Here is a 219,513-nt window from a genome sequence, read left to right on the forward strand (position 1 = left end):
AAAAATATTGCGGTCTAATATTGTAAAATCTGCTTCATATCCTTTTGCAATTTGCCCTCGCTTCGCTTCTTTTCCGATTGCATAGGCACTTCCTGTTGTAAATAAAGAAACAGCCTCATAAACCGTTAATCTTTCCTCAGGCATATAGCATATACCGTCAATAAAACTTCTACGTGTAACAGCGCTATATATGCCTAGAAACGGATTCACTTGTTCAATAGGAGCATCTGAGCCACCGTTGCAGTGTAATCCTGCCTCCAGTAACGTCTTCCAAGCGTACGCATAACGAAGACGGTGCTCGCCTAGTTTTTCAATGACTGACGGAAAATCTGATGAAAGAAAGACTGGCTGTATATCGATAATGGCTTGCAAGTTTTTCATTCTTTCTATCAACTCTTCACGAGCAAGCTGACAATGAATAATGCGGTCACGCACCCCTTCTGCTGGTGGATATAATTCGAGTGCATCAATGACATATTCAAGCGATAAGTCACCGATAGTATGAATCGCAACTGGCATATGTAGATCTCGTGCTTTCTTTACTAATTCCGCAAGTTCTTCACGTGAGAAAATCGCAACTCCATTTGTTTCCTTCGCATCTTCATACGGTTCACTTAATAATGCTGTTCTTCCGCCAAAAGAACCGTCAGAGAAAATTTTCATTGCTCCAAATTCAATACAATGTTCATTTTCATATTCTTTTCGTTCATGTGCTACTTCATGGTGAACGAGCAAATGGGCTTTAAATGGCATTTCTTTTATAACGTGAGAAAACGCATTATATGTTTTTCTAAAACCACCATAATAATTTAAATCTTCCGTATGCCCGCCAACAAGTCCGTATTTCCAGCAATCTTTAATCGCTGTTTGCAGAGCTCTTTGTAAATAAGCTTCATCAATTTCTGGCTGAACATGTTTAATTAATTCTTGCCCTTGTTCATATAAAAGCCCTGTTAACTTATTTGATGAATCCCTACCAATTTTCCCGCCTTTTGGATCTTCTGTCGCTGCTGTTATATTCGCTTCTTGCAGTATGTATGCATTCACCCATGTAACGTGACGACAAACTCTCTTTAGTAAAATGGGATGTTCTTTCGAAATTTCATCTAAATCACGCGCGTGAACATCTTTTGTATCTGTAAAGTTATTTTCATTCCATCCTTCTCCAATAATCCAAGAGCCCTTTGGAGCTTCTTCCACTCGCTTCTGAACAAGAGTAAGCACTTCGCCATAAGATGTGCAATTTGATAAATCTAAACGAAGCAATCTCTCCCCATGCCCAATAAGGTGCATGTGGCTATCAACGAGACCTGGAATCATCGTTTTGCCTTTTAAATCGTGCAATGTAACCGCGGCATATTGGTTTTCTAACTCTTCTTTACTTCCAACATCAACGATCGTACCGTTTTCAATGTAAACAGCGTCCACTTTTTCATTTTCTTCTCTCACTGTGTAAATGGTGCCGCCATACCAAATTTCTCCCATATATCCCATCTCCTTTATTTTTTATTGTATAAAAAAAAGCACCATTTCAAAACATGGTGCTTTTCTAAAAATTACTTTTGTTCAGTAGTAGATGTTGTAACTTGCCATTCAATATTAAATTTATCTTTTACTTGTCCGTATGCTGGGCTCCAGAATGTTTCTTGAAGTGGCATGATAACTTCTCCACCTTCTTGTAACTTATCGAATACTTCTTTTGCTTTTTCTGCATTACTAATTTGAATTGCGATTGTTACTTGAGATCCGATTGCATGCCCTTGACCTGGGAATGTATCAGAAATCATAAGATCCGTATTACCAACTTTTAAAGTAGCGTGTAAAACGCGCTCTTTCGCTTCAGCTGGAATCGGGTATTCTGGATTTTCAGGCATGTCACCAAAAGTTTGCATAACTTCTACTTTTGCATCTAAAGCCTCTTTATAAAACTGTACAGCTTCTTGCCCACTACCATCTAAAACTAAGTACGGATTAATACCTAAAATCATACGGACACCTCTTTTTTAAGTTTATAAAATCGAACTTGTGTTCGTTTTTATATTATCATTGTTTTGCATTTCATTCAACTATTTACTTCACTGTTTTCAAAATTATTTTGACGGAATCTCCATCTCTTGTTTTCTAAGTTCAATACGGCGAATTTTTCCAGAAATCGTTTTTGGTAGTTCATCTACAAATTCAATTTTGCGAGGGTATTTATATGGTGCAGTGAGTTCTTTGACGTGTTGTTGGAGTGTTGGAATTAATGTTTCTTCGTTCTTTTCTATATTCTCTCTTAATACGATAAATGCCTTCACGACACTTCCACGAATTTCATCAGGACTTGCGACAACTGCACATTCTCTTACGTACGGATGTTTTACAAGAGCATCCTCTACTTCAAACGGCCCGATTGTATAACCAGAACTAATAATGATATCATCACCGCGCCCTTCAAACCAGAAGTAGCCGTCTCCATCTTTCTTCGCTTTATCCCCTGTAATATAATAATCACCGCGGAATTGCATCGCTGTACGTTCATCGTCTTTGTAATATTGTTTAAAGAGGGCTGGCGTTTCAATGTGAACTGCAATATCACCAACTTCGCCTACTTTAACTGGAGTACCTTCCTCATTTACGATATCGACGTGGTTACCTGGCGTTGGTTTCCCCATTGATCCTGGTCTAATATCCATCCCTTTCATTACACCAACAAGTAATGTATTTTCCGTTTGCCCATAGCCGTCTCTTACTGTAATATGAAAGTGCTTTTGGAATGTTTCAATAACTTCTCTATTTAACGGTTCTCCTGCGGATACAGCGCTATGTAATGCCTCTAAATTGTACTGACTTAAATCTTCTACCTTTACCATTAATCTATACTCAGTCGGTGTACAACAAAGCACATTCACCTTATTATCGTCTAATAAATTCAGGTACGTTTTCGGTTCAAACTTACCGTGATATACAAACCCTGTTGCCCCTGATCCTAAAGTTGCTAAAAACGGGCTCCAAATCCACTTTTGCCAGCCTGGACTAGCTGTTGCCCATACAATATCATTCTCTTCAATTCCGAGCCAATTTGGAGCGCTCGTACGTAAATGAGCGTATGCCCACGCATGTGTATGAACGACACCTTTTGGATTTCCTGTCGTTCCTGACGTGTAAGATAAAAAGACCATATCTTCTTTATCTGTCTTCGCCATTTCTAACATGTCACTCTCTGTTTCTAACGCTGTTTTTAAATTAACCCATCCATCTACTGACTGCTCGCTCAGGACAAATTTTCGAAGAGATTCCATCGCTTCTATATCATCAAACTGCCTAATATACGGCTCATAGCTTACTATCGCTTTTACTTCTCCATGTCCAATTCGATATTCTATATCTTTTTTACGTAACATTTCCGAGCTTGGAATTACGACAAATCCTGCTTTAATAGCAGCAATATACGTCATGTACGCTTCAATTAAACGCGGCATCATAATGAGAAGCTTGTCCCCTTTTTGCAAACCACTTTTTATAAAAGCGTTTCCAATTTTATTCGCACCTTGCATTAATTCAGCGTATGTAACTTCCCTTCGATTCCCTTTATCATCTTGCCAAATTAAAGCTAACTTCCCTTTATCACCTGTATATTTCTCTATTTCAGAAACTAAATTATAAGACGGTGGCGCCAACAATTCTTCTCGCTTCATAAAATATCCTCCCTTTTCTTTATGCCTCCTTTATATAATAAAGAATTTTCTGTTAATTTTGAACCCTCTTCTTTTGACAAATTTTTCAGTTCTGTCGAATTAGTAAACGAAATTACATCGACTTACCGACAAATAGCGACACAACACAAAAAAAGAAAGAGCGGGAGAACCCGCTCTTTCTAAGCCATCATATGGGATTATTTTTGGAAACCGCCTAATTGTTGCTCAGCTAGTGAAACTAGACGTTTAGTGATTTCACCACCAACAGAACCGTTAGCGCGAGCTGTTGCATCAGCTCCAAGTTGAACACCAAACTCTTGAGCGATTTCGTATTTCATTTGGTCTAATGCTGATTCAGCACCAGGAACCGCTAATTTATTTGTGCTACGTGACATGTTATATCACCTCCTTGTGAGTATAGAGTGTGATAAATAACATGACTTCATACACGTTTTAGATATGGTAATTTATGGTTTTAGAAAAGTTCTTCAAATTTTTCTTCTTCCGCCACTACTTCTACCGTTTGTAATACCATTGTTTCTTTGTTCGCTACAGCTTCATCGATTAATGGTGTGAAATCGTATTTCGCTTCAAAACGATTTGCTTTTTCACGTTTCGGCTTCGTCGCTGGGCTTGCTGGTGTGAATACAGTACAGCAATCTTCATATGGACGAATTGAAATATCATACGTGCCGATTTCTTCAGCGATTTTAATAATCTCTAATTTATCCATCGTAATAAGCGGACGAATAACTGGATAGTTTGTTACTTCGTTAATCGTATGCATACTATCTAACGTTTGGCTTGCTACTTGTCCAAGACTTTCACCAGTCGTAATTGCAAGTGCGTTACGCTCCTCAGCAATACGTTCTGTAATACGCATCATCATACGGCGCATAACCGTCATTGAATAGCTAGATGGGATTTCTTTATTAATCGTTTTTTGCACTTCTGTAAACGGAACAAGGTGAAGCGTTACTCGTTTACAATACTTCGTTAACTCTTGCGCTAAATCGATTACTTTTTGTTTTGCACGCTCACTTGTGAAAGGTGGACTATGGAAGTGAACTGCTTCCACAGATACGCCGCGTTTCATCGTTAAGTAAGCTGCTACTGGGCTATCAATACCACCAGAAAGAAGTACCATTACTTTTCCGCCAACGCCAACTGGTAAACCACCAGCTCCCATACGCTCATCGCACATGATATAGCTATAGCCACTGCGGATCTCTACGCGTACATTTACATCTGGATTATGAACATCTACTGTAATATCTTCTGTGTTTTCTAGAATGTGTCCGCCAATCTCAGGTAATAATTCCATCGTTCTCATTGGGAAATGCTTATAAGAACGGTGTACAGTAATTTTAAATGTTTTCACATCACCTTTTACTTGTAAGAAAGCTGCTAATGCACCTTCTTTAATGTCTTCTAATTCTGATGGTACTTTCATCGCTAAGTTAAACTTATGAATACCAAATACATCCTTCAATCTTTCAGAGACTGCTTCATGATCTTCACCATTTAACTGGATGTACATACGATCGTGTGTTGCATCGATTTTAATATTTGGGAATTTTTTCAGTTTGAACTTCACGTTATCTTTTAATGTGCTTACAAACTTAGAACGGTTCTTACCTTTTGTCGTCATTTCTCCGTAACGCACTAAAATATATTCATATTTCAACATAATTTCTTTACCTCATCACTTCATATAATTTTGGCATCGTCTCTTTTACAATACCTTCAAATTGTTTTACTTCTTCCATTGTGTTTTCTGGTGCCAAACTAATACGAATAGCGCTTGCAGCTGCTGCATGCGGCACTCCCATTGACACTAACACTCTGCTCACTTCATTTGCTTTTGAAGAACAAGCAGATTTCGTTGACACATATACACCGTGTTCTTCTAAAGCATGAACGACTACTTCTGGTTTTAAACCAACAAATGATACATTTAAAATGTGCGGTGCTGCATATGCAAGCGACGTGTTAATCGTTACATCTTCCATCTCTTTAAAGAAACGAACAAGCTCTGCTTGTAAACTTTGCAAATGAGCTACCTTTTCTTTCACTTGTTCCATTGTCATGCGAAGTGCTTTCACCATCGCTACAATGCCAGGTAAATTCTCTGTACCAGAGCGATACTTAAGCTCTTGTTGACCACCTGATAAAATTGGATCTAATCTTACGCCATCGCGTACATATAGAAGACCCGTTCCTTTTACACTATGGAATTTATGTCCAGATATTGAGCAAAGATCAATATGAGAAGCATATAAATCAAGCGGTACTTTCCCTATCCCTTGTACATGATCTACATGGAATCTTATTTTCGGATGATTCGATAATAACGTTCCAATTTCAGCAACGGGCTGAATTGCTCCAGTTTCGTTGTTCACATGAATAATTGACACAAGAATCGTATCTTCACGAAGTGCTCGTTTCACATCTTCTACCGACACAACACCATGCTCGTTAACCGGTAAATATGTTACATCAAACCCGAGTTCTTCTAATTGCTTATATGCCTCAAACACAGACGCGTGTTCAATATTTGTTGTAATGATATGTTTGCCGCGCGAACGATTCCTCATCGCTATCCCTTTAATCGCAAGGTTATTCCCTTCTGTTCCACCTGATGTGAAAATAATTTCAGAAGGTTTAACACGAAGAAGCTGCGCTGCAATCGTTCTTGATTGTGTTAATAGACGCTCTGCCTCTCCTCCAAGCGAATGAATAGAAGAAGGATTACCAAAATATTTCCCAGCAACCGTCACGTACGATTGAAGAGCTTCTGGATATGGCTTCGTCGTCGCACTATTATCAAAATAGATCATCGTTCTTCCCCTTTCAGCGCTATCACATCGTATAATAATATCATAAATACGTGTCATTACGCTAAGACTACGCAAAGGTTCCATTTTATCTCGATTGGTGAAGGCTAATAATTGTCGAGGATGCCCTCCTATTACAGTTTCACTTTATCCCGCATGAACGGGCAATAAGACTCTCACCTCAAAATCCAGTTAGAGCAAAGAAGTTAGGTAGGAGTCGGGCTGTCCGTAAATGCCCGATTGGTGAAGGCTAGTAATCAATGGGGATGAATCCTCCTACTGATTACAGTTTCACTTTATTTTGAAACGAATAACCTTGCTGTATTCCGCTATTCATTATAGCAACATCGTCTGCAAAATTACACAAAAAAACAAACCCTTTTATGAAAGGGTTTGTTCATTGTCTACATATTCAGCTATTTTTTGAACAACGCCAGGTTCAAGTTGCTCTAATACTGAAGCCGCTTGTTCTAAAGCTGCATCGTATTGGTATTCACGGAATAATTTCTCAGCATAATTTAAACTTTCTGCTAGGTTTTCATCATGACTACGGTAACGGTTACCGTACTGAATTAATTTTTCCACTAAATATGCTTGTCCAATTAACTCTTCTGTCATTTCAGCCACACCGTTCACAGTTGTGTATGCTTCTTCTAAACTGCTATTTACAGCGTTCATATTTAACGGCTTCACTTCTAATTGTTCATATACAGCTTGCATTGCCATTTGCCCTCTTTTTAAATCTTCCATAATACTCTCTGGAAGACCTGGCAAATTCGACTTTTGCATAAAGCGTTTCGTTTCGAAAATAGTATTTCGCATTTCTTGTAACTTCTCACGTGCTTCAAATTCTTCTTTGCGCATCGCTTGCAGCATTTCTTTATATTCTGCATGAAGTACTTTTAACGTTTCACATTGCTCATAAACCTCTTCTAGTTCCTCACGAATAATAGAGAAGGCAATATCTTGTTCTGCAACGCGTAATTGTAGCATTTCAAAACGTTTCGTTAAAATGTGCATTTGCTTTTCAATTACTTTTTGAGACTCAATGTCTTTATCTTGTAACTGATAGCTTTGTTTCACAAGTTGTGTTTCTGTTTTCGTTTCAATCGTTTCGATACGCATTTCTTCTAAGTCATCGTAAACAGAAAGTGTTTTTTGCTCCACATAATGTCTCGCATGTACTTCTTGTTCCAATTGATCGTAGAAGCCATCTAAACGTGTTTTTAAGTTTTCTACTTTTTCAGCCGCTTCTGTTATATGAAGCTCCTGTATATCCATTAAACATGTTTGTAGTTGTTTCGTCATATCGCGAACTTCTTTAGGGACTTCCAAATAATCTAATACATAACCTTGTCTTACCATATCATTATGTCCGTGTAATAAATCTTCCAGCTGAACTGGTAACGTCGCTTGACACTCTACCAATAAATCTGGAATTTGGTGAATAATGATTTCTAAATCTGCTAAACCTTCTTCCAAACTAATAACAATTTCTCTCGCTTTTAAATAGTCGCCATTGTTTGTTGCTTCTTCAAAGGTTTTAAATTTCTCAGATTCAGCGTCTAGCATCTCTTCGATTTTCTGCTCTGCTGCTCCATACATATGTCTATGAGCAAGAACACTCTTTTTCATACTACGATATGTATCACGTAACCCTTCAATTTCCGAGCTATTTTTCTCATGGCTTTCTAACAATTGCTGTAATTCATTTAAAATGTCAGTAATACGATTATCAGCGTCATCTAAACCACTTATGGATTCGTTCATCGCATGCTTTGCTTTTCGGAAGGAGAATTGCGAGGCGAATTTTCGCGCTTGCGCTAAATCTTTGTCAGCTTTCGGAAGGGTTGTTGATACAATTTCATCCCATTCTTCACGCCATTTACCAAACAGTTCTTCTGTTTGACCCGTCATGTTTAAATCTTTTACCCGTTTTAGTTCATCTGCCACAGGTTTATCTTTTATCTCTTGTTTCCACTGCTCCAGTGCTTCAATATCTTTATATGAACGATTTCTTATCACAAGCTCTATCATGAGCAGCACTAGAATAGAGCTTACTACAATGATAACGATCGTCAGGATAGAATCCATGCAAAAAAGCCTCCTAGTTATATCTCTTTTTTTGTCCGTTCCGTTTATGAAATGGAAGGCATTATGTATAAAAAGGGAATTCCCCTATATTTAACAACTAACAATGTACTAATCATACCATGTAATGGTTTGTTTTTGACCTAGTTTTTTTTAAAATTTCATGTTTCTTTCAATGTGATTGTAATCTTTCTCAATATTCCGCCTACCTCACTCCCTATCCTCAAATGATTGTAATAACAAACAATCTTTCGTATGGGATACGAAATAAATTTTCCGCATGAGTGGTGGTTCAACAGAAATTACATGTACATTTCCTTGCCTTACAGACTGCTCTACTGCCCTTTCTGGAAGTAACGTGATACCAAGGCCAGCTTTTACCATTGCAAGCATCGGTTCTGCGTAAGATGTTTCCACAGCTATAGTTGGTTTTACACCTATTTCATGAAACATGTTCATAATCATTTTCCTTACATCACATATTTCTGGATATACAATTAATTTTTCATTGTGCAGCTCTTCTATTTGAATGACTATCTTCTCTTTGTACGGATGATTATTTGAAACGGCACAAACAATTTTCTCTTGTTGCACTTCTTTTATATACGTAGCACCTTCCACTACTGAATCGATGAACATCGCGTCAATCTCCCGCGCTTTAAATAAATCTCTTAATACTTCCGTATGCCCGATTTGCCATTCCACTTCGAACTCATCACCTAATATATTTTTACATTCTGATATGTAATGCTCCGCTAAACTCGGTAGTATACCAATTGAAAACTTCCGGTTCTCTTGATACCCCCTCATTTCTGTTTTCACTTCATTTATTTGCTCCAAAATCGGTAACATTCTTTTTATAAATAACTCTCCTGCCTCCGTTAACTCTACTCCTTGCGCAGAACGTTTAAGTAAAGTAACCTCTAAATCCGCTTCTAACTTTTGAATTTGTTTACTAAGCGCTGGTTGTGATATATGTAAAATCTTACTTGCCTTTGATAAACTTCGCGTATGCTTCACTTCAATAAACGATCGTACTGCCTCCAAATCCATCATACACACCTCTAACAAAAAGTTATAACCGTTATAAGAAATCGATATTTCCTCCTATAAACAATTACTCTTTATACTTATTTCATCAACTTACTATAACGAAATGTAAAGGGGAAAGATACTCTTGAACAAAAAACAAATGCTACTCGGATCCTTTCTATGCTTACTCGCCGTCACTGCCTGGGGATTTATGTTTCCTGTAATGGCAAGTGCTCTGCAATTTATCGATCCATTCTTCTTCACAACGCTTCGCTATGGATCAGCAGCTATTATTTTTCTTATTTTGCTATTAATTACTGAAGGAAAGACTTCACTCCGCTTAGAAAAAAGAACACTTTCTCTATTCTTTTACGGGACAGTCGGTTTCGCGGGGTATGGTTTTCTCGTTTTCTACGGACAGCAACTTGCCGGACCTTCCGGAGCAATCCATGCAGCTATGATTCAATCCCTTATGCCACTGATTGCCTTATCACTGCAATGGATAACCCAAAATCGCCGCCCACAAAACTATACATTCCTTTGTATGTTCGTTGCATTACTTGGTGTTATGCTTGTCATTTCAAAAGGAAATATTCACTTATTATTTGGAGCTGCAAGCCACTTATCAACAAACATATTGATGCTATGCGGCGTTACTTGCTGGGTCATTTATACAAACGGGGGTGCTCGTTTTCAATCTTGGTCACCACTTAGGTACACGACATTAACTTGTTTATTTGGCTCCATTTCACTCATCGTTATTGTTACTTTCTTAACGTACACAAATATAGTTACTATGCCATCACTGCGTACAGTTGTGAGCGTTCGTTTTGAGCTCTTTTATATGTCGATTATCGCAGGCGTTATCGCTGTATTTTGCTGGAATATGGGAAATCGCTATATTTCATCTATTAACGGCATATTATTTATGAATTTAGTTCCTATCCTTGCACTCATTGGTTCTATCTTTCGAGGTTATACAGTCGATAAAATTGAAATCGCTGGAGCTGCATTAACAATTATCGCGCTATTATGTAACAATTTATGGCAAAGAAAAGTAAACATAAAAATCCCCACCTCAGTTCGTTAGGTGGGGATTCTTCACATATGAACAGCTCTTGGCCATTCATGGTACATATTCGCTTTACATAATGCTTGTTCCATCCATTGCTCAATCTCTTTCGTATACATTTCTATGAAAAATGTCTCAGACGGGAAAGAATGGAGTACTTCTGATATATATTGTGGATATAAAAACGGCATACTTATCATACCTTTTAATTGCGTCATAAACATTGTAAATGATACTTTCTGAAATTCTTGTTTCATTTGTCCTTGTCTAATCATTTGTTCTATATAATATCTTTCTTTAGAAAAATAAACGGTCATCACTTCACGAATTAATGTCGTATCAAGCGAAAGCTCTCGGTAGAAGAAACGTGTTAGTTCTCTATTTTCAAATTGATATCGTAAAATCCCGCGCACCATTTGCACCATTACATCTTTAGCCGACAAATACTCTCTCTGTTCAAACGACATTTCAATCACATGAATATATCCTTCTAAAAAATCAGTAATAAGCTGTTCTAATAAACCTTGCTTCCCAGCAAAATAATATGAAATATTCGCTACATTCACATCCGCTCGCTTTGCAATGTCTCGCACCGACGTTCCATCATAACCTTTCGTATTAAACAACGATATTGCCGCATCAATTACTTTTTGTTTCGTCTGCTTCATGCGCTCACTTCCCCTCACTGAACAGCTATAGTTTAAATTTCTTGACTTTTAAGACAAATTCCTTTAATTTTCTATCGACAAAGTCATGTGAAATACATCGTATTTTGCTAATATTTTACACATCTCGATAAAAAAGGAGCTGTTTCCATGTTTACTAAAGAAAGTTATGCAGGATCTCGTGTGCAGCAATATGAGACAGTAATTAAACAACTGGATGCGTTATTAACTGGCGAATCAAACGTAGTCGCAAACTTATCAAATGCTTCCGCATTATTAAACCAATTTTTAGATCGCGTTAATTGGGTTGGCTTTTACGTAACAGAAGGAAATCAGCTTGTCCTTGGACCGTTCCAAGGAATGCCTGCTTGCGTACGCATTCCATTTGGACGAGGCGTTTGCGGCGTAGCAGCTGAAACGAAAACAACACAGCTTGTAGCAGACGTTCACCAATTCCCAGGTCACATCGCTTGCGATAGTGCTTCTAATTCAGAAATCGTTGTACCAATTGTGAAAGAAGGAGCTGTCATTGGTGTACTTGACATTGATAGTCCTGAAAAGAATCGTTTTGATGAAGTAGATCAGCGCTATTTAGAAAAGTTTGTGGAAACACTCCTAAAACATATGTAAAAAGAAAAGAGCGAGTTATCGATTTAGTACGCCCTGTACAAAACCGATAGCTCACTCTTTTTTCATTGATTTACAGTAGATATTTTCTTTAATGCCTGCTCTAAATCAGAAACGATATCCTCCCACGATTCTAAACCGACTGATAAGCGTATTAAATTATCGAAAATGCCCATTTCTTTTCTTAGTTCAGCTGGAATCGCAGCGTGCGTCATCGTTGCTGGATGCTGAATTAACGTTTCTGTATCTCCTAAACTCACCGCAATTGTAATAAAGTGAAGATCATTAATAAACGCTTGCGTCTCTTCTTTTCCGCCTTTTACTGAAAAAGAAATAACACCGCCCCCGCGTTTCATTTGACGAGATGCTAACTCCCCTTCTGGATACCAAACACCTTCTACCGCATCATGTTTTCTTAGGAACGATACAATTTTTTCTGCATTATCACAATGACGATCCATTCTTACTGCTAACGTCTTTAACCCGCGTAATAATAACCACGCATCAAACGGTGCCATAATACCGCCGATATCCTTTCGCATCGTGCGAATCTTTTCAGCTAATGCTTTCGTTTTACAAATTGTTACGCCCGCTACAACGTCACCGTGACCACCAATATATTTTGTCGCACTATGCACAACAGCGTCACAGCCAAGCTCAAGCGGTCTTTGTAAATAAGGTGAACAAAATGTATTATCAACAATAACAAGTAAGCCTTTTCGCTTCGCAACCCGAATCACTTGTTTTAAATCAATTAATTTCATCGTTGGATTAATTGGTGTTTCAACGAAAATAAGCTTTGTATTTGGGCGAATTTTATTTTCAATATCAGCCTCTGTCTCCATATCACAAAACGAATGCGTAATCATAAATTTTTCTTCTAACACTTCTAAAAAACCGTACGTGCATCCGTATAATCCATTTGAACAAATAATATGATCTCCAGCCTTTAAAAAACCGATTAAAGTCGCTGAAATAGCTGCCATACCAGACCCGAAGGCAAGTGCCTCTTCTCCTCCTTCTAACACCGCCATACGTTCTTCAAATAATTTCACAGTTGGATTTCCAAGCCGTGAGTAAATATAAGATGGATCCACTCCCGCAAAACTCGCCTCTCCTTGCTGCGCAGTCTCAAATGTAAATGTAGAAGTTTGAAATAAAGGTGGTGTTAAACTTCCTTTATGTTCCTCAGGTGTATAACCGTGATGAATTAACGCTGTCTCCATATGCTTCTTTTTCATAAAAACATCCCCCTTATGTTTTTATTGCCGCATATTCATCCATAAAAATTTGATGAACGTTTCCCTTCATTTTATGTAAGCGTTTTATTTGTGTTTCTATCTCTTCTTCTATATTGTTTTAAATTCCTTCTTATATTAATTTCCAAAATTTTTATGCATAAAACAAAAACGTACTCGCTTGACGAAACTCTGGGTAAAAGATATAATAGCGTTTGTGTAAAATAAAAAGGCAGCCTTGTAATGTGAGTTTATCGTTTGTATTTTGTTCCTCTACGGAGGTGTATCTCGTAACTCCCTGCTGCTGGAGCGAAGGTACATGAAAACAAAATGCCCGTAAATATCGATTACGTCTGTTTTTATTTTACGTAAATAAAAACATTTTTAAAGGAGGAGTCAACTATGGCTCGTTATACAGGTCCAGCTTGGAAACTGTCTCGTCGTCTTGGAATCTCTCTAAGCGGCACAGGAAAAGAATTAGAAAAACGCCCTTACGCACCAGGTCCTCACGGTCCTAACCAACGTAAGAAACTTTCAGAATACGGTTTACAATTACAAGAGAAACAAAAACTTCGTCACATGTACGGCATGACTGAGCGTCAATTCCGTCGCACATTTGACCAAGCAGGTAAAATGCCTGGTAAGCACGGCGAAAACTTCATGATCCTTCTTGAAGCTCGTCTTGACAACTTAGTTTACCGTATGGGCTTAGCTCGCACTCGTCGTGCAGCTCGCCAATTAGTAAACCACGGTCACATCATGGTTGATGGCGCTCGCGTAGATATCCCATCTTACCGTGTAAAACCTGGTCAAACTATCAGCGTTCGCGAAAAATCTAACAGCCTTGTTGTTGTTAAAGAAGCGATCGAAGTTAACAACTTCGTACCAGAATACCTAACTTTCGATGCTGACAAATTAGAAGCTACTTACACTCGTCACGCTGAGCGTTCTGAGTTACCAGCTGAAATCAACGAAGCATTAATCGTAGAGTTCTACTCTCGTTAATCTCGGTACTCTGCAAAGAGTATTATTAAAAGCCTTAGGAACCTTGTTTATCAAGGGGCCTGGGCTTTTTTTATTGAATATAGCCGATTATATGTATAAAAACAAAACAATGTAACAAAATAAAACTTAACCCTCTCTCTAGAATTTCATCCATTTTTTATCCACATTAATAAAAACCTCCCCCCTTCTTCTAACACTAAAAAAACACTACATTCTACCCCACAACTCATTTTTCTTTGCTGTACTCTCCTTTTGTTAACATGATTTTTACAACGTATTTATTTGTACATAATCTATACCTTCCCTTTTTCTATTTACATTCAACTTAAAAACCTCTTCATCACCCGAGCATCTGAATAAGATTAAAAAAACTTAATGAACAATTATCTCTTTAACTGCCGAATTATTAGAATATTCCATTTACAATCCCTTCCTTAAATTGGTATTATTTTCTTGTAAGAGGAGGGAAAGTTCATGTCTTTAAATATGTATCTCGGTGAAGTACAAGCTCAAACAGAAAGTATGAACTCTTTCTGTACCACTACTATTCAAGGTATGGAACAAATTATTCATTCTATTGACGCTTTTGCATTGGATACTGTTCTACAAGGACAAACATATAGCAGTGCAAAAGCATATTTCTTACAAACCTTTCGTCCGTTAGCACAAGGAATCATTTACTTATGCGAAGAATTAATCCGTCAGAATAATGCATTTCCAAATCAATTTCAATCACAGGTCGCTTCTACAGATATAATTGAACAAGAGATATTAGAACAAATTCGAGAAATTGACCGAATGATAGCAAGTACGGAAGCAATCAATCAAGCTATGCCTATCTCGGGCATGGATGCTATAGTAAATCTATTTGCTGACATGAGGCGTAAACTTCAAGAAAAGCTAGAGCACCTATATGAATTTAATCAAACATCTAGTGATAACTATAATACAGCGATTCAATTAGCCGCTAGTATCACGACAGGTTTAGCTGAAGTACAAAGCGGAAAAGGTTTTAGTCCCGTCAGTGGTACATTTAGTACACAAGGGTTGAATATGGAATGGATAACCTCTATTCAAAAAATTGCAGAGGAAAGAGTTCAAGAAGCCGAAATAAAAAAAGAAATTGAAGAAAAAATGGCTTTGCAGGAACAAGAAGCTAATAGACCGTGGTACCAAAAAACAGCTATTGGCGCTTGGGAATTCTTCCAAGGAATTTGTAATTCAGCTGCTGAAAACTTTACAGGCGTAGAATTACCAATGGGCAATGAATTAGAAAACAAAACAACCTTTCAAGTCGGAAATCTTGTGGGGAATTTTGTATCAGGGGTAGGATCTATTTTTGAAATTTTGGGCGGTATAGCTATTGTAACAGGATCAAATGTTGGAACCGTATTGTTAGAAGGAGTAACTTTCGGGGCAGCATCACCAATTGTTATCCCAGCTGATTTAGCTCTTACAACCGCTGGAGCAGGTGTTGCTACACATGGTGCATTTGTATGGTATAATACCGTTCAAAATAGTATCGATACTTTGCAAAGGTTTCAGTATTCTTTTGGTAAGTCTGGCGAAAGAGTTATGCAGACAGTAAAACCTAACTACAAAGACTATGTAAAAGCAGAGAAAGGACAAAGACCGCCAAATTTTACTCCTAAAGGAGCTAAGAGAGGTGGAGCTTTCAACGAAGCTAAGAGAGCAAGCGGTATTCCTGTTAATGAACAGCCAACTAAGGTGACACCAGCTGTAGATAAAAGAGGGAACCCTATTCCTGGAAGAGACTATCATTTCAAAGATGGTAAGATTATAAGAGAGCATTCAGGCGGTCATACTTATCCAGATGATCCATCTCAAAATAGAGGATCACATTTCAATGATATACATGGGAATCATTATGACTATTAAAATTGAGGTGGTAAAATGAAGTGTTGGAATGAAGTAGAAGAAGATGCATTCTCATACTACAAATGGTTTAGTAAGGATGAAGCAATCAAAAGAGTCGGGAATTTACCAAATTTAAGTTTATTCAGTGTTAATGGCTCCATGTTATTTAGCTCAGATGAAAAAAAACAATTCAAAGAAGTATGTGGCACTGAAATCAAGCAAGTATTTATGAAACATGATTTGACTAATGTCTACAAATTCTACTTGCTTGCAGCTATTGAAATCAAAGACAAAAACTCTAAAATTGAAAAATACCGAAAGGTATGGAAAGCTCTTCAAACCAAATGGAAACTTGAGGGATTTAATAAGGGTCCAGAAGTTGAAATGGAAACTGGAGGAACAACTTTCTACTCAAGTATTGCAGAGTTTTGTCTTGAGAAACTTCCAGATGCCATTGAAATAGTTTCTAGTAATCCTAAAAGATTTACAATCATTGCAAGTAAAAATAATGATATAATTGCGGAAGAAAATGTTAGAAAAATCTTCAAAAAAGCATTTAATGAATATAACAAATGGAAAGATGAAATAGATTATTTTAACCTTTCCATTCATCTCTGCCCAAAAGATGATATAGTTTTTAGATGGGGAGATTCGTTAGAGGAAGCGGAAATAGCTGCTATATTTAAAGGAGATATACTTACACTTTTAAATAGCTAACTGCAAAATCTTGCTAAAAATAACTACATTTCAATTAACAATTATAATATTTGAATAGAATTAAACTAAGAAAAATCCGACTCACAAAAGACGGATTTCTTCATGTATCTAAAATGTATACTGCTTTATTTGATCTAATACTAAAAATTAGGGAGGAGTAATTTTTGGCGTATTCATTAAAACCTGAAATACAAGCCAGTCTTACAAAAATTGATTTTATTAAGAGATATAAAGCCTTATCAGAAAAATTTTCTGATAGAGAAAATACATTTGAAAACTATGAAAATGAAAAAGCAATTGCAGTATTTGAGTCTCTTGGCTATAAAGCTCGTTTTATGAAAAAAGAAAACTTTTTTAGAGTAGGAGAAGTAAAAAACAAAGATATCTATACTTTCAGGTTCAATATTAGCTTGAAATATGGACTCGTTGAATTTATTTGGGAGGCATGGCACACTGGTGAAGTTAGAACTGGAACATCTTGGGCTATGTTTGTAGACGTATTATCCAATGATACAGAAAAAATACTTCGTCCATGCTTCCACAGTTACGATGAACTCAAAGAAATCATGAAAATTGCCTTTGAAATGTACGAAGATTTTAAACAAGAATTAATTCCTATTTATTCATGATTTCACCTTAAAGATATATGAAGTAATGACCCAAAAACAAGGACAGACTTAATATTTTAGGGGGAATAACTTTTGCCTTATTCATTACAACCTGAAATACAATCCAGTCTTGCAAAAATTGATTTTATTCAGAGATATAAAGCCCTATCAGAAAAGTTTTCTCATAGGGAAAATACACTTGAAAACTATGAAAACGAAAAAGTAATTGCAGTATTTGAGTCTCTTGGCTATAAAGCTCGTTTTATGAAAAAAGAAAACTTTTTTATTGTTGGTGAAGTAAAGAACAAGGATTTCTATACTTTCAGATTCAATATCAGCTTAAAATATGGGCTTGTTGAGTTCATTTGGTCTGCAAGGTATAATGGTGAAGTTAGAGTTGGGAATTCATGGGATATGTTTGTAAAAGTATTATCCAATGGTTCTGAAAGATTGCCGGCAGTATGCTTCCACAGTTACGATGAACTCAAAGAAATCATGAAAATTGCCTTTGAAATGTACGAAGATTTTAAGCGAGAATTAATTCCTATTTATTCATAATTCAAAAAGCTACCGAAGACGCCAAAACAGTTACTTCGAGTAGCTCTTATTTATATATATTAAAATTATTTATTTTCCTCTTTCTGAACATATACATAAGCATCTTTCTGCTCTTTATGTACATCCACCTTAGAATTCTCTGCAAGCTGACCCGCATTTAGCAAAGAAAAAATAATGAGCGCTTCTAGTGACATTTTGTTTTACCACTCCTTTCTAGTTATTATACATTTATCATACCGCTTACATGTGATTTCCGTATGAACTCGAAAAGGAGATTAAAACAAAAAAGCTTTGAGGAATTTCCTCAAAGCTTTTTATTTATTAGTAACGAATTAAGAAATATTTCTTCTTACCGCGGCGAATGATTGTGAATTTACCTTCGATGCGGTCGTTTTCTGTTACAACGTAGTCTAACGCTTGTGTACGCTCACCGTTTACGTAGATTGCGCCGTTCGTTACATCTTCACGTGCTTGACGTTTTGATGGAGAGATTTTGCTTTCTACAAGTAAGTCGATTAATACTGTATCTTCTGCAGTACGTTCTACAGATGGTACGTCTTTGAATCCTTGCTCGATTTCGCTTGCAGTTAGTTCTGCTACAGAACCGCTGAATAATGCAGCTGAAATTTTAATCGCTTGCTCTAATGCTTCTTCGCCGTGAACAAGTTTTGTCATTTCAGAACCTAATGCCTTTTGTGCTGCACGTTTTTCTGGCGCTTCAGCTACTTGTTTTTCAAGCTCAAGAATTTCTTCATGAGATAAGAATGTGAAGTATTTTAAGTATTTAACAACGTCGCGGTCATCTGTGTTAATCCAGAATTGGTAGAACTCGTAAGGAGTTGTTTTCTCTGGGTCTAACCAAATTGCGCCGCCTTCTGTTTTACCAAACTTCGTACCGTCAGATTTAGTAACTAGTGGAATTGTTAAACCGAATGCTTTCGCATCTTCTTCTGATTTACGGATTAATTCAAGACCAGCTGTAATGTTACCCCATTGGTCACTACCACCGATTTGTAGGCGGCACTTATGGTGTTGGTATAAGTTTAGGAAGTCGTATGATTGTAAAATCATATAACTAAACTCAGTAAATGAAATACCAGTTTCTAAACGAGATGCTACTGTATCTTTTGCTAACATATAGTTTAAACCGAAGTTTTTACCGATATCGCGTAAGAATGAAATGACATCTAAGTTACCAAGCCAGTCATAGTTGTTAGCCATTGTTGCTGGGTTGTCCACGTTTTCGAACTCTAAGAAGTTTGAAAGTTGGTTTTTAATGCTTTCTGTGTAGTAAGCAACTGTATCTTTCGTATTTAATGTACGCTCTGCTTTTTTACCACTTGGGTCACCGATCATACCAGTACCACCGCCAACAAGTGCGATTGGTTGGTGACCAGCTAATTGGAAACGACGTAACATTAATACTGGTAACATATGACCGATGTGTAAGCTATCCGCTGTCGGGTCAAAACCACAGTATAATTTAACGCTTTCTTTTTCTAATAATTGCTCAAGGCCCTCAGCGTCTGTTTGCTGATTAATTAGACCGCGAAATTCAAGATCTTGTAAAATACCCATATCCTACATACTCTCCTTTAAGTTCATTACTGGCGTGAAGGTTAAAAACATAAAAAAATCGCCCCTTCAAATAAGGGACGATTTTGATTATCGCGTTACCACCCTAGTTGTAGACCAAAAAAAGCCTACCACCTTATTTACATAACGGCTTAGCACCGTCTCTTCCCTTTTGAATACAATTCAATCGAAAAAAGATGCTCTAGGGGCGTAATTCGCGATCATCTATGTGCTGATTTTCACCGGCCATCAGCTCTCTAAAACAGGGAAATGATCACTACTTCTCCCTTTCCACGCTCAATTATTCATATACTTTTCTTTATACCATCATTTATATAGGCGTGTCAAATAGAGGTCAGGTTTCCCTTCTTGTCAATCCTTTACAACGTCGCAAGAAGTAATTTATTAGACATATAAAAGCCTCCCTCATCTATTCTTTCATAAATGTATACAGACGAGGAAGGCACTTCGTTCAAATATTATTTTAGTTTTTTTATAATCTTTGCAGGATTCCCGCCAACTACTACATTATTAGGCACATCTTTCGTTACGACAGCACCAGATGCGATCACCGCATTGTCTCCAATTGTTACACCTGGATTAATAATTGCTCTTCCGCCAATCCATACGTTATCGCCAATTGTAACTGGTTTTCCGTATTCTGATCCGCTTATACGCTCTACCGGATCAAGTGGGTGCGTTGCTGTATAAATGTGAACACCTGGAGCTAACATACAGTTCACTCCGATTGTTACCGGGCATACGTCTAAAATCGTACAGTCAAAGTTCGCGTAAAAATTTTCACCGACATGAATGTTATAGCCGTAATCACATCTAAAAGAAGATTCAAGATGAATATTATCTCCTGTCGTTCCGAATAATTCTTTTACGATTTCGCTACGCTCTTTTAATTGCTCTTCTGGCGTATCATTTAATTTTCTCGTTAATATACGTGCTTGCTCCCTCTCTTGTACTAAAACTGGATCAGCCGGTATGTACATTTCCCCATGTATCATCTTTTCTTTTTCTGTTGTCATTTTATTATCCCCTTTAACTCGTATATATAAGTTTTACTTTTATTTTACATCAACAAATATTTTTTTCAACCATAGCCTTTTATGCAAGCCAGTCCTTTTTTGATAACACATAATGGTTTTCCAAAAATATTTTATCGTATTTAGGGAATGGGCGTTTCACTTGTTTCTCTAATTTAAATCCGATTTTCTCCATAGATTTGCATGAATTTATATTATTATCCCAAGCCTGCGCATGAACTTCATCCACTTGTAGAGTTAAAAATATATAATTATATATTAAATTTCTTGCTTCTCGATTGACACCTGCACGCCAAAATTCACGCGCAATCCGCTGGGCCTCTGAACTTACAATTAACTTTTTATTTTCATTCATCGTTGGTATAGCGATCCAATATGTCCCTATCATTTTCTTTGATTGTTTCATTATAATTGACCAAGCCATGATATCCTTCAAATCTTTATAAGTGTGTAACAGCTCTTTAACCTCATTACTATCTTTCGGGATTGTATTCCCTGTCCAATGATGCATATCAGGATCCTTCATTACCTCATACCATTCGGTGTAATCTTTTTCGGGTTCTACAGAACGTAAATATACTATGTCTCCTTCTAAAATTGGTATCTTCATATACCTTATCTCCTTTACTATTCACAAAAAGAAAGGTCTGAACGTTATTTCGTTCAGACCTTTCTCTCTTAATCTTCCATCGTTGATAAGTCACCTGTTGGTAAATTCAGCTCCCACGCTTTTAATACGCGGCGCATAATTTTACCACTTCTCGTTTTCGGTAATTTATCTCTAAATTCAATTTGTCGTGGCGCTGCATGAGCTGCTAGGCCTTTCTTTACAAATTGACGAATTTCTTCTTTTAATTCATCAGATGGTTCGTATCCTGCTCGAAGTGCGATAAATGCTTTAATAATTTCGCCGCGCACCGGATCAGGAATACCAATTACACCAGCTTCTGCAACAGCAGCGTGCTCAATTAATTTACTTTCTACTTCAAACGGACCAACGCGCTCACCTGACGTCATAATTACATCGTCAATACGCCCTTGGAACCAGAAGTATCCATCTTCATCCATATAGGCAGAGTCACCTGATACGTACCAATCTCCCGGCATGAAATAAGATTCATATTTTTGCTGGTTATTCCAGATCCCGCGCATCATAGATGGCCAACCTTTCGCAATTGCTAAGTTACCCATTGTGTAAGGAGGCACTTCATTTCCTTCATTATCAACAATCGCTGCTTTCACACCTGGAATTGGTTTACCCATTGAACCTGGACGGATTTCCATACAAGGGTAGTTACAAATTACTTGTCCACCTGTTTCTGTCATCCACCACGTATCATGAATACGAAGTCCAAATGCATTCATACCCCAGCGAATTACTTCTGGATTTAACGGCTCACCAACGCTTAATACGTGACGAACTTGTGATAAGTCATATTTTTTAATTGCGTCTTGTCCAGCTCCCATTAACATACGGAATGCTGTTGGTGCGCTGTACCAAACCGTCACACCGTAATCTTGCAGTGCTTCATACCAAGCTTCTGGACTAAAGCGTCCACCTAAAATAACATTTGACGCTCCAACTAACCACGGTGCGAAAATACCGTAAGCTGTTCCAGTTACCCAGCCCGGGTCAGCAGTACACCAATATACATCGTCTTCTTTTAAATCTAATACCCACTTCGCCGTTTGATAGTGCTGAACCATTGCGTTTTGCGCATGAAGCACACCTTTTGGCTTACCAGTAGAACCAGACGTGTAATGTAGAATCAAACCGTCTTCACGGCCTAACCATTCAATATGTAATTCTTTTGAAGCTTGTTCAAATAACGGATTGAATGCTACCGTTTTACCGCCTTCTTCTACATTATCTCCAACAAGGAAAACTGTTTTTAAAGCCGGTAAATCATTTAATGGTACGCGCTCTAATAATTCAGGCGTTGTAATTAACACCTTTGCTTCGCTATCTTCTAAGCGATCGCGAACTGCGCCTTCCATAAATGCTTCAAATAGCGGTCCAACAATTGCTCCTAATTTCACTGCACCTAAAAGTGCGAAATATAACTCTGGAGAACGTGGCATAAAAATAAAAACGCGATCGCCTTTTTCTACATCGCCATAATTCTTAAGGACGTTTCCTGCTTTATTAGAAAAATCCTTCATTTCCTTAAATGTATATTTCTCTTTTCGCGATCCATCTTGATAATAAAGAGCTACTTTATTCTTTCGATCGGATTTCGCATGCTTATCAATTGCCTCATACGCCATATTTACTCGGCCTGTTTCATTCCAAGTAAAGTTTTTATTAACCTCTTCCCAGTTAAAATTCGCGTATGCCTCATCATAATTCGGCAAATTATTTTCTCCTTTAATGACAGGAAGCGTTTCTACTTTCATACTTTACATCCCCCTCCTATGTATTCTATTATCTATTATAATAACATTATTTAAAATTTTCAGTATATTTGTTGATTTTTAGACAAATTTTTAATGACAAATTTCGATTCACATCGCATATATTATAAAGTACGATATTAATAGATTCACAAACCCTCAAGGTGGTGAGCAATACATTGATTCATAAAAAAATATATAATGCTAGAAACTTAAAAACAGCGAAAGGCACTTTAATTATTGAAGGTCCTGTCTCTACACATAACTTAGAAATGTATGAGTTTCATCCAGACTTAATTGCGTTTCGTCCTGCCGAGCAACAATATAAAGCAATTGTCGAAATTTCTAAATTACCAGAAGCTCGTCTCATTATTGCTAGACATGACCAAACAATTGTTGGATATGTTACATACTTGTATCCTGATCCACTTGAACGATGGTCAGAAGGAAAAATGGAAAACTTAATTGAGCTTGGGGCAATTGAAGTAGTCCCAGCCTTCCGCGGGAGTTCTGTCGGAAAGAACTTACTAGAGGTTTCTATGATGGACGATTATATGGAAGATTACATTATATTGACGACTGAATATTATTGGCACTGGGATTTGAAACAAACAGGATTGAATGTGTGGGAATACCGAAAAGTAATGGAGAAGATGATGAATGCTGGCGGGTTACAATGGATGGCTACAGACGATCCTGAAATTTGTTCACATCCTGCCAACTGTTTAATGGTCCGCATCGGTAAACGCGTTGATACGGATTCTATTCAAGCTTTTGATCGTCTACGTTTTCACAATCGTTTTATGTATTAATAAAGGGGGCAACTGGAATGATTGTAGAAGAAATTATGAATCAAAATGTAGTTACATTACATCCAAACGATACAATCGAAACAGCAATCCGAACGATACGCACGAAAGGCATTCGGCACATTCCAATTGTCGATCAAAATAATCACGTCGTAGGCATTATTTCTGATCGGGATGTAAGAGATGCAAGTCCGTCTATTCTAGATGAACAAGTTTCACTCGATATGCTACAGCAACCGCTCGAACTTATTATGAAACATCCTGTTATGACTTGCCATCCTCTCGATTTCGTTGAGGAAATTGCTACTTTATTTTTTGAAAATAAAATTGGCTGTCTTCCTGTTACAAAGGCCGGGAAGTTAGTTGGAATCATTTCTGAATCTACAGTATTACACACGTTAGTAAAATTAACAGGAGCACATCAACCAAGTTCGCAAATTGAAATTCAAGTAAAAAACGAACCTGGTATTCTTGGAAAAGTCGTTGCTATTTTTAGTGATTTACAAATAAATATCGTGAGCGTTCTCGTCTATCCAGCAAAAGATGAGAATGATAAAGTACTCGTTTTCCGCATTCAAACGATGAATCCTCTAAAAGTGATTGATGCACTTGAAGCAGAAGGCTACCGCGTATTATGGCCAAACATCATGGGGATGCAGGCATGAGTAGCGCGTTTATTTATTCGGATGACTTTCGGGGCTATTCATTTAGCCCTGATCATCCTTTTAACCAACTGCGCGTCACACTTACGTATGATTTATTACAAAAGGGCGGTTTCATCTCTCCCTCTCAAATCATCTCACCACGGACGGCTACAGATGAAGAAATCGCCTACGTTCATACAGAGGAGTACATAAATGCGGTAAAACGTGCTGGAGAAGGAAAGTTAGAAAAATCAATTGCGATGACATATGGACTCGGAACAGAAGATACACCGATGTTCCCAAATATGCACGAAGCAAGCGCATTGCTCGTTGGTGGTACATTAACAGCTGTCGATGCTGTTCTTTCTGGGAAAGTAAAGCACGCGCTTAATTTGGGCGGCGGCTTACATCACGGCTTTCGCGGCAAAGCATCTGGCTTTTGTATTTATAACGACAGTTCTATCGCAATGAAATATATTCAAAAGAAATACGGTTTACGCGTCTTATATATTGATACAGATGCTCATCACGGTGATGGCGTACAGTGGTCGTTTTATGATGACCCTAACGTATGCACCATTTCATTACATGAAACTGGTCGCTATTTATTTCCTGGAACTGGCGCTGTAAATGAACGCGGACAAGGTAATGGCTATAGTTATTCTTTTAACGTTCCACTCGATGCTTTTACAGAAGATGAATCGTTCTTAAAATCATATCGAACTGTTGTAAAAGAAGTTGCAGCGTACTTTAAACCGGATATTATTTTAACGCAAAATGGTGCTGACGCACATTATTATGACCCACTTACACATCTTTGTGCGACAATGAATATTTACCGTGAAATACCGAAGCTAGCTCGTGAAATTGCTAATGAATATTGCGACGGTCGCTGGATCGCTGTCGGTGGCGGTGGCTATGATCACTGGCGCGTCGTTCCAAGAGCTTGGGCACTCATTTGGCTCGAAATGAACAACATCCAAAACATCTCAGGTTATCTCCCTCCAGAATGGATTGAAGCTTGGAAAGGACAAGCAGAAACAGAACTTCCCCTCACATGGGAAGATCCAGACAACATGTATAAACCTATCCCCCGTAAACCAGAAATTGAAGAAAAAAACGCATTAACTGTAGCGAAATCCCTTGAAATTATTCGGAATAATATGACAAAATCTTTGTACTAAACGAAAAGGAGGCTCGTTTTTGAATAGCCTCCTTTTATTTATTGTCGGTTTCTGTCGGTAAGTCGATATATTTTAATAATCGCTGATATATTTCGAAATGCGCCGATATATTTTCATTTCATAACAGCCTGGCCCAACTTTTATGAGAAAAGGTAGTGATATTATGTGGAAACGACAAATGATCCACACGAAACGTGGTACATTTGAACTCTTTACAAAAGGAGATGGCGAATCGCTTTGTATTACACATCACTATTCACAATTTAATGAAACTGGTGATTACTTTGCGGATGTTTTTACTGCTACGCATCGTGTATTTCTCATTAATTTACGAGACGCTGGTAACTCGTTAAAAGCCAATTCAGAAAAAGAATTAAGCATGATTGAAACAATCCACGACTTGGAAGCCATACGAGAAGCATTACAACTTCCAACATGGCATTTCGCTGGTCATTCAACAGGTGGTATGCTTGGACTTTTATATGCGATTACATATCCAAATTCCTTACAACCATTAGTCGTAGCAGGAGCTGCAGCAAGTAACTATACCGAAACACCATTTTGTATTTATCACCCAGCACATCCACAGTTTCATTATATGCAACAACTCATCGAAAACTTAAAAAGCCCTCACCTTACAGATGAAGAACGGAAAGAACTAGCTACTAAGAGAACAAAATTATCATTGTATAAACCAGAAAACTACAACTCTTATTTTGATAAGCCAATCAATAAAACAATGTCCATTAGCCGGATGAATGCTTTCGCCAATGAATATCCTTCATTTGATTTAAGAGAGAATTTACCTTCCATCCAAACAAAGACACTTATTATATGCGGAAGATATGATGTACAGTGCCCGATTCAATATTCTATCGAGATACATGATGGAATACGTAATTCTATCTTCATTCCATTCGAAAATAGCAACCATTATCCTTTTTTAGAAGAAGCTGCTCAGTTTACTTCTACTACTCAAACATTTTATAAATCGTTAGTACCATTATTATTAAGAAAACCTAAACACTGACAAAAAGCTCATAGCCTCTATACGACTATGAGCTTTTTTCAAAAGAAATATTTCACACTAAAAACAACTAAAAAAACAAAAGAAATAACCACTAAACCCACATCAAGTAATACCGACTTTTTATCTCTATCTTTTAAACTTACCTTAGAGCTAGAAATGCTTTTAATTACCCAAAAGATCGCAAAAAAGAACCAACCGAAATGATCATTCGTAGAATCTTCATCATAAAACATTTGTATTGCACCAATAATCAATAAGATAAGTACGATATTAGTTCCAATCTTTAAAGTCTTATTTGATTTATTATCTTTTAATATATCCCCCAACATATAGCTCGCTCCCTATGCTCTCCTCTGTTTTGTTTCTCTTTACATTTTAACATAAATTACCTATTCCTTCCTTTTCATTCGAATAACATACAAAAAACCTGCCAATTACTCGGCAGGTATATTACACGTTAAAACGATAACCAGCTCCCCATACTGTTTCAATATATTGCGGGTGAGCAGGATCTCTTTCAATTTTTTCACGTAGTTTTCTAATGTGAACAACAACAGTAGCTAAATCACCAGCTGAGTCTAGTCCCCAAATGCGTTCAAATAACTGTTCTTTATTTAATACTTGGTTTGGATGTGTTACAAAGAATGTTAATAAATCAAATTCCTTCGTTGTAAATGCCACTTCTTCATTGTTTATAAAAACTTTTCTCGCTCGTTGATCGATAGAAATTCCGTGAATATATAACGTATCACGTTGCTTACTTACATTTCCTAATAATCTTTCATAACGGGCAATATGCGCTTTTACTCTTGCGACTAATTCACTCGGGCTAAACGGTTTCGTTATATAATCATCCGCTCCTAATCCGAGTCCGCGAATTTTATCTATATCTTCTTTTTTTGCTGAAACAAGTAGAATCGGAATATCTTTTACAGCACGTATTTGTTTACAAATTTCGAATCCGTTCATTTTCGGAAGCATAATATCTAAAATAATTAAATCATAGTCTTCTTGCAAGGCTGTTTGTAAACCTATTTCTCCTGAATGCTCTACATCAACTTGGAAATCATTAATTTCTAAATAATCTCGCTGTAATTCTGCAATACTTACTTCATCTTCTATTAGTAAAATTCTTTTCAATTTACTCACCACATTCCTCTACTTTTTCCAATGAGAAGAAAATGCTTGTGCCTTTACCAAGCTCGCTTTCCGCCCAAATTTCCCCGCCATGTTCTTCAACAATTTGCTTCGCTATTGCTAAACCAAGTCCACTTCCACCTGTGCTAGAATTCCGCGATTGTTCTGCACGATAAAAACGTTCAAAGATATAAGGTAGCGTATCAGATTCTATACCTGATCCATTGTCCATCACTTTCACAATAACTTTATTATTATCACTCGATACTGTTACAGTAATTTTCTTCTCTTCTTTATCCATGTATTTCACACTATTATGAATTAAATTTGATATAACTCTATTGATCTTTTCGCAATCAGCCGTTACATATAATGGTGATGCATGTAATTGTAAGTTAACTTCTATACCTTCTTTACTTAAATCCATTTGCATCTCTTCGATTAACTCTTGCATAAACGTATTCAATTCAACCGTTTCAAACTGAAAGGGAACTCGATTCAAATCGAGCTTTGAGAATAAAAATAATTCATCAATAAGTGTATCCATATGTCTTGCTTTCGTATGGATAGTTGTTAAATACTTATCCATTTTTTCTGGCGTATTTGCTACCCCGTCCTTTATTCCTTCTACATATCCAATAATTGATGTAATCGGTGTTTTTAAGTCATGAGAGATGTTTGAAATAAGCTCTTTTCTATTTTCTTCATACTGTGTTTGCATCTCTATCGATTCTTTTAATCTCTTCCTCATTTCCTCAAATCCTTGATTTAATTGTCCTATTTCATCGTGTGATGTAACTGGTATTTGAAAATCTAAATTTCCTTCTTTAATTTTCTCCGTTGCGCCTTTCAATACAAAAATTGGTTTTATTACACTTCTTGAAACGAGGTAACTTAATAATCCAATGAGTAAAATGGCTAGTAGTAAGAGAGATACAAATAAGATTGGAAATAATTTTTGTGTAAGATCTACAAATGAACTTTGCTTTTTTAATACAAATATACTTCCCTCTTCTTCCTGAGGAAAATAAAAATCAAACTTTACATATCGATAAAATGTATCGCCTAGTTCCGTTGTACCACGACTATTAATATTTGCTGATTCAAATTTCGGAAGGGCTTCTTTTAAAGATACACTTTCAAATACGTTTGAAGCATATGAAAGTGTTTCTCCTTTTCTTACTACTATTTTCACACCCTCTTTTTCTATTGCTGAGACAAACGACTCATCTAACAATTGAGATTGATGCTGTTTAGCTGCTGACTTCAACTCAAGATAGGCATTCTCTTCTTCTGGTGTAAGCGGCTTTTGAATATAAGAACTTTTATAGAAATTTTTCACTGCTTCCAAGTCACCTGTTATCGAAAAAACGATTAAAAATCCCGCGACTAATATAAGCGTAATGGAAACGAGGATAACAGCAATATAAGAAAATAAAAACCTTGTTTTAATAGACATATCTTAAATCCTCACTTTATCAAACCTTATTATTTATAAGCATAAAAATATATGTTCAATTACTCAAGCGATTTTATAGTAATTTTAGCGTCAGTTTATAAAAATTTAATGTTCCTATTTTACAGTTGAAATTAGGAGGTTGAAATTCCATGTTCAAAAAAACATTCAGTATGATATGTTGCGTAATTTTTTTACAAGGATGCTCGCAAGAACAAGAAGTAAAAAAGGAGATGATAAACATGGAGACTGCACTACTAGCAGCCACTGAAAAAAATGAAACGAATACTGTTATATCTTTACTAAAACAAGGCGCAAATATAAATGCGACGGATAGTCAAGGACGCACCCCGCTTATGATTGCTACATACAAAAATGATGTAAAAACCGCAAAGGCACTTATCGAAGCTGGTGCTGACGTAAATATCCAAGATGACATGAAAAACAATCCCTTTCTATACGCCGGTGCGGAAGGTTACTTAGACATTTTAAAGCTAACAATTGATGCTGGTGCAGATCCTACGATTACAAATCGTTACGGCGGTACAGCTCTTATCCCAGCTTCAGAACATGGCTATATTGACGTTATAAAAGAACTCCTCACTCGAACAAATATTGATGTAAATCATGTAAATAACCTGGGATGGACAGCTTTAATGGAAGCCATCGTACTAAGTAACGGAAACGAAACACAGCAACAAGTCATTCGCCTTCTTATTGAGCACGGTGCAGATGTAAATATTCCAGACAATGATGGTGTTACCCCGTTAGAGCATGCTCGCGCTCATCACTTTGAGGAGATAGAGAAGATTTTGTTAGAAGGCCGTAAGTAAAAAGCTAATTTTTGCCTTCCTCCCCCACCCTATGCTACATTTAAGCCGTTATATCAATATGAATAGGGTGGGAATACATATGAACAAACCTAAAATTGGGATGATTGGACTTGGAAGTATTGCGCAAAAGGCCTATCTTCCAACACTTACAAAAGAAACTGATTGGAATTTTGTAGGGGCGTTTACACCTAACGCAGAGAAAAGAAAACAAGTTTGCCAGCAATACCGAATTCAAGACTTTCATTCTATTGAAATGTTAGCTTCGGAATGCGATGCAATCTTCGTTCATAGTTCAACTGCATCGCATTATGAAATCGTTTCTGAACTTCTAAAAAAAGGGATCGACGTTTATGTTGATAAACCGCTAGCAGATACAGTGGAACAAGCTGAGCAACTAGTCGAGTTGAGCGAGAAGTATAACCGAAAATTAATGGTCGGATTTAATCGCAGATTCGTTCCTATGTATGTCGCTGCCAAAGAACAGGCTAATGATATTTCATGGATTCGAATTGAAAAGCATCGTACAAATAAAGTCGGGCCATATACGTACGACTTCACTATGTTAGATGATTATTTACACATTGTAGATACCGCTCGCTGGTTAGCTAATGATGACCTTAACACCGTTCACAATATGATGCAAATCAATGAAAAGAATGAACTTCTTTACGGACATCATACATATACAACTCCAAGTGGACTGTTACTTTCTACTGCAATGCATCGCCATGCCGGTACAAATTTAGAACAAATTGAACTTGTAACGCCAGGGAAAATCATTCGCGTAAAAAATATGAATACATTTGAAATTGAACAGGAAAACTCAGTTTCACAAAGTGGTTCCCCATCATGGGATACGACGTTAAAACAACGTGGTTTTGAAGATGCTGTTCATCATTTTATTAAGTGTGTACAAGGCGATACAAAGCCTGTTGTAGATGGATTAGAAGGATTAAAAACGCAGCAAATGCTACAATCTTTACTAGATGATGTAAACAAAAATTAAAACGGATACATTTTTCAGAATTTACTTTCATTCCCATTCCCTCTTTATTTCTCTCGTAAATTTCTATAGAATATGTTGATAGGAATTATAAATTTCATAATGAATCGTGGAAAGGATGGGATTAACACATGTGGAACGAGTTTAAAAAATTCGCTTTCAAAGGGAATGTCGTTGATTTAGCTGTCGGGGTTGTAATCGGTGCTGCATTCGGTAAAATCGTTAGTTCTTTAGTAAAAGATATCATCACACCATTACTTGGTATGGTATTAGGTGGCGTTGACTTTACAAGTTTACACTTTGGATACGGTAAATCTGCTGTTATGTATGGTAACTTCATCCAAACAATTTTTGACTTCTTAATTATCGCAGCTTCTATCTTTATGTTTGTTAAAGTTTTCAACAAACTAACATCTAAAAAAGAAGAAGAAAAAGAGGAAGAAATTCCAGAACCAACAAAAGAAGAAGAACTTCTTGGCGAAATTCGCGACTTACTAAAACAGCAAAACTCTTCTAAAGATAGAGCATAATTGAACGGATAAAAAGGCATGTCCCCTCGGGACATGCCTTTTCTATATGCTATAACGTTTCCGAATTCATATGAATAAATAAAATAATACCAGCAACCATAAGTACCATAATGCTACCTGCAAATAGTGTAATACCAATAAACATTAAACTTGTGCTCATATCTACTGATACACTTTCAATAAAAATAGAAATTACATACGTGATAAGGGCAATTCCTGCAAGAATACTTCCTGGAACAAATCGCTTTAAACCATTTTGTTTTAACGTCATATATGCAAAAATAGCAGTCATACAAAGCGTAATTATCCAAAGAACGATCATCTCTTTTCCCCCCCTCACAAGCCTTTTCTTTCTATTATACATGACATTGCCCTATAATAGGTAAATTTGCACTTATGTGACATATAACAAGGAATAGTCCCACCTATAGCGAAGGCATTATAACATACACTTATACAATAAGGAGGCTTTCATTTGGAATATACTACTACATGTAAATTAGAGCTATCCGAACGATTCGATTATGTTACGATTGACTTAGACAAACAGTTTTTTTACATCGAAGTTGTAAATTTACAAAGTAATATAACTGTATTAAAAATATCAATTAACTTGCAAAAAGACGAAACGATGGTAGAGGGAAATACAATTCATTATGATACTTTTCACGTAGATGCATTATTACAAGGATTGAAATATGTTGCTCGAACATGTATTGATCATAATTTAAAAAAACAAAAGGAACTGTTCGCATTTCTAGAAGAAAATTAGCTCCAATAAAAAAATGGTTATTTTTTCTTTTTATTGATATAATTGTTATATAGAAATATTCTTTGTAAGGGAGTGTTCATAATGATTTGGATTTCACTAATTGTATTAGCTTATTTCATCATTCTCGTCCCAATACAGTACAACTACATTAAAATGCTCAAAGAAAAACAGAAAAAAATGAGTGTCTCACAAAACGAACTATATGACAACATGTCTTATGAAGAATCCCAAGTACATTACCATTATCAAAGTAACGTATTTACAATACCTGCTTCGCTTGTCGCAAGTATTATTTATAAAGTGAAACATGCTGCATAATATGTACGCTGTAAAATTATTATTTGAGTCCGTTCATTCTGATGAGCCTGATTCTATGAAAATTGATGAGCATTATGAAGAGAATCACGATACACTTTTTGAAGAAAGTATTATTCTTGTTAAAGCAAACAGTTTGGAAGAAGCTCATGCACTAGGTGAACAAATCGCTATACAGTCTGAGCATACGTACGATAATAAGTACGGCCAGCAAATAACATGGACGTTTCGAAAACTATTGCATGTGTTTGAATTAGACGATACCCCATTTGAAACCGGAAAAGAATTGTATGCAAGATTTTTACACGTTAAGAAAGACGAAATGGTAAATGCAGTCGTACAAAAATACTATCCTGAATACGAATAAAAGCTCACAGCAATCGCTGTGAGCTTTTTTATACTTACTTCGTTGAATCTCTAAATTGGATACGGTGAGGTAAGATAACAGTGTGATCTTCCACTTTTTCTTTGTTCATATACTTTGTTAATAGACGCATTGCTACTGCACCGATATCATACATCGGTTGAACAACTGTTGAAAGCTGCGGACGAACCATTAATGCAAGGCGTGTATTATCGAAACCAAGTACTTCTACGTCAGTTGGTACGTTTAATCCAGCGTCTTGTGCTGCATGGATTACACCTAGTGCCATTTCATCAGAAGATACGAAGATTGCTGTTGGCTTTTCATCATTGCTCCAAAGCTTTTCGAATGCTTCGATACCTGAGTCATATGTGTAATCTCCATCGATTACAAGATTTTCATCATATGAAATACCTGCTTCTTCTAAAGCTTTTTTATAACCTTGTAACTTCTTCGCGCTTCCCGCTTTATCAATGAAAGGACCAGAGACGAAACCGATACGTTTATGTCCTTGCTCGATAAAGTGCTTCATTGCATCATAAGCTGCTTGTGTATAATCAATATTTACTGATGGCGTTTCATTTTGCTCATCAAATGATGCTGCTAATACAATTGGTACTGGAGATTTTTTAAATTCTTCAATGTGAATGTCTGTAATATCTTCACCCATGAAAACAATTCCGTCCACTTGTTTTCCAAGCATCGTATTTAATAAATGGAACTCTTTCTCTTTGTTTTGGTCAGAGTTACTTAAAATGATGTTATATTTGTACATTGTTGCGATATCTTCAATTCCACGAGCTAGTTCTGCATAAAACGTATTTGAGATATCAGGAATAATAACACCTACTGTAGTTGTCTTCTTACTTGCTAGTCCACGTGCTACCGCATTTGGGCGGTATCCTAAACGATCAATTGCTTCTAATACTTTCTTTCTTGTTGTAGGCTTTACATTTGGGTTACCGTTCACAACGCGTGATACGGTAGCCATTGAAACGTTCGCTTCACGCGCTACATCATATATTGTTACGTTCATCTCATCGCACACTCCTTCTATTTTTGTTATCTATTTTTATGTATCGGTTACTTGAATGAAAAAAAGACATCAACTCTATTTGCAGATGCCACCAATCGTCCCGAGTTCTTCCTTTTACTAATGATACGATAAAAACGCAGGCTCATACAATATTTTCCCGCAAAAGTTTCGAAAAAATTCGCTTCTTTTCTCGTATTTTCGTATTTTTTATGAAAAAAGGGCATTTTTTGTAAAAAAATAGATGTTTCCTTAGTAGAAATCTTATTTTAAGCAGTACGATAGTAAATGAAATTTATATCGGCGATTTTTCGAATATATCGACTGTAACTCGAAATATATCAGCGATTTTCCAAATATATCGACCGCAACTCTAATTATATCAGCGATTTTTTAAATATATCAACTTACCAACAAAAATCGACAATGACAGTCGCTATACAATAGGAGAAAGCTGTTCCAAAATGCCTTTTTGGAACAGCTCATTAAAAGTTTTTATAATTTACTTCCAAATGATTTTAATTCATTCATAAAATCATTGAACTGCGGTATATTCATTTGTTGCGCTGCATCAGATAAAGCTACAGCTGGATCTGGATGTACTTCAGCCATAATTGCGTCTGCACCAATTGCCATCGCTGCTTTTGCAGTTGGTAAGAGAAGGTCACGTCGCCCTGTAGAATGCGTTACATCGACAACGACAGGTAAATGTGTTTCTTTCTTTAAAATCGGCACAGCGGAAATATCAAGCGTATTACGCGTCGCTCTTTCATACGTGCGAATACCTCGTTCACATAAAATAATGTTCCCATTTCCCTTTGCCATAATATATTCTGCCGCATTAATGAATTCTTCAATCGTTGCTGATAGACCACGTTTTAATAATACTGGTTTATTTACAGCACCAGCTGCCCTTAGCAAATCAAAGTTTTGCATATTGCGAGCGCCAATTTGAATAACATCAACGTAATCTAATGACATCTCAATATCATTCGGATTTAAAATTTCACTAATAACAGCCAAATCATATTCATCTGCTACCTGGCGCAAAATTTGTAATCCCTCTAATCCAAGACCTTGAAAATCATACGGTGAAGTACGTGGTTTGAACGCACCACCACGCATTAATTTCAGACCTTGTCCTTTCATTGCTTCAGCAACTTGACGTACTTGTTCATAACTTTCCACTGCACACGGTCCCATAATAAAATGCTGATTTCCGTCACCAATTTTTTCACCATTAATTTCAACAATCGTATCTTCTGTTTTTTTCTTACGAGAAACAAGTAATGCTTTACGATGATCGTCTTCTTGTAATTCTAAACCAGCTTGAAAAATTTGTTTGAAAATATGTTGTAAAGTCGAAGTTTCAAATGGACCATTATTATTCTCTGCAATTAAATCCAGCATATTTCTTTCACGTACAGGATCAAAACGTTTCACACCTTGTACTTCTTTTAAATTACCAACTTCTTGTACGAGACGACCTCTTTTGTTTAGTAACTCTAATATTTGTAAATTAAGTTGATCAATTTCAGAACGTAAACGACCTAATTGTTGTGATGCCATAAGAAAGCCACCTCTTTCAAATTCCTATATGTTACTTTTTTAAGATAATTTATTATAGCTGATACATATACGATTGTCACACGATATACAGCAAGGAATTACTATCAAAAAACATTATATATTTTCATTTAAAATAAAAAAAAGACAGTTTACATACTGTCTTTTTTTACAAGAAGGAAACAAACGGTTTATCACTGTTTTTCTCTTTTATAATAACGGCCTCAATTTTACTCTCAGACTTGATCTGTAATTGTACTTTCGCATCTTTAGGCAACTTGTCTAACATGCCTTGAGCAGCCAATTGGGTAAGAGCCATTAATTCTGTTTTACCGTTATATTTAATAACAATATTCATATTTAATGTATCCATTTGATCTTTCTTATAAGAAACTTTAGCGTTGACTGGAATAAAATCTCCATTAGAAAAACCTTTTATTTCCTTAGCAAAGTTATTTATTTTTGTATTATCTTCTCCATGTGCTTGTGTAAATTCATCAGAAGGATATGAATACGACTTTTCATCAATTGTACTCCAATTTCCAAGGTTCGTATCATTCTTTTGAACAGTAGCACTAGCAATATACGTACCATTTTTTAAAGAACTAGTACTTTCTTGCTTAAAGATAGCAAACGTAATTGGAGATTTGTTATACTTATCATTTTTGTTAATAGCTTCAATAAGTTGTTTAGCAACTTCAGTCCCTTTAGACATAGCCTCTTCATTCGATACACTTGAAGACATAGCTAAGCCAATCATAACACCAGATAAACTTAATTCATTTGAATTCTGTTTTCCGAAATAGTCTTGTTCTATAATATTCGTCAAAACTGGCGCTTCTACTTTCGCAACTAGTTCATCAATTAGTTTCTCTGGAATATACTGGTTCAATTGCAGTACGTGACTCTCTGTATCAAATTGTTGCGTTGCAATATTTATTAAACCATTTTCATACTCTGCTAAATCTAATTTAGAATTTGTTTTTATATTAGCTGTATTAATAACCTTTTGTTCTTTTAAAGGAATAACAGTTCTATAATAATCTTTAGAAACAGCAGTTCTCGGAATCATACTTTTTTCTTTTGTATCTTTTTGTATAACTTCATCCTTCTTACTAATCGTATTACTATTGTTACTACAAGCTCCCAGTAATAAACTTACGACTGCGAAGGATAATGCCATTTTCTTCATTACTTAAAACCTACTTTCAACAATCTAGTTATTTAGTTTGAACTATTAATAGTGTACCACTAAATATATTTCAACAAAAACAAAAAAAAGAAGCAAGCACCTTTAGCTTGCTTCTTTTTACTTTATATTCTCTTCTAAAGCATCTTTTTTAATATTCCAATGAGATGTATTCCATACTACCATCCCATCTTTTATGTATAACACTTGCGGTGATTCATGTCTAATACTGTATTGTTCTGCAACACGATTTGACACATCTCTCGCATCTTGTACGTATAAGTAATACGCTGGTACTTCTCTTTCTTCGCTGCAATACGCTTGAAATTCTGTGTATGCACCGTGACTAATTGGGCATGTCGTACTGTGTTTAAAAAGAACATACGGCTCGTTCTTTTCTACTAAGACTTCAAGCTCTTCAATTGTTTCAAGTTTTGTCATATTCATCACGATTCACCTCTCATACGAAATCTAGAGCGTTTCTCTTTCTTTTCAGCTTTTTTCTCAATTCTTTCTAATTTACGCTCTTCTTTTTCAACCTTCTTCTCTTGTCTCGACGCACGGTAATGATTGTATACTTCAATCGCCGCACTGCTCCACTGTACAACTTGCGCTACTTTATCAGCGTTATTTTCAATTTCGTCCGTTACAGAGTCTGATACATTACGAAGCTTCGTATTTAAAGATTGGATTGTCGTTCCAATCCCATCTACACCCGCTACCACTTTATTTAATGACTGTGACTTCTGTTGAATATCATCAGCTAATGCATTCGTTTTATGTAATAATTGCTCTGTCTCTACGCTAATTCCTTGCATTTGTTTTTCTAAACCTTCTAACGTGCTTGCAACGTTTTCTAACGTCTTCTGAACCGATAACAACGTTCTGCATACATACACTACTAATACTGCGAAAGCAACCGCGATAATAGCCGCACTTACATATAAAAGAACTTGCATTTCATCACTTCCTTTATCTTTTTCATACTTTCCCCTATTATACAATCATTTTCCGTTTCATTCTAATCCCTATCTCATCATTAGAATTTTCATACTTATTCGTTAACTGTAACATAAATCATTCAACAAATTCCACTAAGTAGGTTACAATAGGAGAGGATACATAATTAGTAGGGAGGCTTTACATATGAAAGATCCACGTATTGAAAAGTTAGCATACAATTTAATTAACTACTCTATCCGCTTACAAAAAGGTGAAAAAGTATTAATTGAAAACTTTGGCTTACAAAAAGAACTTGTAACTGCACTTGTAAAAGAAGCATATGCAGCTGGTGGTTTCCCATTCGTCTCTTTAAAAGATCATCAAGTAGATCGCTCTTTATTAATGGGTGCTACTGAAGAACATTTCGAACAAATCGCTGCATATGAAGCAAGCGTAATGAAAGACATGGACGCTTATATCGGCCTTCGCTCTGGCGATAATATTAATGAACAAGCTGACGTTCCAAGTGAGCGTATGAAAGTTCATGGCCAAACAGTTGGTAAAAAAGTTCATAGAGACATTCGCGTTCCAAAAACACGCTGGGTTGTTCTTCGCTACCCAAATGCTTCTATGGCACAGCTTGCTAAAATGAGTACAGAAGCTTTCGAAGACTTCTACTTTGAAGTATGTAACTTAGACTACGGTAAAATGGATAAGGCGATGGACAGCCTTGTTACATTAATGAATAAAACAGATAAAGTTCGTTTAACTGGTCCTGGAACTGACTTAACATTCTCTATTAAAGACATTCCAGCAATTAAATGCTCAGGTCATTTAAACATTCCAGACGGTGAAGTATACTCTGCACCAGTTCGTGATTCTGTTAACGGTACAGTTTCTTACAACACACCATCTCCTTACAACGGTTATACATTTGAAAATGTACAACTTAAGTTCGAGAACGGCCAAATCGTTGAAGCAACTGCAAACGATTCAGAACGCATTAACAAAATCTTCGATACAGACGAAGGCGCACGCTACGTTGGTGAGTTCGCAATCGGCGTAAACCCATACATCTTACATCCAATGGGAGACATCCTATTCGATGAAAAAATCGATGGCAGCTTCCACTTCACTCCTGGACAAGCTTACGACGATGCATGGAACGGTAACAACTCGAACATCCATTGGGACTTAGTATGCATCCAACGCCCTGAATACGGCGGCGGCGAAATTTACTTCGACGACGTACTAATCCGTAAAGACGGGCGCTTCGTTGTACCTGAATTAGAAGCTTTAAACCCAGAGAACTTAAAATAATGAAAAACGCTCGGAATTTTCGCCGAGCGTTTTTTATTTCTTCCCTGCCATTTCTATTTTCACATGTGGATTTTCTTTCTCTATAAGCGCCAAGAATTCATCCATATTTTGCGGCATCGCAACCATATGTACTTTATATGCATTCGTCGTAATTTCAAGAGACTTTCCGACCTGACGTATAATTCTTACATCTTTTAATACAATATCATCATTTAAAATACCGTACTTTAATACGCCATTTTCTACTTTATGTTTTTTAATAAATACTTCCCAAACGAGTGGTACATTTACAATGAAGCATAAACCCATCCCGATCAACGCTGACATCCAATGCGCTTTATTAGTGAAAAGCATGACAATTGGATATATAAACATAAAAACTAACGTAAGACAAACGAAAATGACTACTGACTTACTTCTTTGAATTGGAAAGTTCATACCTACACCCTCTATTCCAAATTATACCACTATTTCCATTTTGGTTCATAGAAAAAGGCCATTTCTAAATGACCTTTTACACAATGTACCTATAAAATTTCTTATCTACCTGTAGCACCGGAAAGTTTTTCGGCAACTCGTCTATACTCACACTTTGAAAACCATTCTTTTCATAAAAACGATGTGCTGCTAAAAATTTCACTGTCGTTCCTAAGTAAATATCTTTCAGCTTTTTATTCTTAGCCCACGAAATTGCTGTTTGAAGCAACATATGTGATGCGCCCCATTCTTTTCCGCGAAACTCTTTCTTCACGAACATTTTTCTTAGCGCTACTTGATGATTCTCAATATCTAATAAAGCTACTGTTCCAACTACTTTACCATCATAAATTGCTACCCAAAAGTTTCCGTGATCCTTTTGATAGAATGTTTCTATTTCAAGTAAATCAGGTTGCTCTTCTTTCGTAATGGAAACATTATACTCTTTTTGCTGAATATGAACGATAAGATCTACTACTTCCTCTTGAAACGTACTTTCATATGGAACAATACGAATCTTCTCGTTCATCGAATCTCTTTCCATTCTGAAGCTAGTAAACTATATACAGCGATATCATGAAAATGATCATATAGCCATTCTTCATCTCGTAAAATACCATCTAACTTAAATCCTAAACGTTCTGGAATTGCGCGGCTCTTTGCATTTCCAACACCGCAACGAATTTCAATTTTATTCAGCTTTAAATTTTCAAATGCATAGTGAAGTACAGCCTTTACGCTACGCGTCATAATACCTTTCCCGCCAGCATCTTCTGCAAGATAATATCCAAGACTCGTCGCTTTCTTCCCCCAGCTCACCGGATGAATGCCTACCATCCCAACGAGCTTTCCTTTGTAACGTATACCACTTTCAAAACCGTCTCCCTCTGCAAACTTCTTTAACCACATCGGAAAAATTTCATCATAAGCATCAGCAGATTTTGTCCCATCTACCCAAGGGAGCCATTTTCGTAAATGATTACGGTTTTGATCTAATAATTGATATAATTCCTCTTTATGATGTTTTTCTAGTAATTGTAGTTCGATTTCGTCATCTACTCGGAGTGTGAACATGTTTTTTAGTCCCCTTTTTAGTTTTCTTATTATTCTAACATTTACATTTCAAAACGCGTACCAATATATCAACGATTTTTGAAATATATCGAACACAACTCCATATATATCGACGTTTCAACATTAATGCACAACCACGACAACATAAAAAAGACGCACAGCCAAGCTATGCGTCTTTCCTATTACTTCTCTGCAACTTGAACTTCTTTTACGTAAGCCGCTTCGAATTTTTGGATGTCACCTGCGCCCATGAAAATTAGAACACCGTTTTTATGTTTCTTTAATACATCCGTTGTTGTATCTGTAATTAATTCTGCACCGTCAATACGCTTTTGCAGATCTTCGATTGTTAATTCACCTTTGTTTTCACGTGCTGATCCGAAAATATCACATAAGTATACTTGGTCAGCTTTGCTTAGGCTTTCTGCGAACTCATCTAAGAACTTTTCTGTACGTGAGAATGTATGTGGCTGGAATACAGCGACAATTTCACGCTCTGGATGTTTTTGACGAGCAGCTTCAATCGTTGCATTAATCTCTGTCGGATGGTGTGCGTAGTCATCGATGATTACTTGCTCTCCCATCGGCTTTTCATTAAAGCGACGTTTTACGCCTTCAAAAGTTGTTAATTGATGTTTTACTGCTTCTACATCAACATTTTCATAATGGCAAAGCGCGATTACTGCTAACGCATTTAATACGCTGTGATTGCCGTATCCTGTAATTTTGAACGTATCATAGTACGTGTTACGAACGAATACATCAAATATCGTACCATCTGTTCTCTTTTGAATGTTGCGTGCTTGGAAATCATTATCTTCTCCAAATCCATAGAAAATAACAGGTACTTTCGCTTGAATTTTTTGAAGTTCTTCATCATCTCCACATGCAATAATGCCTTTTTTCACTTGCAATGCCATCTCTTGGAATGCACTGAATACATCATTGATGTCTGCAAAATAATCTGGATGATCAAAATCAATATTCGTCATAATTGCATAGTCTGGATTATAAGACAAGAAATGACGACGATACTCACAAGCTTCAAATACAAAATACTTACTATTTTCTACCCCATGCCCTGTTCCATCTCCAATAAGGTAAGATGTTGGGTGTGCACCTTGCATTACATGGGCTAACAAACCTGTTGTTGATGTTTTTCCGTGTGCACCAGTTACAGCAACACTTGTGTATTGGCTCATCAGGTCACCTAAGAAATGATGGTAACGATGGACTGGGATGTTTAATTCTTTTGCTGCTACGATTTCTTCATGCGTATCAGGAAATGCATTTCCTGCAATAATCACTTGTCCTTCTTCTACATTATTCTTATCAAAAGGAAGGATCGAGATACTACGCTTTTCCAACGCTGTTTGTGTAAAGAAACGCTTTTCATAATCAGACCCTTGAACAGTATGCTTCATATCATGAAGAATTTGCGCTAATGAACTCATTCCTGTTCCTTTAATTCCTACAAAATGGTAAACTGTCATCTTAAAGAACCTCCAACATTTCGAACTAATACAACGGCCTATCTATAAGACAGTATATGAATCTTTTCTTATTTTGGTAATCATCATACATTTTTGATGTAGTGAAGTTATTCTTTCCCTTCACTTATCAGGATAAACTCGTACGTACTTCTTTATATGTCCATAATAAGTCCATTATAGCAAAAAAGAAGCCGCTATACTATGATAACAGAAAAACTGATAGGGTCAATCACCTATCAGTTTTTCTCTCTTTTACATCTCTTCTCTTTTTTCTAATTGAACACGCTCTAAACGTGGGTTTGGACGATATTTACGACCAGCTTTTGCTTCTGGTTTCCCATTTAGTTCTACATTATCACCAGTAAAGCCAATATTCATTTTTAATAAGCTACTTCCTACCCCGTATATGTCAACAGGTACGTTTTGAGCTTCAAATTCACGAATACGCTTCTCATCAAATCCACCAGTTACAACGATGTCTACATGCTGGAATCCTTCTTCATCAAGTGCTTTACGAAGTGCGAATACAAGCGATGGGTTTACACCACGTGGATCGAATGTTCCAAGTACTTCTGGGTGGCGAATAAAGTATTGATCAATCATCGTGCGGGACGTATCTACACGTACACCTTTTAATGTTGATCCAAATTCACGCGCTACGCGAAGTGCATCTGTAATGACATCATTGTTGTAATCAATTAATACAACTAATTCATCTTCTGGGAATTTCTTATGATATGCTTTTGCCGCTTCCACAACATCACCATTAAACATTTGAATTAATGCGTGAGGCATCGTCCCCATACCACTTTTGCCCCACCATTCATTCATCGCATGCGTCGCTTGTGCGCTCATACCTCCGATGTATGCTGCATAACCGTCACCAGCTTGTTGTGTATAATGATCATCACGGTCTCCCATGAAAATAACTGGTTTTTCTTTATCTACGCTACGCGCAGCTTGGACAACGTTATATACGTTTGTCGCAACCGATGTACGACGAGCTAAAATCCCATCAATGACACCTTCTAAAAATCCGAAATTTTCATAAGGACCATGAATTGTTAACACTGTTTCAAATGGACTAATTTTATCGCCATCTTTTAAAGAGTTAATCTCAAGTTCCTCAGGATTTTTAGCGAATGTTTGTAGCAATGCAATTACTTCATCCGTTCCGCAAAGAACTGCATTTTCCTTTTGGAAAAATTGCATCGTTACAACACTTTTCGGGCGAAATTCTTCGATGATTTCTCTAGTCTTTAAAAAGTAAACGGCAGAGAACCACCCTTCTCCAACACGTTCGTCAAATTTAAATGTTTTATTTGTTAGTCTATTTATTTCACCTTTTAATTTTAATTCAATTTCTTTCATGTCGCTTTACTCCCTACTTTACTATCCAACATTTTCTCTTAGTATACAGCAAAACCGTTTACTATACATTTGTTTCCTGCATAGCGGCAAATTCATCCTCAGAAATAAGGACATCTCTCGGTTTCGTTCCTCTACCTTCAGAAATAATTCCTTGCGATTCCATCTCTTCAATGAGACGTGCCGCGCGATTATAACCGATGCGGAATTTTCGCTGTACAGAAGATGTGGACGCTCCCCCTTGTTCTACAACAAATTGACATGCATCAAGGAACAATTCGTCTTCCGACTCAGCTTGTTCTGTTTTCGCTAATAAATCCTCTTGCTTAAATAAGTAATTCGGCTTCATTTGCTTTTTCACATGATCAACTGTTTTTTCAATCTCATCATCCGATACATATACACCTTGTACACGAACTGGTTTAGATGTACCGTTCCCTAAGAATAACATATCACCACGGCCAAGTAATTTCTCCGCGCCCCCAATATCAATAATCGTACGCGAATCAACTTGAGATGATACAGTAAACGCAATACGCGTTGGAATGTTTGACTTAATTAAACCTGTAATAACATCTACAGATGGACGCTGCGTCGCTACTAATAAATGAATACCACAAGCACGTGCTTTTTGCGCAATACGACAAATTGCTTCCTCAACATCACCAGGTGCTACCATCATTAAATCGGCTAACTCGTCAATGACAATAACGATATAAGGTAATGTCTCTCCTGGAATTTCTCGCTCACTTACAATCGTATTGTAGCGAGTTAAATCACGAGCACCAGCATGCGCAAACAATTCATAACGGCGTTCCATTTCCTCAACTGCCCATTTTAATGCAGCTGTCGCTGCTTTTACATCCGTAATAACAGGTGCTACAAGATGCGGAACAGAATTGTATGGTGCAAGCTCAACCATCTTCGGATCAATTAACATTAACTTCACTTCATGTGGTTTCGCTTTATATAAAATACTCGTTAAAATGGCGTTAATACACACACTTTTACCTGAACCCGTTGCACCCGCAATAAGTCCGTGCGGCATTTTTCGAATATCCGTTACAATTGGATCCCCTGAAATATCAAGTCCAAGCGCAACAGTAAGCGGTGATTCACTCTTTGTGAATACAGGACTTCTTAAAATTTCGCGAAGAAATACTGGCTTACTTTCTTTATTTGGAACTTCAATTCCAATTGCACTCTTCCCTGGAATCGGCGCTTCAATACGAATATCTTTCGCAGCTAAACTTAACTTAATATCATCACTTAAATTTGTAATTTTATTTACTTTCACACCTGGGTCTGGCTGTACTTCAAAACGAGTTACTGCTGGACCTTGTGATACATTAATAACATGTGCTCCAACATGAAAATTATTAAACGTTGTATCTAATAATTCTTTCTGCTCCTCTAACCATTCTGTATTATCTAACGCTGATTGCTGTGGAATCGACAACAGCGCTAATGGTGGAACAGTATATGTCGGTGGTGTATGCAATACATTTCGCATATCGTTCTCTCTTTGATTTACAACATATGCTTTCTCTTGTACTTCCGTACTTGAAATTGGCTTTTGTACTTGCTCTACCACTACTTGCTGCATTGGTTGCTCTTCCACTTGTGGTTCTACTACTTGCTGCACTGGGCGCTCTTCCACTTGTGGTTCTACTACCACCTGCTGCACTGGGCGTTCTTCCACTTGTGGTTCTACTACCACCTGCTGCATTGGGTTTTCTTCCACTTGTGGTTCTGCTACTACTTGCTGCACTGGGCGTTCTTCCACTTGTGGTTCTGCTACTACTTGCTGCACTGGGCGTTCTTCCACTTGTGGTTCTACTACCTCTTGTTGTACTGGCTTATTCTCTACTCGTACATTAGCAGAAGGCTGCATTGCATTTGCTCTAGCTGCATGTCTTTCCATTAATCGTGTTCTATCTTGTTTCAACATAACAACATTAAATGGTACATGGCGCTTTTTCTCACGTTTTGGTTCTTCTTTTTGTACAACTGGTTGCTCTTCTGCGATTGGTGTTTCTTCTACAACTCGTTGCTCTTCTACGACTGGTGTTTCTTCTACAACTCGTTGCTCTTCTACGACTGGCGCTTCTTCTACAACTCGTTGCTCTTCTGCGACCTGTGCTTCTTCTACAACTCGTCTATTTTCCTCTGTTTCTGCAATTAAAACATTCGCAAAGCTTTGAACATCTTTCTTCGTTTGTTCATCAGCCTCAGCAACATGTATGAATTCACTCTTTTGTTCAATTGCTTCATCTTCTTGCTGAATTTCCTCAAGTGCTACAAATGTCTCTACTACAGGCGCTTTTGTTTCTGCAATCACTTCTGTTTCTTCTGCTTCCGCAATTACTTCCACTTCTTCTAACTCTTCTGCTTCCGCAATTACTTCAGCTTCTTCTGACTCTTCTGCTTCCGCAATTACTTCCACTTCTTCTGACTCTTCCGTTTCTGCAATTACTTCCACTTCTTCTAGCTCTTTTGCTTCCGCAATTACTTCCACTTCTCCTGACTCTTCTGCTTCCGCAATTACTTCCACTTCTTCTAACTCTTCTGCTTCCGCAATTACTTCCACTTCTTCTGACTCTTCTGCTTCCGCAATTACTTCCACTTCTTCTAACTCTTCTGCTTCCGCAATTACTTCAGCTTCTTCTGACTCTTCTCCTTCCGCAATTACTTCCACTTCTTCTGACTCTTCTGTTTCTGCAATTACTTCAGCTTCTTCTGACTCTTCTGCTTCCGCAATTACTTCCACTTCTTCTAACTCTTCTGCTTCCGCAATTACTTCCACTTCTTCTGACTCTTCCGTTTCTGCAATTACTTCTACTTTTGACACTTCTTCTGGTATTTCCACAATGATTGTTTCTTCAAGTTTTTCTTCTGCTTTGACAATCACTGATTCTTCTGGAGCTTGCTTTTCTACTTCAATAGTAGGTTGTTTTATTTCTGTGTTACGTTTAATTTCTTCTGATAATATTGTATCCTCGTGCTCTACTTTAGAAGCTACTAATTCTTCTTGTAGATTGTTTTCGTTTAACACCACTACATCTTTTTCTAGCTTAGCACTTTCCATCTGCTCAGCTACTGTTTTATGAAGTAATTCATCCGCTGAAACTTCCTGCGGTGTACTCATTTCTTGAATCACTTCTTTTTCTTCTACTAAAGGCACTTGGCGTTCGATTTCATAACCGTTTTTCTCTAGCCATTGATCAACTACTGACTTTTCTTCCTTTTTATTCTCTTCATATTGTTGCTCTCCTTGCTGGTTAGCAGCTCTATGACTAGAAGAAGTTGGTGCTTGTCCTTCTGAGAAATCAGATAATTTATATCCTTTTTTCTCTAACCATGCATCAACGACTGATTTACCCTCTACAGATATTTCAAGGTCTTCTCTTTCCTTTACTTCCTCCTGCTTTTCTTCCTTTTTCTCTACTGAAGGACGATTATATCCATAAATTGGCGAAATCATTTCTGTTGGACGAAATGGTCTACGGTTACTCTCTTGCGAAGGTGCAGATGCCTTTTTAACGACAGACTCCCGCACCGGTTCATATTGCACTTCCGGCTCTTCATATGTAGAAACTACCTTTTCCACATACGGTCGTCTGCTTCTTTCCACCTTTATTCCTCTTTGGGCAGTAGGTTCTTCATATGTTACTCCTTGAACAGGTTGTTCTTCGAAGCGATTTACTTCGCTTTCATCCTCTTCATCGAACCCATTATCCGGTACTAAAGGAAAACGGCATTTACCTGCATTCCTACTTGCCATTTGTGCTTCTCTTGCTTCAGTGTAGTGGTTTACACGAGGAATTTTCGGCTGACTTTCAATTTGCTTTGGTACTTCTTTATTCATCGCTGTTTGTTCTTCCTCTTTGTTAAACAGCTTTTTCATCCAATCTAACATGCTTACCACTCTTTCTACTAAATAGTAACATCCTTTATTGTATCAGCATTCGGCAAAAAGTGCAGGTAAAATTAAGCATGTCATATTTATCCACAATATTCTAATTTACGAGTGTTTCATATGGAAAAACGCAGCCTTTCATGTAAGACTGCGCTTAAGCTTTACTCTTCCGATATGCATCTATACTACCCGTTACACTTTGCAATAAAGAATTTACATACTGCGGGTCAGATAATTTTTTATCTTCTTCATGGTTTGACATAAACCCAAGTTCTAATAACACACCAGGAACCTTTGCCCAATTAAATCCAGAAAGATCATCCCGAAATTTAATTCCATTTACTTTCACTTGCTGGTTCTCCCTCATTTTATTTACAATCATTTGAGAGATTTGAAGACTTTCCGCATAAATTTCTTTCGTATACGGACTTCCTTCTGCCGGCGTCAATACAGCAAATCCACTTTCGTTTGGATTTTCAGAACCATCTGCATGAAGACGTAAAAATAAATTCGCCTTATGATTATTTGCGAATGTCGCCCGTTCTTTATTACTTATATCAACGTCTTGTGATGTTCTCGTCATTAATACTTGTATCCCTTTTGCTTCAAGCTTTTCTTTTAATAAAAAAGCCATTTCTAATACAAGTACAGCCTCTCTCTTTTTCGTCATAACACCTGTTGTACCGTCTGTCACTTTATATTTTTGCGTTGTTGCCCCTGGTCCAATTGGCTCTAAATTTAAATTCGCTTTTTGTTGATGCCCTGGATCAATAACGACGAGAAACTTCTCTTGTTTTTCATTACTCCCTACTTTTTGTTCATTATTTTGCACTGGTTGCTCAGTTGGCTGTACTGGCGTAGTTTCTTCTTTCTTTTCCTCAGATGATACTTCCTCTTGCTTATGTTCTACTTGCTCATTCGTTTGAATTGCTTGTGACTCTTCATTCTTTTCTTGTTCTTGCTGCTTTTCTACCGGTGCGTCTTCTTTGGTATCTTTGTTTTTCTCTTGTATAGAAGATGTAGTTTCTTTTTTCGGCTGCTCTTGTGAACAACCGGCCATATATATTCCAATGAATGCAATCATGCTCAATATTTTTATATACTTCATACTTCTCTCCCATCACTTTGCACCGGATTCAAAGTTTTTTCTTATAATTGCCCTATAATCTCATCCATATTTCCAATATAAACTGGCTGCCATTTTTCTGTACCACGTTCTGCAGTATAAACCGGATAAGCGTCATCATCTATATTTAAGAAAACTGGATCGCCCATATCCGTTTCATATCCAATTGTAATCCATCCTTCTTGCCACTTTCCGTTTTCTTCACTTATTAATGAATTTTTATGTTTATCATATCGATAACCAATTTGTCCTTTTTCTAATTCATTTTCACTAAACAAATATATTTCATAAGTACCTAACTCGATATCTTGCTGTTTTGAAGTTTCAATTCGTTTCAGAAGTTCTGCGATTTTTAGTTGTTGTTTCATACGTCTATCTCCTTCTATTTTTCTAAATTTTAACTAGTTTGTTTATAAAATACAATATAGATTTTAAGAAAAAAGGTGACATCCTTATAATATGAATGATTTTTTGAATATATCTGTCACAACTCTACATATATCAACGATTTTTCAAATATATCTATCGTAACTCTACATATATCAACGATTTTTTAAATATATCTATCACAACTCTCAATATATCAACGATTTTTCAAATATATCTATCGTAACTCTACATATATCAACGATTTTTCAAATATATCTATCGTAACTCTACATATATCAACGATTCGACACGGAATATCGACTTACCAACAAAAAATGACAAAACAAAAAGAGAGGCTGCCCAAAAGGACAACCTCTCTTTTCTTATATCAATTAAAATTTAAACTCTTGTCCAACTTCAAAGCTATCTTCTAATACAAGAATACCTTTTTCTTGTGGAGCATCTGGAAGCTCTAATTCACGTGCAGAGCAGATCATTCCAGAAGAAGGAACACCGCGAAGTTCTGCTGGTTTAATTAACATACCACTTGGCATTACAGCACCAATTTTTGCAACGACAACTTTTTGTCCTGCATCAACGTTTGGTGCACCACATACGATTTGTAATGTTTCTGTACCGATTTCTACTTTACAGATGTTTAGCTTGTCAGCATTTGGATGCTTTTCTTTTTCAGCTACATAGCCTACAACAAATTTCGGAGAAAGATCTGCTTCTACTGTTTCTTCAAAGCCATTCTTCGCTAAAATTTCGTTGATTTTCTCTACAAGCTCTTTCGTTAATGTAAGGTTGCCTGTTTCTTTTACTTCTAAGTAAGAAGATGCATTAAAGATGTTGAATCCTGCTGTCTCATTGCTTTCACGATCATATAAGCGTGCAACATCTCCTTTGCGATCAAAAGTACGGTTCTCTAAAGTAATATCTTGTAAGGCAACAATTAAAGTGTCACCAATTCCTTCAAGGTTGTAAAAAACGTTCACTTCGTTCATCCTTTCTCTTTTCCATCTGTCTTCTTCCGATTTTTCGCTAAAATAAAGATTGGTTCAAATTCTCCATCTTCATATACGAATGAAAGTGATGTAATCGGAACATGCCCTTCGGCAAAAAATTTCATTGTCATTTGTGCAATAATATCATAACCGATTTCGTTGACGATATCAGCAATAATTAATACATCTTGGTGAGGAACAGCAACAACCATGTCACCAGAAATCTTTTCACGCATCGATTGTAGTAACGATTCGTTTAAAATACGAGTCGCGTCATACCCATCATTTGTGTTTAAAAAGTAGAATGTATTACCCGCTACTGTGTCTTGTTTAAATTCATAACCTAATGAGCGTGCGTTGAATAATGCCATTTCACGCACTTGCTGTTCTGTAAGTTCTAATTTTTGTAATAGACGCTCATCAATTAGTCGATACGTTTTATTCGAATCTAGCGCGTAGTAAATACGTGTTTCCGCCGTATGATCCGTCATAATAAACGGATTTCCTTCTTCTGCTTGTTTCGGGAAAGAAGTAGAGCGAATAACAGGTAAAATTTTCGCTCCGCTATTTTCTTCTTTATGCATCGCAATTAGCGCTTCTTGTACGTAATAAGCAACTTCTTCAATTGCCTTTTCCTTGTTCACTTCCCATTTTGCCACAACTCCTGGAAGCGATACGTTAATACCTTTTTTGGAGTCTTTTTGTTCAATACGTAAAACTTCTTTCTCACTATCATACTGAAAGTCCCATTCTGGGCGAGATAATTTCTTTATTAACTCATCTTTCATCTTTTTACTTGTCATCTTCATCTCTTTTTTCCTCCCTTCCAAAAAAATAACCTCCCCCGCGAAGGTAGAGGTTGTTTTACAATTCAATTGGCAAATTGCCTTATTTTAAACCTTCAATGAACTCTTCGATTTGTTCTTGTGTTTTACGATCTTTGTTTACATAGCGACCAGTTTCTTCACCTTTATTGTACGCTACAAAGCTCGGAATGCCAAATACGTCTAATTTTACACATAGATCAATAAACTCATCACGATCTACATAGTAAAATGAGAAATCACTATATTTCTCTTCTACTTCTGGCATAAATGGATCTACAAAGCGGCAGTCTGGGCACCATTCTGCTGAGAACATAAAGACTACATTCTCTTCATTTTTTAACTGTTGGAATTGCTCCATGCTTTCTAATGACTTCATCTATATTTCCTCCTCTAACGGGTGCATTTTTCATGTTATAATCTTTCTTTTATACTACCATACATCGCGCACGGTGCAAGGTTTATGCTTGCTTTTTGTCATACTTATATTGCCCAACTAACAACTTAACAACGTGTACAAATAATTCCGTGCGGTCGACATAATCATCTGTAAAAATACCGATAGCACCTTCGTGACTACGAATATCTTTTCGCTGCACAAACTCTTCCATCACTTCGCTTAATTCCTTACCATCTTCAAGAGGTGCTAAAAAATCGTCTGGTAACGTAATACGCGCTCCTCCGGCCACAAATACTTTCCCATCCATTGTTGCTAGCGCGCCCCAGTTACACATAAATAAACCGTGCTCCGTTTTCATTACGCCGCCTTCTAGCCCAATACCAATTGGAGCTTCTCCTTCCTCTAGCGCTCGCTTCGCTCTATTAATCGCTCCTTGCATCGTCTCTTCATCTGAGAAAGGCTGAGCTGATACTCCTGACGGAACAGAAAGAGATGTAATTTCAGCATCTTTCCAAACCTTCTCCACAGCGCCAACCTTCGTTTTATTCTTTGATCCTACTACTACTTTCATTTCGTTCACCTCTATAAAAATTCATCATTCTATTCTAATATCCCTATCAGATACAAATTAAGCATCAACCACTACCACATATCACCAAGTCATCTATTCAGCCTAAAAAAGAAGGTTTTTTCTAGCAACATTACCGTCTTCAAAAACAAAAACAGCCTTCCTCTCACTTCCTACTTGGGGTCTTCATACATCATTCGAACACCAATTAAGCACTGACCATTCCCACTCATGGATGGGGCATCTATTCAAGCTAAAAAAAGAAGGTTTTTTCTAACAACATTACCGTCTTCAAAAACAAAAACAGCCTTCCTCTCACTTCCTACTTGGAGTCTTCATACATCATTCGAACACCAATTAAGCACTGACCGCTCCCACTCATCGATGGGGCATCTATTCAAGCTAAAAAAAGAAAGGCTCTTCAGCCCTTCTTCCTCTCTACGCGTTATTCTTAATTGTCTCTAACGTCGTTTTATCTGTTGTTCTTACAAGCTTCGTAATTAATTCTTTCGCCGCTGCATAATCATCAACATGTAAAATTGAAGCATGTGTATGAATGTAGCGTGCACAAACACCAATTACTGCTGATGGGATACCAGAGTTACTTGTATGTACACGACCAGCATCTGTACCACCTTGTGAAATAAAGTATTGGTACGGAATGTTGTTTGTTTCTGCTGTATCTAAAATGAATTCGCGCATTCCTCTATGTGTTACCATCGTGCGATCGTAAATACGAAGAAGGGCACCTTTTCCTAATTGACCGAACTGCGTTTTGTCACCAGATGCATCGTTTGCTGGACTTGCATCAAGCGCATAGAAAATGTCTGGTTGAATCATATTTGCAGCGGTTTGCGCTCCGCGAAGACCTACTTCTTCTTGTACAGTAGCACCAGAATATAATGTATTTGGTAATGTTTCGTCTTTTAATTCTTTTAACAATTCGATTGCAAGACCACATCCGTAACGGTTGTCCCAAGCTTTCGCCATAATTTTCTTCTCATTTGCCATCGGTGTGAATGGGCAGATCGGCACGATTTGTTGTCCTGGTTTTACACCAATCTCAATCGCATCTTCATAGCTATCTGCACCTATATCAATTAACATATTTTTTATATCCATCGGTTTTGCACGTTGCGCGTCACTTAATAAATGAGGAGGAATAGAACCAACAACCCCAATAACAGGACCATTCTTCGTCATAACTTGTACACGCTGTGCTAATAAAACTTGGCTCCACCAGCCGCCTAACGTTTGAAAACGAAGCATTCCGTTTTTCGTAATTTGTGTAACCATGAAACCTACTTCATCCATATGACCTGCTACAAGAACACGCGGGCCAGTTTCGTCCCCTTTTTTCAGACCAAATACGCTACCTAAACCGTCTTGTACAATTTCATCCGCATATTTGCTTAATTCTTGTTTCATAAAACGGCGTACATCATGTTCAAAACCTGATGCACCTTGTAATTCTGTTAACGTACGAAATAATTGTAATGTCTCTTTATTCACGAAGTCCCCTTCTTTCAAACCTTAGTAGAATACCTCTTTTATTGTAACGAAATTTTCGAAATGTTTCTAGTTTCTTCTTTTTTGGCTGTATTTGCTTTATAATTATTATCGGTACACTATTTTTATTTTATAGAATTGAGGTGAATATATGAGCTGGAAAGGTTTAGTAGCAGGTCTTGGCGTTGGGTTCGCAGCTGGTTATCTCGTTGCAAACAAAGTACAAGAACAATCCCATATTTCTTCAGAAAAAGCATTGAAAATGGTGAAACAAGCATTAAGTCATAAAGGTGAAATTACTGGCTCTTGGGTACATATGGTTCCAGAGACATTTGAAAAATATGATGTCGCATATGAAGTTTATCGCGGCGGTCTTACAACAATGTTAAATGATATACAAGAACGATTTGAATTTTTAGTTGATGCTAAAACAGGTACTGTTTTAGAGGTTATAGCAGCATAAAAAGGAGGGTTCCCATTAGGTGAACCTCTTATTTTTTAATTGTGGGTATTGATTAAAATTATATCAGCGATTTCCCAATTATATCGACTTATCAACAAAACCCGACAATAAAAAAGAGGCTGCTCCAATAAATATGATGGAACAACCTCCTATTTTTATGCTTCTATACTCGTTTTCCGTTCTATTTTTTCTACGATATGCCCTTCCTCATTCCACTTCACAGCGCGATAATATGCATCATGGTAAAACGTAAACCATGCCTCCTTTTCAGCACCATACTTCATCCACTTTTGCTTATTTTCAATCGAGGTCATCGGATAATCATCGTATGCCATTACCCATAATACATTTTGATGCGCATGCGTCGGCAATAGGTCTGCTAAGTGTAGCATCGTTTCCCCTTGACTCTCCAAAGCAATAACTGCATGTCCATCACTATGACCACCCGTACGCGCCATCTTGATTTCATCTGTAATTTCTATTTCTTGCTGGAACGTAACAACTTGATCTACAATTGGCTCCCAATTTTCCTTCCAATATGTATTACGTGATCTAATGTTTGGATTCCTCATTTCATTCCATTCTGTTTCACTTACGTAAACTTTCGCATTTGGAAATGACGGTACAAGGTGATCATCTTCCCATTTTGTTAGACCAGATGCATGATCAAAATGAAGATGTGTCATCAAGACGTAGTCGATATCTTCAGGCTTTAATCCTAATTTTTCTAATGATTCATAAACTGATGATTCTTCTGTTACACCTTGATTTCGTTTCATCTTCTCATTCAACTTACCGTTTCCTATCCCGGAATCAATGAGCATATTTCCGTCTTTTGTTTGCAAAAGTAACGGATCTGTTCGTAAATAAATATGATTTGTATCATTATGTTTATATTTACGTGACCAAAGTACTTTCGGCACGACTCCAAACATTGCTCCTCCATCTAAATGTGTATTCCCGCCTTTTAACCACGTTACTTTTATATCTCCAATTTGTAACTGTTCCATTACACATCCCCCTTTTCAATTAATCTTAACATAAAATTCTGATTATTTTAGATGTAAAAAAACCTACGCATTACTGCATAGGCTCTGTACGATATTTTGCTTCAACTCGGTAAATACGATGACCTTTACTAGAGAATTTCTCTTCGTATTCAGTCATGATGTTACCTTCAAAGTCGCTGTTATGAAGATCTAAGCTTAAGTACGTTAGTAACATACCATACTCAGCCATACTCATAAGAGAATATTCAAATAAACCTTGGTTATCTGTTTTGAAATGAATTTCTCCGCCTTCTACTAACACTTCTTCGTAATTACGTAAAAATGTTTTATACGTTAAACGACGCTTCGTATGACGTTTCTTTGGCCATGGATCTGAGAAGTTTAAATAAACGCGATTAATTTCACCTTTCGCAAAGAAAACTGTTAAATCTTCAGCATCTTTATTAATTAACTTTAAGTTTGGTAATTCTTCTTCAATTAATTTATCAAGTGCATCTACAACAACACTTGTGAATTTTTCAATTCCAATATAATTAATATGTGGATTCGCTTTCGCCATATCATACATGAAGCGGCCACGACCTGTACCTACTTCAATGTGAATTGGTTGTTCGTTTCCAAATACTTCTTTCCAACTACCAGCGCGCTCCTCTGGGTTTCCGATTACGATATGTGAATATTCATTAATTCGATCCATTGCATACGGTTTATGTCTTAAACGCATAGATGTTTCCCTCTCTTTACATAGCTATTTTAAAGGAATAATTCCTTCTTTCTTTTTTAATCAATCTACCAAACAAAAAACCAAGTACGTACGAGCACTCGGTCCGTTTCTTTCAAGTATAAGATGTACCATTTTGATAAAAACTACATACAGCATTAAACATTCCATGACGAAACAGCTTTTTCTCTTACATTTGAAGAGAAAAACAATCGAAAGGATGATCCGTTCATGCCAATTAATCAACAACATCAATTAGAAGTGCTGAAAGATATTTTAGTCAACCACCAAAGTGATTGCTGCGGGACAGTTTCAGAATGCGAGCAATTAGAGCGCCTCATTCAATCGTTACTCGCAAACGATAATATAAGTAGTGACGCTAAAACAATGCTAAACGATGTATATTCTTATAGTCAATCGGGTAAATCTTCCTCTAATTTGGACAACCATATTTCCAATAATCAAGAACAACTTACTCAGTGGATTGCTGGAATGGACAATTTTTCTTAAGTATCATTCTGAAGCAAGTAGTTGCTGTAAATATTGATGCCAATATTCAGCTTCTGCTTGCTGTTTTTTTGTTGTATGCCATTGAATAGACAAAATCGTTTGTGCTATCACATACCATCTCATACGCCTAAGCAGCGATTCATCCATTTCAATATCATAGTAACCGAGCCACTCACTCCATTCCTGGCGCGGAATGTACCAATATAATAACATACCGAGGTCTAGAGCTGGGTCAGCAATTACAGCTCCATCCCAATCAATTAAAAACAATTCATCTTCATCCGACAATAGCCAGTTGTTATGGTTTACATCACAATGGCATACAACGAATTCATTGTATTCAATAGCTTTTAATGAATCCATTAAATATTGAAGGCCTTGCTGAATTGTTTCATCATCCCTTATATCTCCTCTTAAAACGAGTTGCAGTTGTTGTAATAACTCTTGTGCGTGAAGCGGCTGCTTCCCAAGTCTTTGAATCATCTGTACAAGCGCTTTAGAGGAGTGTATTTTCTTCAAAAGTTTCGCAACACGTTCTAGTTTCATATCCTCTGGCTCTAGCTTCTGTCCCGGAAGCCATTTTTGAGCAGAAATTACATCACCATTCGTTACCCTTCTTGTCCAAAGTAATTTTGGAACAATTCCTTCTGCTGACAATACCGCTAAAAAGGGCGATGTATTCCGCTTTAAAAATAACTTCTGTTGTCCGTTTTGCGCAATATATGCATCGCCCGTTACTCCACCAGCCGGTACAAGACTCCACTCTTTTCCTAATAATTGTTCCAACCATTCCATATTCATTACCCGTTAACAAATCCTTATCTTTTATAGTTATGAAAAGAAAAACCGCAACATTTCTACACATGTTGTGGATTCATATATTTTACTGTAAATGAAAAGAAAAATTAGCCTAAGCCAAAAATCCTCTATTTTATTTTACAAAACCTGTCATAGAATGACAACTTATCAAAATCGTCACCTTTGTCAATTCTACATTTATTACATTCTCATCGTCAAGTAGCGATTTGTCACATTATCGTCAATATATACGTGCTAATTGGAGCGAGCTTAAGTTCCTTTCCTCTAAATGAAGAAATTGGCTCTATTTTCGCTTCGTTTTCGTTTACTAACACATGCCACGTTGCTTCTTTCGGAAGTTGCACAGTTTTAGCTTCTAAACCGCTATTAAATAAGACGATAATCTCTTTCCACGGCCCAAACGTTTCTACATGCTCTAGGTGATATGCAAGTACTTCTGTAGATGTTTGTAAAAAAGTCATATGTTTTTTTATAAGGTCTGCGCTTTGTAATCGGAATGCCCCATGCTCTTTACGAATCGCAATTAAACCTTTTATATAGTTAACGGTCTCTATCTCTTTCTCTTTTTGATCCCAATCTAATTGATTGATCTCATCATTTGCATTATAACTATTTTCATTTCCTTTCTTCGTACGATAAAACTCTTGCCCTGCGTGTAAGAAAGGAATGCCTTGTGAAAGAATAACCATTGCGCTCGCTAACAGGTGACGTTTTTTCAAAATCGTTTCTGATTCTTCATTACTGCGCACTAGTTTATCCCACATCGTCATATTATCATGACATTCTACATAGTTAATGCTTTGCGCTGGCTCTAGAAACAGCCCTGTTTCTTTCATACTTAAAAGACTTCCTGCTGCAATATACTGCAAATGATTACAGTCTACATGCCCACCAAATGCAAAACCACGCTTATTTATATGAAATGTACTCCCTTTTATCCCATCACGAAATTGATCATTAAACTGCGCGATATGTGGCATTTTCTTCGCATTATTTAACGTTGCTTTTTCCTCACGAGGAAGCGGTGTTTGTAAATCCCATCCTTCTCCTAATAACAAAGCATCTCTTTTTATGTTTCGCACTTCTTTTTCTATCATATTCATTGTATCAACATCTAAAATTCCCATTAAGTCGAATCGGAATCCATCGACATTGTATTCAGTAAGCCAATATAAAATAGACTCTACAATGAATTTCCTCATCATTTTCCGTTCAGACGCTATATCATTTCCGACTCCCGTCCCATTAGAAGGCATACCATCTTCACCATGACGAAAATAATATCCTGGAACAAGCTTTTCAAATGATGATAGCTCTCTTTCATAAACATGATTATATACAACATCTATAATCACCCTAATACCTTGTTTATGAAATGTTTCAATTAGTTGTTTGCACTCAACTATCCTGTTATACGGATCAGAGGGGTTTGTAGCATAATATCCTGTTGGTGCATTGTAATATAATGGATTATATCCCCAATTATAGGCGGACGAAGGATTCGCCTCATCTACACCACCGAAACAATATAAAGGTAATAGTTCAACATGTGTAACACCTAAATCTTTTATATGAGACAACCCTGTTAATGTCCCATTCCGTCCTGTTGTTCCCTCTTCCATCAATCCTTTATATGTTCCCTTTTGAATTACTCCACTATTTGGATGTATAGTCGCATCACGAATATGCAGTTCATACAATATGGCATCTGTCATTGATTGTAATGTTGGTAATCCCTCTCGTCTTGTTACATTCGTTTTTTCTAAATTGATAACAACACCATGTTTTCCATTTACCGTCACCGACTTTGCATAAGGATCCACAGCTTCGTTCCATATTAAATTAATACAAACAAGAAATGTATAGCGTGCTCCGTCTAAATCACCTTGTAATGTTTGAATCCAAACTCCGTTTTCTCCCCTGTACATTTCATAATCGGCATATTCTTTATCGCTCTTATAAATTCTTACTTTCGCAAGCCTTGCAGTTGGGGCCCATACTTTAAATGTCGTTTCTTCTTTTTGATAAACAGCACCTAAATCTGTACCTTCGTAATAATACTTTTCATCGAAAATTTTTGTTCGAATAACAGCACCTATTTGTAAATCAGTTTCTTCATTCCGTTCATCTCGTACTGTATAATACTTCCCCACATCTAGCGGCTCTTCTATAAAGCACTCATACTTCGTTGCATCTGGAAGCGCAATCGTATGAGCAATCGGTAAATCTTTCACATTACTTCCTTCTTGCAAACGAAATGTCCGACTTGTTCCATACGCATGTGGGAGCAAAATTGTAATTTTATTCATTTCATCTAAATAGGCATCAAATGGACGTTTTACTTTCAACATAAAAAAATCACCATCATTCTCAAAGTTAAAATAAAGTGAAACTTTAATGAGCGAGAAAATTTCTCCATCCTCACTTATTATTAGCCTTCACCAATTAGGCGAGATAAAATGAGCTGCAAATGATAAGGCTTTTCTTATCAACAAGACTCTATACAGTAACTCCATTCTTCTCTATAGTATATTCACCTGCATAAAAAACGTTTTCAACATTCTATTTTTGTAATTTTATTTCAGCAATCGATTTATACTTCGGGGTTTCTTTCACGTGGGATTCGTATAAAGTAATTGTATCTGCTTGAAATGATATTTCAGGCACTTCTTTTATACTTTCTAAACGAAACTTTTCTTCTCCTATCCATTTACGAGCAACGGTAATATGCGGGTGATATGGGCGTGTTTCTAGAGAAAATCCATTTTCTTCACAAATGGCATGTATTTGCTTTTGCAACTGAAACAAATCGTGATTCTCACTTACCTTCGCCCAAAAAATACGAGGCTGATCTTCCCTACCAAACGTTGAAAAACCTTGTAATGTGAACGATAGTTCTTTTGTTTCTGCAATTGTTTGTAATCCATTCTTTATTCCCTCTAGCTGTTCCTCCGTTGCACTCCCTAAAAATGAAAGGGTAATATGATAGTCTTCTTTATGTACCCATGAACGAAATTGTAATTCCTCTTGCATGTCCTCTTTATAGTTAGACAGCATTTCTTTTATATGATTCGGTAACGTAATTGCGACAAAATAATGCAGTTCCATGTACATCTTCTCCTTCTTTCTATTGTTGCTTTTCTTTCTTATCTCATTCAGGTAAAAAGAAGCCGCTCTCCAAAATAGAGAGCGGACATTATTTATATATCCATTACTTCGCTAATTCATGAATTGCTTGCGCGTAAATTGCTGTTGCTTTTAATAAGTCTTCAATTTCGATATACTCATCTTTTTGATGCGCAAGTTCTTCTTTTCCAGGGAATAGCGGGCCAAATGCCACACCAGCTTTTAATGAACGAGCATAAGTACCGCCGCCGATTGCTAATAGTTCTGCTTTTTCACCTGTTTGTTCTTCATACACACGTTGTAACGTACGGATTAATACGTGATCTTTATCGACGTGATGCGGGCGAGAATTAGAATAGTCAGCCACTTCAAAACCATGCGTACCAACATATGCTTTCAACTTCACAATTGTTTCTTCAAAGTTAGTTGTAACTGGGTAACGTACGTTTAGCCCTAAGTTACCACCGTTTTCTTTCGTATAAGAAATGCGACCGACATTCACTGTTAACGGACCGCTAATTTCATCTTTATAAGCAATAGTAGCTTTTTCACCAAAAATATCACCAGTAAATGTTTCTGTTGCAAATGTCGCAAATGCAGTTGCTTTTCCATCAAGTGAAACTGTAGTTAAGAAGTTTGCTAATAATAAACCTGCATTTTCTCCTTTTTCAGGAGTAGATCCATGCGCTGAAATTCCTTCTATTTGCAACGTCACTGTATTTCCTTCTATAGTCGATTTCCCTATTTTTTTAGCAGTTTGTAAATACTCTTCATATGCTACTGTAAGTGCATTTACATCTTCTCCTGTAATAACCGCTTCTGCAAAATCAGGAACCATATTTAAACGGCGCCCTGAATCAAATGAAACAAGTTCATATGTACCTTTTTTCTCTTCACTACCATTTTGCACAACTTGTATATCAGAAATTCCTTTTTCTGCATTAATAATTGGAAAATCCGCGTCTGGCGCAAAACCGATTGTTGGCATTTCTTCGTTTTTAAAGTAGTGATCTACACATTTCCAATTGCTTTCCTCATCTGTTCCTATAATCATACGAACACGTTTGGAAAGAGGTAAGCCTAATTCTTTCACAATTTTCATCGCATAATATGCTGCCATCGTTGGGCCTTTATCGTCAATTGCACCACGTGCAAAAATCTTTCCGTCGCGAATATCTGCACTATATGCAGGAGTCGTCCAGCCATCTCCTTCTGGTACAACGTCAACGTGACAGAGAATACCTACTAATTCTTCTCCTTGCCCTATTTCAAGATGACCTGCATATCCTTCTAAATTTTTAGAAGTAAAACCTTCAGTTTCTCCTTTATGTAACATGAAAGATAAAGCTTTTTCTACACCTTCACCGAATGGTGCGCCCTCTTTCGCAGATTCTTCTTCCCATACACTTTTAATTTGTAAAAATTGTTGTGTATCACGAATTAAATCATCTTTTCGTTTCGCAACTTCTTCTGTCCAATTAATTGCTGACATCACGCATCCATCCTTCACTATATTGTTTCTTTCATCATAACAAACAGAAATCTCTTATGCCATACACGAAAACTAAATACCGAACAATTGTAATATTTCAGATATTTCTTATTAGTTTTTCTTTTGTTTTTCCAAAAAAATTTGCAGGAATTTGGCGTTTTACGTAGAATTTTATGTGTTAGTTGACTGACCATATATACAATGTCAACTACCAATATTTTTCTATATGAATATTTGTTAAATTTCTGTAAAATTTAAGTAGATTAAAGCATGAATTTTATCATGTAGAGTACAATGGTAGTAACGACCTTCTTTCCTGAATGGGGTCAAAAAAACTAGTAGAGGAGTGGTTTTCTCTTGAAACCTACAACTACTCGTATGCTAACACGCATTAAATCAATTTATATGTACATCAATGAAAACGGAACGGTAACGACGAAAGACCTTGTAGATGAGTTCGGGATCACACCGCGAACGATACAACGTGATCTAAATGTGTTGCAGTTTAATGAACTCGTGTATAGCCCTTGCCGCGGTAAGTGGACAACAACAGGAAAGAAAGTGAGAATGACCTCATAACGAAAAATAATTGTATGGTAAATAAATACATACCCCTTTCTAATAATTAGAAAGGGGTCTTTTCTGCGCCTATAAAGGTACTACTTTTCAGTATCTACTTGATATGTTTTTAACATTTCTACTTCTTCATCTGTTAGCTCTCGGTATTGTCCAAGTTCTAGTTCTTCATCTAATACTAACGGACCCATCTCTGTTCTCTTTAGGTAGACTACTTTTTTTCCTACCGCTTCAAACATACGCTTCACTTGATGGAATTTCCCTTCCGTAATCACAAGCTCAATTTCAGAAATATCATCGCTTTTCAATATTGTAAGTGCACCTGGCTTTGTTTCATAGCCATCGTCTAAAATAACACCTTTAGCAAATTCTTTTACATCCTCTTCTGTTACTACTCCTGCAACGTGTGCATAATATTTTTTCGGCACATGCTTTTTCGGAGATAATAATTGATGTGATAACTTCCCATCATTTGTTATCAATAAGAAGCCTTCCGTATCGATATCAAGTCGTCCAACTGGGAACGGATCAAAGATTGCATCTTCTAATTCTAATAAATCTATTACTGTTTCATGATTATCATCTTCCGTCGCTGAAATAACACCTTGTGGTTTATGCATCATTAAGTAAACAAATTCTTTGTATTCCACAACTTCACCGTGAATCATAACTTCTTGCTCTTCTACATTTACATGAACTTTCGCATCTTTTACTGGCGTTCCATCAATTTTCACAACGCCATCTTTCAATAATTTCTTTACTTCTTTTCTACTTCCATATCCCATATTTGCTAATAATTTATCTAATCTCACGTTTTTCACCTTCTTTATTTATCATAGAAAAGGGGACGTAATTACGCCCCTCTTGATTTCAACTTTATTTTAAATCTACTACCAAGTTTACGTTGAATTTTATCTAATGCTTCTCCACCAAATACTCTTTCAAGTACTCCTGTGCGAATTGCTAACAATCCGTAAACAAGACCGCCAATACCTGCACAAATCGCAACTGTTATAAGAGCACCAATACGGCCATCAGGCGAAATCATGAAGGATAGAATCCATTGTGATAGTTTTACAGCAACGACCATTATAAGTGTCAGTACTGCAATTTGGAATGTTCTTTTATATACAACACCGAATGAATAGTGTGCGTATTTTTTAATTTGTTGATTTGTGTACCAAACAGAAGCTAAGAAACCAACTGCTGTCGCTAGAATTGCTCCTACTGTACCGAAATAACGAATAAAGATTACGTTACATACAAATTTCAAAATGACGCCCATTATAAGCGCAATAATCGCATGCTTCTGCTGGTTAATACCTTGCAGGATTGCTGCTGTTACTGTAAATAAAGCGAATAACAACGCAACTGGTGCATACCACATTAATACTTGTCCACCTAGTGGATCTGAATCGTAAAACGCAGTATAAATTGGATATGCAAGTGAAGAAATACCGACAACTGCTGGCAATGTTAAAAACATATTTGCCTGGAATGTTTGTGTAATTTGTAATTTCAAATAGCGGTATTGTTTTTCAGTAAATGATTTTGTAATTGCTGGTACAAGCGTTAAACTAAACGCTGTTGCAAGTGATACAGGAATCATAATTAACTTATGCGTCCACATTGTGAAAATGCCGAGAGCTCGCTCTGCGATATCACCTTGACCAATCGCCTGCATAATTGAGTTAAATGTCAATGTATCAATTTGTTGATATAAAGGAATTGTTAACCCAATTACAACGTAAGGAATCGCATATGCAAATAACTCTTTAAACAATTGAACGGTGCTTACTGTTGATTCTGGTACAGTTTGTTCAATTAAATATTGATCCAAATATTTTTTACGTTTTAGCCAGTACCAAATTAACACACCGAGTGCTCCAACCGCTGAAACGAACGCAGCAAATGTCGCTACTCCAACTGCTGTTGCAACTGTACCGCCAAGTACTTTAATAACGATAAAACTACCTGCTAATAAAAAGACGATACGAATAATTTGTTCAATAATTTGTGAAACGGTAGTTGGTCCCATAGACTGGTGACCTTGGAAATAACCACGAATTAAACTCGCTGCTGGTACAACAATAAGCGCGAAACTTACAAGACGAATGATCGTCGTAACTTCTCCTACATTATTGTGTATACTTTGTTTACCAAGCATCGCTTCTGCAAACAATGGCGCCGTCATGTACAGTACTAGGAACGAAAGAACTCCTGTTACTATCATCATAACCATTCCCGAGCGGAACATTCTCCGGCTCGTTTTATAATCGCCAAGCGCATTATATTTGGAAACAAATTTTGAAACAGCAAGTGGCACACCTGCCGTTGCGATACTTAAAAAGATCGTATATGGAATGTATCCATATGTATAGAGCGTTCCGCCTTCTGTTCCTACTAATGCATGAAACGGAAAGACGTAAATCATGCCTAAGAACTTTACTAAAAATGTCCCTAGCGTAACAATAAGCGTTCCGCGCAGAAATTTCGAATCGGACATACAAAAATCCTCCTACATCTACATAAAGTGAAACTATAATTAGTTGGAGACTTCTCTCCTACTCCTTATTAGTTGAACCATTCGAGCATTTACAGGCTAACAGACTCCCTATTTACTTCTCCTAAATCTTGAGGTTTTAGTCTTATCGCCTACAAATGGCAGGATAGTGCTGAACTCTAACTTTTGTATTGTACCACAATTCTCTCATTAAGCAGTACTTCACTCTATTTTTCTTTTAAGGGAAAACATGCTATTCTTTTAGGCAGGAAATGTAGAAAATGAGGTCGATATATTATGCATTATGATGTTATTGTCATCGGCGGCGGTCCTTCTGGGCTAATGGCTGCAATTGGTGCTGCAGAAGAAGGCGCAAATGTCTTACTTCTTGATAAAGGAAATAAACTTGGGCGTAAACTTGCAATTTCTGGTGGCGGACGCTGTAACGTAACGAACCGTCTACCACTTGATGAAATTGTTAAACATATACCAGGAAACGGTCGCTTCTTATACAGCGCTTTTTCTATTTTTAATAATGAAGATATTATTACATTCTTCGAAAATCTCGGTGTTAAATTGAAAGAAGAAGACCACGGTCGCATGTTCCCTGTGTCAAACAAAGCACAATCTGTTGTAGACGCACTTTTAACACGATTAAAAGACTTAGGTGTAAAAATTCGTACAAATACGCCTGTTGAAACGATTGAATATGAAAATGGTCAAACAAAAGCAGTTATACTGCAAACAGGCGAAGTGTTAGAAACAAATCACGTCGTTATCGCTGTTGGCGGAAAATCAGTTCCTCAAACTGGATCTACTGGAGACGGATATGCTTGGGCTGAAAAAGCGGGTCATACAATCACAGAATTATTCCCAACAGAAGTACCTATCCTTTCAAACGAGCCGTTTATACGTGACCGCTCATTACAAGGTCTTGCTTTACGTGATATAAACTTAAGTGTATTAAACCCGAAAGGAAAAGCTATCATTTCTCACAAAATGGACATGCTCTTCACTCATTTCGGCCTATCTGGACCTGCTGCTCTTCGCTGTAGCCAATTCGTCGTGAAAGCACTGAAAAAGTTTAAAAAGAATACAATACAAATGAGTATTGATGCATTGCCAGAGGAAAATAGTGAGCAACTATTTCAGCGCATGCTGAAACAAATGAAAGAAGATCCGAAAAAAGGAATTAAAAACGTTTTAAAAGGTTATGTTCCTGAACGTTACTTCCTATTCTTATTAGAAAAAAATGAAATTGACGGCAGCGAACAAGCTGGACAAGTTTCTCACGAAAAGATTCGTGCACTTGTGAAAGACTTTAAAGAGTTTACTGTGAATGTAAATGGTACGCAGTCAATTGAAAAAGCATTCGTTACTGGCGGCGGTGTATCCGTGAAAGAAATTAATCCGAAAGAAATGTCTTCTAAATTTACGAACGGCTTATATTTCTGCGGAGAAGTTCTTGATATTCATGGTTATACTGGTGGCTATAATATTACATCAGCCCTTGTTACTGGTAGAATTGCCGGAACGACAGCTGGAGAAAACGCGAAAATGCAGTATTAAAAAAAAGAAACAGGGATTCCTGTTTCTTTTTTTATAGGTACATGAAATTATATGAGCGATTCTGCAACTTATATCGGCGATTTCCCAAATATATCGACTTACCGACAAGAAACGACAAATATAGGCTCCACTTAACTTCCCATTGCTTTTTTGTTGCTTTATATACCTTAGTACCTTTATATTTTATATTGTTGAATATTTAAAAAAGGGTAAGGGGAAAAACAAATGAGAAAAAAAGTCATGATGTCTTTAATGTTAATGACGTTTCTTTCTGCGGTAGAAGGAACGATTGTTAGTACAGCAATCCCTCGTATAACGAGTGATTTGTCAGGCGTCGAACTTGTTAGTTGGGTATATGCAATTTATATGCTTGCAACAGCTGTTTCGACTCCAATATACGGAAAGCTCGCTGATTTATTTGGCCGTAAAAAAGTTTTACTGATCGGAGCTACAATCTTTTTAGTCGGTTCTGCACTTTGCGGAGTCGTTACATCGATGGAACAATTAATCTTCTTCCGCGCGCTTCAAGGTATCGGTGCTGGTGCTGTTATGCCAATCACAATGACGATTATTGGAGACTTATATAGCGAAGCGAAAGACCGCGCGAAAGCACAAGGTTGGATGAGTGCCGTTTGGGGTGTATCCGGTGTTATCGGACCGTTAGTAGGTGGATTTTTAGTTGATTCCCTTTCTTGGCGTTATATTTTCTTCCTAAACGTTCCATTCGGAATTATCGCTTGCTTAATGATTGCAATTTACTACAAAGAATCTATTAAACCTGCTAAGCATCATATCGATTATCTTGGTGCAACAGTCTTCTCATTAAGTACAATCGCTCTACTATATGCATTATTAACAGGTAGCAGTAAGCAAAACTGGGGAGACATGACAATTATCGGCCTATTAATCTTTGCCGCTATTTCATTTATTATTTTCTTATTCATCGAGAAGAAATCTCCGGAACCATTAATTCCGCTAGCACTTTTCTCTAACCGTACATTATCTACGATAAATATATTAACTCTTATTGCTGGCGCAATGATTATTAGTATTACAATGTACCTTCCAATTTGGAGCCAAGGTGTATTAGGGAAAAACGCTACAGAAGCTGGACTTATTTTAATGCCAATTCCTGTTATGTGGACATTTGGCGCTATTTTCTCTGGTAACTTAGTAGGCAAATTAAAAACGAAACAAATCATTTTACTTGGAGCTAGCATTTTATCAGTCGCTACGTTCTTATTATTTACACTATCAACAAATTCACCATCGTTCCTTATTTATGTAGCAGTCGGATTATTCGGCTTAGGAATGGGGCTTGTGACACCGATTTACATGGTAACAATTCAAGCAGCCGTACCAGCTCATACACGCGGAACAGCTGTTGGTTTAAACACATTTATTAATACATTTAGTCAAACGTTAGGTGCTGCAATATTCGGTACAATCTTCAATACGATGATTCACGCACGTGGTATTAAAAATCTTGATCTTGTATCTGGTGGACATGGCGGTACTACAGCAAACGTAGTAACCGAATCGCAATCTGCATTAGCATCAAGCGTACACGTCATTTATATGAGCACTTTCGTATTAGCAGTATTTACATTAATTATCGCTTGGCTCTTATTAAAACCAGCTACACAAACAAGTGAGCAACAATAAAAAGGATGACCATTTTGGTCATCCTTTTTATTCTTCATTCTCCACAATATGTTTCAGCATGGATAATTTATTATCCCAAAAACGTTCATAATACGAGAGCCATTGTTGTAATTCTTCTAATGGTTCTGGATGCAAACGATATATCTTCTCTCTTCCGCTTTTTCTTCCACTTACTAAATTCGCTTCCGAAAGAATATGAAGGTGCTTTACAACCGCAGTACGACTCATCGAAAAATGATCCGTTATTTTGGAAATCGGTAACTCTTTGTCACTTAATAACCGTATTACTTCTCGGCGGGTTGGATCAGCAATTGCTTGAAATACATCATATTTCGCTGCTGACGAGGACACTTAGCCTTCGACAACCTTTTTCAGTTTTTCATTTACAATCGCTACCCAACCACCGCTCATTCTATCGCGAATAATAGAGCTCTTCGCATTTGCTTTCGGAAGAATTTCATCAGGATGTTTCCAGCCGCCGTGAATTAACGTAAATTCTGTTTTGTTATCTCCTAAGTCTTTCAAATCAAATGAAACAACCCAGCCATCTGTATCCCATGAGAAAGATAAATGGTTTGGTTCATCAATTTCTAATACTTTACATGGTGATGGCCCAAATGGTGATTGCACATGAAATTCATGTCCTACCTCTAATACAAAATCATTTGGCATAAACCATGACGCAATCCCTTCTGCAGTTGATACTACACTCCATACCTTTTGAATAGACGCGTTAAAAACGATTGTTTGTTTAATATCATTTAATGTATTTTGTTGTTCCATTTTCATTCTCCTTTACTCGGCGTTACAACATAACACCTTTTGGTTATACTTTGATAATATAACACCTTTTAGTTTCATGTCAACGCTAATTCTTTTACTGTTGAGAAATTCTCAACATTTTTTCAACAGGACAAACACCCTCTTAGCATTTCCTCATAATATACTCACAAAGGCAATACAAAATAAAAACTTCTCTCAACATGAAACTCCATCATTCATATTGAAAGAAGCGCCTTACTTATATCATGCGTACTTCGTCTCTCCTCCTTCCCTCAAGGGACAATACGCGAGATATGACAAAGTCAGAAGGAATATGCCCACCATTTGAGTAGGTAGTTATTTCTCTTCTCCTCAACATTTCCTCAGGAGCGAAATGACTACCGACTCACTTTTTTCAAACAAAAATAAAAAGGGGATGAAAGCGATGTTCTATTGCATCAACTGTTCTGATATTCATCATGAAAAACATCCAAATGATAAAGTATTCAAAAACGGTTTTTATATTGATCCATTTTTAGGTGATCGTTATCACCTTGGTATGTGTAAAGATGCCCAAAACCATGAAACAGGGGAGCCTCTTTTAACGACAAAGAAATTAGGCACAACCCAATCTATTATGAACGTATTACCGACACATGTTGTCCCAACATAAAACATAAAAAAGAGCTGGGTGAGCCAGCTCTTTTTTATGCTTTATAAACGATCATTGCTGAAAAACAATAAATTTGGTTTTCATCGTCGTTAATAGAAACACCAACTTGATACTTAATATCTACAAAGTTGCTATCATCAATCTTTTTCAAAAACACATTCACAGCGTCTTCTAAGTCTTTTTCGTGACTTTCATCAAAAACTTTCACACGAATCATGTTAACACCATCCTAGATCGCAGCCCTCCGCCGCTTGATTATTGCCACGGTGCGTATCTATGATGCGATAAAACTTTCCATTTTCATATATATATCCGTCTTCTAACACATATTTTTTATCTTCAGTATAGACATAAAACTTACCTATCATAAATTTACTCGTATATAATTCCAAATAATTTGGTCTAAATTTAGCTACAACTTTATTTGTAATATCAATTTTTATTGTGCGCCCCACCTTCTCTCCCTCCTTTGCAAAGAACGGATTTAGGTATATTGTATTAGCGCTTTTACATTTTATGCTTAAAAATAAGTGGATATGCCTTCTTTCTCACCTGTACTATTTTTCTAAAAAATCACTATAAATAAAACCCGAAAAAAATACAAAAAAAGCACTTTACCTTATTGACTCGAATATAAATATTATGTTATTATATAAAATTTGACATTTTTACATACGTATGCTATCATTAAAAGTGGTTACCACATATGGAGGTGGATGATTTGTTTCAAATTGGTGATAAAATCGTTTATCCAATGCACGGTGCAGGAATCATCGAAGCAATTGAAGAGAAAGAAATATTAGGTACTTCACGTCAATATTGTGTGATACGCATCATTAGTAAAGATATGCAAGTAATGCTTCCGATGGATCAATTAAAAAAATCAGGTATTCGTTATATCGTTGATCGAGGTACGTTAGATGATATACTTCTTGAATTTCAAAACGGGGAGTCAGACACATCACTCTCATGGAAACAAAGATATACAATGAATATGGAAAAAATGAAAAACGGCAATTTACAAGATAGCGCAGAAGTTGTTCGGGATTTACTTCGCCGCAATAAAGAGAGAACTTTAAATGCGAGTGAAAAACAAATGCTAGATAACGCCCGAAAAATGATGATTAGTGAAGTTGCACTCGTTCAAAATGTTTCTGAACATCAAGCAACAGAATTTCTTCAAGATACAATTAATCACTAAATTTAAAATAGCTGGCCGCTATTTTTTTTTTGTAAAAAAAGGACGAAGAGTTTTATCTCTTCGTCCTTTTATATTACCCACGCCCAGCTTGAAACGATGGATATAACGTCATTCCACCATCTGCAAATAGCGTAATTCCCGTTACGTAACTCGCCTCTGATGAAGCGAGCCAAGTTGCTACTGCTGCGATTTCTTCAGGTTTTCCAATATAGCCCATAGGTATCATACTTTCTACGTCAGCCCGTTTTTTAGGATCAGCAAACTTTTCTGCATTGATTGGCGTATTAATTGCACCTGGTCCTATATTATTTACTCGAATACCTTTTGGCGCATACTCTAGCGCTAACGTTTCTGTCATCAGTTTAATACCACCCTTACTTGCTGCATAGTGCACAAATAGTGGCCACGGAATTTTCTCATGAACACTAGACATATTAATGACTGACCCTTTAATATCATGTTCTACAAAATATTTAATCGCTTCACGACTTCCTAAAAAAGCACCTGTTAAATTTGTATTAATTACCCTATTCCAATCTTCAAGCGGCATTTCATGCGACGGTACCGCGTTTTCTATCCCTGCATTATTAATCATAACGTCAAGCGTACCAAACTCTTTCACAGCAGATTGAATGAGATTCACAACATCCGATTCGACGGTTACATCACCTTTTACAGCAATCGCTTCGCCGCCTACCTTTTTAATTTCTTCTAACACATCATTCGCTTCTGACTCTCGTGAGCGATAATTAATAACCACTTTCGCTTTTTCCTTAGCAAACCTCACTCCCATCGCTCTTCCGAGACCAGTTGCTGATCCTGTAATAACGACAACTTTCCCTGCTAAATCACTATACATTTCCATACCTCCTTTAACTTTTGGCTATACCTAACATAATTCCGGCTGCGATAATAAAAACAATACCGACAACGATACCCGTTAATTGACGTTTCGTTTTCTTTTCACCTAATATAAGGATCCCACCAAGCGTGGAAATAATAATTCCCATTTGCGATAGCGAGAAACTTGTTGCGACTCCAACACGCGGCTGCGAAATGAATAAAAACATATTTCCAGCTGCCCAAATTAATCCTGGAATAATATTTCGGATTGCATATTTATTAAATGGATGATGTTTAAAGGTAAGCAAAATCCCACCTAACACCATACCAACTGCTTGTGGCAACAAAGCTGACCAACCATCTACGTTAAATAGTCTAATCACTACTACGTAAACTAAATAGCCGACTGTTGAAATTAATAAAATTACGATACCTCTTTTAAAGTTTGCTGCTTGCTCTGCATTCTTTTCTTCTTCACTTTGAAGCGATGTTAAAATAACACCGATAATAATACAAACGAGCGCTAAAATCCCAAGGACGACCGATATTGTCGTGGACCATTCATGAAATACGATAACGCCAAATAAAGTCGTCGCGACTAATTGAAGTCCTGTTGAAATTGGCATCGTCCTCGAAACACCCATTAAATCAATACTTTTCAATTGATTTGCCTGACCAAGCGCCCAAAATAAACCTGACACAACTCCAACTCCGATAACGGTAGGTGTTAATACTGGCTTCATAAAAATATAAACAACAATTGAGAAAATAAGTGCTCCAAACGTTGTTCCGAGCGTTTGACTATACGGTCCCCCGCCCAGTTTTACGTTAAATAGCACAATACTTCCCCAAAATATAGCTGGTAAAATCGCTAAAAATATATCCATCACTCATTACCTTTCTTTACTAAATGCCATAGGTTATCACTCTAAGTCGTTAGAGTGAGCTTTTATTTTTTCTTTTTCCCGTTCACAAACTTTTTCTGCAATAGCGTCAGAAACATTCTTTTCTCGCTCCACTTTCTTTATCTTTACGTGATCTAAATGATCTTCCAAAGTAAGCGTAACTTTATCATTCGGGGGATTATGCGCTCCTTGAAATGTAAGAAATTGTAGCTTCACTTCATACCTAGGAACAAATTCATCTTTCTTGCCGAGACGCTTTATATTTATGACTGAAGCACATTCATATTGATCTTCTGTCACTTGTCTAATAACTGAATAGTACCTATTTGATAATGCACTCTCTAAAAGCTGTTCTCTTGATTCTTTCGCGAAAGAATCACTTGGAGAAGAGAAAAAAGACGCACATAGCATTGTCATAACTACACATATTTTTTTCATAATTCCCTCCTTGTTCTATAGATTAGTGTTCTCAAAACTGCCATAAAAAAACGACTTTCCCTATATAGGAAAGTCGTTTTAATGAATCCAATATTAACCACCGCTCACTGGTGGGATTAGTGCAACAACATCACCAGATTGGACCTTGTCATCTTCATTTGCATATTCTTCATTAATCGCAACCATAATTGGCTCTGAAACTGGTACATTATATTCGTTCGCAACAACATCTTTTAACTGTGCAACCGTAATATTTTCTTTCTCTATTTGTAATTCACTTGTCCCTGCTTCTTCTTGCAAGTGCGCAAATAACAATACTCGAATCATACTTATAGCTCCTTCCCAGGCTCTCCCGCCGGATATGGTGTTTTTTCTAATTGATCACCAATCCATGAGTCACCATCTTCCCAAAACTCCTTTTTCCAAATCGGAACAATTTGTTTTATGCGTTCCATAATATATTCGTTCGCTTCATAAGCCGCTTTACGGTGTGGTGTTGAAACAGCAACAACAACCGCTATATCAGAAATTTGCAACGTACCGATGCGATGTGTAATCGCAACGTGTGTACCTGGCCATTTCTCTTTCACTTCTAATCCGATTTTCTCTAGCATCTTTTCTGCCATCGTTTTATAAGCGACATATTCTAAGTATAATGTACGACGCCCTTTCGTAAACTCTCTAACCGTTCCAATAAATGTTGTAACAGCACCGCATTCACGTCGAATTACTTTCTTCGTTACCTCTTCAATCGAGATTTCTGTATCAATTACTTCATAATATGTATTTGTCATTTCGCACTCCTAACCGTTTGTAAAAACCAGTCTATGTACAACTCTTCTTCTGTTATATGAAATACTTTATATTCTTCTCGTATATTTGCCGGGACATCATACCACGTAATAACCGCCACTATATTTTCTACTTTATGTAAAAGCTCAGCATCTTCCGCAGAACGAAGTAACACTACTTTCGGGTAGTTCTCTTTTTTATAGCCCTCTATTAAAATTGTATCCACTTTAAAAAACTCATATAAGCGAATAATTTCTTGCAAGGACCATTTCTTTCTTAGTGAAGAAAGTGAAAGTAATCCAGCACCTTCTACACTACTTACGACAGCACCAGCTTTACGGTGTCTTTCGCTATCTTTTTGCGCTACTTCTGGAAAACCTCCGTGCCCGTGATGTTTAATTGTAGCAACTTTCATTTCGCTTTCGGCTAATGCATGCACAATTTTCTCTACAAGTGTCGTTTTTCCGCTATTTTGATACCCTACTATTTGTAAGATTGAAGGGGCTTCGCCCATGGCCACTCACATCCCTCAGAGTGCTCTAACAATAATACGGATACTTTCATTCCGGTCTCAAATCCTCTCGTTCCTCCGGGTAACACGATAAAAGCATTCGCATCTGCAAGTGAAGATACCGCACTCGATTTATCTAAACCAACCGGCATCGCTTGTAACGCCCCATCCACAATTGTTACGTTCGCTCTTACGAAACGAGTAAATGGATTTGGCTTCGGAAAATCTTTTTGTAAAATAGCATCCGCTCTATATATGTGAGGTTCCTTCGCATACAAATACGTTTTTATAATTGGATGCACAAATAATTCAAAGCCTACATAACAAGCAGACGGATTTCCTGATAAACCAAAGAGTAACTTTCCATCAACTTCAGCTACTGTCGTTACACTTCCGGGCCTCATGGCTATCTTATTAAAGAGTACATTTGCCTGTAATCTTTCATAAATAGCTGGTAAGTAGTCATAATCTCCTACTGATACACCGCCTGTTGTAATTAAAATGTCGACCTCATCGATCGCTGATTGAACAGCTGTAAAACATGCATCTAACTCATCCGCGAGTTGACCATAATAACGAACTTTCCCGCCAGCTTTCATAATTTGAGCTGCGATCATATACGAGTTACTATTTCTAATTTTCCCCGGTTCTAACGGCTCATGTACTTCTAGTAATTCACTTCCTGTCGTTACAATACCGACAACAGGCTGTTTTACAACTTTCACCGTGCTATATCCAAACGTTGCTAGTAAGGCCGCAACACCTGGATTAATTGCAACACCTTTCTTAACGAGAACTTGATTTTGTTTTATATCTTCTCCTTTAAACGACACATTGTCACCGTTATTAAAAGGGCGTTTTAACTTCATATATGTTTTCCCGTTCTTCTCAAACCCTTCTGTCAGCTCTAGCATTACGACTGCATTGCAATCTTCTGGAATAGCTGCTCCTGTCATAATGCGAATTGCTTCAAAAGCTCCTACTTCCTCTAAAAAAACGGAACCCGCCCCGATTTCTCCTATTACTTCAAATTCAACTGGATTCTCTTGAGTTGCTTCTTTCGTATCTTCTGCTCGAATGGCGAAACCATCGTAAGGGGAACGATCAAAATGAGGAACGTCATGATCTGAGACAACATCTTCCCCGAGAATTCTCCCGTAACTTTCCGTAATAGAAATTTCTTCTACTTCACCATGCTTCGCATATTTCATTACCCGTTCTACTGCCTCAGCAACTTGAATTGGAATTCGTTTTTCTACCATCGTTTCTCACCTCATATTTGCAAATTTTTTTATCTCGATTAAACTTTATATATTCAATAGAAATTACTTCAAGGAGGAATTCCATGTCTTCATTTACACATTTCAATGACCAAGGACGCGCAAAAATGGTTGATATAAGCGACAAAAAAGCAACCGTTCGAACAGCAATTGCGTGCTCTAGCATTGTCGTTACGAAAGAAATTTACGATAAAATCTCTCACAATGAAATTGGGAAAGGTGACGTATTAGCAGTTGCGCAAATCGCAGGCATTATGGCCGCGAAACGTACTTCTGATATTATCCCAATGTGCCACCCTTTATTATTAAAAGGTGTTGACGTTTCTTTCGATTGGAAACAATCAGAAGAACAATATCGTTTACTCATTGAAGTAAAAGTTAAAACAGAAGGTAGCACCGGTGTTGAAATGGAAGCTTTAACAGCTGCTTCCGCTACCGCTCTTACTGTGTATGATATGTGTAAAGCTGTCGATAAAGGTATGATTATCGGCGAAACGTACTTACTTGAAAAAACAGGTGGAAAAAGTGGAGATTATACGAGAAATTCATAATCCTCTCTCCGTTGAGCCTAAAGGGTTTCCTTTAGGTTCAACCTATATATCTTGCATATAAACTTTTCGCTACATTCATATCATTCGTCCCATGAATGAACGCCCTGCCATCTGTAAATAAAACAAAACGATATTCTTCTACCGGAAATGATAATAAATAAGGTGTCGCCTTTATCTCTACGCTTCTTTGTAAGCGTTTTTTAATTTCTTCTAAATTAAAATTCTTCCGCACACCCGGGCGAATTTGTACTGTATTCCGCCCACATAACACTTCTGTTTTCGTTTGTCCTTCAAATGTTAAACTCGGATATGTACGTAACCTTCCGCACGATAAACAAGTATCTTTTTTCTGCCTATTCACTTTAAATGCCATCTGTTGATTATTCCAAAGATCAAACGATAACATCGTTTCACGAAGCGCACCAAAGTCTTCTACTAATATTTTCAGCGCTTCCGTAATTTGATGCGCAACTACTAATTGTACTGCCGGTTGTATAATACCAGCTGTGTCACATGTTGCACCGCTCGCTGGATGCTCCATTAAACAGCGAAAACACGGTGTTTTCCCTGGTAAAATTGTATACGTTACTCCGTAGCTTCCGACACACCCACCATATATCCACGGAATATTATACTTTTGTGAAATATCATTAATAAGAAGACGCGTTTCAAAATTATCTGTCGCATCTAATATTAAATCTACATCATTCACTAATTCTTCCATTTCTTGCACCGTTACATCCGTCACAACAGGAGTTATTTCCACCTCAGAATTAATTGCTCTTAAATGCTCTGCTGCCGCTACCGCCTTCGGTTTATACTGCTTTGCATCTTCTTCTGTATATAGTTGTTGTCTTTGTAAATTACTCCATTCTACATAATCACGATCAGCAATCGTTACTTTTCCAACACCCGCTCTAACAATCGCTTCTGCATTTGCCGCACCGAGAGCACCAGCACCAATAATAAGCACATGCTTCTCTCTTATTTTTCTCTGTCCTTCTTCTCCAACACCAGAAAATAATATTTGTCTTGAATATCGCTCCTGCATGCGATAGCCCCCTTTCTTATCCTCCTATATAAGACATTTCGATTTTCGGACGATTTTTTGCACTTTCTTCTGTTCGTTCATCCGAATACCTATCTTTTCTATTCATCCATACATCTTGTATAACACTTAATAACTCCTCATCCGAAAGATTTCCTCTAAGAAGTTCTCTTACATCCAAACCCTCTGTCGCAAATAAGCACGTATAAAACTTTCCATCTGCCGAAATTCTCGCCCTCGTACAAGAGACACAAAATGACTCAGAAACAGATGTAATAAAACCAACTTCAACATTTGTTCCAACGTACCGATATCGCTTCGCAACTTCACCAAAGTAATGCGCTTCGGCTGGCTCAAGTGGATACATCTTATGAATCATCTCAATCAATTCTCGTTTTGTAACGACTTGATCAAAATTCCACCCATTTGTACTACCAACATCCATAAACTCAATAAACCGAAGCGTGATTCCTTGCTCTTTAAAATACGCAGCCATCGGAAGTACTTGATGATCGTTCATCCCTTTTTTTACAACCATATTTACCTTTACTTCCAGCCCCGCCTCTTTAGCTGCTATAATTCCCTTAATTACCGGTTTTGTATTAATATTTCGACCATTAATATTCTTAAATATGTCATCATCTATCGCATCTAAACTAACATTCACTCTATGTAATCCAGCTTCTTTTAATGCCTTCGCTTGTTTCGTTAAATGTACAGCATTTGTCGTTAACCCTATATCTATTAACCCATCAATTTTCACAAGACGTGCAATAAGTTTTGTTAAATCTTTACGAAGTAGTGGCTCACCACCAGTAATTCTAATTTTTCGTACACCGATGTTAACAAATAATTTTGCCAAACGCTCAATTTCATCAAAAGTTAGTAAAAACTCATCTTTCAAAAAAGCATAATCTGGCCCAAATATTTCCGCTGGCATACAATATGTACATCTAAAATTGCAACGATCAATGACAGATATACGTAAATCTTGAAGTGGGCGTCCAAAAAAATCTTTAACCATCTCCTGCATCGCCACCCTCCCTTTCTGCCAAATTTCTTTCTTTTCATTCTATTATAATATATTTTCGAACTACGATGTTTTTGCTCAAGGGAATAAAGTGAAACTTTAAATAATTAGAGGGAATCCACTCCCCCTGGTTAACGAGGTTTACTTACAAATACAAAGATAAAAAAACCTTGAAACATAAAAGTTTCAAGGTTTTTTGCTTATTAACTTAATCTAATAATAGTTAGGGTAGCCCCTGGCGTTGCTGTAGATAATGTAGCTACTGCAACTACTCCAAATAACTGTAAGCTAACAGCAGCTCCAGCAGGCAAGTTAGCGATTATTGTTGCACTAAATGAACCAGTAGCCACTGTCGGAGCGTTTATCGTTCCCGCAAGCGGACTGCCATTTACAGTTATACGAGAACTTACAACTAATCCTGCCGTTAAATTAATTGTATAAGCTATATAATAATTTCCTGCATTCGCAACTGTAAATACAGTATTTCCACCACTAACGGTTATTCCTGGACCAATATTTTGATTGTTCGGTAATGGTACATTCGTACCACCTAATAAAACGGAAATAGCGGTTCCTGATGTATTATTCGCAAATGCATACGTTGCAGTTGTACTAACTCCAGTCGCCCCGGTCGCTCCAGTGGCCCCAGCTCCGGTTGGACCTGTATCTCCAGTTGGACCTTGTGAACCGGTTGCTCCTGTTGCCCCCGTTACTCCTTGGATTCCTTGCGGGCCTTGAATTCCTTGTGGACCTGTCGCTCCGGTTGCTCCTGTTGCTCCCGTTGGACCTTGAATTCCTTGCGAGCCTTGGATTCCTTGTGGCCCTTGAATTCCTTGTGGCCCTGTCGCTCCGGTTGCTCCTGTAGCTCCCGTTGGACCTTGAATTCCTTGCGGGCCTTGGATTCCTTGTGGGCCTTGAATCCCTTGTGGGCCTGTCGCTCCGGTTGATCCTGTTGCTCCCGTCGGACCTTGAATTCCTTGCGGGCCTTGAATTCCTTGCGGGCCTTGGGGGCCGGTCGGGCCTATATCACCTTGCGGACCTTGGATTCCCTGTGGGCCTTGTGCCCCGGTTGCCCCTGTCGCTCCTTGGATTCCTTGAGGACCTTGTGGACCTTGAATTCCTTGGGGGCCGGTTGGACCTATGTCGCCTTGTGGGCCTTGAATTCCTTGGGGACCTTGTGCTCCGGTTGCCCCCGTTACTCCTTGGATTCCTTGGGGACCTTGAATACCCTGTGGACCGGTTGGACCTATCTCTCCTTGAACACCTTGGATTCCTTGCGGGCCCTGTAAACCCGTCACTCCGGTTGCTCCCGTTGCTCCTGTCGCTCCTGTCACTCCAGTTGAGCCTGTCGCCCCGGTATCTCCTGTTACTCCTGTCGCACCTGTTGCTCCTGTCGGGCCAGGTGGTCCACCTGATGGACCTGTCACTCCTGCCGGACCTGATGGCCCCGTTGGGCCGGTCGGTCCTGCTGGTCCTCCTGACGGGCCAGTCACCCCTGTTGGACCGGTTACTCCTGTTGGACCGGTAGTTCCTTCTCCCGTCGCTCCGGTTGCCCCCGTATCTCCTGTTGCTCCCGTCGGACCTTGCACTCCTTGTATTCCTTGTGGTCCTTGCACTCCTTGTGCACCTGTTGCTCCTTGAATCCCTTGTATTCCCTGCACTCCTTGTGCGCCCATCGGACCTGTTGGACCAATCGCCCCTTGTATTCCTTGCACTCCTTGGGGCCCCTCTGGACCGGTTGCTCCTATTTCCCCTTGTATCCCTTGAATTCCAGTTGCTCCTTGTGCTCCAGTTGCTCCCGTTATCCCTTGCACACCTTGTATTCCCTGTATTCCTTGTGGACCTTGTGGGCCGGTTGCTCCTTGCACTCCTTGAATGCCTTGTATTCCCTGAGGACCCTCTGGACCCGTTGCTCCAACTGGCCCTTGAACACCTTGTATTCCTTGCGGGCCCTGCAGTCCCTCTGGGCCTTCTGGGCCGGTTGGACCTATCTCTCCTTGTATCCCTTGGATTCCAGTTGGACCTTGTGACCCAGTCGGACCTATGTCACCTTGCGGACCTTGGATTCCCTGTGGGCCTTGTGCTCCTGTTCCCCCTGTCGCTCCTTGGATTCCTTGAGAACCTTGTGGGCCTTGAATTCCTTGTGGGCCGGTTGGACCTATGTCGCCTTGTGGGCCTTGAATACCTTGCGGACCTTGATCTCCTGTGGCCCCCGTTACTCCTTGAATTCCTTGGGGACCTTGAACACCTTGTGGCCCTGTTGGACCTATCTCTCCCTGCACACCTTGGATTCCTTGCGGACCTTGCAAGCCCGTCACTCCGGTTGCTCCCGTTTCTCCTGTCGCTCCTGTCACTCCAGTTGAGCCTGTCGCCCCAGTATCTCCTGTTACTCCTGTCGCCCCGGTTGCTCCTGTCGGGCCAGGTGGTCCACCAGATGGACCAGTTACTCCCGCCGGACCTGATGGCCCCGTTGGGCCGGTCGGTCCTGCTGGTCCTCCAGACGGGCCTGTTACCCCTGTTGGACCAGTTACTCCTGTTGGGCCTGTAGTGCCTTCCCCTGTCGCCCCAGTTGCTCCCATATCTCCTGTTGCCCCCGTCGGACCTTGGATTCCTTGAATTCCTTGTGGACCTTGCACTCCTTGTGCACCCGTCGCTCCTTGAATTCCTTGTACTCCTTGCACTCCTTGTGGCCCCATCGGACCGGTTGGACCAATCGCCCCTTGAGCACCTTGCACTCCTTGTGGCCCCTCTGGACCCGTTGCTCCTATTTCCCCTTGTATCCCTTGAATTCCAGTTGCTCCTTGTACTCCTGTTGCTCCCGTTATCCCTTGCACACCTTGTATTCCCTGAATTCCTTGTGGGCCTTGTGGGCCTGTTGCTCCTACCGGTCCTTGAATGCCTTGTATCCCCTGGGGACCCTCTGGACCCGTCGCTCCAACTGGCCCTGGCACACCTTGTATTCCTTGCGGGCCCTGCAGTCCCTCTGGGCCTTCTGGACCTGTTGGTCCTATATCACCCATCGGACCTTGTATCCCTTGAACTCCCTGTGGCCCTGTTTCTCCTGATGGCCCTGGTACTCCTTGTATACCTTGTGGACCTTGATCTCCTGTGGCCCCTGTTACCCCTTGTGGCCCTATAACCCCCTGTATACCTTGTGGACCTTGATCTCCTGTTGCTCCCGTTGCCCCTTGAATACCTTGAACTCCTTGTATTCCTTGTTCACCAGTTACTCCCGTCGGACCAGGAATACCTTGAATACCCTGCGAACCTTCTGGACCTGTTGGCCCAATTGGTCCTTGAATCCCTTGGATTCCTTGCAAGCCCTGTGCTCCCGTACTTCCAGTCGGACCTGTACTTCCCGTTGCTCCTGTTACCCCTGTACTTCCTGTAGCCCCAGTATTCCCCGTTGCTCCAGTCGCACCTGTACTTCCACTCGGTCCGCCACCCGGACCTGTCGCACCAGTCGGCCCCGTCGGACCAGGAGGTCCTCCAGATGGTCCAGTTATTCCAGTTGGACCTGTTATTCCAGTCGGGCCTGTTATCCCCTGACCAGTCGCTCCGGTTACACCTGTATTTCCACTCGGTCCTTGTGTTCCTTGTATTCCTTGTGCTCCTTGTATTCCTTGTGGACCAGTTGCACCCGGTAACCCTTGGACGCCTTGAATTCCTTGAGGTCCCTCAGGTCCTGTCGCTCCAATTGGCCCCTGTAATCCCTGTATCCCTTGTATCCCTTGTGCCCCAGTCGCTCCCGTTGGACCAATCGGACCTTGTAACCCTTGCACACCTTGAGATCCTGTCGCTCCAGTTTCTCCTTGTGGTCCTCTCAATCCTTGTGGCCCCTGCTGTCCTTCTGGTCCAGTTGCACCTATTGGACCAACTGATCCTTGTATCCCTTGCACACCTTGAGGTCCTGTCGGGCCCATCTCCCCCATCGGACCTTGTAATCCTCTTGGTCCTTGAGGTCCTGTTGGGCCTTGTGGACCGGTTGGACCAGTAATCCCTATACCTGTAAATCCAGTTGGAACAGGGGGGAAAGTAGGTCCAATAAGTTCAGGTGGAATTCTAAAATTAGAGCTTAACGAATTTTGCTTCCGATTATTATCACGATTCTTCACACTTTCACCACCTACAAACCGTCTTTTTCATAATAAATAAGCCTCTTCTTAATCTATTTACAAAAATAATTTCCAAGACTATTTTTATTTTAAATAATAAAAACTCCCTTAATTCCTTAAGGGAGTCCTGCAATTGAATCCATATTATCTGTATTAGGGACAGCTTGTGCTATACCCGATGTATTTACACTTTGCCCCATATTTGTTCCTGTTACAGTACCAGCAGGAGTGCCTCTTGTATATGTTGTGGTCACCGAATCACCCGGCTGTAAACAAAGCTTCGTCTCCGTCCCTATTACTGTAACAACATCAATCCAAGTGCACCCCATTGAACCACTATATGATTTCGAAGCAGTAAATGAAGTATCACTCAAATTATCACCAGTAAATATATTTCCAGTGTTATTCACAATAACAAATTCTTTTATATGAGCAGGCATAATTACACTCTACCTTTCCTCTATGAACCTAATGTACGTGTACTTGTTGCTAACGGCGGAAGAAACACTGATGTTCTAATGACTGCTTCTGGCTGTCTTTTCCCATTTAAAAAAATAGCCGCACTCGACCCTCCAGCACCTGCATATACTTTTGCTACAGCTAAAGGCGAGATATCATAACAGTCGCCGACATTAACAGCTCCTGTATTATTAATAATTTTTACTTTACGCAAATTAATCCCCATTTACCCCTCCTCCTTTTTATACTGTATGCAAAAGAAAAAAACTTGAAACAGACTCGTTTCAAGTTTTTAACTATTAACTATTTCGTTTCACCTTCATATTGAAGCATACCGCCAACCATATTCACTGTTTTAAATCCTTGCTCATTTAAATAATGACATACATTTTCACTGCGCATTCCTGAACGACAAATAAAGATATATTCATTCTCTTTATTAAAGAAATCTACTTTATGTGGGATATCGCCCATTTTAATATGTACAGCTTCTGGAATCTTTCCTGCCGCTACTTCTTCATCTTCTCTTACGTCTACTAAAAATAACGTTTCTCCATTTTCTAAACGCTCTTGTACCTCTTCTGTAGTAATTGTTTTAACTTCTGTCATATGTAGTTCCTCCTTATATACAATAAAACCTTTAGTTTCTTTTTCACAAACATTCTCTACCAATTTTAGCACGCAAAAGAAAGAACGCAAAGAATCGAAAAACTATTTCTCAATTTTCTCGCAAAACTTATTCTTTACAAACATAACTCTTGCATTGTATCCTCAATATACTTGTCTTATGAAAGGAGCCAATGAAAATGACACTTTCCCTTTTCATAATGGGCATCATTTTCTTAATCGCTGCAATTATTACTCTTAGTATGAAAAATACTAAAAAAATAAAATCACCCCAAGAAATGTCATTCTTATTTCTATTGCTTAGTATTGCATTCTTCGGTATAGCAATTGCCACGTATATTTTCCGTCTACAAATCATGTAAAAAAAGGTGCCTACTACAAACATTGCACCTTTTCCCCATCATTTGTCTTCTAAACAAAACTAGATACTTTCCGATTTAAAAATTCATAAACTTTCTTTTCAAATAAATGAATATCAAATGCTCCCGCCATATGCCCATTTATACTTTCTATCTCATACACTTCCGCATACTTCCCTTGTTTTTGCAAAATATCTACCATTTTATAGTTGTAACGAGACGGCTGAAGCAAATCTTGTTTACATGGAATCATAAGTACATTCGCTTCTATGTTAGAAAGAGATTCTTCTAGTGAAGAAAACCCATGTGCAATATCATGCAATAAAACTGCCTTTGCAGTATACATCCATGAATTTGCATCTACTAACTCTATACTTGTATATGTCGCTTTATTTATTTCTTTTTCAAATGATGTTAGTGTAGAAAACTTTTCATAAGGTTCTACCTCTATACTGTTACGAGGAAATGCCATTTCATAAAAATACTCATCAAACGCGTTCATAAACATCATTCTATTTGCTAAATGAAGCCCCCTTATCGGCTGCTCTTCTCCATATTTTCCATCTTTCCAACTTGGATCCAGTTGAATTGCTTCAATCGCATTTTGCGCTACATTTACTGACGTAATAATTGGATTTTGTGGGTTCGTAATAACGCCAATCATCCGCTCTACCATATGTGGATAGTGAACCGCCCATTGTTGTGCAATCATTCCCCCCGCTGACGGTCCGATTACAGCGTGTAACCTTGAAATTCCCATATCTTTTATTAATTCATATTGCATACGAGCTACATCAAGAAATGTAAAAACCGGAAACCCCATAGCATATTCTTCTCCAGTTTCTGGATTAATTGATTTCGGTCCTGTTGTAATCACATATGGATTTCTCACCTGCACATTACAAAGATTATCTGTACATATAACAAAATACTTGTTTGTATCAATTGCTTTTCCAGGTCCAATGAGCCCATCCCACCAACCAGACTCCTCATCATGCACTGTATATTTTCCTGCCGCATGACTTGTTGCACTAAAATAATGACAAACCAAAATCACATTTGACCTTTCTCTATTTAAAGTGCCATATGTCTCGTATCCCATTTGAACAGGAATTTCCCTGCCATTTTCAAACGTAAACCCTTTTAAAACAAACTTCTCCTTTTTTACAATTTGCACAGATTCTCCCTCTTCCCGTTATAGTATGAACTGCTTACTAAAGATTTTTTTCCATGCAAACTAATCTCCTTCTTCTTTTCATAAATAAATGAATAATATACAAAATTAGCCACAAAATAGCACTATATTACAAGATTAAAGAGGGTATACACATGATTTGGAATTGGTTACGTAAGAAAAAAAAATCAAATACATCAAAATCAAACGAAACAGATAACCAGGAGCAGCATTCTAACAATCAAGAGGATGATAACAAAGAACAGACTAGAAGTATGAAACATAATAAAGGTAAAAATAACGAGCAAAAAGATTCTTCTCAGGATAAACAACAGAGCGCTAAACAAGAGGATTCCTCTCAGGATAAGCAGCAAAGTGCTAAACAAGATGACTCTTCTCAGGATAAGCAACAAAACGCTAAACAGAATGATTCCTCTCAAGATAAGCAACAAAGTGCTAAACAGGATGATTCCTCTCAAGATAAGCAACAAAGTGCTAAACAAGATAATTCGTTTCAGGATAAGCAACAAAGCGCTAAACAAGAGGATTCGTCTCAGGATAAGCAGCAAAGTGCTAAACAAGATGACCCTTCTCAGGATAAGCAACAAAGCGCTAAACAGGATGATTCCTCTCAAGATAGGCAACAAAGTGCTAAACAAGAGGATTCGTCTCAAGATAAACAACAAAGTGCTAAACAAGGTGATTCTTCTCAAGATAAACAACAAAACGCTAAGCAAGATGAACCTTCTCAAAGTAAGCAACAAAGCGCTGGAGGTAATAGTATTTATGACTTTACAAAACCAGAAAAAGACCGTATCCATTCTTTACAAAATTTAATAGAGAAGCTGAAAAAGTCTAGTGATTTTGTGAATTACCATACATCCGACGATGAAACGATGCCTTATTGGATTTCTTACTATCGTCCTTCGCTTGATGGAGAGAAATTACAAAAATATTTAATGCCTACTCTTTTGGAACGACCTAATGCTTCACTAGAAGAGCTGAAAGAACATATTCCAATGAGCGGCATTACAATTACGAACGACTTACAAAAAATTGAGGATATGGTTTTAAAGGGGCATGCGATTATTCAATTGAATCAGCAAGATCAAAAATGTATGCTGGCAAACATTGCAATTGATAATTATCGTGCACCAACCCCTCCTTTAAACGAATCAACTGTTATCGGACCACAAGAAGGTTTCGTAGAGGATATTGATACAAACATTAATTTAGTTCGAAAACGTCTTCCTGTTTTAGATTTACAAACAAAAGAAATGATTATTGGCGAGTTTTCCAAAACAAAAGTTGTCATGATGTATTTAGACAACCTCGCTGAAAAAGATAATGTAGATTTTCTCGAGGAATCATTACGCGCTCTTGAATATGATCAAATTAATGATAGTGCTTATTTACAAGAATTAATGGGTGAAAAATCGATTTTCCCTCTCTATATCAATACAGAACGCACTGATAGAGTTACAAAAGCACTAATCGATGGTAAAATCGCTATTTTTGTGGACGGTTCTCCAAGTGTTTTACTAACACCTGTATCCTATTTTGATTTTTTCATTTCACCAGAAGACTACAATGTCTCCTGGATGTACGCTACATTTTCAAGGATTTTAAGATTAATTGCCGTTCTATTTTCAATTTGCGCTACACCGTTATACGTTGCAGTTTTAAATTATCATTATGAACTCATTCCAAGTGATTTACTTGAAACTTTAATTTTATCAAGAGCACAAGTACCATTCCCGCCTTTAATTGAAGCACTCTTTTTAGAACTTGCAATCGACTTACTGAGGGAAGCTGGCGCGAGGTTACCGATGAAAGTTGGTCAAACGCTCGGTATTGTAGGCGGTATCGTAATCGGGCAAGCATCTGTACAAGCTGGTTTAACGAGTAATATTTTATTAATTATCGTTGCCTTATCAGCACTCGCTTCCTTTATTACACCTATTTACAAAATGGGTAATGCGGTTCGATTACTACGCTTCCCATTTCTCATATTTGCAGAAATAGGAGGACTTTTCGGGATTTCTCTTGGATTTATCTTCTTATTTACGCATCTATTTAGACTTACTTCTTTACGCAAGCCATACGCTTTGTTCTACCCAACAAGACAACAATCTGTTAAAGATTCTTGGATTCGTTTCCCTTTAACAATGATTGATACAAGAGATGTACAAGCAAGACCACAACATGTAAAAAAAGCAGCGAAAGGAATTTCAACAAAACATAGATCGGACTTTGATGATTAAGAAATGAGGTGCATTCGATGAGTAAAGTTCAAGAAAAATATCAAATATCTCCTATCTTCGTTTTCTTCTTAATTCACGGTGCACAGTTCGGTGCTGGCGTTCTCGGCTTCGCTCGAATCATCGCAAAGGCCGCTGGATACGATGGATGGATGGGCGTTATAATCACAGGAATTTTCATCCATATTATTATATGGATGATGTATGTCTTATTAAAAGAAACAAATGGGAATTTAGTTGATTTACATCGGCAAACATTTGGAAAATGGCTAGGAAATGGCATTAGCATCATCTTTATGGCTTATTTTTTAATCGTTAGTATTTCAGTCATCCGAACATATGTTGAAATTATTCAAGTATGGATGTTTCCTACCGCTTCCACCTTTATGTTAACACTCTTTTTATGCTTAGTTAGCTATTACATTATCTCTTCTGGATTTCGTGTCATTACCGGTATTTGCGTCATCTCTGTTGGTGGTACATTAGGATATTTATTTCTAAGCTTATTCGTTTTGAAATATTCACATTGGGATAATTTACTACCTATATTCACACATTCTTTTTCAGACATTTTAAAATCCGCTCAACTGTCAATCTACAGTATGACCGGTTTTGAGATTTACCTCATGGTGTATCCATTTGTGAAAAAGCCTATGCAATCTCATAAATACGCTCAGCTTGGAGCACTATTTTCAAATCTTCTATATCTATTTAGTACCCTTTTAGCCTTTGCATTTTTTAGTGAGAAGCAATTGTTAAAAACAATATGGGCACAACTTTCTATGACCCAAGTCATTCAATTACCATTTATAGAAAGACTCGAATATATTGCAATTTCAGGCTATGCACTCGTTATTATTTCAAGTTTTATCCTCCCTTTATGGGCGTCAATGAGAGGAACTCATGAAATATTCCGTGTAAAACAAAGGGGTGTTTTAATTGCTTTTATCTTTATCACTCTCATTGTTTCGCAACTTTTAACAAACAGACACGATATTAATAACTTTATTAGTAATGTATCAAAAGTTAGTTTTTGGCTCATTTATGTATACATCCCAATCCTATTTATTATTGTGTGGGTGAAAAGAAAATGGAAAAAATCAAAAGCACAAGCAAATTAATACTTATTTCTTGTATAACATTCTTCAGTCTAATTGGATGTTTACAAAAAAATATTATCGATGATGTACAACTTATTCAAGGAACAGTTTTTGATGTCGCAAAAGATAATAAAGTAAAAGTGACATTCGTTTGTCCCATTCAGAAAAAAGGAAATAAAGTTCAAGTTTTTGAAGGCAGTGCAAATGCGGTAAAACAAGTAAAAGCAGACACATCTTTAGAGTCTTCTCAACCATTTGCTAGCGGACAAATGCGTGTCGCTCTATATACAATAAGGCTTGCAAAAAAAGGAATGTCTACTTCATTCGATACATTACTTCGAGATGTGAATATAGGGAACGCTCTATATGCTGCTTTATTAGATGGGAATGGTACTGAACTTTTAAAAGGCAAATATTCGACTTCATACAACGTTGCCATTTATATAAAAAAATTGCTAGAACATAACATGGAGACCGGACCTTTACCAGCGGATAATCTACATATAGGAGCATTTCGCTATTACCAAGAAGGAAAAGACTACTATATTCCCATTCTAAAGAAGCATGGTGATAAAATAAAAATTACCGGAATTGGCCTTTTTAAAAAAGATAAATATATCGGTAAAATTGCGGAAAAAGATATGTTCATATTTAAAGGACTATTAGAGAAACATAAATTAGATTCACATGAATTTAAAACAGATTCTGCGTACGTCATGATTAATAATATTCGTTCTGTTCCAACTTACGATATAAAAATTAAAAACGGAAAGCCTTCTTTTTTCATTCATGTTCATCTTGATGCACGTATTCAAGAACTATCGAAAGCAATTAACTTGGAAAATAACAAGAACACAAAAAACATTGAAAAAAACGTCCAAAAACAATTGGACATACAGGCTTCCAAATTAATTAAGCAGTTTAAATCTTTAGGCGTCGATCCTCTCGGGCTAGGTGCAAAGTATAAGCAACATTATCGCCCATTCAAATTAGAAGAATGGAGACAAATGTATAAAGATGTTCCGGTTCATATAAAATACACCGTAAATATTACAAATTCTGGTGTAATTGAATGAGAAATGATTGAACTCCTCTCTCCAGCATGATACAACGGAGAGAGGAGTTTTTATTTTAGAGAGAGAGAAGATATTTATGGGGGAGCTTATGTCTAAAAAATTAGTAAAGCCTATTTTAAATGGTATTTTATTTCTCGGTGTCTTTTTATTTGCTCATACATACTTAAAAAATGTTTCCTTCACACGTTACTTACTTGTCGTTATACCAATGTTACTCGTCGGTATTTTTGGCATCGATCTTATTTCATCGCTTTTAATAAAAAAAGAAGAATAACGAGCGAACATCTTATTTCGATAAGATGTTCTTTTCATTTCATAATCACCTTATGTTACAATAAACTTCGGCATAACGTAAGAAAGGATGAAACAACATGACAAACGAAAAAGGTTTAGATAAAGGATACGAACTTGTTGCGAAAATGCATGAAGTATTCGGACATCCTGTGACAAATACTCCAACAAAATTAACAGAAGAACGTGCAAAAATCCGTGCGAGTTTTATGCAAGAAGAGCTAGAAGAATTTCTAGAAGCAACGACTGTTGAAGATCAATATGATGCACTAATTGACCTTATTTACTTTGCATTCGGAACATTTGCCGAAATGGGCGTACGTCCAGATAAAGGATTCGAAATTGTAAATAATGCCAATATGGCAAAACTATTCCCTGATGGGAAGCCTCGATTCCGTGAAGGCGACGGTAAGATTCTAAAGCCAGAAGGCTGGCAAGCACCGGAACCACAACTTCGTGCTGAAATTGAACGTCAGCGTCAAGAAGCTGAAAAAAACTGCTAGGATTTCCTAGCAGTTTTTTATTATGTCTTTTTTTCTGCAACTCATTAATGTCCCACGTGCCCCGCGTGTCCTGCTGCTCCACTAATACTAGCTGCTCCCGCTGCTGCCCCTGCTCCTCCTGTTCCCATTCCACCTGTCCAAGGAGAAGATTGTTGCTGTTGATACTGTTGGTGTTGTTGGTGTTGTTGGTGTTGTTGGCCTTGGTAACCTTGATGACCATGTTGACCTTGGTGACCGTGGTGGCCGTGGTGATGTACTTGTTGTTGATGATGGCCATGATGACCGTGGTGACCTTGGTGGTGATGGTGGCCATGATGACCATGTTGACCTTGGTGGCCATGGTGACCATGTTGATCTTGATGAATTTGATAAAGAACAGCCTGCGGATGTATATGATGGTGGCCGTGGTGATGTACTTGTTGTTGATGATGTCCATGATGACCGTGGTGACCTTGGTGGTGATGGTGTCCATGATGGCCATGGTGTCCTTGGTGGTGATGGTGTCCATGATGGCCATGTTGACCTTGGTGGTGATGATGTCCATGATGGCCATGGTGACCTTGATGATGATGGCCATGATGACCGTCGTGGTGGCCATGGTGACCGTAAAAACCTTGTGGATAACCACCTACTCCGCCTGCCACAACACCTACTCCCGGTACCGGAAATCCTGTTTGTACTCCTCCAACGAAAGATGGGAATGTAGTTGGTACGCCTACTGGTACTCCTCCCGCTGCTCCGCCTACAAATGTTGGGATTCCTGTTTGCACTCCAGCTACTGATGGTGGAAATCCTCCTGTTAATGTTGGAATTCCAGTTTGTGCTCCAGCTACTGATGTGGAAAATCCTCCAGGTGTTCCACCCATCCAGCTCGGAATTCCGCCATATCCTTGTTGTCCGCCTCCCATTAACATCATTTGTTCATAACTATCCGATCCACCTCCGAAAAAGCCATGTGGTGCATTATTGTCCATCCCTTTCATTCCTTTCACCTCTTCTACTCAATTTAGCCTACCTTTTTTATCATATTTCCTATAGAAAAATAGGTGTTTGTCTGTATTGGAATTCCGCTCTTTTATTTGTACGTATTGGAATAATTGAAAACTTAGACTAGGGTGATCCAGAGATTATTTTCTACACAAAAAAGCTCAGAGTATACATACTCTGAGCTTTTATTTAGAATAAATTAATTTGCAACAACATTAACAAGTTTTCCAGGAACAACAATTACTTTACGAACTGTTTTCCCTTCAATTTGGTCTTGAATTGCTTCAAGTGCAAGTTGTTCCATTTCTTCTTTTGATGCGTCTTTACTCATTGTTAGTTTTGCGCGAACTTTACCCATAACTTGAACAACAATTTCAACTTCATCTTCTACAAGTTTAGACTCATCAAATGTTGGCCAGCTTGCATATGTGATTGTTTCATTGTATCCAAGTTTGCTCCATAGCTCTTCCCCGATATGAGGTGCAACTGGTGCAATCATTTTTACGAAACCTTCTACATATTCTCTTGGAAGTGTTTCAGCTTTGTATGCATCGTTGATGAATACCATCATTTGAGAAATCGCTGTGTTGAAGCGAAGCTCTGCATAGTCTTCTGTTACTTTCTTCACTGTTTGATGGTAAGCTTTTTCAAGCTCTTTATTTGGTGCGTCAGTAATTTTCTCACTTAATTCACCGTTATCTTGAACGAATAGACGCCATACGCGGTCTAGGAAACGACGAGCTCCGTCAAGACCATTTTCAGACCAAGCAATTGAAGCATCTAATGGTCCCATGAACATTTCGTATAGACGAAGTGTATCTGCACCGTGGCTTGCTACGATATCATCAGGATTTACAACGTTACCTTTTGATTTACTCATTTTCTCGTTGTTTTCACCTAGAATCATACCTTGGTTGAATAATTGTTGGAATGGCTCTTTCGTTGGAACTACACCGATATCGTATAATACTTTATGCCAGAAACGAGCATATAGTAAGTGAAGTACGGCATGTTCTGCACCACCGATATAAATATCAACTGGAAGCCATTGTTTTACTTTTTCAGGATCTACAAGTGCTTCGCTATTGTTTGGATCGATGTAACGTAGGTAGTACCAGCAGCTACCAGCCCATTGTGGCATTGTGTTCGTTTCACGACGACCTTTTTTACCAGTCTCAGGATCAACAACATTTACCCACTCGTCAATGTTAGCAAGTGGTGATTCACCTGTACCTGAAGGACGGATGTTTTCTGTTTTCGGAAGAACTAATGGTAATTCCTCTTCTTTCACAGCTGTCATTGTACCATCTTCCCAGTGAATTACTGGAATTGGTTCACCCCAGTAACGTTGACGGCTGAATAACCAGTCACGTAGACGGTACGTTACTTTTTGATTTCCTGCGCTCGTTGCTTCAAGCCATTCAATCATTTTTGCGATTGCTTCTTCTTTATTTAATCCATCAAGGAATGCTGAGTTTACGTGTGCACCATCACCTGTGTACACTTCTTTCGTAATATCTCCGCCTTTTACAACTTCCTTCATTGGAAGATTAAATACTGATGCGAATTCATAGTCACGCTCATCGTGAGCTGGAACTGCCATTACAGCACCTGTTCCGTAAGTTGCAAGAACATAGTCAGCGATCCAGATTGGTAATTTCTCACCGTTTACTGGGTTAACTGCGTAAGCACCAGTGAATACACCAGTTTTCTCTTTCGCAAGTTCTGTACGCTCTAGGTCACTCTTCATTTTTACAGCGTTAATGTAAGCTTCTACCGCTTCTTTTTGTTCTGCTGTTGTAATTTCTGCAACAAGTGCATGTTCTGGAGCTAGTACACAGTATGTTGCACCAAATAATGTATCAGGGCGCGTTGTGAAAACTGTGAATTTCTCGTCTGTACCATCGATGTTGAAGTGTACTTCTGCACCTTCAGAACGACCGATCCAGTTACGTTGCATATCTTTTAAGCTTTCAGGCCAATCAAGCTCATCTAGATCTTCTAATAGACGATCTCCGTAAGCTGTAATTTTTAACATCCACTGTCTCATCGGACGACGCTCAACTGGATGTCCACCACGCTCACTCTTACCGTCAATGATTTCTTCGTTTGCAAGTACTGTACCAAGTGCTGGGCACCAGTTTACAGGTACTTCATCAACGTAAGCTAAGCCTTTTTCAAATAGTTTTAGGAAGATCCATTGCGTCCACTTATAGTAGTTTGGATCTGTTGTATTTACTTCACGGTCCCAATCGTAAGAGAAACCTAATGATTTAATTTGGTTACGGAACGTATTAATATTATGCTCTGTAAATTCAGCTGGGCTGTTTCCAGTATCAAGTGCATATTGCTCTGCTGGAAGACCAAATGCATCCCATCCCATTGGATGAAGAACGTTATATCCTTGCATACGCTTCATACGAGATAAAATATCTGTCGCTGTATAACCTTCTGGATGTCCTACGTGTAAGCCTGCACCTGATGGATATGGGAACATATCTAGTGCATAAAATTTTGGTTTTTCTGTCTCATCTGGCGTACGGAATGTTTTATTCTCTTCCCAGTACCCTTGCCACTTCTTCTCAATTTCTTGATGATTAAAGCTCATGAGATACCCTCCTTGAAATTCTATTTATTTTCACCGCCCAAAATACAAAAAACCTCTCATCCCTAGAAAGGGACGAGAGGTTATAGATTCCCGCGGTACCACCCTAAATTAATGTACAAATATACATTCGCTTAGATCCGTAACGTGGATTAACGGCAATTGCTACTATTAGTTTCACAACTGCAACTCAAAGGCGAGTTCATAACGAAACGTGGATTGACTTGCACCGACCGTCAACTCTCTAAACCAGCTTCTATTACTACTACTCCTTCTCACTGTTATTACACATATAAGTTAAGTGAACTATCCTTCACTTAGCATCTCTTAAGAGCTTACTTAAAGCGAGGACTTCTCGGTTAATCGTTACTCTTAATAACTAACGAATTCATCTTAAGACAGCCGAGCTATCTCCCTTGTTCTAAAGGTTGTTTTATTTAAATATATTCTAAAACATGTTACATGTTCCGTCAAACTAAACTGCAATTTTTTCTTCAACTGTTTCTTCTACTTTTACTCGTTTATCATAAATGCTCGTTGCTATAAGCGCTACTACAAGCATTACCATGATTGCTATAAACAATACTTCCATATTGTATAAATCCACAATTGCTCCGCCAACGACCGGCCCGAACATTTTCCCTACAGTCGCCGCACTATTTACAACCCCTTGATAAAACCCTAATTTATCTTTTGGTGCAAGTATATTTGCAATCGTTGGAACCGCAGGCCATACAAATAACTCACCTATTGTTAATGTTACCATCGCAACGAGGAACATCGTAAATTGCTGCGCTTGGCTTAACACAATGAATGACGCCGCAAAAATGAAAATCCCAATCATAATTTGCTGTTTTAAAGAACGCTTCATCCAACGAATTAGCATACTAACAAGTGGCTGCGCACAAACAATCATCGCTCCGTTTATCGTCCATAATAAACTATAGTGACGAAGGCTAATATTCAATTCTTGCATATGTGTTGCAATCGCTCCTTGCCACTGTACGTATGTAACCCAGCATAAAGCATATGCTACACACACGATAAGAAGTGCTTTAAATCCAGGTGTAAGTGACCACCCTTTTTTCGTTTCGACTTCTTTTTGCACTCCTGGCTCTTTCTTGTCTTCCATACCGCGGAATCCAATAAAAGCAATTAAGAAGAAAACAAAGTATAAAATAAAGTTCGCTAAGAAAATATAATCAAAACGATACGATGCAACTAATCCACCACATGCTGTTCCGATCGCAATACCAACATTTTGTCCAACGTACATCGCATTAAATGCCCGTCTTCCGCCTTCTGGCCAAACCGTACCAACCATCGCATACATCGATGGGAAGACCATTCCAGAACCGAAGCCGATTAACGCTAGCCACACAACATATAACGGCCAACCGTGGAAGAACACAAGACCTAAAATCGATACAAGTGTAATCACAATCCCTACTAAAGTTGATTTATAACCGCCCCATTTATCAAATAAAACACCGCCGAGCAAGTTTCCGATTACACCAGTAAGCGAATTGATCATTAATACCATTCCGGCCACAGATAAAGATTTTCCTAGGTGATCATGCAAATAAATTGTATTAAAAGGCCATAAAAAAGAAGCACCCGTGACATTAATAATCATCCCAGCTACTAATAGCCATACTTTCCTTGGCATAGTTTCCCCTCCTATTCTATTTTTTTCGTTCATATATATAACAGTAAAATTGTAGTCGTTTTTAAATAGGAAGGCAACTGATTAATAGTTGATGAAATTCAGATAATGGTTTTGCGATCAATGAAATTATACTGATTGCTTCTTGGATTATATCAGCGATTATTAAAATATATCGACTTACCGACAAAAAATGACAACAGTAACAATGTATAAAGAGGCTGCATGAACTTCATGCAGCCTCTTTATACTATCCAACTTCCTTTTCTCGCTTCGCACGTTCTTTAGCACTCCATTTAAACACCTTATCTAGTAGCGAGTATATTCTCCCAGACTCTTTCGTTAATAATGGTCCTAACGATGCCAATATTAAAACATATAAAGCGGAGAACGGTTTAATCGCTGCCATTAAGCCGCCCGCGATTCCAATATTCGCGACGATAATGGAAAATTCTCCGCGTGATACAAGTGTTAAACCGATATTCGTAGAAGCCTTATGCGATAACCCAGCTTTACGCCCCGCAACCATTCCAGCAGTAAAATTACCGATCAGAGTAATGAAAACTGCTCCTAATGCCAACCACACTGCTCCTCCAAGTGAAAATGGGTCTATACTTAAACCGAAGCTGAAAAAGAATATAGCTCCAAAGAAATCACGAAACGGAACAACGAGCTGTTCAATTCGATCACTATGCTCTGTTTCAGAAAAGACGAGCCCCAATAATAATGCTCCAATCGCCTCCGCGACATGAATCGTTTCTGAAAATCCTGCTACAAAGAACAAAATAGCGAATATTACGATAATAAAAATTTCATTGGACGAAATATCTAACATTTTATTTAAAAATCGTGTAGCTTTTCTAGCAACTACAAAGAATAGTAGCATATACCCTACTGCGATTAAAATAGATGTAAGAGCCCCTACAAGTGACGTTGCCCCTCCGAGTACTAATCCTGAAACGACTGATAAATATACGGCTAAAAAGATATCATCAAACATAATGATTCCTAAAATTAGCTCCGTCTCTTTATTACCAGATCTTCTTAAATCAACAATTACTTTCGCAACAATTGCACTCGATGAAATTGTTATAATCCCAGCAATAATTAATGTTTCTAATAAGGGGAAACCCATTATATATCCGTAAATTAAACCTAATATAAAATTAAGCGATATATGAACAGTTCCCCCAAAGGCAATTGATTTTCCTGATTTAATTAATTTTTTAATTGAGAATTCTAAGCCTAAATAGAATAAGAGGAATATAACGCCAACACGGCCGAGGAAGGAAATAACTTCTCCGCTTTCAATAAATCTTAAATCGATAAGCCCTAAATCTGGCGCATGTGGCCCCACTAGCATACCGAGTATAATGAGAAACGGAATAATCGAGAACTTTAACTTTGCAGCGAGAATAGCTGCAAAAGCGACTAATACTAACGCAGTCCCAACTTCAAAGATTAAAGTATCCATCGATTATGAATCCCCTCCTACTGAAAGCAACTCATTAATAATTCTTTTTACTTCATGTCTTTCGCCTGATAGTACGAGCATATCGCCAGCTTCAATGATAGAATCTGGGCCTGGATTAAAGAACTTCTTCATATTTTTTTTCAAAATGGCAATAATCGTTACGTTATATGTGTTTCGGACATGTAAACTACCAATTGTTTTTTGTACGACTGGTGCATTATTTTCCACCTTAAACCACTCAATTGATAATCCTTCAAAGGCCATTTCAATCGTATCTAAAGCTTGTGGTCTATATACCATTCCGCCCAATATAGCTGCAATTTGTCTCGCTTCGGAATCACGAAGCGAGACGCTTGAAATACTCTCCTCATGATCAGCATCAAAATGGTACATTTCTCTTCGGCCATCATCATGAATAACGATAACCATCTTTTCATTACCTTTTGTAATCACTTCAAACTTACATCCAATACCCGGCAGTTCACTCTCTCTAATATTCATATTTTCCGCCTCCTAATTTTTTTAGTTACGGCTTTTATAAATCGACATCAATCTCCGTTTTAAAGGTCTCATCCTTTGAAATACCTAAATACTTTAGCGTCTCTGATGGAGTCGCGTGATGAAAATGTTTTTGCAACAGCGCAATCGCTATCCCTCTTTTGTACGCATGAAATCCGAACGTTTTTCGCATTGAATTCGTTCCGATCTTACCAACAACTCCAACTGCTTCTGCAGCATTATGAATTACACGATACGCTTGTTGGCGCGTAATTGAATTTGGCGTTTTATTAGATTGAAATACGTAATTTTCTCTTTTAACGCCAATAGATTGTACGTAATCTAAAAGCGCTTCTTTTACTTTTGTATTTAAATAAATATCTTGTTTAAATTTTTCATCTTTCACAGGAAGAGTATAAAACTCTTTAACAGTCCCATCTTCATTTAATACATCTTCAAATTTCATGCTAAGTAGTTCTGTAATTTTTAATCCTGTGTTAATTCCAATAACAAATAAAAGATAATCTCGCTGGGAGTGCTCTTTTAAATATTTTTTCATAGCCTCAATTTGGCTTATATCTTTTAATGCCTCTACAACTTCCATACATGTATTCTCCTCATCTTATGAACGGTAATTTTCTCATTATGTTGTCCATTTTACCTTATCATGCTATGAGATTTCCATGTGTTATCCATTATTTTCACAATATACTCAGGTGGTTCTGAAAACTTTCAATGTGGAAACTTACGATTGTATAAATACGTTGCGGTAAAAAATGTGGGGATAAAAGTTCAGCTTCTTTCTACAGATTGGATTCCTCCTTTCCTTATACAGCTACTTCTACTTTTATATTACGTTACTTACTTGCATTATATTATATATTTCAGTAACATTAAAGTGTTTTTTCTGAAAATAATAAAAACCGAGCGTTTTTGCTCGGTTTTTATTATTAATCTTCTTTCGGAAGAACAATTCCTTTATACAATTGAACTGTAATGAAGTAATAAATCGCATAAATAACTACGAAAATTACGATTGGTACCCAAATACGGAAGTACGGATCGATTAAAATAAATCCGAAAATATTCATACCAACTAATACGTGAGCGATACCCACAATTGCTGGGAATAAGAATACTAAGAATAACTCTTTATAAATTGATTTCGTTAATAACTCACGGCGCACACCGATTTTACGGAGCATTTGATAACGCGTAATATCTTTTGATGCACCAGAAAGAATTTTAAACATAAGACAGCTTGCCATCATTGCTAAGAACGCAATTCCAAGGAAGAATCCCATAAACACTGTTCCACTCGCAACGCCGTATAACATGTCGTAAGTTTGATATTTACTATTTAATCTTTCAGCTTTTACATTTTTATATTTATCTAGCTGCAACTCGTCAAGTTTTTTCCATTCTTTTGTATATGCTAAGAAATCATCTGCTTTTCCGATAAATGCTATACCTTCTTTACCATTTATCCCATCGTACATTTTTTGATCTACAATTTTAATTGCATGATCTTCGTATATATAATACGGATGAATTGTGCTAAAAGCATCAACCCATTCTTCTGGAAGTTCTTTAGCGTTCGTATCTTTTTCATTCATTTCTCTAGAAACTGCACCTACTGGTAGTTCCTGTGAAACCTTCTTTGTATTCACTAAATCCTTCATCGACTTCATATTTGTCATATCTTTTACGAAAGGACGATTTTTTTCTAAATCTTCTTTTACATAATAAACGTATTTATCATCAACTTTGTAGCGATATTCATTTTTTTCTTTAAATGTAATACCGTCTAAAATTTTCTTTTCTTCAGCTGTAGGATTATGAACAACTGAGTCATAGATTACTAAACCCTCAGACAGTTTGATAGCGTTATTTTTAAACGCCATACCACCTGAAATTGCACCTGCTCCAAGAGCAACTAACATCGCTACTGTCGCAAGTACTTTCGTTAAGCTATTAATACGGAAGTTTAATTGTGCAAATGTAAAAGCGTTAAGTCCTTTTTCACTACGCTTTTTATTACTCTTTAACTTTTTAATAAAGACCGGGAGAAGTGATCCAAACAGCATGTAAGTACCAGCTGTCGTTGTAATTAATGCAATAATGATTCCCATTTCTCTTAGTTTTTCCATGTAAATCATTGATGCATAGCCCATTCCTAATAAAATAACCGCAAGGAATGCAACTACACCTGTCATTTTTCCTTTTACTGCAACACGTTCTGTTTGTGCGTCTGCATGTACAAGTTGCAGGACAGAAATACGTGATAATTTAATACTGTTCATAATTGCCGATAATACAAATAGTGCAAAGAAGAAGATGCACGTAACAGTCATAGATGGCAGGTAAAATGCTTTATAGCCTTCACCAGCAAATTCTAATTGTTTCATTAATAATTGACCGATACCTTCTGCAAGTCCTACACCAACTGCAATTCCAATTGCAAGAGACGCGGCGCCTAATACAATTGTCTCAATAAACATAAGTAATGTAACTTTATGCTTTTTTGCTCCTAACATCATATACATACCAAACTCTTTTTGACGAAGAGATAGTAAGAAAGAGTTCGCATACAAAATATAGAAGAACGTTATAATAGCTAGTAAAAATGAACCTGCTTGGAATACAAATCCAATTTGACCAATAGTAGAATTTTCCTTAAGGAAGGCCTCGTTTAACGCTAATGTTTGGAACATATAAAAAATTGAAATGGACATGACAAGACCAACAAGTAAGACGATATAATCTTTTAGCTTACTCTTTAGTCCTGACATGGAAAGTTTGAATAACATGCTCTAGAACCTCCTTTCTTACGCTTTTTGTGTGCCTAAGTCCGCAAGCACATCTAAAATTTCTTTATAAAACTCTTCACGTGTACCGCCGCGGTGAATTTCTTTATATAGCTCACCATCTTGAATGAATAAAATACGCTGACAGTAACTTGCACTGTACGGATCATGTGTAACCATCATAATAGATACGCCTTGATCTTTATTTAAGTTTGTCATCGCATCAAGTAAACTCGTTGCATTTTTAGAATCAAGCGCTCCTGTTGGCTCGTCCCCTAAAATAATTGCAGGCTCATGCACTAAAGCACGCGCTGCTGCCGAACGTTGCTTTTGCCCACCAGATACTTCAGATGGGTACTTTTGAAGTATTTCTGTAATTCCTAACATATCCGCTACTTTCTCGACTTTTGGTCCAATGTTACGTGATGGAACACCTTGCAAGGAAAGTGGAAGTGCAATGTTTTCATAAATAGATAAGTTTTCTAACAAATTAAAATCTTGGAAGATGAATCCTAACTTTTGTGAACGGAAATCAGAAAGCTCACCTTGTTTCATTTTTGTAATATCCGTTCCTGCAATTTCAACAACGCCGCCCGTTGCTTTATCTAACGTTGAAATTACATTTAATAATGTCGTTTTACCAGAACCAGATGGTCCCATAATTCCAACAAACTCACCCTCTTGAATTGAGAATGACACACCTTTTAACGCATGTGATTGGTTCTCACCTTTTTTACCGTACACTTTTTGAACGTTTTTCACGTCTACAACTGGTTTCGTCATATATATCCTCCTACGCTTGTTTTTCCATTACCTATTTTGCGCCTTTTGGAAGTGAACTGCTATTTGTTAACATTACATTTACCTTACACTTTTGTAATATAAAAAAGGTGTACTTGTAAGCTTGGCTGTTAATACTAGTTCACATTTCGGCATAGTAAATCGGTAAATGAAATTATATCGGCGATTTTCAAAATATATCGACTTATTGACAAAAAACGCCAATAAAAATAGGCTGTTCCACAAAAAAGAACAGCCCACTTCTCTCTTTATTTCTTTAAAGGTGTTACCGTCCAGTACGTAATAACACGCCAAATCCATTCTAATGGACCCATTTTAAAGATTTTCATCCAAATTACACTAAACACAATTTGAATTGCATAAATTGCGATACATACATATAGCGTCTGCATGTATGTTAAGTTACCTGCAAAGTTAAATACACTACCGGCAATTAAAATCATTGCCGTTTGTCCGATATAATTTGTTAAAGCCATACGACCGTAGTATTTCAATGGTGCTAATAATGTTTGAACTGGTTTTAACTGAAGTAATAAAATTAATGCTCCTACATAGAAAGCTGAAATAATTGGTCCAACAGTAATACCAATTTTTAGAAACTGGCTTGCAGCATCCATTGTTCCGTCTTCATTCATCAATATCATATTTACAAATGGGCCAGCAGGCACGTGTCCATATTGATACCATACAGCTGCCACACTTAAAACAAACATAATGCCTGTAAAAATAGCGACTTGCTTTATGTTTTTTGAAAGATTTTCAAATACACGATATTGTCCTGCAGCAAGACCTAATAAAATTAAACCAAGTGGTAATAGTTCTTTAACACCCATTACACTAAAGGCTATTGTCAAAATAAGACCAATTACTAAGTTCACTTGTTTTTTCGCTTTATAAAACGGTAAAACGATTAATCCGCAAATTGCATATAACGTTAACGCTTCTCCAGGCTGAAACATGTAATGAATCAAACCAAAAATAAATAATGCAACTACGCGGCGGAAAAATAGAACATATCCATTTTTCCCTTTCGCAATCGCTCTTGTAATGAAGATATAGAATCCCACTCCAAATAAGAATGAGAAAATCGAGAAGAAACGACCTTCTACAAATAAGTATAGAAACCTTTGATAGCTAGCATCTACTGTATTAGGATCTGGAGTTTTAATATTAAGTAGTGCTAAAATATTTACTAAAATAATCCCCAGTAATGCGAAGCCACGAATGTAATCTAACTCATCAATTCGTTTGTTTGTAATATTGTTCCCCATAAAGCAGCTCCTTGTCCAAAATTTAATCCTTCCTTACTCTACTGGAGAAAGCTGCTCACAACTATCGACAAACCTTACAGGAATCTTACATTATTGTCATATAGCAAAATAAAACCAGGTCATATTTCGACCTGGTTTACTCTGATTGTTTTGATTTTTGCGGTTGTCCTTTTTTACTATTACGCTGTTTTACTTGAACAATCGGATCAAGTTCATTCGAAAATTCAGCGTTATGTCCATTTTGTGTTTTTTGTTCCGGGTTATTTTGATCTGAACGTTTCGCCATTACATTCACTCCTTATTAGTGCGGTGTAATAATCATTTGATGTTGCAATTGGCGAATCGCCATACGTGCTCTATTTAACTGCTCACGTTGCTCATCATTCGCATGTTGTTGCATCGTTTGTAAATCGTTATATGCTTGTTCTAATTGCAACTGCGCATCCGAATACTCCATCGTATTATAATGCTCTTGTCTCATGCCTTGTTCTAATTGTTCTTTCGCATATTCCACCGCTTGTTCCGCTTGTGTAATATACGATTCAAGTGATTGACGCTCTGCCATAATTGTCCCTCCTTGCTTCAATTCCCCTTTAGTGTGTCCCTTCCTTATGAACCTTATGAGTATGTTATAATGGATTTTGTGTTATTTTGACTCGGCTTAGGAGGGAAAGTAATGAAGGTTCAAAACCCTTTTCCATATACAAACGACAATAAACGTTATCATACATGGAATTACCATTTACGAAATGAATTTGGTGAAAAAATCTTTAAAGTTTCATTAGATGCTGGCTTCGATTGTCCGAACCGTGACGGTACAGTTGCTTATGGCGGTTGTACATTTTGCAGTGCTGCTGGATCTGGTGACTTCGCTGGCGATCGCCGCGATGATGTTATAACGCAATATCATGAAATGAAAGAAAAAATGCGCTCAAAGTGGAAAGACGGAAAATGTATCGCTTATTTCCAAGCGTACACAAATACACATGCACCACTTGAAGTGTTAAAAGAAAAATTCGAACCGCTTCTAGCAGAAAAAGACGTTGTCGGTCTTTCTATCGCAACTCGTCCAGATTGTTTACCGGACGATGTTGTTGAATATTTAGCGGACTTAAATAAACGCACGTACCTTTGGGTTGAACTCGGACTACAGACCGTTCATGAACGTACTGCAAACCTTATTAATCGCGCTCATGATTATCCTTCTTACGTTGAAGGTGTAAATAAATTACGTAAGCATGGCATTCGAGTTTGCTCTCATATTATTAACGGTCTTCCTCTTGAAGATTACGACATGATGATGGAAACAGCTCGTGAAGTAGCGAAACTTGACGTACAAGGAATTAAAATCCACTTACTTCATTTATTAAAAGGAACGCCAATGGTGAAGCAATATGAAAAAGGACAACTCGAATTCCTTTCTCTTGAGGATTACGTAAGCCTCGTTGTTGACCAACTTGAAATTATTCCAGAAGACGTAATTGTGCACCGCATCACAGGTGACGGTCCGCCTGATTTAATGATTGGCCCAATGTGGAGCTTAAATAAATGGGAAGTTTTAAATTCCATCGATGCAGAATTTGTACGCCGCGGAAGCTGGCAAGGAAAATATGCAAATGAGGAGAAACAAAAATGAAATTAGAACGTGTATTACCGTTTGCTCGTACTCTCTTGCAAACGGCAGTAAAAGAAGGCGATTACGCTGTAGATGCAACTTTAGGAAACGGGCATGACACTTGCTTCCTAGCTGAAATCGTTGGAAATAACGGAAAAGTATTTGGATTTGATATTCAAAAAGAGGCGATTGAAAGCTCAACAACTCGTCTAAAAGAAAAAAAACTTTTCGAACGTACTGTTTTAGTTCACGATAGTCACGATACACTTCTATCCATATTACCAGAAGATGCAAAAGGAAAAGTAACAGGTGCAATTTTCAACTTAGGTTACCTTCCTGGCGGAGACAAACATATCGTCACAAAACCGAACTCAACAATCTCGGCGATCGAGCAATTATTAGAAGTAATGGCGCCTGAAGGTATCATCGTCCTTGTCATTTACCACGGACATCCAGAAGGACAAGTAGAACGCGACGCTGTTCTCAAATTTGCCGAAGAACTAGACCAAAAACAAGCTCACGTACTGCGATATGGCTTTATTAACCAGCAAAATAATCCGCCATTTATTGTGGCGATTGAGAAGCGATAATATATCAACGATTTTTCAATTATATCTATCGTAACTCGGGATATATCAACGATTTTTTCGATATATCTATCATAACTTACAATATATCAACGATTTCTCGGATATATCGATTGTTCGACAAAACATAACAAAAAAAGACGTGCACTCATTGCACGTCTTTTTTGTTATTCTCCTATATAATGGATGTAAACATTCTTAAAGGAGACGAAACAATGATTGGAATACTAGCAGGAATGGGACCAAAATCAACTGGACCATTCGTCGATACAGTTGTAGCAAGGTGCCAAATAATATACGGAGCAAAGCATGATATGGACTTTCCTCATATGATGATTTACTCGTGCCCAACACCATTTTACATGGATCGCCCTATTGATCACGAAGCGATGAAAAAGGCGATTATTGACGGAGCACAAAAACTTGAAAGTACTGGTGTAGACTTTATCGCTATGCCTTGCAATACAGCCCATCTTTACTTTGAAGAATTACAGCGTTCTCTTTCTATCCCGATTTTACATATAGTCAATGAAACGTTACAAGCAATTCCTAAAAATACAAAAAGAGTCGCTCTTCTCGCAACAGAAGCGACAGTTCAAGCTGGTATTTATCAAGACGGGATTGCAAAACGGAATATAGAATACATTCATTATGAAAAATGGCAAACGATGATTAATCAAATTATTACATATATTAAAAGCGGAGAAGTTGAAAAAGCTCGCAAATTATGGAGCGCGCTCGTTGTGCAGTTGAAGGATGAAGTAGATACCGCAATTATCGCATGTACTGATTTGAATGTTGTGGCTAGTGAGAATTTTGTTGATTCTTCTCAATGTCTTGCGAAAGCGGTTGTTAGGATGTACTTATCAAATATAAAGAGATCTTCATAAACATAGAAAACACTCCTTCTAAAATGTGTTTTATGTTTAATAAAAATCCCACAAACTTTTAACTTTCTTCACAATTCTTTCAAAGTAATCACACTTAATCTCGCTATATTAAATAAGTAGTTATTCATATAGGGAAGGTTAGGGGAACTGAAAGTATGAAAGTAAATCGTTCGCTTCATTACATTTTTTGGCGTTGGCATTTTTATGCTGGGCTTTTTATTACGCCACTTCTTATTACGTTGTCACTGAGCGGAATTGGGTATTTATTTCGGGAGGAAGTTGAAGATTTCATCTATAAAGATTTATATTTTGGGAAGAGTGCTCAAACAGAATCTATTTCGATGTCTGATTCTATTTCCTTAACAGAGAAAAAATATCCACATTATAGCGTGGCGAAAATTAGTGAGTTTAATGGGGATTATAATACGAGACTTACGATTGCAAATGAGTATACTGGACAACAAAAATATGTGTATTTAGATAGTAATAATCAAATTGTTGGAGATCAAAATGCAAGTGAAACGTTTGCCAATATCATGAGGGAATTACATAGTTCTCTTTTAGTTGGCGGCACTATCGTTAACTATACTGTGGAGCTTGCGGCATGCTGGACAATCTTTTTAATCATAACCGGATTGTACATGAGTATACGCCAATTCAAAAACACACCATCATCCAATAAGCGAGAAAAAGCAAAAAGACGTCATTCTATTATCGGTATTATATTTACAATTCCTCTCTTTCTGCTAGTCGCATCTGGATTGCCATGGTCAGGATTTATGGGGAACCAAATTTATAAAATTGCATCGTCAAATGAATCACTCGGATATCCAAAATTGTACATGGCACCGCCTGAATCAAAGGTAAAAGAATTGCCGTGGGCAACAAGAAAAGAAGCTCCTCCTGAATCGAATTCAAATGAACCGAAAGCAATTTCTGTCCATGAATTACAAAAAGGAATTGAAATAAAGAAGCCATATGTTATTTCACTACCAGCTGATCCAAAAGGTGTATTCACTGTTTCGAAATCGAGCGGTTCCGGTATTACAGGTATGCATGTTGCACCAAATGAAGAGATAACAGCTTACTTTGACCAATATAGCGGGGAACTCATTTCCAAAACGGACTATCGTGATTATGGATTACTTGCACAATGGTTCACTTACGGTATCCCACTTCATGAAGGACATTTATTCGGATGGCCAAATAAAATATTATGCTTACTAACGACATTATCTCTACTACTTCTCATTTATTACGGAATAAAAATGTGGTTAGCAAGGAAGCCGAAAGGAAAATTAGCAGCACCACCAAAGCAAAGAGATAAGAAAAGCATAATCGTTTTCTTTATCATGATGGTTATACTAGGCGCTGTCATGCCTTTATTCGGGCTATCTGTTTTATTGATTTTTGCGATTGAACTTCTTATATATGTATTTTCAAAAATACGATCATAATGAAAAGAAAACCACTCTACATGAGTGGTTTTCTTCATCACTGCGCTGTTTTTTTTCGGTACATCTTCCCGTTCCAATAGAAGAATCGTGAAGTGAGGCCTCCGTACTTTACAATGCGCCGTGCCATTTTGTGCATATTCTTTTGTGCTGATACTTTTTGATCTGATAAATAAATACCAAGTAACCCTCGGCTTATGAGACGATGAAACTTCGCATGAGGCAAATCACCAATGCTCTTCTCCGCTTCTTCTACAAAGTGTTTCATCCGATCTAATATCGCTTGCTCGTTTTCGTAATAACTACAGAAATTCAAATCTCCGCCTATACGGTCTTCTTCTTGATCAATGAAATAATCAAGTAAGATATGAAGTCCTTGTACGTAAGGGAAGTACCCTTGTCTAATTTTCGCAATATCTTCATCATGTAACTCATCATGAAATGCATATGCTACAAGACAGAAAATTCCAAGTGTAGAACCGGCACATGCTGAAAATTCAAACCAACTCATCTCAGGTAAGTTTTCTTTATGTGCTTCAAACCAATTTTTCAGGCGCGGCTCTCTTTCTTCTAATTTCACGTGTTTATGAATTTGCAAATCACAATAATAACAAGCAAGTTCATGAAGAACAGGAGCAATTTTGTCATAGTGCTTCGTTTTCTTTAAAACATCTTGGCATGTTTCAACAAGTTCATCTAAATAACCACCATCATCTTGATCATCACGATAACGATAATAATTACCGCCACCTTCTACTTCAGGTGATAATGCCATTAACATCGATTCATGCAGTGCGGCAAAATCATTTGGATCAAGTGATGTACTGCGATCACATAAATTATCTAAATAGTCGCTGATCGTTTGATACGCTACGATAAAACGAATACATTCTTCTCGGTGTTCATTTGCTAGCAGAGCTAAAATGCCACCGCCCTCACAATGAAACGTTTTATGCTCAATACTTGCGATTGCCTGACTATGAAGCTCATCATTCGGAATATGGTAGGCACGCTCTTTCCACATCGCTAGCTCATGGTGTACAACCGGAAACACATCACGGTATACTTTCGCCATGAGCGTTATGGGATTACTCGGTACGTTCACTTCTTCCTTCATCTCCTCTATTAAATGTACAAATAATGATTTATTTGTTTGTTTTTACTATATTATTGACATGCATTTCAGTAAATGACTGAATATAACTCAAAATTTCATCACGCTCATACTCATTTAATAACTCGTGATAACAATTCGGCCATTCTTTAAAAGCCTTATCACTTATTTTAACATTATCAAACCAAGTGCGGACACGTGTTTTATCTACAAGTTTATCCTCACAAGCTTGCATTAGCAAGAGCGGAACATCTGGAAAATCATCTATTTTTTTATGAGCGATTTCGATAGACTTAATCAATTCACTATACCAACGTACTGATACTTTGCGCAAGAACAAAGAATCATTCTCCATTGCATCTTTCACTTCGTGGTTACGTGTTGACATTTCCACCGTAAGATTCGTTGCAAATTGCAATTTTGGAGCCACAACATTTAATATTTTTGAAGCAAATTGAAGCGGAGCAGAGGGTCCAGTCACTACCCCTAAACAAGGCGAACTCAAAATAATACCCTCTACATCTTCTCTCTTCGTTTCTTGCATCATACGAATGACAATAAGACCACCCATACTATGACCGAATAGAAAAATAGGTAACCTATACTTTCTTGCTTCTTTCACCCATAGTTTAACTTCCTCTATGTATTCATCAAATGAATCAATATGTCCTCTATTTCTTGAAGTCGTTCCATGTGACGGAAGATCCCCCATCACGACGTGGTAGCCGATATGATTCCACATTTCCGCAACGGCTTCGTAACGTCCGTGATATTCCATTGCGCCGTGCACAATAACAATGACAGCCTTTGCTTCCTCCGCTTCATAATTCCACATACGGCTCTCCTCCATTTCACTCTTTCTCATAATTTGATACACTAAAACTAGTCTCTAGGAAAGGAAGACTTTACATGATATATCCTTACAAAGAAAAAAAACCGAAAATTGCGAGTAGTGCTTTTATCGCTGACTATGTTACGATTACAGGCGATGTTTACGTTGGCGAGGAATCAAGTATTTGGTTTAATACAGTCATCCGTGGTGATGTGTCACCAACGATCATTGGAGACCGAGTAAATGTACAAGACCAATGTACACTCCACCAAAGCCCTCAGTATCCTCTTATCTTAGAAGATGATGTTACAGTTGGGCATCAAGTTATTTTACATAGTTGTCATATTAAAAAAGATGCTTTAATTGGAATGGGATCCATTATATTAGATGGTGCTGAAATTGGCGAAGGAGCTTTTATCGGCGCTGGAAGCCTCGTTTCACAAGGAAAGAAAATTCCACCAAACACGTTAGCTTTCGGTCGTCCCGCGAAAGTCATTCGTGAATTAACAGCAGAAGACCGTAAAGATATGGAGCGTATTCGCACGCAATACGTTGAAAAAGGTCAATATTATAAATCATTACAGAAGTAAATTTCCGCTGCCATAAGATTGGCAGCTTTTTTTATATAAAATCTAACTTTTTCTTTACAAAACATTATTACTCCCTCAACAAAATCTTATTAAAATAAAAGCTAATATCTCCATATATATGTAAACGAGGGAGGAGAATTTTCATGAAGGTCAGTGGAATATATAAAATAGAATGTTACATTTTCAAAGGAATTAATCGCTACTTTGATCAAAAAACATTAAATATCTTTTTCAGCAATATTACTCATATCGGTGGCGCGACTTTCTCCATCGCACTCACACTTTTCTTTTTAATTTTTGCAAAAGGTACTTTACATCAAGCAGCAATTGCAACTGCTATTTCTTTAGCAATTAGCCATATTCCTGTACAAATATTAAAAAGATGGTATCCACGAAAACGTCCTTATTTAACAATTCAGGATGCAAAATATCCAGTCCATCCATTAAAAGACCACTCTTTCCCGTCTGGTCATACAACAGCCGTTTTCTCTGTCTTCATTCCATTTATTTGCTATAATCCAAGCTTACTTGCTTTCCTATTACCGTTAGCATTATGCGTTGGTATTTCACGTATTTATTTAGGACTTCACTATCCGTCAGATGTATTCGTCGGTATGTGCCTTGGCACTTGCTCTGGCATCATCTCTTTTTATCAATTCATCCCACTTTTCACATAAAGGAGTGATATGATGAGAGTCGCCATTTTTACCGATACTTTTACGCCACAAGTTAACGGGGTTGCGAAAACGTTAGAGCGATTAACACGATATTTTCAGAAAGAACAGATCGTCTATTCTGTTTTCGCCCCTCAGCATACAGCTGAAGATAATTTTGTAGCGAATGTGAATAAGATGAGAAGTATCCCGTTAACAATATTATATCCAGAATGTCGTTTTTCTTTTCCTACTCCGCGCATTAAACGGGAACTACTTTCCTTTAAACCTGACATTATTCACATTGCCACACCTTTCAACATGGGACTTTGTGGATTGTATTATGCAAAAAAGTTAAACATCCCAGTTGTCGGTTCTTATCATACTGATTTCGATGCCTATTTACGTTATTACAAAATCGAATTCCTCTCCAATATGCTGTGGAGCTATTTAAAATGGTTTCATAGTCATATGCAAAAAAATTTTGTACCCTCTCCTGAAACATTACATCAATTAAAACATAAAGGCTTTCAGGCCCTCTCTATTTGGGGACGTGGTGTAGATTGCAATCTCTTTCATCCATCTTACAATACAGACCTATTCCGAAAAAAATATAATATTACAGCGAAGTACGTCCTTTCCTATGTTGGACGGATTGCTCCTGAGAAAGATATTGATACGTTGCAAAATCTTATCGTTAAATCAGCACATACTCGAAGCGACATTCATTGGCTTATAGCAGGAGACGGTCCTCTAGCAACAAGTTTACGTGAAGCTGTTCCGAAAACAAATATCACTTTTACTGGCTATTTACAAAGTGCAGATTTAGCTGAAGCATATGCTTGTTCTAACATAATGGTATTTCCATCAGCTACTGAAACATTCGGAAATGTCGTACTTGAATCACTCGCATGCGGTACACCTGTTATTGGTGCAAATAGTGGCGGGGTTAAAAATATTATTACAGATGGAAAAACGGGAGTTCTTTGTCCGCCTAAAAATGAAGATGCATTTCTATCATCCATTTATTTTTTATTACAAAATGAAGAAAAACTTGAGCAGATGGGAATAGCAGCTTCATCTTTTGCGAAATCAAAGAGCTGGGATGAGATCTTTCGTGGCTTGCTTAACCAATATGAAGAAGTCCTTCAGCATAACGCATCAGAGTTGCTTGCTTAAATAGAAAAACTCCCTTCAAAAAAACGAAGGGAGTTTATTACATGGTCATAAATTTTAGTTTAATAAATGATACATAAGGTTAAGCATTGTTTTATTTCTATATTAATTATATCAAAAATAAACATAACTAAACAGACTTGTAATAAAAACCCATAAAAATTAATATATGGTTATACAGTATTTTAACTGTATAATGATTTTAAGAATTCCCCTTAAAATCAACTTACTCACATACCTTTATACAGCAATTGTTCCCCAATTCTGTATATCAAAAAAACCTTTCATTCATTTGAAAGGTCTTTTTGAGCCTGCCCATATTCTTCTTTCGTATTTACATTTATAAACCAATCCGCATTCGCTTGTACATCTTCTCCAGAAACATACTTCACATTACATTGTGATAAAAGCTGCCCCATACTTCTTTTTTCTTCCTGAAGTAAAGCATAAATCTTTTCTTTCACGCGGTTATGATACGCCGCAAGTAGCGGTTGTTTTCTTCCATTAATAATAGGTACAACCGCATCATATTCATTGTTCGTTTGCTCCAGTAAAATGGTAAACCATTCATGCGAAACATTTGGCGCATCGCAAGGCATAATAGCATACCAATCTGCTTCTATGTATTCCATACCTGATACAATGCCGGCAAGCGGTCCATTTCCTTTATAGTGCGGAATGTCTTCTATAACAGGTACTTGTACGAATTGCTCTACTCGCTCTTTTATATCAGTATGGCTAATTACTACAATGTCTTGCAAAGTATTTCCCATCACTTTCACAATATGCTCAACAAAAGTAGTTCCCTTCCAAATTGCTAACGCTTTCGGCTCACCGAATCTACTCGACATACCACCTGCTAATACAATTCCAGCATACTTACTCATTGGCGATGCAGCTCAAATGTAATATGACCTAATTCCGGTAAAATTAATTTATTCATCGCAAGGCGAACCGCTCCGCTAGACCCTGGCATCGAGAAGACTACTTTGCGCCCAATTGTACCACCAATCGCTCTACTTAACATTGCGCTGCTTCCGATATCTTCTAAATAACTAATCATACGGAACAGCTCACCAAATCCAACAATTTCTTTATCTAATAACGCTGATACTGCTTCAATTGTGACATCGCGTTTCGTAATACCAGTACCGCCATTTGTTAATATAACATCTACATCTTCCTTATGATAACCAGCTAACACTGCTTGCTGGATACTTTCTTTATCATCTTTTACAATTTCATAAGAAGTTACTTTATGTCCCGCTTCTTTTAACAATTCATGTAATAGTTGTCCGCTCTTATCTGTTTCTTCCGTACGTGTATCGGAAATCGTCACGATCTTGCAACGCACTTCTTTTGGAGCTTGTTTTTTATGTTCAGTTACACTCATTTTTTATCTTTCCTTTCTTAAAGACTTTTCTTCATTTTATCATACATACCTTTACACAATTATGTATGAAGCCAATCATGCGCCATGATACAATATAAGTATACTAACCCACAAAAAGGAAAGTGCACTTTCTTATACTCCTAGACTACACATCTTTAGCTACTCTTTATATTTTCTACATAATAGAATTCAATTTTAAAACTTGTACTAAAAAATAAATTGGAGGTCTACATAGTATGGAACTTTATAAAAAATTAACAACAACATTTATCCTCTTATTCATCGCTTCAATCACTGTCGGCTTTTCCTTAAAAGGCGCAATTCCATACGCTACATTAGTAAGCATTATATTCGCGACACTATTTTTACTAAGTAGTGCCTTTTGCGCAGGTAAAGCACGTCAAATGAAAGGTTGATTACATATGTTCCAGAAGAAACCAATCCTTTGTAAATCATGTGAAAAGGAAATACAAAAGGAGGACTTACATTGTTTAAATCAAACCGTATCCAGTTACGAAAGTTTTCCGAAGATGATATTCTAACATATTATAAATGGCATAATGATATAGACGTTATGAGTTCAACTACTCTCACTCTTGATAAATATTCCCTTCAAGACACAGAAAAACTTTGCCAGCAATTTATTCATTCTTCGGACTCTAAGAGCTATATCATTGAAGAAAAATCTACGCATCTTTCAATTGGTATTACTTCTTTAATTCATATTGATTCGTATAACCGAAACGCTGAATGTATTATTGATATTGGTAACAAGGATTACTGGGGGCAAGGCTATGGGAAGGAAGCTTTCACCTTATTATTGGATTATGCATTTTTAGAATTAAATTTACATCGCCTTTCTTTACGAGTATTTTCTTTTAACGATAGAGCAATTAAATTATATAAATCACTCGGTTTTCAACATGAAGGAACTTGTAAAGAAGCTATATTCCGCAATGGCAATTGGCATGACATTGAACTCTTCGCTTTATTCCAACGTAATTATAAATAAAAAAAGCTTTGCGCTCACCGCGCAAAGCTTTTTTTCATATATTATAGACCAGCTTGCTCTTTTAAAGCTGCTGCTTTGTCTGTACGCTCCCATGATAGATCTACATCAGTACGTCCGAAGTGGCCGTAAGCTGCTGTTTGTTTGTAAATTGGGCGACGTAAATCTAGCATTTTAATAATACCAGCTGGGCGAAGATCGAAGTTGTTACGAACTAGTTCTACTAATACGTCTTCAGATACTTTACCAGTGCCGAATGTATCAACTGAAATTGATACTGGTTGTGCTACACCGATTGCGTATGCAAGTTGTACTTCTGCTTTTTCAGCAAGACCAGCTGCTACGATGTTTTTCGCAACATAACGAGCTGCATATGCTGCAGAACGGTCAACTTTCGTTGCATCTTTACCAGAGAATGCACCGCCACCGTGGCGAGCGTATCCACCGTAAGTATCAACGATGATTTTACGTCCTGTTAAACCAGCATCACCTTGTGGTCCACCAATTACGAAGCGGCCAGTTGGGTTAATGAAGAATTTCGTTTCTCCATCCATTAATTCTGCTGGTACTACAGCTTTAATTACGTGCTCTTTTAAGTCGCGATCGATTTCTTCCCATGTAACATCTGGGTGATGTTGTGTAGAAATTACGATAGTATCAACACGTACTGGTTTACCATTTTCATCATACTCAACTGTAACTTGCGTTTTTCCATCCGGACGTAGGTATGATAATGTATCATCTTTACGTACTTCAGTTAAACGGCGAGCTAATTTGTGAGCAAGCGAGATTGGAAGTGGCATTAACTCTTGTGTTTCATTACATGCGAAACCAAACATTAAACCTTGGTCTCCTGCACCAATTGCCTCAATCTCAGCGTCAGTCATTTGACCTTCGCGTGCTTCTAGCGCTTGGTCAACACCCATAGCGATGTCAGCAGATTGCTCATCGATAGATGTTAAAACTGCACAAGTTTCTGCATCGAATCCGTATTTTGCGCGTGTGTAACCAATGCCTTGAATTGTTTCACGAACGATTTTTGGAATATCTACGTAAGTAGAAGTCGTAATTTCCCCCGCTACCAATACTAAACCAGTTGTTACAGTTGTTTCACAAGCTACACGTGCATTTGCGTCTTTTGATAAGATCGCATCTAAAATTGAATCAGAAATTTGGTCACAAATTTTATCTGGATGTCCTTCAGTTACAGACTCAGATGTGAACAGATGACGTTTTTTTGTCATGTGGTAAACCTCCCTACAGTAATTGTATATATTGTACGGAACTCATCCTTAATTTGCCACAAACTGCGACATACATTTATTCTCCCACACAAGCATACAGAAAAACCTTTCCTACTTTACATAGAGGAAAGGTTTAATTTGCTACTTGCATACTGCTTTTTGCCCTTCGCTCTTATCGTTCGAGACCTGTAGCCTCGCACAGGTTTTAGCACCTATTCACCTGTATTTACCAATACAAGTGAGGTTGCTGGGCTTCATCGGGCCTGTCCCTCCGCCAGCTCGGGATAAGAGAGTATCCGTCCCAACCTATACTAAAGAAATGATATTCATTTGTCAATTAATATTCACATTTTCCTGAAAGTTTTTCTCAATACGCCTGAAATGAAATATTAATAGGGAAATAATGCATTCACACAAACAAAAAGAAATAAATAGTATACATTATTTATATAATTGTGTTATACTCTTGTTGGGGATTACGAGAAATATTTCATTAAATGAAAAGGATGGTATATAAATATGAGTACTGTGAATGTCCAAATTGGTTTACACGAATTATTGAACGGAAGCAATGCACAGATTCAACTAAGTGTTCCGCAATTAGTGGAAAAAGTATTAATGCGAAATGAAGGGAAATTAACTTCGACTGGTGCCGTTTCTGCTTCAACTGGAAAATATACAGGACGTTCTCCTAAAGATAAATTTATTGTGAAAGAAGCATCGGTTGCTGACAAAATTGCTTGGGGAGCTGTGAACCAACCGATTTCTGAAGAACATTTTAATAAATTATATACTAAAGTTTTAGAATACTTAAAAGAAAAAGAAGAGTTATTCGTCTTCAAAGGATTTGCAGGCGCTGACCGCAATTACCGCCTACCAATTCAAGTTATTAATGAATATGCATGGCACAATTTATTTGTACATCAATTATTCATTCGTCCAACTGAAGAAGAATTAACAACTCATGAGTCAGGGTTCACAATTGTTTCTGCACCGAACTTCAAAGCTGATCCAGCTGTTGACGGTACAAACTCTGAAGCATTCATTATGGTTTCATTCGAAAAACGTATTGTACTAATTGGTGGTACAGAATACGCTGGAGAAATGAAAAAATCAATCTTCTCTATTATGAACTTCTTACTACCTGAACAAGATATTCTTTCTATGCATTGCTCTGCAAACGTAGGTGAAGAAGGCGACGTAGCACTATTCTTCGGTTTATCTGGAACAGGTAAAACAACATTATCTGCTGATCCAAATCGTAAATTAATCGGTGATGATGAGCACGGTTGGTCTGATAACGGTGTATTCAATATTGAAGGCGGTTGCTACGCGAAATGTGTAAACCTTTCTCACGAGAAAGAACCACAAATTTTCGATGCAATCACATTTGGATCTGTTTTAGAAAACGTTATCATTAATGACCAAACGCGTATCGCAGACTATAACGATACTACTTTAACAGAAAATACTCGTGCTGCATACCCTATGCATGCAATCGACAATATCGTACTGCCAAGTGTTGCAGGACACCCAAATACAATCATCTTCTTAACTGCTGATGCATCAGGCGTATTGCCTCCAATCAGTAAGTTATCAAAAGAGCAAGCTATGTACCATTTCTTAAGTGGTTACACTAGTAAACTAGCAGGAACAGAGCGCGGCGTTACATCTCCGCAAGCAACATTCTCAACTTGCTTCGGTTCACCATTCTTACCACTTGATGCATCTCGCTATGCTGAAATGCTTGGTGAAAAAATCGAGAAACACGATGCGAAAGTATTCTTAGTAAACACTGGCTGGACTGGTGGCGAATACGGCGTTGGTAAACGTATGAACTTAGGTTACACTCGTGCAATGATTCAAGCAGCATTAAACGGTGAACTTGCGAAAACTGAAACAGCTAAACATGACATCTTCGGTCTTGAAGTTCCACTTCACGTACCAGGTGTACCTGACGAAGTGTTAATGCCTGAACAAACTTGGGCTGATAAAGCTGCTTACAAAGCAAAAGCAATCGAACTTGCAAATGAATTCAAAGCTAACTTCAAAAAATTCGACAGCGTATCTGAAGACATTATTAACTTAGGCGGTCCAATCGCTTAAATTAAAACTTTCTGTTGGAATAACCCTTTACTCATATGAATAAGTGTCGTGTAACCGTAAAGTTTCGCGTACTCACCGACAAAACCCAATGCGGCTTAACGGTTACACACACTTACATAAAAAAGAAGCTTACGTGAAAACGTAAGCTTCTTTCTATATCTTATATAAAGTGAAACGCTAATCTCTTCATCTGTGACCTAGATTATAAAATTACAGCTTCGAATATATACATTATATCCCTACTCACTACATCTCTCGGGTTTCACATCGTATGGGGCTAAAAAAGGCCCTGACTGCTTCTATTCGTGACTGGATCATCTATTCCATCTAAAAAGAAGTCTTTTATCTTTTTAGCTCTTTGTTAGTTCTTTCTCATCTTTCATGCTATAGTAACCTAAATTCACAACGATTAAGAAATACCCACCCATAATCCCTACTGCAAACGCCCACATAACCATGTGGTGCTCAATTTCGTACATAATAATAGCACCCAAAATGGCAGCTGCAAAACGGTTAAACATACCGAGTGTCGGTGCTTTCGTCTTCTTTACAATACTATCTCCAAGCTTCTCAATTCTTCTGCCTAAAAGCCAAACGCAATACATACTTACAATAAGCCCAATTCCAGCGCCTAAAAAATGTGCTGAAAACGGTGTTAACATCCAACCTAGTAACAAAATACCTAGTATATAATACGATTGGATTTTAAATGATCTTAGTGACATACTAATCATGCTGTACCTCTCTTCATTCGTTCTTATCTATCCAACAAAAAATTTCTTTCAAATTCATATCCCTTACATTCATTTCATTCAAATTAAAAACAACATAAACAGTATGTTTATGTTGTTTAAATGTTTTTAGAAAATAATATTATACAAGATTTCAAACATCATATTCTCATATTTTGTGACGGTTTTTCAAACTTTTTTCGTCCATTTATGAAAAAAATGATATCAATCTATGAACATACGGATATGATGTAATAAGCACACAAATAAAGGGGGCGTCTAATGATTTATTTTTTAATGGCTCTCATTCACCTCATTATCCCTGCACTTATTGGACTTTCATTGTATTGGTACACGAAAAATCATAGCATTTTTTACGCTGTCCTCGGTGTTCTTCTTCCAGGTATTATTCTTATTACACTCTTCCGTATTCCATTTTTAAACTTAATTCCACTTATTACTGCTATCTTATTTCTCATCTTCTTACCAAAAATAAAAAAATAGGAAAGCAGATCATAGGTGATCTGTTTTCCTATTTTGATATAGGTTCCCCTGCAATAGAATGAACTTTTACTTTCTCCGATTTCACAAACCATAGACCGACAAAAATGATAATTCCACCGATGATTTGTTGAAACGATACATATTCATTTGCCCAGACAGCTGCAAATAGAACCGCTACAAGCGGCGTTATATACATATATACCATCGTATGTGACGCCCCAATTTTTTGAACTCCAACATACCACATTACTAAACCGAATACTGTTACAAAGAAAATAGAATATAGTAAAGCGAATAGTGTCATTCCGTGAGTAATGTGAAATGGCATGACAAACACATGCGGACCACTTAACAATAATAGCGGAATCGCACCCACTAATGCAGACCATGCAGTAACACGTAATGCTGAATATTTTTTAATTAATGGTCCTGCTAAAACAGGATAAAGCCCCCAGCATATTGATGTAATAAGTCCAATTCCATTTCCATAAAAAGAACTAGTAAGTGAATGTCCTGCTACTAAAACTAATGCTGCACCAACAAAGGCAGTCATAGAACCGATTAACTTTCGAGAAGAAAACTTTTCTTGTTTCAAGAAAATCGCAAATGCAGTTGTAAAAATAGGTGAAATAGAAATGAGTAAAGAGGCATTTGTAGCGGATGTATATTTGACAGTTTCCATAAATAACGTTTGATACAGTACAATACCTACAACGCTAACGATAATTAATCTAGGTATATCCTTTCGCTCCATATAAACCGACTTTTCAATAAAAAAGGCAAGGAGTAACAGAAGCGGTGCCGCCGCCATCATACGAAGTGCAGTAAACTCAATTGCTGTAAATTCTAAAAGTCCATACTTCGCAATTGTATAGTTAATCCCCCAAATAATAACAACACTTAAAATTAATAACTCAATTCCCCATCTTCTCATGCGTATCCCCTCCGCAAAGAAGATTATACAGAAAATTCAATCATATGTACATTTCATTATGTGAAAAAATCTTTTTATTATATGAAACGTTTTGGTAAATGAAATTATATCGGCGATTTTCTGAATATATCGGCGCAACTCCATTTATATCGGCGATTTTTTCAATATATCGACTTATCGACAATAATAGCGACTTATAAAATAAAAAAAGGTGAGTCCAAAATACATTTTGGACTCACCTTTACTATACTCGAACGTGTAATTTCATATTTGGATTATAAAACTGGCTTGGGCTCTTCAACTGAAAAGTTCCTCCACCTTCATGCCAATCAACCGTTAACTTATCGTCCATAAATACAAGCTTTGTACGATCAGCGATAAAATTCATTGTGCTTGATTCAATATCCACATCGCGCTCATCTTTCTCTGCTACAGCTACTAAATCAATGATTCCGCTCATAACACAACCGCAACCTTCATTATCATAAAATAACTTTATATATTTCGCTTCACTTGGAATCGTATCCATAATCTTTTTATATGCTGCTTCTGTTACAGTAACGTACATATGTTAATCTTCATCCTCTCTTCTCTTATCATTCATATATTGTATCACCATTTTTCTTAAAAGTTATATACAGAAAATTAAGACTAATATACAATGTATGTGATAAAGTTTCAGCAATCGAGCTTTTATGAGTAGTTCATGCAGGAGAAAGGATGCTTACTATCTGTGTTCAAACTACAACGATATCCCATGTTATTAGGTGTATTTAGTAGTTTCTTCATTTCTAGCGGAATGCTATTACAGCATGTACTTCCCTATTCTCCTTCTATTAGCTGGATTCTAGGTTTTATTTGTTTCCTATCCGCTTCTTATTTTGCTACGAAGAATACAAACAACTCATAAAGCAAGAATCACCTTAAGGAGGATTATCAAACATGCCAGCCTTAAAAAAAATAGAGCAATCACTCGATCACTTATTCCAAATTGAAAAATACGGAAAAGATAGTGCCTTTAGTCGATTTATCCCAGCCGTATATGATCCTATCAAATTTCCTTGGCAACAATTTTTCGAAGCAAATTTTGTAGATTTATTTAACGGCCTTATGATGCACGGATCTGAAAATGTAAACAAAGTATTTTTAGCTGTATTCCCTACAGATGACGTTCTTGAAACATTCATTTCACAATCCACACCCGGTGATTTACTCTTTATGCACCATCCCCTTGTAATGGAGTGCGGTGATCCGCTTGGAAGATCAGGCCGCGGTTTCATACCAATTCCTGAAAAATATTTGCAAGGAATAAAAGAAAAACAACTTTCTATATATACATGTCACGTACCAATGGATTTTCATCAAACACATGGAACGAGTATTTCAATTGCAAAAGCATTAAACGCTACTGTAGTGGACGACTTTGCATATGGAGGTCCAGAACAAGAACCAGTTGGCCTTATTTGTGAAATAGATGAAACATCAACAGAAGCACTCCAAAAACATCTAAAACAACTCTTCCAGATTCCTTACACAGACTTCGAAGGTAAACGACATGATTCCATCAAAAAAATCGCAATTATCGCTGGATGTGGCGATGTTGTATCTTTAATGAAGGAAGCAGAAGAAAAAGGTGCTGAAGCATATATTACAGGAGAAATCCATTGCCATATCGACAATGATTACGGCAGACATAAATACTCGCTCATTATGGATTATGTAAAAGAAACGAATATGTCTCTAATTGGTGTGTCACACTCTGCCTCTGAATATTTAGTGAAAGAGACATTGATGTATGATTGGTTTAAAGAGAATTTTGATGTGGATGTTATTTTGCTTCCACAGGAGAAATGGTGGCTCTAACACTATCATTTTTTAAATTTATATACACAATACAATCGACCACAGAAAAATAGAGAAATGTGAAAGCACCACCTGTACCAACGTAAATGCTTTCGTTGTGCCGAAAAACGAACCTACTGATAGTACCGAGTTTACTGGTGCTACCAGTATTACAGCATGAATATATATTCTATTTTTCTAATCACTGACATATAGCAATTCATTTCATAAAAAAAAAGACCCGAGATTCGGGTCAACAAATAGAAATATAAATGAACTACAACAAATAACAGACAAAGCCATTATATATTTTTCATAGTAAAACATCCATTATTTTCTTTTTACACTATCAATATATTATTTTTCGTTATCGTCCTCTTTTTTAGAACGTCTACCTAAGAAGAACACAAAAACATCACTTCCAAATAAGTGATGTTTTTTCTATTTAATGCAGTGGTAACATAACCTCAACCGTTGTTCCAACCCCAACTTCACTTTCAAAACTCATTTTACCGTTGTGGTCTTTAATAATTTTTTCTGTAACTACTAAACCTAGACCAGTTCCTGTTTCTTTCGTTGTATAAAAGGCTTCATTTAACTTTGGAATTTTATCTTTCGGAATGCCGCATCCCTCATCTTTCACTTGAACGATGATTCCATCTTTTACAGTAACTTTAATCGTAATTGTTCCGCCAACTGACATTGCTTCAATTGCATTTTTGATTAAATTAAAAAAGACCTGTTTTAATCGTTTTTCATCACATATAATTGATGGTAAGTCTTTACTGTAAATACCTTGTATGTAGACTCCTTGTTTTAAAGCTGGCTTTTCCATAACTCGAATAACATAAGAGATAATTTCTTGTATGTTATGAGTTTCTGATTCTAGTGATTTAGATTTCTCAAATCCACTAAGTTCTGTAGCAATTATATGAATCCGATCTACTTCTTGTTTCATAATATCACTATAAATTTTATCCTCTGGATGCTTGTCTGCTTGTTTATTCACAAGTTTTTTTAAGTTTGCTAAAGGTCTTCTAATCTTATAACCAATAACCGTTGCCATCTTTCCAACAGCTGCTAGTTTTTCTGTCTGTTTTATTTCTTTGTCCATCATCTCAAGCGTACGAACGTAAGACTGAACCCTTAAAAATATAATCCAACATATGATAGTAAATACGCTATATAATGCCATTGGGATTAAAACGAGAGAAGATTGAATAATGATTCCTGTAAGAGCATACTTTCCGATAAGTATCGCTGGAACTAACCAGAAATATCTTTTATTCACAAAGATTGGTGCAAACAAAATAAAAAATCCTTCTACTATATTTCCACCGTCAAATTCTGCATCGCTACCATAATAAATCATAATGTTATGGATACAATCTAATACATTATAGCCAATTAGAATAATATACTTTACCGCAAAAGCATTCTTCCATTTCATAAAGTATATTCCAATGCAAAACAATACCACCATCAAAAAGTAAAGCCATAAACCTAAACCATCTTCAAACTCTCCTACACCTTCTTGCTCTCCACCGATTAACGGTACGATAAATTCATAGGCAAGATCATATACGAAAAATATAATAAAAAATAAACTTAAAAATGCTTTCAGCGCCTTTATTTCTTCATTTTTAAATATATAGCCTTTATTCATATGGTAACTCCTAGCTTTTCTTCCACTTGGATTTCAGTATTTCCACACTTCCTTGGGAGAATGATGTCTATTCTCGTTCCAATATCTTTTTCACTTGAAATATGCAACTCACCAAGGTGCTCGGCGACAATTCGATTCGCTACCGTCAGTCCCAGACCAATTTTATCTTGTTTCGTTGTATAAAAGGCCTCTGTAACACGGGGTAAGTTTTCTTGCTTAATACCATGACCATTATCGATCACACTGATCATTACATATTCTTTCCCTTTATTTTCTAATTGTAAATGTAATATGCCACCTTGTCCCATTGCCTCTAAAGCATTTTTTATCGTATATACAAAGACTCCTCTTATTTTTCGTTCATCACATTCAACTTCTATTGTTTTTTCTTCCACATTAGAAATAAACTGAATGTTTAATTCATCTATTTTTTCACGAAGACTTGTTATTACTTGTAATACAATTTTTCCTACATCATGTTTCTTATAAATAGAAGGTTTGCATGTAGCAACTTCCATTAACTCACTTATCATATTATTCATATTTTCTATTTCAAAAATCATACGTTTATAAATAGGATCCTCTTCATGCTTCTCTCGTTGTAATTGCGTAAATCCTTTTAATGAAGCAAGTGGATTTTTAATTTCATGTCCAACCGTCGCTGCCATTTTTCCGATTACTGCTAATTTCTGTGATTCACTAGCAATTGCAATACTTTCCTTTACAGCTGAAAGATATTGTAAAAATCTGTTTAAAATGATATATGCAGCTATTAACATAAGTGTATACATAATAAGGAACATAAATGCTTTTACTTCCTCTAATACAAATAAATAAATTAAATATTTTCCTACAATAGAGGAAAGTAAAAACACATAGAATTTTTTATTTAAAAATATAGGTACAAAGAAAATGAGAATAATTTCTATTATATTTGTCGCATCAAACGCCGCCTTATTATAAAAAACATACGAAAATATATTAGCGAGTTCTATCCCTATGTATGCAAATATCCATGCATATTTAACAAGGTTTGCCTTCTCTTTTTTCATTAAATATATATTCACGCACAGTATTGCTACTCCGCAAATAACTTGCCATATTATATTATATCCCTTATCCATTATTGATTTATCTTCTAATACGATTGCATAGAAAATTTGATATACAATAACAATGACATATAACACCCATAAAAGGATTTTTGCATTTCTTTCTTCTTCTTTATATGATAGAAAACTTTCTTTCACTTCAACACCCCTTCAAAATAATATCTCGAAGAATACCATTTATTATAATAAATGATTTTCATAGACAAACAAAGATAAATCGAACATTTAAGGAAAATCGTACCAAAAACGCAATATATTTAGACTATATACAGAGCATAAAATCTATGATCATTAATACGTATATTATGGGAGGTGTTTTTTATGGATGGCAAAAAAAATAAAAAGACCGAACAACTCCAATCTTTTACGCGTGAAAACGAAGGAAAGGAAATGACAACAAATACAGGTGTTAAAATTTCAAACAATGAAAACTCTTTAACTGCCAGTGATCGTTTCCGAACGATTAGGCATAGTGCAGGGAACGCCAAATGGACAGTGGGAAGTAAATGATATTTTCTTAACAAGCTCACCACTCCTTTATGATGGATGATCATTTTCTTAACAAAGTAAGTTCATTTGTCGTAGAATCATATAATCACTTTAAGCCGATTGGCTCCTTCCAAAACGGCTCTTCTATTATTCAATCTTTAAATATCGAAGGAAAGCCTGGTATTTTAATAGAACAAGACCCTACAAGGCTAGCAAATGAATTTATTAAAGCTATGACAAAACAACGTTTTTGGGATAGAGCATATTCATAAAATAGGGGGAAATTTATGTTTGTTACTGTCGAGAAAGATGTGCATATTTTTGTGCAAGACATTAATCCTGGGCCAGGTAGTAAGACTGTTTTCTTCGTTCACGGATGGCCTTTAAATCATCAAATGTACCAATATCAACTCAATGTTTTACCAGAGCATGGCTTTCGCTGTATCGCCATGGATATACGAGGGAATGGACAATCTGATAAGCCATGGACTGGTTACACGTATGATCGATTAGCGGATGATATCGCAATTGTTCTGGAAGCACTTCAAGTAGAGAACGCTACATTAGTCGGTTTCTCAGTTGGTGGTGCTCTTTCTATTCGCTATATGTCTCGCTATAATGGGCGCCGCATTTCTAAGCTCGCATTAATTGACGCTGTCTCCCCCTCTTTCGTTAAAAATCAAGAGTCCCCTTACGGTGTACCGAAAGAACAAGCAGATGCTCTCATTAATCAAATGTATGCTAATTTACCAAAATTTTTAAATGATGTATCTTTATCCTTTTTTAATAGAAACTTAGGGGCTGCAACCCTTGAATGGTTTTCTTATCTCGGTATGCAGTCCGCTTCTTATGCCCTTATAAAAATTTTACAAGCAGCTGCAAATGAAGATGTAACGAAAGATTTAAATAAAATTAACGTCCCAACAAAAATCTTCCACGGCGTTCACGACCAACTAATTCCTTACAAAAGTGCTGAGCTTACGCAACAACGAATTAAAAATTCTCAGTTACATGCTCTTACAAATAGTGGTCATGGTTCACCAATCGATCAAGCGGATGAATTAAATAAAGAACTGATAAAATTTTTACATGCATAACAACTGCAATACAAGAACGAAAGTTAATACAATCGATTTTTCACAAAACATAAAATTCACATATTTCTCACAAATACACAAATAAAACGATTACATTTTCATATATACTAAATGTACAGGTAATACTCCCTAAACCCAGCTTGTCTGGTTACCCCGTTAAATACTATGAAAAAAGAACTTGTATCGTTATACAAGTTCTTTTTGTTTCTTTTATTTAAAGAGGATATCTTTACTATATTGATTTCCAACGAGTAAATCATATTGAAGCATTTTATATTGCTCTAACATTTCTTTTTGTTTCTTTGTTAAATCATTGATTACTTCTCCATTTTTATCAACTTTTAATTCATCTCTAAGCACTGGTATTTCCTTGTAAAGTTCCGATAAAAATTGATAAAATAAGGATTTATTTAATCCTGCATAATCAAAAATAAGATTAGAAAAATGAATTGGGCTTACTAAACCTAAATTATCATTTGGCATATCAAAGTTTGCATACATTAATAGCGGTGTTTGCGCCATCGCTAAACGTTCATTCGGTGTTTTTTCATTCGTTATATACCCATTTTCTTTATAAAAAGATTTATTTGTTCCTAATGATGGAAGATGATCTCCAAAGAATACTAATAATGTAGGTCTATCAAAATTATCTAGTTGCTCTATTAAATATTGAAGAGCCTCATCTGAACGTCTTAATCCTTCTGTATACGTCTCTAATTCTCCCTTTGATTCTTCATTTTCTAGACCACTAATTTCGATTAGGTTTTCACCAAATCGGCCCTCTGTAAATGGAAAATGATTTTGCATCGTAACTGCATGAATAAATGTAGGTTGTTTTTGTTTCTCTAACTCAGCAATTATCTCTTTACTCATCGCTAAATCACTAATATAATCTCCATCAATATCCACATTTTCCATCGTGTCCTCTGCATTAAACTTATCAAACCCTAACACCTTATATACATCATCACGTTTAAAGAATGTGCGACCAAATGAATGAATTGCACTTGTATAATAACCTTCTTTTTTCAACGCTGTAGGAATTGATGGAATTTCTTTCTTATTTGTAATAACCTGCTGATATGGTATAGAACCTGGCTTTAACAAACTCATTGAATAACTTGTTAATGCCTCAAATTCAACGTTCGCCGTATTCCCCCCAAATGTAGGAGAAATAGTTTGTCCACCAGGAAAGTTTTCTATATAATGATGTAAATTTGGTACAGGATCTTCACTAAAAGAAAGGTTAGTTACTTTCGTCGGATCCCAAAACGATTCACTCATTACAAAAATAATATTCGGTTTCTCTTTTTTATTTTGGCTCCCTATATTTCCACTATATTGTTTTTTTATATCGTTTGCTATTTGAAGCATATTTTCTTTAGAATAATTTTTTGGTTTTTCCATAACTGTTGTATCTAAATTGCTAATAAACCCAAGTACAAAACCATTTGAAGCATAGTTCTCATTTTGATTCCACAAAACAAAATCTACACCTGATTTTTGAAATACTTTATTCATAAATGTATTCGCAAAATTACCATACGCATATAGAACAAAAATAGATCCTACTACTAATAAGGCTCTTATTCCTAGATGAATCTTTACATTTTGAATATACCTTCTCATATATATCCCTGCTACAATACAAGCTACGATACTTACGATAATGACAAAAATATAACTCCAACTAAAATAGTCCATCACCATCGGTATAACAGATTGCATATGCGTAATTTGTGTGAAATCAGAAGGATATAACGGATCACCTCTGAAAATAAGCTTCAAATAATTCACAATACATAAAATGACTAACGTACAGCTCGTTAAAACCATACTTAGAAAAACCTTACCTATTAAATTATATACAAGAATATATATTGCATAAATTACTAAAAAACTTAATATAAACTGCATATTATAAAAGTAAATCCAATTCATTGCCTCTATGAAACTCATATTAACTTGCATGACAATATAAAATAACGCTACTGTATGAGCTAGCAAAAATAATATAAAATGCACTCGTAGGGATGCTCTAAGTATAGACATCTCTTTTTTATTGAAATGCGTAATATAAAACGTTATGCCCCATACGAAAATCATCATAACACTTAAAACAAGCTTTTGATTTAAATGATCTTTCATCATGTCTAAATTGAAAACCTTTAAAATCATAAACAGCATAGTTATTACTAATAAAGTCACCATACTACTTATAATGCTAGAAATTAATATATTTCTTTTTGGAAGATGAAAAAGTGTAGAACCATACTTCAATTCATTCCCTCGTTTCTATGTCTTAATTTCCCCCGCATCGAAAGAACTATTTCTATTAAAATAACATATATTACATATTTCGTCTGCATACTTGTTTCTATCATAAATGTATTGTCTTAATATTCCCTTAATCAACAGTTAAATTGTGGCATACAAATTACTCATTCTTGAAAAACTTAATTTCAGCATTCCACTTTATGATATAATAACTATTTTTTAGAAATCCTTAATGCTATTAAAGATTCGACATGAAAATACGAAAGAATTAATAAACAAGCGTTGTACGTTTTTAACAACTATTACTATAACGAAAAGAACCCGCCACAAGACAGGTTCTTTTCGTTATTTTATGATAAAAGAGAAGATGATTAGCATGTGTATTATATAAAAGGAAGCAGCCATATTTTCCATACGATACATACGAGTACTGTAACTACAAAATCAAAAAAATCTAATCTCGGGCCTTTTTTTCATATTCATATGTAGCCACATATGAAACCATTTTATTTTTGTATATTTATGGATGTTTTTCTTTACAAATCGGTAAATAAGCATTTGCATAATAAAAAATCCGGCCACAAAAATAAATAATAAGATGAGAAATCCAATCACAAAATTCCTCCTATTTTTGTAGCGTTTTTTCTACTATCCGATTTTTCAAAACCCACTCTTCAAACTGGGCACTTCCAAATTCCCAACTAAGATCGCGAGCATGTACAGAAAAAACGTAATAACCGGCATATTCATCCATAAACCTACCTAACTCTACATCGTCTTTCTGAATACCGTATACTCCAAAATTAAAATACACATCCCATACGTCTTCATTCTTCCTCTTATAAGCAATCGATTCCATATCACATTCTGTCCCGAAATAATCAAGATGTAAATGTACGCTATCATCGTATTCGTACTCCATTTTATCACCCCTTATATTTGTACTTCTTTACCTCCAAAAAAATTCCTGCTATCTACACTCACATATGGGCACTTACCTACATATCATGCTTGTAGAGTGACTTCTGGGAGGTGTTATATAGTGAAAAAATTAATCGCGATTTTTTGCATCATGTTACTAGCTGTTTTTACTTTTGCTGCTTGTAGTAGTAAAAAAGAAAGTACGAAAGAACAAACCCAAAACATTCGCGTCGGCGAAGTTACCCATTCTCTCTTCTATGCCCCATTATATGTCGGGATTGAAAAAGGATTTTTTAAAGATGAAGGACTAAATATTGACCTACAAACAACAGCTGGTGGCGATAAAACGATGACCGCCCTATTATCTGGCGGAATTGATATTGCTCTCGTCGGTTCTGAAACATCTATTTACGTTCATCAACAAGGAGCGAAAGACCCTGTCATTAACTTTGCACAGCTTACACAAACAGATGGGACATTTTTAGTTTCACGTAAAAAACTAGACTCTTTTAATTGGAATGACGTAAAAGGTGTTACATTTTTAGGACAGCGTAAAGGCGGCATGCCGCAAATGGTTGGGGAATACGTTTTAAAGAAAAATGGCATTGATCCTCGCAAAGATACGAACTTAATTCAAAATATCGAATTTGCTAATATTGCAAATGCCTTTGCATCTGGTACAGGAGAGTTTGTCCAGCTCTTTGAACCGACTGCAAGCATATTCGAAAAAGAAGGTAAAGGTTATATCGTCGCTTCATTCGGAAATGAATCTGGTACTGTTCCTTATACAACATTCATGGCAAAAGAAAGTTTCTTAAAGAAAGATAAAGCTGCTGCTGAAAAGTTCACACGTGCGCTCTATAAAGCACAGCAATGGGTTGATACACATAGTCCAGAAGAGATTGCTGATGCTGTTTCCCCGCTATTTAAAGACACTTCAAAAGACATTACAGTAAAAGTAATTGAACGGTATAAAAAGCAACATTCTTATGCGACAAATCCACTACTAGATGCGGAAGAATGGAAACAGCTCCAAACGATTATGAAAGACGCTGGTGAATTACAAAAAGAAGTCCCACATGAAGCGCTCGTCAATACAAAAATTGCCGAAAGCGTTATTAAGAAATAGAGGCGAAGTGTATGAGTTTTTTACAAATACGTAACGTTTCTCACTGCTTTTTTGCAAAAGAGAATGCCAAACTTATTCTTGAAGATATGAGCTTACAAGTGGAAGAAGGCGAATTTATTTCTATACTCGGCCCAAGTGGTTGCGGTAAAACAACGCTCCTCTCAATCATTGCTGGGTTACTTGATCCAATTGATGGTATTGTCTTTTTAGATGGTGAACCAATTACAACGAAAACATCATCTATGGGATATATGTTGCAGCAAGATTACTTATTCCCGTGGAAAACGATTGAAGAAAATATTATGCTTGGACTTCATATTCGAAGAATTTATGATGAACAAATGAAAGAACATACTTTAAATCTTTTAAAGCAAGTCGGTCTACATGGGGTAGAAGGACAATATCCTCGTGAACTATCCGGCGGTATGCGTCAACGTGCTGCTCTCGTTCGAACGTTAGCAACTGATCCGAAAATTTTATTACTAGATGAACCATTCTCCGCACTCGATTATCAAACGAAATTAAAACTAGAAGAACTCGTTTTCAACTTACTAAATAAATATAAGAAAACATCACTACTTGTTACTCACGATATTGAAGAGGCGATTGCGATGAGTGATCGTATTTATTTACTTCAAGCGAATCCTGGAAAAATCGCGAAAACCTTTATCGTCCCGGAAAGTATCCGTTCTTTATCACCGTTAGAAGCACGCCATCACTACGATTTCCCAGCCCTCTTTCAAGATATATGGAAGGAGCTGGAACGACTTGGATAATATAAAACAACTACATGAACAATTTCGAAAGAAAGAACGCAGGCGTGCTTGGATTGCTCACTCACTACAGCTTTTACTACTTATTCTTTTCTTTGCACTATGGGAAATAGCTAGCAAAAAAGAATGGATCGATCCTTTACTCTTTAGTTCTCCTTCGAGTATTTGGGATCTCTTCTTAACGAAATGGATCGACGGTTCACTTTGGGTCCACATATGGACGACATTGCTGGAAACAGGAGTAGGTTTCATTCTCGGAACGGTACTCGGTGCTATTATTGCCACGTTTCTTTGGTGGATGCCACTTCTAGCCCGCGTACTTGATCCTTACCTCGTCGTCCTAAATGCAATGCCAAAAGTTGCACTCGGTCCAATCATCATCGTTATTTTCGGTCCAAACATTTCATCTTCTATCGCAATGGGAGTAATCATTTCCATCATCATTACCATTCTCGTTATTTACAGTGCATTTCAAGAAGTCGATTCTAACTATATAAAAGTGATGGATACATTTGGCGCAAATAAATGGCAATGTTATAAGCAAGTCGTTCTCCCTGCATCCTTTCCAGCAATTATCTCAACGTTAAAAGTAAATGTTGGTTTATCCTGGGTCGGTGTTATTTTCGGAGAACTTCTCGTTTCCAAACAAGGACTTGGCTACTTAATTAGCTACGGATTCCAAGTCTTTAACTTCACACTCGTCTTACTTAGCGTACTACTCACATGTGTTCTTGCAACTCTTATGTATGTATTTGTTGAGGCATTTGAAAAAATTCTAATTGGAAAAAGAAAAAGAAGCTGACTCAAAACAGTGCGCTATAGTCAGCTTCTTTCTTTTACCTTTTATCACACATTTTCGTTTCATTTGTAATGTTTCCATCCGCAACCGTAACTGTATGGAAACAGTCTTTCACACGTACTGTAACGACATTATCTTTTCGATCTATCACATGATAATCATTAAACTTTTCATTCAAAGCACTACGAATTTGCTCCCCTTCAAAAATCGGAAAACCGTGAGACATTACCCAAATGAGACCAGCAACAGCAAGAATCGTTTTCATACGTTTCATTACCTCCTCGAGAGTAAACTTATAGTCCCTACAACACGCGCATTATAATTGTGTCTAAATTGTGACATTTTTATACTAATTCTCTTTTGTGCCTCCAGTTCCTTCTTCTTTTTGATAAAAATACAGAATTTTCAATTTTATCAACATAAAAAAACGCAAAGAATTAAAAATTCTTCACGCTTTTCTTTAACGAAACTATATCGAAAGCATAACTCACATTAGTCTCCACTTTGTTGTTCTATCGTTTTTGAAACATCATATAATCCCGACAGCACTTCCGCTCTCATTTTTACAAGCTCAGGAAACTGATAGAAGAAAGCAATTTTCTTATATTTTAACTCTGTTCCTTCTTTCACCTTTTTTGAATCTTGTAAAATGAACGCTGTAAATGTATCTGCGATATCTTCCGTTACATTTGTTGTTCCATATAGCGATACAAAATCATCATGCTTTTCTTTATAAAATTCAATTTGTGCCTCTTCACTTTCTTCTACTTTCTTTTCTGTCCACTCTTGCTCAATTGGTTTCCAAAATTCATTATAAAATTGGTTAATATACGAAGTTTTTCTCGCACATCCATTTTTCAAGAACACCGTTTTACATTTATTTCGATATGATGAAATGTCTTTCTCTTCATCAAACGCCTCTAAATATTTCCTATCCACTGGTACTTGTTTATGCCCAATCGTTAATACGTGAGCCGTTTCATGAATTAATGTTTTCATCACTTCATCTATATTCACCCCAGAATCCAGCACATCTAAACTAAGCACCCAATCTCTCGGGTCATCCATACTTGGCATGACATGGGCAACAACGCCGTCATAACCATCCGTTATTAAATCCAATCCTGTTATATTCTCACGATATTTCACTGGAATGAGAGTGCGATACATGTCCCATAACGTTTCATGATACTCTCTATCTTGCCGCTGGCTTAACAAATCATCTTTTGCTACTTCGTCATCTGCAAAAACTTTATTCAATCTCTTACGATCCAATTTTTCAAAATAAGGATCTACAATTTCATCATCATCGATATAATAAGAAGCTAAAAAGAAGTAATTGTTATCCTCTTCTTTTTTCTGTTCCGCCTCTTTCATATTCATACTTTCATACTCTTCTATGTCATAATCCTCTACTTTTTCAAGTTCTGAAAGTCCCTCTATCTTTTTATATACTTTTTGTAATGTTTTATCTCCTATTTGCGTGCACTCTTCTTCTGTTTTACAAATTTCTTTTTCTTTTGTAACCTCGATAGCACTATCGCATCCTGCAACTAAACCGCTTGCTATAATACAACACACTAACTTGCCATACAGTTTCTTCATACAATCCCCCATTATTCCATTCTACAAAATATCATAATCATTTTTTTGCGAATATGCGATAATTAATTATAAAAACTGCAAGGAGGCTTCCCATGATTCGTGCAATCCTATTCGACTTAGATGGAACACTATTAGATCGGCGCCAATCTTTAGAACAATTTATTTGTGAGCAATATAATCGCTTCGCCTCACATTTGAAGAGCATAGAGAAATCAGAGTATTGTTCTCGATTTCTTGAACTCGATAATAATGGCTATACGTGGAAGGATAAAGTATATGCTACTCTCCTTTCCGAATACAACATTACTACTTTAACGCAAGAGCAACTACTACACGACTATATTACAAACTTCCAACATCATTGTATTCCTTTCAAAAACACGCATGAACTACTTCAACAGTTAAAACAGCGAAACATTAAAATTGGTATTATCACAAATGGTTTTACTGAATTTCAGATGAGCAACCTTCGAGAACTACATATACATACGTATACAAACACCATTCTCGTTTCAGAAGCTGAAGGAATAAAAAAACCTCACCCTGAAATTTTCGAACGTGCTTTGCAAAGACTAGATGTTAAGGCAGAAGAATGTCTTTATGTTGGAGATCATCCAGAAAACGATGTGCTTGGTTCTGAACAAGTAGGGATTCTTGGTGTTTGGAAAAAAGATTCGTTTTGGGGTGATTTTAAGCATTCACGTATCGTAGATGATTTGTTGGAGGTGCTTTCGTTTTTAGAGGTGGAGGTATCAACACAATAATAACAAATAAATTATATCAGCGATTTTCACAATATATCAATTCACCAACCAAAAGTAACAATAATAAGAGGAGGCGTTTTTCAAAAACGCCTCCTCTTATTATTCATACACTGTAAACTGAGGTTTACTCGGATGATCTTTTACTAGCGCATCATCTGGAAACTTTGAAACTTTTTGATATACGGCAATGTCACCGATACAACCTGCTGTTAGTAGAATTCCTAAAAATGAGAGTGGCTCCAGATTCATAGCTAATCCCAATACAATTGGCAAAATTCCAGTTGGTAAAAACGGAAGCATTAATACTTTCTTCATTTGCTTTACTGTAACCGCCTGTTTAGAATGAGCATATGCAACACCTAATTTCCAATTAACGCCCCATTTTAGTTCCCTCCACGGAACACCTCCGATATAGCGAAAGCCAATTAAATGTATCGCCTCATGAATACAAACGAGAACAATCATTGCGATAATAAAAAGAAACATCGTTAATAATGTAACTTCAACTTGAACCCCACCTGAAAGAAATATATGCAAATAACCAATTCCAAACGACAAAGCAATTATTATAAAAAATAAAGAAAAGTTTAATTTAACCATCGAAACAGTAACAGTCGTTTCTTTTCTTTTATCCATCTTCCCCCTCCTAAAATGTAAATATATCTTTACAAAATTGTATAATATAACCAAAATAATATAAAGATATATTTACATTTATTCTTACATACAAAAAAAGAAACCGGCTACTTTACTTCGTAAAACAGCCGATTTCTTCTATATGTTTCATCGTACGCGCTAATACGTCATCGCGCATTATAAAGCTAAATTTTCTATTCGTTTTAATGTTGTCAGGAATGTCTTTTAATAAAACAGACCCTTTCGTTTCTTCGTAATGCGTATGTTCTTCTACCGCACTAATTGTTGCAAAATAAATGTTTTTAATGATTATTTTGTCTTTTCCAGATACTTTGTATTGTCCTAAGTAAGTTAAATCAGAAACTATGCCGCCGGTTTCTTCATGAACCTCTCGAACTGCCGCTTCTTCCGGTGTTTCCCCTAGCTCTACTTTACCACCCGGAAATTCAAGACCGCGACGTAAATGATGCGTTAATAACCATTGATCCCCGTACCGGCATACAACCCAAACATGCTTTGGCTCAGGAGAAAATGGATAACGTTCAAACGATAATTGTACAGTGTTGTGGTAATAATCTTTAAATTTGTACATGCCATTACTCCCCTATTGATGGTTACAAGTTTTTCCTACCACAAATTGTAGCATATTCTCGCTTTTCTGCATAATATTATCCAATTACAATCCATTGATTATTCCCATTTGCGCGACTAATTCTTTCGTCTCATGATTTCCTAAATCGTAAATCATTTTATATGCTTTTTGTAGTTGTTCATCATATCGGTCATTATTTGAATCGTGATGATACTCAACAAATGGAACGTGGGAGCGTACAAATGAACCTAAATCTTCTACATATGCTTGATCGAAGTGCTCTCTTAATTCCGTAATTTCCTCATCATTTGCGGAAATCTCAAAATTATACGTATCCGCCGTCTTCACTTGTGAAATTTGACCGTTTCCTATTGATATATAATATGTTTTTTTCGTCTCCATGTAACACCCTTCTTTCATCCTTTTAATTTCTATTGTTTTCATCAATTACAAAATTATGTAAAATAAAGAAAAGGAGGGATTTTATGTTCAAAATATTAATTATCGGTATTATCATCGTCCTAATCATCCTCGTACTCTCCATCATGACAATTAATAAAGGCTATGCTTATAAACATTCCGTCGATAAACTAGAAGACAATCCTTATACAAAAAAGAATAAGGAGAATTCCTAATATACTTCGCATCATAGTAGCACTCACTGTGATCGTTATGTCGGCAATTGGATCATATACAGGTCAAAATAATTTTTTACCTCTTTCACAATTTCTATTAGGGGCTTTAATGTTTCTCATCGCATTTGAACAAATAAAGAAAAAGGAATCAGCAACTGGACTTATTTGTATTATTGCCGGTGCTTTCATTTGGATTGTTCTCATTATTACCTACATAAAATAGAGGAGGTCTTTTATGCTAAAAGGGGGACGGATTACTTTATCACTTATTGCCTTATCTATAGCAATCTATGGATTTTTTACTGGTAATAGAGAAATAATGCCTTATATGTTCATCTTTTTAGGAGGTATGGCCCTCACCATAAGTTTAGAGGAAATATTAAAACAGCAAACAGGAGGTAGTGTGCTCGCTCTACTAGCAGGAGCCGCTGCTTTATTTATTGGTTTCACAGAAATATTCTAGTAAATGGTCTAAAGAGGGCTATACAATGCTAACTCTAACTATATTATGGATTTTTTTAGCATTTCTCATGCTTCTCTTACTCACTCTAAGCACTTATGTCCATTTTACCGATAATTTTTCACTTCTCCCATACGTACAATTTATTCTCAGTTGTTCCTTTATTCTTCTAGGAATTAATGAGTATCCCGTATTTTTTCGTTTCTAGTCTCATATTCTTCTTTTTAATATCAAACTACTTTCACTACATGTAGAATAAAATTTCGATCAATTTAGCATTTATAATTATTTCCTCTGTTCTACCGCTATTTTATATGTTGGAGTTCATCTTATACTTTCATAAAAAAGAAGGGCATTCCCGCTCTTCTTTAACTCACCATTTTCAATCCAATAATCGTCCCCATAATCCCAACGATACAAATAATCCGAAAAGTATTTTTCGGTTCTTGAAAGAATAAAATACCGACAACCGCTGCCCCGAGCGTTCCAATTCCTGTCCAAACAGCATATGCGATGGATAGTTGAATCTCTTGAAGCGCCATCGTTAAAAATTGAAAACTAATAATAAATCCACCTATTAAAATAATATTATTCGTCCAACTATTATTTTTTGCGACTTTCTTTATCCCGATTACACCGACAATTTCAAAAAGCCCAGCTACAATTAAATAGACCCACGCCATTTTATTTCACCTCTTCCTTATCCCCACTAAATTTCAATCCGATAATAAATAGTGCTAATAAGCAAACGAGGAGAATTTTGATGAGCGAAAATGCTTCTTTGAAATATAAAATATCTACTAATATCGTTCCAACTGTTCCAATTCCAGTAAATACTGCATATGCCGTACCAATTGGAATTTTTTTAGTCGCTTCAATCAGTAAGTTAAAGCTCACTAAAATTGCAATAAGCGTCAAAATACTCATCGAATTTGTTTTTAATCCTGTCGCCCAATATATTTCAATTAAGCCGCCAAATACTAGATACATCCATGCGCTATTTATACTAATTTCCTTTTCCTTTTTCACTTCTTCTTTTATCTCTTGTCTTGTTTCTTGTTTTGCAGAAATACGTTTCTTTTTCGGAAAAAGAATGTAAGACATCGCCCAAATAAAATGAATAATAAGTACTGATGTCCAAATACTGATCATCGTATTAATCGTTTCATTTTGATAAAAGCCAATTTTTTTGTTTAAAATCCACTCTTTCATATGAAGAAAATAGGAACCGCTTGGTAACTCCTGAGCTGGTACAAGTCCTACTAAAAAAATAAATAGAAGCTGCGCAAAAATAAAAATCCCCACATGTTTATAAAAGTATTGCCGCTCTAATCGTGCGTGCTCCTTTCCATATAGCTTTTCTTTTTGCGTGGCTGTCATTTATCTTCCTCCTTTTTCAAATAATACTCCACCATTTCGTCTATATACTTCATTGTTTCCGAATCAAGTCCATATACTTTTGCAATTTCTCCCTCTTCAGGTCTAATTAATTCCCAATACTTATTTATTAATTGTTCATCTTCTTGAAATACATGCATTGAAAAAGTCACTACTTTTTCCGCCAATTGTTGCATTTCTGGTGAATCTACTGGTTCATTTATACGCTGGCGAATTTCTCTTAATACTTGTAACCACTCTTTCATTCTTTCGTCATCTTCTTCAAACGTTGGTAAATCCTGAATGATTTGCTTTTCTTCCTCAGTAAAATACCTTTTCCTAAACTTTTCTCTCTGATCAATTCCCTGTACTGATTTTATAAATAACATTAAATCTTCTGTTCTAAGCTCTCCTGTTAATTCAATGGCATGAAATGTTGTATATAGTAGCTTTTCTAAATCCTGTAATCTTTTTACTTCCGCTTGTATTGTTTGAATTTCATTTTGAATTGCACTTTTCCATCTTTCTTCTTCTGAAATCCCCTTTTTTTCTTTTAATACTTCTTTTATTTCCGACAGCTTAAAACCAAGCTTTTTAAAAGTCGTGATTTGCTGTAATGTAATCACATCATCTTTTGAATAGTAGCGATACCCTGACTCGGCAACGTACGATGGTTTTAACAATCCAATTTCCTCATAATATCTAAGTGTTCTCGTCGTTACATTCGTTTCTTTTGAAATCTCCCCAATGCTATACTTATCCATCACTTCCTCCTTTGCACTCTATTTAACCCTACTATAAACTTTGACGTATACGTTAAAGTCAATACTCTCCATACATACAATTCTACAAATAAAAAAACTGCCCTTTCACAGGCAGTTTTCCTTTTTATCCAAACACTTTCTCAAGTTCATCTTTATCTTGGCTTAACCAGAAGTTCATTAAGCGTTGTGCTCCTTCTAAATCGTGAAGCTTCGCTTGACCACATTGTGTTTCATTTGCAGCTGGAATTTCTGTAATTTGAACCGCATCTTTTAATGTTAGTTCTAATAAATCAATAATTTCTCGTACTGTCGGTGTTCCGCTTACTACAAGATAATATCCTGTTTGGCAGCCCATCGGTGAAATATCGATAATATCAAAGTGCGGATAACGATCAATATATTTACGTAAATTAAATGCTAATAAATGTTCTAACGTATGAATAACATCTGGTTTCATTGCTTGTTTATTCGGTTGGCAGAAACGAATATCGAATTTATTTACAATACCGTCACTACCTACATTGTGAACTCCGCAATGTCTTACATAAGGTGCCTTTACAATCGTATGATCTAATTCAAAGCTTTCTACTGATGGCATACAACATCTCTCCCGCTTTTAATTTAATTCCGTTATATCCAATATGATATAACGGAAATGCACATTAGTAAAGTATTATGTACAGTCGTGCTATAATACTTTAAGAATATGCTGAAAAGGAGACCGTTATGAAACAGATTTTTATTGGGATTATACGCTTTTATCAAAAATTCATTTCTCCGATGACACCACCAACATGCCGTTTTTATCCGACTTGTTCTCATTACGGATTAGAGGCGTTTCAAAAACATGGTGCATTCAAAGGCTTTTGGCTTACTTGTAAGCGTATATTAAAATGTCACCCTTTCCACCCGGGAGGATTTGATCCTGTCCCAGATAAAAAGGATGACAAAGTAAATTCTTAATTGTCGTAACCATTCACAACTAAATCTAATTTTCCTGTTTCAGGATCGATAACAAGACCGTGAACAGGTACTTCTTCTGGAAGTAACGGATGGTTGCGAAGTATCGATACGCTATGTTCTACACTTTCTTCTACACTAGAGAACCCTTGTAGGAATCTTTCTAAATCGATTCCAGAATAACGGAGTGTGTCTAATTTCTCATTTGTTATACCGCGCTCTTTCATCTTCTCAATTGTACTGCTTGCCTGAATTTTTGCCATACCGCAATCGTGGTGACCAACTACACAAACTTCATCAGCACCAAGTTCATATACAGCAACTAAAATACTACGCATAATACTTCCGAATGGATGTGAGATAACAGCTCCTGCTACCTTAATAATTTTCACATCACCGTTACGCATATTCATTGCTTTTGGTAATAATTCAACAAGTCGTGTATCCATACAAGAAATAATTACCATTTTTTTATTCGGGAATTTTCCTGTTTCATACTCTTCGTATTTTTTCTCTTCAACAAATTTCTCATTGTACTGCAAAATCTCTTCTAATGACTTCATAGTAAAGGACCCTCTTTTCTCTCGTTTACACTACATAAATAGTGTACCAAAATATGAAAAACTCAAAAAGGATATCGCTTTATAGTAAAAATAAGATATTTTCAGATAATCGACATAATTCTTTCAAAATATACACACAGCTTTGTAACAAGTCTCACATACTTTAAACGTATTTTCACTATAAACTGATTGTAGATAATGTAAAAAAGGAGTGAATATTCATTATGTCCGACGTTCTGTTACTGAGTCGTTTTCAATTTGCAATTACTATTTTTTATCACTTTTTATTTGTACCTTTGACAATCGGACTTGTCATTTTAGTAGCATGTATGGAAACTCAATACGCCCGCACATTGAATCCAACATACCGCAAAATGGCAAATTTCTGGGGTAAATTATTTACAATTAACTTCGTAATGGGTATTATAACCGGGATTACGATGGAATTCCAATTTGGAACAAACTGGTCTGAGTACTCCAAATATATGGGAGACATTTTCGGATCACCTCTCGCAATCGAAGCACTTGTTGCCTTCTTCTTAGAATCTACTTTCATGGGAATATGGTTATTCGGTAAAGACAAAATTTCACCAAAGTTCCGTGCCTTCTGCATGTGGATGGTTGCACTTGGAACAAACATTTCTGCCCTTTGGATTATTACAGCAAACGGCTTTATGCAAAACCCTGTTGGCTACGTAGTACGTAACGGCCGCGCTGAATTAAATGATTTCTGGGCACTCGTTACGAATCCATACGCTTGGAATATGTTCTTCCATACTGTAGTTGGTTGTTATATTGTTGGTGCTTTCTTCGTTATGGCAATTAGTGCCTATCACTTATTACGTAAAAATGAAGTTGAATTCTTCAAAAAATCATTTAAGTTCGGCTTAATGTTAGGCTTATTCGCCGCAACAATTACACCGTTTATGGGACATCAATCTGGTGTATCAGCGGCTAAATATCAACCCGCAAAAGGAGCTGCGATGGAAGCAGTTTGGGAAACCGGAAAAGGACAAGGCTTCTCAATTGTTCAAATTCCTGATGTGAAAAACGAGAAGAATTTTGAATTCCTTACGATTCCAAAACTCGGAAGCTTCTTCTATACAAACTCATTTGATGGCGAAATTGTTGGTTTAAAAGATATTCCGAAAGATGAACGTCCAAATGTTAACCTCGTGTATTATAGCTTCCGATTAATGGTTGCACTCGGTATGTTCTTTATGGCATTAACTTGGTATGGCTTCTATTTAAACCGAAAAGGAAAACTAGAAAACTCAAAACGTTATTTAAAAATTACAATATGGTCTGTCTTACTTCCTTATATCGCGATTAACGCAGGATGGATCGTCGCTGAAGTAGGTCGCCAACCATGGACAGTATATAAACTAATGCGTACAGCAGAATCTGTATCGCCTATATCTGTTCCACAAATTTGGTTCTCATTAATTAGTTTAATTTTATTCTACACTTTACTTTTAATCGCAGACGTATACTTAATGCTGAAGTTCGCTAAAAAAGGACCTGCCGCATTAGAAGAACCTGCTACTGAGGGAGGTGTGGCTCATGTCTCATGATATGCTTGCAATCATCTGGTTCGGTTTATGGGGCGTGATTTGGACAGTTTACTTCATTCTTGACGGGTATGCACTTGGTAACGGAATGATTTTTCCCTTCGTTACGAAAGATCGACAAGAACGAAATCAATTACAAGAAGCAATTGGCCCGTTCTGGGGCGGTAATGAAGTATGGTTAATTACAGCTGGTGGCGCAACATTTGCTGCCTTCCCAGTCACGTATGCTAATATGTTTAGTTATTTATATACACCGTTATTCTTAGTATTACTTGCACTATTTGCTCGTGCCGCTGGACTGGAATTCATGCATAAAGATGATTCACCAATTTGGCAAAAAACTTGTAAATGGGCATTTGCAATTGGCAGTTTCCTAATCGCCTTCTTATTCGGTGTTACATTCGCTAACTTGTATTACGGACTACAAATCGGAAAAAATGGCTATGAAGGAAATTTACTTAGCTTACTAAACCATTACGGTATATTAGGTGGTCTTTTCTTCACTGCTATATTTGTCGTATCCGGTGCCCTTTGGGTCATGATTAAAACGACTGGTGAAGTATCTGATCGTGCTTATAAAATCGCAAGACCATTTTCAATGGCAGCTGCTATCATTTTAGCTATTTTCTATGTAGCAACTGCTAATAGAACAAACTTATTCCAAAACTTTACAGAATATCCGGTACTATTCATTCTTCCAGTACTTGCAATGCTAATGAGTGTACTCGCACTAATTATGGTGTACAAACATAAAATTGGCCTTGCGTTCACATTCGTTTGCCTAACAATCGCAATGTTTATGACAACTGGCTTTGCAGGTATGTTCCCAAGAATGTTACCATCTCGTATTAACGATGCATACAGTACAACGTTATACAACGCAGCTGGTAGTCAATTAAACTTAAAAATTATGTTCTTCGTTGCAATGGTCATGGTACCAATCGTTATTGGATATCAGCTTTGGAGCTACAGTATTTTTAAAAATAAAATTCATAAAGACTCTGCTAAAGGATATCACTAAAATAAAAAAGACACTTCATTTGAAGTGTCTTTTTTGTACGTATGATTTTCGATAAGATGTTATATTTCTAATCTAACAACTATACTACAGAAGAATCATTAACAGCTCACAGCTAGATTGTAGCACAGGACAAGTTCATCATTTTATGCAATTTTACATACTGTACTATAAAGTAAACTGTATCCCCTGATCATTCGCATCATTATCCCACACATCAGCTGTACTAATCCCGCTAAACGTTTGTACTTTCATTCCTGTATTTGATGATCCCGATCCATTATAAGCCTTCGTCTTTTCAATCGGCTGTACGTTATATTTGTCACCTACATTAATTGTTCCATTGCAGTTTTCAATAATAACACCTTCCACAACTGCCGGCATTTTGTCACCCACTTTCATTTCTTTACTTTTATTTTATGAAAATCGCCTAGAAAAATAGCATGTTTCAATAAGAAAAAGCACTCAATTTGAGTGCTTTTTCTTTAAGCATAAAGACAAGTTTGGAGACAGTTGACTTCTTCAAAATTTTATTAGGGGTAATATTTTGAAAAAGAAAGCCTTTCATATGTAGGTTAACACCACTGGAATATATAGTAAATTGATAATATTTATACGGAAGATTGCTAATGTTTAGTATAGATAGTTTACACTGTGCTAACAGTGAAAACTATCTATACTAACAAAAAAAGATGCCTTCAAAAAAGACACCTTTCAAAAACAGACACTATAAAACAGAATTATTTATTGTTATACGATTGTTAGATACAAAAAGTAGAGGGAAATGTTTGTATTAAATTCTGCTTTATAAAGTCTGTCTACAACTTATATTGTAATCCTCTTCATTTGAAAAAAAATATAATATGCACAATTGCATACAAAAAGAAAAAGCACTCTACTGAGTGCCTTTTCAACCATTTTACTTTTAATATATCGCTTTGAATATATTGTAACATGTGTATCCATATATTTTATTGAGAAAATTCAAAATCCTTTTTCTTTCATTTTCACTTATAAAATCATGTAATATAAAAGGTATGTCAAATTCTTATACAAGTTGAGGTGTACTATATTTATGCTGTATTTTGGAATTATTCCTCTTATATTGTTTATTATTTTTCTTATCTCATATTTAAAAGATCCGCGGAAAATAATAAACGGCTTTTTATTTAATTCCTTTGTCTGTTTTTTCCTTCTTTTTTGTGTGATTATATCTGTGAATTCAAGTAGTGATGTCCTACGCTATATTATAATTTTACCTATTTTAGCACTTCTTATTATGCTTCCTTTCGGTATTGTTGCTTTAATGTTTGGGCTATTTCTTAATGCTAGAATTTTAATGAAGCGAGAAGGAAGACGGTTCACTAACTGTTTAACACTCCTTGCTGCTTTAGGGATGTTATTCTTTATGTTACTCCCTATCATAAATCCAGCAAGTTTGGTCTCATCGCATTTAGAGCCTATTTTCGCAGCTATTTCTCTTATAAGCTTCTATTTCTTTATACACTTATCTAACTTCTTAAGCGCTTATTTTTTATACCAATTTAACAGACCAAGACGTAATCAAGATTTCATTATCGTTCTTGGTAGTGGCTTAATTAATGATAAAGTACCACCCTTACTTGCAAGCCGCATTAATAAAGCTATCGACTTCTATTGGAAACAAGCAGCTGTAAATACACCACCGACAATTATTTTCTCTGGTGGTCAAGGTCCAGATGAAGGTCTTCCAGAGGCAGAAGCAATGCAAAATTATGCTGTTGAAAAAGGAATTCCTCTTGAACATACAGTCCAGGAAAATCGCTCTGTAAACACATATCAAAACATGTTGTTCTCTAAAGAAATTATGGATTCTTTAAAACCTGAAGGTAAATATAAAAGTATTTTTACAACGAATAATTTCCACCTTTTCCGCGCTGGTATATACGCTAGACAAGCTGGTCTTAATAGCCAAGGAATCGGGTCAAAAACTGCATTTTATTACTGGCCTAACGCAATGATTCGTGAATATGTTGCGATTGTCGTAATGGGACGTAAGCGTCATATGAAAATATGTGGAACTATTTTAGGTTTCGCTTTATTCATATCAGTACTTAGTTTTATATTTTCTTAATAGCATCCCATCCTTTGAAAGGATGGGATTTCTTATACTGATTTCAAAAATATTTTAAACATAATATGGTGATAATATTCCCTGCATACATCCATTAAAGGAGAATTTTTTCAAATTAAATGTTAAAATGGAATTTAGGTGTGAATGACGTAACAAATAAGAAACTAGTTTGAAACGAGGAAATTATATGGAGAAAATTATCAAAAACAAGCCCAATAAGCTAAAAATTGCTTCAAAAGCTTTGATGATTATTATTGGGGCATTTATCACAGCGTACGGATTAGAAGCGGTATTAATTCCAAATAACGTATCAGACGGTGGTGTGACTGGTTTAAGTATCGTTAGTTCAAGATTATTTGGATTACCATTAGGAGCTCTAATCGCAGTTATTAACATTCCTTTCGTTTGGTTAGGATATAAGCAAATCGGTAAAAGCTTTGCGATTTATTCCATTATCGGGATTGCTTCATTAGCAATAGGTACCGTTGTCATGCACGGAATACCAGCTATTATTGAAGGCGATACATTATTAGTTACAGTTGTTGGTGGTATTATCATCGGTTTTGGTATGGGACTAGCATTACGTAACGGTGGGGCATTAGATGGAATCGATATGCTTGCTGTATTACTTTCTCGTAAGTTACCATTTGGAACGAGTGACCTTATTTTATTCTTAAACATGTTCGTATTTATTTTCGTATCAACGGTATTCGGCCTGCAAGGAGCTATCCTTTCGGCAATTGCTTACTTTATCGCTTCGAAAGTGATTCATATCGTTGAAGTTGGTTTAAGTGGTTCAAAAGCATTTAAAATTATTACAAAAGAGCCTGAATTAATGGTAGAAACAATTCGCGATCGTTTAGGCCGAAGTGCAACATATAACGAAGTATACGGTGGTTATTCAAGAGAGAAGTTTAAAGAAATTTCATGTGTAATTAACCGTTTAGAAGAAAGTAAAATGAAAGAACTTATTAATGAAATCGATCCACATGCCTTTATTACAGTTTATGACGTAGCAGAAGTAAAAGGCGGTAATTTCAAGAAACGTGATATTCATTAATCGTTATAAAAAAGAGGGTGTGCCAAAATTTTGGCACACCCTCTTTTTATTATTAAGTTGTTATCGTTGTCAGTTTTTGTCGGTAAGTCGATATATTTCAATAATCGCTGATATATTTTTACTTCCTCCCTTATGCCTAAATCGTACCACCTGAGAGGAATTAATTCCCATAACAAAAAAAGACCAAAAAGCAAATTCCACTTTTCGGTCTCTACACTATCTTCTCTTCGTAATCTTTCCTGAACCACCGACCCTCGTTTTCGGAGGAGATGTATTCCTTGGCGGCGTTTTAATAGATGATTTTGGCTTCACATCTGATCCGCTTGAACCGCCTGGTGTTTTTGTAATTTTACCCTTGCTTCCAGTAGAAGGTGGGGGCGTCGTATTACTTCCTTTTTCAGTAATACTTCCCTTATCACCTACTGATGGTTTCGAATCTACATTATCGCCTCGCTTAATGATAGACCCTTTCCCTTCCTTCGTAATTGGAGGTGGGGTTTTCTTTTCTTCTTTCGTAGGTGGTCTCTCTGGAATAACTGGTTTATGATTTTGTCTATCGTTATATCCTCGATAATCACCGTATGATGATTTTCGTGAACCGAATATATCGTTTAATATGCTACCCATAATATATCCTTGCAAGAAGGACGGTTGGTAATTTTGACGGACAAATTCTTTATTACTTATTTCAATTAACGTATCAGATGGTTTCTCTTTATCCTTTTGCAGGTTATAAATCTTATCAGAATAAACGAGGAACATTTGATTTTCGTCTTCTTTAGATGCTTGCTTCGGTTCTCTTTCGTTAATGAGTTCCTTCGCTACTTCAGGAACTGACCGATTGGCGGCCCTATACACGTAAGATTCTTGTTTACCTTCCTTGGCAACAGATTCAAGTGGATAACGGTCTTGAATCGACTTTGTCTGCCCGCCTTGACAACCTGATAAGGCATAACCAGCAACAACAAGTAATATAACGATAGCAAGTATAGGGATCACAAACGATTTAATCATGGTAAACAATCGGTTTGACATGATTACGCCCCCTTACGTTGCTCTTATAATTTGTACATCAGCAGGAATGATTGCTTCTCCCTCATACATCATTGTGCGACCATTTTGCCATTCAATACGCAATAATTTTCGATTATCTGATTGGAATTCCCATATATACTGTTCTTCTGAAGCTGAGAATGGAGTTTTTCCCATCACAACAACACGTCCGTTATATTGTTCTTCCATATGATACTCGGTATCATCCATTTCAATTGTCGTCGGAATTTCATCAATTGAATCTAAGCGACCATCAATTGGTGTATATAATTTGTAATACGTATTTTCACGATCTTCAATTTTTAAATAACGAATGTCTTTTCCATCTTGCAATGTCAAAACAATTTCCTTACGCGAATGCATACTCGTTTTCCCAATTAATTCATACATAACTAATGAAACTTCAATCATATCGCCAGGAGCTAACGTTAAAAGACTCTTTTCCGGCTTCAGTGGCTCTGGGCTTTTCATTATATTTTTAATTCGTTTAAATAAACTCATAATCTACCCCTCCTTTTCTCTTTATAAACACGCACCTAAAATTAGTGCACCAACAATATGTAATGATCCAGCTAACATCGCATGTGCAACGCTGCCTTCTTTCGTACCTTCTTCTAAATCAAGACCAGACATTTTCTTTAATACGAATTCGATAAACATTTCTACCACTAATAAAATAACGAAAGAAACTGCTGATGCAAGGAGTGCTTGCCATAAATCATTTGCTTTCGTTATCGATTGGGATAAAATGTACCCCTGTGCAAATAATTTCATAATAAAACGAGTTGTTACAGCTGTATTTCCATTTTTGATTTCTTTTAAATCATTGTATTTTGTAAAAATTGAATCAACCCACATAATTGCAAATAAAAGTACTGCACTCGCTCCAGTCCATACAAGCATGGCAACTACATTCATCCATGTCATTGCAAAACCTCCTCTAAAAAGTAATAGAAAACCGACATGAATATATTTAGACATGTCGGTTCATTTGTCTTTATTCTATATTATTTCTCATACTGCTTCATAATACGAGCTAATTCATCGTCAACAGCAGAATTTTTGTTTAAGCTTGCGAATTCATCATCTAATGATTTTTCTTTCTTATAAACTTCACCGCTTGCTTCCGCTTCAGCCTCTAATTGAAGAGCTTTCTCTTCCATACGGCTTAAACCAGCTTTTGCTGAATTTGAATCAAATCCAGACATCGCCTGATTAATATTCTTTTGTGCTTTCGCCGCATTTACACGCGCTACAAGTGTTTCACGTTTATTTTTCAGCTCATTTAATTGCTTACGCATTTCTTCTAGCTTTAGGCGCAGGTTATCAGCAGCAGCTTTATTTTGCTCGTAGCTTGCTTTATACTCATTCATTTTTTGCTCTGCGCTTTGTTTTTCTTCAAGAGCACGACGCGCAAGATCTAAGTTATTAGCTTGAACAGCCATGTGAGCTTGCTCTTCACGTTTTTTCACAAGTGCTTCTTGCTCTTCAAATAATATTTTGAATTTCTTCTCAAGTGCGATTTGAGCTGCTACACTTTTCTCAGCTTCTTGTACATCCGCTTGCATATCGCGTAAATATTGATCCGTCATCTTAACTGGATCTTCCGCTTTTTCAATTAATGAATACACATTTGACATTGTTAAATCTCGTAATCGTTTAAATACAGACATCTAAATTCCTCCTATGATATACCTCATATTTTAAATTCACTACTTGGAAAAATAAAAATCTTCCTTAACAGTAAAGAATAGTCATTTTTACAGCTATATGTTTATTATAACAAAACTAATATGTCCTTACATGTTATTTCCAAAATACCTCTAATATAATATGACATTCTAGATAAAACATTGTATTCCTAATATATTCTCATTAATCCTCTTCAGAATTAACTTATTTTTATGCACTTTCACTAAATTACATTATTGTAATGTTACTGTAAGCTAACTCGATAGTTGCATTCCAATATTTCTTATACACTAATATCAGAAGCAACAAACAAGCTTCTTCGCATGTAAGCAACGATACAAAAATTGTATTTACTATAAAACATATAAAAGGAGAAATCATCATGAAAAAATTAGTAGGAATCGGATTAGCAGCAGCAATTTCACTTGGAGCATTATCAGGTTGTTCTTTATTAGGAGAAAAAGCGAACGGCTTTGTACTGTACGGATCAGAAGAACAAGTTCAGCAAATTACAGATAAAAACAAAAAAGAAGTGAAAGAAAAAGACTTCTATAAAATGAAAATGACAACATTAGATGGTAAAAAAGTTCTTGTAATGGATAAGAAAACTGGTGAAGAACTAGTGAAAAAAGAGTTACTTAGCAAAGTTGATGAAAAAGACGATACGAAACCACTTGATAAATTACCGGCTGTAACAACAGAACAAGGTGTATTATTCGCAAAAGAGAAAGTAGAAAATGCTACACTTGATGGGGCAAAATTAAAATATGAAGGCAACACAATTATCGGTAGTGGCCGTGCATATGCCGACATGTTCGCGGTTGTTGATGATGCAACATACGGAAATGTAAAAGGCGATGAAAAATCTGTTGGGGTATTAAAATTCGATAAAGATCCAAGTAAAGAATTCCCTGGAAAGAATGGTGTAGAATCATCACAACTTGTAAAAATTAAGAAGTAATAAAAAAAGCTTTGCGACATTCGCAAAGCTTTCTTCTATTTATGAGAAACTTGCTCCATATCCGGGCTACAAGTATTCGACTGACATGACTTATTTAAAGAACATGCGGCGCATTTTCCTTTTTTACTTCTCTTTACAAAATTAACTAACGTGTATGCTGCATAACCAAAAATGATAGCTCCAATTATAATATTGACCATCATCACAATACATCTCCTTCTAGAATCCGAGTAAGGATCCAACTTGGTATATAATGAGCGTTAATACATAAGCAACTACGAGTGGATAAACGACTGAGAAAATCGTCCACTTCGCTGATCCTGTTTCACGTTTAATAACAGCTACCGTCGCTAAACACGGAACATATAATAAAATAAAGAACATAAATGCATAAGCTGATAATGCTGTATAATGTGCTCCCATTACATTTCCAAGCACATCTTCTTTAACTGCATAAATAATTGCCATTGTAGAAACGACAACTTCCTTCGCTAAAAATCCTGTTAAAAGGGATGCTGCAGCTTGCCACGTTCCGAAGCCGAGCGGTGCAAATAGTGGTGCGATAAATCCACCAATCATCGCTAAGTAACTGTCTCCCATATCAACACCAAATCCTGATGGACCTGCATAGTTTAATAACCAAATGATAACCGAACCACCAAAGATGAATGTACCAGCTTTACGAACAAATCCTTTTCCTTTCTCCCATGTGCTCAGCCATAATGTTTTCGCTTGTGGCACACGGTAAGGCGGTAATTCAATTACGAAAATAGACTTTTCCGCTTTCAAAATCGTAAGAGACATAATTTTTGTAACTAATAACGCAAGAACAATCCCTGCAACATATAAAGAAAATACAACAGTCGCCTGACTATGCGGGAAAAATACACCCGCAAATAATGCATATACAGGTAATCGTGCTGAACAAGACATAAATGGTGTTACTAAAATGGTAAGTAAACGTTCTTTTTCCTGTTCAATCGTTCTCGCAGCCATGATACCTGGAACGTTACATCCAAAACCGATAATCATCGGAATAAAAGCTTTTCCGTTTAAGCCGAAAAACTCCATAATTCTATCCATAACAACTGCAATTCGCGCCATATACCCTGAGTCTTCTAATAATGAAATGAAAAAGAATAGTGCAAAGATTTGTGGAACGAATACTAATACAGCACCAACACCGGCAATAATACCTTCTGTAACGAGTGCTTGAATAAAATCAGAAGCTCCAATACTTGTAAGTCCAGCCGTCACCCAATCCGTAAGCTGGCCACCAAAAAACTCATCTAACATATCCGATAAAGGTGTCCCAATCCACGTAAACGTAACCTGAAAAATAAAAAACATAACTGCTAAAAAGATTGGAAGTCCTAAAATTTTATGTGTAATTAATCTATCAATTTTTTCTGAAAAAGGAATTTCCCCTTCTTTCTCATGCTTCATAACATTTGTTTTTAACTTTTCAATATACGCTTCACGAGTTTTGTAAATGTGCTCTTCTAACGTACAATCAAGTTTTCCTTCTAAGCGAGATCGAATGGCTATGAGTTCCTTATAAATTGGTAATGCTTTCATTTCTTTTTCTACTACTTCGTTATTACTTAAAAATTGAAGTGCTAACCATCTCGGATGCTCGTAATTCGCTTTCTCCAAAAGAGAAATTACCTCTCCAATTCCTTCATCCATTTGTACACCATATGAAATAAGGAATGGCTTTCTCTCTTTTTTGTCATTTTCTTTAAGAGCCGTAAGCAGTTCTTCACAGCCTTTTCCACTTCTTGCAACAACAGGAACGACTGTTACATCTAATAGCTCTGATAATCGTTTTACATCAATGACAATTCCTCTTTGCTTCGCCACATCAACCATATTTAAACCAATTGAGACCGGCTTACCAAATTCAAGTAATTGCAACGTTAAATGCATATTTCTCTCAAACTGCGAAGAATCTACGATATTTAACATATGATTAAATTCTTCTGTTAATAAAAAGTTTGTTACAACACCTTCATCACGTGAAACTGGATTTAAATCATACACACCTGGCAAATCAATTAATGTTCCTTGTCTATCTTTTAATTTACCAACCTTTTTTTCTACTGTTACACCGCTCCAGTTTCCTACGTATTCATAAGAACCAGTAAGTGCATTAAATAATGATGTCTTCCCTGTATTCGGATTCCCTAGCAAAGCTACCTTATTCACGCTAATTCCACCTTTATCATTTTCGCGTCACAATGACGAATACTAATTAACTGTCCACGACACTCCAATGTACAAGGACCTTTGAACATCGCTTTCTGCTTCATACGAAGTTCGCTTCCTTCAGAAAGACCAAAAGCAGCCAGTCTTCTCTTTAATAATTGATCTAACGACTGAACGCTTTTTACTAGCACTTTCTCACCGATTTTAATATCTACTAAGCTCATAACCTTCCCCCTCAGAAGAGAATGATAATTATTTTCAGAAGAATTATAGCACACTCTATTTCTCTTGTACTATACCTTTTTGCTTCATATTTATTAACATTTCGCTACAATTCTATTTCAATTATTGTCATACAGCATTTGTTTGCCATTCTCATCCATTTCGCTTACAATAAACAATAACAAATAAAGAATTTCGTTATCACTGGGGGAGCCATGCCGCTGAGAGGGAACACTTCGTTCCGACCCTTCGAACCTGTTAGTTAATGCTAACGCAGGGATTGTGCAAACGTCCGAAATACATACCTCATTTTTATTTACGTATTTCGTATCCTCCTATGATATCTATTCTTTTTTGTACAACTTGGATTTAGGGGGAGACAACATGCGTAACACCAATTTACAAGCGATGATCGAATCTGCTATTCTTGCAGCCTTCGCCTTGGTCATCGACATTTTACCACTTTCAATAAAAATATCAGCAACAGGCGGTTCCATTTCATTTGCTATGATTCCTATTTTTATTATCGCGTACCGCTGGGGTTTCAAAATGGCTTTCTTAGGAGGCCTAATTTGGGGATTATTACAAATTGTCGTAGGCGATGCCATTATCGTCACACCAATTCAAGTACTAATTGAATACTTTGTTGCTTTTGCATTCATTGGATTTGCTGGTTTATTCTATCGTCCAATTCAAAAAGCACTTTTAACTTCCAATGATAATAGCGAAGAGCAATCAAATTTAGGTAGCCGTAAAGACAAACCTTCATTAAAATCAAACCAAGGAAAGAAAGTAATTGGATACATTATCGTCGCTACTTTTATCGGTAGTCTAGCTCGTTACTTCTGTCACTTTATCGCTGGTATCATTTTCTGGGGACAATATGCACCAAAAGGCCAATCGGCTTTCCTATATTCTTTAATATTTAACGGTAGTACAATGATTGGTTCCTATATTCTATGTACCGTTTTACTTATATTTTTATTTATCACTTCACCACGATTATTCAAAAGCATCAGTGCTTATCAAATGAATACACAAAAAAAGGGCGCTTAATGAGCGCTCTTTTTTCATATCGTAATATCAATTAAAAATACAATAAATGCGCAAAAGAAAATAAATACCATTATACTTAGCCAATTGCTATGCACGGTTCATCGACTCCTTACATAACCTCATATTCTAAACAAATTATACTGATTAAAAATAAAGATTAGGTAAAGATAATATGAAAATAAATTAAAAAAGCGTAAATCATAGTATTTACGCTTTTTTCGGTAAATAGAAGTAAAATAACACACCATCTTCTGTATTTCCTGCCCCATATTCAGTATCATGTAGTTCTAAAATATTCTTTGAAATGGCAAGCCCAAGCCCCGTCCCACCTTGTGAACGCTGACGAGCTGTATCCACTCGATAAAAACGATCCCAAATTTTATCTAATTGTTCTTCTTCAATGTGAGTACCTTTATTTTCAATGCACACTTTTATACGATCCTTCTCATCTATTGTAGAAATAATAATATCTTCTTTATTTGGTGTATAACGTATGGCATTCGTAATGAAATTCACGATGACTTGTTCAATCCGGCCTTGATTTGCAATCACTTCAAATGAACATATATTTTTATGAACACGAAGCTCTTTTTTCTCTATTTCTACAGATAGATGTTCACATATGTCTTCAATTACTGTATCAATATAAAACGAATCCTTTTTCATTTTATATGTACCAGATTCAAATTTAGCTAACTCAAGCATATCCAAAATTAACGTATCCATTTTGTCTACTTCTCTCTCCATTGCCTGAAAATAATACTCTTTTTTATGTTCAGCTACCCCGTCTTTTAAAATAGAAATACAGCTTTTCATAATACTTAGCGGTGTTTTTAATTCATGTGAAACACCAGAAATGAATTCTTTTCGCGTCTTTTCTAACTTTCTTTCCTTTTCAATATCTTCTTCTAACTGCCCAATATGCGAATGGAGTTTATTTGATAGAACATTAATATTTTTCGATAAATCTCCAATTTCATCTTTTGAAGTAATCGGTATTTTTTCTGTAAAATCTAATTGTGCTATTTTCTTCGTCGTATCATTTATTTTTAATAATGGTTTTGCAATTTGTTTTGAATAATAAAACGAAGCTAAAAAAATAAGAACGACTACAAATGCAATGATATAGATGTAATAATCTTGCACCATTTGTACAGCTTCATCTACAGGCTGTAAAGAAGCCATCGCATAAATATATGTTACTGATCCATCTTTTTCTTTTATTGGTTTCATTAATAATTTATATTTTATATCATTCTTTTCATAGTCCATTGTCTTTGTTGAATACTCTATTTGATTACTCTCTTTTAATAATACATCCGTTTGAAATTCTTTTATACTATCCAAAAATAAAGTATTTTTATAAATTGGATTTACGGGGCCTTTTACATCTGGAAACTGTACTTTTGTAACAAACCCACCTATATAAGCATCTGGTTCTTGGGCAGCTTGCTCCTGAACAGCCGGATTCTTTTCCTTACTTACTTGTTCCTCAGCTGCTTTCTTTTTCTCCTCATCTAATTTACTCATTTTCTCCTTAAATGCTTTTTCTAACGGTTTATTAGATCCACTTAAATTCTGCTTAGATAACGAGAAAGAGAATGGAATAAAACTATCTCCTTTTTTCACTCCAGAAAAATAAATTTCTTGCCCTAAAAACTGCTCTGATGGTTTATTATCAATCTCCTCTATATTGACGAGATTGTATAGGGGGATTTTGAATAGTTGTTGTCCAAACCTCTTTTGTTGCCAACGATCTATCGTTACTTCAAAATAAAAATCATCTGCATGTTTTAAATTCCCGTTCTTATCTAATGTCGTAATCCACGTATTATTTTCTCTTAAAAAGTCTTGCTCTAGTTTCTGAATTTCTTCTGCATTTCCTGCATAATTTAAATAATTCTTCTCAAAGGAATTTAAATTTACTTTAATATCTTCCACTTTTCGATTCGCATAATATTGTTTGAAAAATATCGTTTGTCCAATAAATATCGTCGCTAAAATCAACATGCATAATGCTGCTGTAAGAGTAAATAATTTTAGTACAATCCCTTTTCTCATATATTCCCCTCAAATTTATAACCAGTTCGTACTACAGTTGTAATATACTTCGCTTTCTCTCCTAATTTATTTCTTAAATTACGAATATGACTATTCACCGTTCGATCATCACCAGCAAATTCATATCCCCAAATTCTTGAAATGAGTTGCTCTCGCGTTAAAACGATTCCTTGATTTTTCATGAAATACGCTAATATTTCAAATTCTGTATGCGTTAAATTAATATCGGTTCTATCTACCGTAACAGTGCGAGACGGAAAATGAACGTGAATGCCGTGGATTGATAATGTATCATCTTCATTCTCTAAAAGTTGCTTTGTCACTTTTCTGCTTTCTAACAACCTTTTCGCTCTTGCTAATAAAATTGGCGGACTATACGGCTTCGTCACATAATCATCTGCCCCAAGTTCAAAACCAAGTAACGTATCGTCTTCATCTACACGCGCCGTCAGCATAATAATAGGCACCTCGGACGTCTTTCGAATCCTTCGGCAAACAGACCATCCATCGAGTTCTGGCAACATAATATCTAAAATAACTAAATCAACCTCTTCTTCTTCAAATACAACTAAAGCCTCTTTTCCGTCCCTCGCTTCAAACACTACATATTGCTCACTTAAAAAATAATCTTTTAATATTTCACGTAATATGTCTTCATCTTCAACAATTAAAATGTTTTTTGACATAACTTATTTATCCCCCTCTCGCTTTCAGAAACTATAATTTCACTTTGAATAACTAGCAGTTAACTTCGCCTCGATAATATATCTATCTGGTGCATCCCCTATATAATTAAATGGGTAACAAGTTGTCAGTGTTAATATCGGTTCTTCTTTTTTTATAATAACAGTGCGATCATCCGCATGGGTAATCCACGTCTTTTGAATTTCGTATGTGTACGTTTTATTATCATACTCTAAAATAAGAGTATCCTTTTCTTTCAACTCTCCTAAATCTGTAAATACAGTATCTCGGTGTCCACTCAGTACAGTATGCCCCCCTCCAGATGGAGTTGTCGTTAAATCGCTAACGAACATACCCACTCCTTTTTTCAAAGTCGTATCATCTGCTCCCCAATATATAGAAAACTTCTTCTTTATTTTCGGTATGTTTAACATCGCTACCTTTTCTCCTTCTTTATGTTCTGTTTGAGAAGAAGGCACTTGAGAAGTTACAGGTGTTTCATGAGAAAGTTGAGTATCTTGTATATTTTTAAGACTCTTTATTTCTTCTGCAGTTAATTGCCCGGCAGAGCTTCTTCCTTTATACCATTCCACAACATAATAGGATCCCATGAATAGCCCTATAGCCATCAATATGATACCGATATAATTGAGTAACTTCATTCTTCATTCCTCCATGCCAAAAATGGTAGGAGTAACCTACCATTTTTAATATATGAAATTATCCCATTCTTTATAGGAAAATATTTTATTTACGCTTTAATCTTATTGCGACGATTCAAACCAAATAATGTACCTACCGCTACAAGACATGCACTTAATCCCATCATTGCTACATTATTTGATGCTGTATTTGGTAATTTTTCACCTTGTATAACTGGCTTTGCTACTTCTTTTTTAGCTACTTCATTCTTTTGCTCGGCTTTTATCGCTGCTTCTTTTTTGGCCATATCGTTTTTTAACTGTTCTTGCGCTATTCTCTTTTTCTCTTCTTCACTTTTTTTTTCAGCTTTTATTGCTTCTTCTTTTTTAGCCATATCATTTTTTTCTTGTACTTGTGCCGCTTGCTTTTTCTCTACTTCACTTTTTTGCTGTTCCTTAATTGCTTCTTCTTTTTTAGCTTTATCTTGTTGCACTTGCGCTTCTTCCTTTGTTACTGTTCCAGTATCTGCACTCGCTACTGAAGAATATCCTACTGTTAAAAGTGCCATTGCACAAATTGGTAATAGTCTCTTTTTCATCTTAATTCTCTCCTTATATTTTATTCACATCAACTCGCACCGGATGTATTACTAGAATAAGCAAGAGATATAAATATAAGATGCAGATGAAATATATTTCATTTAAAGATTTCATTGTAGAAAAAGAAAAAAACATCGCAATATGTACGATGTTTTTTTCGGGTGTGTGTCTCAATTATTTACATGTTACTTTCGCGTGATTTGGAAGTAGAACGGGCTGGAGCGATAACTAATTGTCTCGGCTCAGTTTTCTTGAAGTGATTTTTGACGTTACACTTACGACGTTGAACAACCCACGCTTTAATAGGGTTTGTTAAAATAATCTTTTGCTCTTCGTTAGGGGCCTCTTCTTCAAACCTACAACTCTCGCTCCATTTATTCCATTTCATTGTAAATTTAGAAGAAGAATGATCATCTTCACGATCAAACAAGTGCAAAAAATCCATTTTTCCATCTAGTATTACGGTGTTACTAGTCGCTAAAAAAGAAAAGGTCGTCCAACGTTTCTCCATGCCCTCCTACTCCTTTTTCACATATAGAGTGCCTAAAACTTAATTTACCTAAAATATGCTTGCCTTTTACCTTACACCCATAGTTTATCCAAAATGCTATTATGCAACTATCGATTTGCCTTACAACTACCTTACATTTTTGTAAGAAACAAAAAAACCTTCACTCGATATAATGAAGGTTTCTTACTTTTTATCTATATGATCTCTCATATCATCAAGTCCAGCTTCTTTTAGCTGCGACATCATACCGTGCGAAATTGCTCCTAACACTAAAGTCATTCCAATTAATGAAATACGAATCGCAGGTACATCAATTACGTAAGCCAACAGGCCAAGAACAATTGTTAAAAGTAATGCTTTTATAAATGTTACACTTGTGTACTGTTTCTTCTTCATCATATTCACCCTTTATGGAAGCGTTTTCTTAATACACTTAGTATATCATATCATCAGATGATTTTGGCGTTATCTTTGTAAAAAATTACTATCTCCTTTGACTTTTTCTATTCTATCCTTTACAGTCGAAATGTTCGCAAGTTTTACACTGTAGGAGGATTACAATGAATATTGAAATAAAAGACACTTTAATTTCTGAAGAACAATTACAAGCAAAAGTTAAAGAATTAGCACTTCAAATCGAACGTGACTTTGAAGGAGAAGAAATCGTAGTTATCGCAGTATTAAAAGGTTCATTCGTATTTGCTGCTGATTTAATTCGTCACATCAAAAATGATGTAACAATTGACTTTATTTCTGCATCTAGCTACGGAAATCAAACAGAAACAACAGGAAAAGTGAAACTACTAAAAGATATCGACGTAAACATTACTGGAAAAAACGTAATTGTTGTAGAAGATATTATCGATTCTGGTTTAACACTTCATTTCCTAAAAGACCACTTCTTTATGCATAAACCAAAAGCACTCAAGTTCTGTACATTACTTGATAAGCCAGAACGTCGTAAAGTAGACTTAACAGCTGAATATGTTGGCTTCCAAATTCCAGACGAATTCATCGTTGGATACGGTATCGACTGTGCGGAAAAATATCGTAACTTACCATTCATCGCTTCAGTTGTAACGGAATAATCGTATAACTTAAAAAATCGATAGTACATAAAATGTATATCGGCGATTTTCAAAATATATCGACCGTAACTCAAATTATATCAGCGATTTTTTAAATATATCGACTTACCGACAATAACTGACAATGTTAGCACCCAATTAATAGGGAGAAGCTGTTCTAAAATACATGGGAACAGCTCCTTTCTTTCCATTTACAAACTACAGGGAGAGATGAAATATGACAAAGACAAAATTTGAAAAAGTACTCCTCATCGTAAATCCGAAAGCTGGTCAAGGTGACTTACATACAAATTTAACGAAAATCGTACCACCTCTTGCCGCAGCTTTTCCTGATCTACATATCCTTCATACGAAAAAACAAGGTGATGCAACAAAATATTGCCAAGAGTTTGCTAGTAAAGTAGATTTAATTATCGTCTTTGGTGGTGATGGAACAGTATTTGAATGCACAAATGGCTTAGCACCTCTCGAAACTAGACCTACACTTGCAATCATTCCAGGCGGAACTTGCAACGACTTCTCTCGCACACTTGGTGTTCCGCAAAACATTGCAGAAGCGGCAAAACTTATTACAAAAGAACACATAAAACCAGTTGACGTTGCAAAAGCAAATGGACAACATTTCTTAAACTTCTGGGGAATTGGCCTCGTATCTGAAGTATCAAACAATATCGATGCAGAAGAAAAAGCAAAGCTTGGTAAAATCGGTTACTATTTAAGCACAATTCGAACTGTAAAAAATGCTGAAACATTCCCAGTAAAAATTACTTATGACGGACAAGTATATGAAGACGAAGCTGTCCTTGTCATGGTTGGAAATGGGGAATATCTTGGTGGTATTCCATCCTTTATTCCAAACGTAAAATGTGATGACGGAACACTTGATATTTTCGTAGTCAAATCAACAGGTATTCAAGCATTTAAAGATTACATCGGAAAGAAACTATTTGAAGACTCAAATGAAAATGACATCTTCCACGTAAAAGCGAAATCCATTCATATTGAAACGAAAGAAGAAAAAGAAGTAGATACAGATGGAGAAAGTTCGCTTCATACACCTTGTCACATTGAATTATTACCAGGACACTTTACGATGATTTATAATCCTGCGGTTGTGTAAAGAAAAAAACGAGTGCTAGCACTCGTTTTTTTCTCTTCTAATCTAGTTATGTCGTTGAATCATTTCTTGTATTTCTTTAACCCTCTCTAAAGTAATTCCATTTCTTTGTTCGATCGCTAAAGGATGCTCGGTTGGCTCTAATTCAACATACGGTGCCGTTCCAACTTCTCTTATATGTACATTTGTTTTTAAATTTAATGTTTCTGGATAAAATGGTATTTCTACAGATAACCAACCAAAATAAGGATCACTATTTTCTCGGCCTCTCTCATCCCACTTTTCTAATACTTCATCATAACTTTCTTTACTAAGTGATACCCAAACAGTCCATATGAAATTTTCGTGGTAGTCAATGATAGGAATCTCTAAACATCCTCTAATAAAATAATGTTCATCATCCATTACACAAAGATCTGATGTTAAATGGAAGCGTTCCTCTCTTTCATGGGGCGCTACCTTGTAATAATAATATGGTGCTTCACTTCCGTAGCATAGAGGTAGTGCAAAACGATGCATTTGTACTTTTTCTCCGGATTTTCTTCTTCTTTTCATTTGTTATTCTTTCTCCTATCCTTTTCAGTCACAATCAAACTCTATCCAATTTCTCCAATGCGTATTAGCATTTTCATTCACAATAACACTTGGATCTTTCTTCTCTATTGCAGCGGCTACTGATTGGAAGAATTCATTTTCACTTACTTTTTCGTCTTCAACATGTTTCCATTCTTCCGTTTCATACGCTACTTCCCAGTCGCCTTCTAAACCGAACTCTTCTAAAATTTCTCCTTTATCCCACCACAATAATTTTTGAGCTTCCTCATTAGTAGCAAGCATACGCATGAAGTATGTTGGATAATGCTCTGTCGTTTGTACTTCTATTCCATTATTTATATAATCTTCTTCTGTAAATTCATATTCAAAATGATGCTCGCGAATTTTTAAACTGCCGTTATAAATATTCGGTATAAATTCACCTTCATCATCAAACAACTCATAATCGCCATTATTTAATTGTAAAATGCAATCATCACCCATTGAATGAGTAATTCTATCGCCATATACTTGAATATCATTACATACACCTAATGAACCTACACCAACAATTTGAAACACCATTAGCCAATCCTTAGTATCTTTAAAGAAAAGAGAGAATTTCACTTGTGAAATATCAATATATTCATTATCAAAGGCAGGAAATTCATACTTACTTTGCTTTTTATCTAATAGTTTTAAAATATCTTTTTGCATATGTAGCATCTTCACCTCGATATAAACAAAAATATTTTTTAAATTTCACTAGAGTATAACATAACCATACTTACCTGTGACATTCTAATAACACTACTAAAAAATAGAAGAATGGCTTGTTTGCATACTCTAGTTCTTTTTATGTACAATGAAAGAAAGAAGCACCTTCATATAAGGGAGAGGACAAACTTTGTTCAACCAACAGTTAGTTAATTTACGCATTGATTTTGCATTTAAACAATTGTTTGGTACGAATGGTAGCGAAGATATTCTAATTGCATTTTTAAATGCTATGTTACAAGAGTCTTTAGAGTCGCCCATTGCTTCTCTACAACTAGAAGATCCACATTTACACAGGGAATATGAAGAGGATAAGTTATCGATTTTAGACATTTCAGCGACATTAGACACAGGAACAAAAGTTAATGTAGAAATACAACTCAATAATAATCACCATATGGTTAAACGCAGTTTATATTATTGGGGAAGACTATACACATCTCAACTACAAAAAGGGATGCCCTACAGTGCACTTCACAAAACCCTCACCATAAACTTACTAAACTTCGTAATGTTTTCGGAACACCTAGCCTTCCATACAACGAGCATATTATGGAATACACAACAACAAAAACTCCTGAGTGAAGACATAGAAATCCACATTATAGAAATTCCAAAGTTAACTGAACAATGGCATGAAGAAAAAGTAAATCCGTGGAAAGATCCATTTGTTCGTTGGCTTTTATTGCTTTCAGCAAATGAGGATGAGCACTTAACTAAACTATTGGAGGATATTGCTATGAACGAAGATCCTATTTTACAAAAAGCGATAAATAAATGGGAACGTATGAGTCAAGATTCTTCTTTCCGGCAAGCCTATGACGCAAGGGAGAAAGTTTTAATGGATGAAGCAGCAAAATTCGCCCATGCAGAGACAGAAGGAATAAAAAGAGGAATGGAACAAGGGATGAAACAAGGAATTAAAAAAGGAATTAAAAAAGGCATTGAAAAAGGCATTGAAAAAGGCATTGAAAAAGGCATTGAAAAAGGCATTGAACAAGGTCGAAAAGAAGGAGTTCAGCAGGGAAAAATTCAAATGATTAAAAATATGTATGATCTTGGTATACCACTTGAAACGATTGCTAAGGCAAGTAAATTAAGTTTGCATGAGATTGAGCATATTTTAGGACATAAATAGTGATAAAAAAAGAGCTTGAATAGTTTCAAGCTCTTTTTTTCAACTCTCCTCAATATCATCCAATTGAGTCTTATAACATTCATCACACTCTGACCTAGTAGGAAGAATCCCTCTTTCATCAGGTAATAAAACCCTCAAAACTTCTCGATCCATCTCTGCGAAAGACTTCATAATAATGGGATATCCTTCAATAATATTCGTATACTCAATCCCTTATTCAAACTTTTTTCCGCTCTTTATTTCTTCTATTATGGTACAAAAAACACTATGCGCGACTTCAGGATCCATATTTAATGCTATTTGTAAATCTTGATGATTAAACCATGCGTATGATAATTAGCATGGATGCCATCAATATCTTCTGCTAATATGCTATGCATGTATCATCCATACTCTTGTAGCATATTTTCTTCCCATGCATCTGCATCCTCTTCTAAATCTTCATCAAACAAATTCGGATCATACCACACGTCCTCGTAATCTCCAGCAATTAAAAATCTCCAACCAGGTGGTAACCCTAAATACTTCTTTATTTCAGGTGCCCATTCATCAATATGTTGAACATGTAAAGGAAGAAAGAAATCTTCTTCTGTCCCCATTTCTTCACCAGCCCAAATGTACCAACCTGTCGTTCCGTTTTCTATAGGCATTCGTAACCCATTAATCGGAACAATACCATCTTTCACATTTTGCGCTATTCCTAATTTCAAGTCATTCGGAGATTCTACATACTCCGCTTTATATTTATCACATATACTCCTCTGTTCTTTTATGTATTTTTCCATCCTTTTAGCACACTCCCCAATTTTTGAAAGATAGATTTCTTCGCCGAAGCACTCTCTAACTTCCATACCCCACACGGATTATAAAATGGATCTTCTTGTTCATAACGATTATCTATATAATGAGATAAAAGATACACTGGAGCATCTTCTATGAAACTAATTGTATCTCCATCTTTCAAATTAGGTTTTTCCAATATATTATGTAGGTTAAAATCATTCAATAAATCTACAGCTACTTCCGGATCTATCCCTCCGTCTAAAACAACGTCTGGTAGATTAAATGCTTGCATTCCACATGAATAATAACCGTCCTCTTCATCTCCAACTAAAGTTACAAGGTGCGAATACATCGGGAAGATTTCCTTATCCTCTGCAAGCTCTTGCCATTCTTCTTTCGAATAAGCCACACCTGCTGTTTCAACTTTTAAAGCAAGTCCACCTGCATTTAAAAGTTCCATTCCTACATCAATTACTTCTTGTAATCTCTCTGTATCGTCAACTTTCGCAATAACATACACTGTATAAGTATGCTTCTCCAACTCCTGAAGCAATTCTTCATCAAAACGCTCACCACCTGCATAGAAGAAAGCCTCTCTCAAAGAAGGGTCTTGTTCATATATATCAATTTCAAAGCCAATCTCTTTCTCCTTATGGTGCATCACATTTCCCGCTAATATATAGTTACTTTTACTCACAACTTCTTGTATTAATTCTGTTCTATCTTTCCATAAACCAGGTACTCCAATAACGATTTGTGTCTCCATTAATATGCTCCCTTTTCACTTTAAATCACTACAATATTTTTGGGTAATAAAAAAGCAAAGCTGAATGACTAAGCACATTCTACTAATCTTTTTTGGAATTCTTAAGAAATATGTAGCAAGTGTTTCTAATATATATTACTCTACGTTAACCTCTAGTTATTTCCACTTCAAGATTTATACTACCTATTAATTAGCACTACTCACTTTTATTAAAAATCTAATGAATTCTAAAAAGAAACTCAACTAAAGAACATAAGATTTTAAAGAAAAAATACCTACTCCGATTATTTATCGACACTTTTCCATTTTCTATTTCATAATCACTCAAAACAAATTACAATATATTTATACAAAAATACATTGTAAACAAAGTGTAATATCCACCTTGTTTATTAGTGTGAAATAAACAAAAAATCCTAAAATAAGAACGAACCGTTAAGTAATAATAACCAATATAAATAACACTATACACACCGATGCTAATTAGTAACGGAACTGCAATTTCATACGGAATAACTGTCGCTAATCCTTTTAGTGCAAATAAAGTGTGTATTATACCAACTACTAAAGGAATAAAGAAGATAAATCTCATTTGTTTTGCGATTGCCTTTTTCATTTCTTTTTTCGTGACACCGAGTTTTCAAAGGACGATGTCACGCTCTCGATCTATATGTGCTTCTGCCCTCTTTACATCCACAGTTTCTTCATTCTATTATAATTCGTGATGTTCTCTTTAAGTAACAGCATTGAGTATAGATATATTTTCTTAAAAAGAAATTCTATACTCATAAAAAAGCCTGCAGCTGTTACACTGCAGGCTTTCAAATACTCACTCTATTTTTTTGTTTAATAAATTAATTAAGCTAAATATGCTTGTTGTAACGCCTCTAAACCATCTTTATAAATTCCATAGAATAGATTAATTGCCTCTTCATCAGTAACCTCTACAGGAGTGAAGCTACCAGACCATTCAACTAATGATGTGTTAGCATCTTTCCCTTCTTTAACACGGATTGTAGATAAATAATTAGTTACAGGGAATGGTGCTTGCATAATTGAATATGTGTAGTAACGTTCTTTCTCATTAAATGCTTCTAAACGCTCTACAATCGCATCGCCATCAGGATTAGCTAAATGGCGTACACGTCCGCCTTCAGTTACTTTACTGCTAGGAATATACGGTAACCAATCTGGAAGTGCATCAAAACCTCCGATTAATTTCCATACTTGTTCAGGTGAAGCTGGAATTTGAATAGATGTAATAGTCTTTGCCATGTTAATTACTCTCCTTTTTATTTAACGTTGATTGGTAGTGGTGCATTAGCTGCAACTAGTTTTTGTTCACGCATTTCTTCCCAGAACGCTGCCGGAATCACTGTTTTTAATGCAGCTTGGTCTTCTGCAATTCGTTCCGGTTTACTTGCACCTGGAATAACAGCAGCAACTGCTGGATTAGCCAATGCAAATTGTAAAGCAGCAGCTTTAATACTGATTCCATGACGATCTGCAAGGTTTTTCATTTTATTAACTTTTGCAATGATTTCTGGTGACGCTTTTTGGTATTCGAAGTGAGCTCCTCCAGCAAGAACACCTGAGCTATATGGTCCACCAACAACAATGTCCATATTGTTTTTTACAGCCGCAGGCATTACGCGTTGTAACGCACGCTCATGGTCTAATAATGAATAGCGACCAGCTAGTAAAGAAACATTTGGTTTTGCTTCTTCTAAGTCCAGCATAAGTTCAATTGATTCTACTTTATTTACTCCAAGGCCCCAGCCTTTAATTACACCTTCATCACGCAATTGAGTAAGTGCACGGAATGCTCCTGTTCGAGCAATTTCAAATTGTGAAATCCACTCATCTCCATAAAAATCTTGTGCTACGTCATGAATATAAACAAAATCTAGACGATCTGTTTTTAAACGTTTTAAACTATCTTCAATAGAACGAAGAGTTGCGTCCGCACTGTAGTCGTTGATAATTTTATTTTTACGACCAAATTCGAACAGTCCGCCTTTTTCACCTAAATCACGTGTAGATGGATCTTCCAATTCATCTGAAATAATTCGACCTACTTTTGTACTTAAGAAGTACTCATCACGATTTCTTTTCGATAGTGCTTCACCAAGACGAATCTCTGCTAAACCAGATCCATAAAGTGGAGCTGTATCAAAGTAACGAACACCATTATCCCAAGCAGCATCCACTGTTGCGATTGCTTCTTCTTCCGGAATATTGCGGTACATATTACCTAGTGGTGCCGTACCAAAACCAAGTGTACCTTTTAATAAATCTTTCATTTAAAATCTCCTCCTAAAATCTATTTAAAAATGTTTAATGAATATCAATTAATGTGACAAGGACTGGCCGATCAAAGCACGATAGTTATGAAAAATAACATAGATGCTTTTTAGCTCCTCACTACTCATTTCCCTCTCACGTATGTAATTATGTCTTATCTACAACACAATAAAAAGTACGCACTTTAAAGTGTTATAGATACAAATAAGTAACAATTTTACGTTTCAACGTATGTAGCTCCAAAATAATTTCATTTAAAATGATTTTATTAAAAAAATACGCTATTCCTGCGGAGGTAACTGTAAAAGTTATTAGTGAGAAATGAAAAATTGTTCTTATTCTTCATTAAAAAAGGCAAAAACGAACCGAAATATGTTCGTTTTTGCCTTTTTACCTTCTCTAAAATATTAAATTACATTTCGAACAAAAAGGCGCAGCATTCCTTTTTCTAATTTTCACATCACATTTTGGGCAATATACATATCGCTCTTCTATCTTTTGTCGTTCTATCATATGTAAGGATACTATTCTCATACTGCACATAATCCCAATCAATATAAGGCTAACAATAAGTAGCATGCCTCTCACTCCTCCCCTCTAAATTTTACCATAAAATAACAAACCCGATTCTCTCATCAAGAATCGGGTTTATATTTACAATCCTAACTTTGCCTTCGCACCTTCAGGAATTTTCTCTATCGTTACTTGCACTTTGTCATGTAAAAACTTCCCTCTTGTAATTACATGCCAATACGAACCTTTCGGCAACTCATCAACCTCACTAATCGTAACTTCTTTTGCCTCACCTTTCTCATCATAAGCTTTCACTGTATACTCACGGCCTTTATTTCCACCTAATTCTTTTCCATCATTATCAATAATTGCGTAATGGTTCTCTAAATCAATAAATGGATTCACTCTATCAATCGTAGCACTCCCATTTAACAAATATGCCGCTCCTGCTATGATGACAAGTAATGATCCTAAAATAAATCTTTTCATCTATATTCCGCCTTTCATTATGTTTTTCTATAAGACCTTTCTAAGTATAGAGAGCATTTCTTAATAAAAACTCGTACGGTTTCTTAACTTTTTCTTAATGTAACAGGGCTTTGCATCAGCACTTCGATAAATAAATCCATATTAATAATAAAAGGAGGCTGCCGCCTCCTTTATTTACTCATCACTGTATTTCTTTTTTGTCTGTAAAAATAAAACACACTCACAATCAATGCAATGCTCCCGCCAAAATACACACCATACTCTATCGCAACTGCTACAATACTTTCAATATGTTGTCCAAATAAAGAACCTAGCACAAAGTAAACGAGTGTCCAAAGAAATCCTGTCATATAAGAATACAAAGCATACGTCTTAAATGACATGTTATTCATTCCAACTAAATACGGTACAACATGTCTTACAACTGGTATGAAGTAACTTGTAACTAATGCATAATGACCATACTTCTCTACCATCTCTTGCGATTTCACAACATACTTTGCTTTTTTCTTTTTCATTAGCTTATCAAGTACTTTTGTACCAAATATTTTCCCTAATATATAGCCTAAAGAAAGTCCGGACACAACGCCTAAATACGTTAATAAAAACGCAGGAATAACATTTAATATACCTAATGAAGATACAAATCCTCCGCTCATAACAATCATTTCATCTGGAATTGGCATACCGATAATACCTAACCATAAACAGAAAAATAATGCCCAATAACCGTACTGCTCAATATAGGATAATAATTCATGTAATTCCATTATGCATACGCTCTCCTTAGCTCTTTTTTACAGCTAAAGACGTAGGCTGGCGGGAAATTGAGCCATACTTTTTCTAGTGTAATTTCAGGGAAGAAATGCTGTATAAATCCTTTTTTCACAAGTGAATATTGAAATGTAATAAATTCACCATTCTCATGTATCGCTTCCATTACATTGTTTAAAATACGTTTTGAAACTTCTTCTGGTAAAGAAGTAAAAGGTAATCCCGATAAAACGTAATCCACGCATTCTATATGGAACTCTTCCATATACTTCTTTATATTTTCAGCTGAACCGTGCATAACAATGACGTTCTGCTCATCTTTAAATTTTCTCTTTAGCTCTTTGCAAAACACTTCATTAATTTCAATAAGAAGAAATATTGTTTCCTTCTTTTTTCTCTTCATAATCTCTTTCGTAAAGACCCCTGTACCAGGCCCTAACTCTACAATACATTTTGCTTTATTAAAATCAATTACATCGACCATTTTCTTTGCTAATATTTTTGAACTTGGCGCAATTGCACCAGTATGTTTCGGATGTTTCATAAATTCATGTAAGAATGTTATGAGTTGCATATAAACCTCTCCTCATTCGTTCGGTAGTTTTTAACTTGTGTCTAAGTATAACTATCGTTTCTTAATAAAAATTGAGGAAGTTTCTTAAGATTTTATGAAGAATAAAAAAACAGCTATCGCCTGTAGCGATAGCTGCCCCTTATTACTTCGCACTCACGATCTTATAATAAGAACGAACAGTTAAGAAGTAATATCCAATATAAATAGCGCCGTATACTCCGATACTAATTAGAAGCGGAATCATAATTTCAAATGGTAGTATGTTCCCTAAACCTTTTAATGCAAACAAGCTGTGCAGGATTCCGATTACTAACGGGATTGCAAAGATAAAGCTTACTTGTTTTGCAATAGCTTTTTTCATTTCTTGTTTTGTGACCCCTATTTTGTGAAGTACAACATAACGCTCACGATCAGCATTTGCTTCTGTTAATTGTTTAAAGTAAATGATAGAACCTGTTGCTAGTAAGAATACAAGCCCTAAGAACATTCCAATAAACATCATTAATCCTGTTCCTTCAAGCCCCATATGGAAACCAGTGTAGAAATCTCTAAATGATAACACCATTTCTGATTCACCAGCTGGCATCACTTTTGTTAATTTTTCCGTTAACACTTTACTGTTTTTCTCATCTTTCACATCAATATTTTTTACAATACGTGTTCCAAATGCTTGTTTCGCTTGTTCATACATTTCATCTGAAACGACAACAACTAATTCACCTAAATTTGTAATCGCAACGTCATTTGCACCTTGGATTTTTAATTGCTTCGTTTCGTTCCCAATTTGGAATACTGCTTTGTTTCCTTTATATTGTGGACTAAACTCATGTCCTTCAATATACGAACTATCATATATAAATGCTTCATCAGCAGCTACATTCACTGTTTCTGCGTCGATTTTCTTAGCAAGCTTATTAAATTCAGATTGAGACATAAATTGATATTTCTCTGAGATACTGTAGTTCATATTAAAGATGAAATCAACTTTATCTCCTTCAAACTTCCCTTTTACAGGAACTGTCTCAATTTCAAATTGATCTTTAATCGGATGATCTTTCTTCTCTTCTGCAAAAATCGCATTTACTTTCTTATCAAGCGCTGCATCTTTTTTCTCATAAGAATAGCTATATGGTGCAACTGCTTTTGATTGCGTAAATGTGTTGTAATACATCGTAACTGACGTACCAACCGCTGTTAATGTTACCGCACTTAAAATAGAAATTGTCGCAAGTGATTTTGCATTTCCTTTAATACGATATAGTAGCTGCGACGTCGTTACCATATTCATACCGTTATAAAACGCTGACTTATTATTTCTTGCACGTTTCAATACAAATACTGTGAAGAACATAAACAGTAAATAAGTCCCTGCTACTGTCGCTAATAAAATGTATAATGCAACGACCATAAAGTCTGCATATTTAACAGCCTTCATGAACATTAATGCTAAAAAATAACCTGAACCGATTAAGACAACTGAAATTAATGCCATAATAACTGATCCTTTTGGCATTGCTTCTCCTTCACGTTCGGCGCGGAAAAGTTCAATTAGCTTAAATCGATAAATTAAACGATATCCTTGAAGTGATGTATATAAAATAATCACAAAGAAAATAAGTGCTGTATCAATAATGGCAGCCATCGGTACTTCAAAATGAACATTTAAGTTTAATCCCATCATGCTTACTAGCAGTTCAAGGAATAATTTTGAAAGGACACTACCAATCGCAATACCGATAATTAAAGACATTAATCCCATTAACATATTTTCATAAAAGAGCATTTTACCAATTTGTCTTTTACGGATACCTAATAACGAATATAAGCCAACTTCTTTTTTACGTTTACGTGTAAAGAAACCGTTCGAATATATAATAAACACTGCTACGAAAATGATAAGCATGACACTTGAAACTTGGAACGCTCCGCTAATTTTTTTTGAAGCTTCTGCAGCTTTTTCCATTTGTGAATTGTATTGCAGTGCTTTAAATGTAAAATAAATAACGATACTAAAAATCATAGATGCAAAATATACAAAGTAGTCTTTAAAGTTCCGCTGTATGTTGCGGAGGGCAATGCTAGATAAGGTCATCAGCCATACCCCCAGAAATAGAAGACATTACATCAACAATTTTTTGGAAGAACTGTTTACGCGTCGATTCACCGCGGTGCAATTCTTTATATAGTTCACCATCTTTAATGAAAATAACTCGTTTACAATAACTTGCTGCAAATGCATCATGCGTTACCATTAAAATTGTTGAGTTATCATATTCATTTAACGACTTCATACTTTCAAGTAAATCTGTTGCTGATTTAGAATCAAGTGCTCCAGTTGGCTCGTCTCCGAAAATCATACTTGGATTTGTAACAATCGCACGTGATGCTGCGCAGCGCTGCTTCTGTCCACCAGATACTTGATATGGGAACTGACTTAAAATATGATCAATACCGAATTTCTTTGAGATTTCAAGAACGCGGCGATCAATCTCACTCGCTTTCACCTTTGATAACGCAAGTGGTAAAGCGATATTCTCTTTCACCGTTAACGTATCTAATAAGTTATAATCTTGGAAAATGAAACCTAAATGATCGCGGCGGAATAACGCTAACTTATCGTCATTCATTTTTACGATATCTTTTCCATCAATTAAAATTTCACCGTTCGTCGCATTATCAATTGTAGAAAGAACGTTTAGTAGAGTCGTCTTACCAGAACCTGAAGGTCCCATAATTCCAACGAACTCACCTTCTTTTACTTGTAAGTTAATACCTTTTAACGCTGCAAATTTATTACCACCCGTGTCATATACTTTTTCAATATTTTTTGCTTCTAGCACTGTTTTCATCTCGACATCCCTCATTTCATCTATTCTCTATTTTCAACTATATACACTCTCTACTCTTGCCACTATCGATGTTTCTTACACAAACATGACAGTTATGTAAGGCACATAAGTAAAGAAATCAAAAAGTTAACGTAATGAATTAAAGTACTTTGTTACTATAACATTGGGATATCATACCATCCATTCATTCTCCTTACAGGAACATTACAATTTTGTAAGGTAAAAAATGCACCTACAAAGTTGTGCACGAAATGTCGGATGGAGCTATTTCGTTCCTGCTATTCTATGTACAGAGGAGGTCATAATATGGATTCACTTAAAAATATGAATGCTGCAATGCGCTATATTGAAGATAACCTTACGAATGAAATTGATTTTAAAGAAGTTGCGAGGCTAGCTCTTTGTTCTGAGTATCACTTTAAAAGAATGTTTTCGTTTTTAGCAGGTATATCACTATCAGAATATATTCGCTGTAGACGTCTTACTCTCGCTGCCTTTGAACTAAAAAACAGCAATGTAAAAGTCATTGATATCGCTATAAAATATGGATACAACTCACCAGATTCATTCGCTCGTGCATTTCAAAACTTGCACGGTATAACACCTTCAGAAGCCCGAAATAGTAGCCATTCTTTGAAGGCTTATTCACCAATGACCTTCCAATTGTCCATTCAAGGAGGAAATGAAATGAACTATCGAATTGAAGAAAAAGAGCCCTTTCGAATTATAGGTATTACAAAACGAGTACCAATCGTTTTTAACGGTGTAAATGAAGAAATTGCTTCTATGTGGAAAAGTTTAAATCCAGAGTCCATTGAAATGTTAAAGTCACTTTCAAACATGGAACCGAATGGAATCATTAGTGCTTCTACTAACTTTTCTGAAGGAAGAATGGAGGAAAAAGGCGAACTCGATCACTACATTGGAGTAGCCACAACGAAAGATTGCCCAGAGCAATTCATACAACTTGAAGTCGCAGCTTCAACATGGGCCATATTTGAAGCTGTCGGTCTATTTCCTGATGCATTACAAAATGTGTGGGGACGTATTTATTCTGAATGGTTCCCTTCTTCGAACTATGAACTAGCGGAAGGACCGGAAATATTGTGGAATGAACAGAAAGATATATCTTCTCCAAACTTTAAAAGTGAAATTTGGATACCGGTTTTGAAGAAGTGATAAAAAAACAAAGCTGCTCTTCCCTAAAAGGAAAAGCAGCTTTATTTACATTTTCAACTCTTCTTTATAAATACTATATGACTTTATTGTTGATACGATAATGCATATTAATATCATTCCAATCCCTATAAAAATATTAAATGGATCTGGAAGCAAAGTCCCGGCATATATACAAAGTGAACCTATTACAAATACCCTCGAAGCAAATCGGTGTGTTTTCCTCCAAACTACAGGATTTTCTAATGTCCAGTCCATTCGAATGCCTACTAACCCGTTCGGCTTCGTTTGTTGCATGTAATTACCTAGTACAAGAAACAATGTTCCAAGCCCAAAATTAAATGCAATTGAGCCCGATGCAATATAATTAGACGCGGCTAATAGTGCAAATAAGTTACAACCGAATCCTATTAAAAGAATTGCATAATGGATTGCGGAAAGGACTTTAGCATGCTGTTTATACTTATCTTTCGTTACATCAATATACCCAAGAGCTAGCCATATCAAATACAGCAACATCATGCTACCTATTGAAACAGAACTTGCTTCTATTTTAGAAAAATATCCATCTACTACTCCTGCTGCATTATAATGGCGTGGAATTTGTTCTGGTAAATATGGCCATACAATATACCATCCAATTGCAATGCCAATAATTAAACTCCATGGTAATACGTGTCTTTTCATCCTCTCTCCCCCATAATTTTTTATTAGGCCCCTATTTCTTTTTTATAAGCAATATATGAATATCCCATCGTTAATCCTACTGCACCAATAATAATTCCAACCATTACGAAAGATTTCCACGCCACTGGTGCAAAAACACTTAAAATCATAATGATCCCCAATGCAACAAACACCTTTCCGCTAAAACGATGCGTTTTTCTCCACACTTCTTCGTTACTTAATGTCCACGGTGTTTTTATACCTACAAAGTAGTTTGGTTTACATTGTGGTAAATAGTTTCCGATGACTATAAATAAAATACCTACTAATAATTCCGGCACGCGATTAATGAATAAATTGTATCCTAATCCACTTGTAATAATATCTATATTCCCTACAAATAGTAGCAGTAGTATCCCGTTATTCATCATCATAAAAGCTTTAGAGAACTTCTCGTAATTTGCTTTCTTTGGGTCAATCTTTGGTAACACGTTTAGAAAAATATATAAAACAATCATAATTCCAATCATAGAAACCATTCCATACAATTTAGAAGAATATCCATCTACTTTACCGCCGCTCCAATGCGTTGCAATTGTATCCGGCAAATGTGGCCAAGCAAACGCCCAAGCTAAACAAGTTATAACAATTAATAAGATTGCAAAAAGATGTTTTCTCATTTCTCCTCTTCCCCCTTATTCGTAAACGTAAACACCCAAGTCAATAAATCTTGAAAGACCGTTGTGTTTAAAGAGTACATAACGAATTGGCCTTTCTTTTCATCTTGAATAAGTTCAGCATTTTTAAGTGCGTTTAAGTGGTGTGAAATACTTGGTTTTGTCATATTGAAATGTTCAGCAATCTCACCAGCGGTTAGATCGCCTTCTTTTAATAAGTCTAAAATTTTTCGCCTTGTTGGATCTGCTAATGCTTTGAATGCTTGATTCAATGTCTTTCTTCCTTTCGATAATTAGACATTTAGATATTTATCTAAATATTAAACCGATTATCGTTATTTGTCAATTTCATCCAGCGCCCTTTTTACTTTTCTCACTTTTAACCTATACTGTTTACTAGCTTATCTTTCAACATAATGAAAAGACTTGAAACACATGATACACTATAGCTACAATTGTTTTTTTGAGGAGGAATATACATATGTATAAAATTTTAATCGTTGAAGACGATCCAAATATTTCATCATTACTGCAATCTCACATTCAGAAGTACGGTTATGAGGCTGTGGTAGCGGAGAATTTCGATGATATTATGGAATCGTTTAACGCTGTGAAACCACATCTTGTTTTACTTGATGTAAACTTACCGAAATTCGATGGTTTCTACTGGTGCCGTCAAATTCGTCATGAATCTACTTGTCCAATTATTTTCATTTCAGCGCGTGCTGGTGAGATGGAACAAATTATGGCAATTGAAAGCGGTGCGGATGATTACATTACAAAACCATTCCACTACGACGTTGTAATGGCGAAAATTAAAGGACAATTACGCCGTATTTACGGTGATTATGCACCAAATATTTCTGAACGTATCGTTGAAGTAGAAGGTTTAAAACTATTTCCTGAACGCCCAGAGATTCATTTTGGATCTGAACAAGTTCTTTTAACGAAGAAAGAGGCAATTTTAGCAGAAATGTTATTATCTAAATTCCCTCGTACAGCGAGCCGTGAAGATTTATTAGCTGCGCTTTGGGATGACGAAAGTTTCGTTGAGGAAAATACATTAAACGTAAACATTACACGTCTTCGTAAAAAGTTTAATGAGCTTGGCATTGAGAACTCTATTGAAACAGTACGTGGACTTGGATATCGCTTTAACGCAACTTGGAGTGAATAAGCATGAAGCTATTTTTACGTGATCATTTTGCATTTTTTCTACTGTACGTATTAAACTTCGGTATCATTTTTGTTCTTTATGATGCAGTAGACGGATTTCAAAATAATAAATTTTACTTCGTCGTTTTAAGCCTATACTTATTTATTTGTTTCCTCGCTTATCGTTACGTTCGCAATCGTAGAATGTACCATAGATTAAGTGAGCAACCAGAAAAAATGGAAGATGCGTTTATTGAAAGAGCAACTGCTCCGATGCCTCACGGTGTCAATGAACTCGTACGTACGCAGTACCGTCTATTCCAAAAAGAACTACAATCGTATGAAGTAAAACAACAAGAACATCAATTATTCATTAACCATTGGGTACATCAAATGAAGACACCTGTTTCTGTTATGCAGCTTATGGTGCTAGAAATGGAAGACGAGCATTTAATTCCAAAGTTTAAAAAAGAATTAGAGCGTCTAAACCAAGGGCTTGATATGGCTTTATACATGGCTAGGTTAAATAACTTCCATGAAGATTTCCATGTCGAGACGATTTCATTAAAAGATACGGTAACAAAAAATATTAACGGATTAAAAGAACTATTCATTCGTAATGGTGTCTTCCCTGTTTTAGAAGTCCATTCTGATTTAAAAGTTGCTTCTGATGCGAAATGGCTAAAATTTATCATCTATCAGTTAATGACAAATGCTGTTCGTTACTCTGGGGAACGCGGAAAGAAAATATTCTTATCTGCTTACCGAAACGGAAAAGATATTATTTTAGAAGTTCGCGATGAAGGTGTTGGTATTCCGCAAGAAGATATTCGAAGAGTATTTGAACCATTTTACACTGGAAAAAACGGTCGCGCATTCGGAGAATCTACTGGTATGGGACTTTATATTGTAAGTAAAATTTGTGATTATTTAGGTCACTCTGTCAAACTAGATTCTGAAGTTGGTAAAGGAACGACGATTAAAGTCATCTTCCACAACGCTGCAAATAATCAAGCAGAACATACAGAGAAGGTGACCGAAGCATGATCGTAACATATGCAAGCAAAATGTATGAGAACTCACTCTCATACATTTTTTGCAATACAACTACTTCTATATCTTCTAGCCGGAGGTATAATCTATGACATTTTGGCAATTTGCATTTAAAAACGTCACGCGCAACTCAAGAGCTTATTTTGCTTACTTTGTAAGTAGCTCCTTTTCCATTGCTGTGTTCTTTTCGTTTGCTGTTTACTTATTCCATCCGAAATTACAAAACTTTGACATGACCTCTGAAATTTCAGGATTAATGATATTTTCAGAAGTAGTAATTGTATTTTTCTCTTTCTTCTTTTTACTATATTCCATTGGTACTTTTTTAAAAGTTAGAAAAAAACAATTTGGTGTTTTGACCATTTTAGGAATATCGAGAAAACAATTACATCGTCTTGTTTTTATGGAGAATATGTTAATCGGGATTTTATCTATCTTTTTCGGCATGCAGTTTGGAGTTGTTTTTTCTCAATTTTTCTTATTAGTAACAGCCAAACTTACGCATGTTCCAGGAATATATTTATACGGTCCTACTAACGCGTTTATTTTAACAACCATTGTTTTCCTTAGTCTTTTTATCATTGTATCTGCATTCACACCAATGCTTATTCGTACAAAAAAAGCAGTACACCTTTTAAAAACAAATGGTGGAAAACAAAAAGAAAGAAAACCATCCATACTTGTTTCATTATTTGGTGCGATTTGTTTATTTGGTGGTTATGCGTTAGCTGGAAATCCTAAATATTTCGTATCAGTAAGCCCGCAAATCGGTGTTATATATATGGTTTCAAGTATTTTCATTATCCCAACGCTTGTTACAATTGGAACATATTTCTTCTTTTCACAAATTAGTTTCTTACTTATTTATATTTTAAAGAAAAGAAGGAAGTTTTATATGAAACGGATTAATATGCTTTGGATTTCGGATTTAGCAAGCCGTATTCGAACGAATATTAATATGCTTTTTATTGTAGCGATGCTATCTACAATTGCTTTCACAATGATTACGTTTCTATATGGATTCGGGAAATTTATTAAGCTAGAGGTGAATAGAACTTCTCCTTTTCCAATTTCTTATTTTTCTTATGATGCGAACCCTTTTGTTACAGAACATTTAAATTGGCTTGAGCAACAATTACAAAAAGAGCATTTCCCTTATCAAAAAATAAAAGCTGATATATATGAAACACCACTAAAAGAAGATAAAGATATAGCTATTTATAATGACGTATACGCAATTAAGCAAAGTGACTATAACAAACTTGCAGATTCTTTACGAATGAAACAACTATTTATGGATGATAACGAAGCATATGTGCTAACAGGGACATCTTATATCACCATATTCAACGAATTTGAGCAAAGCTACAAAAGAGATTACATTACACTCTCTAGTACAAATACGAAATTACGAGTAAAAGGTTATGAGCATGTAAACGCAATCCCATCTGACTTTTCATATCAAACGATAGTGTTGCCTGATATTATCGTAAATAACTTACCTAACACCGTAAAACATATATCAGCATACAATTACAAAATTCAAAACTGGGAACAGACATATGAAATTGCTGATAATTTTATAGAAAAAGTGCAAAAAGATCGAAATAAATCCCAGTATGAAGGACCTCTTATTCGTTCCTTTGAATCAGCAGGATCGTTATACAAAATAACATCAGGCAGTGCTGCATTTTTCCTAATTGGGACATTTTTAGGAGTTATTTTCTTCATTGGAGCTGGTAGCGTTCTTTACTTTAGAATGTATACGGATTTGACGAACGAACAAGAGAAATATATAACGATTTCTAAAATCGGTGTAACAGATACAGAGATGAAACGATCTGCAACCATTCAACTTAGTATTTTATTTTTCATTCCGTACATTATGGCATCCATTCATACAATGTTCGCAACAAAAATGCTACAAGATGTAATTGGTTTATCTCTGTTCAAAGAAGTTTCAGCCGTTCTTATTATTTTTGGATTCGTTGAAATCGTATTTTTCTTATTCATTCGTTCACTTTATATGCAAAAATTATCACATTACACGAGTGGACAAAATATTTAAAACAAACTTGATGAAAAGAGTATCTCTCATACTCTTTTCATCTTCACCCTATTAGGAGGTTTAGGTGAATGACATTTTGGCAGTTTGCATTTAAAAACGTGACGCGGAACGCCAGAGCTTATTTCGCCTATTTTGTAAGCAGTGCGTTCTCCATTGCAATCTTTTTCTCATTTGCAGTTTATTTATTTCATCCGAAATTGCATATGACAGACGTTAATTATTATCTGAACATATTAATGACAATTTCAGAGGTTGTCATTGTGTTCTTTTCATTTTTCTTTTTACTGTATTCAATCGGGACGTTTTTAAAAGTACGAAAAAAACAGTTCGGGATTTTAACAGTACTTGGCATATCTCAAAAACAATTAAAACGACTCATATTTATAGAAAATATGTTAATTGGTGTTCTTTCTATATTTTTTGGCATTCAACTTGGAGTTGTCTTTTCACAGTTCTTTTTGTTAGTTACCGCCAAAATTACACACGTACCTGGTTTATATTTATATGGGCCTACAAGTGCTATCGTTTTAACTATCATCATCTTTCTTGGGCTCTTCATTCTCGTATCATCTTTTACACCGATGCTCATTCGTACGAGAAAAGCCGTACGTCTTTTGAAAGAAGGAACACAACAAAAAGAAAGAAAAGCATCCGTGCTCATCTCTCTATTTGGTGCGACGTGTTTAATATGTGGATATGCGTTAGCCGCAAATCCGTTGTATTTTATGTCGCTAGGTGACATCATTGGGCTTTTATATGCCGTCTCTAGTATATTTGTCATCCCATCCCTTATTGCAGCTGGAACATACTTTTTCTTTTCACAAATTAGTTTTTTACTTATTCGTATTTTAAAAACGCGAAGAACGTTTTATATGAAACGAATTAATATGCTTTGGATTTCTGATCTAGCATCACGTATTCGGACGAATATTAATATGCTCTTTATTGTGGCGATGTTATCGACGCTCGCTTTTACAATGATTACATTCTTATATGGATTCGGGAAGTTTACAAAGTTTGATGCGATTAGACAAAACCCTTTCCCGTTTACGTATTTATCGCATACTGAAAATACGTTAGCTGATGAACATTTAAACTGGTTAGAGCAGAAATTTAATGAAGAACACTTTACTTACACAAAATTTAAAACGGATATATATGAAGTATCTTCGGCTGAAGATAACACGCAGCTCTATTATGCCATTAAACAAAGTGACTATAATGTACTTGCTAAGGCTTTAAATTGGGAAACGCTCACAGTAAATAAGAATGAATCTTATATTCTTATGAAAGACTTAGATGATCAAGTTATTGGAACACTTCATAATAAAGAACAGAAAAATACTCTTACACTTACTCAAAACAATTTACAACTACAAGTGAAAGAATATAAAAGTTATAGCCCATTCCCAAACAGCTTAATATACAAATTACTCATACTATCTGATGAAAATGTAGAAGCCTTATCCACCGTTTCCAAACAAATGAGTGTATATAACTTCAAAGTTACAGATTGGGAAAAAGCACATAATATTGGTTCATCGTTTATAACAAAAATCGATAACGATAATGCAGCGATTCAAGCAGAGCATCCACCGTTCCATGCGAGTGAAGCGAGCGATTCTCTATATAAGACAAAACTAAATGTTGCCTCATTCTTCTTAATTGGTACTTTCTTAGGTGTTATTTTCTTTATCGGTGCTGGTAGTGTTCTTTACTTCCGAATGTATACAGATTTAACAAATGAGCAAGAAAAATATATAACGATTACGAAAATTGGCTTAACTGAGACTGAAATGAAACGTTCAGCGACAATTCAGCTTGCGATTCTTTTCTTCGTGCCTTACATTATGGCATCAATCCATACGATGTTTGCGACAAAGATGCTACAAGAAATATTACATCTCTCATTCTTCGCTGAAATTACAGTCGTACTTATGATTTTTGGAACAGTTGAAATTTTATTTTTCCTTTTAATTCGTTCCTTTTATATGCAAAAATTATCACAACACATTAAGTTTTAAAAAGTAGAAAGGTGATTACTATGGAAGAAGTATTACACATAAAAAACGTCTCAAAAGTATATGAGGGAAAAGTCCCTCATACTGCTTTAAAAAATATAAATTTACACGTGGATAAAGGTGAATTCGTTGCCATTATGGGACCATCTGGTAGCGGGAAATCTACATTTTTAAACGTTATCTCTACAATCGATTCTCCGACTTCTGGTGATGTCGTGATTAACGGAAAAAAACCGCACACATTTCGTAGAGAGAAGTTAGCTATTTTCCGCCGCCAAGAGTTAGGATTTGTTTTCCAAAACTTTAACCTACTAGATACACTAACAATCGGTGAAAATATCGTACTACCTTTAACATTAGATAATGTTCCATTAAAAGAAATGGATGAAAAGCTTGATAACATTTCAAAAAAGCTTGGAATTGATCATATTTTGGACAAGCGTATTTTTGAAGTTTCCGGGGGACAAGCACAGCGTACCGCAGTAGCACGTGCTGTTATTCATCATCCTTCACTTCTACTTGCCGATGAACCGACAGGAAACTTAGATTCAAAAGCGGCAATTGACGTAATGGAGCTATTTACGAAATTAAATAAAGAAGAAGATGCAACGATTTTAATGGTTACGCACGATCCGTTTGCAGCAAGTTATTGTAACCGTGTTATTTTCATTAAAGATGGAGAGCTTTACAATGAACTACACCGCGGATTATATCGCGAGAAATTTTATCAAGAAATATTAGATGTTTTAGCATTATTAGGAGGAAGACGTGGATGACATTTTGGCAATTCGCATTTAAAAATGTCTCACGTAATTCGAAAGCATATTTCGCCTACTTTGTAAGTAGTGCGTTTTCTATCATGGTTTTCTTTTCATTTACTGTATACGCGTATCATCCACGCTTACAAATTATGAATAAATTACAAGAACAAGATCCGCTCATGAACTTAACCGGAATGGCACAGTTTGTTATCGTTTTGTTCTCGTTCTTCTTTCTCTTATATTCTATTGGGACATTTTTAAATGTACGGAAACAACAATTTGGCATTTTAACTGTTCTCGGTATATCTCAAAAACAATTAAAACGACTTTTGTTTACTGAAAATATGATCATTGGAATGCTCGCTATTTTTGCTGGTATTCAAGGCGGTCTTGTTTTTTCTAACTTTTTCTTACTCGTTACTTCTAAATTAACAAACGCAAAAGGCCTCTATTTATATTGGCCTACAGAAGCAATTATCGTTACAACAATAACTTTTATTATTTTATTTCTTATCGTATCTACGTTTACACCGATGTTCATTCGTACTCGTAAAACAACTCGATTAATTAAAAATAATAAAAAGGAAAAAAACGAAAAAAGACCGTCTATACTCATTTCACTATTTGCCTTAATTTGTTTAGGACTATGCTATTATATTGCTGGTTATCCGCAAAGTTATATAACAGAAAAAAATTTACAAAACGGCTCTGCCCTCCTTATTATTTTATCTATTTTGCCGCTCGTAGTGGTGGGAACATATTTATTCTTTTCACAAACGTTTCTTCTCTTTATCTTTATTTTGAAAAAGCGGAGAAAGTTTTATATGAAGCAAATAAATATGTTATGGATTTCAGATTTAGCTAACCGTACTCGTAGTAATATTAATGTACTCTTTATCGTTTCTATGCTATCTGCACTTGCATTTACGATTATTATCGGATTATTTGCTACTAATAATAATACGAAAGCAATGATATTAGAACGCCGTCCTTTCCCCTTCACATATACGTCTACAGGGGAAAATGCACTTGAACAAAAACATATTGCTAAAATTGAAACGGAGCTTACAAATGCTAATTTTCAATACAACAAACATAAGTCTACATTGTTAAAAGATACCGCTTTAAAAGAAGACATTGCTCTTATGAAAATGAGTGATTATAACACGCTTGCGAAACAATTAAGGAGACCAGAAATACATCTTGATTCTACACAAGTTTATATTATTTCTCGTTACTCACCAGAGCTCTTAAATCTTGTATCAAATCCATTCGCAAAACAAAATACAATTACAATTGGATCTAATAAAAAAGAATTTCATATTAAAGGATTTATTAATAAATCAATTGAACCAGCCTTCGCATTCCCTTATTTAATGGTTGTACAAGATGATGTATTCAATAATATGATTCCTCATATTGAAACAACCATAGTGTATAATTACTTCGTTGAAAACTGGGAAAATGCGATTGCTCCTACGAAAAATATATTAAAACATATTAGAAATGATACAGATAACTTCTATGAGGCACACAAAAATGCGGAAACTGATTTTCAACCCCCATTTAATATTTATACAGCGGCCGATGACCTAAAATACAGCAAAGGAAATTCAATTGCTACTTTCTTTATTTGGGCATTTCTCGGCTTTATTTTCTTTATCGGAGCAGCTAGTGTTTTATATTTCCGTATGTATAATGACTTAACAACTGAGAGACAAAAGTATATTACGATTACAAAGCTTGGTTTAACAGAAACAGAAATGTTTCGTTCTGCAACGATTCAATTAGGAATTTTATTTTTCGTCCCTTACATCGTTGCTGGTATTCACACGTTATTTGCAGTTAAGTTTTTACAAAGCATGTTCTCTTTCTCATTACTAAAAGAGACATGTATCGTACTCACCTTTTTCGGGATTATCGAGATCATTTTCTTCTTCTTAATCCGTTCTCTGTACATTAATAAATTATCACAGCATATAAAAATATGAATAAAATGGCCTTGTGCGTATTGCACAAGGCCATTTTCAATAGTTTTTAATAATTAGCAGCAATATCCGCCGTAGCCGCCAGCATAACCGCCATAACCACCATAGCCACAACCGCCGCCTCCGCCGAAGCAGCTAGCACCGATGATAATTAATAAAATAAACAATACGATTAGAAGCGCAAAACCGCCTCCGCAACCATGTCTGCGGTTACAATCATCATGTCTGTGTTCACACTTTTCGCTCATTACCCTATTCCTCCTTTAGTATCATTCATAACAAGTTCACCTTGCTCTAAATGAGGGGATTCCATTTATATTATGTTTTCAGGGCGAATAGGAAGCTTGGCTTACCTAAAAACGGGCTTGTTTCAGAAAATGAGCCTTATCAAGATGTAGGTATAAAACATTTGACATACTAATAATTTCTTACTAATATTTAATTGAACGATCAATTAATTTTTTGATTATACATTCAAATTATATAAATCAGGAGTTGAATAGCGTGACTGATTCTTTTATTGCAGAGGCTAGGCGTGAACAAATTATTCTTGCATGTATTGATACATTAGAAGAGGTTGGATATAACAACTTAAGCTTAACGAAGGTGGCAAAAAAGGCTAAGATTAGTACCGGACTTATTTCTTATCATTTTAATGATAAGCTTTACCTTATGAATCGCACATTACAATTTTTAGTTGCCAAGCAACATGAATTTATTAGTAATCGAGTGCTATTAGCTCAATCTGAAATAAATAAACTAGAGGCCTTTATTGAAGCACATTTGGCTTATCAAGAAACTCATTACAAAAATAATATTGCCTTAATTGAGATTGTCTTTAATGCAAGAAATGAAGAGAACGTTCCTTATTACAGAATCGAAGACGACGAAGAGGAGGATGCTCTTAGAACGATGTTATTAGATATTTTGAAGACTGGTCAACAAAATGGCCTGTTTTCCGATTCTTTCCAAACCGACACATTAGCTTCATTTATTTTAGGAGCAATCGAAGAAAGAATGCTGAAGGCAAATTCATCTATATCCATAGAAAATTACTCAGATGAGCTCATAAAAATGGTGAAGAAACTCACTGTTTAAAACATGCCTGGTTAAAAAAAATATATAAGAAAGGATGAACTACACATGAAAAAGGCATCTGTCATTGGATTAGGTTTTTTAGAAAAATTACTTGCTATAGCAAGTCCCATCCTTTTAGGCGTTATTGGATATTTTTCCCCTAAATTAATAGAGATTATAAAAAAGATTCCTCTCTTTTCTGATTCAAAAATTATAGAACTTTTACATTCTATTAACCCCTTCTGGCTTCCTATTATCCTCATGCTAATTGGTGTTATTGCAGGAATTTTATTTTCTTTAATTATTTATAGTGAAGCTTTAAAAATGAACATTACTTCGGAAAGCATTCACGTGAATAAGGACGATCAAAAGAAACAAATCACCAGATCAAATGTAAAAGCCGTTTTTGTAGATAAGCGTCAAGTGGTTATCATTGATCAAGAAGACCGAGAATGGTTACGTGAAACATCTGACATTACCCCAAGCAAAATTAAAGATACTTTCTTAATGCACGGCTTCCCCTGGGTGGAACAAGATCCTTATAAACATGAGTATAGCTTATGGAAATTAGAGGATGAGCGATTTAATAAAAGCATAAATACTATTTTGTATGAAAGACGAAATGCCCTTCGAGAAGGAAACTCGAAAAAAAAGAAGCATTTACGCAAAGATTTGAATGAGCTAGGAGTCTTTGTCAAAGACGATGGAGAAGATCAGTATGTCCGTTCCATTAAGTAATAGAAAGCACAAAAAACGAATAAAACCTACAGAGAAATTACATTTCCTCTGTAGGTTTTATTCGTTTAAATCTGATCTCCTCTCCTAAAGAAACATATTCAACAAAAGAGCAAAACCAAATGCAATAAATGATAACAATGTCTCGAGTACCGTCCACGTTTTAAACGTTTCCTTCACCGTCAAACCTAAATACTCTTTTACAAGCCAGAACCCTGCATCATTTACGTGAGAAAACATCAATGATCCTGCACCGGTTGCAATAACAAGCAACTCTAAATTCACACCAGACATGTGCTGAATAACTGGTGAAACAATCCCTGCTGCTGTCGTTAATGCTACTGTCGCTGAACCTGTTGCAATTCGAATTAATCCAGCTACCATGAAAGCTAATACAATTGGTGATAACGATATATGTTCTGCCATTTGCGCAATGGCCGTTCCAACGCCACTTTCAATTAATATTTGTTTAAATCCACCGCCTGCACCGATAATTAAAATAATGGAACCGACCGGTAATAAACTTTCGTCTGTTAATTTTTTAATCATCTTTTTATTAATTCCTTGTTTGATACCAAGTAAATAAAATGCTGCGAAACATGAAATAAGTAAAGCAATTACTGGGCTTCCTATAAAAACGAAAAATTCAGTCATTTTTTTCGGTAATGAAATATATGGTGCAACTACTGATAAAATCATCAATACAACTGGTAGTAAAATAATAAAGAATGAAACTTTACGACTCGGCAAATCAGTTGAGACAGTCGTAACTCGAATAAGCTCTGGTTCATTTTCAGGTATAACCCTTTTATGTACCCACTTTGCAAATATCGGTCCTGCGATAATGGCTGTTGGTAACGCGATAATTAATGAATATAAAAGTACCTTTCCTAAGTTCGCGTTATAAATACCGATTGCTGTCATCGCCCCTGGATGCGGAGGCACGAGCCCGTGAACAATAGATAATCCTGCAATGACAGGTAACGCAATTAATAATATATTTTGCTTCGTCGTTTTTCGAATGGAAATAACAAGTGGTAATAAAATGACGATCCCCACTTCAAAAAACACTGGAATCCCTATAACAAATCCTGCAAATAACATAGCCCAAGGTAGTTTCCTTACACCGAAAAATCGAATAAAGAAATCTGCCACTTGCATGCCGGCCCCTGAATCGGACATCATTTTCCCTAAAATTGTTCCGAGAGCTAAAATACCAACTAAATGCCCTAGTACACTACCAACACCAGTTTCATAGGCAGTCACTATTTTCGTTAAGTTCAGTCCAGACATGATAGCTAAAAACAAACTCGCAACTGTTAAACTAATAAATGCATGCCATTTCCACCATGATACCCCTAAAATAACAATCGCAATTGCAAGTAACGTGACGATTAATAAGTATATACCCATCTCCCATTCTCCTTACTTTATAAAAAAAGAGGGAAAATCCCCTCTTTTTTATACGTCATAATTCACTACATAATGCTGCATTTCTGTATTGTAGTAGCCTTCGCTATATTCAATTATTTCGCCAACTTCATCGTAAGAATAACGCATGCGTTTTAATAGCGCTGTCCCCTCTTTTTCACCTAGCGCTTCTGCAACGAAAATAGGCGCGAGTCCAACAGCGAATTCATCTCTGAAGTTTTCTAAATGAATACCTCGGTCTTCAACTAAATCATAAAGCGATTGCAAGTCAAAATCCGATAAATCTGAACTTGCCATTCCTGCTGAGAAATAGTGCGTATAATGAATGTACGGTGCATCATTTAACGTATATAAACGTTCAATACGAAAACTCTCCTTACCGAATAATCGAAATGGCACTGTTCCTTCTTCATTCTGCACAATTTCTGCTTTTAGCAATTTCTTCTGTACTTTATATCCTTCTTCCACTAACACTTCAGTAAATTTCTTACCCTTTGACAGTTTTGTCGCAGAAGTATTGCGGATGACTTTCGTTCCTTTACCGCTTTTCTTTTCCAAATATCCTTCTTGAGCGAGTTCTTTAATCGCATTTCGCACTGTAATTTTACTCACTTTGAACTCTTCTTCTAACTGCGGTTCGGAAGGAATATTCGTATGAATCGCATATACACCATGCAATATTCGATCACGAATAATATTTTTTATTTGCAAATATAATGGTCCTTTTTTTCTCGTTACGTTCACCGTTACACCCACTACCTTTCTACATCACCTACTGATGCCGTCATTGCCCGAAGTATATCCTTCTCTGATGACATTGGCGTATCACCGACGATTGTATGTGCTAGCATTCCAGCTGCTGACGCAAATGAAACAGCTTTCTCTGGTGCGAACTCCTTTATCTCGCCATGAATAATTCCGCTCGTATAAGCATCTCCAGCACCTATTCTATCATATACAGAAAACGTAAGTGTTTTTGCAAAAGTGAACGTTCCATCTTTACATATAAACCCGCGAAGCGAATGTGTATTATCACTGTTAATAGAGCGATGAGTACCAGCGATTGTAGCGATATGATACGTTTCAGCTACCTTTGGAATAAGATCAACAAGTTGCGCCTCTCGCTCCGTTTCTTCGGTTTTTATTCCTAAAACAAACATTGCATCTTTTTCGTTCATCATAACGATATCAGCAAGTCCTAGCATTTCTTCATAATGCGGTTTTGCCTGTTCATATCCGTCTTCTCCCCAAAGTGATGGACGATAATTGCAATCAAAAACGACGGTTCCTCCGTTTTCTTTAACTGCTCTCGCTAAAGACTTCATATGATGGCGCACCGTATCATTCATCGCAAGTGTAATACCGCAAAAATGAACGATATCAATTTCCTTAGCAATTTCTTCAAATTGGTACATCTCTTCAGACGCCGTATTAAAGCTACTTTCTAGTCGATTCGAATACGTAACGCGGCTTGCACGTGCACCGAATCCATTTTCTAAAAAATACATACCTACATATTTACCGCCTCTTGAAACAAGAGAAGTTTGAATCCCTAACTTTTGAATGTAAGATACAGCTGCATCTCCAACCGAATTTTCCGGTAAAGTTGAAATAAGAAGCCCTTCATGCCCTAAGTGAGAAAGTGCCGCTGCAACGTTCACACCTGTACCTGAAAATGAGTAATTTAACGTGTTAGCTTGCGACAACAATTCATATCCAGGTACTTGCAGGCGCATCATTACTTCGCCAAACGCTGCAATTTTCTTACGCATATTGATCAACTAGCTTCTTCACGACTGCTAATAATTCGCGAACATCTTCTACTTTCGTATTACCAGTTTCTTTATCAATAATAGAAGAGTACACGTGCGGGATAACTTGCTCTACGTTTGCTTCAAGCGCAATACGTACAATTGTTTCGAAGTTTTCTTTATCAATTCCGCCTGTTGGTTCTAATGCGAATCCTTCTTCCGCACAAGCTTTCGCAACTGCACGATATTCTTCTTCATGAGCTAGCCCTTTCATCGGGAAGTACTTCAATGAATTTCCGCCCATATCACGTACAAGTGCGATCGCTGTTTTAATTGGAACGATTGCTTTTTCTTCTCCAGCCGCACTAATTGGGCCAGTAGAAATATTTACGTAACCTACTTTTCCTGTTGGCGATACTAAACTATTAATCCAGCTATCTTTTTCGCCAAGATTTGCACGTGTCGCTCCAACTGAAGGGAACACTTGGTTAATATGGCTACCAGGATAATGCTTCGCAATTTCAGCCACAACTGCCGCTTGGCGATTATCTCCTGCGCCTAGTCCGATTGATACAGCGTCATCAATTTCTTTTCCATATGCTTTCATAGCTGTAACAGCTTCTTCTACTGTTGGATAGTCTTTTGATAACACTCCCACTACTACATAACCTTCTGCTGCTTCAAAAATATCTTTCGCATTTTCTATATTGTTTGCCAATACATTTAATGCTACGCGGCCTTTATAAAAACGTTTTTGAATGTTTGTCATTTTAGTTTCCCCCTACAATTTCTCTCAATTTTTCTTCAATCACATGTATGTCATCACCTTGAAGTGGACGTGGATCAATATCAAAGAATCCTTGTCTTACTCCGTAATCACGTGTATAAATGGCAATTTCCCCTTCGCGTAATGCAGTCACAACATCTTTTGCTGATTTATTTAATTCTTTCTCGTTAATATGAATACGAGCTCGAAAGATTGCTCTTCCAGCTTCATCCTGAACGATCGTTACATTTACACCATTTAATTCTTTTAGCGGCATAAGTACTTGTAGCAATTCTTTTTCTTGCTCGCTCTTATCTTCTTTTACTCCGTACTCATCAAGTGCTTGAAGTAAACCAAAAGTTGTTTCTTTCCCAACTTTCATGCTTCTTCCGATACAATGTAATTGCACTTTCAGCCATTCAATATACTTTCTTTTACCGCCCACAATACCAGAAGTAGGTCCTTCAATTGCCTTTGAACCGCTATAAATAGCAAGATCTGAATACTTCACATATTTTTGAATGTCTTCTTCAGCTGCTGCATCCACGATAAGCGGTACTTTATTTCGCTGCGCAACTTCCCATGCTTCTTCAACAGAAATCATATTTTTTTGCACTGCATGATGTGATTTCACATACAGAATCGCTGCTGTATTTTCACCAATTGCATCTTCAATATGCTCTACTTTCCCTTCATTTGCATAGCCAACTTCTACAAGTTTACCGCCGCCTAAGTAAATCATCGTTTCAACAGGAGCACCGTATTGAACGTTATGACCTTTTAACATAATCACTTCGTTTTTCGCGATTACTTCTTGATGAAGTCTTTCACTTTTACGGCGATTTCCTTCTGTAACGATACCAGCGATAGAAAGCGCAATTCCACTCGATGCTGAGTTCACAACGACCGCTGCCTCTGAATCTAGAATTCTCGCAATATGGTCTCCCGCTTTATCTACTAAATCAGCAATTTCCACATAATTTTGTCCCCCATGTTTCATCGCATCCATTACTGTATCTGTAGGAGCAGATACACCTAAAATACTCATTCTACCGCTCGCATTAATTACTCTTTTTAATCCGTACTTAGCATTCAATGAATGACCCATTAATTACAACCCCTTTCGTATCAATCCTTCTTTCAGCAATGCGCTGATCCCCTTCTGAATCAATTAACGTAACCTTCTCATCTTTCACCGTAAATAAAGTTAAGTTTGCAATATCTCCTTCTTGAATGCGGCCAAGCTCTGGTTTTTTCAGCCACTCTGCTGCATTTTTCGTAACCGCGTCAATTACTTCTTCTAGCGGATAACCTAAGTAAAGGAATTTCGAAAGAACGTGAGCCATACTATACACGGGACCATGCACGCGATTCTTCCGGTAAATATCTGTACTAATTGTATTAAAAGCAATACCGTGATGCTTCGCCGCCTCTGCTACTTTAAAAGAAAAACTAGCATTACCGTGACCAACATCTAAATGAACACCACGATTCACTGCATCTAGTAATACAGGTAGCGGTTTGCCTTCTTCATCAAATAAATTATTTTCTTTCCCGTTTAAGTAATGTGTAATAACATCATCTTTTTCTAAAAGAGGTACAACTTCCTCAATGCGAGGAGGCGCTGAACCGATATGTACCATAATCGGTAATGATGTTTCACGGGATAAAGAGCGGGCTACATGCAGCGGTTCAATTCCACTATCACAAACGACGCTTTTACTCATTCTCGCCTTTAACCCAACGATTACATCTTTATACTTTTCTACTGCTTCTATCACTTTCTCTTTATCTATCCATTCCATATTGGATAATTCATCAATTCGTTTCAAACCGATGCGAGAAATATTTAAAAAGGCAAATAAATTTGTCTTTGCCTGCTCTCTACTTTGTACTAAATCTGCAATACGATCAGCACCGCAACTACCCGCATCAACAATTGTCGTTACCCCTTGCTTAACGCCAATTTCATCCACCTCATCGCCATACGGATCAAACTCTGGAAAAGCATGAACGTGTAAATCAATCCAACCACTCGATACGTAAGTACCAGAGTAATCAAGAACCTTTCCACCCTCGCCAGCACCAGCTTTCGTCACCTGTGCGATTTTATTATTTTCAATTACAATGTCAATCTCTTCCCCGTTCACACGTTTCACATTACGTAGTACGAATCGTTCTGTCATTGTACTTCCACCCTTTTCTATAAGAAGCCATAAGAATACGCTTACATTAAAGTTTCACTTTTATATCTCTTTCACACGTTTAGCGTAACACAAAAAAAGGGAGAAGTAAATATAACGTTATAATGTTTAAAAGCAAATAAAAAGATGCTCCTCCAAAATGCTAATAGTATAGGAAATTATATCAACGATTTTTTGAATATATCTATCATAACTTACAATATATCAACGATTTTTCAATTATATCTACCGTAACTCACAATATATCAACGATTCGACAAAGAATATCGATTTACCGACAAAAAACATCAATCCCTTTCTTATATATACGAAGAGGTTGCTCCAAACGGAACAACCTCTTTCTCTATTCCTGAACCGTCACAATAACCCCATCCATATTGTTCCCGGAAATTTCATACTGCTTGTTTGCTGGAACGTTCACTTTCATATTCTCAGAAACTTTATAATAAGAAACAGTATATTTCTTACCTTCTACTTCAGTTGAAATCTCTTTTTCCTCTTTTAAAAACTCTAAATATTCCTCTAGTGTGAAATTCTTTTTTTGCATAATTGCGCTATGAGGTAAGCCTACATAACGTATATGCCATGGCTCATATTGAATGCCTGTAATGTTACTTTTATTTTTCGGATAACGTAATACAAAGCCATGCTTCCATACGTTCTCTTCAATCCATTTTCCTTCAGGCGCTTTCTCCATTTTCTTTTGAGTAGACCCAATGTCCAGTGATAATCCTAAGTTATGTTCACTGTATCCTGCTGGAAGTGCATAATCAGATCCCATTTTTTCATATAGCTGTTTTTGCTCTTGGAAATCTCTATAGCCACTACTAATCAAAAAATGGTTAACACTTTCTTTTCCAGCCGCATCGACAACGTTCAAAAACTTTTTCACAACATCCTTTGATAAACGAAGATTTCTATCAAATATTACATAGCCTCTCACTAATTCACTATTATGATTTACATTTATAATATCAGACCTAATACTATCTTTTTTTACTGGGTAATCCCTGTTAACTAATAATAAATCGCCCTTATAAATTTGTTCCTTCGTAATCTCTTTCCCATCGGTGTTTGCCGCCTTTACTAGCTCATCTTTCCCGACAATTTTAACGTCGATTTCCTTTTGAAATAACGGTGATATATAAACGCCTACACATACTGTGCATACTATAAAAAAAGAAATAAATACCCACTTTTTCATTTCTAGTTCCTCCTTAACGTAACTTACGTATAGAATAGAAAAAACTATTAAAATAAAAAGTGGGGTAAAGTTTAAATTTTTATTAAATTGTTACATTCTCGTCTTTTGGCAATCGTACTTCAAATATCGTTCTAACTACATTGCTCTCAGCAGAAATCGTACCGTTATGTTGCTCGACAATATTTTTCGCAATAAATAGTCCAAGGCCTGTCCCGCCACAGTTCTCAGTTCTTGCTTTATCACCTGTATAGAACATATCAAAAAGATACGGTAAATCTTCTTCCGGGATGCTATCTCCGTAATTCATAATTTGTACGACAACTTCTCCATTATCAACATACCCATTCATATCAACAAATTGTCCATCATAGCCGTAACGAACGGCATTTGTTAACAAGTTTTCAAATACTCTAGCTAACAATTTTCCATCACCGTGCATCGGTAAATGAGGAGCCACATTCAATCTAGCTTCTAAATGATGTTTTTCTAATAACGGATACAATTCCTCCTCTAACTGTATAAGCAACTCACTTATATCAATCGGCTTTTTATCCAGCTTTAGCATGCCATAATTCATACGTGTAATTTCAAATAGCTCATCAATTAAGCTTTCCAGTCTTTGCGATTTCGTATATGCAATTGTGGAGAAATGTTTAATTTGTTCTTTTGTTAAATTTTCATCTTTAAGAATTAAATCTAAATATCCTAACACGGATGTTAATGGTGTTCTTAAATCATGAGCTAAATTCACAACGAGCTGACTTTTACTACTTTCAGCAAAATCTCCTCTTTCAACAGCTTCTTTTAACTTTTCACTTGCAACATTTATTTCACGCGCGATATTTCCAAACTCATCATTTGATGAAACTTGAACTTTATTCGTAAAGTTACCGTTCGCAAGATGATGAATCCCATTAGAAATTTCATCAAAGTATTTTAAATACGGTTTTGTCAAAAAGAAGAAAAAGATAATAGATAACGGAATAAAGAAAATTAAAAAGAAATTAATGTCTCCAAATTCCCTTACCATTGACCTAAATTGTGCTAAAGGCTCTTCGTAGCGAACCATCGTTTTATAATACAGCTGCAATCCTTTATAAATTATATAAGTTACAGTTGCTGCAAGCACCATACTTAACGCAAATAAGGCAATCATTTTAAATCGAAAACTTTTCATCATATTAGCCATTAAAAGTATAACCTACTCCCCACACTGTTTTTATTAATTTATCCTTTCTTTTATCTTCTCCAAGTTTCTTCCGCAACGTACGAATATGTACCATTACTGTATTTCCACCTTCATAATAATCGTCTGCCCATACGTGCTGAAAAATATTTTCCACATTGTACACTTTCTTCGGATGACTCGCTAATAAATATAAAATATCAAACTCTTTCGGCGTTAATTCAATTTGCTCACCATATACATCAACCGTCCTACGCTCGGGATTAATTACGACTCCGCCTATTTCTAAAGCAGATTTACTCTCCGCTACTTTCGGTTGATTTAACGTAAAAAACCTACGCAGTTGTGCATTTACACGTGCAACTAATTCAATCGGTGTGAAAGGCTTCGTCATATAATCATCCGCGCCTAGTACAAGACCTGTCACCTTATCAAAGTCCGAAGTTTTCGCGCTTAAAAAAATAATCGGCATATGATGTTTCGTGCGAATTTGACGCGTCACCTCATACCCATCCATTTTCGGCATCATAATATCTAAAATTACCAAGTCGATTGGCTGCGTTTCAATAATATGAACCGCCTCTTCCCCATCCGCTGCCTTCACAACATGGTACCCTTCTTTTTCTAAATGTATCTCAATTAAATCAGCAATTTCTGCCTCGTCATCCGCTATTAAAATTGAAATGCGCTTCATTTTACTCCCCCTTTTTCATTCCATTTTTATACGCTCGATTGTAAACTAGTCTATCCAATTTGTACAATACAAAAAGGCTACTCGTTAGAGTAACCTTGGTAAATAAAATTATATCAGCGATTTTCTAATTATATCGAACACAACTTGAATTATATCAGCGATTTTCCAATTATATCGACCGTAACTCAAATTATATCAGCAATTATTGAAATATATCGACTTACCGACAATGAACGACAAAATCCTCTCGCTATTTGCGGGCATCCTAATGAAACTTCCATTTACCGCTCAAAAACAATCCGCTGCTTCGTAATTTCCGCCAACCTTCCGCGATCTACTTCATACTCAGCTTCAACACTTTGCGGTACAATCACTTTCCCGCCCTCAAGCGTCACTTCCGGCCAAATAATATCCTGCTCCCAATGTCTACTAGAAGCAGATATATCTCCTGGAATCGTAAAGTTAGGCAATGAAGCAAGAGCAACATTTTGCGCTCGTGAAATCCCCATCTCTACCATACCACCGCACCAAACGGGTACGTTATGTTCCATACAATAATTATGGATTTGGATTGATTCTGTTAATCCGCCCACTCGCCCTGGTTTAATGTTCACAATTTGGCAGCTACCAAGCGTAATCGCAACGCGTGCATCTTCTAAACTATGAATACTTTCATCTAAACAAATCGGCGTTTCAATTTTCTTTTGCAATTCCGCGTGATCGAGAAAATCGTAATCCGCTAACGGTTGTTCAATCATCATTAATTGGAATTCATCTAGTCGTTTCAGCCTCTCCGTATCCCCTAATGTATATGCTGAATTTGCATCTGCCATTAGCGGGATATGCGGAAACTCTTTACGAATTTCTTTCAATAACTCATAATCATGCCCCGGTTTTATTTTTACTTTAAAACGCTCGTATCCTTCTTCTGCGTACTTCTCGATTTGTTTTAACATAACCGGAATTGTATTGATCCCAATTACAACGCCGACTTCAATTTCAGACTTCGTTCCGCCAAGCAATGTCGCTAACGATTTCTTTTGACGCTTCGCATATAAATCCCAAACAGCCCCTTCAATTCCGGCCTTTGCCATTCGGTTTCTTTTTATATGTTGAAATAGACCCGGTACCTCATTCGGATGAGAAATTTCAGCCTTTAATAAATCCGGTAATAAAAAGTCTTGCAGTACATGCAGCGCCGTCTTCACCATTTCTTCCGTATACCACGGTTCAGAGAACGCAACGACTTCGCCAAATCCAATGTACCCGTCTTCATCTTCTAATTCAATGACGATACTCTCACGCTTTTCGTAAGTCCCGTAGCTTGTAGCAAACGGGATTACGAGTGGCATTTCCGTTATATACAGTGTCGCTTTTTTTATTTCCACCTACATCTCCTCCACTAATTGTCTTAACTCTCGTCTTAACAATTTTTTCGAAGCGTTACGTGGTAATTCCTCTAAGAAACATGCTTTCTTCGGCACTTTATATTTCGCTAATTTCTCCTCGCAAAAATGAAGAATTTCTTCTTCTGTTACCGCCCCGCTTTTCACAACAAAAGCAGCTGGTACTTGTCCCCATTTGTCGTCAGACATACCGACAACGCCAGCTTCCGCTACTGCCGGATGGGAGAGTAACACTTCTTCAATTTGAGCTGGGTATATATTCTCTCCGCCAGAAATAATTAAATCACTGCGGCGATCTAATACGTATAAAAACCCTTCTTCGTCTAAATAACCGAGGTCGCCAGTATGAAGCCATCCGTTTTGAATAGTCTCTCGCGTCGCATCTTCACGGTTAAAGTAACCGCCTGTTACGTTCGGTCCTTTTACTACAATCTCACCTTCCGCAAATGGTGGCACTACTACGCCATCTTTTTCAATACGAAGTTGGCACTGAAATAGTGGTTTTCCAGCTGATCCTACTTTCGTTAACATGTAATCTGCGGATAACGTACAAATTTGCGAAGATGTTTCTGTCATACCGTACGTTTGATATACAGGAATTCCTTTTTCTACACATGCTTCTAATAGTGGTTTTGGCGCTGGTCCTCCGCCAAGTAACATGCATCGTAAAGAAGCTGGGTATGTCCCTTCTCCAAGTCTCTCTAATAAATCTGTTAACATTTTGGATACAACAGAAATAATCGTAACACCTCTCGTTTGAAGTGCTTTATGAATAAAATCAGCATCATATTTCGGAACAAGTAAAATGCGCATACCATACATAATGTTTTTCATTAAAAGAGATAGCCCGCCAACATGGAACATTGGCATGCAGGCTAACCAACAATCATCATCACGAAGTCCTAAATTAAGCGACGAACCGACTGCGCTTGCCCAATGATTGCCGTACGTTAAAATAACGCCTTTCGGTTTGCCTGTTGTCCCAGACGTATAAATAATTGTCATCGCTTCTTCTAAAGAAAACTCTTCTTGTATAGAGGCTTCCTCTTTTGGTCCATTCATCACTTCGGCGAATGAATAAACAGGAACATCTTTAGCATCAAAATCTTGATCCGTTACTAAACAAACAACTTCAGCATCATCCATTTGCCAAAGTAGCTCTTCTCTTGAAAGACGCGTATTTAAAAGCACAGCTACTGCACCTACATAAGATAGGGCGTGAATAACTGTAATCATCTCCATACCATTTTTCATCAGAACAGCCACCTTTTGCCCTCGCTCCACTCCAACATGCGTGAGGTGTTCACAAACAGATACTACTTTTTCATGCAGCTCCATAAAAGTAACTTTCTCTTCCTCTATTTCAATTGCAGTGCGATCTGGTGTTAAAAATGCACGTTGCATTAACCAATTTGGCATCGTCTCCATCATTCATTCTCCTTTCATGAAAGAAAGAGACTTGATATGATATCAAGTCTCTTAGTTGTTTTGTTTCCGGTTTGGTCTTATCCAGCTATAGCGGCTAGAACAGGCGGTCGTTTCACGCCTTCCTATGAGGCAAAAAGCGCCTCTACGTCAGGAGTTCCAACGCCCTCTTGTTCTAAGCGAGCCGCTTCCGCTTTTAAAACATCCAGCTACAGCAGCTAGAATGCTCGGTGGCTTCACTTCTTCCTACGAGGCAAAAAGCGCCTCTACGTCAGAAGCTCCATCCCCCTCACATTCTAAGCAAGCCGCTTCCGCTTTTAATCTTATCCAGCTGCGCCTCCTAGCCCCTTCCGTCTAAGAACCTTCCGCACGAGAAAGTAAAAAACACTTTCTGTGCGAAAGAAACTTAGCCAACGGGGCTAAACAGTCGGCTTCGCTTTTATCACGGGAAACGAGGGAATTGACCGAAGTCCGGACTGCGTTTTTCTTTGAATGCGTCGCGACCTTCTTTTGCTTCGTCAGTTGTGTAGTACAATAACGTTGCATCTCCAGCTAGTTGTTGAATACCAGCTAGACCGTCTGTGTCTGCGTTGAATGCAGCTTTTAGGAAACGAAGTGCCATTGGGCTGTTTGCTAAAATTTCTTGTGCCCATTGTACTGTTTCTGCTTCAAGCTCTTCTAGTGGTACTACAGTGTTTACTAAGCCCATATCAAGTGCTTCCCCAGCACTATATTGACGGCATAGGTACCAAATTTCGCGAGCTTTCTTGTGGCCTACCATACGAGCTAAGTAACCAGCTCCGTATCCACCGTCAAAGCTTCCTACTTTAGGACCTGTTTGTCCGAATACAGCGTTGTCTGCAGCGATTGTTAAGTCACATACGATATGAAGTACGTGTCCTCCACCGATTGCATAACCTGCTACCATTGCGATAACTGGTTTAGGAATTGCGCGAATTAGACGTTGTAAGTCTAATACGTTTAGACGTGGGATTTGGTCGTCACCTACATATCCACCATGACCGCGAACTTTTTGGTCGCCGCCAGAACAGAATGCACGTCCCCCTTCACCTGTTAAAATGATAACGCCAACATTTGCATCATCACGAGCTTGTGCAAAAGCGTCGATTAACTCCATTACCGTTTTAGGACGGAATGCGTTATGTACTTCAGGGCGGTTAATCGAAATCTTTGCGATACCATTGTATGTTGAATAAATAATATCTTCGTAATTGCCTTCTTTTACCCATTCAATAGCCATTACAACTACCTCCTTGTATATTTCTGATCTCCTCTATAAGTGTAACTTCATTCTTAACTGAAAAAAGCATCACTGCATAGTTTTTAGAAATCCCTTTACTATTGTATCAAACTTTTCCGGTTGTTCCACATGAATTGCATGGCCAGCACCATCAATTTTGACAAATTTCGCGTCAGAGATGCATTTTTCAATATTTTTTAATATACGAAAGAACTTTTCATCATACTCTCCGTTCATTAAAAGAACAGGTATTTTTAAGTTTTTCAGCTCATCCCACCATGAAGGCTGAGCCCCCGTTCCCATGCCGCGCAAGCTATTTGCAAGTCCTTTTGGATTGTTAGCAAGTCGTTCTTTTCGCACCGCTTCTTGTACGTTTTTTGCTAAACGTTTTTGCGTTTCAAAAAGCGGAATATTTTCCCACATGGATACAAAACTTTCTATGTCTTCTCGCTCAATTTTATCGGCAAGTCGATCATCTTTTTCACGACGTTCTTTTCTATCTGCTTCGTTTTCGAGCCCAGCTGTACAATTTTCTAATAAAAGAGAATGTACATAATTTGGATATAGACATGCCATCGTAATCGCCAATCTACCGCCCATTGAATAGCCAAGTATATGTGCTTTTTCAATATGAAGGTAATCTAATAGTTCTTTCATTTGCAATGCCACATTTCGGATATCATAATGCGCAACATCTTCAGGACTCTCCGTCTTTCCGTGCCCAACAAGATCAACTACAATAACTTGAAACTGCTCACTCCATGAAGAGATAAAAGAACGCCACGTTTCCATGCTTCCCGTAAAACCATGAAGAAGTAGAAGTGGTTCCCCGCTTCCGACTACTTCATATTCATACGATACACCTTGCAGCGTTACTTTCATTTTGATTCACCTTGCAACGATGTAGTAATTACGTCCTGTGTTTTTGCCCATAACGTACGGTGCAATGTTAAGTTTTCATCACGATTCGTACAAATTTCCACAACGTGTAAACCTTCTGTCGTCGTTCCTTTTCGAACTTCTTCTCGGAATTGCTCCCAACCATTTACACGGCTAAATGAACCGCCGTACATTTTGACAACATGCTCATAATCAAGTCCAATTGGTGTTCCAAATAATGATTCAAAATGTTCCTTTTTCTCATACTGTGGTAAGAATGAGAAAATACCCCCACCATCATTATTTACAACGACAATTGTTATATTTAATTCATGTAATTTCGCTGCTAACAGTCCATTTAAATCGTGATAAAATGATAAATCACCAATTACTAATACAAGTGGGTCGCAAATAACGCTTGCTCCTAGAGCTGTCGAAATGATTCCATCAATACCATTTACACCACGGTTTGCCATCACATGGATGTTTTTATCCGATGTGAAGAAGAATGAGTCTGTATCACGAATTGGCATACTATTGCTCGCAAATAACGTTGCGTCTTCTGGTAATACGCGCACAATATCTGTAATAACCTTTCCTTCAAATGCAGTTTCATATGTTTCCATTTCACGAAGCGTTTCCTTCGTTTTTTCGTTTATATGTTGCCACATTAGGGACCAATCATTCTTTTTCATAACTGGCATTTTTTCTATTAATGCCTTGCAGAATTCAATGTCACTTGCTTGCACAACTTCTGTCGCAACAAGAGCTGGATCTCTCCATTGTCCTGATTCATCGACAACGATATGAACTGCTTTTGTTTGTTTTTTTATGAACTGCGTTAATGATTTAGAAACAGGCATACCACCAAAGCGAATTAAAACGTCCGGTTTCCATGTTTCTTTTAACTTTTCATTTCGTAAAAATGTATCATAACAGTCAATTACCATCATTTTATCGTGGTGTCCGCTACGAATATTAGAAAGTGGGTCTGCTAATATAGGATAGCCAGTTTTTTCAGCTAGTTGCGTTGCAAACATTGCAATTTCTGCATGACTATCATCTCCACAAATAATAAGCCCCTTTTCCATATGTGAAAGGCGCCCTACAAGAGAATCTACATATTCACTCGGCATCACCGCGTTTCCTTGCTGAACTACTCCTGTATATTCACTACGTCCTTTATCCCATAAGCTTTCTAGTGAGAAATCAGGGATAAGTGGCTCGCGAACTGGAAAATTAAGATGAACAGGACCCTGCGGCGCTAAACAAGCATTTGCTACTATACGCTGCGTCGTCATACGAGCGTAATGATACATCGCTTCACTTGCTTCTGGCAGTGCCATCTCTGTAAATTGTTTCACAAAAGTACCGTATAAATTAAATTGATTCATTGCTTGTGGTGCACCCACATCTCTTAATTCATGCGGTCTATCCGCTGTTAAGACGATAAGTGGGACCCTTGAATGAAAAGCTTCACATACAGCTGGATAATAGTTCGCTGCTGCTGTTCCTGACGTACATAATAATGCTACTGGGCGTTTTTTTGCTTTCGCAATACCGAGCGCGAAAAATCCTGCTGATCTTTCATCCACATGTAAATATGTGTTCATTCCTTCGTGTTGTTCCATTAGTAAAGCAATCGGCGTTGACCGTGAGCCTGGACTAATGACAACATCACATACATCTAGACGCGTCAGTTCATCCACGAACGCGCCTAAATAATATGATAATGCTTCTATATGATTGTTCATTTCATTAATTCCTCCAAAGCACCAAGCATCGGTCTAAACTTCAAACTTGTTTCTTCATATTCAAGCTGCGGGATTGAATCAATTACAATACCACAACCGGCAAATAAGGATGCTTTCTCGCCGTTTAATAATCCGCAGCGCAGCGCAACCGCAAATTCACCATTTCCTTCATCATCTATCCAGCCAATCGGTGCACCATACAACCCTCTGTCTAACAATTCAACATCACGGATCAGTTTCATCGCTTCCAAACGAGGTGTCCCGCCAAGAGCTGGTGTTGGATGTAATTCTTCTACCATTGTTAAAAGACTCGCATCGCCTTTTGCTTCTACAGGCGTATATAAGTGAATTAAGTTTTTCGTTGTTAATAAACCTGGGCTTTCCGGAATATTAACGTATTCGCAATGTTCATTTAGTACCGAGCGGATCATGTTAACAACATACCCATGTTCAGCTAAATTCTTTTCATCATGAAGAAGCGCATTACTATTTCGCTTACTTTCTTCTATAGAATGACCATGACCGATTGAACCCGCAAGACACATCGATGTAAATTTCTCATCTTCTTTGCGAATTAATCTCTCAGGCGTCGCTCCTAAGAAGCATGCTCCTTTATAATCAAAAGAAAATACGTAACAATCCGGTTGACCAATGCGAAGTGCTTCTAAAACAAGAGCAGAATCAATCGAATGATTCATCTCTACTTTTAGTTCCCTCGCCAATACAACCTTCTGCACGTTACCCTGCTTCATCTCATCTTGTACTTTTTCAATTGCTTTCATCCAGCCTTTCGGATCCACTTCTACTTTAGAAATAACAGTCAATTTCGATCCGTTTAGCGCACATTTACTCTCTCCCAAAATCTTCTCTTCTAAAGAAATCATTTCGTTAGAAAGAGTTTCTGCACAATCTGTTGCTGAAACAAATGTATTCATCGTTAACCATGCTTTTTCATTTTTTACAGTTAATAAAAATGCTGGTAGTGAAAATGTCGTATCTTTAAATTCTTTCCATAGGTCCGTTTTCTCTTTTTCTGGATCAAATGAAAAACCACCAAATAAAAGCGGACCCGTTCCAAATTCATATTCATCTCTTTGGACAAATGCATTCTCTTTTACTTTCTCCCACTCGTCGCGAGCGGTTTGAAAGCGCTTATGAGAAGAATTTGCTATAGTGAAAACAGAGCCAATTCCTGCAAATATTACATGCTGAGCCGGGTCTGCAAAATAACATCTATTTTCGAATGAAATCCTTTTTCCTGCTGCATAGAACAGAAGCGGATCCACCCAGTCTATTTGTTTTACAAAACTAACCAATGTTTTTTCGTTAGTTGCACGCTTGATAGCTGCAATAAGAACTTCTTGCAAGCCTTTTTGTTTCGTTTGAATCACAATTGTCTCCCCCCTATGGGCGAAAAATAGTCATAATTACGCTTGATTTTAAGATACACCTCAAACGAAAGGCCTGTCAACGTTTAGCATTTCTGAGAAATTCACCTTCTCTTCCTAGAAAATAAACGTTGACACTAAATGATGCTTTTTCTACACTTAGTTGTGTACAATATGTGACCAAAGGAGGATTCAACATGGAAATGAACGTCAAAACGAATTCCTCTCCTACGGCGCCAAAGCCAAGTAAGCAAACAGGCTGGCGCATCTGGTGGAGTTTACTACGTCCCCATACATTAACAGCCGCTTTCGTACCTGTTTTCATCGGAACAGCATATTCGATGCAGGTCGGAGGTATAAATCAAATACATCTTCCTCTTTTCCTTATGATGCTTCTTGCTTGTCTTCTCATTCAAGCAGCAACAAACATGTTTAATGAATACTTTGATTATAAAAGAGGACTCGATCACGAAGGTTCAGTTGGTATCGGCGGCGCTATCGTTCGCGATGGCATTCAGCCAAAAACAGTGCTTAACTTAGCATTTGGATTTTTCGGCATCGCAATACTATTAGGTGTTTATATTTGTATAAATTCTAGCTGGTGGCTTGCTGCAATCGGTCTTGTTTGTATGGCCGTTGCTTACCTTTATACAGGTGGCCCACTTCCAATTGCATATACACCATTTGGAGAGTTGACAGCCGGATTATTTATGGGTGTCATTATTATTGGGATTTCATTCTTTATTCAAACTGGAACTGTAACATCAGAAGTCATTTTACTATCTATCCCAAGCTCCATTTTAATTGGCGCCATTTTACTAGCTAATAATATTCGTGACTTGGATGGCGATAAAGAAAACGGTCGTAAAACGTTAGCAATTCTCGTTGGGCGCGAGCGAGCGGTTGGTGTACTTGCTTCGATGTTCATCGTTTCCTACATTTGGACAATTGCTTTAATTATCGTGGGCATCGTATCACCATGGATGCTTATCGTATTTTTAAGTGCACCGAAAGCATTTAAAGCGACGAAAGGCTTTATCGGCAAAAGCATTCCAATAGAAATGGTACCTGCGATGATTGCAACAGCAAAAACAAATACAATCTTCGGTTTCCTAATGGGAATCGGATTATTACTTGGATACTTTCTATAAAAGGAGCTGCTTATGCGGCTCCTTTTTCATATCTGAAATTCATCTCATAATTCCTACTCTCAACGCCCATACTATGTAAAGAAACTGAATTGTAGGAAGGTGGACGACTATGTTAACTCCACAACAAGTAGGTCAATTTAAATCCATTTTAGAAAAACAAAAACAAGAACTAGAGCAAACGATACAAACTCATGAAAATACAGATCGTGCTTCTGAACGTGATTCCGTTGGAGAATTATCTAGCTATGATAACCATCCAGCTGATATGGCTACAGAGCTATATGAACGGGAAAAAGACTTCGGACTTATTGAACTTTGGCATAAACAGCTTGAAGACACGAAACATGCCTTGCAAAAAATAGAAGCGGGTACGTACGGCATTTGCGAAGTGTCTGGCGAAGAAATTCCATTTGAAAGATTGGAAGCAATGCCAACCGCTACAACATGCATCCAGCACGCGACAAATAAGTTAAATATGAATACACGACCAGTTGAAGAAGAAGTGTTGTCTCCTTCTTTCCACAAGCATGATGAGGACCATTCTGTTGAGTACGATGCGGAAGATGCGTGGCAAGATGTCGCAAATTACGGAACATCTGAAACGCCGTCTGATTTAGAAAGACAAGATTCAAAAAACTATAATGGCATGTATGTAAATAGTGAAGAAAACGTAGGCTACGTGGAGGATTTTGAAAACTTTATCGGTACGGATATGTACGGAAAAAACCCACAAGTTTTCGCTACAGAAGAGCATGAAGAATATGAACAAATGCTTGATGATTTTGAAGAACGTACCTTCAAAGGTGAATTATCTTCAAATGAATCTAGTTCCAAAGAATAAAAAAAAGCATTCCGAAAATCGGAATGCTTTTTATCGCTAGCTAATTAGTTTTTTGTAACGTTAGCAGCTTGTGGTCCACGGTTACCTTCAACGATTTCGAAAGAAACTTCTTGACCTTCTTCTAAAGTTTTGAATCCGTCACCTTGGATAGCTGAGAAGTGAACGAATACATCGTCTCCACCTTCAACTTCGATGAAACCGAAACCTTTTTCGCTGTTGAACCATTTAACTTTACCTGTTTGCATGTCATGTACCTCCTAAATAAAAATGAAACTATGAATCCACATGAAAAGGTGGATATAAAGGACATGAATGTATAACAAGCTTACAGCCTTTAATTCAACGTGCTTTATTTCCGTACCACATTATGTAGCTCAATAGTGATTTCACTATATCACGCTATATCCAAAACGTCAAATGAGAACACTTTCATTCCACCATTTTTTTATAATTTTAATATAATGTTGAATTTCCATATTCATATATTATCCCGCCATTTGTGGACAGCTTGATTGGCGGGAGCTGATAATCAGTTTTGGCTGGTTCCACTTTATTTGAAAATTAACAAAACTAAAGTATTCTAATCCTATTAAATTCTGTACAATATAAGTATCTATTACATACGAGGTGAAAAAAATGAGAGCACACGAAATCGAGTATAAGTTATATGGCGATGATATGCAGTTTGTTGAAATTGAGTTAGATCCAGAAGAGAGCGTGATCGCAGAAGCTGGCGCAATGATGATGATGGAAGATTACATAGAAATGGAAACAATCTTCGGTGATGGTTCTGGCCCATCTGGAGGTTTATTCGGAAAATTAATGGGCGCTGGTAAACGTCTCGTTACAGGCGAAAGTATGTTTATGACTGTATTTACAAATACAGGTCACGGCAAGCGCCACGTCTCATTTGCTGCTCCTTATCCTGGTAAAATTATTCCTGTAGATTTAACAGAGTATCAAGGAAAAGTAGTTTGTCAAAAAGATGCCTTTCTTTGTGCCGCAAAAGGTGTTTCCATCGGAATTGAATTTACGAAAAAAATAGGAACTGGTTTCTTCGGTGGTGAAGGTTTCATCATGCAGAAACTTGAAGGTGATGGCCTTGCTTTCATGCACGCAGGTGGAACTGTATATAAACGTGAATTAAAACCTGGTGAGAAACTTCGCATTGATACAGGTTGTCTCGTTGCTATGACAAAAGACATTAACTATGATGTCGAGTTCGTTGGTAAAGTAAAAACAGCTCTATTTGGCGGCGAGGGTTTATTCTTCGCAACATTAGAAGGTCCTGGAACAGTTTGGATTCAGTCCTTAACACTTAGCCGCTTAGCAGCACGCCTTACAAGCCCAGCAGCGCAAAGTACTGGCGAAGGTAGTGTATTAGGTGGACTTGGTCGTTTATTAGATGGGAAAGAGTAAACTGTGCCCTTATGTAGGCATGGCCATCAACTAATAAAATAATAAAATTAAAACACCCTTGCTTGCAGTAATGCAGTGAAAGGGTGTTTTAATTTACGTCTACAAACGAGAAAAAGCAGTTAAAATAAAGTAATAAGGTTTACTTCAGGAAAATAAGGTATATTATATTTGTTGAATAGATTCTCTTTAGAGACAAGAAAAGTAGGTGAACAAAGTGGGAAAATATCAATTGGATTCCAAAAGTCAGGTAGCTGTGGCAAAGTTCCATGAAAAACAGAAACCTGCCAAATTTGATAAAAAGCAGCAACTTGAAAAATTGCGTACGGAGTATTTGAAAAAGAAGCAAAAACAAACAGATAAATAATACGTTTTGTTTTTCAAATTTTTCTGTATATAGTGTAAACAAACACAAGAAAATAGGTAAGTTATTCATCGTTCAAATATATACAGGCTATTTTTTCAAACCTCTTACTTATGCAACTAACGCATGCGTCAGTTCATTAAGAATAACTAAAAAAGTCGATTCCTTGAGATGAAAAAGAGTAAACAGTGCCCTTATCAGGCACTGTTTTATTTTGACCTTATAATTTCCTCCACCGATTTAGATAAGCGATACAAGCTATTCCCCACCTCCAAAAGAATGAATCAAGTTCCTCACTGCATATATTAAACTATACTTTTTCTTAAGGAGGGCTTCCTTAATGCGTACTCCTTTATCCTTTGATAAAGACACTGCCATACTGTTAGCTTCTTGTTGTGAGTTAACGTATGAACAATATAAACAAAATGGCATTTTCGAGATACCAGATGGTTTTCAATATGTACAAGGGTTTCAAGGAAAGGCCATTCAAACAACAGAATGGTTCGGATTTATATTAGAATCTGAGGATACAATTATTGTTGCCTTCAGAGGCACTCAAACAGACCCCGATTGGATTATTGATTCTCTCGTCAATCAAAAACCTTATCCTTATGCTTTAAATGGCGGAAATGTCCATAACGGTTTTCTCTCTATTTATGAGTCTTGTCGTGATTCTATTATGGATATGCTCGTATCATTGCCAGCACATAAAAAACTGCTAGCTACTGGGCATAGTCTAGGTGGCGCGCTTGCCACATTACACATATTAGATGCACGTATAAATACTGCCTTCGCACAGTATGGACTTTATACATTCGCTTCTCCAAAAGTAGGAGATATCGCTTTTCGAAATTATTATAAACTACAAGTAGCTAGTAGCTTTCGTTTCGTCAACTTGTTCGATGTCGTCCCACTTCTCCCTCCCCGAAACATAAATTTTAATGATCATGATTGGGAGTATGCACACGTCCATCACAACATGACATTTACAAAAAACACAAAATCCATTACAAATAATCATTCCATTACAACATACAAAACATGTCTGACTTCTCATTTTTAACCAGTAAACAATTGGAAATAAAATATTCGTATACTATAATAATGTATGAAGTTATTTTTGGATGAGGGGACCTTACATGTTAAAATTTATCTTCGCACTTTTTCTTATTGTAATTTTTACGGTTACAGGTTTCTTTACATTTTCATACTTTGCGACAGGAGAGTATGATGGGGCAGGTATCATATATACCACTGTTCCATTTCTTTCTTAAGCAAAATAAATAAAACGAGCTTAATTTTATTAAGCCCGTTTTATTTATTAATATCCATTTCGGTTGGTAAATCGATAATATATCTCCCAATATAGCAACCTCTTTAAAACTGTTTAACTGCATTACCAATACCCCAAATTTCATTACTGTACTGCAAAATTGTTCGATCGCTCGCAAAATGACCAGACTGTGCAATATTTAAAATCGACATTTCTAGCCACTTCGTTCGGTTCTCATAAGCTCTACCGACAGCCTCTTGTCTTTCAGCATATGGACCAAAATCTCGCAGAACGAAATATTCATCGTTTTGAATAACGAGAGAATCGTAAATCGCTTCAAATTCAGCTCCCGATTGTGCAAAGAAACCATTTGTTAATTGATCAACTACTTTTTTAATGTGTCTATTGTGGTGATAATAATCACTTGCACGATAGCCACCATTTTGATAGTAATGAAGAACTTCTTCGGCCGTTAAACCGAAAATAAAACAGTTATCATCACCGACCCGGTCTTTTATTTCAACGTTAGCACCGTCTAGCGTTCCGAGTGTAATCGCACCATTCATCATAAATTTCATATTACCTGTTCCCGATGCTTCTTTACTCGCCGTTGAAATTTGTTCACTTACATCCGCCGCTGGGAATATATCTTCCGCTAAAGAAACTCGATAGTTTTCTAGAAAGATAACTTTCATATATTGACTGACATACGGGTCATTATTTACTTTTCTTGCGAGTTCATTTATTAATTTAATAATTTTTTTCGCGTAATAATAGCCAGGTGATGCTTTCGCTCCAAAAATAAAAGTACGCGGATAAAATGTAAAACTAGCATCCTCTTTCAAACGGTTATATAAATATAAAATATGAAGAACATTTAATAATTGTCGTTTATAAGCATGTAATCTTTTCACTTGCACATCAAAAATAGAATTTGGATCAATGGTAATCCCCATTGTATTATGAATACGCTCTGCTAAAATCTCTTTACGCTCTTGTTTTACCTCTGCAAATTTCTCTTGGAAACTCGCATCATATTGAACTAATTGTAGCTCTTGAAGCTTAATCGGTTCTTTCTTCCACTCCGTTCCAATCGCCTCTGAAATGAGATTTGTTAACTGTGGATTTGCTTTCATAAGCCAGCGCCTATGAGCAATTCCATTCGTCTTATTATTAAACTTATCTGGATAAAATTCATAAAACAATCGCATTTCCCGCTGCTTTAATATTTCCGTATGAATTTTTGCTACACCGTTTACGCTATGGCTACCGACAATCGCTAAATGAGCCATTTTCACAAGGTCATGTGCAATAATCGCCATTGCTTCAATACGATCCCACTCATACGGATACTGTTCCCACAGTTCATGACAGAAACGTTCATTAATCTCTTCAATAATCATATAAATTCTCGGTAATAACGGTTTAAAAATGTGAATTGGCCACTTTTCGAGCGCTTCTGATAACGTCGTATGATTCGTATAAGAAATCGTCTGCGTCGTTATGTGCCAAGCTTCTTCCCATGCTAACTTTTCTTCGTCTAGTAAAATACGCATCAGTTCCGGAATTGCTAAAACCGGATGTGTATCGTTAATGTGGATCGCAATTTTTTCATGTAGTTGACGAAGGTCACCATATCTTTCTCTATGCATTCGAACGATATTTTGCAAACTTGCTGATACGAGGAAATACTGTTGTTTTAAACGAAGTATTTTTCCCTCATCATGCGTATCATCTGGATATAAAAACTCCGATACAGCCTCTGTTTCACGCTTATATTTCAAAATATCTTTGCAGTTTTGCGGGAAAGGAACTGGTTCAGCATTCCAAAGTCTAAGTGTATTTACAGTACTCGTCTCATAGCCAACTACCGGCACATCATATGGCACGGCCATAATGACTTCTGCATTTGTATGCCTGAACTCTAAACGCCCGTCAATTTCTAGCGGTTCAACACTGCCGAAATAACTTACTTCTATAGCTTGATCATATCTTCTTACTTCCCATACGTTTTCATGAAGAAGCCACTGTTCTGGAAATTCAACTTGATAACCATCAACAATTTTCTGATCAAACAAACCATGTTTATAACGAATTCCACAGCCGTGTCCTGGTAAGTTTAAAGATGCGAGTGAATCGAGAAAACAGGCTGCTAAGCGTCCAAGCCCACCATTACCAAGGCCTGCATCTGCTTCCACTTCTTCTAACTCTTGTAACGAAATCCCTAGTTCAGATAACCCCTGCTCGCATACATCTCGAATACCTAAATTCAAGATGTTACTTCCAAGCAAGCGTCCAAGCAAAAACTCAATAGACAAGTAATACATTTGCTTTTGCTCTCCGGATCGATAACTCTCGTTCGTTGCAATCCATTGACTATTCATATACTCACGTACCATATGGCCGAGCGTATTATATTGATCACGAGTTGTAGAATCTTTAAAACTTTTACCATACATCGTCTCTAACTTTTCTAGAAAAGTTGATTTAAAACTTTCAACATGAGTAAACATTTTTTCACCACCTACATGTTATTCCATGAGACTTTTATACAATTCCTTATAAGCAAGAGCCGATTGCTCCCAGCTATAATCTTCAGTCATCGCTTGTTTTACAAGCTGCTCCCACACTGGTTTATCATGATAGAATTCAATTGCACGATGAATCGTATGCAGCATGTCATGTGCATTAAAATTCGTGAAACTGAAACCATTTCCTTCGCCTGTTTCTTCATCATAAGAATGTACCGTGTCGTTTAACCCACCTGTTTCTCTTACAATTGGAATTGTACCGTATGCTAATGCGATAAGTTGTCCAAGTCCACACGGTTCAAACAGCGATGGCATTAAAAACAAATCGCTTCCCGCATACACTTGGTGAGCTAATTCTTCATTAAATCCGATATAAACTTTTACCTTCTCCGGATACTCATATGCCATCCACTCAAAGAATTGCTCATATTCCGAATCACCTGAACCTAAAATAATACATTGTACATCTTCTTCCATTATTTCGCGGAATACAGTACGTACTAAATCAAGACCTTTTTGCTTCGTTAATCTCGTTACCATTGAAATAATTGGTGTATCCTCTTTTTCTGGCAAACCAAAATAACGCTGCAAGGCGCGTTTATTTTCACTCTTTTCATATAATGACTCTGCATCATACTGGGCCTTAATATATGAATCCGTTTCTGGATTATATACGCTCGTATCAATACCATTTACAATGCCGCTAAGCTTATCATTATATTTTCGCAGTAATCCATCTAACTTCTCACCGAAAAATTCATATTGAATTTCTTCTTTATACGTCGGGCTCACCGCTGTAATTTGATCCGAAGCAATAATACCGCCTTTCATAAAGTTTACGTTTCCATAAAACTCTAGCTGCTCACTATGAAAATATTCATCACCAAGCTCTAACAAGTCGTACATCACTTCAGGAGGAAATACACCTTGGAACTGCAAGTTATGAATCGTATATACCGTTTTAATACGCTCATATAACGGGTTATCTTGATACTTTTCACGAAGTAAGAAATTAACCATAGCCGTATGCCAATCATGGCTATGAAGAACATCCACTTCAAAATCAAGGTGCGGAATACACTCTAACACTGCTTTTGAGAAATAAGAAAAACGCTCTCCGTCATCGTAATGCCCATACAGAGAATCTCTCTTAAAATAATATTCATTATCTATTAAGTAATACGTAATTCCGTCTTGCTCACCTTTTAAAATTCCACAATATTGATTTCTCCACCCAAGAGGGACGTTAATTACTTTATGTAACGTACATCCATCTCTTAACTTTTGCGGAATGAGACTATAATTCGGAAGTATAATACGAACGTCCACTCCTAATTTTTTTAGCTCTTTTGGGAGTGCACCCGCTACATCAGCTAATCCTCCCGATTTCACAAACGGTACACATTCTGATACTGCAAATAAAATATTCACTTGTTGTCCCACTGCGCGAAAAGTTTTTATTACTCCTCTTGCAGCTTCCTCCCTTCGAGTTTTCATTTAAATTAAAACTTTAATCAGTGGAGGAAAAAGCCCCCACTGATTCTTTAGGAATAACTATTAATCGTACTGTTTTGTACGCTTCCTTTTTCTACAACATACGGCTCATCGGCGCTTCCTTTTAATACGACACCGTCGCCAATTTTCACGTCTTTATCAATAATAACACCGTCTATTATACAGTTATCTCCAATTTGGCTCTTTTGCATAATAATACTGTTACGAATAATTGAACCTTTTCCAATTTTAACCGAACGGGAAATAACACTGTTTTCGACTTTCCCTTCAATAATACTGCCATTTGCAATCATTGTATTTTTCACGACTGCATCCTTTAAATAACGAGTTGGTGGCTCATCTTTTACTTTCGTAAAGATCGGTGCTTCTTTCTTAAATAATTGCTTCCAAATAGCAGGTTGCAAAATTTCTAAGCTATGTTTATAGTAACTTTCAATCGAGTCAATAATTGCTACATATCCAGTATGTTCATATGTAGCAATGTGTAATGATTTCCCGCGCTTTTCTCTCACTACATCAAATAAACTGTATTGTTCCACACCTTTATATGACTCAAATAAGTCTAACAATAATTGTTTCTTTAACACGTATGTTTGAAGCGAAACCCCTTCATGGCAAACTTCTGTAATATCAGCTGCCGTATGTATATGTCGCTCTAACACCGCTTGAAAATTTAATGCTGTTACGAGATGGCTATTCGTAATAACAACGTACTCTTCTCTGCTTCTTAGAAAATAATCAATATGTCTTCTAAAGTGTGCAAAAGACCCAAATTCATCTTGGTCACATTGGCAGTTTGGCGGGAATAAAAATAGTCCGTCTCGTTTTCTATCTAAATCCCACTGTTTTCCTGAACCAACATGGTCCATTAACGAACGATTTTTATGGCTTGTAAAAACTGCCACACTATGAATACTAGAATTCACCATATTTGAAAGCATGAAATCAATGAGTCGATAACGGCCCCCAAACGGTAACGCCGCTAGTGAACGATGCCCTGTTACTTTCTTTAAGGAAGGAAAACTTCCCGTTGCATTAATAATCCCTAACATTTTTTCTCCCATTCATTTCATCCCCCTTTTCTATTTCCCTTCAGCAATTAATACTACATCGTCAACATTCTTTTCTGGACGAATGATTGTTCCATCTTCGATAACCATTTCTGATCCAACAATCGCTCTTTCAATCACAACATTTTTACCAATCTTAGCTCCTGGCATAACGACAGAATCAATCACCATACTTCCTTCTTCCACCGTCACTCCTTGGAATAACACAGAATGCTTCACGTCCCCTTCAATGACGCACCCTTCGTTAATAAGCGATTCTTCTACTTTCGCCTTTTCAGCAATATATTGAGGCGGTTCGTTTGGATTGACAGAGTAAATACGCCAATTACGATCGTTTAAATTCAGTGATGTTTCATCGCGAAGCAAATCCATATTCGCTTCCCATAAGCTCTTCACCGTTCCAACATCTTTCCAATATCCTTCAAACGGATACGCCATTAACTTCTTCCCTTCATCCAATAAAAGCGGAAGTACGTCTTTTCCGAAATCGTTACTAGATTCAGGGTTTCTTGCATCCATCTCTAAATACTCTTTCAAAATTGACCAATTAAAAATATAGATTCCCATTGATGCAAGATTACTTCTTGGAAATTGTGGTTTCTCTTCAAACTCAACAATCTCCATCTCTTCATTCGTATTCATAATGCCAAAGCGACTCGCTTCATCCCAAGGTACTTCAATAACAGAAATGGATACATCCGATTCTTTCTCAATATGGTAATCTAGCATCTTACTGTAATCCATTTTATAAATATGGTCGCCTGATAAAATGAGAACATACTCCGGTTCATACTGACTTAAATAGTTTAAGTTTTGATAAATGGCACTTGCCGTACCTGTATACCACTTAACCCCTGAAGACTCCGCATAAGGAGGTAATACTGTGACTCCACCGTTTACTCGGTCTAAATCCCACGCATTTCCGATTCCGATATAATTATGAAGTTCGAGTGGTTGATATTGCGTTAAAATCCCAACCGTTTCAATACCAGAATTCGCACAGTTACTTAGCGTAAAATCAATAATGCGATATTTACCACCAAATGGAACAGCTGGCTTGGCTAAATTTTTTGTTAATGCACTTAAACGACTACCTTTTCCCCCTGCTAGTAACATTGCTACGCACTTTTGTTTTTGAGCCATCTTGTTTTTTGCTCCCCTTTCTCGTCTTCACTGGTCGTAATATGGATACGCCAAATGGTGGAATTGTAATCTCTACATGTGCTGCTTGATTATGGTACGGTTCTAGAATCGTCTTAAGACGTTTCTTATTCACTTGCCCCGAACCGCCATATTGCTGTGCATCACTGTTTAAAATCTCGTTATAATACTCGAAATCTGGTACACCTACTTTATAGTTTTCATATGTAGCTTTCGTAAAATTACATACGATAACTAACGCATCCTCTTGTTTATCCCCTTGACGGATAAACGAGAAAATACTTTGCTCGTTATTATTAGCATCAATCCACTGAAAACCTTCAGGCGAATGATCAAGCTGCCAAAGTGGTTTTGAGCGCTTATACAATGCTATGAGCTCTTTAAAGTAATCATGCATATAACGATGCATTTCAAAATCATGTAAATTCCAATCTAAATCTTCAAGGTCTTTCCACTCATCAAACTGCCCGAATTCTCCTCCCATGAAAAGTAATTTCTTTCCTGGGTGAGTAAAGAAATATCCATATAATAAACGAAGCTGAGCAAACTTATCCCAGTAATCACCTGGCATTTTATTTAATAACGACTTTTTCCCATGAACGACTTCATCATGAGAAAGCGGTAATATGAAGTTTTCAGAGTACGCATATAGCAAAGAAAACGTCATTTTCTCATGAATGTGTTTCCTATATTCAGGCGCACACTCCATATATTTCAGCACGTCATTCATCCAGCCCATATTCCATTTGTAATTGAATCCAAGCCCACCTTCATACGTTGGAGTTGTTACAAGTGGCCAAGCTGTTGAATCTTCTGCCGTCATAAGAAAATCTTCATCCTCTGCAAACACTGCTTCATTTAACTCTCTTAAAAATGAAACAGCATGCTCATTACTTTGCTCTTGTCCTTCTTTATTCCAGTACAACATGTTCGCAACTGCATCAACTCTGAAACCATCAATATGGAAATATCTCATCCAAAATAACGCATTTGAAATTAAGAAATTACGTACCTCTCTCTTTCCTAAATCAAAATTGACAGTTCCCCATACTGGATTTTCTTGTACATCTTTATCTTTATATTCATAGGTCGGTGTACCATCAAACAAATATAAACCGTGAGCATCTTTACAAAAATGCCCCGGCACCCAATCTAAAATGACACCGATTCCATATTTATGACATTCGTCGACAAAATGCATTAAATCATGCGGCGTACCAAATCTACTCGTCGCTGCATAATATCCCGTTCCTTGGTATCCCCAAGAACGATCATATGGATGCTCAACAAGCGGCATAATTTCAATATGTGTAAATTGATGTTCCACCACATATGGAATGAGTTCTTCTACCATTTCCCTGTAAGAATACAGTGTTCCATCTTCTTTCTTTTTCCAAGAACCAAAATGCAATTCATAAACTGTCATCGCTTCTTTATAAATCGATTTTTTCTTTTTCTTACGAGTCCAGTTTTTATCATTCCATTCATATCCCTTTATATCAAAAACTACAGATGCCGTATTCGGTCTTACTTCTGCATATACAGCATACGGATCTGCCTTGAAAATGACGTCACCAGCCAACGTTTCAATCGCATATTTATATATTTCTCCTTCTTCAATATGCGGTATAAACAAGGACCAAATGCCTTCTTCTGTCACTTGTAGCATTTTATGTTGCTCATAATCCCACTCATTAAAATCTCCAACAACACTCATTGCTTTCGCATGAGGAGCCCACACTGTAAATCGTACTCCTTGAATCTCATCTTCCGTCACAACATGTGCGCCAAAGATATTATAACTTTCATAGTACTTTTCTGTATGAAACTCATCTCGTTTCACTTCTTCACAATTTATTACACTCAATATGCTCACCTCACTTAGATGACAGAATTTTTTATACTTTAACTATTTCTGCGAAAAACTGCAATATCCTTGTTAATTTATAAAAAACATTCGTTTTTTTCTTAAAAATGTTAGTTTTCCTTCACATTTCCGTGTAAAATATCGAATTTTGACGAATATTCATTGAAAACGCTTTATTATTCTTCTATATTTTTACCAATTATTTTTTCTCAACCTTTATTTTATTATGTTTATCCTATTTTTCATGCTATTTTCCACTTAAAATCAAAACAAAATAATCTGTCATAAAAAAATGTTTCTCAATATTTTTTGTCACAATTTTATTGAAATGCGAAATTGAATCCTGCTTTTGAAAAACTCCTTTCTGAAAAAGGGGTAACAGCAAAAGTAAATGAACCGAAGCTAGAAGCAGGCTCTGTTACAGTTGGCGGTGCTATCGATGACAAAAACTTCGCTGGATTAGATGGTGATTTCCCGTTCATTGATGTAACGTTCAAAGTAGAAAACGATGAGTTTTATGAAGCAAATGCTCAATTAGAGTTACCAGTGTTTGTATACTGGAAACCAGGAGAAACAGAGCCAAATAGAATGCGTGTCCTTCAAGATCAATCATTCTCAGTAATGTCCTTAAACTCACTAGTAGAAGGAAATATTAAGTCTGGTGCATTCTTAAATGAACGTGGATATTTAGATGAAAAGTTCGATTATACAAAGCTTGGCGTAAAAGTATATGCGACTGATTCTTATCGTCATAAGTTTGAAGGCTCACTAGATAAATACGGATACTTCAAACTAAATGGACTTCCAGTTAATAAACGCGACTATAACTTATATGTAGAGGTGCCAGGACATTTAACAAGCCGCCTAACAACGAAACTTGGTACTGAAAAAGACGGTAAGCTGCTTGGCCAATATTATTATGCAAGACCTGACGAAAACCTTGCCGGCGATGTAAATGCTGATAAAGTAATCGATATTAGAGATGCTGAAATTATCGCTAGCAACTATGGTAAAAAAGGACTAACTGTAAAAGACGGAGACCTTAATAAAGATGGGATTGTCGATGAAAAAGATATTCGCTTCGTCGAAAAGAACTTCTTGAAAAAAGGTCCGGATGCATCTAAATCACAAACACCTGTAGAAAAATCCAAAAGCGGTACACTGGCAGATATTTTAAAGAAATTAGGATTAACGCCTAAAAAATGATAAAGTGAAACTTTAATCAGTGGGGGGTGTTCATCCCCCACTGATTATTAGTTGAACCAATCGGGCTTTTACGGGCAGTTGATCACCAAACTAACTTCTTTGCTTTCGCTGCATTTTGAGGTGGGGATCTTACTGCCCGTTAATGCGGGATAATAAAGAGCACTCTACTTAAAGTAGAGTGCTTTTTTCTATAAACGACCCTGATCCAGCAAAAGGGGTATATTGGGGATATACAAGGAAAACCGGAAAAGGAATTTATATTAAATTATATGAATTTAGAGGTAGGAAGCAGTGTCCCGCCCCTAAATGATTTAGCAATTATTATAGTACTGGTGCCATTGTTTCTTTTAATACTTTTACAGAATGAGCGAACTTCGCTTTTTCTTCTTCATTTAACTCAAGCTCTACGATTTCACGTACACCTTCGCGGTTAATTACAGCTGGAACACCTACGTAAGCATCTTTCTCACCGTATTGGCCTTCAAGGTATGCAGATACAGTTAATACGCTGTTCTCGTTGTTTAAGATTGCTTTAGTTACACGAAGTAGTGACATACCGATTCCGTAGTAAGTTGCACCTTTACGCTCGATGATATGGTAAGCTGCATCACGTACATTTTCGAAGATTTTATCTAAGTCTTCTTGTTTGTACTGTTCGTTGTTAGCTAAGATTGTTTCTAGTTTTTGTACACCGATAGTAGCGTGGCTCCATACCGGAAGTTCAGTATCACCGTGTTCACCAACGATGTAAGCATGAACGTTGCGTGGATCTACATCTAAGTAGTCACCTAACATGTAACGGAAACGAGCAGAGTCTAAAGTAGTACCAGAACCGATTACGCGCTCTTTCGGTAAACCAGATTCTTTCCAAGTTACGTAAGTTAAAATATCAACTGGGTTAGTTGCGATTAAGAAGATTCCATCGAATCCGCTATCCATAATGCCACGAACGATTTGTTTAAAGATCTTTGTATTTTTCTCAACTAAGTCTAAACGAGTTTCACCTGGCTTTTGTGGTAACCCAGCAGTGATAACAACTAAATCTGCATCTTTACAATCTGCATAGCTACCGCTCCAAACTTTTGTTGGTGATGGAGAGAATGGTACCGCATGGCTTAAGTCCATTGCTTCCCCTTCTGCTTTTGCTTCATTAACATCTACTAATACGAATTCTTCAGCTACACCTTGGTTGATCATTGAGTAAGCGTAACTACAACCTACAGCTCCTGTTCCTACTAATACTACACGATTGATACCTTTTTTCATGGTAATTTCCCCTCTCTATTGTTCACATATATTTTTTATGATTGTTTAAGTAATTAATTAAAATACTAATTTAATGTTGTTTAACTTCTTTACATTCATATTGTAGCACGTATTATTGTGAATTACTTCACAAATTATGACCTATTTGTGAACTTTTTCACATAGAGTGTAAAGTTATTGGAATAGGTGTGGAATCCATTTCAATGGAGGCGTTTTCTTTAGATTGTGAAAGGGATTTTCTTGTGGTTTTTGTCGGTAAGTGAAATTATACCAGCGATTTTTAGAATATATCGACTGTAACTCCAAATATATCAGCGATTATTGAAATTTATCGACCGTAACTCAAATTATATCAGCGATTTTTGCAATATATCGACTTACCGACAAAACTCGACAATACTGACAACATAAAAAAGCTGTCTTCAGTAGATCACAGCTATTGAGAGAAAGCAGCTTCTTCTATATATTATTTATTTTCCACAGTAGCTCCCAGATGCATTTTCATCGGTTTCTCCAAGTGTAGGAGGCTACAGCCATACAGCTGGGGTAAAAGTTCAAGTTGAAGTTAATTCCTTCATATTCATACAGGTCCAAATAATTAACATGATTGTATTTACGGCTCTCTATGTACCCAACTGCAACAGCGAATACTTCATATTTCTTCTATTGCATAAAAAAGCAGACTATCCAAAGTCCATTTTTATACAACAAAAAAGAGATAGCAGATTATGCTATCTCTTTTAGTATGACCCGTACGGGATTCGAACCCGTGTTACCGCCGTGAAAGGGCGGTGTCTTAACCACTTGACCAACGGGCCAGTTCTGGCAGAGAAGAAGGGATTCGAACCCTCGCACCGCGTTCGCGATCTACTCCCTTAGCAGGGGAGCCCCTTGAGCCACTTGGGTACTTCTCTATAAATATGGCTCCGCAGGTAGGACTCGAACCTACGACCGATCGGTTAACAGCCGATAGCTCTACCACTGAGCTACTGCGGAACAATTATGGTGGGCCTAAATGGACTCGAACCATCGACCTCACGCTTATCAGGCGTGCGCTCTAACCAGCTGAGCTATAGGCCCATAATTGAAAAGCGGGTGAAGAGAATCGAACTCTCGACCAGAGCTTGGAAGGCTCTTGTTTTACCACTAAACTACACCCGCATTAAATTGTAAATGGTGAGCCATGAAGGACTCGAACCTTCGACCCTCTGATTAAAAGTCAGATGCTCTACCAACTGAGCTAATGGCTCATTTTGAAAGTGGTGCCGACTAGAGGACTTGAACCCCCAACCTACTGATTACAAGTCAGTTGCTCTACCAATTGAGCTAAGTCGGCTTGCGACTTCAAAATGGTGGCTCGGGACGGAATCGAACCGCCGACACGAGGATTTTCAGTCCTCTGCTCTACCGACTGAGCTACCGAGCCTTTATGTAAAAATGGCGGTCCCGACCGGGGTCGAACCGGCGATCTCCTGCGTGACAGGCAGGCATGTTAACCACTACACCACGGGACCATTTGGTTGCGGGGACAGGATTTGAACCTGCGACCTTCGGGTTATGAGCCCGACGAGCTACCGTGCTGCTCCACCCCGCGATGATAAAATATTTACTATAGAAAAAATGGAGGAGGTAGAGGGATTCGAACCCCCGCGCGACTCTCGCCGCCTGTCGGTTTTCAAGACCGATCCCTTCAGCCGAACTTGGGTATACCTCCGAGATATATACGTCTAATGGTGGACCTTGTAGGACTCGAACCTACGACCGGACGGTTATGAGCCGTCTGCTCTAACCAGCTGAGCTAAAGGTCCTTTATGGTAGCGGCGGAGGGGATCGAACCCCCGACCTCACGGGTATGAACCGTACGCTCTAGCCAGCTGAGCTACACCGCCATAAATGATATTAATATAAGTGGAGCCTAGCGGGATCGAACCGCTGACCTCCTGCGTGCAAGGCAGGCGCTCTCCCAGCTGAGCTAAGGCCCCATGTTTTTTAGGAATATCGGGAAGACAGGATTTGAACCTGCGACCCCCTGGTCCCAAACCAGGTGCTCTACCAAGCTGAGCCACTTCCCGTTAATAAAAGCGCGCCCGAGAGGAGTCGAACCCCTAACCTCTTGATCCGTAGTCAAACGCTCTATCCAATTGAGCTACGGGCGCATATGGTGCCGAGGGCGGGGGTCGAACCCGCACGGTGGTCACCCACCGCAGGATTTTAAGTCCTGTGCGTCTGCCTGTTCCGCCACCCCGGCATGTCATATTGAAAATTGGAGCGGAAGACGGGATTCGAACCCGCGACCCCAACCTTGGCAAGGTTGTATTCTACCACTGAACTACTTCCGCAAGACATGTATGAGTTATTTAATTAAAAGTGCGGGTGAAGGGAGTCGAACCCCCACGCCAAAGGCGCCAGATCCTAAGTCTGGTGCGTCTGCCAATTCCGCCACACCCGCATATTAATTTATTTAAGAAAAATGGGGCGACTGATGGGAATCGAACCCACGAATGCCGGAGCCACAATCCGGTGCGTTAACCACTTCGCCACAACCGCCATGATTTCTGGTGCCGACTAGAGGACTTGAACCCCCAACCTACTGATTACAAGTCAGTTGCTCTACCAATTGAGCTAAGTCGGCTAAATGGTGGAGGATGACGGGATCGAACCGCCGACCCCCTGCTTGTAAGGCAGGTGCTCTCCCAGCTGAGCTAATCCTCCATTTGCCTGGCAACGTCCTACTCTCACAGGGACAAGGTCCCAACTACCATCGGCGCTAGAGAGCTTAACTTCCGTGTTCGGTATGGGAACGGGTGTGACCTCTCTGCCATCA

At 36.7% G+C, this 219,513-nt stretch carries 225 protein-coding genes, 22 tRNA genes, 1 rRNA gene, 5 pseudogenes, 2 riboswitches and 2 other annotated features (1 of these 257 running past the window's edge); of the genes and pseudogenes, 80 read left to right on the forward strand and 173 right to left on the reverse strand.

What is annotated here, in order from left to right; genetic code table 11:
• From ACTFP3_RS16615 to ACTFP3_RS16650, 8 genes are all read right to left on the reverse strand, one after another.
• Nucleotides 1–1,485, reverse strand: the 5' portion of a protein-coding gene (locus ACTFP3_RS16615) for an amidohydrolase (RefSeq protein ID WP_000504018.1). 84 nt of this gene lie to the left of the window's left edge; only the first 1,485 of its 1,569 coding nucleotides appear in the window; its start codon is at nucleotides 1,483–1,485; its stop codon lies beyond the left edge, outside the window.
• A 71-nt stretch (nucleotides 1,486–1,556) separates the two neighbouring features.
• The gene (locus tag ACTFP3_RS16620) at nucleotides 1,557–1,988 is read right to left on the reverse strand and encodes a VOC family protein (protein ID WP_000600350.1); all 432 of its coding nucleotides are present in this window, start codon (nucleotides 1,986–1,988) and stop codon (nucleotides 1,557–1,559) included.
• Between the two features lie 102 nt (nucleotides 1,989–2,090).
• Nucleotides 2,091–3,677 (reverse strand): acyl-CoA synthetase MbcS, encoded by a 1,587-nt coding sequence (gene mbcS, locus ACTFP3_RS16625; RefSeq protein ID WP_440010848.1) that lies wholly within the window; start codon nucleotides 3,675–3,677, stop codon nucleotides 2,091–2,093.
• Between the two features lie 197 nt (nucleotides 3,678–3,874).
• The gene (locus tag ACTFP3_RS16630; protein WP_000091639.1) at nucleotides 3,875–4,072 is read right to left on the reverse strand and encodes an alpha/beta-type small acid-soluble spore protein; all 198 of its coding nucleotides are present in this window, start codon (nucleotides 4,070–4,072) and stop codon (nucleotides 3,875–3,877) included.
• 80 nt (nucleotides 4,073–4,152) lie between these two features.
• Nucleotides 4,153–5,367 (reverse strand): tRNA uracil 4-sulfurtransferase ThiI, encoded by a 1,215-nt coding sequence (gene thiI, locus ACTFP3_RS16635; RefSeq protein ID WP_000922337.1) that lies wholly within the window; start codon nucleotides 5,365–5,367, stop codon nucleotides 4,153–4,155.
• Nucleotides 5,368–5,374: 7 nt separating this feature from the next.
• The gene (locus ACTFP3_RS16640; RefSeq protein WP_000638992.1) at nucleotides 5,375–6,517 is read right to left on the reverse strand and encodes a cysteine desulfurase family protein; all 1,143 of its coding nucleotides are present in this window, start codon (nucleotides 6,515–6,517) and stop codon (nucleotides 5,375–5,377) included.
• A 378-nt stretch (nucleotides 6,518–6,895) separates the two neighbouring features.
• Nucleotides 6,896–8,608 carry a septation ring formation regulator EzrA gene (gene ezrA, locus ACTFP3_RS16645; protein WP_000377303.1) on the reverse strand — a complete coding sequence of 571 codons (1,713 nt, stop codon included), beginning with the start codon at nucleotides 8,606–8,608 and terminating at the stop codon, nucleotides 6,896–6,898.
• A 207-nt stretch (nucleotides 8,609–8,815) separates the two neighbouring features.
• On the reverse strand, nucleotides 8,816–9,658 hold the full coding sequence (locus tag ACTFP3_RS16650; RefSeq protein ID WP_071740844.1) for a LysR family transcriptional regulator: 843 nt from the start codon (nucleotides 9,656–9,658) through the stop codon (nucleotides 8,816–8,818).
• Nucleotides 9,659–9,782: 124 nt separating this feature from the next.
• Between ACTFP3_RS16650 and ACTFP3_RS16655 the strand changes: the two genes are divergently transcribed.
• Nucleotides 9,783–10,727, forward strand: a complete 945-nt coding sequence (locus ACTFP3_RS16655) for a DMT family transporter (RefSeq protein WP_098771142.1) — start codon at nucleotides 9,783–9,785, stop codon at nucleotides 10,725–10,727.
• 11 nt (nucleotides 10,728–10,738) lie between these two features.
• On the opposite strand, the gene refZ is transcribed toward ACTFP3_RS16655, so the two are convergent.
• Nucleotides 10,739–11,377 (reverse strand): forespore capture DNA-binding protein RefZ, encoded by a 639-nt coding sequence (gene refZ / locus ACTFP3_RS16660; RefSeq protein ID WP_000814923.1) that lies wholly within the window; start codon nucleotides 11,375–11,377, stop codon nucleotides 10,739–10,741.
• A gap of 147 nt (nucleotides 11,378–11,524) precedes the next feature.
• Between refZ and ACTFP3_RS16665 the strand changes: the two genes are divergently transcribed.
• Nucleotides 11,525–12,004 (forward strand): GAF domain-containing protein, encoded by a 480-nt coding sequence (locus ACTFP3_RS16665; protein ID WP_000494340.1) that lies wholly within the window; start codon nucleotides 11,525–11,527, stop codon nucleotides 12,002–12,004.
• A 62-nt stretch (nucleotides 12,005–12,066) separates the two neighbouring features.
• Here the strand turns inward: ACTFP3_RS16665 and megL are convergent, their stop codons facing one another.
• Nucleotides 12,067–13,242: a methionine gamma-lyase gene (megL, locus tag ACTFP3_RS16670; RefSeq protein ID WP_098771141.1), complete on the reverse strand. Its 1,176-nt coding sequence runs from the start codon at nucleotides 13,240–13,242 to the stop codon at nucleotides 12,067–12,069.
• Between the two features lie 399 nt (nucleotides 13,243–13,641).
• Here megL and rpsD point away from each other — a divergent pair, with 399 nt between their 5' ends.
• From rpsD to ACTFP3_RS16695, 5 genes are all read left to right on the forward strand, one after another.
• On the forward strand, nucleotides 13,642–14,244 hold the full coding sequence (rpsD, locus tag ACTFP3_RS16675) for a 30S ribosomal protein S4 (RefSeq protein WP_000135317.1): 603 nt from the start codon (nucleotides 13,642–13,644) through the stop codon (nucleotides 14,242–14,244).
• A gap of 474 nt (nucleotides 14,245–14,718) precedes the next feature.
• The gene (locus ACTFP3_RS16680; RefSeq protein WP_098771140.1) at nucleotides 14,719–16,143 is read left to right on the forward strand and encodes an HNH/endonuclease VII fold putative polymorphic toxin; all 1,425 of its coding nucleotides are present in this window, start codon (nucleotides 14,719–14,721) and stop codon (nucleotides 16,141–16,143) included.
• A 15-nt stretch (nucleotides 16,144–16,158) separates the two neighbouring features.
• Nucleotides 16,159–16,839 (forward strand): hypothetical protein, encoded by a 681-nt coding sequence (locus ACTFP3_RS16685; RefSeq protein ID WP_000650400.1) that lies wholly within the window; start codon nucleotides 16,159–16,161, stop codon nucleotides 16,837–16,839.
• A 164-nt stretch (nucleotides 16,840–17,003) separates the two neighbouring features.
• Nucleotides 17,004–17,468 (forward strand): hypothetical protein, encoded by a 465-nt coding sequence (locus ACTFP3_RS16690; RefSeq protein WP_000331787.1) that lies wholly within the window; start codon nucleotides 17,004–17,006, stop codon nucleotides 17,466–17,468.
• A gap of 72 nt (nucleotides 17,469–17,540) precedes the next feature.
• Entirely contained in the window at nucleotides 17,541–18,005 is a 465-nt protein-coding gene (locus tag ACTFP3_RS16695) for a hypothetical protein (protein ID WP_001147019.1), read from the forward strand.
• A gap of 65 nt (nucleotides 18,006–18,070) precedes the next feature.
• Here ACTFP3_RS16695 and ACTFP3_RS16700 read toward each other — a convergent pair whose 3' ends face one another.
• The 5 genes from ACTFP3_RS16700 to acsA form a co-directional block, all read right to left on the reverse strand.
• Nucleotides 18,071–18,199 (reverse strand): hypothetical protein, encoded by a 129-nt coding sequence (locus ACTFP3_RS16700; protein WP_000050944.1) that lies wholly within the window; start codon nucleotides 18,197–18,199, stop codon nucleotides 18,071–18,073.
• Nucleotides 18,200–18,326: 127 nt separating this feature from the next.
• Nucleotides 18,327–19,583 carry a tyrosine--tRNA ligase gene (gene tyrS, locus ACTFP3_RS16705; protein WP_000512076.1) on the reverse strand — a complete coding sequence of 419 codons (1,257 nt, stop codon included), beginning with the start codon at nucleotides 19,581–19,583 and terminating at the stop codon, nucleotides 18,327–18,329.
• A 70-nt stretch (nucleotides 19,584–19,653) separates the two neighbouring features.
• Nucleotides 19,654–19,883 (reverse strand) — a binding site (T-box leader).
• A gap of 176 nt (nucleotides 19,884–20,059) precedes the next feature.
• On the reverse strand, nucleotides 20,060–20,617 hold the full coding sequence (locus ACTFP3_RS16710) for a maltose acetyltransferase domain-containing protein (protein WP_071740273.1): 558 nt from the start codon (nucleotides 20,615–20,617) through the stop codon (nucleotides 20,060–20,062).
• A 79-nt stretch (nucleotides 20,618–20,696) separates the two neighbouring features.
• Nucleotides 20,697–21,245, reverse strand: a complete 549-nt coding sequence (locus ACTFP3_RS16715; RefSeq protein WP_071740272.1) for a GNAT family N-acetyltransferase — start codon at nucleotides 21,243–21,245, stop codon at nucleotides 20,697–20,699.
• 68 nt (nucleotides 21,246–21,313) lie between these two features.
• On the reverse strand, nucleotides 21,314–23,032 hold the full coding sequence (gene acsA, locus ACTFP3_RS16720) for an acetate--CoA ligase (RefSeq protein WP_000862049.1): 1,719 nt from the start codon (nucleotides 23,030–23,032) through the stop codon (nucleotides 21,314–21,316).
• Between the two features lie 176 nt (nucleotides 23,033–23,208).
• Here acsA and acuA point away from each other — a divergent pair, with 176 nt between their 5' ends.
• From acuA to ACTFP3_RS16740, 4 genes are all read left to right on the forward strand, one after another.
• On the forward strand, nucleotides 23,209–23,841 hold the full coding sequence (gene acuA / locus ACTFP3_RS16725) for an acetoin utilization protein acetyltransferase AcuA (protein WP_000581388.1): 633 nt from the start codon (nucleotides 23,209–23,211) through the stop codon (nucleotides 23,839–23,841).
• 17 nt (nucleotides 23,842–23,858) lie between these two features.
• Nucleotides 23,859–24,503 (forward strand): acetoin utilization AcuB family protein, encoded by a 645-nt coding sequence (locus tag ACTFP3_RS16730; RefSeq protein WP_000634583.1) that lies wholly within the window; start codon nucleotides 23,859–23,861, stop codon nucleotides 24,501–24,503.
• Nucleotides 24,500–25,666 carry an acetoin utilization protein AcuC gene (acuC, locus tag ACTFP3_RS16735; RefSeq protein WP_000092832.1) on the forward strand — a complete coding sequence of 389 codons (1,167 nt, stop codon included), beginning with the start codon at nucleotides 24,500–24,502 and terminating at the stop codon, nucleotides 25,664–25,666. The genes ACTFP3_RS16730 and acuC overlap by 4 nt, the downstream gene beginning before the upstream one ends.
• A gap of 142 nt (nucleotides 25,667–25,808) precedes the next feature.
• Nucleotides 25,809–26,696: an alpha/beta fold hydrolase gene (locus ACTFP3_RS16740; RefSeq protein WP_440010851.1), complete on the forward strand. Its 888-nt coding sequence runs from the start codon at nucleotides 25,809–25,811 to the stop codon at nucleotides 26,694–26,696.
• A 38-nt stretch (nucleotides 26,697–26,734) separates the two neighbouring features.
• Here the strand turns inward: ACTFP3_RS16740 and ACTFP3_RS16745 are convergent, their stop codons facing one another.
• The 3 genes from ACTFP3_RS16745 to ACTFP3_RS16755 form a co-directional block, all read right to left on the reverse strand.
• Entirely contained in the window at nucleotides 26,735–27,025 is a 291-nt protein-coding gene (locus ACTFP3_RS16745; protein ID WP_000900161.1) for a hypothetical protein, read from the reverse strand.
• Nucleotides 27,026–27,146: 121 nt separating this feature from the next.
• The gene (locus ACTFP3_RS16750; protein WP_001986686.1) at nucleotides 27,147–27,836 is read right to left on the reverse strand and encodes a response regulator transcription factor; all 690 of its coding nucleotides are present in this window, start codon (nucleotides 27,834–27,836) and stop codon (nucleotides 27,147–27,149) included.
• Between the two features lies 1 nt (nucleotide 27,837).
• Nucleotides 27,838–29,292 carry a sensor histidine kinase gene (locus tag ACTFP3_RS16755; RefSeq protein WP_017674374.1) on the reverse strand — a complete coding sequence of 485 codons (1,455 nt, stop codon included), beginning with the start codon at nucleotides 29,290–29,292 and terminating at the stop codon, nucleotides 27,838–27,840.
• A gap of 149 nt (nucleotides 29,293–29,441) precedes the next feature.
• On the opposite strand from ACTFP3_RS16755, the gene ACTFP3_RS16760 reads away from it, so the two are divergent.
• From ACTFP3_RS16760 to mscL, 3 genes are all read left to right on the forward strand, one after another.
• Nucleotides 29,442–30,122, forward strand: coding sequence for an ankyrin repeat domain-containing protein (locus tag ACTFP3_RS16760; RefSeq protein ID WP_000474110.1), 681 nt, complete (start codon nucleotides 29,442–29,444; stop codon nucleotides 30,120–30,122).
• Between the two features lie 79 nt (nucleotides 30,123–30,201).
• Nucleotides 30,202–31,128: a Gfo/Idh/MocA family protein gene (locus ACTFP3_RS16765; RefSeq protein ID WP_440010853.1), complete on the forward strand. Its 927-nt coding sequence runs from the start codon at nucleotides 30,202–30,204 to the stop codon at nucleotides 31,126–31,128.
• 128 nt (nucleotides 31,129–31,256) lie between these two features.
• Complete coding sequence (gene mscL, locus ACTFP3_RS16770) at nucleotides 31,257–31,655, forward strand: large conductance mechanosensitive channel protein MscL (RefSeq protein ID WP_000267011.1); 399 nt, start codon at nucleotides 31,257–31,259, stop codon at nucleotides 31,653–31,655.
• A gap of 49 nt (nucleotides 31,656–31,704) precedes the next feature.
• Here the strand turns inward: mscL and ACTFP3_RS16775 are convergent, their stop codons facing one another.
• Entirely contained in the window at nucleotides 31,705–31,977 is a 273-nt protein-coding gene (locus tag ACTFP3_RS16775) for a DUF3917 domain-containing protein (RefSeq protein ID WP_000636589.1), read from the reverse strand.
• A gap of 153 nt (nucleotides 31,978–32,130) precedes the next feature.
• Here ACTFP3_RS16775 and dhp61 point away from each other — a divergent pair, with 153 nt between their 5' ends.
• The 3 genes from dhp61 to ACTFP3_RS16790 all read left to right on the forward strand — a co-directional run bounded on the left by dhp61 (nucleotide 32,131) and on the right by ACTFP3_RS16790 (nucleotide 33,109).
• A complete protein-coding gene (gene dhp61 / locus ACTFP3_RS16780) occupies nucleotides 32,131–32,427 on the forward strand; it encodes a protein Dhp61 (RefSeq protein ID WP_440010855.1) in 297 nt (98 codons plus the stop codon).
• Between the two features lie 81 nt (nucleotides 32,428–32,508).
• Nucleotides 32,509–32,745 (forward strand): DUF3949 domain-containing protein, encoded by a 237-nt coding sequence (locus ACTFP3_RS16785; protein ID WP_000637902.1) that lies wholly within the window; start codon nucleotides 32,509–32,511, stop codon nucleotides 32,743–32,745.
• Between the two features lies 1 nt (nucleotide 32,746).
• Complete coding sequence (locus tag ACTFP3_RS16790; protein ID WP_326036142.1) at nucleotides 32,747–33,109, forward strand: DUF4288 domain-containing protein; 363 nt, start codon at nucleotides 32,747–32,749, stop codon at nucleotides 33,107–33,109.
• 34 nt (nucleotides 33,110–33,143) lie between these two features.
• Here ACTFP3_RS16790 and ccpA read toward each other — a convergent pair whose 3' ends face one another.
• From ccpA to ACTFP3_RS16815, 5 genes are all read right to left on the reverse strand, one after another.
• A complete protein-coding gene (ccpA, locus tag ACTFP3_RS16795) occupies nucleotides 33,144–34,142 on the reverse strand; it encodes a catabolite control protein A (protein WP_001103297.1) in 999 nt (332 codons plus the stop codon).
• A gap of 492 nt (nucleotides 34,143–34,634) precedes the next feature.
• A complete protein-coding gene (locus tag ACTFP3_RS16800) occupies nucleotides 34,635–35,708 on the reverse strand; it encodes a bifunctional 3-deoxy-7-phosphoheptulonate synthase/chorismate mutase (protein WP_000168214.1) in 1,074 nt (357 codons plus the stop codon).
• A 166-nt stretch (nucleotides 35,709–35,874) separates the two neighbouring features.
• Nucleotides 35,875–36,897, reverse strand: a complete 1,023-nt coding sequence (locus ACTFP3_RS16805) for a CamS family sex pheromone protein (protein ID WP_000738025.1) — start codon at nucleotides 36,895–36,897, stop codon at nucleotides 35,875–35,877.
• 117 nt (nucleotides 36,898–37,014) lie between these two features.
• The gene (gene ytxJ, locus ACTFP3_RS16810) at nucleotides 37,015–37,341 is read right to left on the reverse strand and encodes a bacillithiol system redox-active protein YtxJ (protein WP_001057469.1); all 327 of its coding nucleotides are present in this window, start codon (nucleotides 37,339–37,341) and stop codon (nucleotides 37,015–37,017) included.
• A complete protein-coding gene (locus tag ACTFP3_RS16815; protein ID WP_001197720.1) occupies nucleotides 37,341–37,853 on the reverse strand; it encodes a DUF948 domain-containing protein in 513 nt (170 codons plus the stop codon). Before ACTFP3_RS16815 ends, ytxJ begins: the two co-directional genes overlap by 1 nt.
• Nucleotides 37,854–38,040: 187 nt before the next feature.
• Here ACTFP3_RS16815 and ACTFP3_RS16820 point away from each other — a divergent pair, with 187 nt between their 5' ends.
• Complete coding sequence (locus ACTFP3_RS16820) at nucleotides 38,041–39,156, forward strand: aminopeptidase (protein WP_000654729.1); 1,116 nt, start codon at nucleotides 38,041–38,043, stop codon at nucleotides 39,154–39,156.
• 33 nt (nucleotides 39,157–39,189) lie between these two features.
• Here the strand turns inward: ACTFP3_RS16820 and ACTFP3_RS16825 are convergent, their stop codons facing one another.
• The 13 genes from ACTFP3_RS16825 to ACTFP3_RS16885 form a co-directional block, all read right to left on the reverse strand.
• Nucleotides 39,190–39,594: a PH domain-containing protein gene (locus ACTFP3_RS16825; protein WP_001010642.1), complete on the reverse strand. Its 405-nt coding sequence runs from the start codon at nucleotides 39,592–39,594 to the stop codon at nucleotides 39,190–39,192.
• 76 nt (nucleotides 39,595–39,670) lie between these two features.
• Nucleotides 39,671–40,162 carry a GNAT family N-acetyltransferase gene (locus ACTFP3_RS16830; RefSeq protein WP_326036143.1) on the reverse strand — a complete coding sequence of 164 codons (492 nt, stop codon included), beginning with the start codon at nucleotides 40,160–40,162 and terminating at the stop codon, nucleotides 39,671–39,673.
• Nucleotides 40,159–40,707 (reverse strand): GNAT family N-acetyltransferase, encoded by a 549-nt coding sequence (locus tag ACTFP3_RS16835; RefSeq protein ID WP_000494681.1) that lies wholly within the window; start codon nucleotides 40,705–40,707, stop codon nucleotides 40,159–40,161. The genes ACTFP3_RS16830 and ACTFP3_RS16835 overlap by 4 nt, the downstream gene beginning before the upstream one ends.
• Before the next feature lie 182 nt (nucleotides 40,708–40,889).
• Nucleotides 40,890–42,200, reverse strand: coding sequence for a UDP-N-acetylmuramate--L-alanine ligase (gene murC, locus ACTFP3_RS16840; RefSeq protein ID WP_000219468.1), 1,311 nt, complete (start codon nucleotides 42,198–42,200; stop codon nucleotides 40,890–40,892).
• Between the two features lie 252 nt (nucleotides 42,201–42,452).
• On the reverse strand, nucleotides 42,453–43,571 hold the full coding sequence (locus ACTFP3_RS16845; protein ID WP_000658370.1) for a nicotinate phosphoribosyltransferase: 1,119 nt from the start codon (nucleotides 43,569–43,571) through the stop codon (nucleotides 42,453–42,455).
• Nucleotides 43,572–43,632: 61 nt separating this feature from the next.
• Nucleotides 43,633–47,487 (reverse strand): DNA translocase FtsK, encoded by a 3,855-nt coding sequence (locus tag ACTFP3_RS16850; protein ID WP_440010858.1) that lies wholly within the window; start codon nucleotides 47,485–47,487, stop codon nucleotides 43,633–43,635.
• Between the two features lie 154 nt (nucleotides 47,488–47,641).
• The gene (locus tag ACTFP3_RS16855; RefSeq protein WP_440010860.1) at nucleotides 47,642–48,595 is read right to left on the reverse strand and encodes an N-acetylmuramoyl-L-alanine amidase; all 954 of its coding nucleotides are present in this window, start codon (nucleotides 48,593–48,595) and stop codon (nucleotides 47,642–47,644) included.
• A 41-nt stretch (nucleotides 48,596–48,636) separates the two neighbouring features.
• Nucleotides 48,637–48,981, reverse strand: a complete 345-nt coding sequence (locus ACTFP3_RS16860; protein ID WP_440010862.1) for a thiamine transporter — start codon at nucleotides 48,979–48,981, stop codon at nucleotides 48,637–48,639.
• Between the two features lie 393 nt (nucleotides 48,982–49,374).
• Nucleotides 49,375–49,989 carry a YtpR family tRNA-binding protein gene (gene ytpR / locus ACTFP3_RS16865; RefSeq protein WP_074625580.1) on the reverse strand — a complete coding sequence of 205 codons (615 nt, stop codon included), beginning with the start codon at nucleotides 49,987–49,989 and terminating at the stop codon, nucleotides 49,375–49,377.
• A complete protein-coding gene (locus tag ACTFP3_RS16870) occupies nucleotides 49,986–50,798 on the reverse strand; it encodes a DUF1444 domain-containing protein (RefSeq protein WP_000784588.1) in 813 nt (270 codons plus the stop codon). The genes ytpR and ACTFP3_RS16870 overlap by 4 nt, the downstream gene beginning before the upstream one ends.
• 79 nt (nucleotides 50,799–50,877) lie before the next feature.
• Nucleotides 50,878–51,192, reverse strand: a complete 315-nt coding sequence (locus tag ACTFP3_RS16875; protein ID WP_000838193.1) for a thioredoxin family protein — start codon at nucleotides 51,190–51,192, stop codon at nucleotides 50,878–50,880.
• Between the two features lie 82 nt (nucleotides 51,193–51,274).
• Nucleotides 51,275–51,784 (reverse strand): DUF84 family protein, encoded by a 510-nt coding sequence (locus ACTFP3_RS16880; protein ID WP_000869940.1) that lies wholly within the window; start codon nucleotides 51,782–51,784, stop codon nucleotides 51,275–51,277.
• 435 nt (nucleotides 51,785–52,219) lie between these two features.
• Nucleotides 52,220–53,293 carry a M42 family metallopeptidase gene (locus ACTFP3_RS16885; RefSeq protein WP_001031517.1) on the reverse strand — a complete coding sequence of 358 codons (1,074 nt, stop codon included), beginning with the start codon at nucleotides 53,291–53,293 and terminating at the stop codon, nucleotides 52,220–52,222.
• Nucleotides 53,294–53,441: 148 nt separating this feature from the next.
• Between ACTFP3_RS16885 and ACTFP3_RS16890 the strand changes: the two genes are divergently transcribed.
• A complete protein-coding gene (locus ACTFP3_RS16890) occupies nucleotides 53,442–53,753 on the forward strand; it encodes a PepSY domain-containing protein (protein ID WP_000118543.1) in 312 nt (103 codons plus the stop codon).
• A 155-nt stretch (nucleotides 53,754–53,908) separates the two neighbouring features.
• On the opposite strand, the gene ACTFP3_RS16895 is transcribed toward ACTFP3_RS16890, so the two are convergent.
• Nucleotides 53,909–54,763 (reverse strand): YtnP family quorum-quenching lactonase, encoded by an 855-nt coding sequence (locus ACTFP3_RS16895; protein ID WP_000436855.1) that lies wholly within the window; start codon nucleotides 54,761–54,763, stop codon nucleotides 53,909–53,911.
• A gap of 70 nt (nucleotides 54,764–54,833) precedes the next feature.
• On the reverse strand, nucleotides 54,834–55,487 hold the full coding sequence (gene trmB, locus ACTFP3_RS16900; protein WP_440010865.1) for a tRNA (guanosine(46)-N7)-methyltransferase TrmB: 654 nt from the start codon (nucleotides 55,485–55,487) through the stop codon (nucleotides 54,834–54,836).
• A gap of 228 nt (nucleotides 55,488–55,715) precedes the next feature.
• Here trmB and ACTFP3_RS16905 point away from each other — a divergent pair, with 228 nt between their 5' ends.
• Nucleotides 55,716–55,994 carry a YtzH-like family protein gene (locus ACTFP3_RS16905; protein ID WP_001122235.1) on the forward strand — a complete coding sequence of 93 codons (279 nt, stop codon included), beginning with the start codon at nucleotides 55,716–55,718 and terminating at the stop codon, nucleotides 55,992–55,994.
• A gap of 3 nt (nucleotides 55,995–55,997) precedes the next feature.
• Here the strand turns inward: ACTFP3_RS16905 and ACTFP3_RS16910 are convergent, their stop codons facing one another.
• From ACTFP3_RS16910 to pepV, 4 genes are all read right to left on the reverse strand, one after another.
• Complete coding sequence (locus tag ACTFP3_RS16910) at nucleotides 55,998–56,795, reverse strand: phosphotransferase family protein (RefSeq protein ID WP_001986674.1); 798 nt, start codon at nucleotides 56,793–56,795, stop codon at nucleotides 55,998–56,000.
• A 227-nt stretch (nucleotides 56,796–57,022) separates the two neighbouring features.
• Nucleotides 57,023–59,164, reverse strand: a complete 2,142-nt coding sequence (gene pulA, locus ACTFP3_RS16915; protein ID WP_440010867.1) for a type I pullulanase — start codon at nucleotides 59,162–59,164, stop codon at nucleotides 57,023–57,025.
• Between the two features lie 211 nt (nucleotides 59,165–59,375).
• Nucleotides 59,376–59,921 (reverse strand): RNA 2',3'-cyclic phosphodiesterase, encoded by a 546-nt coding sequence (thpR, locus tag ACTFP3_RS16920; protein WP_000418984.1) that lies wholly within the window; start codon nucleotides 59,919–59,921, stop codon nucleotides 59,376–59,378.
• Nucleotides 59,922–60,024: 103 nt separating this feature from the next.
• Nucleotides 60,025–61,431: a dipeptidase PepV gene (pepV, locus tag ACTFP3_RS16925; protein WP_440010869.1), complete on the reverse strand. Its 1,407-nt coding sequence runs from the start codon at nucleotides 61,429–61,431 to the stop codon at nucleotides 60,025–60,027.
• A 357-nt stretch (nucleotides 61,432–61,788) separates the two neighbouring features.
• Here pepV and ACTFP3_RS16930 point away from each other — a divergent pair, with 357 nt between their 5' ends.
• The gene (locus ACTFP3_RS16930; protein WP_000805512.1) at nucleotides 61,789–62,010 is read left to right on the forward strand and encodes a DeoR family transcriptional regulator; all 222 of its coding nucleotides are present in this window, start codon (nucleotides 61,789–61,791) and stop codon (nucleotides 62,008–62,010) included.
• 80 nt (nucleotides 62,011–62,090) lie between these two features.
• Here the strand turns inward: ACTFP3_RS16930 and ACTFP3_RS16935 are convergent, their stop codons facing one another.
• Together ACTFP3_RS16935 and ACTFP3_RS16940 are read right to left on the reverse strand one after the other, a co-directional pair.
• The gene (locus ACTFP3_RS16935; protein WP_001234947.1) at nucleotides 62,091–62,819 is read right to left on the reverse strand and encodes a pseudouridine synthase; all 729 of its coding nucleotides are present in this window, start codon (nucleotides 62,817–62,819) and stop codon (nucleotides 62,091–62,093) included.
• A 41-nt stretch (nucleotides 62,820–62,860) separates the two neighbouring features.
• The gene (locus ACTFP3_RS16940; RefSeq protein WP_001284028.1) at nucleotides 62,861–64,513 is read right to left on the reverse strand and encodes a putative polysaccharide biosynthesis protein; all 1,653 of its coding nucleotides are present in this window, start codon (nucleotides 64,511–64,513) and stop codon (nucleotides 62,861–62,863) included.
• A gap of 294 nt (nucleotides 64,514–64,807) precedes the next feature.
• Here ACTFP3_RS16940 and ACTFP3_RS16945 point away from each other — a divergent pair, with 294 nt between their 5' ends.
• Both ACTFP3_RS16945 and ACTFP3_RS16950 read left to right on the forward strand, forming a co-directional pair.
• A complete protein-coding gene (locus ACTFP3_RS16945; protein ID WP_440010870.1) occupies nucleotides 64,808–66,079 on the forward strand; it encodes an NAD(P)/FAD-dependent oxidoreductase in 1,272 nt (423 codons plus the stop codon).
• 225 nt (nucleotides 66,080–66,304) lie between these two features.
• A complete protein-coding gene (locus ACTFP3_RS16950) occupies nucleotides 66,305–67,744 on the forward strand; it encodes an MDR family MFS transporter (protein ID WP_001228021.1) in 1,440 nt (479 codons plus the stop codon).
• Nucleotides 67,745–67,771: 27 nt separating this feature from the next.
• On the opposite strand, the gene ACTFP3_RS16955 is transcribed toward ACTFP3_RS16950, so the two are convergent.
• Both ACTFP3_RS16955 and ACTFP3_RS16960 read right to left on the reverse strand, forming a co-directional pair.
• On the reverse strand, nucleotides 67,772–68,095 hold the full coding sequence (locus ACTFP3_RS16955; RefSeq protein WP_000098839.1) for an ArsR/SmtB family transcription factor: 324 nt from the start codon (nucleotides 68,093–68,095) through the stop codon (nucleotides 67,772–67,774).
• Nucleotides 68,096–68,527 (reverse strand): SRPBCC family protein, encoded by a 432-nt coding sequence (locus ACTFP3_RS16960; RefSeq protein WP_000437765.1) that lies wholly within the window; start codon nucleotides 68,525–68,527, stop codon nucleotides 68,096–68,098.
• Nucleotides 68,528–68,951: 424 nt separating this feature from the next.
• Between ACTFP3_RS16960 and ACTFP3_RS16965 the strand changes: the two genes are divergently transcribed.
• Complete coding sequence (locus ACTFP3_RS16965; protein WP_000498989.1) at nucleotides 68,952–69,179, forward strand: DUF3973 domain-containing protein; 228 nt, start codon at nucleotides 68,952–68,954, stop codon at nucleotides 69,177–69,179.
• Between the two features lie 34 nt (nucleotides 69,180–69,213).
• Here ACTFP3_RS16965 and ACTFP3_RS16970 read toward each other — a convergent pair whose 3' ends face one another.
• A complete protein-coding gene (locus ACTFP3_RS16970; protein WP_000621751.1) occupies nucleotides 69,214–69,396 on the reverse strand; it encodes a sporulation protein Cse60 in 183 nt (60 codons plus the stop codon).
• Between the two features lies 1 nt (nucleotide 69,397).
• A complete protein-coding gene (locus ACTFP3_RS16975; protein ID WP_000533804.1) occupies nucleotides 69,398–69,634 on the reverse strand; it encodes a DUF2553 family protein in 237 nt (78 codons plus the stop codon).
• Between the two features lie 251 nt (nucleotides 69,635–69,885).
• Between ACTFP3_RS16975 and ACTFP3_RS16980 the strand changes: the two genes are divergently transcribed.
• Entirely contained in the window at nucleotides 69,886–70,380 is a 495-nt protein-coding gene (locus ACTFP3_RS16980) for a CarD family transcriptional regulator (protein WP_000451445.1), read from the forward strand.
• A 73-nt stretch (nucleotides 70,381–70,453) separates the two neighbouring features.
• On the opposite strand, the gene ACTFP3_RS16985 is transcribed toward ACTFP3_RS16980, so the two are convergent.
• The 7 genes from ACTFP3_RS16985 to moeA all read right to left on the reverse strand — a co-directional run bounded on the left by ACTFP3_RS16985 (nucleotide 70,454) and on the right by moeA (nucleotide 75,131).
• Nucleotides 70,454–71,239, reverse strand: coding sequence for a glucose 1-dehydrogenase (locus ACTFP3_RS16985; protein ID WP_000286673.1), 786 nt, complete (start codon nucleotides 71,237–71,239; stop codon nucleotides 70,454–70,456).
• 13 nt (nucleotides 71,240–71,252) lie between these two features.
• A complete protein-coding gene (gene glcU, locus ACTFP3_RS16990; protein ID WP_000350861.1) occupies nucleotides 71,253–72,110 on the reverse strand; it encodes a glucose uptake protein GlcU in 858 nt (285 codons plus the stop codon).
• A 36-nt stretch (nucleotides 72,111–72,146) separates the two neighbouring features.
• Nucleotides 72,147–72,566, reverse strand: coding sequence for a DUF3888 domain-containing protein (locus ACTFP3_RS16995; protein ID WP_000717684.1), 420 nt, complete (start codon nucleotides 72,564–72,566; stop codon nucleotides 72,147–72,149).
• A gap of 93 nt (nucleotides 72,567–72,659) precedes the next feature.
• Nucleotides 72,660–72,893 carry a molybdopterin converting factor subunit 1 gene (moaD, locus tag ACTFP3_RS17000; protein WP_000621777.1) on the reverse strand — a complete coding sequence of 78 codons (234 nt, stop codon included), beginning with the start codon at nucleotides 72,891–72,893 and terminating at the stop codon, nucleotides 72,660–72,662.
• 2 nt (nucleotides 72,894–72,895) lie between these two features.
• Nucleotides 72,896–73,360: a molybdopterin synthase catalytic subunit MoaE gene (gene moaE / locus ACTFP3_RS17005; protein WP_000185942.1), complete on the reverse strand. Its 465-nt coding sequence runs from the start codon at nucleotides 73,358–73,360 to the stop codon at nucleotides 72,896–72,898.
• Nucleotides 73,357–73,872 (reverse strand): molybdopterin-guanine dinucleotide biosynthesis protein B, encoded by a 516-nt coding sequence (gene mobB / locus ACTFP3_RS17010; protein ID WP_098583621.1) that lies wholly within the window; start codon nucleotides 73,870–73,872, stop codon nucleotides 73,357–73,359. The genes moaE and mobB overlap by 4 nt, the downstream gene beginning before the upstream one ends.
• Nucleotides 73,842–75,131, reverse strand: a complete 1,290-nt coding sequence (moeA, locus tag ACTFP3_RS17015) for a molybdopterin molybdotransferase MoeA (RefSeq protein ID WP_440010874.1) — start codon at nucleotides 75,129–75,131, stop codon at nucleotides 73,842–73,844. The genes mobB and moeA overlap by 31 nt, the downstream gene beginning before the upstream one ends.
• A gap of 83 nt (nucleotides 75,132–75,214) precedes the next feature.
• Between moeA and moaC the strand changes: the two genes are divergently transcribed.
• Nucleotides 75,215–75,700 carry a cyclic pyranopterin monophosphate synthase MoaC gene (gene moaC / locus ACTFP3_RS17020; RefSeq protein WP_000094146.1) on the forward strand — a complete coding sequence of 162 codons (486 nt, stop codon included), beginning with the start codon at nucleotides 75,215–75,217 and terminating at the stop codon, nucleotides 75,698–75,700.
• Nucleotides 75,701–75,737: 37 nt separating this feature from the next.
• Here the strand turns inward: moaC and ACTFP3_RS17025 are convergent, their stop codons facing one another.
• The 6 genes from ACTFP3_RS17025 to ACTFP3_RS17050 form a co-directional block, all read right to left on the reverse strand.
• A complete protein-coding gene (locus ACTFP3_RS17025; protein WP_001158105.1) occupies nucleotides 75,738–76,751 on the reverse strand; it encodes a molybdopterin-synthase adenylyltransferase MoeB in 1,014 nt (337 codons plus the stop codon).
• 16 nt (nucleotides 76,752–76,767) lie between these two features.
• The gene (moaA, locus tag ACTFP3_RS17030; protein ID WP_001157114.1) at nucleotides 76,768–77,781 is read right to left on the reverse strand and encodes a GTP 3',8-cyclase MoaA; all 1,014 of its coding nucleotides are present in this window, start codon (nucleotides 77,779–77,781) and stop codon (nucleotides 76,768–76,770) included.
• A 200-nt stretch (nucleotides 77,782–77,981) separates the two neighbouring features.
• Complete coding sequence (locus ACTFP3_RS17035) at nucleotides 77,982–81,893, reverse strand: BclA-related collagen-like exosporium protein (protein WP_440010876.1); 3,912 nt, start codon at nucleotides 81,891–81,893, stop codon at nucleotides 77,982–77,984.
• A 116-nt stretch (nucleotides 81,894–82,009) separates the two neighbouring features.
• The gene (locus ACTFP3_RS17040; protein WP_001110855.1) at nucleotides 82,010–82,333 is read right to left on the reverse strand and encodes a hypothetical protein; all 324 of its coding nucleotides are present in this window, start codon (nucleotides 82,331–82,333) and stop codon (nucleotides 82,010–82,012) included.
• A 20-nt stretch (nucleotides 82,334–82,353) separates the two neighbouring features.
• Nucleotides 82,354–82,578 (reverse strand): spore germination protein, encoded by a 225-nt coding sequence (locus tag ACTFP3_RS17045; RefSeq protein ID WP_000512463.1) that lies wholly within the window; start codon nucleotides 82,576–82,578, stop codon nucleotides 82,354–82,356.
• Nucleotides 82,579–82,655: 77 nt separating this feature from the next.
• Entirely contained in the window at nucleotides 82,656–82,961 is a 306-nt protein-coding gene (locus tag ACTFP3_RS17050) for a rhodanese-like domain-containing protein (protein ID WP_000141207.1), read from the reverse strand.
• Nucleotides 82,962–83,158: 197 nt separating this feature from the next.
• On the opposite strand from ACTFP3_RS17050, the gene ACTFP3_RS17055 reads away from it, so the two are divergent.
• Nucleotides 83,159–83,341: a hypothetical protein gene (locus tag ACTFP3_RS17055; protein WP_000175905.1), complete on the forward strand. Its 183-nt coding sequence runs from the start codon at nucleotides 83,159–83,161 to the stop codon at nucleotides 83,339–83,341.
• Nucleotides 83,342–83,390: 49 nt separating this feature from the next.
• Here ACTFP3_RS17055 and ACTFP3_RS17060 read toward each other — a convergent pair whose 3' ends face one another.
• The gene (locus tag ACTFP3_RS17060; RefSeq protein ID WP_326036550.1) at nucleotides 83,391–84,515 is read right to left on the reverse strand and encodes an alpha/beta fold hydrolase; all 1,125 of its coding nucleotides are present in this window, start codon (nucleotides 84,513–84,515) and stop codon (nucleotides 83,391–83,393) included.
• A gap of 152 nt (nucleotides 84,516–84,667) precedes the next feature.
• Here ACTFP3_RS17060 and ACTFP3_RS17065 point away from each other — a divergent pair, with 152 nt between their 5' ends.
• From ACTFP3_RS17065 to ACTFP3_RS17085, 5 genes are all read left to right on the forward strand, one after another.
• Nucleotides 84,668–86,776 carry a spore germination protein gene (locus ACTFP3_RS17065; protein WP_326036549.1) on the forward strand — a complete coding sequence of 703 codons (2,109 nt, stop codon included), beginning with the start codon at nucleotides 84,668–84,670 and terminating at the stop codon, nucleotides 86,774–86,776.
• 17 nt (nucleotides 86,777–86,793) lie between these two features.
• Nucleotides 86,794–87,894, forward strand: coding sequence for a spore germination protein (locus ACTFP3_RS17070; protein WP_006924871.1), 1,101 nt, complete (start codon nucleotides 86,794–86,796; stop codon nucleotides 87,892–87,894).
• The gene (gerHC, locus tag ACTFP3_RS17075) at nucleotides 87,864–88,949 is read left to right on the forward strand and encodes a spore germination protein GerHC (RefSeq protein WP_006924870.1); all 1,086 of its coding nucleotides are present in this window, start codon (nucleotides 87,864–87,866) and stop codon (nucleotides 88,947–88,949) included. Before ACTFP3_RS17070 ends, gerHC begins: the two co-directional genes overlap by 31 nt.
• A gap of 88 nt (nucleotides 88,950–89,037) precedes the next feature.
• A complete protein-coding gene (locus tag ACTFP3_RS17080) occupies nucleotides 89,038–89,223 on the forward strand; it encodes a hypothetical protein (RefSeq protein ID WP_000038781.1) in 186 nt (61 codons plus the stop codon).
• 97 nt (nucleotides 89,224–89,320) lie between these two features.
• Nucleotides 89,321–89,743, forward strand: coding sequence for a hypothetical protein (locus tag ACTFP3_RS17085; RefSeq protein ID WP_000180554.1), 423 nt, complete (start codon nucleotides 89,321–89,323; stop codon nucleotides 89,741–89,743).
• A 44-nt stretch (nucleotides 89,744–89,787) separates the two neighbouring features.
• On the opposite strand, the gene ACTFP3_RS17090 is transcribed toward ACTFP3_RS17085, so the two are convergent.
• The 11 genes from ACTFP3_RS17090 to ACTFP3_RS17140 form a co-directional block, all read right to left on the reverse strand.
• Nucleotides 89,788–90,726: a hypothetical protein gene (locus ACTFP3_RS17090; RefSeq protein WP_440010879.1), complete on the reverse strand. Its 939-nt coding sequence runs from the start codon at nucleotides 90,724–90,726 to the stop codon at nucleotides 89,788–89,790.
• Between the two features lie 203 nt (nucleotides 90,727–90,929).
• The gene (gene leuS, locus ACTFP3_RS17095) at nucleotides 90,930–93,338 is read right to left on the reverse strand and encodes a leucine--tRNA ligase (RefSeq protein WP_000009461.1); all 2,409 of its coding nucleotides are present in this window, start codon (nucleotides 93,336–93,338) and stop codon (nucleotides 90,930–90,932) included.
• A gap of 65 nt (nucleotides 93,339–93,403) precedes the next feature.
• Nucleotides 93,404–93,623, reverse strand: a binding site (T-box leader).
• Nucleotides 93,624–93,810: 187 nt separating this feature from the next.
• Entirely contained in the window at nucleotides 93,811–95,004 is a 1,194-nt protein-coding gene (locus ACTFP3_RS17100) for an MDR family MFS transporter (RefSeq protein WP_001137561.1), read from the reverse strand.
• Nucleotides 95,005–95,251: 247 nt separating this feature from the next.
• Nucleotides 95,252–96,475 carry a cation:proton antiporter gene (locus tag ACTFP3_RS17105; RefSeq protein ID WP_000380167.1) on the reverse strand — a complete coding sequence of 408 codons (1,224 nt, stop codon included), beginning with the start codon at nucleotides 96,473–96,475 and terminating at the stop codon, nucleotides 95,252–95,254.
• 3 nt (nucleotides 96,476–96,478) lie between these two features.
• Complete coding sequence (locus tag ACTFP3_RS17110; protein WP_001026053.1) at nucleotides 96,479–96,976, reverse strand: cation:proton antiporter regulatory subunit; 498 nt, start codon at nucleotides 96,974–96,976, stop codon at nucleotides 96,479–96,481.
• Nucleotides 96,977–97,010: 34 nt separating this feature from the next.
• Nucleotides 97,011–97,577 carry a tyrosine-type recombinase/integrase gene (locus ACTFP3_RS17115; RefSeq protein ID WP_000454210.1) on the reverse strand — a complete coding sequence of 189 codons (567 nt, stop codon included), beginning with the start codon at nucleotides 97,575–97,577 and terminating at the stop codon, nucleotides 97,011–97,013.
• 346 nt (nucleotides 97,578–97,923) lie between these two features.
• Nucleotides 97,924–99,783 carry an ABC transporter permease gene (locus ACTFP3_RS17120; protein WP_326036547.1) on the reverse strand — a complete coding sequence of 620 codons (1,860 nt, stop codon included), beginning with the start codon at nucleotides 99,781–99,783 and terminating at the stop codon, nucleotides 97,924–97,926.
• 18 nt (nucleotides 99,784–99,801) lie between these two features.
• Entirely contained in the window at nucleotides 99,802–100,563 is a 762-nt protein-coding gene (locus ACTFP3_RS17125) for an ABC transporter ATP-binding protein (RefSeq protein ID WP_000165844.1), read from the reverse strand.
• Nucleotides 100,564–100,829: 266 nt separating this feature from the next.
• Nucleotides 100,830–101,852 carry a DUF418 domain-containing protein gene (locus tag ACTFP3_RS17130; protein WP_086389562.1) on the reverse strand — a complete coding sequence of 341 codons (1,023 nt, stop codon included), beginning with the start codon at nucleotides 101,850–101,852 and terminating at the stop codon, nucleotides 100,830–100,832.
• 136 nt (nucleotides 101,853–101,988) lie between these two features.
• Nucleotides 101,989–102,138 carry a hypothetical protein gene (locus ACTFP3_RS17135; RefSeq protein ID WP_001129340.1) on the reverse strand — a complete coding sequence of 50 codons (150 nt, stop codon included), beginning with the start codon at nucleotides 102,136–102,138 and terminating at the stop codon, nucleotides 101,989–101,991.
• A gap of 15 nt (nucleotides 102,139–102,153) precedes the next feature.
• Nucleotides 102,154–102,417, reverse strand: a complete 264-nt coding sequence (locus ACTFP3_RS17140; protein WP_000840871.1) for a YtzC family protein — start codon at nucleotides 102,415–102,417, stop codon at nucleotides 102,154–102,156.
• 111 nt (nucleotides 102,418–102,528) lie between these two features.
• Here ACTFP3_RS17140 and ACTFP3_RS17145 point away from each other — a divergent pair, with 111 nt between their 5' ends.
• The 4 genes from ACTFP3_RS17145 (at nucleotide 102,529) to ACTFP3_RS17160 (ending at nucleotide 106,401) form a co-directional block, all read left to right on the forward strand.
• Nucleotides 102,529–103,488: a TIGR01212 family radical SAM protein gene (locus ACTFP3_RS17145; protein ID WP_000868033.1), complete on the forward strand. Its 960-nt coding sequence runs from the start codon at nucleotides 102,529–102,531 to the stop codon at nucleotides 103,486–103,488.
• Nucleotides 103,485–104,057 (forward strand): class I SAM-dependent methyltransferase, encoded by a 573-nt coding sequence (locus ACTFP3_RS17150; protein ID WP_048534998.1) that lies wholly within the window; start codon nucleotides 103,485–103,487, stop codon nucleotides 104,055–104,057. Before ACTFP3_RS17145 ends, ACTFP3_RS17150 begins: the two co-directional genes overlap by 4 nt.
• Nucleotides 104,058–104,269: 212 nt before the next feature.
• Nucleotides 104,270–104,944, forward strand: a complete 675-nt coding sequence (locus tag ACTFP3_RS17155) for an amino acid racemase (protein WP_326036546.1) — start codon at nucleotides 104,270–104,272, stop codon at nucleotides 104,942–104,944.
• 155 nt (nucleotides 104,945–105,099) lie between these two features.
• The gene (locus ACTFP3_RS17160) at nucleotides 105,100–106,401 is read left to right on the forward strand and encodes a PepSY-associated TM helix domain-containing protein (RefSeq protein ID WP_440010881.1); all 1,302 of its coding nucleotides are present in this window, start codon (nucleotides 105,100–105,102) and stop codon (nucleotides 106,399–106,401) included.
• 37 nt (nucleotides 106,402–106,438) lie between these two features.
• Here ACTFP3_RS17160 and ACTFP3_RS17165 read toward each other — a convergent pair whose 3' ends face one another.
• Both ACTFP3_RS17165 and ACTFP3_RS17170 read right to left on the reverse strand, forming a co-directional pair.
• A complete protein-coding gene (locus ACTFP3_RS17165) occupies nucleotides 106,439–107,503 on the reverse strand; it encodes a tetraprenyl-beta-curcumene synthase family protein (RefSeq protein ID WP_001102461.1) in 1,065 nt (354 codons plus the stop codon).
• Between the two features lie 40 nt (nucleotides 107,504–107,543).
• Nucleotides 107,544–108,347 carry a lysophospholipase gene (locus ACTFP3_RS17170; RefSeq protein ID WP_440010882.1) on the reverse strand — a complete coding sequence of 268 codons (804 nt, stop codon included), beginning with the start codon at nucleotides 108,345–108,347 and terminating at the stop codon, nucleotides 107,544–107,546.
• A gap of 74 nt (nucleotides 108,348–108,421) precedes the next feature.
• On the opposite strand from ACTFP3_RS17170, the gene ACTFP3_RS17175 reads away from it, so the two are divergent.
• The 3 genes from ACTFP3_RS17175 to ACTFP3_RS17185 all read left to right on the forward strand — a co-directional run bounded on the left by ACTFP3_RS17175 (nucleotide 108,422) and on the right by ACTFP3_RS17185 (nucleotide 110,766).
• Nucleotides 108,422–108,934, forward strand: a complete 513-nt coding sequence (locus ACTFP3_RS17175) for a gamma carbonic anhydrase (protein ID WP_000640188.1) — start codon at nucleotides 108,422–108,424, stop codon at nucleotides 108,932–108,934.
• A gap of 143 nt (nucleotides 108,935–109,077) precedes the next feature.
• Nucleotides 109,078–109,611 carry a phosphatase PAP2 family protein gene (locus ACTFP3_RS17180; protein WP_440010884.1) on the forward strand — a complete coding sequence of 178 codons (534 nt, stop codon included), beginning with the start codon at nucleotides 109,078–109,080 and terminating at the stop codon, nucleotides 109,609–109,611.
• Nucleotides 109,612–109,623: 12 nt separating this feature from the next.
• Complete coding sequence (locus ACTFP3_RS17185; RefSeq protein WP_149214766.1) at nucleotides 109,624–110,766, forward strand: glycosyltransferase family 4 protein; 1,143 nt, start codon at nucleotides 109,624–109,626, stop codon at nucleotides 110,764–110,766.
• 281 nt (nucleotides 110,767–111,047) lie between these two features.
• Here ACTFP3_RS17185 and ACTFP3_RS17190 read toward each other — a convergent pair whose 3' ends face one another.
• Both ACTFP3_RS17190 and ACTFP3_RS17195 read right to left on the reverse strand, forming a co-directional pair.
• On the reverse strand, nucleotides 111,048–111,650 hold the full coding sequence (locus ACTFP3_RS17190) for a molybdenum cofactor guanylyltransferase (RefSeq protein WP_000049595.1): 603 nt from the start codon (nucleotides 111,648–111,650) through the stop codon (nucleotides 111,048–111,050).
• Nucleotides 111,647–112,156 carry a MogA/MoaB family molybdenum cofactor biosynthesis protein gene (locus tag ACTFP3_RS17195; protein ID WP_000117123.1) on the reverse strand — a complete coding sequence of 170 codons (510 nt, stop codon included), beginning with the start codon at nucleotides 112,154–112,156 and terminating at the stop codon, nucleotides 111,647–111,649. Before ACTFP3_RS17195 ends, ACTFP3_RS17190 begins: the two co-directional genes overlap by 4 nt.
• A 236-nt stretch (nucleotides 112,157–112,392) precedes the next feature.
• On the opposite strand from ACTFP3_RS17195, the gene ACTFP3_RS17200 reads away from it, so the two are divergent.
• On the forward strand, nucleotides 112,393–112,572 hold the full coding sequence (locus ACTFP3_RS17200; protein WP_000424797.1) for a hypothetical protein: 180 nt from the start codon (nucleotides 112,393–112,395) through the stop codon (nucleotides 112,570–112,572).
• Nucleotides 112,573–112,643: 71 nt separating this feature from the next.
• A complete protein-coding gene (locus ACTFP3_RS17205; RefSeq protein WP_149149958.1) occupies nucleotides 112,644–113,168 on the forward strand; it encodes a GNAT family N-acetyltransferase in 525 nt (174 codons plus the stop codon).
• A 41-nt stretch (nucleotides 113,169–113,209) separates the two neighbouring features.
• Here the strand turns inward: ACTFP3_RS17205 and metK are convergent, their stop codons facing one another.
• The gene (gene metK, locus ACTFP3_RS17210; RefSeq protein WP_000163123.1) at nucleotides 113,210–114,409 is read right to left on the reverse strand and encodes a methionine adenosyltransferase; all 1,200 of its coding nucleotides are present in this window, start codon (nucleotides 114,407–114,409) and stop codon (nucleotides 113,210–113,212) included.
• 169 nt (nucleotides 114,410–114,578) lie between these two features.
• Nucleotides 114,579–114,700, reverse strand: a riboswitch (SAM riboswitch).
• Between the two features lie 228 nt (nucleotides 114,701–114,928).
• On the opposite strand from metK, the gene pckA reads away from it, so the two are divergent.
• Entirely contained in the window at nucleotides 114,929–116,515 is a 1,587-nt protein-coding gene (gene pckA / locus ACTFP3_RS17215) for a phosphoenolpyruvate carboxykinase (ATP) (RefSeq protein WP_000108815.1), read from the forward strand.
• 350 nt (nucleotides 116,516–116,865) lie between these two features.
• Here pckA and ACTFP3_RS17220 read toward each other — a convergent pair whose 3' ends face one another.
• Complete coding sequence (locus ACTFP3_RS17220) at nucleotides 116,866–117,249, reverse strand: ATP synthase subunit I (RefSeq protein WP_000624926.1); 384 nt, start codon at nucleotides 117,247–117,249, stop codon at nucleotides 116,866–116,868.
• Nucleotides 117,250–117,528: 279 nt separating this feature from the next.
• Here ACTFP3_RS17220 and ACTFP3_RS17225 point away from each other — a divergent pair, with 279 nt between their 5' ends.
• The gene (locus tag ACTFP3_RS17225) at nucleotides 117,529–117,750 is read left to right on the forward strand and encodes a hypothetical protein (RefSeq protein ID WP_000639042.1); all 222 of its coding nucleotides are present in this window, start codon (nucleotides 117,529–117,531) and stop codon (nucleotides 117,748–117,750) included.
• A gap of 28 nt (nucleotides 117,751–117,778) precedes the next feature.
• Here the strand turns inward: ACTFP3_RS17225 and ACTFP3_RS17230 are convergent, their stop codons facing one another.
• Nucleotides 117,779–118,684, reverse strand: a complete 906-nt coding sequence (locus ACTFP3_RS17230) for an EamA family transporter (RefSeq protein WP_326036543.1) — start codon at nucleotides 118,682–118,684, stop codon at nucleotides 117,779–117,781.
• 244 nt (nucleotides 118,685–118,928) lie between these two features.
• Entirely contained in the window at nucleotides 118,929–119,252 is a 324-nt protein-coding gene (locus ACTFP3_RS17235) for an iron-sulfur cluster biosynthesis family protein (protein WP_000289570.1), read from the reverse strand.
• A gap of 374 nt (nucleotides 119,253–119,626) precedes the next feature.
• Here ACTFP3_RS17235 and ACTFP3_RS17240 point away from each other — a divergent pair, with 374 nt between their 5' ends.
• Nucleotides 119,627–120,547 carry a Nif3-like dinuclear metal center hexameric protein gene (locus ACTFP3_RS17240; protein WP_001111122.1) on the forward strand — a complete coding sequence of 307 codons (921 nt, stop codon included), beginning with the start codon at nucleotides 119,627–119,629 and terminating at the stop codon, nucleotides 120,545–120,547.
• Between the two features lie 424 nt (nucleotides 120,548–120,971).
• Here the strand turns inward: ACTFP3_RS17240 and ACTFP3_RS17245 are convergent, their stop codons facing one another.
• Both ACTFP3_RS17245 and ACTFP3_RS17250 read right to left on the reverse strand, forming a co-directional pair.
• Nucleotides 120,972–122,192: an ATP-binding protein gene (locus tag ACTFP3_RS17245; RefSeq protein ID WP_001032627.1), complete on the reverse strand. Its 1,221-nt coding sequence runs from the start codon at nucleotides 122,190–122,192 to the stop codon at nucleotides 120,972–120,974.
• A complete protein-coding gene (locus ACTFP3_RS17250; protein ID WP_025710006.1) occupies nucleotides 122,189–123,442 on the reverse strand; it encodes an ATP-binding protein in 1,254 nt (417 codons plus the stop codon). Before ACTFP3_RS17250 ends, ACTFP3_RS17245 begins: the two co-directional genes overlap by 4 nt.
• Nucleotides 123,443–123,625: 183 nt before the next feature.
• Between ACTFP3_RS17250 and ACTFP3_RS17255 the strand changes: the two genes are divergently transcribed.
• The 3 genes and pseudogenes from ACTFP3_RS17255 to ACTFP3_RS17265 all read left to right on the forward strand — a co-directional run bounded on the left by ACTFP3_RS17255 (nucleotide 123,626) and on the right by ACTFP3_RS17265 (nucleotide 124,890).
• A complete protein-coding gene (locus ACTFP3_RS17255) occupies nucleotides 123,626–123,814 on the forward strand; it encodes a catalase (RefSeq protein ID WP_157418464.1) in 189 nt (62 codons plus the stop codon).
• Nucleotides 123,747–124,065: pseudogene (locus tag ACTFP3_RS17260) on the forward strand (catalase); the annotation flags it as partial. The gene ACTFP3_RS17255 and the pseudogene ACTFP3_RS17260, both read left to right, overlap by 68 nt.
• Before the next feature lie 15 nt (nucleotides 124,066–124,080).
• Nucleotides 124,081–124,890: an alpha/beta fold hydrolase gene (locus ACTFP3_RS17265; protein ID WP_000498260.1), complete on the forward strand. Its 810-nt coding sequence runs from the start codon at nucleotides 124,081–124,083 to the stop codon at nucleotides 124,888–124,890.
• A gap of 210 nt (nucleotides 124,891–125,100) precedes the next feature.
• Here the strand turns inward: ACTFP3_RS17265 and ACTFP3_RS17270 are convergent, their stop codons facing one another.
• From ACTFP3_RS17270 to ACTFP3_RS17280, 3 genes and pseudogenes are all read right to left on the reverse strand, one after another.
• The gene (locus ACTFP3_RS17270) at nucleotides 125,101–127,170 is read right to left on the reverse strand and encodes an LTA synthase family protein (protein WP_086411301.1); all 2,070 of its coding nucleotides are present in this window, start codon (nucleotides 127,168–127,170) and stop codon (nucleotides 125,101–125,103) included.
• 380 nt (nucleotides 127,171–127,550) lie between these two features.
• Nucleotides 127,551–127,782: pseudogene (locus tag ACTFP3_RS17275) on the reverse strand (hypothetical protein).
• Between the two features lie 10 nt (nucleotides 127,783–127,792).
• Nucleotides 127,793–128,089 (reverse strand): DUF3986 family protein, encoded by a 297-nt coding sequence (locus tag ACTFP3_RS17280; protein WP_000455580.1) that lies wholly within the window; start codon nucleotides 128,087–128,089, stop codon nucleotides 127,793–127,795.
• Nucleotides 128,090–128,209: 120 nt separating this feature from the next.
• Between ACTFP3_RS17280 and ACTFP3_RS17285 the strand changes: the two genes are divergently transcribed.
• Genes ACTFP3_RS17285 through ACTFP3_RS17295 form a run of 3 tightly spaced genes read left to right on the forward strand, consistent with a single transcriptional unit; the run spans nucleotide 128,210 to nucleotide 130,792 of the window.
• Nucleotides 128,210–129,217: an ABC transporter substrate-binding protein gene (locus ACTFP3_RS17285; RefSeq protein ID WP_000733151.1), complete on the forward strand. Its 1,008-nt coding sequence runs from the start codon at nucleotides 128,210–128,212 to the stop codon at nucleotides 129,215–129,217.
• Nucleotides 129,218–129,228: 11 nt separating this feature from the next.
• A complete protein-coding gene (locus tag ACTFP3_RS17290; RefSeq protein WP_000009035.1) occupies nucleotides 129,229–129,993 on the forward strand; it encodes an ABC transporter ATP-binding protein in 765 nt (254 codons plus the stop codon).
• Complete coding sequence (locus tag ACTFP3_RS17295; protein ID WP_326036540.1) at nucleotides 129,986–130,792, forward strand: ABC transporter permease; 807 nt, start codon at nucleotides 129,986–129,988, stop codon at nucleotides 130,790–130,792. Before ACTFP3_RS17290 ends, ACTFP3_RS17295 begins: the two co-directional genes overlap by 8 nt.
• 34 nt (nucleotides 130,793–130,826) lie before the next feature.
• On the opposite strand, the gene ACTFP3_RS17300 is transcribed toward ACTFP3_RS17295, so the two are convergent.
• Entirely contained in the window at nucleotides 130,827–131,054 is a 228-nt protein-coding gene (locus ACTFP3_RS17300; protein ID WP_000849112.1) for a hypothetical protein, read from the reverse strand.
• Between the two features lie 227 nt (nucleotides 131,055–131,281).
• Entirely contained in the window at nucleotides 131,282–132,394 is a 1,113-nt protein-coding gene (locus ACTFP3_RS17305) for a hypothetical protein (protein WP_000737820.1), read from the reverse strand.
• Between the two features lie 92 nt (nucleotides 132,395–132,486).
• On the opposite strand from ACTFP3_RS17305, the gene ACTFP3_RS17310 reads away from it, so the two are divergent.
• Nucleotides 132,487–133,158: an HAD family hydrolase gene (locus ACTFP3_RS17310; protein WP_440010890.1), complete on the forward strand. Its 672-nt coding sequence runs from the start codon at nucleotides 132,487–132,489 to the stop codon at nucleotides 133,156–133,158.
• 99 nt (nucleotides 133,159–133,257) lie between these two features.
• Here the strand turns inward: ACTFP3_RS17310 and ACTFP3_RS17315 are convergent, their stop codons facing one another.
• The 3 genes from ACTFP3_RS17315 to ACTFP3_RS17325 all read right to left on the reverse strand — a co-directional run bounded on the left by ACTFP3_RS17315 (nucleotide 133,258) and on the right by ACTFP3_RS17325 (nucleotide 134,788).
• On the reverse strand, nucleotides 133,258–133,794 hold the full coding sequence (locus ACTFP3_RS17315; protein WP_440010892.1) for a DUF3267 domain-containing protein: 537 nt from the start codon (nucleotides 133,792–133,794) through the stop codon (nucleotides 133,258–133,260).
• Between the two features lie 112 nt (nucleotides 133,795–133,906).
• The gene (gene mutTA / locus ACTFP3_RS17320; protein ID WP_000276385.1) at nucleotides 133,907–134,386 is read right to left on the reverse strand and encodes an antimutator 8-oxo-(dGTP/GTP)ase; all 480 of its coding nucleotides are present in this window, start codon (nucleotides 134,384–134,386) and stop codon (nucleotides 133,907–133,909) included.
• Nucleotides 134,387–134,470: 84 nt separating this feature from the next.
• Nucleotides 134,471–134,788, reverse strand: coding sequence for a hypothetical protein (locus ACTFP3_RS17325; RefSeq protein ID WP_000448409.1), 318 nt, complete (start codon nucleotides 134,786–134,788; stop codon nucleotides 134,471–134,473).
• Between the two features lie 83 nt (nucleotides 134,789–134,871).
• Here ACTFP3_RS17325 and ytzI point away from each other — a divergent pair, with 83 nt between their 5' ends.
• The 3 genes from ytzI to ACTFP3_RS17340 are packed head-to-tail and all read left to right on the forward strand — an operon-like array spanning nucleotide 134,872 to nucleotide 135,484.
• Nucleotides 134,872–135,021: a YtzI protein gene (ytzI, locus tag ACTFP3_RS17330; protein WP_000472791.1), complete on the forward strand. Its 150-nt coding sequence runs from the start codon at nucleotides 134,872–134,874 to the stop codon at nucleotides 135,019–135,021.
• Nucleotides 135,014–135,244: a DUF3953 domain-containing protein gene (locus ACTFP3_RS17335; protein ID WP_041184005.1), complete on the forward strand. Its 231-nt coding sequence runs from the start codon at nucleotides 135,014–135,016 to the stop codon at nucleotides 135,242–135,244. Before ytzI ends, ACTFP3_RS17335 begins: the two co-directional genes overlap by 8 nt.
• A gap of 12 nt (nucleotides 135,245–135,256) precedes the next feature.
• Nucleotides 135,257–135,484: a DUF3953 domain-containing protein gene (locus ACTFP3_RS17340; protein WP_000911651.1), complete on the forward strand. Its 228-nt coding sequence runs from the start codon at nucleotides 135,257–135,259 to the stop codon at nucleotides 135,482–135,484.
• Between the two features lie 365 nt (nucleotides 135,485–135,849).
• Here ACTFP3_RS17340 and ACTFP3_RS17345 read toward each other — a convergent pair whose 3' ends face one another.
• The 4 genes from ACTFP3_RS17345 to luxS all read right to left on the reverse strand — a co-directional run bounded on the left by ACTFP3_RS17345 (nucleotide 135,850) and on the right by luxS (nucleotide 138,220).
• The gene (locus ACTFP3_RS17345) at nucleotides 135,850–136,164 is read right to left on the reverse strand and encodes a DMT family transporter (RefSeq protein WP_048656631.1); all 315 of its coding nucleotides are present in this window, start codon (nucleotides 136,162–136,164) and stop codon (nucleotides 135,850–135,852) included.
• Nucleotide 136,165: 1 nt separating this feature from the next.
• Complete coding sequence (locus ACTFP3_RS17350) at nucleotides 136,166–136,861, reverse strand: DMT family transporter (RefSeq protein ID WP_000127525.1); 696 nt, start codon at nucleotides 136,859–136,861, stop codon at nucleotides 136,166–136,168.
• Entirely contained in the window at nucleotides 136,858–137,622 is a 765-nt protein-coding gene (locus ACTFP3_RS17355; protein WP_440010894.1) for a MerR family transcriptional regulator, read from the reverse strand. Before ACTFP3_RS17355 ends, ACTFP3_RS17350 begins: the two co-directional genes overlap by 4 nt.
• Nucleotides 137,623–137,746: 124 nt before the next feature.
• Nucleotides 137,747–138,220 (reverse strand): S-ribosylhomocysteine lyase LuxS, encoded by a 474-nt coding sequence (gene luxS / locus ACTFP3_RS17360; RefSeq protein WP_001141371.1) that lies wholly within the window; start codon nucleotides 138,218–138,220, stop codon nucleotides 137,747–137,749.
• 128 nt (nucleotides 138,221–138,348) lie between these two features.
• On the opposite strand from luxS, the gene yidD reads away from it, so the two are divergent.
• Complete coding sequence (yidD, locus tag ACTFP3_RS17365; RefSeq protein ID WP_000809330.1) at nucleotides 138,349–138,585, forward strand: membrane protein insertion efficiency factor YidD; 237 nt, start codon at nucleotides 138,349–138,351, stop codon at nucleotides 138,583–138,585.
• Here yidD and ACTFP3_RS17370 read toward each other — a convergent pair.
• Nucleotides 138,582–139,145, reverse strand: coding sequence for a beta-class carbonic anhydrase (locus tag ACTFP3_RS17370; protein ID WP_000838169.1), 564 nt, complete (start codon nucleotides 139,143–139,145; stop codon nucleotides 138,582–138,584). The genes yidD and ACTFP3_RS17370 overlap by 4 nt on opposite strands.
• Before the next feature lie 224 nt (nucleotides 139,146–139,369).
• On the opposite strand from ACTFP3_RS17370, the gene cydA reads away from it, so the two are divergent.
• Both cydA and cydB read left to right on the forward strand, forming a co-directional pair.
• Nucleotides 139,370–140,719, forward strand: coding sequence for a cytochrome ubiquinol oxidase subunit I (gene cydA / locus ACTFP3_RS17375; protein ID WP_001286188.1), 1,350 nt, complete (start codon nucleotides 139,370–139,372; stop codon nucleotides 140,717–140,719).
• Nucleotides 140,709–141,737, forward strand: a complete 1,029-nt coding sequence (gene cydB, locus ACTFP3_RS17380) for a cytochrome d ubiquinol oxidase subunit II (RefSeq protein WP_000017662.1) — start codon at nucleotides 140,709–140,711, stop codon at nucleotides 141,735–141,737. The genes cydA and cydB overlap by 11 nt, the downstream gene beginning before the upstream one ends.
• A gap of 165 nt (nucleotides 141,738–141,902) precedes the next feature.
• Here the strand turns inward: cydB and ACTFP3_RS17385 are convergent, their stop codons facing one another.
• The gene (locus ACTFP3_RS17385) at nucleotides 141,903–142,136 is read right to left on the reverse strand and encodes a spore germination protein (protein WP_002001299.1); all 234 of its coding nucleotides are present in this window, start codon (nucleotides 142,134–142,136) and stop codon (nucleotides 141,903–141,905) included.
• Between the two features lie 673 nt (nucleotides 142,137–142,809).
• On the opposite strand from ACTFP3_RS17385, the gene ACTFP3_RS17390 reads away from it, so the two are divergent.
• Together ACTFP3_RS17390 and ACTFP3_RS17395 are read left to right on the forward strand one after the other, a co-directional pair.
• Entirely contained in the window at nucleotides 142,810–143,847 is a 1,038-nt protein-coding gene (locus ACTFP3_RS17390) for a YdcF family protein (RefSeq protein WP_000965218.1), read from the forward strand.
• A 187-nt stretch (nucleotides 143,848–144,034) separates the two neighbouring features.
• Nucleotides 144,035–144,907, forward strand: coding sequence for a YitT family protein (locus ACTFP3_RS17395; RefSeq protein WP_000411240.1), 873 nt, complete (start codon nucleotides 144,035–144,037; stop codon nucleotides 144,905–144,907).
• Nucleotides 144,908–145,123: 216 nt separating this feature from the next.
• Here ACTFP3_RS17395 and ACTFP3_RS17400 read toward each other — a convergent pair whose 3' ends face one another.
• From ACTFP3_RS17400 to ACTFP3_RS17415, 4 genes are all read right to left on the reverse strand, one after another.
• Nucleotides 145,124–145,942: a DUF4247 domain-containing protein gene (locus ACTFP3_RS17400; RefSeq protein WP_000071190.1), complete on the reverse strand. Its 819-nt coding sequence runs from the start codon at nucleotides 145,940–145,942 to the stop codon at nucleotides 145,124–145,126.
• A gap of 12 nt (nucleotides 145,943–145,954) precedes the next feature.
• Nucleotides 145,955–146,461: a DUF4178 domain-containing protein gene (locus tag ACTFP3_RS17405; protein WP_000051739.1), complete on the reverse strand. Its 507-nt coding sequence runs from the start codon at nucleotides 146,459–146,461 to the stop codon at nucleotides 145,955–145,957.
• Nucleotides 146,462–146,482: 21 nt separating this feature from the next.
• Nucleotides 146,483–146,887 carry a DUF350 domain-containing protein gene (locus ACTFP3_RS17410; RefSeq protein WP_000220087.1) on the reverse strand — a complete coding sequence of 135 codons (405 nt, stop codon included), beginning with the start codon at nucleotides 146,885–146,887 and terminating at the stop codon, nucleotides 146,483–146,485.
• A gap of 80 nt (nucleotides 146,888–146,967) precedes the next feature.
• The gene (locus ACTFP3_RS17415) at nucleotides 146,968–147,633 is read right to left on the reverse strand and encodes a PspA/IM30 family protein (protein ID WP_001975967.1); all 666 of its coding nucleotides are present in this window, start codon (nucleotides 147,631–147,633) and stop codon (nucleotides 146,968–146,970) included.
• A gap of 401 nt (nucleotides 147,634–148,034) precedes the next feature.
• Here ACTFP3_RS17415 and ACTFP3_RS17420 point away from each other — a divergent pair, with 401 nt between their 5' ends.
• Nucleotides 148,035–148,613, forward strand: a complete 579-nt coding sequence (locus ACTFP3_RS17420; RefSeq protein ID WP_440010895.1) for a lipoprotein BA_5634 family protein — start codon at nucleotides 148,035–148,037, stop codon at nucleotides 148,611–148,613.
• A 35-nt stretch (nucleotides 148,614–148,648) separates the two neighbouring features.
• Here ACTFP3_RS17420 and ACTFP3_RS17425 read toward each other — a convergent pair whose 3' ends face one another.
• The 3 genes from ACTFP3_RS17425 to ACTFP3_RS17435 are packed head-to-tail and all read right to left on the reverse strand — an operon-like array spanning nucleotide 148,649 to nucleotide 151,045.
• Entirely contained in the window at nucleotides 148,649–148,816 is a 168-nt protein-coding gene (locus ACTFP3_RS17425) for a FeoB-associated Cys-rich membrane protein (RefSeq protein WP_440010896.1), read from the reverse strand.
• A gap of 16 nt (nucleotides 148,817–148,832) precedes the next feature.
• The gene (feoB, locus tag ACTFP3_RS17430; protein ID WP_440010897.1) at nucleotides 148,833–150,821 is read right to left on the reverse strand and encodes a ferrous iron transport protein B; all 1,989 of its coding nucleotides are present in this window, start codon (nucleotides 150,819–150,821) and stop codon (nucleotides 148,833–148,835) included.
• Nucleotides 150,818–151,045 (reverse strand): FeoA family protein, encoded by a 228-nt coding sequence (locus ACTFP3_RS17435; RefSeq protein WP_000060519.1) that lies wholly within the window; start codon nucleotides 151,043–151,045, stop codon nucleotides 150,818–150,820. The genes feoB and ACTFP3_RS17435 overlap by 4 nt, the downstream gene beginning before the upstream one ends.
• 194 nt (nucleotides 151,046–151,239) lie before the next feature.
• A riboswitch (TPP riboswitch) is annotated at nucleotides 151,240–151,341 on the forward strand.
• Between the two features lie 86 nt (nucleotides 151,342–151,427).
• On the opposite strand from ACTFP3_RS17435, the gene ACTFP3_RS17440 reads away from it, so the two are divergent.
• Nucleotides 151,428–152,099 (forward strand): energy-coupled thiamine transporter ThiT, encoded by a 672-nt coding sequence (locus ACTFP3_RS17440; protein ID WP_440010899.1) that lies wholly within the window; start codon nucleotides 151,428–151,430, stop codon nucleotides 152,097–152,099.
• Nucleotides 152,100–152,306: 207 nt separating this feature from the next.
• Here ACTFP3_RS17440 and ACTFP3_RS17445 read toward each other — a convergent pair whose 3' ends face one another.
• From ACTFP3_RS17445 to ACTFP3_RS17470, 6 genes are all read right to left on the reverse strand, one after another.
• Nucleotides 152,307–154,160, reverse strand: a complete 1,854-nt coding sequence (locus ACTFP3_RS17445) for a sensor histidine kinase (protein WP_440010900.1) — start codon at nucleotides 154,158–154,160, stop codon at nucleotides 152,307–152,309.
• Nucleotides 154,157–154,846: a response regulator transcription factor gene (locus ACTFP3_RS17450; protein WP_000041856.1), complete on the reverse strand. Its 690-nt coding sequence runs from the start codon at nucleotides 154,844–154,846 to the stop codon at nucleotides 154,157–154,159. Before ACTFP3_RS17450 ends, ACTFP3_RS17445 begins: the two co-directional genes overlap by 4 nt.
• Nucleotides 154,847–154,885: 39 nt before the next feature.
• The gene (locus tag ACTFP3_RS17455) at nucleotides 154,886–155,506 is read right to left on the reverse strand and encodes a class D sortase (RefSeq protein WP_440010901.1); all 621 of its coding nucleotides are present in this window, start codon (nucleotides 155,504–155,506) and stop codon (nucleotides 154,886–154,888) included.
• Nucleotides 155,507–155,595: 89 nt separating this feature from the next.
• Entirely contained in the window at nucleotides 155,596–156,084 is a 489-nt protein-coding gene (locus tag ACTFP3_RS17460) for an LPXTG cell wall anchor domain-containing protein (RefSeq protein ID WP_152121286.1), read from the reverse strand.
• A gap of 179 nt (nucleotides 156,085–156,263) precedes the next feature.
• On the reverse strand, nucleotides 156,264–156,596 hold the full coding sequence (locus tag ACTFP3_RS17465) for a hypothetical protein (RefSeq protein ID WP_440010903.1): 333 nt from the start codon (nucleotides 156,594–156,596) through the stop codon (nucleotides 156,264–156,266).
• Between the two features lie 183 nt (nucleotides 156,597–156,779).
• Nucleotides 156,780–156,995, reverse strand: a complete 216-nt coding sequence (locus ACTFP3_RS17470) for a hypothetical protein (RefSeq protein ID WP_002001286.1) — start codon at nucleotides 156,993–156,995, stop codon at nucleotides 156,780–156,782.
• Between the two features lie 161 nt (nucleotides 156,996–157,156).
• Here ACTFP3_RS17470 and hpt point away from each other — a divergent pair, with 161 nt between their 5' ends.
• Both hpt and ACTFP3_RS17480 read left to right on the forward strand, forming a co-directional pair.
• Complete coding sequence (hpt, locus tag ACTFP3_RS17475; protein ID WP_001019295.1) at nucleotides 157,157–157,684, forward strand: hypoxanthine phosphoribosyltransferase; 528 nt, start codon at nucleotides 157,157–157,159, stop codon at nucleotides 157,682–157,684.
• 217 nt (nucleotides 157,685–157,901) lie between these two features.
• Nucleotides 157,902–158,804 (forward strand): diacylglycerol/lipid kinase family protein, encoded by a 903-nt coding sequence (locus ACTFP3_RS17480; RefSeq protein ID WP_000167901.1) that lies wholly within the window; start codon nucleotides 157,902–157,904, stop codon nucleotides 158,802–158,804.
• 42 nt (nucleotides 158,805–158,846) lie between these two features.
• On the opposite strand, the gene ACTFP3_RS17485 is transcribed toward ACTFP3_RS17480, so the two are convergent.
• A complete protein-coding gene (locus ACTFP3_RS17485; protein ID WP_440010905.1) occupies nucleotides 158,847–159,356 on the reverse strand; it encodes a DUF2199 domain-containing protein in 510 nt (169 codons plus the stop codon).
• Nucleotides 159,357–159,380: 24 nt separating this feature from the next.
• On the reverse strand, nucleotides 159,381–160,052 hold the full coding sequence (locus ACTFP3_RS17490; RefSeq protein ID WP_001168087.1) for a DUF7003 family protein: 672 nt from the start codon (nucleotides 160,050–160,052) through the stop codon (nucleotides 159,381–159,383).
• A 190-nt stretch (nucleotides 160,053–160,242) separates the two neighbouring features.
• On the opposite strand from ACTFP3_RS17490, the gene ACTFP3_RS17495 reads away from it, so the two are divergent.
• Complete coding sequence (locus ACTFP3_RS17495) at nucleotides 160,243–161,250, forward strand: Rpn family recombination-promoting nuclease/putative transposase (protein ID WP_440010907.1); 1,008 nt, start codon at nucleotides 160,243–160,245, stop codon at nucleotides 161,248–161,250.
• A gap of 39 nt (nucleotides 161,251–161,289) precedes the next feature.
• On the opposite strand, the pseudogene ACTFP3_RS17500 reads toward ACTFP3_RS17495, so the two are convergent.
• The 11 genes and pseudogenes from ACTFP3_RS17500 to ACTFP3_RS17550 form a co-directional block, all read right to left on the reverse strand.
• Nucleotides 161,290–162,035, reverse strand: a pseudogene (locus tag ACTFP3_RS17500) (DUF4262 domain-containing protein).
• Nucleotides 162,020–162,799 carry a DUF4261 domain-containing protein gene (locus tag ACTFP3_RS17505; protein ID WP_086386038.1) on the reverse strand — a complete coding sequence of 260 codons (780 nt, stop codon included), beginning with the start codon at nucleotides 162,797–162,799 and terminating at the stop codon, nucleotides 162,020–162,022. The pseudogene ACTFP3_RS17500 and the gene ACTFP3_RS17505 overlap by 16 nt, the downstream one beginning before the upstream one ends.
• A 412-nt stretch (nucleotides 162,800–163,211) precedes the next feature.
• A pseudogene (locus tag ACTFP3_RS17510) lies at nucleotides 163,212–163,478 on the reverse strand (FtsX-like permease family protein); the annotation flags it as partial.
• 179 nt (nucleotides 163,479–163,657) lie between these two features.
• Nucleotides 163,658–164,074, reverse strand: a complete 417-nt coding sequence (locus ACTFP3_RS17515) for an SRPBCC family protein (protein ID WP_006929196.1) — start codon at nucleotides 164,072–164,074, stop codon at nucleotides 163,658–163,660.
• 17 nt (nucleotides 164,075–164,091) lie between these two features.
• Nucleotides 164,092–165,102, reverse strand: a complete 1,011-nt coding sequence (locus tag ACTFP3_RS17520) for an aldo/keto reductase (protein ID WP_006929197.1) — start codon at nucleotides 165,100–165,102, stop codon at nucleotides 164,092–164,094.
• Nucleotides 165,103–165,502: 400 nt separating this feature from the next.
• On the reverse strand, nucleotides 165,503–165,682 hold the full coding sequence (locus ACTFP3_RS17525) for a hypothetical protein (protein ID WP_153595550.1): 180 nt from the start codon (nucleotides 165,680–165,682) through the stop codon (nucleotides 165,503–165,505).
• Between the two features lie 75 nt (nucleotides 165,683–165,757).
• Nucleotides 165,758–166,105: a YxeA family protein gene (locus ACTFP3_RS17530; protein ID WP_000819384.1), complete on the reverse strand. Its 348-nt coding sequence runs from the start codon at nucleotides 166,103–166,105 to the stop codon at nucleotides 165,758–165,760.
• A gap of 170 nt (nucleotides 166,106–166,275) precedes the next feature.
• Nucleotides 166,276–166,875 carry a DedA family protein gene (locus tag ACTFP3_RS17535; protein ID WP_440010910.1) on the reverse strand — a complete coding sequence of 200 codons (600 nt, stop codon included), beginning with the start codon at nucleotides 166,873–166,875 and terminating at the stop codon, nucleotides 166,276–166,278.
• Nucleotides 166,875–167,453, reverse strand: coding sequence for an rRNA adenine N-6-methyltransferase family protein (locus ACTFP3_RS17540; RefSeq protein ID WP_153595548.1), 579 nt, complete (start codon nucleotides 167,451–167,453; stop codon nucleotides 166,875–166,877). Before ACTFP3_RS17540 ends, ACTFP3_RS17535 begins: the two co-directional genes overlap by 1 nt.
• Nucleotides 167,454–167,595: 142 nt before the next feature.
• Nucleotides 167,596–169,545 carry an ABC transporter permease gene (locus ACTFP3_RS17545; RefSeq protein WP_048656647.1) on the reverse strand — a complete coding sequence of 650 codons (1,950 nt, stop codon included), beginning with the start codon at nucleotides 169,543–169,545 and terminating at the stop codon, nucleotides 167,596–167,598.
• Nucleotides 169,532–170,302 carry an ABC transporter ATP-binding protein gene (locus ACTFP3_RS17550; protein WP_000859655.1) on the reverse strand — a complete coding sequence of 257 codons (771 nt, stop codon included), beginning with the start codon at nucleotides 170,300–170,302 and terminating at the stop codon, nucleotides 169,532–169,534. Before ACTFP3_RS17550 ends, ACTFP3_RS17545 begins: the two co-directional genes overlap by 14 nt.
• A gap of 306 nt (nucleotides 170,303–170,608) precedes the next feature.
• Between ACTFP3_RS17550 and ACTFP3_RS17555 the strand changes: the two genes are divergently transcribed.
• The gene (locus ACTFP3_RS17555; protein ID WP_000377718.1) at nucleotides 170,609–171,481 is read left to right on the forward strand and encodes an AraC family transcriptional regulator; all 873 of its coding nucleotides are present in this window, start codon (nucleotides 170,609–170,611) and stop codon (nucleotides 171,479–171,481) included.
• A gap of 45 nt (nucleotides 171,482–171,526) precedes the next feature.
• On the opposite strand, the gene ACTFP3_RS17560 is transcribed toward ACTFP3_RS17555, so the two are convergent.
• Genes ACTFP3_RS17560 through ACTFP3_RS17570 form a run of 3 tightly spaced genes read right to left on the reverse strand, consistent with a single transcriptional unit; the run spans nucleotide 171,527 to nucleotide 173,093 of the window.
• Entirely contained in the window at nucleotides 171,527–172,165 is a 639-nt protein-coding gene (locus ACTFP3_RS17560; protein ID WP_440010913.1) for an SdpI family protein, read from the reverse strand.
• A gap of 23 nt (nucleotides 172,166–172,188) precedes the next feature.
• Entirely contained in the window at nucleotides 172,189–172,824 is a 636-nt protein-coding gene (locus ACTFP3_RS17565; RefSeq protein WP_006929204.1) for an SdpI family protein, read from the reverse strand.
• Nucleotides 172,821–173,093, reverse strand: coding sequence for an autorepressor SdpR family transcription factor (locus tag ACTFP3_RS17570; RefSeq protein ID WP_006929205.1), 273 nt, complete (start codon nucleotides 173,091–173,093; stop codon nucleotides 172,821–172,823). Before ACTFP3_RS17570 ends, ACTFP3_RS17565 begins: the two co-directional genes overlap by 4 nt.
• Nucleotides 173,094–173,302: 209 nt before the next feature.
• On the opposite strand from ACTFP3_RS17570, the gene ACTFP3_RS17575 reads away from it, so the two are divergent.
• From ACTFP3_RS17575 to ACTFP3_RS17600, 6 genes are all read left to right on the forward strand, one after another.
• Nucleotides 173,303–173,998 carry a response regulator transcription factor gene (locus tag ACTFP3_RS17575; RefSeq protein WP_000276738.1) on the forward strand — a complete coding sequence of 232 codons (696 nt, stop codon included), beginning with the start codon at nucleotides 173,303–173,305 and terminating at the stop codon, nucleotides 173,996–173,998.
• A 2-nt stretch (nucleotides 173,999–174,000) separates the two neighbouring features.
• Complete coding sequence (locus ACTFP3_RS17580) at nucleotides 174,001–175,023, forward strand: sensor histidine kinase (protein WP_440010916.1); 1,023 nt, start codon at nucleotides 174,001–174,003, stop codon at nucleotides 175,021–175,023.
• 94 nt (nucleotides 175,024–175,117) lie between these two features.
• The gene (locus ACTFP3_RS17585) at nucleotides 175,118–177,097 is read left to right on the forward strand and encodes an ABC transporter permease (protein WP_061113646.1); all 1,980 of its coding nucleotides are present in this window, start codon (nucleotides 175,118–175,120) and stop codon (nucleotides 177,095–177,097) included.
• 68 nt (nucleotides 177,098–177,165) lie between these two features.
• On the forward strand, nucleotides 177,166–179,121 hold the full coding sequence (locus ACTFP3_RS17590) for an ABC transporter permease (RefSeq protein ID WP_044307054.1): 1,956 nt from the start codon (nucleotides 177,166–177,168) through the stop codon (nucleotides 179,119–179,121).
• A gap of 20 nt (nucleotides 179,122–179,141) precedes the next feature.
• Nucleotides 179,142–179,894 (forward strand): ABC transporter ATP-binding protein, encoded by a 753-nt coding sequence (locus ACTFP3_RS17595; RefSeq protein WP_000393250.1) that lies wholly within the window; start codon nucleotides 179,142–179,144, stop codon nucleotides 179,892–179,894.
• Complete coding sequence (locus ACTFP3_RS17600) at nucleotides 179,891–181,870, forward strand: FtsX-like permease family protein (RefSeq protein WP_049107530.1); 1,980 nt, start codon at nucleotides 179,891–179,893, stop codon at nucleotides 181,868–181,870. Before ACTFP3_RS17595 ends, ACTFP3_RS17600 begins: the two co-directional genes overlap by 4 nt.
• 53 nt (nucleotides 181,871–181,923) lie before the next feature.
• On the opposite strand, the gene ACTFP3_RS17605 is transcribed toward ACTFP3_RS17600, so the two are convergent.
• A complete protein-coding gene (locus tag ACTFP3_RS17605) occupies nucleotides 181,924–182,115 on the reverse strand; it encodes a YjcZ family sporulation protein (RefSeq protein ID WP_001290392.1) in 192 nt (63 codons plus the stop codon).
• A 256-nt stretch (nucleotides 182,116–182,371) separates the two neighbouring features.
• Between ACTFP3_RS17605 and ACTFP3_RS17610 the strand changes: the two genes are divergently transcribed.
• Entirely contained in the window at nucleotides 182,372–182,965 is a 594-nt protein-coding gene (locus ACTFP3_RS17610; RefSeq protein ID WP_440010919.1) for a TetR/AcrR family transcriptional regulator, read from the forward strand.
• Nucleotides 182,966–183,010: 45 nt separating this feature from the next.
• Nucleotides 183,011–183,682, forward strand: coding sequence for a YqeB family protein (locus ACTFP3_RS17615; protein WP_000710347.1), 672 nt, complete (start codon nucleotides 183,011–183,013; stop codon nucleotides 183,680–183,682).
• Between the two features lie 84 nt (nucleotides 183,683–183,766).
• On the opposite strand, the gene gntP is transcribed toward ACTFP3_RS17615, so the two are convergent.
• The 15 genes from gntP to ACTFP3_RS17690 all read right to left on the reverse strand — a co-directional run bounded on the left by gntP (nucleotide 183,767) and on the right by ACTFP3_RS17690 (nucleotide 201,031).
• A complete protein-coding gene (gene gntP / locus ACTFP3_RS17620) occupies nucleotides 183,767–185,092 on the reverse strand; it encodes a gluconate permease GntP (RefSeq protein ID WP_440010920.1) in 1,326 nt (441 codons plus the stop codon).
• A 48-nt stretch (nucleotides 185,093–185,140) separates the two neighbouring features.
• The gene (locus ACTFP3_RS17625; RefSeq protein ID WP_000539276.1) at nucleotides 185,141–185,866 is read right to left on the reverse strand and encodes a GntR family transcriptional regulator; all 726 of its coding nucleotides are present in this window, start codon (nucleotides 185,864–185,866) and stop codon (nucleotides 185,141–185,143) included.
• Nucleotides 185,866–186,882 (reverse strand): sugar kinase, encoded by a 1,017-nt coding sequence (locus tag ACTFP3_RS17630; protein WP_006915669.1) that lies wholly within the window; start codon nucleotides 186,880–186,882, stop codon nucleotides 185,866–185,868. Before ACTFP3_RS17630 ends, ACTFP3_RS17625 begins: the two co-directional genes overlap by 1 nt.
• Nucleotides 186,875–187,630, reverse strand: a complete 756-nt coding sequence (gene dagF / locus ACTFP3_RS17635) for a 2-dehydro-3-deoxy-phosphogluconate aldolase (RefSeq protein ID WP_000181907.1) — start codon at nucleotides 187,628–187,630, stop codon at nucleotides 186,875–186,877. The genes ACTFP3_RS17630 and dagF overlap by 8 nt, the downstream gene beginning before the upstream one ends.
• A gap of 1 nt (nucleotide 187,631) precedes the next feature.
• Nucleotides 187,632–188,735: a DgaE family pyridoxal phosphate-dependent ammonia lyase gene (locus ACTFP3_RS17640; protein ID WP_163092709.1), complete on the reverse strand. Its 1,104-nt coding sequence runs from the start codon at nucleotides 188,733–188,735 to the stop codon at nucleotides 187,632–187,634.
• Complete coding sequence (locus tag ACTFP3_RS17645; RefSeq protein WP_086389583.1) at nucleotides 188,713–189,813, reverse strand: amidohydrolase/deacetylase family metallohydrolase; 1,101 nt, start codon at nucleotides 189,811–189,813, stop codon at nucleotides 188,713–188,715. The genes ACTFP3_RS17640 and ACTFP3_RS17645 overlap by 23 nt, the downstream gene beginning before the upstream one ends.
• 361 nt (nucleotides 189,814–190,174) lie before the next feature.
• Nucleotides 190,175–191,035, reverse strand: coding sequence for a D-Ala-D-Ala carboxypeptidase VanY (locus ACTFP3_RS17650; RefSeq protein WP_000759406.1), 861 nt, complete (start codon nucleotides 191,033–191,035; stop codon nucleotides 190,175–190,177).
• Between the two features lie 82 nt (nucleotides 191,036–191,117).
• A complete protein-coding gene (locus tag ACTFP3_RS17655; RefSeq protein ID WP_440010923.1) occupies nucleotides 191,118–192,224 on the reverse strand; it encodes a sensor histidine kinase in 1,107 nt (368 codons plus the stop codon).
• Entirely contained in the window at nucleotides 192,217–192,915 is a 699-nt protein-coding gene (locus ACTFP3_RS17660) for a response regulator transcription factor (protein WP_000822509.1), read from the reverse strand. Before ACTFP3_RS17660 ends, ACTFP3_RS17655 begins: the two co-directional genes overlap by 8 nt.
• Before the next feature lie 281 nt (nucleotides 192,916–193,196).
• A complete protein-coding gene (gene menC, locus ACTFP3_RS17665; RefSeq protein ID WP_326036517.1) occupies nucleotides 193,197–194,303 on the reverse strand; it encodes an o-succinylbenzoate synthase in 1,107 nt (368 codons plus the stop codon).
• The gene (locus tag ACTFP3_RS17670; RefSeq protein WP_326036516.1) at nucleotides 194,304–195,749 is read right to left on the reverse strand and encodes an o-succinylbenzoate--CoA ligase; all 1,446 of its coding nucleotides are present in this window, start codon (nucleotides 195,747–195,749) and stop codon (nucleotides 194,304–194,306) included.
• Nucleotides 195,750–196,188: 439 nt separating this feature from the next.
• Nucleotides 196,189–197,007 carry a 1,4-dihydroxy-2-naphthoyl-CoA synthase gene (menB, locus tag ACTFP3_RS17675; protein ID WP_000963882.1) on the reverse strand — a complete coding sequence of 273 codons (819 nt, stop codon included), beginning with the start codon at nucleotides 197,005–197,007 and terminating at the stop codon, nucleotides 196,189–196,191.
• A gap of 69 nt (nucleotides 197,008–197,076) precedes the next feature.
• Nucleotides 197,077–197,889: a 2-succinyl-6-hydroxy-2,4-cyclohexadiene-1-carboxylate synthase gene (gene menH / locus ACTFP3_RS17680; protein ID WP_440010926.1), complete on the reverse strand. Its 813-nt coding sequence runs from the start codon at nucleotides 197,887–197,889 to the stop codon at nucleotides 197,077–197,079.
• Nucleotides 197,886–199,640 carry a 2-succinyl-5-enolpyruvyl-6-hydroxy-3-cyclohexene-1-carboxylic-acid synthase gene (menD, locus tag ACTFP3_RS17685; RefSeq protein WP_440010928.1) on the reverse strand — a complete coding sequence of 585 codons (1,755 nt, stop codon included), beginning with the start codon at nucleotides 199,638–199,640 and terminating at the stop codon, nucleotides 197,886–197,888. Before menD ends, menH begins: the two co-directional genes overlap by 4 nt.
• Nucleotides 199,637–201,031 carry an isochorismate synthase gene (locus tag ACTFP3_RS17690; RefSeq protein WP_000616738.1) on the reverse strand — a complete coding sequence of 465 codons (1,395 nt, stop codon included), beginning with the start codon at nucleotides 201,029–201,031 and terminating at the stop codon, nucleotides 199,637–199,639. The genes menD and ACTFP3_RS17690 overlap by 4 nt, the downstream gene beginning before the upstream one ends.
• Nucleotides 201,032–201,225: 194 nt before the next feature.
• Here ACTFP3_RS17690 and ACTFP3_RS17695 point away from each other — a divergent pair, with 194 nt between their 5' ends.
• Entirely contained in the window at nucleotides 201,226–202,179 is a 954-nt protein-coding gene (locus ACTFP3_RS17695) for a 1,4-dihydroxy-2-naphthoate polyprenyltransferase (RefSeq protein ID WP_065212167.1), read from the forward strand.
• A gap of 109 nt (nucleotides 202,180–202,288) precedes the next feature.
• Complete coding sequence (locus ACTFP3_RS17700) at nucleotides 202,289–203,020, forward strand: yteA family sporulation protein (protein WP_000957393.1); 732 nt, start codon at nucleotides 202,289–202,291, stop codon at nucleotides 203,018–203,020.
• 44 nt (nucleotides 203,021–203,064) lie between these two features.
• On the opposite strand, the gene cspD is transcribed toward ACTFP3_RS17700, so the two are convergent.
• Complete coding sequence (gene cspD, locus ACTFP3_RS17705; protein ID WP_001193054.1) at nucleotides 203,065–203,265, reverse strand: cold-shock protein CspD; 201 nt, start codon at nucleotides 203,263–203,265, stop codon at nucleotides 203,065–203,067.
• A gap of 391 nt (nucleotides 203,266–203,656) precedes the next feature.
• Between cspD and ACTFP3_RS17710 the strand changes: the two genes are divergently transcribed.
• The 4 genes from ACTFP3_RS17710 to ACTFP3_RS17725 all read left to right on the forward strand — a co-directional run bounded on the left by ACTFP3_RS17710 (nucleotide 203,657) and on the right by ACTFP3_RS17725 (nucleotide 206,074).
• The gene (locus ACTFP3_RS17710; RefSeq protein ID WP_001201257.1) at nucleotides 203,657–204,439 is read left to right on the forward strand and encodes a TIGR00266 family protein; all 783 of its coding nucleotides are present in this window, start codon (nucleotides 203,657–203,659) and stop codon (nucleotides 204,437–204,439) included.
• A gap of 214 nt (nucleotides 204,440–204,653) precedes the next feature.
• A complete protein-coding gene (locus ACTFP3_RS17715) occupies nucleotides 204,654–204,803 on the forward strand; it encodes a hypothetical protein (protein ID WP_000521639.1) in 150 nt (49 codons plus the stop codon).
• A gap of 337 nt (nucleotides 204,804–205,140) precedes the next feature.
• On the forward strand, nucleotides 205,141–205,863 hold the full coding sequence (locus ACTFP3_RS17720) for a lipase family protein (protein WP_001260111.1): 723 nt from the start codon (nucleotides 205,141–205,143) through the stop codon (nucleotides 205,861–205,863).
• Between the two features lie 76 nt (nucleotides 205,864–205,939).
• The gene (locus ACTFP3_RS17725; protein WP_000911075.1) at nucleotides 205,940–206,074 is read left to right on the forward strand and encodes a hypothetical protein; all 135 of its coding nucleotides are present in this window, start codon (nucleotides 205,940–205,942) and stop codon (nucleotides 206,072–206,074) included.
• A 103-nt stretch (nucleotides 206,075–206,177) separates the two neighbouring features.
• On the opposite strand, the gene glgP is transcribed toward ACTFP3_RS17725, so the two are convergent.
• The 5 genes from glgP to glgB form a co-directional block, all read right to left on the reverse strand.
• Complete coding sequence (gene glgP, locus ACTFP3_RS17730; RefSeq protein ID WP_440010930.1) at nucleotides 206,178–208,586, reverse strand: glycogen phosphorylase; 2,409 nt, start codon at nucleotides 208,584–208,586, stop codon at nucleotides 206,178–206,180.
• Between the two features lie 18 nt (nucleotides 208,587–208,604).
• On the reverse strand, nucleotides 208,605–210,035 hold the full coding sequence (gene glgA / locus ACTFP3_RS17735) for a glycogen synthase GlgA (protein ID WP_023901191.1): 1,431 nt from the start codon (nucleotides 210,033–210,035) through the stop codon (nucleotides 208,605–208,607).
• Nucleotides 210,036–210,148: 113 nt separating this feature from the next.
• On the reverse strand, nucleotides 210,149–211,183 hold the full coding sequence (gene glgD, locus ACTFP3_RS17740; protein ID WP_440010931.1) for a glucose-1-phosphate adenylyltransferase subunit GlgD: 1,035 nt from the start codon (nucleotides 211,181–211,183) through the stop codon (nucleotides 210,149–210,151).
• An 18-nt stretch (nucleotides 211,184–211,201) separates the two neighbouring features.
• On the reverse strand, nucleotides 211,202–212,332 hold the full coding sequence (gene glgC / locus ACTFP3_RS17745; RefSeq protein ID WP_000057604.1) for a glucose-1-phosphate adenylyltransferase: 1,131 nt from the start codon (nucleotides 212,330–212,332) through the stop codon (nucleotides 211,202–211,204).
• Complete coding sequence (gene glgB / locus ACTFP3_RS17750; RefSeq protein ID WP_440010933.1) at nucleotides 212,280–214,217, reverse strand: 1,4-alpha-glucan branching protein GlgB; 1,938 nt, start codon at nucleotides 214,215–214,217, stop codon at nucleotides 212,280–212,282. The genes glgC and glgB overlap by 53 nt, the downstream gene beginning before the upstream one ends.
• 327 nt (nucleotides 214,218–214,544) lie before the next feature.
• Between glgB and ACTFP3_RS17755 the strand changes: the two are divergent.
• A pseudogene (locus ACTFP3_RS17755) lies at nucleotides 214,545–215,423 on the forward strand (dockerin type I domain-containing protein); the annotation flags it as partial.
• Between the two features lie 321 nt (nucleotides 215,424–215,744).
• Here the strand turns inward: ACTFP3_RS17755 and ACTFP3_RS17760 are convergent.
• From ACTFP3_RS17760 to rrf, 24 genes are all read right to left on the reverse strand, one after another.
• On the reverse strand, nucleotides 215,745–216,689 hold the full coding sequence (locus tag ACTFP3_RS17760) for an L-lactate dehydrogenase (protein ID WP_000715339.1): 945 nt from the start codon (nucleotides 216,687–216,689) through the stop codon (nucleotides 215,745–215,747).
• A gap of 746 nt (nucleotides 216,690–217,435) precedes the next feature.
• A tRNA-Glu gene (locus ACTFP3_RS17765) sits at nucleotides 217,436–217,507 on the reverse strand.
• Nucleotides 217,508–217,512: 5 nt separating this feature from the next.
• Nucleotides 217,513–217,603: transfer RNA gene (locus tag ACTFP3_RS17770), tRNA-Ser, on the reverse strand.
• A 7-nt stretch (nucleotides 217,604–217,610) separates the two neighbouring features.
• Nucleotides 217,611–217,685 (reverse strand) — tRNA-Asn (locus ACTFP3_RS17775).
• A 7-nt stretch (nucleotides 217,686–217,692) separates the two neighbouring features.
• Nucleotides 217,693–217,769: transfer RNA gene (locus ACTFP3_RS17780), tRNA-Ile, on the reverse strand.
• A gap of 10 nt (nucleotides 217,770–217,779) precedes the next feature.
• Nucleotides 217,780–217,850, reverse strand: a tRNA-Gly gene (locus ACTFP3_RS17785).
• A gap of 13 nt (nucleotides 217,851–217,863) precedes the next feature.
• Nucleotides 217,864–217,939: transfer RNA gene (locus ACTFP3_RS17790), tRNA-Lys, on the reverse strand.
• 10 nt (nucleotides 217,940–217,949) lie between these two features.
• Nucleotides 217,950–218,025 (reverse strand) — tRNA-Thr (locus tag ACTFP3_RS17795).
• Nucleotides 218,026–218,039: 14 nt separating this feature from the next.
• A tRNA-Phe gene (locus ACTFP3_RS17800) sits at nucleotides 218,040–218,115 on the reverse strand.
• A gap of 12 nt (nucleotides 218,116–218,127) precedes the next feature.
• Nucleotides 218,128–218,203: transfer RNA gene (locus tag ACTFP3_RS17805), tRNA-Asp, on the reverse strand.
• Nucleotides 218,204–218,206: 3 nt separating this feature from the next.
• A tRNA-Met gene (locus ACTFP3_RS17810) sits at nucleotides 218,207–218,283 on the reverse strand.
• 27 nt (nucleotides 218,284–218,310) lie between these two features.
• Nucleotides 218,311–218,403: transfer RNA gene (locus ACTFP3_RS17815), tRNA-Ser, on the reverse strand.
• Between the two features lie 17 nt (nucleotides 218,404–218,420).
• A tRNA-Ile gene (locus ACTFP3_RS17820) sits at nucleotides 218,421–218,497 on the reverse strand.
• Nucleotides 218,498–218,501: 4 nt separating this feature from the next.
• Nucleotides 218,502–218,578: transfer RNA gene (locus tag ACTFP3_RS17825), tRNA-Met, on the reverse strand.
• A 20-nt stretch (nucleotides 218,579–218,598) separates the two neighbouring features.
• Nucleotides 218,599–218,671, reverse strand: a tRNA-Ala gene (locus ACTFP3_RS17830).
• 16 nt (nucleotides 218,672–218,687) lie between these two features.
• Nucleotides 218,688–218,761 (reverse strand) — tRNA-Pro (locus ACTFP3_RS17835).
• Between the two features lie 10 nt (nucleotides 218,762–218,771).
• A tRNA-Arg gene (locus ACTFP3_RS17840) sits at nucleotides 218,772–218,845 on the reverse strand.
• 3 nt (nucleotides 218,846–218,848) lie between these two features.
• Nucleotides 218,849–218,937 (reverse strand) — tRNA-Leu (locus ACTFP3_RS17845).
• Between the two features lie 16 nt (nucleotides 218,938–218,953).
• Nucleotides 218,954–219,028: transfer RNA gene (locus tag ACTFP3_RS17850), tRNA-Gly, on the reverse strand.
• 29 nt (nucleotides 219,029–219,057) lie between these two features.
• Nucleotides 219,058–219,138, reverse strand: a tRNA-Leu gene (locus tag ACTFP3_RS17855).
• Nucleotides 219,139–219,160: 22 nt separating this feature from the next.
• Nucleotides 219,161–219,236 (reverse strand) — tRNA-His (locus ACTFP3_RS17860).
• Between the two features lie 9 nt (nucleotides 219,237–219,245).
• Nucleotides 219,246–219,321: transfer RNA gene (locus ACTFP3_RS17865), tRNA-Thr, on the reverse strand.
• 4 nt (nucleotides 219,322–219,325) lie between these two features.
• Nucleotides 219,326–219,401, reverse strand: a tRNA-Val gene (locus ACTFP3_RS17870).
• 4 nt (nucleotides 219,402–219,405) lie between these two features.
• Nucleotides 219,406–219,513: ribosomal RNA gene (gene rrf, locus ACTFP3_RS17875) — 5S ribosomal RNA — on the reverse strand; the annotation flags it as partial.

Origin of the sequence: Bacillus cereus group sp. MYBK5-2 (assembly GCF_051915685.1) — a bacterium.
GTDB lineage: Bacteria > Bacillota > Bacilli > Bacillales > Bacillaceae_G > Bacillus_A > Bacillus_A cereus.

Excerpts from the sequence above, each read along its gene's own strand:
- ACTFP3_RS16620 (WP_000600350.1), bottom strand. The coding sequence starts at position 1,988 with ATGATTTTAGGTATTAATCCGTACTTAGTTTTAGATGGTAGTGGGCAA.
- mbcS (WP_440010848.1), bottom strand. The coding sequence starts at position 3,677 with ATGAAGCGAGAAGAATTGTTGGCGCCACCGTCTTATAATTTAGTTTCT.
- ACTFP3_RS16630 (WP_000091639.1), bottom strand. The coding sequence starts at position 4,072 with ATGTCACGTAGCACAAATAAATTAGCGGTTCCTGGTGCTGAATCAGCA.
- thiI (WP_000922337.1), bottom strand. The coding sequence starts at position 5,367 with ATGTTGAAATATGAATATATTTTAGTGCGTTACGGAGAAATGACGACA.
- ACTFP3_RS16640 (WP_000638992.1), bottom strand. The coding sequence starts at position 6,517 with ATGATCTATTTTGATAATAGTGCGACGACGAAGCCATATCCAGAAGCT.
- ezrA (WP_000377303.1), bottom strand. The coding sequence starts at position 8,608 with ATGGATTCTATCCTGACGATCGTTATCATTGTAGTAAGCTCTATTCTA.
- ACTFP3_RS16650 (WP_071740844.1), bottom strand. The coding sequence starts at position 9,658 with ATGGATTTGGAGGCAGTACGATCGTTTATTGAAGTGAAGCATACGCGA.
- refZ (WP_000814923.1), bottom strand. The coding sequence starts at position 11,377 with ATGAAGCAGACGAAACAAAAAGTAATTGATGCGGCAATATCGTTGTTT.
- ACTFP3_RS16665 (WP_000494340.1), top strand. The coding sequence starts at position 11,525 with ATGTTTACTAAAGAAAGTTATGCAGGATCTCGTGTGCAGCAATATGAG.
- megL (WP_098771141.1), bottom strand. The coding sequence starts at position 13,242 with ATGAAAAAGAAGCATATGGAGACAGCGTTAATTCATCACGGTTATACA.
- rpsD (WP_000135317.1), top strand. The coding sequence starts at position 13,642 with ATGGCTCGTTATACAGGTCCAGCTTGGAAACTGTCTCGTCGTCTTGGA.
- ACTFP3_RS16680 (WP_098771140.1), top strand. The coding sequence starts at position 14,719 with ATGTCTTTAAATATGTATCTCGGTGAAGTACAAGCTCAAACAGAAAGT.
- ACTFP3_RS16685 (WP_000650400.1), top strand. The coding sequence starts at position 16,159 with ATGAAGTGTTGGAATGAAGTAGAAGAAGATGCATTCTCATACTACAAA.
- ACTFP3_RS16700 (WP_000050944.1), bottom strand. The coding sequence starts at position 18,199 with ATGTCACTAGAAGCGCTCATTATTTTTTCTTTGCTAAATGCGGGTCAG.
- tyrS (WP_000512076.1), bottom strand. The coding sequence starts at position 19,583 with ATGGGTATTTTACAAGATCTTGAATTTCGCGGTCTAATTAATCAGCAA.
- ACTFP3_RS16710 (WP_071740273.1), bottom strand. The coding sequence starts at position 20,617 with ATGACAACAGAAAAAGAAAAGATGATACATGGGGAAATGTACATACCG.
- ACTFP3_RS16715 (WP_071740272.1), bottom strand. The coding sequence starts at position 21,245 with ATGAAGATACCAATTTTAGAAGGAGACATAGTATATTTACGTTCTGTA.
- acsA (WP_000862049.1), bottom strand. The coding sequence starts at position 23,032 with ATGAAAGTAGAAACGCTTCCTGTCATTAAAGGAGAAAATAATTTGCCG.
- ACTFP3_RS16730 (WP_000634583.1), top strand. The coding sequence starts at position 23,859 with ATGATTGTAGAAGAAATTATGAATCAAAATGTAGTTACATTACATCCA.
- acuC (WP_000092832.1), top strand. The coding sequence starts at position 24,500 with ATGAGTAGCGCGTTTATTTATTCGGATGACTTTCGGGGCTATTCATTT.
- ACTFP3_RS16740 (WP_440010851.1), top strand. The coding sequence starts at position 25,809 with ATGAGAAAAGGTAGTGATATTATGTGGAAACGACAAATGATCCACACG.
- ACTFP3_RS16745 (WP_000900161.1), bottom strand. The coding sequence starts at position 27,025 with ATGTTGGGGGATATATTAAAAGATAATAAATCAAATAAGACTTTAAAG.
- ACTFP3_RS16755 (WP_017674374.1), bottom strand. The coding sequence starts at position 29,292 with ATGTCTATTAAAACAAGGTTTTTATTTTCTTATATTGCTGTTATCCTC.
- ACTFP3_RS16760 (WP_000474110.1), top strand. The coding sequence starts at position 29,442 with ATGTTCAAAAAAACATTCAGTATGATATGTTGCGTAATTTTTTTACAA.
- ACTFP3_RS16765 (WP_440010853.1), top strand. The coding sequence starts at position 30,202 with ATGAACAAACCTAAAATTGGGATGATTGGACTTGGAAGTATTGCGCAA.
- mscL (WP_000267011.1), top strand. The coding sequence starts at position 31,257 with ATGTGGAACGAGTTTAAAAAATTCGCTTTCAAAGGGAATGTCGTTGAT.
- ACTFP3_RS16775 (WP_000636589.1), bottom strand. The coding sequence starts at position 31,977 with ATGATCGTTCTTTGGATAATTACGCTTTGTATGACTGCTATTTTTGCA.
- ACTFP3_RS16785 (WP_000637902.1), top strand. The coding sequence starts at position 32,509 with ATGATTTGGATTTCACTAATTGTATTAGCTTATTTCATCATTCTCGTC.
- ACTFP3_RS16790 (WP_326036142.1), top strand. The coding sequence starts at position 32,747 with ATGTACGCTGTAAAATTATTATTTGAGTCCGTTCATTCTGATGAGCCT.
- ccpA (WP_001103297.1), bottom strand. The coding sequence starts at position 34,142 with ATGAACGTAACAATATATGATGTAGCGCGTGAAGCGAACGTTTCAATG.
- ACTFP3_RS16800 (WP_000168214.1), bottom strand. The coding sequence starts at position 35,708 with ATGGCATCACAACAATTAGGTCGTTTACGTTCTGAAATTGATCAACTT.
- ACTFP3_RS16805 (WP_000738025.1), bottom strand. The coding sequence starts at position 36,897 with ATGAAGAAAATGGCATTATCCTTCGCAGTCGTAAGTTTATTACTGGGA.
- ytxJ (WP_001057469.1), bottom strand. The coding sequence starts at position 37,341 with ATGAATATGACAAAACTTGAAACAATTGAAGAGCTTGAAGTCTTAGTA.
- ACTFP3_RS16815 (WP_001197720.1), bottom strand. The coding sequence starts at position 37,853 with ATGCAAGTTCTTTTATATGTAAGTGCGGCTATTATCGCGGTTGCTTTC.
- ACTFP3_RS16820 (WP_000654729.1), top strand. The coding sequence starts at position 38,041 with ATGAAAGATCCACGTATTGAAAAGTTAGCATACAATTTAATTAACTAC.
- ACTFP3_RS16825 (WP_001010642.1), bottom strand. The coding sequence starts at position 39,594 with ATGAACTTTCCAATTCAAAGAAGTAAGTCAGTAGTCATTTTCGTTTGT.
- ACTFP3_RS16830 (WP_326036143.1), bottom strand. The coding sequence starts at position 40,162 with ATGAACGAGAAGATTCGTATTGTTCCATATGAAAGTACGTTTCAAGAG.
- ACTFP3_RS16835 (WP_000494681.1), bottom strand. The coding sequence starts at position 40,707 with ATGTTCACACTCCGAGTAGATGACGAAATCGAACTACAATTACTAGAA.
- murC (WP_000219468.1), bottom strand. The coding sequence starts at position 42,200 with ATGACAGTTTACCATTTTGTAGGAATTAAAGGAACAGGAATGAGTTCA.
- ACTFP3_RS16845 (WP_000658370.1), bottom strand. The coding sequence starts at position 43,571 with ATGAAAGAAATTGAATTAAAATTAAAAGGTGAAATAAATAGACTAACA.
- ACTFP3_RS16850 (WP_440010858.1), bottom strand. The coding sequence starts at position 47,487 with ATGTTAGATTGGATGAAAAAGCTGTTTAACAAAGAGGAAGAACAAACA.
- ACTFP3_RS16855 (WP_440010860.1), bottom strand. The coding sequence starts at position 48,595 with ATGAAGTATATAAAAATATTGAGCATGATTGCATTCATTGGAATATAT.
- ACTFP3_RS16860 (WP_440010862.1), bottom strand. The coding sequence starts at position 48,981 with ATGAAACAACAACTAAAAATCGCAGAACTTCTGAAACGAATTGAAACT.
- ytpR (WP_074625580.1), bottom strand. The coding sequence starts at position 49,989 with ATGAACGAAGTGAACGTTTTTTACAACCTTGAAGGAATTGGTGACACT.
- ACTFP3_RS16870 (WP_000784588.1), bottom strand. The coding sequence starts at position 50,798 with ATGAAGATGACAAGTAAAAAGATGAAAGATGAGTTAATAAAGAAATTA.
- ACTFP3_RS16875 (WP_000838193.1), bottom strand. The coding sequence starts at position 51,192 with ATGAAGTCATTAGAAAGCATGGAGCAATTCCAACAGTTAAAAAATGAA.
- ACTFP3_RS16880 (WP_000869940.1), bottom strand. The coding sequence starts at position 51,784 with ATGAAAGTAGTAGTAGGATCAAAGAATAAAACGAAGGTTGGCGCTGTG.
- ACTFP3_RS16890 (WP_000118543.1), top strand. The coding sequence starts at position 53,442 with ATGAGCTGGAAAGGTTTAGTAGCAGGTCTTGGCGTTGGGTTCGCAGCT.
- ACTFP3_RS16895 (WP_000436855.1), bottom strand. The coding sequence starts at position 54,763 with ATGGAACAGTTACAAATTGGAGATATAAAAGTAACGTGGTTAAAAGGC.
- trmB (WP_440010865.1), bottom strand. The coding sequence starts at position 55,487 with ATGCGTTTAAGACATAAACCGTATGCAATGGATCGAATTAATGAATAT.
- ACTFP3_RS16905 (WP_001122235.1), top strand. The coding sequence starts at position 55,716 with ATGCCAATTAATCAACAACATCAATTAGAAGTGCTGAAAGATATTTTA.
- ACTFP3_RS16910 (WP_001986674.1), bottom strand. The coding sequence starts at position 56,795 with ATGAATATGGAATGGTTGGAACAATTATTAGGAAAAGAGTGGAGTCTT.
- pulA (WP_440010867.1), bottom strand. The coding sequence starts at position 59,164 with ATGTTGAAAGTAAAACGTCCATTTGATGCCTATTTAGATGAAATGAAT.
- thpR (WP_000418984.1), bottom strand. The coding sequence starts at position 59,921 with ATGGAACTGCATTATTTTGTCGCAATTACGTTACCGAATCATATAAAA.
- pepV (WP_440010869.1), bottom strand. The coding sequence starts at position 61,431 with ATGTCAGCAATTAATTGGACAGAAGAAGTTGCGAAACGAAAAGATGAT.
- ACTFP3_RS16940 (WP_001284028.1), bottom strand. The coding sequence starts at position 64,513 with ATGTCCGATTCGAAATTTCTGCGCGGAACGCTTATTGTTACGCTAGGG.
- ACTFP3_RS16945 (WP_440010870.1), top strand. The coding sequence starts at position 64,808 with ATGCATTATGATGTTATTGTCATCGGCGGCGGTCCTTCTGGGCTAATG.
- ACTFP3_RS16950 (WP_001228021.1), top strand. The coding sequence starts at position 66,305 with ATGAGAAAAAAAGTCATGATGTCTTTAATGTTAATGACGTTTCTTTCT.
- ACTFP3_RS16960 (WP_000437765.1), bottom strand. The coding sequence starts at position 68,527 with ATGGAACAACAAAATACATTAAATGATATTAAACAAACAATCGTTTTT.
- ACTFP3_RS16965 (WP_000498989.1), top strand. The coding sequence starts at position 68,952 with ATGTTCTATTGCATCAACTGTTCTGATATTCATCATGAAAAACATCCA.
- ACTFP3_RS16970 (WP_000621751.1), bottom strand. The coding sequence starts at position 69,396 with ATGATTCGTGTGAAAGTTTTTGATGAAAGTCACGAAAAAGACTTAGAA.
- ACTFP3_RS16980 (WP_000451445.1), top strand. The coding sequence starts at position 69,886 with ATGGAGGTGGATGATTTGTTTCAAATTGGTGATAAAATCGTTTATCCA.
- ACTFP3_RS16985 (WP_000286673.1), bottom strand. The coding sequence starts at position 71,239 with ATGTATAGTGATTTAGCAGGGAAAGTTGTCGTTATTACAGGATCAGCA.
- glcU (WP_000350861.1), bottom strand. The coding sequence starts at position 72,110 with ATGGATATATTTTTAGCGATTTTACCAGCTATATTTTGGGGAAGTATT.
- ACTFP3_RS16995 (WP_000717684.1), bottom strand. The coding sequence starts at position 72,566 with ATGAAAAAAATATGTGTAGTTATGACAATGCTATGTGCGTCTTTTTTC.
- moaD (WP_000621777.1), bottom strand. The coding sequence starts at position 72,893 with ATGATTCGAGTATTGTTATTTGCGCACTTGCAAGAAGAAGCAGGGACA.
- moaE (WP_000185942.1), bottom strand. The coding sequence starts at position 73,360 with ATGACAAATACATATTATGAAGTAATTGATACAGAAATCTCGATTGAA.
- mobB (WP_098583621.1), bottom strand. The coding sequence starts at position 73,872 with ATGGGCGAAGCCCCTTCAATCTTACAAATAGTAGGGTATCAAAATAGC.
- moeA (WP_440010874.1), bottom strand. The coding sequence starts at position 75,131 with ATGGTAGAAAAACGAATTCCAATTCAAGTTGCTGAGGCAGTAGAACGG.
- moaC (WP_000094146.1), top strand. The coding sequence starts at position 75,215 with ATGTCTTCATTTACACATTTCAATGACCAAGGACGCGCAAAAATGGTT.
- ACTFP3_RS17025 (WP_001158105.1), bottom strand. The coding sequence starts at position 76,751 with ATGCAGGAGCGATATTCAAGACAAATATTATTTTCTGGTGTTGGAGAA.
- moaA (WP_001157114.1), bottom strand. The coding sequence starts at position 77,781 with ATGCAGGAGATGGTTAAAGATTTTTTTGGACGCCCACTTCAAGATTTA.
- ACTFP3_RS17040 (WP_001110855.1), bottom strand. The coding sequence starts at position 82,333 with ATGCCTGCTCATATAAAAGAATTTGTTATTGTGAATAACACTGGAAAT.
- ACTFP3_RS17045 (WP_000512463.1), bottom strand. The coding sequence starts at position 82,578 with ATGGGGATTAATTTGCGTAAAGTAAAAATTATTAATAATACAGGAGCT.
- ACTFP3_RS17050 (WP_000141207.1), bottom strand. The coding sequence starts at position 82,961 with ATGACAGAAGTTAAAACAATTACTACAGAAGAGGTACAAGAGCGTTTA.
- ACTFP3_RS17055 (WP_000175905.1), top strand. The coding sequence starts at position 83,159 with ATGACACTTTCCCTTTTCATAATGGGCATCATTTTCTTAATCGCTGCA.
- ACTFP3_RS17065 (WP_326036549.1), top strand. The coding sequence starts at position 84,668 with ATGATTTGGAATTGGTTACGTAAGAAAAAAAAATCAAATACATCAAAA.
- ACTFP3_RS17070 (WP_006924871.1), top strand. The coding sequence starts at position 86,794 with ATGAGTAAAGTTCAAGAAAAATATCAAATATCTCCTATCTTCGTTTTC.
- gerHC (WP_006924870.1), top strand. The coding sequence starts at position 87,864 with ATGGAAAAAATCAAAAGCACAAGCAAATTAATACTTATTTCTTGTATA.
- ACTFP3_RS17080 (WP_000038781.1), top strand. The coding sequence starts at position 89,038 with ATGTCTAAAAAATTAGTAAAGCCTATTTTAAATGGTATTTTATTTCTC.
- ACTFP3_RS17085 (WP_000180554.1), top strand. The coding sequence starts at position 89,321 with ATGACAAACGAAAAAGGTTTAGATAAAGGATACGAACTTGTTGCGAAA.
- ACTFP3_RS17090 (WP_440010879.1), bottom strand. The coding sequence starts at position 90,726 with ATGAAAGGGATGGACAATAATGCACCACATGGCTTTTTCGGAGGTGGA.
- leuS (WP_000009461.1), bottom strand. The coding sequence starts at position 93,338 with ATGAGCTTTAATCATCAAGAAATTGAGAAGAAGTGGCAAGGGTACTGG.
- ACTFP3_RS17100 (WP_001137561.1), bottom strand. The coding sequence starts at position 95,004 with ATGCCAAGGAAAGTATGGCTATTAGTAGCTGGGATGATTATTAATGTC.
- ACTFP3_RS17105 (WP_000380167.1), bottom strand. The coding sequence starts at position 96,475 with ATGGATACTTTAATCTTTGAAGTTGGGACTGCGTTAGTATTAGTCGCT.
- ACTFP3_RS17110 (WP_001026053.1), bottom strand. The coding sequence starts at position 96,976 with ATGAATATTAGAGAGAGTGAACTGCCGGGTATTGGATGTAAGTTTGAA.
- ACTFP3_RS17115 (WP_000454210.1), bottom strand. The coding sequence starts at position 97,577 with ATGGAAGTTGTAGAGGCATTAAAAGATATAAGCCAAATTGAGGCTATG.
- ACTFP3_RS17120 (WP_326036547.1), bottom strand. The coding sequence starts at position 99,783 with ATGTTATTCAAACTTTCCATGTCAGGACTAAAGAGTAAGCTAAAAGAT.
- ACTFP3_RS17125 (WP_000165844.1), bottom strand. The coding sequence starts at position 100,563 with ATGACGAAACCAGTTGTAGACGTGAAAAACGTTCAAAAAGTGTACGGT.
- ACTFP3_RS17130 (WP_086389562.1), bottom strand. The coding sequence starts at position 101,852 with ATGGGGAACAATATTACAAACAAACGAATTGATGAGTTAGATTACATT.
- ACTFP3_RS17135 (WP_001129340.1), bottom strand. The coding sequence starts at position 102,138 with ATGGCGAAACGTTCAGATCAAAATAACCCGGAACAAAAAACACAAAAT.
- ACTFP3_RS17140 (WP_000840871.1), bottom strand. The coding sequence starts at position 102,417 with ATGGCAGAGCGTCAATCACTTGAATCGTATATTACACAAGCGGAACAA.
- ACTFP3_RS17145 (WP_000868033.1), top strand. The coding sequence starts at position 102,529 with ATGAAGGTTCAAAACCCTTTTCCATATACAAACGACAATAAACGTTAT.
- ACTFP3_RS17150 (WP_048534998.1), top strand. The coding sequence starts at position 103,485 with ATGAAATTAGAACGTGTATTACCGTTTGCTCGTACTCTCTTGCAAACG.
- ACTFP3_RS17155 (WP_326036546.1), top strand. The coding sequence starts at position 104,270 with ATGATTGGAATACTAGCAGGAATGGGACCAAAATCAACTGGACCATTC.
- ACTFP3_RS17160 (WP_440010881.1), top strand. The coding sequence starts at position 105,100 with ATGAAAGTAAATCGTTCGCTTCATTACATTTTTTGGCGTTGGCATTTT.
- ACTFP3_RS17170 (WP_440010882.1), bottom strand. The coding sequence starts at position 108,347 with ATGTGGAATTATGAAGCGGAGGAAGCAAAGGCTGTCATTGTTATTGTG.
- ACTFP3_RS17175 (WP_000640188.1), top strand. The coding sequence starts at position 108,422 with ATGATATATCCTTACAAAGAAAAAAAACCGAAAATTGCGAGTAGTGCT.
- ACTFP3_RS17180 (WP_440010884.1), top strand. The coding sequence starts at position 109,078 with ATGAAGGTCAGTGGAATATATAAAATAGAATGTTACATTTTCAAAGGA.
- ACTFP3_RS17185 (WP_149214766.1), top strand. The coding sequence starts at position 109,624 with ATGAGAGTCGCCATTTTTACCGATACTTTTACGCCACAAGTTAACGGG.
- ACTFP3_RS17190 (WP_000049595.1), bottom strand. The coding sequence starts at position 111,650 with ATGAGTAAGTATGCTGGAATTGTATTAGCAGGTGGTATGTCGAGTAGA.
- ACTFP3_RS17195 (WP_000117123.1), bottom strand. The coding sequence starts at position 112,156 with ATGAGTGTAACTGAACATAAAAAACAAGCTCCAAAAGAAGTGCGTTGC.
- ACTFP3_RS17200 (WP_000424797.1), top strand. The coding sequence starts at position 112,393 with ATGGAACTTTATAAAAAATTAACAACAACATTTATCCTCTTATTCATC.
- metK (WP_000163123.1), bottom strand. The coding sequence starts at position 114,409 with ATGACAAAAAAACGTCATCTGTTCACATCTGAGTCTGTAACTGAAGGA.
- pckA (WP_000108815.1), top strand. The coding sequence starts at position 114,929 with ATGAGTACTGTGAATGTCCAAATTGGTTTACACGAATTATTGAACGGA.
- ACTFP3_RS17220 (WP_000624926.1), bottom strand. The coding sequence starts at position 117,249 with ATGATTAGTATGTCACTAAGATCATTTAAAATCCAATCGTATTATATA.
- ACTFP3_RS17225 (WP_000639042.1), top strand. The coding sequence starts at position 117,529 with ATGATTTATTTTTTAATGGCTCTCATTCACCTCATTATCCCTGCACTT.
- ACTFP3_RS17230 (WP_326036543.1), bottom strand. The coding sequence starts at position 118,684 with ATGAGAAGATGGGGAATTGAGTTATTAATTTTAAGTGTTGTTATTATT.
- ACTFP3_RS17235 (WP_000289570.1), bottom strand. The coding sequence starts at position 119,252 with ATGTACGTTACTGTAACAGAAGCAGCATATAAAAAGATTATGGATACG.
- ACTFP3_RS17240 (WP_001111122.1), top strand. The coding sequence starts at position 119,627 with ATGCCAGCCTTAAAAAAAATAGAGCAATCACTCGATCACTTATTCCAA.
- ACTFP3_RS17245 (WP_001032627.1), bottom strand. The coding sequence starts at position 122,192 with ATGAATAAAGGCTATATATTTAAAAATGAAGAAATAAAGGCGCTGAAA.
- ACTFP3_RS17255 (WP_157418464.1), top strand. The coding sequence starts at position 123,626 with ATGGATGGCAAAAAAAATAAAAAGACCGAACAACTCCAATCTTTTACG.
- ACTFP3_RS17265 (WP_000498260.1), top strand. The coding sequence starts at position 124,081 with ATGTTTGTTACTGTCGAGAAAGATGTGCATATTTTTGTGCAAGACATT.
- ACTFP3_RS17280 (WP_000455580.1), bottom strand. The coding sequence starts at position 128,089 with ATGGAGTACGAATACGATGATAGCGTACATTTACATCTTGATTATTTC.
- ACTFP3_RS17290 (WP_000009035.1), top strand. The coding sequence starts at position 129,229 with ATGAGTTTTTTACAAATACGTAACGTTTCTCACTGCTTTTTTGCAAAA.
- ACTFP3_RS17300 (WP_000849112.1), bottom strand. The coding sequence starts at position 131,054 with ATGAAAACGATTCTTGCTGTTGCTGGTCTCATTTGGGTAATGTCTCAC.
- ACTFP3_RS17305 (WP_000737820.1), bottom strand. The coding sequence starts at position 132,394 with ATGAAGAAACTGTATGGCAAGTTAGTGTGTTGTATTATAGCAAGCGGT.
- ACTFP3_RS17310 (WP_440010890.1), top strand. The coding sequence starts at position 132,487 with ATGATTCGTGCAATCCTATTCGACTTAGATGGAACACTATTAGATCGG.
- ACTFP3_RS17315 (WP_440010892.1), bottom strand. The coding sequence starts at position 133,794 with ATGGATAAAAGAAAAGAAACGACTGTTACTGTTTCGATGGTTAAATTA.
- mutTA (WP_000276385.1), bottom strand. The coding sequence starts at position 134,386 with ATGTACAAATTTAAAGATTATTACCACAACACTGTACAATTATCGTTT.
- ACTFP3_RS17325 (WP_000448409.1), bottom strand. The coding sequence starts at position 134,788 with ATGGAGACGAAAAAAACATATTATATATCAATAGGAAACGGTCAAATT.
- ytzI (WP_000472791.1), top strand. The coding sequence starts at position 134,872 with ATGTTCAAAATATTAATTATCGGTATTATCATCGTCCTAATCATCCTC.
- ACTFP3_RS17340 (WP_000911651.1), top strand. The coding sequence starts at position 135,257 with ATGCTAAAAGGGGGACGGATTACTTTATCACTTATTGCCTTATCTATA.
- ACTFP3_RS17345 (WP_048656631.1), bottom strand. The coding sequence starts at position 136,164 with ATGGCGTGGGTCTATTTAATTGTAGCTGGGCTTTTTGAAATTGTCGGT.
- ACTFP3_RS17350 (WP_000127525.1), bottom strand. The coding sequence starts at position 136,861 with ATGACAGCCACGCAAAAAGAAAAGCTATATGGAAAGGAGCACGCACGA.
- ACTFP3_RS17355 (WP_440010894.1), bottom strand. The coding sequence starts at position 137,622 with ATGGATAAGTATAGCATTGGGGAGATTTCAAAAGAAACGAATGTAACG.
- luxS (WP_001141371.1), bottom strand. The coding sequence starts at position 138,220 with ATGCCATCAGTAGAAAGCTTTGAATTAGATCATACGATTGTAAAGGCA.
- yidD (WP_000809330.1), top strand. The coding sequence starts at position 138,349 with ATGAAACAGATTTTTATTGGGATTATACGCTTTTATCAAAAATTCATT.
- ACTFP3_RS17370 (WP_000838169.1), bottom strand. The coding sequence starts at position 139,145 with ATGAAGTCATTAGAAGAGATTTTGCAGTACAATGAGAAATTTGTTGAA.
- cydA (WP_001286188.1), top strand. The coding sequence starts at position 139,370 with ATGTCCGACGTTCTGTTACTGAGTCGTTTTCAATTTGCAATTACTATT.
- cydB (WP_000017662.1), top strand. The coding sequence starts at position 140,709 with ATGTCTCATGATATGCTTGCAATCATCTGGTTCGGTTTATGGGGCGTG.
- ACTFP3_RS17385 (WP_002001299.1), bottom strand. The coding sequence starts at position 142,136 with ATGAAAGTGGGTGACAAAATGCCGGCAGTTGTGGAAGGTGTTATTATT.
- ACTFP3_RS17390 (WP_000965218.1), top strand. The coding sequence starts at position 142,810 with ATGCTGTATTTTGGAATTATTCCTCTTATATTGTTTATTATTTTTCTT.
- ACTFP3_RS17395 (WP_000411240.1), top strand. The coding sequence starts at position 144,035 with ATGGAGAAAATTATCAAAAACAAGCCCAATAAGCTAAAAATTGCTTCA.
- ACTFP3_RS17400 (WP_000071190.1), bottom strand. The coding sequence starts at position 145,942 with ATGTCAAACCGATTGTTTACCATGATTAAATCGTTTGTGATCCCTATA.
- ACTFP3_RS17405 (WP_000051739.1), bottom strand. The coding sequence starts at position 146,461 with ATGAGTTTATTTAAACGAATTAAAAATATAATGAAAAGCCCAGAGCCA.
- ACTFP3_RS17410 (WP_000220087.1), bottom strand. The coding sequence starts at position 146,887 with ATGACATGGATGAATGTAGTTGCCATGCTTGTATGGACTGGAGCGAGT.
- ACTFP3_RS17415 (WP_001975967.1), bottom strand. The coding sequence starts at position 147,633 with ATGTCTGTATTTAAACGATTACGAGATTTAACAATGTCAAATGTGTAT.
- ACTFP3_RS17420 (WP_440010895.1), top strand. The coding sequence starts at position 148,035 with ATGAAAAAATTAGTAGGAATCGGATTAGCAGCAGCAATTTCACTTGGA.
- ACTFP3_RS17425 (WP_440010896.1), bottom strand. The coding sequence starts at position 148,816 with ATGATGGTCAATATTATAATTGGAGCTATCATTTTTGGTTATGCAGCA.
- ACTFP3_RS17435 (WP_000060519.1), bottom strand. The coding sequence starts at position 151,045 with ATGAGCTTAGTAGATATTAAAATCGGTGAGAAAGTGCTAGTAAAAAGC.
- ACTFP3_RS17440 (WP_440010899.1), top strand. The coding sequence starts at position 151,428 with ATGCGTAACACCAATTTACAAGCGATGATCGAATCTGCTATTCTTGCA.
- ACTFP3_RS17445 (WP_440010900.1), bottom strand. The coding sequence starts at position 154,160 with ATGAGAAAAGGGATTGTACTAAAATTATTTACTCTTACAGCAGCATTA.
- ACTFP3_RS17450 (WP_000041856.1), bottom strand. The coding sequence starts at position 154,846 with ATGTCAAAAAACATTTTAATTGTTGAAGATGAAGACATATTACGTGAA.
- ACTFP3_RS17455 (WP_440010901.1), bottom strand. The coding sequence starts at position 155,506 with ATGAAGTTACTCAATTATATCGGTATCATATTGATGGCTATAGGGCTA.
- ACTFP3_RS17460 (WP_152121286.1), bottom strand. The coding sequence starts at position 156,084 with ATGAAAAAGAGACTATTACCAATTTGTGCAATGGCACTTTTAACAGTA.
- ACTFP3_RS17465 (WP_440010903.1), bottom strand. The coding sequence starts at position 156,596 with ATGGAGAAACGTTGGACGACCTTTTCTTTTTTAGCGACTAGTAACACC.
- ACTFP3_RS17470 (WP_002001286.1), bottom strand. The coding sequence starts at position 156,995 with ATGATGAAGAAGAAACAGTACACAAGTGTAACATTTATAAAAGCATTA.
- hpt (WP_001019295.1), top strand. The coding sequence starts at position 157,157 with ATGAATATTGAAATAAAAGACACTTTAATTTCTGAAGAACAATTACAA.
- ACTFP3_RS17480 (WP_000167901.1), top strand. The coding sequence starts at position 157,902 with ATGACAAAGACAAAATTTGAAAAAGTACTCCTCATCGTAAATCCGAAA.
- ACTFP3_RS17485 (WP_440010905.1), bottom strand. The coding sequence starts at position 159,356 with ATGAAAAGAAGAAGAAAATCCGGAGAAAAAGTACAAATGCATCGTTTT.
- ACTFP3_RS17490 (WP_001168087.1), bottom strand. The coding sequence starts at position 160,052 with ATGCAAAAAGATATTTTAAAACTATTAGATAAAAAGCAAAGTAAGTAT.
- ACTFP3_RS17505 (WP_086386038.1), bottom strand. The coding sequence starts at position 162,799 with ATGGAGACACAAATCGTTATTGGAGTACCTGGTTTATGGAAAGATAGA.
- ACTFP3_RS17515 (WP_006929196.1), bottom strand. The coding sequence starts at position 164,074 with ATGGCAAAGACTATTACATCTATTCAAATTCCAGCTTCACCTGAACAA.
- ACTFP3_RS17520 (WP_006929197.1), bottom strand. The coding sequence starts at position 165,102 with ATGAAAGATTTATTAAAAGGTACACTTGGTTTTGGTACGGCACCACTA.
- ACTFP3_RS17525 (WP_153595550.1), bottom strand. The coding sequence starts at position 165,682 with ATGCTACTTATTGTTAGCCTTATATTGATTGGGATTATGTGCAGTATG.
- ACTFP3_RS17530 (WP_000819384.1), bottom strand. The coding sequence starts at position 166,105 with ATGAAAAGATTTATTTTAGGATCATTACTTGTCATCATAGCAGGAGCG.
- ACTFP3_RS17535 (WP_440010910.1), bottom strand. The coding sequence starts at position 166,875 with ATGGAATTACATGAATTATTATCCTATATTGAGCAGTACGGTTATTGG.
- ACTFP3_RS17540 (WP_153595548.1), bottom strand. The coding sequence starts at position 167,453 with ATGCAACTCATAACATTCTTACATGAATTTATGAAACATCCGAAACAT.
- ACTFP3_RS17545 (WP_048656647.1), bottom strand. The coding sequence starts at position 169,545 with ATGACCTTATCTAGCATTGCCCTCCGCAACATACAGCGGAACTTTAAA.
- ACTFP3_RS17550 (WP_000859655.1), bottom strand. The coding sequence starts at position 170,302 with ATGAAAACAGTGCTAGAAGCAAAAAATATTGAAAAAGTATATGACACG.
- ACTFP3_RS17555 (WP_000377718.1), top strand. The coding sequence starts at position 170,609 with ATGGATTCACTTAAAAATATGAATGCTGCAATGCGCTATATTGAAGAT.
- ACTFP3_RS17560 (WP_440010913.1), bottom strand. The coding sequence starts at position 172,165 with ATGAAAAGACACGTATTACCATGGAGTTTAATTATTGGCATTGCAATT.
- ACTFP3_RS17565 (WP_006929204.1), bottom strand. The coding sequence starts at position 172,824 with ATGAGAAAACATCTTTTTGCAATCTTATTAATTGTTATAACTTGTTTA.
- ACTFP3_RS17575 (WP_000276738.1), top strand. The coding sequence starts at position 173,303 with ATGTATAAAATTTTAATCGTTGAAGACGATCCAAATATTTCATCATTA.
- ACTFP3_RS17580 (WP_440010916.1), top strand. The coding sequence starts at position 174,001 with ATGAAGCTATTTTTACGTGATCATTTTGCATTTTTTCTACTGTACGTA.
- ACTFP3_RS17585 (WP_061113646.1), top strand. The coding sequence starts at position 175,118 with ATGACATTTTGGCAATTTGCATTTAAAAACGTCACGCGCAACTCAAGA.
- ACTFP3_RS17590 (WP_044307054.1), top strand. The coding sequence starts at position 177,166 with ATGACATTTTGGCAGTTTGCATTTAAAAACGTGACGCGGAACGCCAGA.
- ACTFP3_RS17595 (WP_000393250.1), top strand. The coding sequence starts at position 179,142 with ATGGAAGAAGTATTACACATAAAAAACGTCTCAAAAGTATATGAGGGA.
- ACTFP3_RS17600 (WP_049107530.1), top strand. The coding sequence starts at position 179,891 with ATGACATTTTGGCAATTCGCATTTAAAAATGTCTCACGTAATTCGAAA.
- ACTFP3_RS17605 (WP_001290392.1), bottom strand. The coding sequence starts at position 182,115 with ATGAGCGAAAAGTGTGAACACAGACATGATGATTGTAACCGCAGACAT.
- ACTFP3_RS17615 (WP_000710347.1), top strand. The coding sequence starts at position 183,011 with ATGAAAAAGGCATCTGTCATTGGATTAGGTTTTTTAGAAAAATTACTT.
- gntP (WP_440010920.1), bottom strand. The coding sequence starts at position 185,092 with ATGGGTATATACTTATTAATCGTCACGTTACTTGCAATTGCGATTGTT.
- ACTFP3_RS17630 (WP_006915669.1), bottom strand. The coding sequence starts at position 186,882 with ATGCGTAAGAAAATTGCAGCGTTTGGCGAAGTAATGATGCGCCTGCAA.
- dagF (WP_000181907.1), bottom strand. The coding sequence starts at position 187,630 with ATGACAAACATTCAAAAACGTTTTTATAAAGGCCGCGTAGCATTAAAT.
- ACTFP3_RS17640 (WP_163092709.1), bottom strand. The coding sequence starts at position 188,735 with ATGGGTCATTCATTGAATGCTAAGTACGGATTAAAAAGAGTAATTAAT.
- ACTFP3_RS17645 (WP_086389583.1), bottom strand. The coding sequence starts at position 189,813 with ATGACAGAACGATTCGTACTACGTAATGTGAAACGTGTGAACGGGGAA.
- ACTFP3_RS17650 (WP_000759406.1), bottom strand. The coding sequence starts at position 191,035 with ATGAAAAAGTGGGTATTTATTTCTTTTTTTATAGTATGCACAGTATGT.
- ACTFP3_RS17655 (WP_440010923.1), bottom strand. The coding sequence starts at position 192,224 with ATGGCTAATATGATGAAAAGTTTTCGATTTAAAATGATTGCCTTATTT.
- ACTFP3_RS17660 (WP_000822509.1), bottom strand. The coding sequence starts at position 192,915 with ATGAAGCGCATTTCAATTTTAATAGCGGATGACGAGGCAGAAATTGCT.
- ACTFP3_RS17670 (WP_326036516.1), bottom strand. The coding sequence starts at position 195,749 with ATGGAGACGATGCCAAATTGGTTAATGCAACGTGCATTTTTAACACCA.
- menB (WP_000963882.1), bottom strand. The coding sequence starts at position 197,007 with ATGGCTATTGAATGGGTAAAAGAAGGCAATTACGAAGATATTATTTAT.
- menH (WP_440010926.1), bottom strand. The coding sequence starts at position 197,889 with ATGAAAGTAACGCTGCAAGGTGTATCGTATGAATATGAAGTAGTCGGA.
- menD (WP_440010928.1), bottom strand. The coding sequence starts at position 199,640 with ATGAACAATCATATAGAAGCATTATCATATTATTTAGGCGCGTTCGTG.
- ACTFP3_RS17695 (WP_065212167.1), top strand. The coding sequence starts at position 201,226 with ATGGAAATGAACGTCAAAACGAATTCCTCTCCTACGGCGCCAAAGCCA.
- ACTFP3_RS17700 (WP_000957393.1), top strand. The coding sequence starts at position 202,289 with ATGTTAACTCCACAACAAGTAGGTCAATTTAAATCCATTTTAGAAAAA.
- cspD (WP_001193054.1), bottom strand. The coding sequence starts at position 203,265 with ATGCAAACAGGTAAAGTTAAATGGTTCAACAGCGAAAAAGGTTTCGGT.
- ACTFP3_RS17710 (WP_001201257.1), top strand. The coding sequence starts at position 203,657 with ATGAGAGCACACGAAATCGAGTATAAGTTATATGGCGATGATATGCAG.
- ACTFP3_RS17720 (WP_001260111.1), top strand. The coding sequence starts at position 205,141 with ATGCGTACTCCTTTATCCTTTGATAAAGACACTGCCATACTGTTAGCT.
- ACTFP3_RS17725 (WP_000911075.1), top strand. The coding sequence starts at position 205,940 with ATGTTAAAATTTATCTTCGCACTTTTTCTTATTGTAATTTTTACGGTT.
- glgP (WP_440010930.1), bottom strand. The coding sequence starts at position 208,586 with ATGTTTACTCATGTTGAAAGTTTTAAATCAACTTTTCTAGAAAAGTTA.
- glgD (WP_440010931.1), bottom strand. The coding sequence starts at position 211,183 with ATGGGAGAAAAAATGTTAGGGATTATTAATGCAACGGGAAGTTTTCCT.
- glgC (WP_000057604.1), bottom strand. The coding sequence starts at position 212,332 with ATGGCTCAAAAACAAAAGTGCGTAGCAATGTTACTAGCAGGGGGAAAA.
- ACTFP3_RS17760 (WP_000715339.1), bottom strand. The coding sequence starts at position 216,689 with ATGAAAAAAGGTATCAATCGTGTAGTATTAGTAGGAACAGGAGCTGTA.